The organism is Xanthomonas hortorum pv. pelargonii (assembly GCF_024499015.1).
GTDB lineage: Bacteria > Pseudomonadota > Gammaproteobacteria > Xanthomonadales > Xanthomonadaceae > Xanthomonas > Xanthomonas hortorum_B.
Genome location: NZ_CP098604.1, coordinates 517,503 through 748,188, shown reverse-complemented (window position 1 = coordinate 748,188; position 230,686 = coordinate 517,503). Strand labels below are relative to the sequence as shown.

Genomic DNA, 230,686 nt, shown 5'->3' with positions numbered 1-230,686 from the left:
AGGCTGATGATCACCGGCAGGGCGCGACGCCAACCGCTGGCGGGCGTTTCGGAAGACACGGGGGTATCCGTCATGAGGGCAACGGGATCTGCTTGAGGGAAAGAGGGTGCATGCACGGAATGTGCCGCGCGCGGAGGGTCTGCATGGGCCGGTCGATTGAAGTGCGTGCAGCGTGATCGCGTCAATGCAGAAATGAAGTGAACGCTAAGGTTCGGCCATACCGATATTTGTCCGCGCATGGCGGCCGCGCGCATCATAGGGCAAAGCCACGCGTAGGTGCCGTCGGGGAGCCGGATGGATCAGATGACAGTTGCAGGGGAGACAGGCTGTTGATGGGAAATGCATGCGATTACCGCGCTGCTGCGCAAACCCGGCGGCCATGTCCGCCACGCTGGAGCGGTTACGCCGGTGCGATCACCGCAGGGACGGGCGTGGCCTTCATCGCTCTGGTGGTGTTGCTGCAATGGCTGCGCGGCGATCTGGACTGGATCGATGCACAACTGAGTGCCTACCTGCACGGCGCTTACGGCTTGCTGCTGCGCACCGCCTATTGCCTGCTGGCCGCAGCCATGGCGTGGCTGGCGCTGGGCCTGTACGCGGCGCTGGCGCGGGTCGCATGCAGTCGCACGGTGGTGGGCTTGTTCTGCATGGCGGCAGTAGGTCTGAGCGCGGTGGCGATCGGCGACAGCTGGATGCCGGTGCTCGCACCCGACGTGGCGACGATGGTGCATCTGTTGTCGGCCAATACCGCATTTCTGTGCGTAATTGCAGCGATATTGCTGCAATCCTGGTATTTCCGTCGTGATCGTTGGTGGCGGCAGCACCTCGTGCCGGCATTCGGTCTGGGCTTGGTGGCATTTGCGCTGTTGTTGTTCCACGTCAGCGTCACCAGCGCGCCGCCGGGCATCAGCCAGAAGAGTGCCATCGTGGCGATCGTGTCCTGGATGGTGCTGGTGGGGCGGTGGCTGGCGTGCGACGTACGTGCGCAGGCTGCATGTTTGCCGCATTCGCGGGACAATGCCCGGGTCAATCAACCGTAGGAAGTCTGAAATGGTGCAGCGATTCGATACAGGTCCGCGGATGTCCGAAATGGCCGTGCATGGCGGCGTGTGCTATCTGGCCGGCCAGATTGCCGAGGACACCAGCGAAGACATCACCGGGCAGACCCGCCAGGTGCTGGGCGAAATCGACAAATTGCTGGCGCAGGCGGCCAGCGACAAGACCAAGGTCCTGCGTGCGGAAATCTTCCTGGCCGACATCGCCGATTTCGATGGCATGAACAAGGCCTGGGACGAGTGGGTGCCGCATGGCTTTACGCCCGCACGCGCCACCGTCGAAGCCAAACTGGCGCGGCCGGAGTGGAAGGTGGAAATCGTGATCACCGCTGCGGCGGGCTGAGTCGCCTGGCGGCGCGCGGATCGCCGAGCGATCGCGCGCTGCGACCCTATGATCTGCAACATTGCAGCTGCCTCAGCAGCCAGTTGCGAAAACCTGCTTGCGTGCCGAGCTGGCATTGCCAGCCAACGCGCTGATCTGCGTGCCAGCGTTGTTGAAGAGCCGAATTGAAGCCGACACATCGCGGCCATCAGCTGGCCGCGATGTCGTCTTGAAGCGCGCTCCTGCGTCGATCAGCCTTGCTTCGATCAACGCTTGATGAAGCGATAGTGCGCCACGCCCCATTCGCGGCCCTGGTCGTAACCGAACAGCTCCGCACACGCCAGCCAGAACATCCGCCAGCGCTGCCACCAGCGCTGCGCATCGTCGCCGTAGGTCTGCTTCAGCAGCGGCATGATCTGCTCGCGGTGGCGGTCCTGATTCTCCAGCCAGGCATTGGCGGTCTTTTCGTAATGCTCGCCCGACAGCACCCAACGCTGTTCGATCACGACATCCTGCTGGAAATGCAGCAAGGTGTCGGTGGCCGGCATCAGCCCGCCGGTGAAAAAGTGCCGCCCCATCCAGTTATCTTCGCCGGCCACTTCGAACGGGTAGGCCAGATCGCGATGGCAGAAGACATGCACGAACAGCTTGCCGCCCGGCGCCAGCCGGCTGCCGACGCGCGTCAGCAGCTCGCGGTAATTGCGCATGTGCTCGAACATTTCCACCGACACCACACGGTCGAAATTGCCCGGCGGCAGCGCCAGCGCGTTGACGTCGGCAGTGATGACCTGCACGTTGCTCAAGCCGCGTACGCGGCACTGTTCCAGAATATGCGCGCGCTGCGGGCGTGAGTTGGACACCGCGGTGATGGTGGCGCCGGGATAGCGTTCGGCCATCCACACGGTCAGCGAGCCCCAGCCGCAGCCCAGTTCCAGAATGCGCTGGCCGTCGGTCAGCTCGGCACGCTCGCCGTACAGCGCCAGCATGCGTTCTTCGGCGGCATCCAGATCCGGCGTGGTCGCGTCCCAATAGCAGCTGCTGTATTTGAGCCGGCGCCCCAGGCACAGGGTGAAGAACTGCGGCGGCAACTCGTAGTGCTGGCGATTGGCGGCATCGGTTTCGATCGCGATCGCACTGGCACGCAGGCTGTCGATAAACGCGCGTTGACGTTCGCCGCTGGCATCGGCGCCGTCGCCGCGCTCATCGCGCAAGCGCTGCGCGCACAGTCGGCGGATGCCGTAGCGTAGCGCGGCATCGGGCAGCAGGCCGGATTCGGCCAGCCGGGTGGCGAAGGATTCTTCGGGCAGCGAGGAGGGCGGGATGGTAACGGTAGACATACGACTCTCCAGGCGACTCAGGACGAAGGGGGAAACGGAAAAAATGCGCTGGTGCTGCGTTGGTACTGCGCATAGTCCTCACCACGCGAGCGCAGCGCCTGTTGCTCGGTGTAGGGAATGCCGGTGAAGCGATACAAAAACACGAACATCACCACCGGCCCGAGCGCGGCCAAGGCAAGCGGCCACGGCCCGGCACCGACGGCCAGCGCCAGATAGGCGAACCAATGCACGAACTCGAAAAAATAATTGGGATGGCGCGAATACCGCCACAGCCCACTGCGGCAGGTGACGCCGCGATTGGCCGGGTTGGCCTTGTGCGCAGACAGTTGCCGGTCCGCCAGCGCTTCGCCGCCGACCGCGATCAACCACACCGCAATCGCCAACGTGCTCCACACGCTCCAGGCCGGATGCGGGTTGCTGGCAGCGGCCAGAAACGGTACCGAAAACAGCACCACCACCACCGCTTGCGCCAGGAAAAAGCCGAGGAATTTGCGCTGGTCGCCATTCCAGTGTTCGCGCAGTGCGCGATAGCGGCCATCCTCGTGCGGGTCGCCGAACACGCGTACGCCCAGATGCAGCGCCAGGCGTGCACCCCACACGCCTCCGAGCACGGCCACCAGCACGCGCGATAGCAGCGCGCCATCGGACATCCACGCGCAATACGGTGCAGCGACGGCCAGGCACGCGGCCCACAGCACATCCACCGGGCCGGCATTGCCGCTGCGGCGTTGCCACAGCCAGCCGATCACCATCACCACGCTCGCAAACACGCCTACATGCAGCAGTGGCCAGACAGTCATTGCAGTTCTCCAGTGATGTGCTCAGGCGATGGTCGCGCCAGGCGGCGTGCATACAGCGACAACACGCCGCAGGCCACGCCCCAACCGATGCCGACCGCAACCACTGCGTGTAGCTGTGGCGGCTGAAATTCCACCGCATGCCAGCTGCGCTGCGCCAACCAATACGAGAACGGCCCGAAGATGGCGCCCAGCAACACCGCCAGCCACGGCCGTTGCGTCACCGTTGCCAACGAATGATTGAGGGTGAGCGCAAAGCCCAGCCACAACGCCAGAATCCACGGCGGTGCCAACGGCGTGCCCGGCCACGGTGCGGCGTAACGCACCCAACCACCAGCAGCCAGCGTGGTATCCAGCAGCAGGCCCAACGACAACGCAGCGAGCAACAATCGAGGATCGCCTGGCGCGCGCCGCGACGGCCATAGCTGATACAGCGCAAACAGCGCCAACACCAGCAGTGTCGGCCAGATGCGCGCCTGCGCGGCGGCGCTGACCGCCACCACCCAGAGCACCTGCAAGCCGAGATAGTTGCCGATCTGCTTCATGCGTCGGTGGCAAGGCCAGGCACGAACTGCGGCGGACGCGCGCCCGGCTTGCTCAGCCATAGATGCACATCGCCGATCGAGCGCTCCAAGAAACCGGCTTCGCAATAGGCCAGATAGAACTCCCACATGCGAATGAAGCGCTCGTCGTAGCCCAGCGCGCGCACCTGCGGCAGCTGCGCCATGAAGCGCTGCCGCCACGCACGCAGCGTCAACGCATAGCTCGGCCCGATGTCTTCGAGATTGAACAGGCGCAGATCGCTGGCGCGCGCGATGGCACCGGTCATCGCCGCCACCGAGGGAATGAAGCTGCCGGGGAAGATATGCCGCTTGATGAAGTCCACCGAGTGCAATGCCTGCGCATAGCGATGGTCTTCGATGGTGATGGCCTGGATCAGCGCCTCGCCATCGTCGGCAAGCAAGCTGCCGACCTTGGCGAAATAGGTGTCCAGATACTGATGGCCGATCGCCTCGATCATCTCGATCGACACCACCCGGTCGTAGCGGCCGTCCAGATCGCGATAGTCGCGCAGCAACACCGTCACACGATCGCTCAAACCGGCTGCAGCGATGCGTTGGGTTGCCAGATCGAACTGTTCGCGCGAGATGGTGGTGGTGGTGACGCGGCAGCCGTGCTCGCGCGCGGCATGCAGGGCAAAGCCACCCCAGCCGGTGCCGATTTCCACCACATGGTGCTGCGGGCCGAGCCGCAGTTTCTGGCAGATGCGTTCGAGCTTGCGCGTGGCGGCGCGCTCCAGTGCCGCTTCGCCTTGCGCCTCTTCGCCATCGACGAAGATCGCCGACGAATACATCAGGTTTTCATCGAGAAACAGGCTGAATAACGGATTGCCCAGGTCGTAATGCGCGGCGATATTGCGCCGGCTGCCGCTGCGGGTATTGCGCGCAAAGGTGTGCAGGCTGCGCATCGCCCAGCCGCCCAGCCGTGCGGTGCCGGTTTCCATCGCATCCAGGCGGTCGCGATTGCGCAACAGCAGGCGCATCAGGCCGACCAGGTCGTCGCACTGCCATTGCCCATCCATGTACGACTCGCCGGCACCGACGCTGCCATTGAGCGCGGCCTGCCGATAGAAGCCCGGATCGGTGACGCGCAATTGCAGTTGCAAGGCATCCGCGCCGCTGGCGTTGCCGAGGGTGGTGATGCCATCGGCCTCGTGCAGCTGCAATTGCCCATCGCGCAGGTCGCCGAGCGTGGCCAGCAGGCGCTTGCGCAACAGACGATCCGTCCAGGAAGCTGCGCGCGGGGCAGTGGCGTCGGGCAGGGACGTGGCGTTCATCGGCGTTCTCGCACAGGCGGATGGGGGGTGTCGTGCACAGGGTTGCCGCGCAGCCACAGGCGCAAGGCCTGCCAATGGATGGCGACCACCACCTGCACGGTCATCAAGGGGTAGGCCAGCAGCGTGCGCGCCAGGGTGCGCGCGGTCAGCGGCTGGCGCTGCAGCACCAGGGTGGCGTCGAAACGGCGGGCGCCACTGTCGTTGCCTGCTGCGTCGGCATCGGGTGCATCCAGCACCTCCATATGCACGCGCAATTGCGCGTCCGGCACGCTGAAACGCCAGTCGTACTGGTGCTGCATGCCCATGAAGGGCGAGACGTGGAAGCGCTTGTCGAAGCGCCAGGCATGCACGTCGCGGTGCGTGCGCGCCTGCGCCACCGGCAGTACGTAGGTGTGGCGCTGCTGCCAGGGCGTGTTGGTGATTTCCGCAACGATCCAGCGCAGGCCGTCGTGACGATCGAAGCAGTAGTAGAAGCTGACCGGATTGAACACATGGCCGAAGTAGCGCAGATGCGTGAGCAGGCGGATCGCGCCGTCGGGGCGCTCGCCGGTGTGGGTCTGCACGCAATCGCGCACGGCTTCATCCAGTGGAATAGTTGGGTCGCCGAGATAATCGCTGCGGCGGAACTGCGCCAGGTTGGCGCGCCCCACCGACCACAGCCAACGCTGCGCAAACACCCGATCCAGTTCGGACAGATCCAGATACATCAAAAACAGCTTGTAGCGGAAATCCAGCGGTTTCGGCGCAAACCGGCGGTGCCGCACCCAACCGGTATAGAGCGCGCTGCGCAACGGGGCCGCCACGCTGCCGGCGCCACTGCCCTCGGTCGGGGGCAACGGCACCGCATCGGTGCTGGCTTCGCGCAGCAGCTGCATCACCACGGCACTCCCAGGCCGTGCGCCACATCCACACCGCTGCGCAGGCCGTCTTCGTGGAAGCCGAAGCCCCATGCCGCACCGGCAAACCAGGTGTGCTGCACGCCTTGGATGTCGGCCTTGCGCGTCTGTGCAGCGAGTGCTGCCGCGTTCTGCACCGGGTGGCGATAGCGCATGCGCCGCAACACCTTATCCGGGTCGATGTCGTGGTCGCGATTGAGGCTGACGATGAATGGCTGCGGCGCTTCGATCGACTGCAGCGCGTTCATCCAGTAACTCACCGTGCACGGCGCCTGCGGGTCGGCTGGCACATGCGCGTTCCATGCCGCCCAGGCGCGGCGATCGCGCGGCAACACACGCGCATCGGTATGCAGCACGGTGTCGTTGTTCTGGTAGGTGATGCCGCCCAGGATCTGCTGCTCGGCAGGGGTGGAGTCGCTGAGCAACGCCAATGCATCGTCGGCGTGACAAGCCAGGACCACGTCGTTGAAATGTTCTTCGCCGCGCAGCGAGCTGAGCACCACACCGTTGCCGACGCGCCGGATCGCATGCACCGGGGTGGACAACCGCTCCAGCACCTGCCAGCGCCGCCGCAGCGCGCGCACATAGCTGTTGGATCCGCCACGCACCACCTGCCACTGCGGCCGCCCGCCGAGTTGCAGCATGTGGTGGTTGGCCATGAAGCCGATCAGCTGGCCCATCGGAAATTCCAGGATGCGCTGCGAGGGCGATGACCACAGCGCCGAGGCCATGGGCACCAGATGCTGGTCGCGAAACGCCGCCGAGTAGCCATGCCGCTGCAGATACTCGCCCAGCGTGCTGAACTGCTCGTCGCTGTGCAGCACCGCCGGTGCCTGGCGATAGAAGCGGCGCAGATCGGACAACATGTCCCAGAAGCGCGGGCTGAGCAGATTGCGGCGCTGGCAGAACAGCCCGCCCAGGCTGCCGGCGTTGTATTCGAGCCCGCTGCGCGCATCGTGCACGGAGAAGCTCATCGTGGTCGGCTGCGCGGCCACGTCCAGCTCGGCGAACATGCGCGTGAGCAACGGATAGTGCTGCGGATTGAACACGATGAAGCCGCTGTCCACCGCGTAGCGCTGGCCTTCCAGCTGGATGTCGTGCGTGTGCGTATGCCCGCCGAGATAATCGGCGGCCTCGAACAGAGTGACTTCATAGCGCCGCGACAACAGCCACGCCGCGCCCAGGCCGGCGATGCCACTGCCGACCACGGCAATCCTGCCCTCGCTCATCGGCGCACCCGCTCGGCACGCTGCGTGAGCAGCTTCGGCATCGGCTTGAGGTCCCACACCAGCCCCACCCACGACATCGCCGTAAGGCCGTACCAGGTCATGTCGTACTCCCACCAGCGCAGGCCTTGGCGCGCCGAGCCGGGGAAGAAGTGGTGATTGTTGTGCCAGCCTTCGCCGAAGGTGAGCAGCGCCAGCAGCCAGTTGTTGCGGCTGTCGTCGCGGGTATCGAAGCGCCGGCTGCCGAAGCGATGCGCCAGCGAGTTGATGGTGAAGGTGGCATGGAACAAGGCCACCGTGGAGATCACAAAGCCCCATACCAGCAACTGCGCGCCACTGGTCTTCAGCGCGGGCGCGGCAGTGGCCAGCCAGTCGCCGAGCAGGTACAACCCCAGCGCCAGCAGCACCGGCATCACGATGTCGAAGCGGTCCAGGAAGCGCAGCTCGGCAAAGCGACGCAGATCGGGAATGACTTCCCAATCGGTGCGGAAATTGCGCGGGGTCAGGAACCAGCCGGTATGGCTCCACCAGAAGCCGTGTTGCGCCGGAGAATGCGGGTCGCGGCCGGTGTCGGTATGCCGATGATGATTGCGATGGTGCGCGGCCCACCACAGCGGCCCGCGTTGCACGCAGGTAGCGCCGATCGCGGCGAACACGAACTGCAACACGCGCGAGGTCTTGAAGGCGCGGTGCGAGAAATAGCGATGATAGAAACCGGTCAGCGCGAACATGCGCAGCGCATACAGCGCCACCGCCATGCCCACCGCAAACCAGGACGCGCCCACCCAGATCACCGACAGGCAGGCCAGGTGCAGGGCGATGAAGGGAATGGCGCGCAACCAGTCGATGCGGTCTGCGCGCGCTTCGTCCAGCGGTTCGTCGGTCTGCGAATCCACCCAGCGGCGCAGGCTGCCGATACGCATTGCCAACCAGCCACGGGGATGTGGGCTGGTGGGCTGAGGCGTTGCAGCGTTGGGGTCGACTCCGGTACTCGGCACGCGTGGTTCTCCGTCGTTGGTCGTGACCCTTTACGAACGCTGCCGGCAAACAGATGCACCAGCGCGCATGATCGTCGCATGCCTGTGTAAGGTTCGTCTGATCACACTGATAATTCGCGCAATCGCGCACACAATTGACCACACGCCGTATCGCTGGCGCGCATGAGGTCGTTCGTGAAACGAGCTTGCCTGCGAGAGCCTCGCAGGCAAGCTCACCGCCGGATCAGGGCGCCATTGCCAGCGTGCTGATGCCGCCCTTGGCCACCACAGTACCGGTGGGGATGCCACCCGGCGCACCGCCCAGTGGTTCCAGGGTGACGGCCAACAGAGCCTCGTTGCTTAGCATGGGCATCAGCTGATCGGGGATCTGCGCGCGGCGTGCGCGTTGATCGTCGAACGTGCCCATCGAATGCGGCTTGCCGTCTGCGGTGATCAACCAAAGTTCGGGCACCTTGTCGGCGGTGGCGGTGCGATCCAGCGGCGTCACCGTGATGGTGTGCTTGTCGGCATCCATCAAGGCCACGTAGCCCGGCCGGCCGTCTTCGGTCGCCAACGTGGCGGTCATCGCGATGCCGGTGGCAGGCGGGGTGGCCGGGATTGCTGGAGTCGTGACCGGCGGTGCCTGTACCACCGGGCCAGTGACTGGCGGCTGCACCGGTGCGGGCGGCGTGTTAACGTTCAACAAGGCCAGCACGCACACTGCAGCAGTTGCCAAGCCACCGGCACTGGCCCAGCGCCAGAAGCGCACGCTGTTCCACAGTGGCGTGGCCGATGTGGTGGTGCTTGGTCGATGCTGCCGCCACTGCGCGCAATGGCGTATCGAAGCCCAGCGTCTGGCGGATGCGCGGCCAGAGTTGATCGGACGGGGTCACCGCCGCGATTTCGTCCAGCAGCGGCATCAGATGTTGCTGCCATTGCAGGACGGCCTGATCGAACTGGCTGTCGGTGGCGATGCGTTGTTCGGCCGCCAGGCGCTCGTCGGCGCCCAGCAGGCCCAGCACGTATTCGCCGGCAAGCACGTCGCGCGGCGGTTCCTGGTCGATGGGGAATGGCGTGCTCATCGTTCCAGACATGCCTTGAGTTTGGCCAGGCCACGACGGATCCAGCTCTTGACCGTGCCGATCGGCGTGTCGGTGCGCGCCGCCAGTTCTTCGTAGGTGATGCCATCGAAGAACGCGGTGCGGATCAACTCGCTGCGCGGCGGTTCGAGTTCGGCCAGGCAATGGTCGATGCGGTGGCGCGTGCTGGCGCGCTCGGTGCGCTCCAGCGGTGAGGCATCGCTGGCACGCAGGTCGCCGGCATCGTCCAGGGTCACGTTGCGGCGCTGCGGTGCGTTGGCGCGCAGATGGTCGATCGCCTTGTTGCGCGCAATCATCGCCAGCCACGTCAGCCCGCGTGCACGCGCCGGATCGAACTGCCCGGCCTTGTGCCAGATCAGCGTGAACACGTCCTGCAGCACTTCTTCGGCTTCGGCGCGTTGCGGAATCATGCGCAGGCACACCCCGAACAGCTTGGCCGAGGTCTGCCGGTACAGCGCTTCGAAAGCATGCCGGTCGCCGCCCGCAGTTGCGGTGAGCAGGCGTCCGGTTTCATCGTCGTCGTGGCCAGGAATGGCACTCATGCGGTCGGGCGTTGAGTAAGGTGGCGCCGATCCTACCGGACTGGCTACAGCGTGTCTTTCACTTGTGCCGGAACCACAGCAGCACAGCGGCGAGCAGCAACAGGATTTCCACGCCTGCCAGCGCAACCGTCGGTGCAGAGACCGGCCACAGCCGCGAGAGCGCAACAGTGCGGAACAGCACGATCGGGACGTAGAAGGCAAGTGCCACCAGCAGCCCCGTGCGGGGTTGATCGATCCAGGCGAAGTAACCGAACAAAAACGCCATGCCCAACTGCAGGCCGCCGTAGATGACCAGGTATTCCGACTGCCCGGCCGGCGAAAGCTGGGTGTAACCGACCGCATTTGCGGTCTTGGCCGGTGAGAGCGTGCACCAGATCGCCAGGACGACGTAGAGCGCTGCGTTGATCCAGAGATAGGCCTTGGCCATGAGGATGTTCCTGCTTGGGGAATGGGTGCCCGGGCCGTTGTACGCAAGGGCGCGTGGTCGAACGTGAAGATGGCGCGTGTCTGGTTCACGGGGCGCTGCAGCGCTTGGCCAGCGGCTGCTCGCGTGCCTGGCGCAACTCGTCCGCACTGGCGGCACGCGCAGCAGTGTCCGGGAAAACGATGCGCACGTGCGGATAGCGGCCGCGCTCGTCGCGCAGGTTACCGACGCCGCGGAATTCGAGCAGACGCTTGTCGGCGATCGAGTAACGCACCTCCAGCGACGGCACCGCCGCGCCGTACCAGGCATCCAGGCTGAGCCGATAGCGACGCTGGCCGGCGCTGTCGCCGATCCGTTCGACCTTGAAGGCCAGCTGGCGCTGCAGACTCGGCAGCACGAAGTCGACGCGCTGCGTTGCGCTGGCGAGTGCGTCCCATTGGGTGCGCAGATAGGCATCGAAACCGGCATCGATGACGCGCGCGCCTTCGCTGGCCGGCAGCGCAGTGCGGCGTTCGGTCTTGCCGGGTTCCTGCTGAAACATCTCGCGCACGCCATCGCGTTGGCGCACGCCTTCGCGGTAGCCGTCGCGTCCATCGAGCAGGCTGAAGTTGGGCGAGGGGCCGCCGCCATCGACCAGTTTGCGCGCGAACGGGCGCCCGTCCGTGCAGCGATACAGCACCACCCGGCCGCCGTCGTCGAGCAGCCAGTGCGACTCGCGGTAACGCAGCGCGCCGCTGTCGCCATCGAAGGCATCGCCGTCCACACGGGTGACAGCTGCTGCGCTGAGCGGCGAACAGCCCAGCACCAGCAACAACAACGGCGGGATCGGCCGGCAGCGTGCGGCTAACGTGGCAAGGGCGGCGAATGGGCGCATCGGCGGATTCCTCGATGGGAGTACACACCAATACGAGCGCGTCCGCAGCACGGATGCGCCGGATGCGTCAGGACGTTCCTGACGGAAGGTAGGAGTTGGAGGCCTTTTGCGAGCCGTCTAGCCGATTGTGCGCAGCTCGATGCAATCCACCGGGCAGGCTGGCAGGCAGAGCTCGCAGCCGGTGCACAGCGGCGCGATCACCGTGTGCATGTGTTTGGCGCCGCCGACGATGGCATCCACCGGGCAGGCCTGGATGCATTTGGTGCAGCCGATGCAGTCGGCCTCCACGATCCACGCCACTTGCGGCGGCGTGTGGGTGCCACGGGTGCGGTCGTACGGGCGTGCAGGAACCTGCAGTGCGTGCGCCAGCGCGCGGGCACCGGCGTCGCCACCGGGCGGGCAATGATCGACGTCGGCTTTGCCGTCTGCCATCGCCTGCGCATACGGGCGACAGCCGTCGTAACCGCACTGGCCGCATTGGGTCTGCGGCAGCAGGCGGTCGAGACGTTCGACCAGATCGGGCGTGGAAGTGGGCGTTGCAATGGGCATGTCAGTGCAACAGATAGCCGCGATACCAGCGCCGCTGCGCCAGCGCCAGCATCGGTGTGTCTTCGCGGCTATCGCCATAGGCATGCACGCACTCGTACTGCGACAGGTCGTAGCGCAGGCGGATTTGCGTGGCCTTGTGCGGCCCGCAATCGCCATTGGCATAGCGCCCGCTCAACACGCCGGCGTGGTGTTCCAGCCGATTGCAGATCAACGACAGATCATGCTGCGCACACCACGGCTGCAGATACAGATCCAGCGACGCCGACACCAGCACCACTTCATGCCCCTGCGCCTGGTGCCAGTCGATGCGCTGCATCACGTTCGTGCGCAACATGCCAGGCAGATCGTTGCGTGCGTACGCCGCCCCGTGCATGGTCATTTCTTCCAGCGAACGAGTGCTGAAGACCAGGCGCGTGACGCGTGCGCGCAAGGCCTGCGCGGAGATCAACCCAACCCGATAGCCCAACACCCACGGACCCACCTGCCACTTCGCCGCAGCCAGCTGCGCCGGCGTTGCCACCTTGCGCAGGAAGCGCGCATAGGTGTCGCAGGTAGTGATGGTGTGATCGAAGTCGAACAGGGCGAGTTGCATGGGGCTGGGATTGGGGATTGGGGATTGGGTTAAAGACGCGGTGTTTTTCCTTCTCCCACCGGGAGAAGGTGCCCCGCAGGGGCGGATGAGGGTACGAGCGAAGCCACGTGCAGTTGGAGCCACACCAGGGCTTCGCACCGTACCCTCACCCCAACCCCTCTCCCGCAGGAGAGGGGCTTAGCCTCTTCCTTCTCCTACCGGGAGAAGGTGCCCCGCAGGGGCGGATGAGGGTACGGGCGAAGCCACGTGCAGTTGGAACGACACCAGGGCTTCGCACCGTACCCTCACCCCAACCCCTCTCCCGCAGGAGAGGGGCTTAGTCTCTTCCTTCTCCCACCGGGAGAAGGTGCCCCGTAGGGGCGGATGAGGGTACGGGCGAAGCACTCGTGTCAGGTCCCCCTCAACAATCAGGTCTCGCTTTTACGATTCCCGATTCCCGAATCCCGCCTCACCGAACCGGCATCCCCGGCAGCGCGCCACCATCGGCATCCAGCAACGCCAGCGCGCCGCCATCGAAGCCGGCCGACAAAATCATGCCTTCGCTGATGCCAAAGCGCATCTTGCGCGGCGCCAGGTTGGCGATGAACACCACGCTGCGGCCGACCAGCGTTTCCGGTTCGCCGTAGCTGGCGCGGATGCCCGAGAAGATCTGCCGCTTGCCCAGCTCGCCGGCGTCCAGTTCAAAGCGCAGCAGCTTGTCGGAGCCTTCCACGAATTCGCACACCAGCACCTTGCCGATGCGCAGATCGAGCTTGGCGAAATCGTCGATTCCGATGAGGCTGGGAGTGGGGATCGGGGATTCGGGATTCGCAGGCGCTGCCGGCTTTGCCTCGGCCTTGGACGGCGCGGGTTTGGCGGTGGTTGCGGCGGGTGCTGCTGCGGGTGCGGCTAGTGTGTCTTTTGAAGCGTCGGTCATGGCGTCGATCAGTTTGGGGTCGATACGGGTGAACAGGGCGGTGTAGGGCTGGATCGTGTGCGCGGTCAGCGGGCGCGCGACGTCTTCCCAACTGGTCATTGGTGCCGACAGGAAAGCCTCGGCCTCGGCGCAGGTGCGCGGCAGGATCGGCTTGAGTGCGGCGACCAGAATGCGGAACAGGTTCAAACCCTGCGTGCATACCGATTGCAGCTGCGCATCGGCACCTTCCTGCTTGGCGATCACCCATGGCTTGGTGTCGTCGATGTACTTGTTGGCCTCGTCGGCCAGCGCCATGGTCTGGCGGATCGCGCTGGCCGCGTCGTTGCGCTCATAGGCCTCGCGGATCGGCGCCAACGCGGCGACGAAGCGCTCGTATTGCGCCAGGTCGGGCAGGGTGTCGGCCAGCTTGCCGTCGAAGCGCTTGCCGATGAAGCCGGCGCAGCGGCTGGCCAGGTTGACGAACTTGCCGACCAGATCGGAGTTCACCCGCGTGACGAAATCGCCCAGATTCAGATCCAGATCATCCACGCCGCCAGAGGACTTGGCCGCGAAGTAATAGCGCAGCGCCTCCGGCTCCAGGCCCACATCCAGAAAGGTCCGCGCCATCACGAAGGTGCCGCGCGACTTGGACATCTTGGCGCCGTCCACCATCAGATAGCCGTTGACGTGCAGCCGGGTCGGCGCACGATGGCCGGTGCCGTGCAGCACCGCCGGCCAGAACAGGCCGTGGAAATTGACGATGTCCTTGCCGATGAAGTGATGCAGCTCGGTCTGCGTGCCGGCGACCAGATGCGCGTCGAAGTCTTCGCCCATCTGCGCGCACAGCGTCTTGAAGCTGCACAGATAGCCGATCGGCGCGTCCAGCCACACGTAGAAATACTTGCCCGGTTGGCCGGGAATCTGGAAGCCGAAGTACGGCGCATCGCGCGAGATGTCCCATGCGCGCAGGCCGCCTTCGGTATCCAGCCATTCCTTGAGCTTGGCCTTGACGCCGGGCAGCGCCACATCGCCGGCCAGCCACTCACGCAAAAAGCCGTCGAAATGGCCCACTTCGAAGAAGAAATGCTCCGAATCGCGCAGTTCGGGCGTGGCGCCGGAGATCACCGATTTGGGATCTTTCAGCTCGGTCGGGGCATAAGTGGCGCCGCAGACTTCGCAGTTGTCGCCGTATTGATCGGCGCTGCCGCAGTTGGGGCAGATGCCCTTGATATAGCGATCCGGCAGAAACATGCCTTTGGCCGGGTCGTAAAACTGTGCCACCGAGCGACGGCTGATGTGACCGGCGGCCTCGAGCTTGGTATAGAAGGCTTCGGTGAGCTCGCGATTGACCGGCGAATTGGTCGAGTCGTAATGATCGAAGGTCACCCCGAATGCGGCGAAATCGCGCTCATGGCTGGCCTGGATGTTGGCGATGAAGGCTTCCGGGGTCACGCCGGCCTTTTCGGCGGCGAGCATGATCGGCGTGCCATGGGTGTCGTCGGCGCAGACAAACCAGGTCTTATCGCCGCGCAGGCGGCGCGCGCGCACCCAGATGTCGGCCTGGATATAGCCGACCAGATGGCCAAGATGCAGCGGCCCGTTGGCGTAGGGCAGGGCGGTGGTGACGAGTGCGGTGCGGGTCATGGCAGGCGTAATGCGGGGGACGGGCGATTATCGCATTAGTCGGGAATGGGGATTCGGGAATCGGGAATCGGTCAAAGCAGGGTCAGGCGGCCGTGTTGTTGAGGCGCGCAGGCATTTGGCTGTCCATTGGGCGTCATTGGCTGGCGATCGTCGCCTGCCAGGTCTCGCCGCACAGATACGCGCGGATGGACACGCACAAAAAAGGCGCCCTTGCGGGCGCCTGCTCTTACCGATTGCCCAATCCCGATTCCCGATTTACTCGCGAATCCAGGTCTGGGTCCGGCCCAGCGCCTCGATGCCGACATAGCCGCGCATCTGCAGCTTCTTGCCGCCGTCGGTCAGGGTGACCTTGGCCTTGTAGGTCTTGCCCTTGGCCGGATCGAGCACCGAGCCGCCGCTCCACACCGCAGTGCCGTCGGGCTTGAGGCCCCACAGGATGGTCATGCCCTTGATCGGCTTGCCTTTCTGGGCGCCATCGCATTTGTCGCAGAGCGGGTTCGGGCCCTTGTCCGATTGCAGGATGTCCACCACCTTGCCGCTCAGCGTGCCGTTGCCGGTCTGTTCGATCTGCACCACCGACTTGGGCTTGCCGGTCTCGTCGTCGATGGTCTTCCAACGGCCCACCGGCGAGTCGGCGGCCTGGGCCAGCAGCGAGGCCGCAGCCAGCGGCAGGGCCAGCATCAGGGTCTTGAAGGTCTTGCGCATGTGTCCCCTCCCAGGGATTGCTGTGGCCGCCGTCGGCGGCCTGATCGCAATGTATACCGTGGAGTATGGTCGCGGAAAGACGCGCTGCGGCATGCGTTCATTCGGCTATTGCAGCGTCACCTGCTTGCGGTTGTCCTCCGGCACGCGGTCGATCAGTTTGTTGTCGGGGTCGAAGCCGGCTTCGGCAGGCAGGCCGTCGACCATGACCGTGAAACTCGGCGCGACGCTGGTGATGTGCTGACGCTGTAGATACAGCACCGGTGCTTGCGCGTCCTTGCCAGCGGCCTTCCCGTAAATCGCCACCTCGATCCAGTCGTCCAGTGGCACTGCGTGCTCCTTGCCCTTGCCGTCGGCCTGCAACTTGGCCGCATGCGTCTGCACGGTGACCTCATAGCGCCCATCGGGGCGCTTGCGTGCCTGCGCGCTCACCACGCGGTTGTCGTAGAAGGTGATCTTCTCGAACAGGTCGGTGATCAGCCCTTGCTGGTCCGGGCGCGCCTCGGCCCGAATGGTCTGCAGCAGCTCGGCCGAGGTGGTGTAAGGCGGTTGTTCGAAAGCCTTGGCGGCCAGGAAGCGCTGCAACGCGCGGTTGAGCGCCTGCTCGCCGATCTCTTCGCGCAGCCGGTAAAACGCCAGCGAGCCCTTGCGGTAGTGGATGTATTGCTGGTCTTCCACGCGATACAGTGGCAATTCCTCGATGGTTTCGCCGCCACGGCCTTCCAGATAGCGGTCCAGTTCGTACTTGAGAAAGCGGCGCATGTGGGCGCGTCCGTACTCGCGTTCCATCACCATCAACGCCGAATACTGCGCCAGCGATTCCGACAGCATGGTGGCGCCTTGCACGTTCGCGCCGATCACCTGATGCGCCCACCATTGATGCGCCACTTCGTGGGCGGTGACATAGAACACGTAGTCGATATCGTTCTTGTCGCGCAGATCGGCAATGAAGCCGATCGATTCGGAGTAGGGAATGGTGTTGGCGAACGACTGCGCAAATCGCGCGTAGCCGGGGAACTCGATGATGCGCACCTGATGGTGCTGATACGGGCTGAAATTGGCTTCGTAATAGGCCAGCGATTTCTGCACGCTCTCGATCATGCGTTGCACGTTGTATGGGTGCTTGGGGTCGTAATAGATTTCGATGGGGATGTTCTTGTAACGCGCCTTGCGCACTTCCCAGCGTGCCGACAAGTAGGCGTAGAAGTTGAGCATCGGGCGGTCCATCACGTAGCGGAAGCAGCGCCTGCCATCGCGTTGGAATTCTTTCTGCAGATAGCCCGGTGCCAGGGCGATCTGATCCGGTGCGGTGCAGACGGTGCTGGCAAAACCGAGCCAGTCGGCATCGTTGCTGACGTAGTTGTTGGCACGCGCGGCCTGATCTTCCAGCTTGGGCATGCGCGTGGGTTCGCCCAGGCCGCGCTTGCGGCGGTCGTTGCGGTCGGTGATCTCGGTCTGCGTGTTGTAGCCGAACCAGGGCAGCAGGGTATTGTTGAAAAAGCTGCCGTTGGCGACCAATTCGGTTTGCGCCTGTTCGGCGGTGAGGCCGTGCGGATGCTGGTCCACGCGGAAGCGGAACACGCGCTCTTCGCCAGGTTGCAGCGGCTTTTGCAGGCGATAGATGCGATAGCCGGCCGGGACGTCGTGCGTGGTCAGGGTCTGCCCGCCCAGATCCACCTTCACCAGGCTGCGCTCGCCAGTGCGGCCTTGCATGCCGATGTGCACCTCGCTGATCGGTGCGGTGTGGGTGTTGCGCACTGTCCAGGTGGCATCGACGACGACCGACTGGGTTTCCGGATGCAGGTCGACATGGTTGTCGATCGCGATAATGCGCGGCTGCGGCAGATCCTTGTACTTGCGGTAATCGCGCTCGTAGCGCGCCTGCAGGTCCAGCCGCTGTTCCGGCGACAGGAAGCTGTTGTAGACGTTGGTGTTCCAGTACAGCCAGCCGCCGACCGCCGCGAAGCCGAGCAGGGTGGCCGCCAATGCCGCACCGGTCGGGCTGCGCAGGCGCCGCAATGCCAGCCGCACACGCTGTCGCAACCCGTGGCCCACGCCGCGCGGCCAGAATGCCGAGGACAGCAACAGCAAGGCCAGCAGGAACACGCCCCAATAGCCCTGGAACCACAATTGCCCTGGCAAGAAGTGCCCGTAGCCGTTCATGTCCGAATACGGTGCGTTGGGCCAGCCGCCGAAGGTGTAGAGGTTCTGGGTGTAGTCGAGCATCGAAAGTACCGACTGCCCGATCAACACCAGCATCAGCAGCGCATAGCCGGCGAACTTGTTGTTGCTCAGCACCTGCAGCACCAAGGCCATGCCGCCCATCAGCACGTACAGCACCGAGCCCAGTGCCAGGGTCTTGAGATACAGCAGCGGCTCGATGCTGGTGTAGCCACGGCCAAGCTGCAGCGCGATCGAGGTCAGCGCACCGGCGAGCTGGAAGCTGGCGATCACCGCCAGCAAAGCGACGAACTTGCCGAGCAGCGGCACCCAATCCGGTACCGGCATCGCGTCGGTGATGCCGTCGATGCGGTTGCTGCGCTCCTTCCACACCAGCTCGCCGGCATAGAACAGCACCACGATGATCAGCAGAAAGCTGTAGCTGTTCTGCAGCGCCTCCAGCATCAACGAGGTCACCGGCAGCACGGCGGTGCCGTAATTGCGCGAATTGAACAAGGCAGTCGGAATGAAGTTGGCCAGGCCCAGCAGCAACAGCACCACGAACGGCGCACTGCGCAGTACACCCAACGTGTCGAAGCGGATCTGCCGCAGCAGCTGCTTCCAGGCGGTCGCCGCGCCGAAGCTCGGTGTGACCGACAGGCGTGTGGTGGTGACGCGCGTGCTGGTGGGCCCCGCATCGGCAGGCGCAATCGCGCCAGCGCCACGGCGCCGACGGGTGCCGCTGCGCTCGGTGCGAAACAGCGCGAAGGTGGCGGCGAACAGCACACCGCTCATGCCCAACCACACCGCGCGATTGGCGAGCAGATAGCCGGTCAATGGCGGCAACTGATGATTGCGCTGGTCCACCGACCAGTAGCGCAGCGTCTGCGACAACGCGCGGATGCCGAGCGGGTCCGACAGCGTGGCGATCCACACATTGTCCAGGTCGGCCATCAGCGCACGGCTCACGCCATACAGCACGAAGAACACGATCACGCCGATATAGACCCACAGGATGCTGCGCGTGGTCACCGCCAGCACCGACAGCAACGCGGTGGTGAACAGCAGATTGGGCAGCACCAGCACCAGCAACGACCACAGATAGGGCAGCACTGCGACCGGGCCGAGCCGTGCCTGATCGATCCACGGCATGAATTGCGCCGCGAACATGCCCAGCGCGATCACCACGTACATCACCATGCCGGCGATCAGCGCCGCGCCGATGCGGCCAAGCAGATAGTCGCGCCGCCGCACCGGTGTGGAAAACACCAGCTCGGCAGTGCCCAGGTCGAAGTCGCGCAGCAAGGCATTGCTGACGAACAGGGTGATCACCAGCAGACCGAGCAGGCTGAAAAGCCCCAGCAGCGTGGCGATCACGGTCGGCGCATTGCGCAGCACGTTGCCGATGCCGCCGCCGATCTGCACCGCATCGCTGGACAGTGCGGCAAACGCAAGCAGCGCGTACAGCGCAGCCAGCAGCCACAGGAAGGGCGAGCGCAGTTGTTCGCGCAGCTCGAAGCGCAGGAACGCCAGGATCATCGCAGCGCTCCGTCAGGCAGCCAGCGCTTGCTTGCGCAGGCGCTGGAAATAGACATCCTCGAGATCGGGAGCGACCTGTTCGAAACCCGGCTCCGGGCAGTCGGCACTGAACACGTGGATCACCGGATGCCCGGCAATCAGGCGCGTGGACAGCACGGTGAAGCGTGCCTCGTAATCGGGCAACGCCTGCTTGGCGACCTGTTTGCGCCAGACCTGCTGCTGCAGCATGTCGATCGCATCGGCGGGCCGCCCGGTCAGCAACACCTGGCCCTTGTTCATGATGGCCATCGTCGGGCACAGGTCGGTGACGTCTTCGACGATGTGGGTGGACAGGATCACCACCACGTTCTCGCCGATTTCGGCCAGCAGATTGAGAAAGCGATTGCGCTCTTCGGGGTCCAGCCCGGCCGTCGGCTCATCGACGATGACCAATTGCGGGTTGCCCAGCAGCGCCTGCGCAATGCCGAAACGTTGCCGCATGCCGCCGGAATAGGTGCCGAGCTTGCGCTTGCGTGCATCCCACAGATTCACTTGCTGCAATAGCCGCTCGACCACCTCCTTGCGTTGGCCGCGATGGCTCAGCCCCTTGAGCACGGCGAAGTGATCGAGCATGTCCAGCGCGCTGACCTTCGGGTACACACCGAAATCCTGCGGCAGATAGCCCAGCCGGCGGCGTAAGGCGTCCTTGTCGGTGAGCACATCGATGCTGCTGCCGTCGGCGCCGGTCAGGCTGACGCTACCCGAATCTGGCTCCTGCAGCGTGGCCAGCGTGCGCATCAACGACGACTTGCCGGCGCCGTTTGGGCCCAGCAAGCCGAACATGCCGCGAGGAATGTCGAGGGTGACGCCTTGCAGCGCATGCACGCCATTGGCGTAGGTCTTGGACAATGCACGGATCTGCAGCATGTACGGTTCCTGTGTCCTGGTGTGGTTCGATCTTCATGGCGTTACCGCATTGCCGCATCCGCCGAAAGTCACAGCGACCATCGACTACCAGCGGCTAACAAAACATACCGAGCGCCCGCCTGGCGGCCGCGCAGTAGCTTTGTTGATCGCTCTGATTCTTCGACGTGCCTCCGTGGCGGATGTGACCGAACCTGCCGGGTCTGCTGCTCAACCGATTTCGTACAACTCCAGCGGCAGCTCATCCGGGTCGGCAAAGAAGGTGAAGCGGCGGCCGGTGTATTCGTCGATGCGGATGTCTTCGGTGGCCACGCCGTGCGCGTTGAGATGCGCGACGGCCGCGTCCAGCGCGTCGACCCGGAAGGCAAGATGACGCAGCCCGCGCGCTTCCGGGCGGCTGGGCCGCAGCGGTGCGTCGGGAAACGAAAACAGCTCGATCTGGCCGCCGTCGGGCAGCGCCAGATCCAGCTTCCAGGAATCGCGCGGCTGCCGGTAATGCTCAGCGAGTACGCGCAGGCCCAGGACGTCGCAATAGAACTGCTTGGAGCGCGCATAGTCGCCGGCGATGATCGCCACGTGGTGAATGCCGGCGAGCATCATGCGGCGCCTCGCACGCGATGGGGGAGCTGGCGCTGCCCCGCGTCGCTAGCGGCCAGCATGGATGCGCGACACGCGGCGACAGCGATGGCGATGGCATCTGCAATACGTGCAGGCAGCGAAGATGCACTCCAGCGCTGCGTTTGCGCGTAGGTGCGTGTGTGCAAGTCGTGTGGCATGTCAGCGGTCCGGATGAGCAGTGGCGAGGATACCCCCGGGGTGCCCGGAGCGTGTCGTGCAGACCAGGCCAGGCCGGGCGCGGCGCGCGCTGGAGCGCATTGAGGCAGAACGCCGCGCGCGGTATCGCCGCACGGCATCGCGGATTGTTGGTGCCGCGTCACGGCTGGCCAACGCGTGGCTGTGCTCGCCTGCGCGCGCATGGCAGGATGCTGGGCCACCGACCCGTCCTGCCGATGCCCGAACCCACCTCCAACGCCGCACCGCAATTCCAGCGCAGCATGCAGGTGCGCCATCTGGTGATGCTGTCGCTGGGCGGTGTGATCGGCACCGGGTTGTTCTTCAACACCGGTTACATCATCGCCAGCACCGGTGCGTTGGGCACAGTGATCGCGTATCTGATCGGCGCATTGGTGGTGTATCTGGTGATGCAATGCCTGGGCGAGCTGGCGGTGGCGATGCCGCAGACCGGTGCCTTTCACTTGTATGCCGCGCGCTATCTCGGCCCGGCCACCGGCTACGTAGTGGCGTGGTTGTATTGGCTGACCTGGACGGTGGCGTTGGGATCGAGCCTGACCGCTGCTGCGTTCTGCATGCAGTACTGGTTCCCGCACACACCGGCATGGCCGTGGTGTCTGTTGTTCTGCGCGCTGATCTTCGGCTTGAACACGGTGTCGGCGCGCTGGTTTGCCGAGGGCGAATTCTGGTTTTCGTTGATCAAGGTGATCACCATCCTGGTGTTCATCGTGCTCGGTGGTGCTGCGGTGGTCGGCGTGTTGCCGTTGGCCGATGGTTCGCCGGCCCCCGGGCTGCGCCACCTGCGCGCCGATGGCTGGTTTGCGCAGGGCAGCTTGCCGATTTTGATGACGATGGTGGCGGTGAACTTCGCTTTCTCCGGCACCGAGTTGATCGGTGTTGCCGCCGGCGAAACCGCGCAGCCGGCACGTGCGATTCCGCTGGCGATCCGCACCACGCTGGTCCGGTTGGTGGTGTTGTTCGTTGGCACCGTGCTGGTGCTGGCCGCACTGTTACCGGCCGAGCAGGCAGCAGTGGAGACCAGCCCATTCGTGCGCGCCTTCGAATTGCTGGGCATTCCGTATGCGGCCGACATCTTGAATGCAGTGATCCTCACCGCGATCCTGTCGGCGGCCAATTCCGGCCTGTACGCAGCCGCGCGCATGCTGTGGTCGCTGGCCAACGAAGGCACGCTGCCGGCGCGGCTGGCGCGCCTGACCCGGCGCGGCATCCCGTTGCCGGCATTGGCGTTGAGCATGCTCGGTGGCCTGTTGGCGCTGCTCACCGGCGTGTACGCGGCCGACACCGTGTTCGTTGCGATCTCGGCAGTATCGGGTTTTGCGGTGGTAGTGGTGTGGCTGAGCATCTGCGCCTCGCATTACTTTTTTCGGCGCCAGTTGCTGCGCGACGGCATCGCGCCGGAGAGCCTGGCGTATCGCGCGCCGTGGTATCCGTGGACGCCGATCCTGGGGTTTTCGCTGTGTCTGCTGGCCTGTATCGGGCTGGCATTCGATCCGCAGCAACGCATCGCGCTGTGGTGCGGCATCCCGTTTGTGGCGCTGTGCTACGGCGCCTACGCACTCACGCAATGGCTTGCGACCCGGAGACAGCACGCATGACGATTCTTCCCCGCCGGCCGCGTGCCGACGCGCCTTTCAGCCAGGCCCTGCAGCACGATGGCTATGTGCTGCTCGATGGCGCGCTCGCCACCGAACTGGAACAACGCGGCTGCGATCTCAACGATGCGCTGTGGTCGGCGCGCGTGCTGATGGAGCAGCCGGAGCTGATCTACCAGGTGCATCGCGACTACTTCGCCGCCGGCGCGCAGTGCGCCATCACTGCCAGCTACCAGGCCACACCGTTGGGCTTCGCCGCGCGCGGGCTGGACCTGGCACAGTCGCAAGCGCTGATCGCACGCAGCGTGGCGTTGGCGGCGCAGGCGCGCACCGATCATCTGCTTGCCCATCCACAGGACGCGCCGTTATGGGTGGCCGGCTCGGTCGGGCCTTACGGTGCGTATCTGGCCGATGGCTCGGAGTATCGCGGCGACTACGCTCTGCCGTTGGCACAGCTGATGGACTTCCATCGCCCGCGCATCGCCGCGTTGGCCGAGGCGGGTGTGGATGTCCTGGCCTGCGAGACGCTGCCTTCGGCGAGCGAGATCGTGGCACTGCGCCTGTTGCTGGAAGAATTTCCACAGCTGCATGCATGGTTTTCCTTCACCTTGCGCGATGCCGCGCATCTGAGCGACGGCACGCCGTTGGCACAGGTCATCCCGGCGCTGGATGCTTGCAAGCAAGTGATTGCAGTGGGCATCAACTGCATTGCACTGGAACACGTCACCGCCGCCTTGCAGACGCTGTCCGCGCTGACAGCGCTGCCGCTGGTGGTGTATCCCAATTCGGGCGAGCACTACGATGCCGGCGACAAACGCTGGCACGCAGGCAGCACGACGGCATGCAGCTTGGCCGACCAGCACGCACAGTGGCTGGCGGCCGGTGCGCGGTTGATCGGCGGTTGCTGCCGCACCGCGCCGCGCGACATCGCCGCGTTGGCGGCTGCGCGCGCGGCGGGCTGAGCTGGCTCAGCTGGCTCAGCCTTTTGCGTGGCGATCCAGCGCTGGATCTTGTCCTGCAGGATCTCCAGCGGCACCGAGCCGTCCTTGAGCACTTCGGTGTGGAAGGCGCGCACATCGAAGCGCGGCCCCAGTTCGCGTTGCGCCTGTTCACGCAGCTGCGCGATCTTCATCTCGCCGACCTTGTAGGCCAGCGCCTGGCCGGGGATGGCCATGTAGCGGTCCACCTCGGCTTCGGCATCGGTGCGGCTCATGCCCGAGTTGTCCAGCATGTAGTCGATCGCCTGGGTGCGGCTCCAGCCCTTGCTGTGCAGGCCGGTGTCAGCCACCAGACGAATCGAGCGCCACAGCGCGTTCTGCAGATAGCCGTAGGTGTTGTACGGATCCTGATACAGCCCCAGCTCGCGTCCCAGCGACTCCGCGTACAGGCCCCAGCCTTCGATATACGCCGTCTCGCCGCCCAGGCGGCGGAACTTGGGCAGATCGGTCAGCTGCTGCTGCAGCCCGAGCTGGAAATGGTGGCCGGGAATGGCCTCGTGCAGATACAGGCTCTCGGCCTCCCAGGTCTTGCGCGAGGGCAGGTCGGAGGTGTTGACGTAGAAGATGCCCGGCGTGCTGCCGTCGCCGTTGGGGCGCATGTACGAGCCGCTGGCGGCCGCTTGCGCGCGCTGCGCTTCCACCACACGCACTTCCAGCGCCGGCATGCCCTGGACATTGAACAGGCGCGGCACCGCCAGCTGTACACGGCCCTGCAACCCACGGTAATAACCCAGCAATTCGGTGTCGCTGCGGAAGGCGAAGCGCCTGTCGGTCTGCATGAACTTGTAGAACTTGGGCAGGTTGCCGCGGAACTTGACCTGCTTGGCCAGCGCGGCGATCTCGCCCTGCAGGCGCGCGACCTCATCCAGCCCGATCTGATGGATCTGGTCCGGGGTCAGCTCGGAGGTGGTGCTCTGGCGCACGTCGTAGGCGTACCAGGCCGCGCCATTGGGCAGCGCTGTCAGTCCGTCGGTATCGCGGCAGGCCGGCAGGTATTCGGTGGCGATGAAGCCGCGCAGCTCCCGGTAGGCCGGCATGATGCGCACTTCGATCAAGCGCTTGTATTCGGCGGTGATGCGCTGCTTGTCGGCCTCGGGCATGTCTGCCGGCAGGTTGCGCACCGGTCCCCAGAACAGGCTGTCTTCGGCATTGCGCGCGATGATCGCATCCAGCTGCGGCAGCACTTTTTGCATCAGCACCTTCGGCTGCACCACGCCGGCCTGCATGCCGGCGCGCATATTGCTGATCGCCTGGTCGAACAACTCGGGGATGCCGACCGCACGCCGCGACCAGTTGTCGTAGTCCTTGACCGTCTTGAACGGCTGCGCGCCGGTGCCCGAGCCCAGCACCACCGCGATGCTGGCGATGTTGTAGAACTGGTTGATCGGCAGCATCCAGCTGGGGAACTGCTCGGCCGCCAGCGCGCTGCGCGCGTCGCGCACGAAGATCTGGTAGCTGAGCAGGTCCTGCCCGCTCAAACCGTCCGGCCCCAACGCTTCGGCCTTGCCCAGCCACAGCACGGTGAAATCGTGCGACTGTTGCCGGAACGCCGGCGACAGGAAGTTGGGCAACTGGTCGTTGTAGCGGGTTTCGCCCTGGAAGGTGGCCTGCAGCGGGTTGAGCTTGAGCGAGGCATCCCAGTACTGGTCGTAAAGCAGGTTGAGCTGCTGCGCCGTGGTCAGCACCACGGGCGGGGCGACGACGCGCGGCTTGGCCTTGGCGGCTTTGCCCCCTTTGGCAGCCTTGGTGGTCCTGGCCGCCGGCTTGGCGGTCTTCTTGCCTTTGCTCGCCTTTGCGCGCGTTTGCGAGGTCTGTGTCTTGCCGGGTTTCTTCTTGGCCGCATCGGCGGGCGCTGCCAGCGACAGGCTCATGATGGCGGCCATGGCCAGGGACAGCAGGCGGGAAAAGCTGAGGGGCATTACCGGCTCCGGGAACAAGCGAGCGGGGAGCTTGCCCGATCCGCACCGTTCAAGCCACCCACCCAGCCCATGGGGCGCGCCTGGAATTCATGAAGCCCGCGTTGCAGATGGGCGGCGCACACGCATGTTGCAGTGCGATAGTCTTGCGCGCATGCAACAGGATGAATCGACACGCGGGACGCAGTTGCCCCTGCAATGCGGGCAGGGGTTCTGGCGCGATGCGGCATTGCCCTTCGTCGAACTGCGCCAGGTGATCAACAGCCGCACGCTCTGTTATGCGGCGCATACGCACGAGCAATGGTCGGTGGGTGCGGTGGATCGCGGGCTTGCGCGTTACCGCAATGGACGCGTGCGGGCGCAGGTGGGCGCGCAGTCGCTGACCTTGATCAACCCCGGCGATGTGCATGCCTGCAATCCGGATCCGCAGCAGGACTGGTCGTTCCGCATGCTGTATCTGGACGTGGCGTGGCTGCGCGAACAACAACGCGCACTCGGTTTGGCCGGCAATGCGGATGTGCACATGCTGGCAGCGCCGTTGTGCCAGACGCCGGCAGCCTACGCTGCTTTCGACCGCATGCATGCGCTGCTGATCGACGACAACGCCGATGCGCTTGCACGCGAGAGCGCGTTGATCGCGTTCGTGGCGCGGCTGCATCTGCATGTGGAGCCGATGAGCCGTGCGGTTGCGGTCGATACCGGGCCGATGCGGCAGGTGGCCGAGTATCTGCAGACCCATCATGCGCGTGCGGTGTCGCTGCGCGAACTGTGCACGCTGGCCGGGATGCCCGCGCCGCGCCTGATTCGCGGTTTTCGTCAGGCCCATGGTCTGACCCCGCACGCGTATCTGCTGGACTGCCGGTTTCAGCGTGCGCGTGAGGCCTTGCGTCGCGGTGGCGGCATTGCCGAGGTCGCCTATGCGCACGGGTACGCCGACCAGGCGCATCTGCAGCGCAGCTTCAAACGCGCCTGGGCGGTGACACCCGGGCACTATCGCAGTGCCGGACCCCATGCCCTCAGCAGAAGTCCATCAGCAGATAGACGGCGCTGAGCACCAGCAGCGCGGCCAATACCCGGTTCAACCGGCGCAGCTGTTTTGGTACCTGCACATGCCGCCGCAGCACTGCACCGGCCAGCAACCAGCACGCCAGCGAGGGATAGCAGATCAGCGCATACACCGCCGCAAAGCCGGCCAGTTGCGTGCTGCCTGCCGTTGCATACAGGGCCACGCCGGAGGTCGCCGCCAGCCAGGCTTTGGGGTTGAGCCATTGCATCGCCGCACCGGTCCAGAACGAGGCGGCCGGGCGCGGCCTGGCAGCATCGATGACGCCATCGTCGCGCAGCAGGCGCCACGCCATGTAGAGCAGAAACGCCACCCCGGCCAGATGCAATGCGCGTCCGAGCAGCGGCCAGCGCACCAATACCTGCTGCAGGCCCATGCCGACCAACAACAGCAGCGCCACGAAGCCCACGGTGGCCCCGATCACGTGCGTATGCCCGGCACGCGCGCCAGCGCTGGCGCCGGTACTCAGCGCGACCAGGTTGACCGGGCCGGGCGAAATCGAGCACACCAGCGCGAAGCTCGCCATTGCCACAAGATGATCCATTGCGCGACGTCCATAGCGGGGCGCAACAGCATGGCCAGCGAGGGCGATGACGGATTGAACAAAATTTCGACGGGCGACTTTCGTCCGCTAGAAGTGGCTGACAAAGCGGAGCTCGCAGTCGTGATGTGCACGGGGGCGTGTTCTCGGAAACACGGCGGTCGAGTGCGACACGCCGTTGCGGGCGCTGCGCGTACCTGGCGGTGAGCGCGTTCGTCTTGCCGGCTACGCTCAGTCGGCAGCGGCTTCCTCACGCAACTGCTCGGCGCGTGCGGCACCCAGATACGCGGTGATGGTGCGGCGCGCCAGATACAGCAGCGGGATCAGCGCGATCGCAAAGCCCATCTTGTAGACGTAGTTGAGCGTGCTCACCGCCAGAAACTGGTCGATGGACCAATGCTGCGGCCCGAGCACGAACGCGATGTAGATCACCACAAAGCTGTCCACCAACTGCGACACCGCCGTGGAGCCGGTGGCGCGCAGCCACACGTGCTTTTCGCCGGTGACGCGGCGGATGCGGTGGAACACCGAGACATCGATCAATTGGCCGAACAGAAAAGCCACCAGCGACCCACCGATCGTCCACAACCCTTGCCCGAACACCGCCGCGAACGCCGCCTGATAATCGGGCACGCCCTGGCTCTGCGCTGCGGTGACCCACCAACCGGCCGGCGCCAGCGCGATCGCAGCGAACGCAAACACGAAGCCGTAGCCGATCAGCGCCACCGCCACCCACGAGATGAAGCGCACCCCGCGGCTGCCGAAGAACTCGTTGATGGTGTCGGTCATGATGAACACCACCGGCCACAGCAAGGTGCCGGCGGTGAAGCTGAGCGAGCCGGTCTGGCCGAACAGGTTCCAGTTCAACGGCGCGATGCCGAGCGTGTCTTCCAGGGAGAAGATCTTGACGCCGATGAACTCGGCCAGCGCCGCGTTGACGCAGAAGAACGCGGCCAGTGCAATGAACAGGCGGACCGCACGATCGTCGAGGGTACGCACCTGTGTCATGGCGTTAGCGATCCGCGGTACGGGTGAAGGGCACCGACTCCGGCGCCACCGCGCCGCCGGAGATGATGAAGCTCATTGCCTGATCCACGGTCCAGTCGGTCGGCGTGAGCAACTCCACCGGCACGATCTCCAGATAGCCGGAGGTCGGGTTGGGGGTGGTCGGCACATACACTGCCGCCAGCTCGCGGCCGGTGCCTTGTTCCTTGATCACGCGCGTGACCAGGCCCACCGACTTCATGTCGCGGTGCGGGAAGTCGATCAGCACCACGCGCTGGGTGCTGCCGGGCTGGGTCTGCAGGATGTCGAGCAACTTGCGCGCGCTGTCGTAGACCACGCTGGCCAACGGGATGCGCCGCATGATCGCCTCGAACCAGCGCAACAGGCGCTGGCCGATCACGCGCCGGCTCAGGATCCCGACGAACAGGATCACGCCCACGGTGGCGATCAGCGCGATGGTGTTCTGCACCCACAGCGCCTTGATCCAGCCCAGATAGTCGGGGAACGAGGCGGCGATGCGTTCGGACAACGGCACCACCCACGGGCTGCTGATGCCAGAGAGCAGCGAGAACACGAACTTCACCACCACCCAGGTCAACCAGACCGGCAGCAGGGTGAGCAAACCGGTCAGAAAGACCCGTTGCAGGGAAGGGCGGGGATGCGGAGTGGGGGATTCGGACATCCGCGCATTGTAGGCACTCGGCCGGGTCCGGTGCAGACCCGAGGCGGTGCTTGTTCGCCCGGGAGACGGCAAGTGCGCATCTGCGTTATGGCACGCGTGAGTCGGTGTCGGCCGCTCTAAGATGGCGCAGTTCATCCACGGAAGGTTGCAAACGCATGCTCGCCAGATTCCTCAAGTCGGCCCTGCTGGGGCTCTGCATTCTGGTTGCCCTGCTGGTGGCCCTGTACGCGATCTCCGCGCGCTGGCCGATTCCTGCGGCACAACGCCAGGCATTGGCGCAACTGCGTCAACCGCCGCTGCCCTTGCGTGGGCGCAACATGTTTGTCGCGCTATGGTCGTTGCCGTACGCGGTGCCGGATGCACAGCGTGAAGCGCTGCTTGCGCAGGATGTGCAGCGGTTCGAAGGCTTGCCCGCCGGCATGCTGTTGCAAAGCGCCGCCACACGCTATCCACGCCGGCCGGATTGGCCTGCGTCGGCCCCGCAACTGTGTATGCGCTATGACGGGTGCCTGGATCGAGTGCGTCAACGGCCGCAAGCCTATGCCGACGCGCTGGCCGCACAGAGGCCGCAGTTGATCACGTTGCGCGATCTTGCCGGCTATGCAGATTACCGCAGCCCGTTCCCGCCCAGCGCCACCGCCCCGTTACCGACACTGCCGCGGTTCAAGCTGTCGATGACCAGCAACGCGCTGGACTTCGTCCAAGGACGCACCGAGCAGGCGCTGGCGGGCGTCTGCGCCGATGCACGGGTTGCGCGGGTACTGCTGCGCAGCGGCGACAACCTCATCATGCCGATGGTTGGCGCGGCGATGCTGCGTACCAACGCGCATCTGTTTGCTGAAATGCTGGCCGAGCTGCCTGCAAAGCATCCATTACCCGCGCAATGCCTCGCTGCATTCGCGCCGCTTGCGGTCGATGAGGTCTCGCTGTGCAACGCATTGCACGGTGAATCGCAGATGGTGCTGTCGATGCTCGAGACAGAGGTTCGCAAGGACCCGGCAACCGACCTGTCCTGGGACGAACAGTTGTCGCTGCGTCTGCTCGACCACGAGCGCACCCGTGCGCTGATGGCGCCGACCTATACCTGGGCTTGTAGCGCGCCGGTGCGGACCTTGCTGGCGCAGGATCAAGCGGTGCCGCAGGCAATGATTCCAGTACCGGACACTATGTCGATGGGGTGTATTGCCAATGCGGTGGGGTGTCTGTTGGCGGGTATGGCACGCCCTGACTATGCGCATTATCAGCACAAGCTCCAGGACACCGCGGCCGCATTGCGCGCGCTGTCGGCAGTGCTGTGGTTACGCGATCATTCCAATAATGCGCAGACACTGGAGCAGCGCCTTGCCGGCTTGCCGCCAGCGCTGCGCGGACAAGCGCGACCACTCCAGCCCGGTGCCGATGGCTTGAGCATGCAGCTGCGTCAATACGCCAGGCGCGAGGAGAATGTGGTGGAAGATCAGTGGCCGCTGGCCGGCAGCAAGCGGCCGCCTGAGCCGGCGGCGATATCGATCAAACGGAGTTAGTGGCGTTTAGATGCAGTCAAAAACCGAGTCGGTCGAGTGCGCGGTGCCCTCACCGCTCGCGGGACACGCCGTAAATCCGTCCCTGGAGGCTCGGTGGCGGCATCCATGCCGCCACACGGTCCCGCAAGCGGCGAGGACACCGCACCAGAAAGTTTGCCTGCTGTTTTATTGAAAACCCTGCACACCGACCATCTTGACTGGCCCTTGCCTGCCCACCGTCGCGGGACCTTACGCGGCATGGATGCCGCGTAAGAGCCTACACGGACGTACTTGCGGCGTGTCCCGCGACGGTGGGCGGGCGAGGGCCCTGCAGCCAAGCCGAAGAGCGTCGGCTCTACAAGCGATCTATCCGAACTGTCCAACTACTCAAAGCCAATCAATCTTTCGATTCGGTGCGTCGTCGTAGGTGCAGTCAAATGCTTAGGTCAAAAGCCTGGTTAGTCGAGCGCGCGGTGCCCTCACCGCTCGCGGGACACGCCGCAAGTACGTCCATGTAGCAACTGTGTTGATCAGGACCCCGATTCGCGGCCTTCGATCGGTTTCCTTCGGGTGCGTCCATCGGTAGGTGCCGGCCGCTGGCCGGCACGCTTTTGCGTTTGCGCATGGCCGTCAAATGCGCTCAGGCGGGCTTCATGGCGGCTCTTTCATCGCGCACGCGCGCATTGAGGATCACCAGCATCTTGCGCATCACCGCCACAAGGGCGACCTTGCCCTCCTTGCCGCGTGCCCGCAGCGCTCTGTAAAAATCGCGCAGACGTGGCTCGTGCCGAGCTGAGGACATGGCCGCCATATACAGCGCCTGTCGGATGTCGGCTCGGCCTCCGCCAATCCCCCGTTTACCTCGCATCGCGCCGCTGTCGCGCGAGAGCGGGGCAACGCCAACCAATCGGGATATCTGCTTTCCGCTGAGCGTCCCAAGCTCTGGTAACCGGCACGCCAGCACGGCCAGCAGCACCGGACCGACCCCTTTGAGCGTCTTCAACGCAGCCAGGTGCGGTTGCTCGGTGAGCAGCGTCTTCAGCTGCCCGGCGATCAGTTTGTCTAACCGCGCCACACTGCGCACAAGCTGGTTCACGTTGCCCTGCAGCAGCTTGCGCAGCGCTTTTCCGCAACCTGCTGCAGCTGCTGCCTTGCTGTTTTCAACAGATCCACCAGTTGCCGACGGGCACGCACATGCTCGCCCAGATCGCGCTGCCATGGTTCCAGTGGAACATACTGATGGAGCTCCATCTTCTCGGCCATGCAGGCCAACATGGCGGCGTCCAGCCGGTCGGTCTTGGCCAGTCCCAAACCGTTGGCCAAGTTGCGTGCCCGTTGCGCATTGACGCGCGCCACCGGCAATGCGGCGTGATGCAAGGCATCCAGCGCTGCCAGCTCGTAGCCCCCGGTCGCCTCCAGCACCACCTGCCGCACCGACAGCGTATTCAGCCAATCGACAAGCTTCCGATGACCGCCTGCGGTGTTGGTGAACTGACGGGTCTGGCCTCGAAAAACCGCAACGTCAAGAGAGTGTTTGCACACATCGATCCCGATTCCGCTCATGGGAAATCTCCGCTAGGCTAGAAATGTCGAGAGCTCCCTCGCTTGCCCAGTCTTATCGTTTCGAGTGTCACCTCGGGCAACTGTTCGGGCGAATCAAGGGAGAATCCGGCGTGGGTACCAAGCTACACGACGATCGCTGAGATCCAGGCTCTCACGGTGGCCCACGCCGGCTCTCGACACCTAAACTGCCAGATTCCGAACAGATAAGGCTCGGTGGCGGCATCCATGCCGCCACACGGTCCCGCAAGCGGCGAGGACACCGCACCAGAAGGTTTGCTGGCTGTTTTATTGAAAGCTGCGCACACCGATCAACTCGACTGGTCCTTGCCCGCCCACCGTCGCGGGACCTTACGCGGCATGGATGCCGCGTAAGAGCCTACACGGACGTACTTGCGGCGTGTCCCGCGATGGTGGGCGGGCAAGGACCCTGCAGCCAAGCCGCAGATCAGCCGCTATAACAACCGACACATTCATCGCGTCCGATTGCAGGGCGCAGATCAGTTCAGAACAACGATCGGGACCGTACCGCTTGCTCAGAACCGGAAATTCAACCACCCCATCACGAAGGTCGAATCGCCGTAACCGGCCTTGGTCAGCGCGGGGCCGGCGATCAGGTGCTCGGCGCGGAAGGTCACCGACCAGTTCGGGTCGATGTTCCAGGTCGCGTTGATGCGCGGCATGGTGCCGATGCGCCGCTCGCCGGTGCTCTGCGTGCGTGCGTAGGCGCGCGCCTGGTTGTTGTAGATCGCATCGCTAGTGGTCTGGCGCCACAAGGTTTCCCACTCCAGGTTCACGGTGAGCTTGGGCGTGGGCGAGAAGATCAGCGTTGGCGCGGCAGTTACCAGGTTGACCGGGCCGAAGAACGTCGCCCAGCTGAAATAGATCGTGTTGCCGTAGAGAAAATTGTTGTTGCGCAAGGTGCCGGTGCCGGAGGTACCGCCGCCACCGGAGGCGATTTCGCTATGAAACCCCACACGTGGCTTCCAGCCGCTGTCGCTCAACGTCCAGGCGTTGGAGGTGCTGGCCATGTACGCGCGCAGGTCGCGTCCGCCGAAGCTGCCGCGCTGCACGGTCACGAACGAATCGGTGCGCAGCTTGCCCACATTGCCCCATAGGCGCAGGCCGTAGTAATTCCGGTTTTCTTCGGCGGTCTGGCGGCCCCACAGCTGATTGTCGTTGCGGAACTGGTAGAAAAACGGTTCCAGATACATCGGCTTGGCGGTCGGCAGGCGATACCCGCCAACCACGCCGCGGAAATGCCGCGAGCGGTCGATGCGATCGTCGCCCAACCCTTCGGTGCCATCCAGATTGAAGTTGAAATCGAACACGTCCACACGGGTCTTTTCGCCGATCGCCCAGGCGCGCACACCGTTGAAGGTCACGAAGATATCGGTGTTGTCGCGCAACGCCATCAATGTGGTCGGGCCGTCGACGAACACCTGACGGCCCACACGCAGACCGGTGTCGGCGCCGCCGATGTTGCCCTTCACGTCAAAGAACACCTGCTGCAGGATCGCGTTGTTTTCCTGGGTACCGGTCTTGGCGCCTTCGTTGCGCCCATCCAGGCTGCCGTGCGCCAGTTCCGTATACAGACGGAAGTGCTCGCCCACATGGAAGTCGGCACCGAAGAATGCACGGAACAGATACTGCTGTTGCGAATGGCTGCCCGGAATCAGGCCGGGATTGGTGATGGTGTTGCTGCGTACGCGCAGCTCGTTGCTGAGCGACACGTAGACATCGCCGGATTCGCTGAGCGGGATGTACTTGAGCGGATCGAACGGGCTCTTGCGCTTGGACGGATCTTTCAGATACGACCAGTCTTCGACCCAGCGCACCTGCCACATATTGCCGCCCTGTTTGGCACCCCAACCCTGCGCTTCGAGCGGGTAACCCTTGGATGCAGCGGGCGCTGCCGGTTTGGCAGGTGCTGGCGCCTTGGCCGGCTCGGGCTGGGTCTGTTCGGCATTGACCGGCGCCGTCTGCGCCTGCGCAAACCCCAGTCCCGGCAGCGATAACCCGATCGCAAGGCACAGGCACCGGGTGGTCCCAAAGGAAGTGTCGGCCATGGCCGGCCGTGCCAAACGCGCAAGTCGCATCGTGTCGCCCTATCTAAAAGTGAGTCGCCTGAGCGAGCTGTATCGGCTCAGTGGGCCATGACTGTAGTGGAGCGCTGCCGCAAAGGGAGTAACCCAATGGTTCTAAGCACATGCGCCGGAATTTGCTATTCGGGATTGGGGATTTGCAAAAGCAGCGTATTGATTGGCCTGCCAATTCCGCTTCAGTTCGCTTAAACCGATGCAAGAAAAATTCAAGTCGGTGTGTTTTGCGAATTCCCAATCCCGAATGACGCATCCCGCCTCCATGACTAACAGCACATCCGCTATACCTAACTCCACACTAGCATTGCCTTCAACCTAGTGGAGATGGCGATGACCGAGCCGGATGCCCACCTACGAAAATTTCAGAAAGAACTGAGCGCCGGCACCGTGTCGCTGGCGTTGCTGGCAGTGCTGGCGCAGGCCGACGAGCCGCTGTATGGCTACCTGATCGCCAAGCGCCTGGAGCGATTGGATGGCGTGCTGAGCGGCAAGCAGAGTGCGCTGTATCCGGTGCTGCGCAATCTGGAAGCGGCAGGGCTGCTGCAGAGCCACGTCGAGCCTTCTGCGTCCGGTCCGCCGCGGCGCTACTACCGCATCACCCAAACCGGGCGTGATTGCCTGCGCGACTGGACCGCCGCCTGGCGCGCCACCCGCGATTCCGTTGATTCAGTGCTGGAGGGGACTCACCCGCGACGACCATTGCGCAGACACGTCCGTTGCCGACCACCATTCCCGATTACCTGACCCAGTTGCGCCAGGCCCTGGCCGGCGCGGACCCGGCGATGATCCAGGACGCACTCTACGACGCCGAGGAATACCTGCGCGCCGAACTGGCCGAGCAGGCTGGCAAGAGCGAGGCCGAGGTGATCGCCGGCGTGGCCAGCAGCTACGGCGCGCCGGATGAAGTGGCCGAGATCTATCGCGAGACCGAAGTGACGGTGACGCGCGCACTGCGTCCGCCGCTACCGCCCAAACGCAGTTCCTGGGTGGGCAGGTTCTTCGGCGTCGCGGCCGACCCGCGCACGTACGGCGCATTGTTCTACATGCTGCTGTCGCTGGTCACCGGGGTGTTCTATTTCACCTGGGTGGTGACCGGCGCGAGTCTGTCGGCGGGCCTGTTGATCCTGATCATCGGTGTGCCGCTGCTGGTACTGTTTTTCGGGTCGGTGCGCGTGCTTTCGCTGGTGGAAGGCCGCGTGGTGGAGACGCTGCTCGGTGTGCGCATGCCGCGTCGTCCCGCCCATCCCGGGCCGCAAGGTGGCTGGCTGCAACGCATCGGCGCGATGTTCACCGATGCGCGCACCTGGAGCACGATGCTGTACTTCCTGCTGATGCTGCCGTTGGGCATTATTTACTTCAGCGTGTTCACCACCTTGTTGTCGCTGTCGCTGGGGTTAGCCGCTTCACCGTTGGCACTGTTGTTCGACAACACGGCGGTGCTGACCTGGGATGGCGTGGATGTCACCAGCCCCTGGCTGACGCTGCCGTCGTTCGTCGTCGGCGTGCTGCTGCTATTCGTCACGCTGCATCTGGCACGCGCCTTCGGCAAGTTGCATGGCATGTTCGCCAAGCACTTGCTGGTCAAAAGTGGCGAAAGTTGAATGCACTGCGTGATTGGGAGTTGTGCGACACGCGGCTGTGATCGCTGCAGTACCGCGTGGTCTGCAGTGCAGAACCTGAAAGACGCTACGACTTGAAATCCCGGTTGTCGTGGAAGTGATTGGACAGTGCGGATAGATCAGTTGCAGAGCGGGTGATCTGTGGCTTGGCTGTGGGACCCTTGCCCGCCCACCCTCGCGGGACACGCCGCAAGTACGTCCATGTAGGCTCTTACGCGGCATCCATGCCGCGTAAGGTCCCGCGACGGTGGGCGGGCAAGGACCAGTCGAGATGGTCGGTATGCATGGTTGCAAGCAAGGCATGACATGCGCTGTCTGGATAACTGCGCGTCCGATCAGCTTCGCAACGCAACGCGATCAACAGGCAGGCTTTCAACAAAGCAGCCGACTAACTTTCTGGTGCGGTGTCCTCGCCGATTGCGGGACCGTGTGGCGGCATGGATGCCGCCACCGAGCCTACATGGACGTACTTGCGGCGTGTCCCGCGAGCGGCGAGGGCACCGCGCGCTCGACTAACCAGGCTTTTGACCTAAGCATTTGACTGCACCTACGACGACGCACCGAATCGAAAGATTGATTGGCTTTGAGTAGTTGGACAGTGCGGATAGATCGCTTGTAGAGCCGACGATCTTCGGGTCTGCTGCAGGGCCCTTGCCCGCCCACCATCGCGGGACACGCCGCGAGTACGTCCGTGTAGGCTCTTACGCGGCATCCATGCCGCGTAAGGTCCCGCGACGGTGGGCGGGCAAGGGCCTGTCGAGATGGTGGGTGTGCATGTTTTCAACAAAGCAATCGGCTGACTCTCTGGTGCGATGTCCTCGCCGCTTGCGGGACCGTGTGGCGGCATGGAGGCCGCCACCGAGCCTACATGGACGTACTTGCGGCGTGTCCCGCGGGCGGCGAGGACACCGCGCACGCGACCGCGTGACCACGCAGTACTCTGTCTTCGCTTGAACCAAGAATCTGCCCATAAAAAAGCGCCTTGATCGAGATCGATCAAGGCGCTTTTTTTCACCTGATCAAGCGCGTTTGCCGCGCTTGCGGATCGGGGTGACGGTGGCCGGATCGCGGCTGCCGACCGGGTCTGCGTCGTAGCGGCCGATGAATTCGCGCACCTGCGGATACACCACTTCGCGCCAGCGACGGCCGCTGAAGATGCCGTAATGGCCGGCGCCTTCCACCACCAGATGACGGCGATGCGCAGCATCGATGCCGGTGCACAGATCGTGCACCGCTTCGGTCTGACCGAGGCCGGCGATATCGTCCAGTTCGCCCTCGATGCTGAGCAGCGCGGTGTTGCGGATTGCCGATGGCTTCACCAACTGACCATCCACTTTCCACTTGCCCTGCGGCAGCAAGAAGTCCTGAAACACTACGCGAATCGTGTCCAGGTAATACTCGGCCGGCATGTCGAGCACGGCGTTGTATTCGTCGTAGAACTGCCGGTGCGCCTGCGCATCCTGCAGGTCGCCCTTGACCAGATCGGTGTAGAAATCCCAGTGCGACATCACGTGCCGGTTGGGATTCATCGACAGGAAACCGGCGTGCTGTAGGAAGCCCGGATAAACCTGCCGGCCATGCCCCGGATAGGGGAACGGCACGGTGTGGATCAGGTTGTTCTGGAACCACTCGATGCCGTTCTCGGTGGCCAGGTTGTTGACCTGGGTCGGGCTGCGGCGTGCATCGATCGGCCCGCCCATCATCACCAGCGATCGCGGCGTGGGCTCATCGTTGGTGGCCATCAGCGATACCGCCGCGAGCACCGGCACGGTGGGCTGGCACACGCTCACCACATGCAGGCGGTCGGCGCCGATGTGGCGGATGAATTCCTGGATGTAGCTGATGTAGTCCTCGAGCCGGAACGCGCCGGCTTCCAGCGGCACCATGCGCGCGTCGACCCAGTCGGTCACGTAGACCTTGTGGTTGCGCAGCAGGGTACGCACGGTATCGCGCAGCAGGGTGGCGTGGTGGCCGGATAATGGGGCCACCACCAGCACGGCGGGCTGCTGCTTCATCGTGCCAATCAGCTCGACATGGTCGCTGAAACGCTTGAAGCGCAGCAGGCGGCAGAACGGCTTGCTCAGGACTTCGCGTTCGATGATCGGCAGCGAGTGGCCGTCGACCTCGACATCGTCGAGCGCCCAGGCGGGCTTTTCGTATTCCTTGCCGAGGCGGTGGAACAGCTCATTGCTGGCCGCCATGCGTTCGGCACCCGGGAGCGAGGCCCACAGACTGTCGGGGTCGGAGAACATCTTGGCGTTCGCCTGGGCCTGATGCACCCAAGGGGCTAGCAGATTGCGGGTTAGCTCGTGCAGTTGATAAAGCATTCCACCCATCCGTGCGGCTTTGCTGCCACGCAGCATACCCGCTTTGGCGCATTTGCACCTTAATGGGGCTGCGGACGGTAGAGGTTGTCATAGGAGATATGGCAGGCGTAGGCGACGTATCTGTCGCTAATTGTGATCTTTGAGCCGCCGCATTGCCGGAAGGTCGAATTCGTAGCGGGACTATAAAGCCCCTCTCCCCCTGGGAGAGGGGTTGGGAGTGGTACGGGCGAAGCCACATGCACTCGAACTCCACTAGGCTTCGCCCGTACCCTCATCCGCCCCTGCGGTGCACCTTCTCCCGATGGGAGAAGGGACAGCTCCGCAAGCGCGGGCCGGGGCACGGAGCGGGGGTTGGGGTGAGGGTACGGGGCGAAGCCACACGTACCGCCTCACCTGCAGCCGCCACATCCAATCAACCGCGCTCCAACGCAGAGGTCTCTCCACCCAACTGCGGCGACAACCAGCAATGCGACCCCAGCGCCGCAAAGCCCACGCTGGCGAAGCGGCGCCGATACCAGCGCGCCGGCCGCGGCTGAAAACCATCGTGATCGCCTTCGAAGGCATCCTCCTGCGCAAACGTCTCCAGAAACGCCACGCCCGCGCACATCTCGGCCAATCCGGGCAGGCCCTGATTGAGCTCACGCGTGGGCACGTAATGCAGCACGTCCGAGCAGATCAACAGATCCACCGGTGCGCACGGGCGCAGCCAGGCGAAATCGCCGAAGCGGGCAGGGTGGATCTGCCGGCTGCGCCCGTAGCGCTGCACTGCATAGGGGCTGCTGTCGAAACCCAGATAACTGAGCTTTGGCCGCAACGCCAACAACGGCGCGCGCCACGCGGCCTCGCCGCAGCCGATATCCAGCACGCTGCGGATCGGGCGCTCCAGGTAGTACTCGGCCTGGCTCACCGCGAGTGCGACCTTGCGTCGCAGGCGCGCCGGGTCGGCTAGGCCGGCATCGCGATACCAGCGGCTGAAATAGTGGGCGTCGTACTGTTTGTCGTGGGGCTGATGCATGGACGGATGTGCTTTCGCGCAAGCGGATAGGTGAAAATGCGGGCCATCCTACGCCAGCCAGCGAAGCCAGCCCATGACCCTGTATCTGTGGATCAAGACCTTCCACCTGTTGTTCGTCATCGCCTGGATGGCCGCGGTGTTCTACCTGCCACGCATCCTGGTCAATATCGCCGAAGCCGGAGCAGAGCCCGCGGTGCGTGCGCGCCTGGTGCTGATGGGGCGTCGCCTCTACAAGTTCGGCCACAGCATGCTGGGTCTGGCGCTGGTGCTGGGTGCGGTGTTGTGGCAAGGCTATCGGGTGATTCCTGACTTCCCGACGATGGTGGCTGGAGGCTGGATGCACGCGAAACTCTTTGCAGTGGCGCTGATTCTGGCGCACTACATCGTGTCCGGGCGCTGGTTGAAGGGCGTGGACCAGGGGCGCGCCGTGCCCAGCGGCCGCGCGCTGCGGCTGTTCAACGAAGTGCCGGTGTTCTTGTTGGTCGGCGTGATCTGGCTGGTGCTCGCCAAGCCGTTTTGAGCGCTGTTGACGAACAGACGGCGTGCGCAGAGGCGCTGGCCGTCGCAGGGTGATTGGGTCAGTTTGCAATTACGCGTCGACGCCCAGCTCGCTCAGACCTTTGCGTGCGATGTCGATCCAGGCGCGTTGTTCGCGCTGGTAATGCTTGGGCGAGGCGGCCGCATGCCGCAGCACCTGCTCGAAGATGGCCTTGGCCTCCTGCTGGCGCGCAGCGCGCAGCAGCAATTGCGCATAGCGCACGCGTGCTTCTTCGCCCGGATAGCCTTGCGCAAGCGTCTCGTACTCGTGCAGCGCCTCGTCGATGCTGCCGCTGTCCTCGACCGCGCGTGCATACAGCAGATGCCCGTCGTGCGAACGGTAGTTGGGATTGGCGGTGATCAATGCGTCCAGGGTCTTGCGTGTTTCCGCCGCCTGGCCCAGCCCGTACTGCGCCTTGGCCAGGCCCAGCATCAAGTCTGGATCGTCGCGGTAGATGCCACGCAGCGCGCCCTGGTAGAGCTCTGCCGCACGCGTGTAGTCGCCTTGTTCCAGCAGCGTCTGCGCGAGCCGACGGCGGTTTTCCGGAGTGTCGGCCACATCCAGTTGCCGCGAAGCGTCGCGTTGTTCGCGTTGCGGATCGATGCGCTGACGCACCTTGCGCAAACCGCGGCGCGCGGTCGGGTCGTTGCGCAGATCCGGAATCACCGCCACCACGATATAGACCAGCGTCGCAAGAAAAGGCAACACCAGCAGGATGAAGATCCAGTACAGCGGGCGGCCGCTGCGGACCACGTGCACGCAGCAGGCGGCCTGTAACACCAGCGATAAAAGCAGCAGCGGGCTCATTGTGCGGACATCCTTTTCATGCGTGCCTGGCGGTGCGATGGCGCGCTCTGCGCCATCGTGAGTCAACCGCCGATCAATTGCCTTCGTAGGCGCCGTAGCTGCGCAGGCGCTCGTAACGCTGCTGCAGCAGGGCGTCGACCGGGATCTTTTCCAGCGCGTCCAGCTCGTTGAGCAGTACCGCTTTCAGGCGCTTGCCCATCTGCTCGGGATTGCGATGCGCGCCACCGGTGGGCTCGCGGATCACCTTGTCGACCAGGCCCAGGCCTTTCAGGCGCTTGGCGGTGAGGCCGAGTTGCTCGGCGGCGTCCTTGGCCTTGGCGGCGTCCTTCCACAGGATCGAGGCGCAGCCTTCCGGCGAAATCACCGAATAGGTGCCGTATTCCAGCATCAGGGTGCGGTCGCCCACACCGATCGCCAGCGCGCCGCCTGAGCCGCCTTCGCCGATCACAGTGCAGATCACCGGCACTTTCAGTTCGGCCATTTCGAGCAGGTTGCGTGCGATCGCTTCGGACTGGCCGCGCTCTTCGGCGCCGATGCCAGGATAGGCACCCGGGGTGTCGATAAAGGTCAGCAGCGGCAGGCGGAAGCGGTCGGCCAGCTTCATCAGGCGCAGCGCCTTGCGGTAGCCCTCGGGGCGCGGCATGCCGAAGTTGCGCGCAACCTTGGTCTTGGTGTCGCGGCCTTTCTGGTGACCGATGATCACCACCGGGCGGCCATTGATGCGGCCCAGGCCACCGACGATCGCCTTGTCGTCGGAATAGGCGCGGTCGCCGGCCAGTTCCTGGAATTCGTCGCAGATGGTGTTGATGTAGTCCAGCGTGTACGGGCGCTGCGGGTGGCGCGCCAGCTGCGAGACCTGCCAGGCGGAGAGGTCGCGGAAGATCTGCGCGGTGCGTATGCGCAGCTTGTCGCGCAGCGCACGCACTTCGGTGTCCACGTTGACTGCAGGGCCGGTGCTGGCCTTGCGCAGTTCCTGGATCTTGGCTTCCAGATCGGCGATGGGTTGCTCGAAGTCGAGGTAGTTAGGATTCATGCAGTGGTGTCGTCAACGTAAGGCGGGAAGTGTAGCCGAATGCGTCTGCCGGACCCGTACGGTGGGGTTGGGAGAATCGGGAATGGAGAATGGAGAATCAAAGCAGGCCGGATGGCTGCCTCGCCTTTGTGATTCCCCATTCCCGATTCCCCATTCTCACGCCCACGGTGGGCTGTACTTGATCTTCAAGGAGCGCACTGCCGGGTCGGCGCGCAGGCTGTCCATCAGATGCTGGTCGATGCGCACCGAATGGCTGCCGTTTAGGTCGAGCATGCCGGCCACGCCGCCGCTTTGGGCACGCAGCAGCAGGTCCAGGCGCAGCGGCGTCTTGCCGGGGCGGTGCTTGGCCAGCAGGGCGTCGATGCGCTTCCAGGCCTGTTTTTCGCGCAGGTCCAGGCGCAGCGACAGCCGTTGCGCGTGTTCGGCGCAGATCTGCTCGTAATCCCAGCACTGGCGGATGCGCAGGCTGTAGCCGCCGTTGAATTCGTCTTCGCGCAGGCCGCCCTTGACGATCAGGATGCGGTCGCGGGTGAGCAGATGCCCGAACTCGGCCATCGCATCGGAGAACGCGCTGCACTCGACCCGGCCACGGCCGTCTTCCAGTTGCACGAACACCTGGCTGTCGCCCTTGCGGCGCACGCCGACCACCAGGCCAGCGAGAATGGCGCTGATTTCCGGGCGCCAGGCGCGTTTTTCGCCATCGCCACCGCCCCCACCGCCGCCACGCTGTTGCGAGGCGAGAATCTTTTCCAGCGACCCCAGATCGCAGCCGACCAGCTCGCGCACTTCGTCGCGGTGCGGGTCGAACGGGTGGCCGCTGAGATAGAAGCCCAGCGTTTCGCGCTCGCCGGTGAGTAGTTGGCCCAGCGGCCATTCCTTGCTTTCGGGCAGGTCCAGACGCAGCGCCGGTGCGCTGGTATCGGCGCCGCCGAATAGCGAGTTCTGCCCCGAGGCGCGCTCGCGCGCCATCTGCTCGGTGGCTTTCATCACCTCCGGCAGCTGCAGCATCAGCGAGGCGCGGTTCTTGCCCAGGCCGTCCATCGCGCCGGCATTGACCATCGCCTCCAGCGTGCGCCGGTTGAGCTTTGCGGTGCCCACACGCGTGCAGAAATCCAGCAGCGTGGTGTAGGGGCCGCCGCGCTGGCGTTCTTCGATGATCGCCTCGCACGCGCCCTGGCCGACGCCCTTGATCGCGCCCAGGCCGTATTGAATCGTGTCCGGGGTGGCGGCCTCGAACATGTAGGCCGATTCGTTGACACGCGGCGGCTTGACGGTCAGGCCGAGGTTGCGCACCTCATCGAGAAAGCCGACCACCTTGTCGGTATTGTCCATGTCCGAGGACAGCGTGGCGGCCATGAACTCGGCCGGGTAGTGCCGTTTCAGCCAGGCGGTCTGGTAACTGACCAGCGCGTAGGCGGCCGCGTGCGACTTGTTGAAGCCGTAGCCGGCGAACTTCTCCATCAGGTCGAAGATTTCGTCGGCCTTGTGCGCGCTCACGCCGCCCTTGGCGGCGCCCTCGCGGAAGATCTCGCGGTGCTTGGCCATTTCGGCCGGCACTTTCTTGCCCATCGCGCGGCGCAGCAGGTCGGCGCCGCCCAGCGAATAATCGCCGACGATCTGCGCCATCTGCATCACCTGCTCCTGGTACACCATGATCCCGTAGGTGTCCTTGAGGATGGCCTCGGTGCGCGGATCCGGGTAGATGATCTCCTGCTGGCCGTGCTTGCGCGCGTTGAAGTCCGGGATCAGGTCCATCGGGCCGGGGCGGTACAGCGACACTAGCGCGATCAGGTCTTCGAAACGGTCCGGGCGCGCGTCCTTGAGCAGGCGGCGCATGCCTGAGGATTCGAACTGGAACACCGCGCCGGTATTGCCCGAGGCGAACACGCCCTTGTAGGTGGGCACGTCGTCGAGCGGAAGCGTGGTGATGTCGACCGGGTCGATGCCGGCGCGCGCATGGCGCACGTTGATCGCCTTGACCGCCCAATCGATGATGGTCAGCGTGCGCAGGCCGAGGAAGTCGAACTTGACCAGGCCAACCGCTTCGACGTCGTCCTTGTCGAACTGGGTGACCTGATTCTTGCCGCGTCCGCCCTCGTCGTGTTCGGCGAACAGCGGGCAGAACTCGGAGAGCGGCTCGGGCGCGATCACCACGCCGCCGGCGTGCTTGCCGGCGTTGCGGGTGAGGTCCTCGAGCTGGCGCGCCAAGTCCATCAGGTCGCGCACGTCGTCTTCGACCTGATAGCGCTGGATCAGGTCCGGTGAAGCCATCTCCGAATCCTTGCCTTCGCCCATCGCATCCTTGAGCGTGATGCCCAGGATGTTGGGGATCAGCTTGGCCACGCTGTCGACCAGGCCATAGGTGAAGCCGAGCACGCGCCCGGCGTCGCGCACCACCGCCTTGGCCGCCATGGTGCCGTAGGTGATGATCTGGCTGACCCGCTCGCGCCCGTACTTGCGCGCCACGTAGTCGATCACCTCGTCGCGGCGATCCATGCAGAAGTCGATGTCGAAGTCGGGCATCGACACGCGCTCTGGATTCAAGAAGCGCTCGAACAGCAGGTTGTACGGCAGCGGATCCAGATCGGTGATCTGCAGCGCCCAGGCCACCAGCGAGCCGGCGCCGGAACCGCGGCCCGGGCCGATCGGAATACCCTGGTTCTTGCCCCACTGGATGAAGTCGGCCACGATCAGGAAGTAGCCGGGGAAGCCCATCTTGATGATGGTGTCCAGCTCGAATTCCAGCCGGTCCACGTAATCCTGGCGGGTCTTGCCGGGTGCGATCGGGCTTTTTTCCAGGCGCGCGGCCAGACCGTCGCGCGCCTGGCTGCGGATCCAGCTGTCCAGCGTCTCGTCTTCCGGCACCGGATAGGCGGGCAGGAAGTAGGTGCCCAGGCGCATCTCGATGTTGCAGCGTTGCGCCAGCGCGTGGGTGTTGTCGATCGCGTCGGGCACGTCGGCGAACAGCGCGGCCATCTCCTCGCTGGACTTCAGGTACTGCTGGTCGCTGTACTCGCGCGGGCGCTTGGGGTCGTCGAGCACGCGGCCCGACGAAATGCACACACGCGCCTCGTGCGCATTGAAGTCGCTGGCGTACAGAAAGCGCACATCGTTGCTGGCCACCACCGGCAGCCCGCGCACACCGGCCGCATGCAGGGCGAACTGGTTGAAGCGTTCTTCGCCCTCGCGCCCGGTGCGGGTGAGTTCCAGGTGCAGGCCATCGCCGAACACGCGTTGCCAGTCGGCCAGCTGCTGCTCGGCCAGATCGGCGCGGCCTTCGCCGAACAGACGCCCGGCCAGGCTGTCGCGGCCGGCCAGGGCGAACAGGTTGGCGTGGCCGCTCTGCAGCCATTCGGGGTGGATGGCCACGCCGCCTTCAGGGCGGTGGCCTTCCATCCAGGCGCGGGTGAGCAGCCGAGACAAGCTCAGGTAGCCTTCGCGGTCGCGGCACAGCAGGGTCATGCGCCAGGGCGTCATGTCCGGCGTGGCGATCATCACGTCGGCGCCGGCGATCGGCTTGATGCCCACGCCTTCGGCGGCCTTGTAGAACTTGACCAGCGCGAACAGGTTGTTGAGGTCGGTGACCGCCAGCGCGGGCATGTCGAGTTCGACCGCGCGGCTCAGCAGGTTGGCCTGCTTGGCCTTTTTCGGGTCAGCCTGATCCGGTTTCTCGGGCACACGGATGGTGGAATCCGCCAGCGAGAACTCGGTGTGGACGTGCAGATGGACGAAGCGGGAAGTGGACATGCGAGACCGGAATAATGCGCGGTCAGGGTAGCGACCGTGGCCGGGCCGAACAAGGCTTGACAGCGCAGGCGCGGGGCCGCGGCCAGACGCCACGGGGGCTGGCCGGTGCAGCCGATTCAGGGTTCGGCTAGCTGCGTGGAGCGCAGCGATGGCGATTGCGCGGATCGGGGTGCGTGCGGGGCTGCGCGAGCGCAACGCTCGCTGCGCGAAGCCACGGCCGAAGCGGGCCGCATGTGCGCGGATGGATGGCACCGATACCGGGCCAGGTCCCCTGGACTGCGGTCAGTCAGTCGGCCAGCAGCAGGCCATCGGCCGGGGCCACGCAGGGCACGTCCCAGTTCGACGGGGCGGCGGTCTCGATTCCCAGCGCACGCCGCACCGGTGCGAAACTGCGGCGATGCTGCGGGCAGGGCCCGTGCGTCTGCAATGCGGCCAGATGCACCGGCGTGGCGTAGCCTTTGTGCTGGTCGAAGCGGTATTCGGGATGCTGCGCGTGCAACTCATGCATCAAACGGTCGCGGGTGACCTTGGCCACGATCGAGGCGGCCATGATGGCGCGATCGAGCGCATCGCCACCGATCAAGGCCTCGGCCGGGCAGGGCAGCCCTTTGGGCACGCGGTTGCCGTCGATACGCGCGAACCCGGCCACATGCGCCACCCCTTCCACCGCGCGGCGCATGCCCGGCATGGTGGCCTGGTAGATGTTGATGCGGTCGATCTCTTCGCTGTCGATCAAGACCACCGACCAGGCCAGCGCCCGCTCGACGATGCGCGCGTACAACTGCTCACGCCGCTCGGCAGTCAGTTGCTTGGAATCGTCCAGCCCGTTGATGCGCGGCTTGCTCGGGTCGAACACCACCGCAGCCACCGCAACCGGGCCGGCGAGCGGGCCGCGGCCGGCTTCGTCCACGCCGGCAATCAAGCGCGAATCGGGAATCGGGATTGGGGAATCGTGGAAGAGCGCGTCCTGCGCCGTCGGAACGACAATGGCACTGTGAGAGCTTGACCGCTTCATGGCCCGGCTCCTGCCGATTCCCGATTCCCGATTCCCGATTCCGGCTGCGTCAGCAGCCCGGCCACCGCATCGGCCGCGCGTGCCGATGCGTCGCGGCGTAGTTCTGCGTGCAGGGCCAGATAACGCGGCTGCAGCGCGGCGACTTTCTCCGGGTGCTTGAACCAGTCCAGCAGGGCCACGCACAGGCGCTCCGGGGTGCAGTCGTCCTGCATCAGCTCGGGCGCCAGATCGTCGTTGGCCAGGATATTGGGCAGCGCGTAGCGGTTGACCTTGAGCAGGCCCAGCGTCTTGACGATGCGGTAGGTGAGCGGGGCGACCTTGTAGCCGACCACCATCGGGCGCTTGACCAGCATCGCCTCCAGGGTGGCGGTGCCGGACGCCAGCAATACTACGTCGGCAGCCAGCATCGCAGTGCGTGCCTGGCCGTCGAGCAGGTGCGAGCGCAGCACCGGCAGCGACGAGTGCGACAGCTGTTCGGCCAGCAATTGCTTGCAGCCAGGGTTGGCCGCCGGTACCAGCACATGCAGGTTGGGCAGATGTTCGGACACCAGCCAGGCGGCCTGGAAAAACGTATCGCCGAGCTTGCTGATTTCGCCATGCCGGCTACCTGGCAACACCGCCAGCACGGTGCTGGAGGCGGACAGGCCCAACTTGGCGCGCGCGGCCGCGCGATCGGCCTGGTAGGCGATATCGTCGGCCATCGGGTGGCCGACAAACCGCGCATCGATGCCGTGCCGGGCGTAGATCGGCGGCTCCATCGGAAACAGGCACAGCACTAGGTCGGCGCTGGCACCGATCTTTTCCGCACGCTTCTCGCGCCATGCCCACACCGAGGGACTGACGTAATGCACGGTGCGCACGCCACGCTGCTTGAGCCAGCGCTCGACCGAAAGATTGAAATCGGGCGCGTCGATGCCGATGAACACATCCGGCTTCCAGGCCAGCACGCGCTCACGAAACGCACGACGCAGCTTCAACAGCCGCGGCAGATGCTGCAGCACTTCGGTCAGGCCCATCACCGCCAGCTCGCTGGCATCGAACCAGGTCTGGCAGCCGGCGCCGCGCATCGCATCGCCACCGATGCCGACGAATTCGGCGGTCGGATAACGGCGGCGCAATTCATCGATCAACCCGGCACCCAGGATGTCGCCGGAGGCTTCGCCGGCGATCAGCGCGATGCGTGGAGCGCGCTCGCGCGCGCTGGGAATCGGGAGTGGGGAATGGGGAATCGGCAGTGCCGTCGGGTGGCCGACGACAGACGCGTCGTCGTGCGCGCCTGCATCGATTCCCGACTCCCGATTCCCGATTCCCGTCATCGCAACAACGGCCTTTCCGCCGCTTCGATGAACTCCAGTAACCCGCGCACGTCCTCGCTGCTCTTGGCCTGTTCGGCCAGCTGCAGTTTGGCCTCGCTCAGCGGCAGGCCGGCGACGTACAGCGTGCGGTAGGCGCGCTTGATCGCGGTGATGCGCTCGGCATCGAAGCCGCGACGCTTGAGCCCCTCACTATTGATGCCGCGCGGGCGGCCCAGCGATTCGCTGCCGACCATGGTGAACGGTGGTACGTCGCCATTGGTCAGCGCGCCCATGCCCAGGAAGGCGTGCGCGCCGATCCTGCAGAACTGATGCGCGCCGGCAAAGCCGCTGATGATCACGTAGTCGCCCACGGTCACGTGGCCGGCCAGCGTGGTGTTGTTGGAAAACACGCAGTGGTTGCCCACATGGCAGTCGTGCGCCACGTGCGTGTAGGCCAGCATCCAGTTGTCGTCGCCGACCACGGTGATGCCGCCACCGCCGCCGGTGCCGCGATTGATGGTGACGAATTCGCGGATCACATTGCCGTGCCCGATCACCAGCTCGGTGCGCTCGCCGGCGTACTTCTTGTCCTGCGGTTCGCCGCCGATCGCCGCGTGGCCGATGAAGCGGTTATTGCGGCCGATCCGGGTCGGGCCATGGATCGAGCAATGCGGCCCGACCTCGGTGCCCGCGCCGATCTCCACATCGGCGCCGATCAGCGAAAACGCGCCGACGCGGACGTCGTCGGCCAGCGTTGCCAAGGGATCGATGACCGCCGTGGGATGAATCAAAGGTGTCGAATCACGCATCGTGTCTTACTCCGAAAGCGGGTCATTACTTGGCGCCGGCGCACATCACCTCGGCACTGGCCACCACTTCGCCATCGACCTTGGCCTCGCCGTAGAAGCATCCCACGTTACGGATCAGGCGCTTCATCTTCACCTCCATGATCAATACATCGCCCGGGATCACCTGCTTGTTGAAGCGGGCGTTGTCGACCTTGACCATGTAGAACAACTGCGACAACGCATCGCGGCCCAAACCGAGTTGGGTCATCACGCCACCGACCTGCGCCAGCGCCTCGATGATCAGCACGCCAGGCATCACCGGGCGGTTCGGGAAGTGGCCCTGGAAGAACGGCTCGTTGATGGTGACGTTCTTCTGCGCCACGATCCACTTGGTTTCCAGATCGAGTTCGAGGACCCGGTCGACCAGCAGAAACGGGTAACGATGCGGGAGCAGCGTCTGGATCTGACTGACGTCGATCGGCAGCTCATACGTGGGGTAACTCATTCTTTCTCCTTGCCCACAGCCAGAATGCGCCTTGCCAGCACATCGAGTTGTTTGAAGCGCGCGGCATTCTTGCGCCACGTGCGATTGTCGGTGAGAGGGGTGCCGGACGAATACTCGCCCGGCTCATGGATGGAATTGCGCACCACCGATTTGCCGGTGATCACGACCTTGTCGCAGATCTCCAGGTGCCCGACCACGCCGACATGCCCGCCAAGCAGGCAATAACGGCCGATCTTGGCGCTGCCGGCAATGCCGGTGCAGCCGGCGATCGCGCTATGCGCACCGATATGGCAGTTGTGCGCAATCTGCACCAGGTTATCCACGCGCACGTCTTCTTCGAGCACGGTGTCTTCCAGCGCGCCGCGGTCGATGCAGGTGTTGGCGCCAATCTCGCAATCGTCGCCGATCACCACACCGCCCAGTTGCGGCACTTTGATCCAGTGGCCGGCATCCATCGCCAGGCCGAAACCGTCTGCGCCGATCACTGCGCCGGGGTGAATGCGCACCCGCTTGCCCAGCCGCACGCGGGTCACCAGGGTGACGCGGGCGATCAGTTCGCTGCCGGCATCCACCACGCAGTCTTCGCCGATGATGCTGCCGGTGCCGATCACGCAACCATCGCCCACGCGGCTGCGCGCGCCGATGCTGACGAACGGGCCGACATGCGCGCTCGGCGAGACCTGAGCGGTGGGGTCGAGCACCGCCAAGGGATGGATGCCCGGTTCGCGCACCGGCGCCACATCGAACAAGGCGGCGATCTTGGCGAACGCGGTATAGGGATCCTTGGCGACCAACGCGGTGCCGCGCGCGGCTTGCGCATCGTCGGCACGCAGGACAACGATGGCTGCCTGAGTGTCAGCCAGCTGCGGCCGATAGCGTGGGTTGGACAGGAAGCTCAGCTGCCCCGCGCCGGCATGCGCCAGGGTGGCGACACCGGTGACTTCCGTGGTGCCGTCGCCAACGACGGTCAACCCAAATTGTTCGGCAATCGCACTGGCGGTCAAGCGCATCAGGGTGAACCTCGCGTAAACGGTAAGTAGCTGGTTTTACGGAAAAAAAACGTTGCCAAATGTTTGCCAAACAGTCGGGCGTATCTCTGGCTGGGCCGCAACTGTGCGGCGAACCCAGGAAAAGCATATGAAAACTGTCCTCTCCATTTTCGGAAGCGTGATCCTGCTGGGCGCGGTTGCCAGTGCCTCGGCCGACGACTTCACAGAACAGCGCGCCAACGCTCAGGGCTTCTGGGACCAGCAGATCCAGTGCGTGGACTCGTCCGATTGGGGCGCCACCGCCACCTGCCTGGGCAACGTCTGGAACACCTACTTCTAAGTCCGGGTTTCAGACGGGAAGCAGTCAAACAAACAATGGCGGCCCGAAGTTCGGGCCGCCATTGTTTTGCCTGCTGCCTTTAGAACTGGCCGCCGAAGGTGAACTGCAGACGTTCGATCTCGTCGTTGTCTTCCTTCTTCAACGGGAACGCATAGCTGATCGAGATGGGGCCGACCGGTGCGCGCCACAGCAACGCCACGCCGGTGGACGCACGCAGTTCGTTGGCCTTGAAGTTGTCCACGCCGCTGTACACGTTACCGAAGTCGAAGAATGCCGACACGCGCGCCGACGGGCTGTCGAACAGCTTGGGGAAATACATTTCCACCGAGCCCACGGTCTTGAACGAGCCACCGAGCGGCTGGCCGCGATTGAATCCGTTGATGGTTTCCGAACGCGGGCCTAGGGTGTTGTCTTCGAAGCCGCGCACCGAGTTGGTGCCGCCGGCATAGAAGTTCTCGTAGAACGGCAGGCCGGTGGCGGTGATGGTGCGTGACACGCCATTGCCATCGGTCACCACACGCGTGCTGTCGTTGCCGTAGCTGTCGCCATAGCCCAGTTCGAAGCGCGTGTTCAACACGATCGCCGGAATGATCGGCCAGTAGTTGGAGATCTGGTAATTGAGCTTGTAGTACTCGACCGTGGAGCCGGGCAGGGTGGTTTCCAGACCCACGCGCTGATACATGCCGCGGGTCGGCATGAAGAAGTCGTTGCGGGTATCGCGCGCCCAGCCCAGCTCGGTCCGCCAGGCGTGGAAGGTGCGGGTGCCGATCGCATCGATGTAATCGATGATCGCCCGCGGCGTCGTGCCCGGGAAGGTGGTGATCTGATTGCTGTCGATGCCGACCATTGCCGAGACGGTATCGTTCTCGGTGATCGGCACGCCGAACACCACCTGCGCCGAACCATTCTTGCTGTTGAACTGCGCGGTGTTGAAGTCCGAGTAGTCGAGTGCGCGCCAGGACAGGTTGTAGCCCAGCGACACGCCGTCGTCGGTAAAGAACGGGTTGGTGTAGGAGAACGCGTAACGCTGCTGGAAGGTGCTGCGCGAGGCTTCCACGGCCACGCGGTTGCCGCCGCCCAGGAAGTTGTTCTGCGACAACTGCACCGAGGTGGTCACACCGAAGCTCTGCGAGTAACCCAGGCCGAACACGAAGCTGCCGGAGGTGGTTTCCTTGACGTTGTAGACCACGTCGACCTGGTCGTTGCTACCCGGCACGGCCGGCGTTTCCACGTCCACGCTCTCGAAGTAGCCCAGGCGCTGCAGACGGATCTTGGAACGGTCGATCGCCGCCTGCGAGTACCAGGTGTTTTCGAACTGGCGCATTTCGCGGCGCAACACTTCGTCGGAGGTGCGGCTGTTGCCCTTGTACAGGATGCGGCGCACGGTCACGCGCGGGCCCGGTACTACCTGCAGGTTCACCGCAACGGTGCGGTCCTCGCGGTTCGGCGTCGGGATCGGGTTGACCTTGGCGAACGCGTAACCGACGTTGCTCAGCGTGTTGGTGATCGCATCGGAGGTGTATTCCAGCAACGCGCGCGAGAAGATGTCGCCGGCCTTGGGAATGACCAGGCGCTCGATGTCGGCCTGCGGCAACACGGTGTCGCCGGTGACCTTGATCTCGGAAATCTTGTACTGCTCGCCCTCGGTGACGCCGGCGCTGACGAACATGTCGCGTTTGTCGGGGCTGATCGAAACCTGAGTGGAGTCGATGCTGAAGTCCACGTAGCCGCGGTCTAGGTACCAGGAGTTGAGCTTCTCCAGGTCGCCGGACATCTTTTCCTTGGAGTATTGGTCGTCGCGGCGATACCACGAGGCCCAGTTGTGCTCCTTGGATTCCCAGTTTTCCAGGATGTCCTCGTTGGCGAACTTCTCGGTACCGATCAGGTTGACGTGGCGGATCTTGGCCGCCTTGCCTTCCTTGATCGCGATGGCCACGTCCACGCGGTTGCGATCCAGCGGGCTCACCGTCGGGGTGATCTCGACGTTGTACTTGCCGCGGTTGTTGTACTGGCGGGTCAGTTCCTGGGTCACGCGGTCCAGGCTCAGGCGGTCGAAGGTGCCGCCTTCGGTCAGGCCGATGTCGCCCAGGCCCTTGAGCAGCTCTTCGGACTTGATGTCCTTGTTGCCGGTCACGGTGAGCTTGTTGATCGCCGGGCGTTCCTTGACCGTGATCACCAGGATGTTGCCCTGGCGATCCAGCTGCACGTCTTCGAAGAAGCCGGTGCGGTACAGCGCGCGGATCGAGTCGGCAACCTTGCCATCGTCCACGGTGTCGCCGCGATTCACCGGCAGATAGGTGAATACGGTGCCGGAGGCAATGCGCTGCAGGCCGTCGACGCGGATGTCGCTGGCAACGAACGGCTCGGCCGCCAGGGCGAGGGCTGGCAGGCTGAGGCCGGCGGCAAGAGCGAGGGCAAGCAGGCGGCGAGTGGGAAGACGCGTCATGTCACATCCGGTTGGAGTCGATTTCGGGTGTTGCTGGATGCCGACGTATGACGACGACAACAGGCGGAAAGGGTGGAGCAGGTTCATCGTGGAAGCAGGCCGAGGATGTCGTTGTAGAACGCCAGTCCCATCAGCCCTGCCAGGAGCGCCAGGCCGACATATTGCCCGGCAATCATGGCCCGTTCGCTGATCGGGCTGCCCTTGATCAACTCGATAAGGTAATACAGCAGATGCCCACCGTCCAAGATCGGGATAGGCATCAGGTTGATGATCGCCAGGCTGAGCGACAGCAATCCCAGGAAATACAGGAACCAGTCGAGCCCGCGTTCGGCCGAGGCATTGGCGGCGCGCGCAATTGTGACCGGGCCGGAGATGTTTTTCACCGAGGCCTGGCCGGTCAGCATGCGCTTCATCATGCCCAGCGAATCGGCGGTCATCTTGCCGGTTTCGCGGATGGCGGCAGGGACGGCGGCGAACAGGCCGTACTGCTGGCGGCTGTCGTAGGCCGGGGCTGGTGTGGGGGCAAACCCCACGCCCAGCATCCACTGTCCTTGCGGTGATTTGCGCGGGGCAATTTCCAGCGCCAGCCGGTCTTCGCCGCGTGCGACCTCGATCATGCCGTTTCCGCCCTGCGCGCCAAGCGTCTGCAGCTGGGCAGGAATCTCGTCGGCCGAGCGGATCGGCTGGCCATCGATGGCCACGATGCGGTCGCCCGGCTTGAGCAGGCCCTCGGCCGCAGAGCCGGCGACCACCTGACCCACCACCGGCGGCTGCAGCATGAACTGCCAGCCGATGCCGGCCAGCGCGGCCACGCGGCGCTCGTCGAAACCGGCCGGCAGCTGCGACAGGCGCAGGGTGTGCTCACTGTTGCCGGCGCCGTCGGCGGCGGTCAGCACGCGGATATCGCGCCTGTCCATCGCTGCGGTGGTGAGCTGCATGCTGGCATCGCTCCAGCTGCTCACGTTGCGGTCGTCGATCCGCACGATGCGCTCGCCAGGCGTCAGCCCGGCTTCGGCAGCCAGGCCATCGGCACGGCCGACGGTGGCCGAATAATCCTGCTTGCCGACCACGAACATCGCCCACAGCATCGCCATGCACAGCAACAGGTTGGCGATCGGGCCGGCCGCGACAATGGCGATGCGCTGCCACACCGTCTTGCGATTGAAGGCCTGATCCTGCTCGGCCGGATGCACCTCGCCTTCGCGCTCGTCGAGCATCTTGACGTAGCCGCCCAACGGAATCGCGGCGATCGCGAACTCGGTACCGTGGCGGTCGCGGCGCATCCACAACGGTTTGCCGAAGCCCACCGAAAAGCGCAGCACCTTGACGCCGCAGCGGCGCGCGACCCAGAAGTGCCCGAATTCGTGAAACGTCACCAACACGCCCAGGCTGACGATCATCCACCAGACCGAACCGATGAAATCACCCATGGATGCAACTCGGCTGCGTGGATCGATCAGGCATGAAGGGAATGATGGGCGAGGGCGCGTTCAGTGATCTGCCGGGCTTGGGCATCGGCAGAAAGAAGGGTGTCGAGGGTGTCGGCATTGTGCCGTGGGAGCGTTGTCAGTGTGTGTTCGACCAACGCTGGGATCGCTAGGAAACCCACTTGGCCCTGAAGAAAGGCTGAAACAGCCACTTCGTTGGCCGCGTTCAGGATCGCTGGCGCGGTTCCACCGGCCTCCAGTGCCTCCCAGGCCAGCCGCAGACACGGAAATGCGGCGGTGTCCGGTGCCTCGAAATCCAGTCGCCCCTGGGCCAGCAGGTCCAGCCCGGCAACGCCCGATTCCACCCGCTCCGGCCATGCTAGACCGACCGCCAGGGTGGTGCGCATGTCCGGCAGGCCAAGCTGGGCCAGGGTGGAGCCGTCGACAAATTCGACCAGCGAATGCACCAGGCTTTGCGGGTGCACCAGCACATCGATCTGCGCGCCAGGCAGGCCGAACAGATGGTGCGCCTCGATGACTTCCAGGCCCTTGTTCATCAGCGTGGCCGAGTCCACCGAAATCTTCGGACCCATCGACCATTTGGGATGCGCGACCGCTTGCGCCGGGGTGACCGCGCCCAGCGCGGCGCGCTCCCAGCCACGGAACGGGCCGCCGGAGGCGGTCAGGATCACCCGCCGCACGCCACGGCTGGCGTCGCAGGAGCGCAGGCACTGGAAGATGGCGCTGTGTTCGCTGTCGATCGGTATGATCTCCGCGCCCGCCGCCGCCGCGGTGCGGGTCAGCAGCTCGCCGGCCAGCACCAGCGATTCCTTGTTGGCCAGCAGCAGGCGCTTGCCGGCGCGGGCGGCGGCCAGGGTCGAAGGCAGGCCGGCGGCGCCCACGATGGCGGCCACCACGGTGTCGCAGGCATCGCTGCCGGCCAGCGCATCCAGCGCCTCGCTACCGGCATGTGCCTGCGTGGCCAGGCCGGCCGCACGCAAGCCATCGCGCAGCGCCGGGTACAGGGAGTGGTCGGCAATCACCGCATGCGCAGGCCGATGCGCGGCGCATAGCGCCAGCAATGCCTCGACCTTGTTACCGGCCGACAGCACGCTGGCGCGCAGCCGCTCGGGGTGACGGGCGATCACATCCAATGCCGACGCACCGATCGAGCCGGTGGCGCCGAACACGGCGACCTGACGGAGAGAAGAGCCAGCCATGCCTAGAATCCGAGAATTTCCTTGCCGAGTGCGAACACCGGCAGGGCGGCGAGCACGCCATCGATGCGATCCAGCACGCCGCCGTGGCCCGGAATCACCGCGCCCGAATCCTTGGCGCCGGCGTGGCGCTTGAGCAGGCTCTCGAACAGGTCGCCCAGCACCGAGGCCAGCACCGCCACAGCCGCCACCAGGATCAACTGCGGCACGTGCGCCAGCGTCAACCCGGCCAGCCAGCCGAACGCGCAGGCCACCGCAATACCGGCAACCATGCCGCCGAGCAGGCCTTCGATGGTCTTGTTCGGGCTGACCCGCGGCGCCAGCTTGTGCTTGCCGAATGCGCGACCGGCGAAATACGCGCCCGAATCGGCCGCCCACACCATGGTCAGCGCGGTCAGCAACCACAGATTGCCCTTGTCCGGATTGGCATGCAGCAGCACCAGCGCGGCCCAGGCCGGCAGCACCGCCAGCGTGCCGGCGGCCAGCTTGAGCGCACGCGCCTGGCCGTTGCCGTGGTCTGCGCCAAAGGTGAAAAAGCGCAGCCAGAGCAAGGCCAGCAGCCACCAGGCCACGCCCACCAACGCGGCAATCTGGAACAGCACCATGGAGCCGGCCGACGCCCACACCATCAGCACCATCAGCAGCAGATTGAGCATCAGCAGCACGGTGCGCGGCAGGCTGTCGTCGATGCCGGACAGCTTGAGCCACTCCCACAGGCCGGTCAGGAACAGGATCGCCGCCAGCGCTGCCAGCCATTGGGTCGGCAGCAGCACGATCGCGCAGATGGCGAGCGGCGCCATGATCAACGCGGCAATCACGCGGGTCTTGGTCATGCGGAGGAGGCCTCTGTCGCCTTGTCGGCAATCTGGGCACTGGTCAGGCCGAAGCGACGTTCGCGCCCGGCATAGTCGTCCAGCGCCTGCTGCAGCACCGCGGCATCGAACTCCGGCCACAGGGTTTCGGTGAACCACAGTTCGGTGTAGGCCAGCTGCCACAACAGGAAATTGCTGATGCGGGTGTCACCACCGGTGCGGATGAACAGATCCGGTGCCGGCAGGTCGGCCAATGCGATCCGGCTGGCCAGAAGGGCTTCGTCGATCTGCTGCGGCTGCAGACGGCCGGCAGCCACTTCTTCGGCCAGTGCACGTGCGGCCAGCGCGATGTCCTGGCGGCCGCCGTAGCTGGCAGCGATGCTCAGCACCAGCCGCGAGTTGGCGGCGGTGATGCGCTCGGCACCGGCCATGCGCTCGCGCAATGGCGCGGCAAAGCGGCTGCGGTCGCCGATGAAGCGCACTTGCACGCCACGCCGCTGCAGTTCGTCGACCTCGCGATCGAGCGCATGCAGGAACAGTTTCATCAAGGCATCGACTTCCTCCTGCGGCCGGCCCCAGTTTTCACTGGAGAACGCGAACAGGGTCAGCGCCAAGACGCCTTTTTCCAGGCAGAAATCGATGGTGCGATTGACCGCACGCGCGCCCGCGCGATGGCCGATCATGCGCGGACGGCGCCGACGCTGCGCCCAACGCCCATTGCCATCCATGATGATGGCGATGTGGCGCGGCACGGCGGCAGCGGAGGGTTCTGGATGCATGGCAGGCGATGCCACGATCAGACCGTCATCAGTTCCTGTTCCTTGCCCTTGACGACCTCATCCACGTCCTTGATGGCCTTGTCGGTCAGCTTCTGGATGTCGTCTTCGGCGCTGCGCGCCTCGTCTTCGGTGACTGCCTTGTCCTTGAGCAGATCCTTGACCTGCTGGTTGGCATCGCGCCGGATGTTGCGGATGGCCACCTTGCTGTCTTCGCCTTCGCCATGCACGGACTTGCTGAGCTCCTTGCGGCGCTCCTCGGTCAGCGGCGGCAGGTTCAGACGGATCACGGTGCCGACCACGGTCGGGGTCAGGCCCAGATCCGAGGCGTAGATCGCTTTTTCGACGTCCTTGATCATGCCCTTGTCGAACAGGCTGATGACCAGCGAGCGGCCTTCGGAGACGCTGATGCTGGCAACCTGATTCAAGGGGGTGTCGGTGCCGTATGCCTTGACCTTGATGTTGTCCAGCAGCGCCGGAGAGGCGCGGCCGGTACGCACGGTGGTCAGGGAATGGCGCAGAGCATCGATGCTCTTGGTCATGCGCGTGAGCGCGTCTTGTTTGATCTGGTTGAGCATCGCCGGAATCCGTGTGGAGCTGAATCCGGGGATTATAGCCGGGACTGCGTTTTGAGACTTGCCGGCTGGCGGGGTCCTGCGCAGCCGGTTCACCTGTAGCGCCGCGTTACGCCCGGCGCCGCTGTCGATCAGGCATCAGCGCAGTGCCTGGGACGACGCTTTTGCGATTCCCGATTCCCGATTCCCGATTCCCAACCTCAGCTACGGCCCTGAACCAGCGTGCCGATCTGCTCGCCGTGCAGGATGCGCAGCAGCACGCCGGGCTCGCTCATGCCGAAGATGCGCAGCGGCAGGTCGCTGTCGCGTGCCAGGGCGAAGGCGGCGGTGTCCATCACTTCCAGGCCCTGCATGATGACCTGGTCGTAGGTCAGGGTGTCGTAACGCACCGCATCGGTGTGCTTCTTCGGGTCCTTGTCGTACACGCCGTCGACCTTGGTTGCCTTGAGCAGCAGGTCGGCACCGATCTCGATCGCGCGCAGCGCCGCACCCGAGTCGGTGGTGAAGAACGGGTTGCCGGTGCCGGCGGCGAAGATGGCGATGCGGCCCTTTTCCAGATGACGGATCGCGCGCCGGCGGATGAAGTCTTCGCACACGTCGTTGATCTTGATCGCGCTCATCACGCGCACCTTGGCGCCGAGCTTTTCCAGCGCGTCCTGCATGGCCAGTGCGTTGATCACCGTGGCCAGCATGCCCATGTGGTCGCCGGTGACGCGGTCCATGCCGCTGGCGGCCAGACCGGCGCCGCGGAAGATGTTGCCGCCGCCGATCACCAGTGCGACCTGCGCGCCGGCCTGCTGCGCTTCGATCACTTCATGGGCGAGGCGATTGATGACTTTGGGGTCGATGCCGTAATCCCCGTCTCCCATCAGCGCCTCCCCGGAAAGTTTGAGAAGAATGCGGCGATAGGGAAGTGCAGACATGGGGGAAACCTCGGTGTGGGGGATCGGCAAACGCCGGCAAGTCTAGCGGAAGCCTGTCACCGGGCGTGGTAAAAATTCGCTTGTCGGGGCGTGACGTGATGCGTTGCTCAGTGCGCGCGCGGTGGCTGCGGTGCCGGCACATCGGTCGCATCGTAAGCGGTGACGCGGTTGCGGCCGCGATGCTTGGAGCGATACAGCGTGCTGTCGGCAGCCTGCAATAAATGCTCGATGCTCTCGAACTGGCGGCCGCCGCCGCCATGCGTGGCCAGCCCTGCGGAGAAGGTGATGTGCAGCGGTCCGCTCTGCAATTGCGCCATCGGCGTGCGTGCGGTTTCGACCAGGATGCGCTCGATCACCATCAATGCGGCGTCGGCTGTGGTGTTGGGCAGGATCACCAGAAATTCTTCGCCGCCGTAGCGTGCGACCAGGTCGCTGGTGCGCACCATCCGCTGCAGTGTCTGCGCAAAATTGCGCAGCACCTCGTCGCCGATCAGATGCCCATGCGAATCGTTGACGCGCTTGAAGTCGTCCAAATCGATGAAGGCGATCGACAGCGGCCAGCTCTGGCGTGATGCAAGCTCGAATTCGTGCTCGAGCGCAGTGCCGAGCTGGTGCCGATTGAACACGCCGGTGAGTGCGTCGCGGCTGGCCTGTTCGGCCAGATGACGCATGCGGTTTTCCGATTCGTCGGCATGCCGGCGCGCTTCGGCCACATCCTGCAACTCGCGCAGGCTGCGCAGCATCGCCAACTCGCGGGCTTGCTCGAAGATCATCTGGATGTGCTCGGGCTGCGGCACGCGAATGTCGAACAGGGCTTCCAGTTCGGGCAGCGATTCGGCGATGCGCTCGATCACTTTTTCGAAGCGTTCGGCGTCCAGTTCCAGCACCTGCTGGGCCTGCTGTTGCGCGTGTTCGGTGGCGGTGACCGCACTGGCCGACAGCCAGATATCGGCCAGCCGTCCGGACAGCGCGACACAGGCCATGAACGGTTCCAGGCTGGCTGGCTCCTGTTCGCTTTGCGCGATCGCGTTTTGCAGATACGGCGGCAACTGCCATTGATGCGCAAGCCAGGCGCCGACCTCGGCATGGGTTGCGCCAAGGTGCTCGCGCTCGGCTTCCAGCAACGCGGTGTTGTCCGGTGCCTGTTCCAGCAGCGGCGCATACAGCGCGGGTGCGCCTTGCAGCAGAGCCAGTTTGCCGATGTCTTGCAGCAGGCCGGCCAGCATCAATTCTTCGGGTTTGCGGATGCCGTAGGCCTGCCCGAGGATGCGGCTGGCCAGTGCGCACAAGCCGGCACGCCGCCAGATACGATCGTGCAGCGGATGCGCGGTGAAGGTGCTGCGCACGCCGTGCACCATCGAAAACCCAAGTGCCAGGCTCAAGGTGGCGTTGAGGCCGAGCATGGTCAGCGCTTGGCCGAGGTTGTCGATGCGGCGGCGGCTGGCGTACAGCGGCGAATTGGCAACGCGCAGCATGCGTGCGCTCAATGCCATGTCCATGCCGATGACATTGGCCGTCGCGGTCATGTCCACATCGGGGTCTTGCGCAAGTTCAATGATGCGCAGCGCGACGCCGGGCGGCGATGGCAGATTGCGGCAGTAGTGCAGGGCGGCTTGGAGGTCTGGTTGCATGATTCATCGCCGACGGTGAGCGCAAGCATACAGCTGCGTTCGTTGAGTGGGGCACGCCAGGCTTTGCAATCGCCGCGCTGCGATATGCGCGTTCTGGACGCTGAGAGCCTTGTCGGCATTCGGATTTAGCGGCCACCGTCACAACATCTGTAGAGTCGAGGTCGGTTGTCGATGCGGTGTATGCGTGCGCTTCAGCTTCAAACGTCACTGCGGATGCGCATCAGGTTTCAGGCAAAAAGAAACCGCGGCATGCCGCGGCTTTTTTGCGTGTGGCGAAGATCAGGCCAGGCCGGCCTGCTTCATCACTTCGGCGGCGTAGTCTTCCACCACCTTCTCGATGCCTTCGCCAACGGCCAGGCGCTGGAAGCCGATCACCTCTGCACCGGCCGCCTTGACGGCCTGTTCGACGGTCTGATCGGTGTTCAGCACGTACGGCTGACCGTACAGCGTGACTTCGTTGATGATCTTGCTGATCTTGCCGCTGATGATCTTTTCCAGGATCTCGGCCGGCTTGGACTTGTCCTTCTCGGACATCTTGGCCAGTTCGATTTCCTTTTCCTTGGCAACGAACTCGGCTGGAACGTCGGAGGCCTTGACGTGCGGCGGGTTCATCGCGGCGATGTGCATGGCGATGCCGCGTGCCAGCTCGATGTCGCCACCCTTCAGTTCGACCAGCACGCCGATACGGCCGCCGTGCACGTAAGCCGCGACGTTGTTGGCGCTGTCGATACGCACCAGGCGACGCACCTGCAGGTTCTCGCCGACCTTGGCGATGACCGCAGCGCGGCGTTCTTCGATGGTCTCGCCGCTGTCGAGCTTGACGCTCTTCAGCGCTTCGGCATCGGCCGCATCCGAGTTCAGCGCAGCAGTGGCCACGGTCTCGGTGAAGGCCAGGAAGTTCTCATCCTTGGCGACAAAGTCGGTTTCGGAATTGATTTCGACCAGCACGGCCTTGCCGCCGGCCTGGGCGGTCGCGATGCGGCCTTCGGCGGCAACACGGTCGGCCTTCTTGTCGGCCTTGGCCAGACCCGACTTGCGCAGCCATTCGGCAGCGGCATCGATGTCGCCAGCGTTTTCGACGAGTGCCTTCTTGCACTCCATCATGCCGGCGCCAGTGCGCTCGCGCAGTTCCTTGACCAGGGAAGCAGTGATTTCCATGGAATTACCTCGTTTGGACGAATGCATGCGGCGGAGATGTTCCGCCAATGAGGAGACGGCGCAATGTGCTGGCCGCCCCCGTAGATGTCTTCAGTGGCCCGGGCGACGGGACGCCATGGTCCCGTCGGGGCTGCGGCCGCACAGCATGGTGCGGCCGCATTGCAGGCCGATTACTCGGCAGCAGGAGCAGCTGGAGCTGCGGCATCGGCCGGAGCCTCAGCCTTCTTTTCGGTCTTCTCGGCCTTCTTGGCCGGGGCGCGACGGCCCTTGCCTTCGTCGGCGGATTCGGCCGAGAACTCTTCTTCGCGCACGGACGCGGAGTTCGGAGCAGCAGCCTTGCCTTCCAGCACGGCGTCGGCAGCGGCGCGTGCATACAGCCGCACGGCACGGATGGCGTCGTCGTTGCCCGGGATGGCGTAGTCGACCAGGTTAGGGTTGTAGTTGGTGTCGACCACGGCGATCACCGGGATGCCGAGCTTCTTGGCTTCCTTGATGGCGATGTCTTCATGGCCGATATCGATCACGAAGATCGCGTCGGGCAGGCGGTTCATTTCCTTGATGCCGCCGAGCGAGGCGTCCAGCTTCTCGCGCTCGCGACGCAGGCCCAGCACTTCGTGCTTGACCAGCTTGTCGAAGGTGCCGTCGGTCTCGGCCGCTTCCAGTTCCTTGAGGCGGGCAACCGATTGCTTGACGGTGCGGAAGTTGGTCAGCGTGCCGCCCAGCCAGCGCTGGGTCATGAACGGCATGCCGCAACGCTCGGCCTCTTCCTTGATGGACTCGCGCGCGCTGCGCTTGGTGCCCAGGAACAGGATGGTGCCGCGCTTCTGCGCGATCGAGGACAGATAGTTCATCGCGTCGTTGAAGAGCGGAACGGTCTTTTCGAGGTTGATGATGTGGATCTTGCCGCGCGCGCCGAAGATGTACGGCGCCATCATGGGGTCCCGATAACGGCACTGGTGGCCGAAATGGACGCCGGCTTCCAGCATCTGACGCATGGTGACTTGGGGCATTGAAGTAACTCCTGAGAGCGGAATCGCCGTGCGCGGCTTGTTGTTGAAAAGTCCGCACATGGATGTGCGGGCTGTTGCGAGGGACTCGCATCAAAACGCACAGGATTCCGGGGTTGGGCTTCCCTGTCGCCTCCGTGTCGAACCCCTCGCGGGGCACCCCGGCACGGATGGCGGCGGCAGGTGTGAATTCGTCGGTGACGTCCGACGTGGACGACGGAATGCGTAAAGACGCAAAACAGCCGGCGGAGTATAGCCGGCAGGGCGCGTCCGCGCAATTGGTCGGCTTGGGAACATCCAAAGCTGCGCTGCAGCTCAAGGTCTTGGCGCCTTGAGAGGTGCATTGGAGGTGTGGATGCTTCGGGTGCAGAGCGGCTGGTCTGTTGATTGGCTGCGGGGCCCTTGCCCGCCCACCATCGCGGGACACGCCGCAAGTACGTCCATGTAGGCTCTTACGCGGCATCCATGCCGCGTAAGGTCCCGCGACGGTGGGCGGGCAAGGACCAGTGGAGATGGCTGGTGTGCATTGTTGCGAGTAGTGAATGCGACGCGGCGGTCAGATGCGGTGCGGCCTGATCAGCTCAGTTCGATCCAAACAACTGAGCGGTTTCGTCAGCAACTCTAATGCTGCCCCGATTCCCGATTCCCGATTCACGGCTCAAGCGTCAGCGTGGTCTCGATGTCGCTGTTGATGCGCGCCACGAAGCGGCCGCTGCCGGTGGGCAGGTTGGCCGGTAATGCCCATTGGCGGGTTTGGCCTGGCAACACGTAACCGGCCAGATCCTCGCGGATGCTGCGGCGGGTGCCGCCGGCATCGATGTAGGCCAGATCGGCCAGCCGTGCATGGCTGAGCCCGGCGTTGTGCACGCTCAGTGCGCGTCCGCCGCCGTGGCCGGACAGGGTGGTCCGCAGCACCGGATTTGGCGCGGCTGGCTGGCTGGGCAGGGCGAATACCGGGGTGGAATAACGCAGCAACTCGGTTTCGTCGCCGGTGGCGTGTTGGGTCACCACCAGTCGATAGCTGTCTTCGGTCTGCACCGGGCTGGGGCCGAGCCGGATCACTCGCAACAGCTGGCGCCCTTGCGACGGGATCTCGAAATGATTCGGGCTGACCGTGGCGCCGGTGGCGGGCTCGAGCACCTCGCGCTCGCCATCCTGCCGCCAGCGGTAGAGCTTGGCTTCGGCGCGCCATGGCAGCGCGGCCTGGTTGTAGAGCCAGACCGTTGCCTGATCGCTGTCGGCCGGGATATGCGCAGTGGTCGGTGCGATAGCGATCTCGGCAGCGACGGCGGCGCCGTCGATTGCGACGCAGGCCAGCGCAACTGCGAGCCAGCAATGAAGGGAGCGTCCCGTGGCCATGGTCAGAACGCGATCGTGGTGATGCGTGCGGCGGTGGCCGGCGCCGGGCCTGCCAATGCGCTGGCGTCCTGGCCGGTGCTGCCGATGGCCGGCGTTATCGCCGGTGTTTCGGCGGCACGGGCCGGCTGGGCGATCGCCATCGGCGTGCCCCTGGAGCAACTGGCGCGCGGCGGCGTGGTGCGCAGCTCGCAACCGCTGAGCAGGCGCAGGCCGATGTGCAGGGTGGAATTTTCCGGGCCGCGGCTGGCGGCAGCATTGGCCACAGACGCGCTGCAGAACAGAGCAAGCAGCATCAGGCGCTTCAGGAGGGTGACCGGCATCATGAAGGCAATCGTTTGCATTGGAGACGTAACAAATAGCGACGCCCCGGATGCGAACTTGATTAACTGTCAATAAGTGATGGAGACGGTCACCGTGTCGTTGTAGTCGCCTGCGATGGGGAGTTGCGGTGCGGGCGCGCGGCCGTAAACGGTCACCGTCTGGGCCACTCCGTTGCCGGTGCCGCTGAGCGTATCGACGCCGATGCTGGTCCCCCAACGGCTGCCGCGGCCGACGTCTCTGTAGAGCTCATAGGCGATGTAATTGGCGCTGCTGGAATGCCGCATGCGTCGGACGCTGCCCGTGGCGTTGATGCCGTCGCCCAGCCCGATGTTCCAGGCGGTGCGGTTGGTGCAGGTCAGGCTGATGGTGGAGCTGCGGTCGATGGCGGTGTTGATGGTGCCGGCAATGCTGCCGAAATCCAGGTCGGTGGTGACGTAGGTATTGCAGCGTGCCGGCACGTTGGCCGAGGCGGTGAACGGGAAGGCGTTGCTGGCGGTCTTGGCGCCGCTGCCGCCGGCCATGCAACTGCCCGGAAGCGATGGGACGCCGATGATGCTCTCGTTGTAGGCATAGCGCAGCACGGTGTCGGCGCCGCCAAAGCTGCTGGTGTGGTTGCCGACCGACAGGATCTGGTTGGCCGGAATGCGCCCGTACAGCGTGATGGTGGCCGTCTGCGAGCCACCGGTGATCACCGGGACGCCGTACGACAGCGTCAAGGTGCGCGGCGACGGCGTTGTGGATCCCGTGGCGCCCCAGATCTGGGTGCGCGTGGCATCGCTGTAGACCTGGAAGTCCAGGCTGTCGCTGGTGGAGTTGAGCATGCGGCGTGGTGCATACAGCCCGCTGCTGGCGCTGCCTGGCCCCAGGTCCAGGCAAAGGCTCACTTGTGCGTAGCCCAGGACGCTGAGCGCGGCGGTTGCGCAGGAGACGTTGAGCGTTGCCACTGCATCGGTGGTGCCATTGGCTGCCACATTGCCGAACGCCAGCGGCGTGCCCAGCGTGACGGTACACGTGGTGTCGGCCTGCGCGCGCTGGCTTGGTGTCAGCCATAACATCGCGATAGCCAGTGCAATCACCAGGCGCCAGAGGCCGTGTAGGCCGCGTAGGTTCATGGCGTTTTCTGCTCGGTGACGCATTGCAGTGGTCCCACCCGCGGAATGCCGCTCGGGTTGACCGGATAGGTGAACTGCGCGCTGCAGCGGCCCTGCGGCAAGTCGACCAGCAGGCGGTTGTCGCTCTGCAGATTGTCCAGATAGGTTTCGCCGTCGTAGCCGACCACCACGCGTTCGGCATCGCCCTCACGCTGCACCACGCTGCCCACCGGCAGCGGGGCGCCTTGTGCGTCGTGCAATACGATGATCGCAGCGCGCACGCGGGTGATGCCGAAGCGCACTGCGACGCCGGATTGCTGGCGCGGCGTCACTGCGGTATCGACGCGGTCCACGCGCAGATCCGCCGGCAGGTTCAAGGTGTCGATCGACAACTGGTTGCGCTGCCACGATTGCAGCGGGGTGACCAGCAGCGTGCCGCGCGCATCGGTGACGCCGATCAAGCGATTCTCCAGCCGCACCGGAATGCCGGCCTGGCCGTCGGTGGACACCACCGCAAAGGCATCCTGGATATCGCGCGCGGCAAAGCCACGCCCGTTCATCCAGACCAGGCTGCCGCTGGCGCTGGCATAGCCGAAGTTGTCGCCATCCTGATTGGCCGCGCCGAGGTTGTAGCGGCCGACCCGGTTCAACCAGCCGAGTTCGGCCAAGCCGCCGCTGGCATCGTCGCCGGCACGCCCCTGCAGGCGCCAGCCGATGCCGCCCAGGTCGCCGTCGCCCGGCAACGGCTGGCTGACATCGGCCACAAACCCGGTGCGGTTGCCGTTGCGCTGCATCGAGGCGCTGGCCTGACGCAGCTCGCCGAAGGTGGTCGATAGCGACAGATACAGGCTGCGATCGCTGCGCACGTCCAGGTTCTGATTGCCGGACAGATTGGCGGCCCAGTTGCGCCCGAAACTGCGCGACCAGAACACGCTGGCATAGCGCGAGGTGTCGCCTTGCGGATAGCTCAGCCGCACGTAGCTGGTGCCGAGCGAGCCGATCGGAGCGACGTTGACGCCGAACACTGCGCGGTCGCTGATGCGTGCCGGCAATGCGCCCTGCAGCGCGCCCAGGTCGCGGTAGTCGCCGTGGGTGCGCTGGGTGCCGAGATTGAAGTTGAAACGACGGTTGTTCCAGGCATAGCCCAGCACGTACTGGCCGCCACGCAGCGCATCCATCTGGCTATGCGCATAGGCGATGTTGAACACCCCGCCCACGCCGAGCAGCCAGATCCCGCCGGCACCGGCATTGACCACGCCGCCGCCGGCTTCGGCATGCGCCTCAATGGTGAAATCGTCGCGCAGGCCCTTGCGCAGCGTGGCGCTGGCGACCGTGCGCGCATCGTAGGAAAACGAGCGCACGCCGTAGTCCTGGCGCAGGTGGCCGATCCCGGCCGACCATTCGGAAATGCCGCGCGCCAGTAGTTGCGGGGTGCCGTAGAACGCGAAGTCCAGCCGGCGCACGCGGCCGAACGCATCGGTCACCACGATCTGCGCCTGGCCGGTGCCGCTGATGCCCGGCTGTGCGGCCAGCTGAAACGGCCCGGCCGGCACCTGGCCGCTGTATTGGCGCAGGCCATCGACATACAGCTCGATGGTCGAAGGCACCGCCGCTTCGCCCAGAAAGCTCGGCGTCGGCGTCAACACGCGATAGGGCTGCAAGGCGTAATTGCGGCCGATCTGCACGCCGCCCAGGCGGATCGAACGGCTCCAGTCGACAAAGCCGCTGTAGAAGTCGCCGACCGTCAGGCTGGTGGCTGTATCCGGGAAATCCATCTGCCAGGCGCTGTCCAGACGCACCGCTTCGCTGCGCCAGCGCTGGTCCTGCGGGCGGTCGTAGGCCAGGAACACGGCGGTGGTGTCGACCATGCCGCGGCCGATACCGAAGCCGCGCAGTTCGGTCGCCAACGACACGCTGCTGGCACCGGCATTGCGCGTGGCATAGACGTCGTAATTGAGCAGCATGCCCGGTGATGCGATGGCGCTGGGCGGGGCGACTTCTTCGGCTTTCAACACCGTGGTGGAAAGCGACAGTTGCGCCAGCGGCACCTGCAGCGCCAGCCGCTGCAGCGCGGCGTCGTAACGCACTTCCACATCGGGCAGGCGATCCAGATCGACCAGCTCGCCGGCGTTGCGCTCGGCCAGGATGAAGCCGAGCTTGCGCAGCGTTTCGACCGATCCACGCAGGTGGCCGTCCACCAGTTCGAACGGCGCCAGGCCGCGGTCGGCCTGATTCAGGGTGACGTCCAGATACAGCGTCTGCGGCAGTGCGCTGGCGCTTTGCGGGGTTTGATCGGGCAGCGCGGCAACGTCGGCCAGATCGACAGCCGCGGCGCTTCCCAGGCAGGTGGCGGTCGCGAGCAGCGTCATCGCCAACCGGGCCGTGTCACGGCGCTGTCGGCGTTGCCAACAGGGTACGTTCGTCCGCCTCACCATTGATCCTTGCGATGATGGTGCCGCGGGCGAACTGCGCCAGCGGTGCACCCAACGACCAGCGCATGGTCTGGCCGGGCAGCACATAGCCCACCAGTCCGTTCAATGTGGTCTTGGTCGCGCCATCGACCCGATGCTGCAGGTCGGCGACCTGGGCATGCCCATTGCCGGTGTTGCTGATCTGGATCTGCGCATTGCCGTCGCTGCCGGCCACCACTTGCGTGCTCAAGGTCGGCGTGGGCTCGGCTTTTCCGGGCGGCAGCACGAAGATCGGCACCGAGTAGCGCAGCACGAACTGCATGCCCTTGCGGTCGGCATCGGCATTGGGCAACTCGTCGACGATGATGCGGTAGCAGACTTCCTGGCTGGTCGGCGCAGGCCCGGCGCGGATCACCCGGATCAGCTGGCGCTCGCCGGCGGCCAAGGTGCGCATCGGTGGGCTGACCAGCAGTTCCTGGGTCGGGTCGAGCTGGTCCTGCCCGTCGCGCTGGGTCCAGCGATAGGCGCGGGTCTGCACCTGCACCGGCACGCCGCCGCTGTTGCTCAGCCACAACCCGTCGGCGGACTGTTCTGCGCTCAGCGTCAGCGAGGTCGGTGCCAATTGCAGGCTGGCCGCGCGTGCCGATAGCAGCGGCAAGGCGCTGCTCAGCGCGAGCGTCAAGACCATTCCGGTCGTGACCAGCCACGCCGGCATGCGAGACGACAGGCGGTGGTGCAAGGGCATGCGCGCGCTCAATAGACGATCGTGGCGGTGATCGTGTCCTGGTACGCACCGGTCGCCGGATTGTTGGCGGACGGGTTGGTCACACGACCGTAGACCGGATAGACCTGGTTGATGCCGGTGGCGGTACGGCTCAGCGTATTGGTGCCGCTGGTGCTGCCCCACACCGTGCTGCGTCCAAGATCCTGATACAGCTGGTAGGCGATGAAGTTGTTGGTGGTGACCAGTGCATCGGTGTTTTTCATGCGGCGGGTGGTGACGTCGTTGGCGGTGCCGGCATTGCTGCCTGCGCTCAACGCGATGTTGTACGGCGTCAACGCGGTGCACTGCGCGGTCACGCTGCCGTTGGCGTCGGCATTGGCGGTCGAGGTGGACAACACCGAGCCGAAGTCGACGTCCGTCGCAGACGCCGCCGTGATGGTGCAGGCCTTGGTGACAGCAATCTTGACGTTGAACGTAGTGGTATCCGCTGCTGTGGCAACGCCAATGGTCGAGAGCAGGCCGAGGGACAGCAGGACAGGACGGACAGTACGCATGGACATTTCCTTGACCGGTCTGGTCATTGGTGGCGCGACGACGTGTCGCCCTTCCTCCAATGCATCAGCTGTGCCAAAGATAACGCCGAATTAACTGCCTATGTAGCTGTTTACGTTGAATCTTTTGCAACAAAATGTGATGTCTTGCAGATGACTTCGTCTGCAGGGTTTTGACGCGAGACGAACCGCATCACACATGAATAGGCAATAGCGCCAATTTCCTGCTGCCGGGTCCGTTTCAGGACGTTGGCATGGATTACGCAAAAACGCCCGCGCGGGTCGTTCAGATTCAGCCCGAATCGGCGATAATCCCGAGCATGAGCGTCAATCTAAAAACCAAAGAAGAAATCGAACTGATGCGCGTCGCCGGCCGCCTGGCCGCCGAGGTGCTCGACATCGTGGCCCCGCACGTGCAACCGGGCGTGACCACTGCCGAGCTGGACCGCATCTGCCACGACCACATCGTCAACGTGCAGGGCACCATTCCTGCCAATGTCGGTTATCGCGGCTTCCCCAAAAGCGTGTGCACCTCGGTCAATAACGTGATCTGTCACGGCATCCCGAGTGCGGCCAAGATCCTGAAGGAAGGCGACATCGTCAATATCGATGTCACCGTCATCAAGGACGGCTGGCACGGCGATACCAGCCGCATGTATTACGTCGGCACGCCGTCGGTGATGGCCAAGCGCCTGGTCGATACCACCTACGAAGCGATGTGGCGCGGCATCCGCGCGGTCAAGCCTGGTGCGACGCTGGGCGATGTCGGCCATGCGATCCAGAAGTTCGCCGAGGCCGAGCGCTTCAGCGTGGTGCGCGATTACTGCGGCCACGGCATCGGCAAGGTCTATCACGACGAGCCGCAGGTGATGCATTACGGCCGCCCCGGCGAAGGCCTGGTGCTCAAGCCCGGCATGACCTTCACCATCGAGCCGATGATCAACGAAGGCACCTACCACCATAAGACGCTGCCCGATGGCTGGACCGTGGTCACCAAGGACCGCAAGTTGTCCGCGCAGTGGGAACACATGGTCGCGGTGACCGAAGACGGCGTGGATGTGCTGACGCTGTCGACGAACGCGCCCGCCCCGGTATGACGGCCACGCCGGCGGATCGACCCGACCCGGGTGTCGCCGGCGATGCCGAGTGGGCCGCGCAGGCCCGTCCGCTGCTGGTGCATGCGGACATGCGGTTGTGCAAGCGCTTCGATCAAGGCGAACCGATCGAACGCCTGGTGGCCTTGCGCGCACGCGCGGTCGACCAATTGATGCGCAATGCCTGGACGCGCTGCATCCCGGCCGATGCCGGGTTGTCGCTGCATGCGGTTGGCGGTTACGGGCGTGGCGAACTGTTTCCGCGTTCGGACGTGGATGTGCTGGTGCTGGGCGAAAGCGCGGTGCAGCAACAGCATGAGCAGGCCCTGGCGCGCTTGTTCGCATTGCTGTGGGATGTGGGCTTGCCGATCAGTCATGCGGTGCGCTCCGCTGCGCAGTGCACCGCCGCTGCAGCCGACCAGACCGTGCTGACCGCATTGATCGAATCGCGCCCGCTGGTTGCGGGGAGCGAGGCGCGCGCTGCACTGGCCGCAGCGATCGCCCCGCAACGGGTGTGGCCGGCGCGCGAATTCTTCCAGGCCAAGCGCGAAGAGCTGCTGGCGCGGCATCAGCGCTTTGGCGACACCGCCGACAATCTGGAACCGGACATCAAGGACGGCCCTGGCGGCTTGCGCGATCTGCAGACGCTGGGCTGGATGGCGCTGCGTGCGTTCGGCGTCAAGGATCTGGAAGCGCTGGTCGGGCTCGGCCATGTCGGCTTCGACGAGGCTGCAGCGCTGCGGCGCGAGCGCGAAGAACTGGCGCGGCTGCGCTTCGGTTTGCACATCGTCGCCAACCGGCCGGAAGAACGCCTGCGTTTCGACTATCAAAAGACCCTGGCGCAGCGGCTGGGGTTTGCCGACGACCCGGAAAGCCTGGGCGTGGAAAAGATGATGCAGCGCTTCTATCGCAGCGCTGCATTGATCCGCCGCATCAGCGACCGGTTGTTGCAGCGCTTCGAAGAGCAGTTCGATGGCGAAGCGGTACCGGAACCGCTCGGTGGCGGCTTCAGTCTGCGCCGCGGCTATCTGGCGGCCGACGCGGATGATTGGCCGGCCGGCGATGTGCTGCAGGTATTCGCGTTGTTTGCGCAGTGGGCGGCGCATCGCGAGGTGCGCGGCCTGCATTCGCTGACCGCGCGCGCGCTGGCCGAGGTGCTGCGCGAGCTGCCGGCTTACGAGGTGGCTGACGCCACCGCGCGCGACCGTTTCATGGCGCTGCTGCGCGGCCCCCGTGCGATGGAAACGCTAAATCGCATGGCGCGCCTGGGCGTGCTGGGGCAGTGGATTCCCGCATTCGCCAGCGTGTCCGGGCGCATGCAGTTCGACCTGTTTCATGTCTACACGGTGGACCAGCACACGCTGATGGTGCTGCGGAATATCGCGCTGTTTGCGACCGGTCGCGCCGACGAGCGTTTTTCGATCACGCACGAAGTCTGGCCGCGCTTGCGCAAGCCGGAATTGCTGCTGCTGGCCGGTCTGTTTCACGACATCGCCAAGGGCCGCGGCGGCGATCACTCCGAGCTGGGCGCGGTGGATGCGCGCGCATTCTGCCAGGCGCATCGGCTCAGCGAAGGCGATACCGCCCTGGTGGCCTGGCTGGTGGAGCAGCATCTGCGCATGTCGGTGACCGCGCAGAAGCAGGACATCTCCGACCCGGAGGTGATCCATCGTTTCGCCACACTGGTGGGCACGCGCGAACGGCTGGACTATCTGTATCTGCTGACCTGCGCCGACATCGCCGGCACCAGCCCCAAATTGTGGAATGCCTGGAAGGATCGTCTGCTGGCCGATCTGTATTTCGCTGCGCGCCGCGCATTACGCGAAGGTCTGGAACATCCGCCGCCGCGCGAAGAACGCCTGCGCGAAGCGCGCGAGTCCGCGCGCGCGCTGATGCAGGCGCAAGGCCACGACGATGCCACCATCGATCGTCAGTTCGCCGGCATGCCGGACGAGAATTTCCTGCGTTTCCGTCCCGAGCAACTGGCCTGGCAGGCGGTTTCGCTGATCGAAGTGCAGATCGGCCAGACCACAGTCAAGGCGCGTCGCGCAGTGCCGGATAACGACGCACTGGAAGTGTTCGTGTACTCGCGCGACCGTGACGGGTTGTTCTCGGCGATCGTCTCCACGCTGGATCGCAAGGGTTACGGCATCCACCGCGCACGCGTGCTGGATGCACCCAACGATGCCATCTTCGACGTGTTCGAAGTGCTGCCGCAGGACAGCTCTGCCGATGGCGACCCGCAGCGTCTGGCTGCGGCCTTGCGGCAGGTGCTGGCCGGCGACCTGCAGAAGGTGCGTCCCTCGCGGCGTGCGGTGCCGCGCCAGCTGCGCCATTTCCGCTTTGCGCCGCGCGTGGAATTCAGCGAAAGCGCTGGCGGCCGCCGCACCCGCATCAGCCTGGTCGCCCCCGATCGCCCCGGCTTGCTGGCCGACGTGGCCAACGTGCTGCGCCTGCAACACCTGCGCGTGCACGACGCGCGCATCGCCACGTTTGGCGAGCGCGCCGAAGACCAGTTCCAGATCACCGACGAGCACGACCGCCCGTTGTCCGAATCCGCCCGGCAGGCGCTGCGCGATGCGCTGTGCGCCTGTCTCGATCCCACCTAGCACCTCCGGAGACCCCATGGCTACCAAGAAGACTGCGCGCAAGCAGAGCGCGACCACGACCAGCGCAGCGCCTGCGCGCGCGACCGCAAAGAGCAGCAAGGCGAGCGGCGCCGGTGACAACAAGTCGGTCAGTAAGCCTGGCAAGCTGCCTGTTGCGCGCAAGGCCACCGCTGTCGCAGCTGCCGACACCAAGGCTGCCGCCAAGAAGAGCGTTGCAAAGAAAGTCGCCGCCAGCGCACCGCGCGTGGCCAGGCAGCCGACCAGCGTGGTGTCTGCGCCAGTGGCCAGAAAGGCTGCCGCTGCGAAGAAACTGCCGATCGCCGAAAAGGCCGTGCACAGCGTTGCCGCGCAGGTGGGCACTGACGAACTCAAATTAGCTATCGAGAGCGCATTCGAGCGCCGCGCCAGCTTGACCATCGACGAAATCGACGGCTCCACCCGCGCCATTGTCACCCGCGTCATCGACGGATTGGAGAGCGGCGAGTTCCGCGTCGCCGAGCCGGACGGGCAGGGCGGCTGGACCGTCAACGAGTGGCTGAAGAAGGCCGTGCTGCTGTATTTCCGTGTCAACGAGATGGCGGTGATCGAGGCGCAGCCGGCGCCGTTCTGGGACAAGGTGGAATCACGTTTTGCCGGGTTCAACGAGGCCGAGTTCCGCAAGGCCGGTGTGCGTGTGGTGCCGGGCGCGGTGGCGCGTCGCGGCAGCTATTTCGGCAAGGATGTGGTGCTGATGCCGAGCTTCACCAATATCGGCGCGTACGTCGGCGAAGGCAGCATGGTCGACACCTGGGCCACGGTGGGTTCGTGTGCGCAGATCGGCAAGCACTGCCATCTGTCCGGTGGCGCAGGCATCGGCGGCGTGCTCGAACCGCTGCAGGCCAGCCCGACGATTATCGAAGATCACTGCTTCATCGGCGCGCGTTCGGAAGTGGTGGAAGGCGTGGTGGTGGGCCATCACAGCGTGATCGGCATGGGCGTATTCATCGGCCAGAGCACGCGCATCTACAACCGTGCCACCGGCGAAATCTCGTATGGCTACGTGCCGCCGTATAGCGTGGTGGTGTCCGGGCAGCTGCCATCCAAGGATGGCTCGCACTCGCTGTATTGCGCAGTGATCGTCAAGCAGGTGGATGCCAAGACGCGCAGCAAGACCAGCGTCAATGAGCTGCTGCGCGGCCTGGCCGATTGAGCACGCAACCGGACGCGCGCGAGGGCATCCTCTCCAGGGCTGCGTCGCGCTGGGTGCGGTGGGGCATCCCGGCATTCTGGCTGGGCTGGGGTGTGCTCTACACGGTCGGTGTGCTGACCCGCGATCCTAGGGTCACAACCGGCGGGCCGTGGCACTGGATCGTGCCGGCGCTGGTGGTGGCGATGGCCCTGCGTTGGCTGCGGCAACCGGCGCGCTGGGCGCAGGTGTACGACGCCGGCGATGCCTTGCTGATCGAGCGCCAGGGACGGCGGCAGCGCATCGACCTGCGTGACTTGCGCGCGGTCGAGCCGGCCTGGCTGATTCCGCCGGTGCGCCTGGCACTGCAGGTGCAGGCCGGCGACGCACCGGTGATCTTCCTACCTGCCCGCGGCCGGTCGCCCGGACTGCTTGCCACCGACCTGATGGCGCGCGCCGATGCGCGCCGCGTAACTACAGGAGCTGCATGACATGACCACGCTATACGGACTCAAAAACTGCGACACCTGCAAAAAAGCCACCAAGTGGCTGGACCGCTTCGATGTCGCCTACACCTTCGTCGATTACCGCGATCACAAGCCCGAGCCGGAGACGCTGGTGGCGTGGGCCGAGCAGGCCGGCGGATTCGATGCACTGATCAACAAGTCGTCGACCACCTGGCGGCAGCTGCCGGACAACCGCAAGGCCGCCGCCAGCGCAGCCGAATGGAAACTGCTGCTGCGCGAGTATCCGCAACTGATCCGCCGGCCGGTGGTCATCACCGATGACGGTCAGCTCAGCCAGGGATTTTCGGACAACAGTTTCAAGCAGCGCTTTGGCGTTGCGTGATCCGGTGCTGCCACAGCTCCCAACTTCTCCAGTGATTTCCGATCATGTCCGACATTGTTGACCTCACCTGTGAACTGATCTCCCGCCCGTCGGTGACGCCGGACGATGCCGGCTGCCAGGAACTGATCGCGCAGCGGCTGGCGCGCGCCGGATTTGCTATCGAACACCTGCGCCTGGGCGAGGTGGACAATCTATGGGCCACGCACGGCAGCGGTGCGCCGGTGCTGGTGCTGCTCGGCCACACCGATGTGGTGCCGCCGGGGCCGCGCGAGGCGTGGACCAGCGATCCGTTCGACCCGCAGATTCGCGATGGCGTGCTGTACGGGCGCGGCGCCGCCGACATGAAGAGTGGAGTGGCCGCCTTCGTGGTCGCCGCCGAACAGTTCGTTGCCGCGCATCCGCAGCACACCGGCACGCTGGCGCTGCTGCTGACCTCCGACGAAGAAGGCGATGCCATCGATGGCGTGCGGCGGGTGGCCGAGCTGTTCCGCGAGCGGGGGCAGGCGATCGATTGGTGCATCACCGGTGAGCCGTCGTCCACCGAGCGGTTGGGCGATCTGTTGCGGGTCGGCCGTCGCGGCAGCCTGTCCGGCACGCTGACGGTGAAAGGCGTGCAGGGGCATGTGGCGTACCCGCACAAGGCGCGTAATCCGATCCATCTGGCAGCACCGGCCTTGGCCGAACTGGTCGCACGACGCTGGGACGAGGGCTTCGAAAGTTTTCCGCCGACTAGCCTGCAGATCTCCAATATCCATGCCGGCACCGGCGCCAACAACGTGATTCCCGGCGAGCTGCAGGTGGCCTTCAATCTGCGTTACACCCCGCATTGGGATGCGCCGCGATTGGAAGCGGAGATTGCCGCAGTGCTGGATCGCCACGCGCTGGAGTATTCGCTGCGTTGGCATCGCAGCGGCGAGCCGTTCTACACCCCGGAAGGGCGCCTGCGCAGCATCGCGCGCGAGGTGCTGGGCCAGTTTGCGGGAGCGCCGCCGGAAGAGAGCACTGGCGGCGGTACCTCCGATGCGCGCTTCATCGCACCGCTGGGTGCGCAATGCATCGAGATCGGCCCGGTCAACGCCAGCATCCACCAGGTCGACGAGCATGTGCGCGTGGCCGATCTGGACGCGCTGCCGGCGTTGTACCGCACGCTGATCGAACGCCTGCTGGTCTGAGTTGCCAGGACATGCCCATGCCACGCGCTGGTTTGCACACTACGCAGCCAGCGCCACGGCATGTGTTCACCTGCGGCATGCCGATGCTGCTGCGCGACGCGGGCATCGCCAAGCTGCACTAAGACCTTTTGGATTGCAGCAGCATCTCGCTTGCATTGCGCTGCCAGGTGGCATGGACGCACAAGGCTCGGGGGCTAGTCGAACGTCCAGAACGGCGGTTTGATCGCCTCGCGCCAATGCGATTCGTCGGCGATATAGAACGTCTGTGCGGACGCCTTGGCAAACCAGGCTGCCGCCGTCTCCACGTCGCGCGTCACGCCGCTGCTGCCGCGTCCGAGCAGCAGACCGGAGAAATACTGGCCATACACGTTGCCCTGGTCCGCCGCGCGCCGGTACCAGTGCAGCGCCTCCGTACCGTCTCTGTCCACGCCACCCATTCCTTTTTCATGGAGCGCGCCAAGATCGACCTGCGCCTCGGCATCGCCGTTACGGGCGCGGCGCTGGATGTCGCGTACCAGCGGGTGCAATGCACCGCCGCTTGGCGCGATGGCGGCGGGAAGCCCCGACGATCCGGATGCGGAGCGCTCATAGATCGTCGCGCGCAGATCCCAGCGCAACGCCGCAGCCGCCTCCCCACGGTCGCGGTGGAACTTGGCGAGCTCGGCGATGGCATACGGGTTTCCATGCATGGCCGCTGCCAGGTACCAGCGCTCGCCCTTGCGCGGCGACGCACGTAATGCGACGCGCTGGTCGACGTGCGGGCTGTCGGGATGGAAGAGCGTCCCGCTTGCCCAGATTCGTCCCAGCGCCAGTTCGGCGCGGGTGTTGCGGAACGTCCACGGGGTGATCGCCGCGGCACGTTCGTACCAGGGGATGGCGCGCGGGTCGTTGCGTGCCTCCAGGCGTTCGGCCGCATTCCACGCGCTGTCGAAACTGCCATCGGCCGCCTGTTGTTCCAGCTGTTGCAGATAGACTGGATCGGTGCGCGGAGGGCTGCTGCTGCAGGCCTGCAGCAACACTGCAAGCAACAGGGCCAGGGGCGGCATGCGTCCGATGCGTGGGGTCATTCCATTACTGCCGATTGTTGGGGCGGTCATTATCCTCGCAATACGCCGGTGCGACCGCGGCGTGGTCTGCGATGCCGGGCTTGGTTGCCATCGCAACAGTTGCGCCGCCGTCGAAAGCGGGATACGGTCGAGTCATGTCCTCGCTCCTGCCAAACCTCGTCAATAACGCCAACCGCAACAATCTGCGCGCGAATAATCGTGCGCGGCCGATGCGGATCTGCGACTAGGCGAAGTACAGCAAACGCCCAGGAATCAGAAAACCCGCATCGGCCGATGCGGGTTTTTTTATGGGTGTCATTTCGTGCAGCACGCTCTTCCACCGGCCGCCAACCCCCGCAGTTTCTTCAGGAGTGTTTCCATGTGTTCCATCTTCGGTATTTTCGGCCTGCAACCCGGTGACGATCTGCAGGCATTGCGCCGGCAGGCACTGGAATGTTCGCAACGGCAGCGCCATCGCGGTCCCGACTGGAGCGGCGTGTATGTCGATACCGGCGCGATCCTGGTGCATGAGCGGCTGGCCATCGTCGACCCGGCCGGTGGTTCGCAGCCGTTGCTGTCCGAAGATGGGCAGCTCGCCCTCGCAGTGAACGGTGAGATCTACAACCATCGCGAGCTCAAGCAGGAGCTGACGCAGCCGTACGCGTTCCAGACCGGCTCCGATTGCGAGGTGATCAACGCGCTGTATCGCGAAGACGCGCCGGCTTCATACCTCAACCGCCTCAACGGCATCTTTGCGTTCGCGCTATGGGACAAGGCTGCAGGGCGGGTGATCATCGCGCGCGACCCGATCGGTGTGGTGCCGCTGTACTGGGGCCATGATCGCGAAGGCCGCTTGCTGGTGGCCTCCGAACTGAAATCGCTGGTCGACGATTGCGCCGATGCCGCGCAGTTTCCGCCCGGCCATTGGTACGACAGCGCCACCGGCGCATTGAGCCGCTACTACGAGCGCGCCTGGCGCGAATACGCCGAAGTGGAAGGCGTGCAGGTGCAGTTGCAGGAATTGCGCGAGGCGTTCGAGCGTGCAGTGCATCGCCAGTTGATGACCGACGTGCCGTACGGCGTGCTGTTGTCTGGCGGCTTGGATTCGTCGCTGGTCGCTGCCGTTGCCGCGCGCTACGCACGTCATCGCATCGAAGAGAACGACACCACCGAAGCCTGGTGGCCGCGCCTGCATTCGTTCGCGATCGGCTTGAAAGGCTCGCCGGATCTGGCCGCCGCCGAAGTCGCTGCCGCCGCGCTGGGCACCGTGCATCACGGCTTCGAATACACCTTCGAAGAAGGCCTGGATGCGCTGCCCGAAGTCATCCGCCACATCGAGACCTACGACGTCACCACCATTCGCGCCTCCACGCCGATGTTTCTGCTGGCGCGGCGGATCAAGGCGATGGGCGTCAAGATGGTGCTCTCCGGCGAAGGCAGCGATGAAATCTTCGGCGGCTACCTGTATTTCCACAAGGCACCGAACGCGCGCGAATTCCATGAGGAACTGGTGCGCAAGCTCGATGCGCTAAACAACTTCGATTGCCTGCGCGCCAACAAGTCGATGATGGCCTGGGGTGTGGAGCCGCGCGTGCCGTTCCTGGATCGCGAGTTCCTGGATGTGGCGATGCGCATGGATGCCAGTTTCAAGATGATCGACAAGACCAGCAGCGGCGCCATGCGCATGGAAAAGGGCGTGTTGCGCGAAGCATTCGCCGGCTATCTGCCCGAGTCGATTCTGTGGCGACAGAAAGAACAGTTCAGCGATGGCGTGGGCTATGGCTGGATCGATGGACTCAAGGCGCATGCCGCCGCGCATGTGAGCGACCGCGAGCTGGCCGCGGCCGACAAGCGCTATCCGGTCAATCCGCCGCAGACCAAGGAAGCGTATTTCTATCGCACGCTGTTTGCGCAGTTCTTCCCCAGCCAGGCGGCTGCGGAGACGGTGCCTGGCGGCAAGTCGATCGCGTGTTCGTCGCCGACCGCGATTGCCTGGGATGCGAGTTTTGCCGCGATGGCCGACCCGTCCGGTCGTGCGATTGCCGGCGTGCACGAACAGGCATTGGCTTCGTAACATCGCTGCAACTGCAGCGGCCGGCAGGTACTCACGCACCGCCGGCCGCTGTTGCGATCACTCGTGGCGCACGCAATAGCCGTAGCGCTGCGGCTCGATATCCACACCGGCCACATCGGCCTGGTTGTTGCGCCACAGGTTCGGCTTGAAGTCGCCCGCAGTGCAGTTGGCAGCGCGGTCCACGCCGATGGTGTAGGTGAACGGATTGCTGGCAAAGCGGTTGTTCTCGAACACGTTGTCCTGGCTCATGCTGTTGTCCCAGCACAGGATTTCCGGGGTGCGGTAACGAATCGCGCAGGCCAGAAAGATGCCGGCGACCTTGTTGCCTTCGAACTGATTGTTGCTGAAGCGGTTGCGCCGCGCATCCGACAGATAGATGCCCTGGCTGCCATTGCGCTCGAAGCGGTTGTTGCGGATTTCGCTGTCTTCCAGGTGCTCGGTGGTCAGGCCTGCCGCCACGTTGTCGTGGATGTAGTTGTTGACCATGGTGACCTTGGCGGTGCGGTTGAACGACACGCCATCCCAGATCGCACCGGAGACGTCGTTGTTTTCGATGGTGATCTCGCGCGTGTCGTACTCGCTCAACAGGCAGGCGCTGCGGCACTTGTTGACCTGCAGGCCAGCAAGCCGGATGCCCTGGCCGGATCGCACCACCACCGCGCTATTGCTCAGATACGGGCGCTCGGGCATGAATTCCTTGTCGCCGGTGCTGGCGACGATCTGCATGTCTTCGATGCTGACGTTGCGGATCACACCGATCGGCTGCTGATTTTCGTAATCGCCGACCACCAGCGCCGGCTGCTGCACGCCATCGGCCATGCGCAGCACGGTGGTCGGGCCCTTGCCGCGCAAGGTGAGATTGCCGCGGTGGATCGAGACCAGGCCGTTGAGCGGAAATTCGCCTTTTTCCAGGCACAACACCGCAGGCGTATCGCTTTGCGAAAGCTTGTCGATGGCTTTTTGCAGATCCTGGCCGGGGCGCACTTTGGCGGTGCACGCGGCGACGGGCGCGTCCGGTGGGCCGGATTTTGCGGGTGGCGCAGCCGAGCAGGCAGTGGCAATGAACAATGGCAACAGGGCGGAAACGGAGCGGGCAAGCTGAGGCATGCGGATTCCGGTCAGTGAGGGGAGGGGAGCGATGGTGTGGAGATGAACTCCATATCGCGACGGCCTCTAGTGTGTCCCACCGAACGTTAAGGTCTGGCTGATTCCGGCGTGCGCGATTCTGCGCAGGTTCATTGCGTCGCTGTGGTCGAGGCCGCAACGGCGTGCGCGGCACGCCGGATTGGCTGACGAACGTCACAGTTGAGCGCAGTGATCAAGATCTGAGTACGTGCGCGGCTGCCACGCCTAAAAACTGTAAGCCAGCTGCGCATAGACGCGACGCGGTTCGCCCGGAAAATGCCCGGTGCGTTCGGTGAAACCGCTCACCGCATAGACCTTGTCGAACAGGTTCTTGACGTTGACCTGCAGCTTCCACGCATCCCACTGCGTCTGCCAACTGATGTCGAAGATCGCATACGGTTTGACGCGCTGGCCTTCCAGGCTGACCCGCTCGCCCACGTAATCGGCACCAAAGGCGATTGCCGATTTCCAGGCCGGCAGGTCGTAGCGCGTCCACAGGCCGAAGTTGTTGCGCGGTGCATTGGCAAAGCGGTCGCCGGAGGCATTGGTGATGCCGTTGGTGCCTGCATCGAGCACGCGCGCATCGTTGTAGGCGTAGGTCAGATTGAGCACCCAACGCTCGGTGAGGTCGGCCAACAGATCCACTTCCAGGCCTTCGCTGCGGACCAGGCCGAGGGCGGAGAGTTGATTGACGCCATCGACGATGCTGCCGTTAGCCTGCACGATATTGCTGCGCTCGATGCGATACAGCGCGGTGTTGAGGGTGAGCCCGCCATCGTTGAGCGCGGTTTTCAGACCGACTTCCCATTGCGTGCTGCGCTCGGGATCGAACGGCCCGCCGACGCTGCTGTCCTGATTTGCCGCATCCTGCGGCAGAAAACCGCTTGCATAACTCGCGTACGCGTTGACGCCATCGCGCAACACGAAGGTGCTGCCCACGCGCCAACTGAGATCGTTGCCGGTGACGCGCGAGCCATCCAGCAGGTTGTCGTCCTTGAAGCCGTCCCAACGCAGCCCGGCCATCGCATACCAGCGCGGCGTCAGCGTGAGTTCGTCCTGCAGATAGGCGCCATAACGCTGGCTGCGGGTGCTGGTGGCCCGCCAGGGCAGGCTGTCCAGCCCATAGTCGTAAAAGCCGCTGCGCCCGTACACCGGGTTGAGCAGATCGATGCCCGGCACCGGTCCGCGCGTGCGTCCGGTATCGGCGGTATTTGCAGTTTGCGCGCGGAAATCCGCATCCAGCCGGTAGTAATCCGCGCCCATCAGCAGCTTGTGTTCGATCGCGCCGATGCTGGTGCGGAAGATCGCGTTGACGTTGCTGGAGATCGCATCGTTGTCGCGGAACTGATTGCGCAACTGCCGCGTCATCCATTCGGCGGTGCCGTCGCCATCGCGGTCGATCAAGCCCATCGGCTCGTGATAGATCTGATGCTCGTCGTTCTTGAACCAGCGCAGCGCCATGTCCACGTCCCACGCATCCGACGGCGCAAAGCGGTACTGCGCAAACGCCACTTTGGCGCGCATGTCGAGGAAATCGGTGGGCTCGTTGTGATTCCAGCGACGATCGGTGAGGAAGTTGCCGTCGTCGTCCACCGGCACGCCACGCAGGCGATTGCCGCCCAGGTTCTGGGTGATGTCGGTGTACTGCAGCGTGAGCTCGCCGGTCTGGCCGATGTCGAACGCCACCGACGCATCGCCGATCTGGCTCTGGCTATCGGTGTTCCAGCGAAAACCATCCTCGCCATCGGCATAAGCACCGATGCGGTAGCGGATGCGCCCATCGTCGCGTGCCGGGCCGGTGGCTTCGAACGAGGCCGCACCGAAGGATTGATTGCCTACCTGCAGCTCCGCCCGACGCGCAGCCTGGTGGCCGGGTTTGCGGGTGACGTAATTGATGACGCCACCGGGCTCGCCGCCGCCGTACAACGCACCGGCCGGGCCCTTGAGCACTTCCACACGTTCGATATTGAACAGCTGCGGCACCGAGAAGCCCGCATACGGATCGCCGCGCAATCCGTCGTACAACACGTTTTCCTGGCGGAATCCGCGCAGGGTGACGCCGGCATAGCTGAAGAAACTGATGCCGCTGATGCTGCGATACAGATCGGTGATCTGCCGCGCCGCCTGGTCGTCGATCAACTCGCGCGGCAGCACCTGCACCGACTGCGGCACCAGCGCCAGCGGCGTATCGGTGCGTGTGGCCACTGCGGCGTCGTCGGATTTGTACAGCGTCTGCGCACGGCCGACGACGTCGACGCCATCCAGTTCGGTGACGGTTGCTGAGGTGCTGGTGTGCTGAGCGAAAGCGGATGGCGAGTGTAGGGCGAGCGCAGCGGTAAGCGCGGTGACAAGGAGCGTGGGGCGCATTGGTCACTAATGGGAATGGTTATCAAATGCATCTTAGCATGATGTGCTCGCTTCGCTGCGTGGACCGCTAGAGGTGGCCGGGTGTGGGTGTTGAGCCGGGCGTGGGTGTTGAGAGGTGCAGGGTGGAGGTTTGCAGACGTGCAGATTTGTAGAACGCAGAACTTCAGACATGTGGACACGCAAACGCGTAGCGCATCCCTTCTCCCACCGGGAGAAGGTGCCCGAAGGGCGGATGAGGGTACGAGCGCAGCATCGTGCTCGCCCACGCCATAGCGCTGTTGACTCGAATGGATAGAGGCGCGCCGCGTGCAATCCAGCACTGCTTGATGCCCGTACCCTCACCCCAACCCCTCTCCCGCAGGAGAGGGGCTAACGCAGCTCACCCAAGCGTTTTGCTTTCGTTGAAACCCGTATTCACCAACGAAATCCGTATCGACACACGAGACAACACGACCACGCCTAATTCGGCTGCAATCGCAGCGTGTAACGCGTAGCCGTCGGCAGAAACGGGGTCGGCCGGCCATGCACCCAATCGTCATGCCCCGCGCCCCAGAACGGCGACAACGGATGTCCGCTCTGGCCGCCGGGCATATGCACGATGCCGTCGCGTTCGTGGCCTGGCGAGACCACCATGCGTTCGGAGGCGCCGAAGGCCGGGCCTTGTACGCGCGGCATGTCGCGATCGCCGGGCAGTTGATCGGGCGGCATGCACAGCCAGCGCTTGGCGAGGTCAGGCAACGCGCGCGCGATCGGGTGGCAGATCGCGGCGGTATTGCGCTCGCCCCAGGTACGCTCGCTCAAGGGGCCGTCCTGCGTAGCTAAATCCGTCTGCGCACTGCGTGCAGCATCGGCAAGCAGCTGATCCCAACTGGTGTACGTGGGCGGCAACAAATGTGCAGGGCGCTGCTGCAGCATCGGCCAGACGATGCCTTCCAACTGCGCGCGACGCGGCGGCACGAAGTCATCGCCAAGCGCAGCGTTTGCCGGTGCCAGCAGTCCGGCTTCCACGGCATCGATGGTCATGCTGCGAAAACCGCGCACGATGCGATAGCTCACCGAGCCGGTGGACGCATGCCCGTCCCACTGCCGCGTGGCGACTTCGATCTGTTGCAGCGCCGGGTCCTTGCTGTGTTCGACCACGCTGCGCAACAACTGCCACCACCGCGTGAGCAGCACGGCGCGATCGTCGAGCTGGATGGCAAGCAGATCCAGTTCGTTGAAACGCTGTTTGGCGAACAAGTCGTCGCGAATCTGCTGCGCGCGCGCGCCCAGGTCGTAGCCGGCATTGCCGAGTGTCGCCAGCTGTTGCGCATCGACGATGCGGCTGTTGGCAGTCCAGAGCCGGCGCGAGGGTGGGTCGATCAAGGCCGGCGCTTCATCGCTGCGCACGGGCCATGGCACGCAGCCGGTCGGCGCAGGTTCGGAGGCGACCGCGCCAGCAGCCGCAGGCAACGCCTCGTTCGACTCCTGCGCCGAGGTTGCAAGTTCGGCAATACCGCTCGGGCTGCACCCCGCGTTGCGTGCCGGGCGTGCACCGATCAGCCGCCAGGCGATACGCCCGCTGCGATCGGCCAGTACGAGATTTTGCGCGGGAATGCCCGAGCGATCCGCCACCGCAAAGGCCGCCTGCAGATCCGCCGCGCTGCTCATCTGCGCGAAATCCAGGCGGATTGCGCCGGGAAGCTGCGCGGCCCAGCGCAGTGCGAGCAAACTGCCGTCGGCATTCTCGTGCAGGATCGGGCCCCAGACCGCCTCGCGAACGGGAAAACTTACCGGTGCAGCGCCTGCCACACGAATCGTTTCGACATGCGTGGTGAGCGCTTGCGGATGCCCGGGCGTGGCTGGCGCAATCCGCGCGAAATCCGCCGTGTCGATATAGCTGTTGGTGAACGCCCAGGCCACGTGCCCATTGCTGCCGACCACCACCGCCGGCAGGCCGGGCAGGGTGAAGCCGGTGACATCCACCTTGCCCTCGGGCGCGCTGGTATCCGGATACCGCAAGCGCGCGCGGAACCAGATGTTGGGCGCACGCAGGCCCAGGTGCATGTCGTCGGCGACGATGGCGCGACCATCGCGGGTGAGGCTGCCGTCCACGGCGAAGTTGTTGCTGCCCGGGGTCGGTTGTTCGGCGCGTGGTGCGGCGGCTGGATGCGGCAAACGCCGCAGATCCAGCGTTGCCGCTTCCGGAAGCGCCGCATCGCCCAGTGCCGGCCCGAACAGCGGTGCATCCCAGCTGGAGCCCTGATGATCGAGCAGCGCCGCCAGTGCGGGCGGCACCACCGCGCGGATGCGTGCGATGGCCAGTTCGGTCTGGTTGTCGTTGTCCTGCAGGTCGGCGTACATCGCCATGCCGGTCAGGATGGAATCGTCCAGCGTCCATGCGCGCGGTGTCTGCCGCAGCAGCAGGTACGGCCATGGACGCACGCGCAAGGCCGCCAGCCCCGCATTCACGCCGTCGGTATAGGCCTGCAATGCTGCGCGCTGGCTGCCTGCAGCAAGGTTCAGGCTGGCATGCACGCGTGCGCGCAACCGATGCACGCGGTTGCGTTTGTCCAGGTCCAGCGCCGCGGCGCCAAACAGCTCGGAGAGTTCACCGGCCGGCGCGCGGCGCATCAGATCCATCTCGAAATAGCGCTCCTGCGCGTGCACATAGCCAAGCGCGCGCATTGCATCGACCTGGCTGGCCGCATCGATGGTGACCACGCCCAATCGGTCGCGCTGCACGCTGACCGGCGCCGCCAGGCCGTGCAGCGCGTTATTGCCGTCCAGCTGCGGCAGGCTGCCACGCATCAACAGATACACGGCCAACACGGCCGCCACGCCCAACACCACGATTGCCAGCACCAGCCGGCCCAGCCATTTGCGCATTGTCGATTCCTTGAGCTCGGTCAAAGTGTGGCGCGCCGTCATGACGGTGGCGGGTCTGGTGGCAACGCAACTGAAAGTGATTCCGATTAGATCATTGCCCGGCGGCTTAGGGCACCATGCGCGCATTGCGTCGCTGGAGCACACCATGAAAGGCCATCCCGAAGTCGTCGATTACCTCAAGCAGCTGCTGCGCGGCGAGCTGGCGGCACGCGACCAGTATTTCCTGCATTCGCGCCGTTACGAAGATCAGGGCCTGATGGCGCTGTACGAGCGCATCAATCACGAGATGCAGGAAGAGACCGAGCACGCCGACGCGCTGCTGCGGCGCATCCTGTTCCTGGAAGGCGACCCGGACATGCGGCCGTCTGAGTTTGCGCCCGGCAAGACCGTGGTGGAGATGCTCGAGCGCGATCTGGTGGTGGAATACGAAGTGCGCGCTGCGCTCGCTGCCGGCATGAAGCTGTGTGAAGAGCACGGCGATTACGTCAGCCGCGACATGCTGCTCAAGCAGCTGCAGGACACCGAAGAAGATCACGCCTGGTGGCTGGAGCAGCAGCTCGGCCTGATCAAGCGGATCGGCCTGGAGTTGTACCAGACCTCGAAGATCGACAAGGGCCACGTGGCCGGCTGAATCGGGCGACTGGGCGCTGCGCAGCCGAAGAGCTGGCGCAGCACAGGTTCGCAGTCGGCAGGTGCCGCGCTGTGCATCGCGATTGCTGCGCTGCCTGCGTCATCTACCGACCGTCTGCTGCGGTGTGTTGCTTGGCGCATTGCGCGCGTGTGCAGAACCACCGCGTGGTGCAAGGCCACGCGGTCTCGATTGGCTTGCGACTCGCGCATTGTGCGACGCATGCAGCGGCCGACTGATGCGAAGGCGGCGTTCGGGCGCAACAGCGCGTTCGAACGCAATCGTCAGTTACGTTGCAGGCGATACACCCCGGTCGACAGCGCAGTAACGCCATCGGCACGGAAGCGCGGCTCCTGATCCAGGATGTCGCGGTGTTCCAACGCCTGCACCTGCCACTGCGCGTCGAACAATGCGTGTACCTCAGCGGCATCCACCGAGAAGGGTGGGCCGGCTTTTTCGGCTTGCGGATAGTCCAACGTGATCAGCAGACCGCAGCAGCCGGTGGACAGGCGCGCATAGACGGTCTCCAGATAACGCCGACGTAGCGCCGCAGGCAGGGCGATCAATGCAGCGCGGTCATAGACAGCGCTGCAATCGGCCACCACGCTTGCGTCCAGTGCAAAGGCATCGCCGCAGATGATTTCGATCGGGCCGGCAATAAAGTGCTCGCCGGCGCTGCTGGTGTGTCGCTGCGGTTGCAGGCCTGCGTCATCGAAGAACTGCGTGACGGCCAACGGCGAGACTTCCACACCCAGCACGCGATGGCCTTGCGCGGCCAACCAATGCATATCCAGTGTCTTGCCGCACAACGGCACCAGCACGCGGGCAGCCTTCGGTAACTGCAACGCCGGCCAATGCTTTTGCAGCAGCGGCATCACCTCGTCCTGATGGAAGCTGGTCTGACCGTCCCACCACCGCTGCAGCCAGAAATCTGTGTCCATGATGTTGTCTTGTTGTCTTGCGTTGACCAGTGATGTGATGGCAAAAATAGGAGTGATATTGCCGCTCGAAAGGAGCCGATCAGACCGCACCGCATCTGACGGCTGCGCTGCATCACCGCGCCCAACCACGCACACCGACCATCTTGATTGGTCCTTGCCCGCCCACCGTCGCGGGACCTTACGCGGCATGGATGCCGCGTAAGAGCCTACATGGATGTACTTGCGGCGTGTCCCGCGATGGTGGGCGGGCAAGGGCCCTGCAGCCAAGCCGCAGATCATCCGCTCTACAACCGACGCATCCGCACCGTTCGATGACCTCTCAAGGCGACGCAGAGCTTGAGCTTCAGCGTCATTTGGATGTTCCAAGCCGAACTAATCGAGGGCGCGACGACAGTGTCGAACGCGCCGCCGCGCGCCGGATGAGTGAATCATCCTTACTGCACTTCCAGCCCATCTACTTTCTGCCACCCGCGCGGCAACAACGCCCCGCGACTCGCACGCGCGCCCACATACGTATCCAGATCCTTGAACGACAGGCTCATGGTGCGTGCGCCGCTGCGTACCAGCAGCGTGTTGCCCGGCGCCACCGCCACCACCGCCACCACGCGCTCGGTGCCGAGCTTGGCCTTGGGGATCTCGATGATCTTGTTGCCTTTGCCCTTGTCCAGCTCGGGCACATCGCTGGCCGCCACCGCTAGCAGATTGCCGGCGCTGGTGACCGCGACAATGCGATCGGTCTGCGCGTTGATCACCTGCGCCGGCGTGAGCACCTGCGCGCCGGTGGTCAGATTGAGCATCGCCTTGCCGGCCTTGTTGCGACCGGTGAGGTTCTCGAAGCGGGTGACGAAGCCATAGCCGTGCGAGGACGCCAGCACGAAGCGGGTGGCGTTGTCGGCGCTGGCCATGACCTGGAACGACGCGCCTGAGGCCGGCGAGAAACGCCCGGTCAACGGCTCGCCATTGCCGCGTGCAGAGGGCAGGGTATGCACCGCAGTCGAATAGGCGCGGCCTTCCGAATCCAGGAACGCCACTTGATGGGTGCTGCGGCTGCGCACTGCGGCCAGCAGGCTGTCGCCATCGCGGTAGGACATGCCGGCCGGATCCACTTCATGGCCCTTGGCCGCGCGCACCCAGCCCTTTTCCGACAACACCACGGTCATCGGTTCGCTGGCGACCATTTCGGTTTCGTCGATCGCCTGCGCCGCGCCACGCTGCACCAGCGGCGAGCGACGTGCGTCGCCGAACTTCTTGGCGTCGGCGGTCAGCTCGTCCTTGATCAGCTTCTTCAGCTTGGTCTTGTTTTCGAGAATGGCCAGGATCTGCGCGCGTTCCTTGGCGAGGGCTTCCTGCTCGCCGCGGATCTTCATTTCTTCCAGGCGCGCTAGCTGGCGCAGCTTGGTTTCCAGAATGTATTCGGCCTGTTCCTCGCTGAGTGCGAACTTGGCCATCAACACCGGCTTGGGTTCGTCCTCGCTGCGGACGATGCGGATCACTTCGTCCAGGTTGAGGAAGGCGATCAACAAACCTTCCAACAGGTGCAGGCGGCGCTCGACCTTCTGCAGGCGATGGTTGAGGCGGCGGGTGACCGTATCGCTGCGGAAGGTCAGCCACTCGCTCAGCAATTGGCGCAGATTTTTCACCTGCGGGCGGCCATCCAGCCCGATCACGTTGAGGTTGACGCGGTAGCTGCGCTCAAGATCGGTGGTGACGAACAGGTGGCCCATCAGCTGCTCGGCATCGACGCGGTTGGAGCGCGGCACTAGTACCACCCGCACCGGGCTGGTGTGGTCGGATTCGTCGCGGATGTCTTCCAGCCACGGCAGCTTCTTGGCGCGCATCTGCTGGGCGATCTGTTCGATCACCTTGGACGGCGAGACCTGGTACGGCAGCGCGTCGATGACGATGTTGGCGTGTTCTTTCTTGTAGGTGGCGCGCGCACGCACGCTGCCATGGCCGGTCTCGTAGATCGCGCGCAGGTCGGCCACCGGGGTGATGATTTCGGCGGTGGTCGGGTAGTCCGGACCGAGCACGTGCTCGCACAGTTCGGCAACCGTGGCATCGGGGTTGTCGAGCAGGCGCAGCAGCGCGCTGACGATCTCGTTGAGGTTGTGCGGCGGTACGTCGGTGGCCATGCCTACCGCGATGCCGGTGGTGCCGTTGAGCAGCAGGTGCGGCAGGCGTGCCGGCAACCAGGTCGGCTCTTCCAGGGTGCCGTCGAAGTTGGCGGCCCAGTCGGTGGTGCCCTGGCTGATTTCGCCCAACAGCACCTCGGCGATCGGGGTCAGCTTGGATTCGGTGTAACGCATCGCCGCGAACGACTTCGGATCGTCGGTGGAGCCGAAGTTGCCCTGGCCTTCGATCAGCGGGTAACGGTACGAAAACGGCTGCGCCATCAGCACCAGCGCTTCGTAGCAGGCGCTGTCGCCGTGCGGATGGTACCTACCGATCACATCGCCCACGGTGCGCGCGGATTTCTTCGGCTTGGCAGCCGCGTTCAGGCCCAGCTCGCTCATCGCGAAGATGATGCGTCGCTGCACCGGCTTCAGGCCGTCACCCAGGAACGGCAGGGCGCGGTCGAGCACCACGTACATCGAATAGTCGAGATAGGCGCGTTCGGCGTACTCGCGCAGCGGCAGCTGTTCGAAGCCATGGAAGGTGGGGCGGGTCAGATCGGTCATTGCGAAGCCAGGTCCTACGAAAGAGGAACCCGCGCGCCAGGCGCGAGCTCGAAGAGCGCCGATTATCCGGATGCGGCGGGGGATGCCAAGCCGCGCGCGTGGCCACCGGCCAGATAACGCGTAGGCGGGGCGCCGAAATGGCGGTGGAACACGCTGACGAAAGCGCTGGGGCTGCTGTAGCCGAGCTGGTCGGCGACCTGTGCCACCGCGCTGCCCTGACTCAAGCGCCGCAGGCCTCCGGCGAGCCTGGCCTGCTGCCGCCACTGCGCGAAACTCAGCCCGGTCTCGCTGCGGAAGTGCCGGCTCAGACTGCGCGGCGACAGCCCGCCCCAATCGGCCCAGGCATCCAGCGGGCGCGGGTCGGCGGGGGTGTCGAGCAACTGGCGGGCGATACGCAGCAGCCGGCGGTCGGCCGGCATCGGCAGGTGAAGGTGGTCGATCTGGACCTGGCATAGCTCGTCCAGCAGCACAGCGGCCAGCCGTTGCTGGGCGCTATCCAGCGGCTGATCCAGCGGCCAACTGGCGGCGCGCATGATGACTTCGCGGGCGAGCCCGGTCAGCCGGATCACCCCGCCCTGGGCGGGCAGGGCGGCGCAGGCATCCGGCCGCACCACCACGCCCCAGCCGCGCATCGGCCCGGCCAGCTCCACGGTGTGCTGCTGGCCGGGCGGCATCCAGCCGGCGCAGCCCGGCGGCAACGAGAGGGTGCCCTGTTCGGTATGCACGGTCAGTACGCCGTGCTCCACATACATCAGCTGGCCGCGCACATGCGCGTGCGGGGCGGTCTCCGGTGCCCATACCGCGTGCAGATCGGCCAGGAAGGCGATCACTTCCGGACCATCGGCCCACTCGAAGCTGGCGCGCACGCCCGGCGGCAAGGCATCGACCGTCGTTGGCGGGTTTTCGATAGTCATTGGCGCAATTGTATTACCAGGCCAGCCAGACCCGCGCGTATCGTGGCGATCCTTGCAGGCGGTTTAATCCCTTTCGACATATTTTCATTGACAAATATATATTTCGGAATAAAATAGCCGGCCATGAACGATCTCTCCTCCACCTCGCCGTCGTTCGGCTTGTTGCTGCGCCAGGTGCGCGACGCGCTGATGCGGCAGCTTGATGCCGAGATGAAGGGCGAACTGCCCGACTTCGGCTTCAGCCACTACGTTGGCTTGAAGATCCTGGCGGTGCGCTCGCCGTGCACGGCCAACGAACTGGCGCTGGCGCTGGACCAGACCCCGAGCGCGGTGACCCGGCTGCTCGACAAGCTCGAAGCGCTGGGCGCGGTGCGGCGCGAGCCGCATGCGCAGGATCGGCGCGCGCTGCAGATCGTCATGACCGAACAGGGCGTGGCCTTGTGGGAGCGCCTGAAGCTGCGCGGCGAACGCGCCATCGAGCACGGTCTGCGCGATCTGGCCGCGCCCGAGCGCGAACAACTCACCTCTCTTCTCATCCGTGTCCGCGATGCACTCAACTCATGAACGCTGCTAGTTCCTCGATCCAGATGTTGCGCCTGCGCTCAACGCGCTTTGCGCGGCCGCTTGTGCTCACCGCCTTGACGCTGGCATTGGCCGCCTGCGCGAGCAGTCGTGGGCTGGCCCCGCAAGGCGCCGTGCTGGAACCGGGCGCGCTGCATGCCGAGCGCACCCTGGCGCAGACCACCCTGAGCCCGGCGGCGTGGCCGGCCAGCGATTGGTGGCGCGCCTTGGGCGATCCGCAATTGAACGCGCTGATTGCCGAAGGCCTGCAGCACAGCCCCAGCCTGGCTGCGGCCGATGCGCGCTTGCGCCAGGCGCAGGCACGCATCGGTACCGCGCAGGCCGACCGCGGCCCGAGCCTGTCGGTGTCCGGTGGCTATGCCGGCGTGCAGTTGCCCGAATCGGTGGTGGGCGACGAACGCGGCGGCAAGTTCGGCGGCAACGGCCAGGTAGTGCTGGATTTCCGCTACGGCGTGGACCTGTGGGGCGGCAAGCGCGCCGCCTGGGAAGCCGCAGTGGACCAGGCACATGCGTCCGATGTGGATGCGCAGGCGGCCCGCCTGAACCTGTCGGCGGCGATCGCCGAAGCCTATGCCCAGCTCGATTATGCGTGGCGTTTGCACGATGTGGCCAACGATGAGCTGATGCGCGCGCAGAAGACCCTGGACCTCACCCGGCAACGTCGTGGCGCCGGCATCGACAGCGAATTGCAGGTGCGTCAGTCGCAGGCGCGCGTGCCGGCTGCGCAACAGCAGCTGCAATCTGCGCAGCAGCAGATCGACGAAGCGCGCACGGCGTTGGCCGCGTTGGTCGGGCAGGGCCCGGACCGCGGGCTGGATATCGCGCGCCCCACCTTGAGCAGCGCAGGCGCGCTGCAATTGCCAAGTGCGTTGCCGGCCGAGTTGTTGGGTCATCGCCCCGATGTGGTCGCTGCGCGCTGGCGCGTTGAAGCGGCCGATAAAAACATTGCGGTCGCCAAGACGCGCTTCTATCCCAGCTTCAACATCACCGCGTTGGGCGGGCTGGTGAACCGGGATGTCGGCCAGTTGCTGGAAAGTGCATCGCTGTTCGGCGTGGTCGCCCCGGCCTTGAGCTTGCCGATTTTCGATGGCGGCAAGCTGCGCGCCAATCTGGCCGGCAGCGATGCGCAGTACGACCTGGCGGTGGCCGACTACAACCAGAAGGTGCTCGATGCGCTGCGCGAGGTGGCCGACCAGATCAACGCAGTGCGTTCGCTGGAGCAGCGCGCACGCTCGCAGGACGACGCCGTGCAGACCGTCACTGCCGCCTTCGACCTCGCACAGCAGCGCTACCGCGCCGGCATCGGCAGCTATCTGGAAGTGCTCAGCGTGCAGGAGCAATTGCTGCTCGCACGCCAGCGCATGGCCAGCCTGCAATCGCAACAACTGTTGGCCTCGGTGAGGTTGCAGCGCGCCTTGGGCGGCGGATTCACGCCGGAACCTGCGCGCGACACTGCACACGCCGCGACCACTTCCGCACAACCGAATTCCTGAGACAGCGACGATGAGCCAGACGACTGCAACTTCTTCCCAACCTGCGCCGGCCGCGCCCAGCAAGCGCCGTGCGGCGCTGCGCATTGTGGCCATTGTGGTGATCCTGGCGATCATCGGTCTTGTGGTGTGGTACTTCCTGGTCGGCCGCTGGCACGAAGAGACCGACGACGCGTACGTGCAGGGCAACCAGGTACAGATCACCCCGATGGTGGGCGGCACGGTGGTCAGCATCGGCGCCGAAGACGGCATGCGCGTGGAGCGCGGCCAGTTGCTGGTGCAGCTGGATCCGGCCGATACCGCAGTCGCATTGCAGCAGGCCGAAGCCAACCTGGCCAAGACCGTGCGTCAGGTGCGCGGTCTGTACCGCAGCGTGGAAGGCGCGCAGGCCGAATTGTCCTCGCGCGAGGTCACGTTGCGCAGTGCGCGCGCCGACTTCGCACGGCGTAAGGATCTGACTGCCAGCGGCGCGATTTCCAACGAAGAACTGGCGCATGCCCGCGAAGAACTCGCTGCTGCCGAAGCGGCGGTGAGCGGTTCGCGCGAGAGCTTCGAGCGTAATCGCGCCTTGGTGGATGACAGCGCGGTGGCGAATCAGCCAGACGTGCAGACGGCCGCCGCGCAGCTGCGTCAGGCCTATCTCAACCATGCGCGCACCGGTGTGATTGCGCCGGTGTCCGGTTACGTGGCGCGTCGTTCGGCGCAGCTCGGCCAGCGTGTGCAGCCCGGTAGCGTGCTGATGGCGGTGGTGCCGCTGGAGCAGGTGTGGGTGGAAGCCAATTTCAAGGAAACCCAGCTCAAGCACATGCGTCTGGGCCAGCCGGTGGAGCTGCATTCGGATCTGTACGGCGGTGGCGTGAACTACACCGGCCGCATCGAAAGCCTGGGCCTGGGCACCGGCAGCGCGTTCTCGCTGTTGCCGGCGCAAAATGCCAGCGGCAATTGGATCAAGATCGTGCAGCGCGTGCCGGTGCGCATTGCGGTGGATGCCAAGCAACTGGCCGGTAACCCGCTGCGCATCGGTTTGTCGATGAAGGTCGAGGTCAATCTGCACGATCAGCAGGGCAGCGTGTTGCCGACCAAGTTCGCCAACGGCGCGGTGTTTTCCACCGACGTGTATGCGCAGCAGTTGCAGGCTGCCGACGCGGATATCCAACGCATCATCCAGGACAACCTGCCCGCGCAGGCTGTTTCCAAGGCGGGCTAAGCCAGCATGTCTTCGCAAGCTCCCACCGCGCCCGGCGGCCCCTCGGCGCCTGCGCCCGCCGCCGGCTTTCGCCCGGCGAGCGTGGCGTTGTGCACCGTGGGCCTGGCGATGGCCTCGTTCATGCAGGTGCTGGACACCACCATCGCCAACGTGTCGTTGCCGACCATCGCCGGCAATCTCGGTGCCAGTTCGCAGCAGGCCACCTGGGTCATCACGTCGTTTGCGGTCAGCACCGCGATCGCCTTGCCGCTGACCGGTTGGCTGAGTCGGCGTTTTGGCGAGACCAAGTTGTTCGTATGGTCGACGCTGGCCTTCACCGTTGCTTCGTTGCTGTGCGGGCTGGCCCAGAGCATGGGCATGCTGGTGGTGTCGCGTGCGCTGCAGGGGTTTGTTGCCGGGCCGATGTACCCGATCACCCAGAGTCTGCTGGTGTCGATCTATCCACGCGAAAAACGCGGGCAGGCGCTCGCCTTGCTGGCGATGATCACAGTGGTGGCACCGATCGCCGGCCCGATCCTGGGTGGCTGGATCACCGACAACTACAGCTGGGAATGGATCTTTCTGATCAACGTGCCGCTGGGCATCATCGCCAGCAGCATTGTCGGCTCGCAGTTGCGCCATCGCCCCGAGCAGCTTGAAAAGCCGCGCATGGATTACATCGGTCTGATCCTGTTGGTGGTCGGTGTCGGCGCGCTGCAGCTGGTGCTGGATCTGGGCAACGACGAGGATTGGTTCTCTTCCGACAAGATCGTGGTGCTGGCCTGCATCGCTGCGGTGGCGCTGGTGATATTCGTGATCTGGGAGCTCACCGACAAGGACCCCATCGTCGATCTCAAGCTGTTCCGGCATCGCAATTTTCGCGCCGGCACGCTGGCGATGGTGGTGGCGTATGCGGCGTTTTTCAGCGTGAGTCTGCTGATCCCGCAATGGCTGCAGCGCGACATGGGCTACACCGCGATCTGGGCTGGCCTGGCCACCGCACCGATCGGCATCCTGCCGGTGCTGATGACGCCATTCGTGGGCAAATACGCGCTGCGGTTCGACCTGCGCATGCTCGCTACCGTGGCCTTCATCTTTCTGTCGTTCACCAGCTTCCTGCGCTCCAACTTCAACCTGCAGGTGGACTTCAACCACGTGGCCACCGTGCAGTTGGTGATGGGCGTGGGCGTGGCGTTGTTCTTCATGCCGGTGCTGCAGATTCTGCTGTCGGATCTGGACGGGCGCGAGATCGCGGCAGGCTCGGGCCTTGCCACCTTCCTGCGCACCTTGGGCGGCAGCTTTGCCGCATCGCTTACCACGTATCTGTGGGCACGTCGCACCCAGGTGCACCACGCGCACATCACCGAGCACATTTCGGTGTACACGCCGGGCATGCAGGAACAGGTCGCCGCAATGGGGCAGGGCGACCTGCAACGCGGCGCGGCATCGCTCAACAACATGATTAATCACCAGGCCTCGCAGATGGGCTTCAACGACATCTTCTACCTGCTCGGCTGGACGTTCCTGGCGATCATCTTCTTCCTGTGGCTGGCCAAACCGCCGTTTGGTGCGGGTGCCGGTGGTGCGGCGGCTGGTGGTGGGCATTGAGCGCGGATGACAAGGCGGCGTAGCTAAAGCTGCTAAGAAACGACTTCGCGCTGGTCTACTGCAGAGCGGATGATCTGCGACTTGGCTGCAGGGCCCTTGCCCGCCCACCCTCGCGGGACACGCTGCAAGTACGTCCATGTAGCTCTTACGCGGCATCCATGCCGCGTAAGGTCCCCCGAGGGTGGGCGGGCAAGGGCCAGCCGGATTATCGGTGTGCGTAGTGCTTCTCAAAGCAATCAGCAAAGCTGTGTCGGAGAAACTCATCGCCTTCGCGCTGCAGTCGTCTGTCGATCACGACACGCAACTGGTGGCCGATGCGCTGCGTGCCGATCAAGCGCGTTCACGCAGCCTCTCGATCTTGCGGGCATTGAGCGCGCTGCCTGTCATGACCTCGATGACACCGCCGAGTGCGTCGTAACTGAGGTCGATCACGTCGTGCGCAATGCCTGCGACCTGCGGCATCAGTGCGCGGGTCTGCTGTTCCATCTCCCACAAGCGTCGTGCATCGGCCGCACTGATCTGCTGCACCTTGTGGTCGATGCTCAGTTCGCCGCCGTGGAAGAAAATTTCGCGCGGCCAATCGCTGTCGCGGTAAAGCCAGATACCGCCGCTGTCGGCGAGCACATTGAACGGCGTGCTGAGACCGCATTGGTGCGAAGACACATGCGCGCGATGGCGAGGAGCATCGTGCTTGTCGGTCTGGTCTGCCCGTGCATGCGGGCTGAAAACGGCAGCTAGCAAGGCAAGCCAGAGGAGGGTGCGCATGGAGCGGGCTGCGGTCGTGAAGGCGTCAAGCATCGTCGCCAAAGCCGCAACAGGTGGTCGCGTGTCGAAAGTCACTGCCAGCGCGGGCCTGGCGCTGCCCATCGGCAGCGTCACCAATGCCGACAGACCATCGTCCAATCGTATGGACCAAACGCAAAAAACCCAGCCTGAGCGGGGTTTTTTACGATCTACTGTGAGTCGTGGTGCCCAGGAGAGGACTCGAACCTCCACGAAGTTGCCCCCGCTAGCACCTGAAGCTAGTGCGTCTACCAATTCCGCCACCTGGGCGACTCAGGGGGCGAATTGTGCAAGTTGCGCACGAAGCTGTCAACGCATCTCGCACAATTTCTTCGTGATCGCTGGCGCCTGCCGGCGGCTTGAGAAGACGGCATGGCGGACGCGCGCAATGTACGCCCGCCGCGACACAGGATTACGGCAGTTGCGCCGCCTGCACCGTGACCTCCTCACTCTGCACCGGTTCGCTTGCCGAACGCGCCAGCTGCACGCGGTAGGTGCCGGCCGCGATGTTCCAGTGACGTGCCTTGGCATCGAAGTCGGCCAGCGTCTTGGGTTCGGCGATCACCTGCACGTTGCGCTTTTCGCCAGGCTTGAGGGTGAGCTTCTGCCAGCCGATCAGGCGCAGTGGGGTGGCGTGGCCGTCGGGCAAGGTGAGGTAGAGCTGCGGCACGGCGGCGCCTTCGCGCGGGCCGATGTTTTCCACTTCGAAGCTCGCCGTGAGCTGGCTGCCGTTGGCCTCCACGCGCAGCCCGCCCATGCGGAACTGGGTGTACGACAGGCCGTGGCCGAACGGGTAACGCGGGGTCAGCTTGCGCGCGGCGAACCACTTGTAGCCGACGTTGGCACCTTCGATGGCGTAGTCGATGGTGTCTTCGCCCGGCTTGGCCGGCTTGAAGCCCAGGCCCGGGATCGACGGGCGCGGCAGCTGCGATTCGTCCACCGGCCAGGTCACCGGCAGATGACCGGACGGATTGACGGCGCCTGTCAGCAGGTTGGCGATCGCCTCGCCACCGCCGATGCCCGGATACCACGCCTGCAACACCGCCGGCACGCGCTCGGCCCAGGGCATGCGCACCGGGCCGTTGGTTTCCAGCACCACGGTGGTCTTGGGGTTGGCCTTGGCCACCGCTTCGATGAGTGCGTCCTGGTTGTCGGGCAACTGCATGTCCGGCAGGTCCACCGATTCGGCGGCCCATTGGGTGGCGAACACGATCGCCACATCGGCGGCCTTGGCGGCGCGTGCAGCGGCAGCGCGGTCCTTGCCGTCGACATAATCGATCTGCACGTTCGGCAATGCGGCGCGCAGCGCCTGCAACGGCGAGGACGGATGGATGATCACCGGGCCAGGCCAGGTGGTCGGGGTGAGGCCGGGCACCGCGTTGCCGCCGTTGATGGTGTAGTCCACGCGCGAGGAACCGCCGCCGGACATCACGCCCTTGTCGGCGTACCCACCGATCACCGCGATGCGGCGCACGTCCTTGGACAACGGCAAGGTCGCCTGCTCGTTACGCAGCAGCACGCTGCCTTCTTCGGCGACATGTTGCGCGGCCAACAGCCCGGCCTTGCCATCGATCGGCTGGCGCTGGGTTGGATGATCGAACGCGCCATGCGCGAACAGGCTGCGCAGCACGCGCTTGACCATGTCGTCGAAGCGCGCGCGCGGCACCACGCCGGCCGACACCGCCATCCGCAACGGCGCATCGAAGAACACTGCCGCATCGAATACTTCGCCGGCCGATTGCTGATCCAGCCCGGCCAACGCCGCCTTGGAGCCGCTGTGCACGCCGCCCCAATCGGACATCACGTAACCGGGGTATTTCCATTCCTGCTTGAGTACCTGATTGAGCAGGTAATCATGCTCGCAGCCGTAGATGCCGTTGATCTTGTTGTAGGAGCACATCACCGAGGCGGGGTCGCCGATCTTCAACGCGATCTCGAATGCCAGCAGATCCGATTCGTGCATCGCCTGCTCGCCGATCTCGGCACTATGGAAGTTGCGCCGCGTTTCCATATCGTTGAGCGCGAAGTGCTTCATCGTCGACAGCACATGCTCGCTCTGAACACCGCGAATCGATTCGCCAACCATCGTGCCGGCCAGCAGCGGGTCTTCGCCGGCATATTCGAAATTGCGCCCGTTGCGCGGGTCGCGCTGCAGGTTGACGCTGCCGGCCAGCAAGACATTGAAGCCCTGCTGCCAGGATTCGCGGCCCATGGTCTTGCCGCCGGCATAGGCCAGCTGCGGATTCCAGCTTGAGGCGGTCGAGGGGCCGGACGGCATCGCAGTGGCGAAGTCGCCCTTGCGAATGCCGCCCGGATTGGTCACGCCCACGCCAGCGTCGGCCAGCTGCTGCGCCGGAATGCCCAGGCGCGGGATGCCGGGCACGTAGCCGGCCGAGCCCAGCGCGCCCTCGGGCTTGGGAATCTTGTCGGTGCCCAGGCCGAAGTAGCTGCGCAGCATCTGGAATTTTTCGTCTTCGCTCATCTGCGCCAGCAGGCGGTCGGCGCGCTGATCCGCAGTCAAGGCGGTGTCCATCCACGGCTGCGCCGCAGCGGCGGGTTGTGCGCTGAGCGGGGCGGCAAACGCGACGCTCATGCCGAGTGCAATGGCGAGCGTGAGACGGCGCGGCGCGGCGTATGTAAACGTTTTCATATCGGGGTGTGGCACGGGTGGTCCTTGTGGTGCGGTTGCAATCAGGGGAGGGCACCGCAGTGCCCAAGTTCGAATGGCGCGCGTGCGCGCCGAATCAGGGGGTTGCTGTAATCGGACGCGGCATCAGAACTGCGTCTGTGCCGTGCGCAACACCGGATACAAGCGGTAGCGCTCGTCCCAGGAGGAATGCAAGCGGGCGAAGAATTCCAGGCGTGCTTTCGGGTCGGCGGCGAAGGCGGCATCGCTGGCCAGGCGCTGCTCGAATTGCGCCTTCACTGCCGGGTCGCGCTCTAGCATGTCGCGCGCAACATCCTCCGCGACATAGTCCTCCATGTATTCCTTGCGCTCGAATGCGGTGTTGAACAGACCCCATTGCAGCATCGAATCCGGCGCCTGCGGTTTCAGCATCGCCATCACCAGGCGCGACCTGGCCTGGGCGATCGGGACGAACAACGAGCCGGCCGGCACGCTGCGAGTTTCATCGCGCCATTGGCCGGCGATTTCCAGGTTCTGATGGCCTTCATTGGAGCGTGCGGCAAACGTTGCCTTGTCGGCACGGAAGCTTTGTACCGGATACTCGCCAGCAGTGGCGATGGTGTCGAAGGTGATGCCGTGCAGGCGTAGTTTTTCCGCCACCAGCGCGGCCTGCGCGGCAGGCACCAGATAGCCGCCGCGCGGTGCATCGATCACCACGTCGGGGGTGATCTGATCGCGTAACGGCACTTTCCAGATCTGTGGTCTGGTCTCGTCGTAGCGCGTCATCAACGCGCCGGAAATCGGCGAAGGCGTGCGCGTGTAGGCGTAGCCGCGGAAGGCAACAGTGCGTGCGCCCGGGCCGGCAGCGAAGCTCAACGGCTCCATTTCGCCAGCCAGTTTGGTGGCACGCTGATCGGCTGCCAGCGCATCGGCGCGCCACTTCGTACCGTTGCGCGCGGTCTGCTGCAGCACCGAGACGATCGCGTTGCGGGTGACGCGCACACGCACCGGGTAGGTCTTCCACGAATGCGTTTCCACCAGCATGCCGAAGCGGTTGCGTAGCAGGAAATAGCCATGCGAGAACCGCGGCGGCGACACGTCGTCGGCAAAGCCGGAGGTCGGGTCGTCTTCGTGCACGAACGAGGGGTAATACGGCAGCGGCAGCGAGCCCTGTTTGGCCAGATCGGCAATCACCGCATCGCGCCAGCGGGTGCCGTCGCGTTGCAACGTGGCATCGCCGGCATGCACCGGTTCCACCTGCACCGAGACATCGTGTTCGAACTTGGCGCCATCGGTGACATGCAGGTCCACATACATCAACGGATCCCACTGCTGCACCAGCCGCAGCATCGCCTGCATTTCCGGCGCGTCGGCCTTGAGGTAGTCGCGATTGAGATTGAGGTTCTGCGCGGTGGTGCGCCAGCCCATCTGTTCGGGGCCGCGTTGATTGGGGCGGTTCCAGGCACCGAAGCGCTCGTGACCGTCGACGTTGAACACCGGCACGAACACCCACACCAGTTTGTCGAGCAGGCCTTTGCCGGCCTTGCCGTCCAGCAACTCGCGCAGCGCCAGAAAGCCCGCATCTTTGCCGTCGATCTCGCCGGCATGGATGCCGCCTTGCACCAGCACCACCGGCAACTTGCGCTGCGCGGCACTGGTCGCATCCAGCGCGCCGCTGGTGGAGACGATCAGCGCCTTCATCGGCCGGCCTTCCGGGGTGGTGCCGAAGTCGATGCAGCGCACCGCCTGCGGGTAGCGCTGCGCGAAGGCATCGCACAGTGCGATGACCTCACCGTAGCGTCCGGTTTGCGCAAAGCCGCTGCGCTCGGCCTGGGTGGTCAGCGGTTCGGCAGCCAGTGCGGCGAGGGCGGTGGTCAGCAGCAACAGGCTCAGGGCCAGGCGGGTGAAGCGGGGCATCCAGCGGTCCAGTGTTCCAGGAAAACGTTTGCAATGTAGCCGAGCCGGCGCAGCGAGCCAATCTGCACTGCGTCATGACTTGCGCGTGATCGGCTTGGCAGCGGGGTTCGATACGTGTTTTTCAGCATGCGCCTGGCCGAACGACTTCCCGAACCGAGCCACGACCGTAGCAACGGCCGCAGCGGGGTCGACGCATACAACGTCCTACACCGAAAGCCTTATCCAATGGTCTCGATGGCGGCCAACCCGCAGCCGCCGGTACGATAGCGCGTGTTTTCTGCTCGACCGGACTGCCTTTGACCACTACCACCTTGCCGGGCTCTACTGCCGGGGCGCAACTGCCGCGCCAGATTCCTTTCATCATCGGCAACGAGGCCTGCGAGCGTTTCAGCTTCTACGGGATGCGCAACATCCTGGTGCAGTTTCTGATCACCTCGCTGCTGTTGCAGGAAGTCGGCGGGCCCGGCCGTGAGGCCGAGGCCAAGCACATCCTGCACAGCTTCATGATCGGGGTGTTTTTCTTTCCGCTGCTCGGTGGCTGGTTGGCCGATCGCTTCTTCGGCAAATACAACACCATTGTGTGGTTCAGCCTGGTGTACTGCGCCGGCCATGCGTGCCTGGCGCTGTTCGAAGGCAGCCGCAACGGATTTTTCGTCGGGCTGGGCTTGATCGCATTGGGCGCGGGCGGCATCAAGCCGCTGGTGGCCTCTTTCATGGGCGACCAGTTCGACCAGTCCAACAAGCACCGGGCCAAGGTGGTATTCGACGCCTTCTACTGGATCATCAACTTCGGCTCGTTGTTCGCTTCGTTGTTGATTCCGTTGGCGCTGAAACATCTGGGCCCGGCATGGGCGTTCGGCATTCCCGGCATCCTGATGTTCGTGGCCACGCTGGTGTTCTGGCTGGGCCGCAAGCGCTATGTGCGGGTGCCGCTGCCACCGAAGGATCCGCATGGCTTCGGCGCGGTGATGCGTACCGCCTTGCTGGCGCACGCGCCGGGGCAGGGCCGTCCCGGCCTGATGCTGGCAGTGGTGTCGGTACTGCTGGCGCTAGCCTGCTTCGCGCTGGTCGAACAGCTCGGCATCGTCATCTGCCTGTGCATGGCGCTGGTGCTGCTGCTGGCGGGCATCGGTGGCGGCACCTGGTGGCAGCTGGAGCGTGCACGCGGTATCCATCCCGATACCGCGGTCGAAGGCGTGCGTGCGTTGCTGCGGGTGCTGGTGATCTTCGCGCTGGTGACGCCGTTCTTCTCGCTGTTCGACCAGAAGGCCTCGACCTGGGTGCTGCAGGGGCGCGAGATGACCATGCCGGCCTGGTTCACCGCCTCGCAGATGCAGGCGCTCAATCCGCTGCTGGTGATGCTGCTGATTCCGTTCAACAACCTGGTGCTGTATCCGCTGCTGCGGCGTGGCGGCTGGGAGCCGACGGCGCTGCGCCGCATGACCTGCGGCATCGCCTTCAGCGGCCTTGCCTGGATCGCGGTCGGTGGCATCCAGATCGGCATGGACGGCGGCGAGCCGATGCATATCGCCTGGCAGATCCTGCCTTATGCGCTGCTAACCTTCGGCGAGGTGCTGGTGTCGGCCACCGGTATCGAGTTCGCCTACAGCCAGGCGCCGCCATCGATGAAGGGCGTGGTGATGAGCTTCTGGTACCTGACCACCACGGTGGGCAATCTATGGGTGCTGTTGTCGAACGTGGCGGTGCGCAACGAGACGGTGACCGCGCATATCGCCGATACTGGGCTCAGCGAAGCGGCATTTCTGATGTTCTTCTTCGCGGCCTTCGCGTTTCTGGCGGCACTGGCCTTCGGCCTGTACGCACGCCGGTATCGCATGGTCGACAATTACCGTTCTGCCTGAGGTCCGCATGATTACCCTGATCCTGATCGCCATCACCGGCATCGTCTCGTGGATGGCGTTCAACAACCGCAAGCTGGCCGACCGGCTGGTGCTTTGGCCGCCGGCGCTGGACAAGCAAAAGCAATACGACCGCCTGGTGACCTACGGCTTCATCCATGCCGACCTGGGCCATCTGGTCTTCAACATGATCACCCTGTTCTTCTTCGGCCGGTACATCGAAGACGTGATGACGCGGCTGAGCGGCAGCGTGCTGACCTATCCGTTGTTCTATCTGAGCGCGCTGGTGGTCTCGATCCTGCCCAGCTATCTGAAGAATCAGAAGAACCCCAATTACCTCAGCCTGGGCGCTTCCGGCGCGGTGTCGGCAGTGTTGTTCGCCTTCATCCTGCTCAAGCCGTGGACGATCATCCTGGTGCTGTTCATTCCGGCGCCGGCGATCATCTATGCGGTCTTCTACGTGGGCTACAGCCTGTGGATGGACCGCCGTGGCGGCGATCGCATCAACCACAGCGCGCATCTGGCCGGTGCGGCCTTCGGTGTGATGTTCATGCTGATCATGGAGCCGCGGGTGTGGCAGGTGTTTCTGGAGCAGCTGTCCAATCCGCGCTTCGGATAAGCGCGTCGGTCTAGCAAGGCTTGCCGAAGGACAGCGTGGCCGTCAGGCGGCGCGGCGGTGATCGGAAATCGTGATGGCGGGGTTGCCTGAGGCAACCGGCCAGGGCCATCGATGCGATTGGCCCTGGCGGGTAACGCGACGCGTGGCTCAGGCCGCGTTGCGTTCCTGGTCGGCAACGGCAGTGCTGCCGTAGGCCTGCTGCAAGCGCTCGTACACCGTATCGTTGAGCTGCGCGAAGTCCGGGTTGTGGGTATCGCCGTTGATGGCGAACTGGAACAAGCCCTCCAGCAACGAGCTATCGCTGTCTGTGCTGTGTCCTGCCGAATCGTTGTTCATGCGGTGACTCCTCGTAGGTAAGGCGAAGACGTCGGCAGATGGCCGGCAACCCGTGCCAGCCGGCCATGCGCAGCGAATGCCTTCGGCTCAGCTATCGGCGCTACGCGAACGAACTTAAGTGCGCCTTCGATGAGCTGCGCTACGTGTCACAGCATCGATTCATTTTCACGCAGGCGCGGCGCCGCGCTGGTCACACTCATCGCCACATTCACTGCCAGACGCAGACCATGATGGAGGCCGCGACAGTGCAGGCAGAACACGATCCGACCCAGCAACGCTTCAGCGTAGACACCGATGGACAACGCGCCGAGCTGGCCTACCGTCTTGAGGGCGAGCGCATGACCATCACGCATACGCATGTGCCGGAGGCGATCGGTGGGCGCGGCATCGCTGCCGTGTTGGTCGAGGCCGCTTTGCATTACGCGCGCCAGGCGGGGTGGAAGGTCGTACCCGAGTGCAGCTACGCCGAGGCGTATGTACGTCGGCATCAACAGTTTCAGGATCTGCTGGCCTAATCGCCGGCAGCGTGTCTTTGCAGCGTGACTTCGATGAGGGGCAGGTGGGATGGGGCGGTTGTTTTCAGTGAATGGAATGCGGGGCGTGCTGATGCTGGCTCTGCTGGCGGGGTGTACACAGCGCGCACCTACAACGGCAGAAACGACGGAGCCGGCAGCGGACGCAACAGCGCAAGCGTTGCCGCCTCCGGAGCCCGTTGTCGTCCAGAGCGGCCCATTGGAAGATGTGATCGAGCATGCGCCTGCCTATATGGTCGGCATCAGCTATCCACGTGGGCTGGATGCGTACCCGGAACTGGCCGCGCTAATCCGTAGCTATTCGCAGGACGCGCGCGCCGAATTGATGGAAGCCGTCTCTGGTCTTGGTAACGACAAACCGGCCGCACCCTATGAGCTGTCGCTGGCGTTCGAGACCGTGCTGCAGACTGCCGATCTGATCGTGGTGTCTGCCGATGGCAGCCGCTACACCGGCGGTGCGCATGGCGAGCCGCTGGTGGCGCGCTTCGTCTGGTTGGTCAAGGAGCGCAAGCAACTGACGGCGCAGGCGCTGATTCCCGACCCGGCGGGCTGGGAAAAGATCGCACGCGAGGTCGCCGCGCAGTTGCACAACGCCGCCGCCCAGCGCGTGGAAGCCGATCGCGTACCGGTCGAGGAGCAGGCCGAACAGGTGGCCTCGGCCGATCGCATGATTGCCGAAGGCACCGCGGCGCAGGTCGACAACTTTGCGCAGTTCGTTCCGGTGCTGAACCCGGCAGGGCAGATCACTGCGCTACGCTTCGTGTTTCCGCCGTATCAGGTGGGGCCGTATTCGGACGGCACGCAGACCGCCGATGTCGCTGCCTCCACATTATTGGCCTGGGTCGCGCCGGAATATGTACATCTCTTCGCTCGCTGAGATGTCACCCCGCAGATGATGTGATTGAATGGCTTGGCCATTCAGTAATGTAATCAAACGGGTGATATGAGTAGTTTCGATCCAACCGCAAGTCGCGTGGACCACACCTGCGTGCGTTACCCGGCGTTCCCGCGGGAGCCGGCTGTCCTGGTGAGGTTGATCAAGCATCTCTACAAGCGACTGCATACGCAGGGCTGTGTGCGGCTGAAGCCTTATGGCATCAGCCCGCCGGAATACGAAATTCTGATGATGCTCTACGGCACGCCGGAGCAATCCATCACGCCTACCGAAGTGGCCGAAGCGGCCAGCGAGAAGCCGGCCAACATCACCCGGCTCACCGATCAGCTCTGCGAAAAGGGCTTGATCGCGCGTGGCAGCAGCCCCGACGATCGGCGCAAGATCATGCTGACGTTGCAGCCGGCAGGCCTGGCCTTGATCAACAGTCTGCTTCCCGATGCCTGCACGCTGTTGAATGCAGAAACTGCCTGCATGAGCGAGGCCGAGCAGGTGCGTCTGGAAAAACTGCTGAGGAAACTGTTGGAAGGTGTGGATGCTGTCGAGCTCTGAACGACAGGCGTCCGGCTTGCCGCAGTACGCGCCACGCATGAAAAACGCGGCCCGGATCACTCCGGGCGGCGTTTTATTTCCCGCAGGTCCCGATTACGGCTTGGACTGCGGTGCTTCCGGCGTAGCGCCATCGCCGCCTTGCGCGCTCAGGCCGCGCTTTTCGAGCAGGGGCTCGATCTGCGGCGCATGCCCGGCGAAGTTCTGGAACAGCTCCATCGCATCCACGCTGCCACCGCGCGAGAGCAGGGTCTGGCGGAAACGATCGCCATTGGCGCGGCTCAACCCGCCATGCTGCTTGAACCACTGCTGGGTGTTGGCGTCGAGCACTTCGGACCAGATGTAGGCGTAATAGCCGGCCGCGTAACCGCCCATGATGTGGCTGAAATATGGCGTCTTGTAGCGCGGCGGCACCGGCGCATAGGCAATGCCGTCCTGCTGCAGGGCCTTGGCTTCGAAGGCCATCACGCCGGCTGCGTCGGGCACCTGGTTGGCGCTGAGTTGGTGCCAGTTCTGATCCAGCATCGCCGCACCCAGATACTCGGTGGTGGCAAAGCCCTGGTTGAACTTGGAGGCCGCAATCACCTTGTCCAGCAGCGCCTGCGGCATCGGCGTGCCGTTCTGGTAATGCTTGGCGTAGTTCTTCAGGATGGACGGCTCGTCGGCCCACATCTCGTTGACCTGCGAGGGGAACTCGACGAAGTCGCGCGGCACGCTGGTACCGGAGAAATACGGGTATTTGACGTCCGAGAACATGCCGTGCAGCGCATGGCCGAACTCATGGAACATGGTGGTCACTTCGTCCCAGGTCAGCAACGTGGGCTGGCCGGTCGGCGGCTTGGGAATATTGAGGTGATTGGCCACCACCGGCTTGAAACCGGTCAGGTCCGACTGCGAGACGTAGGAGTTCATCCACGCGCCGCCGCGCTTGGATTCGCGTGCGTACATGTCGGCGATGAAGATCGCCAGCTGCTTGCCGTCGGCATCGAACACGTCGTAGACGGTGATGTCGTCGCGGTAGGTCGGCAGGTCGGTGCGCTGCTTGAAGGTCAGACCGTATTCCTGGTTGGCCGCATAAAACACGCCGTTTTCCAGCACGTTCTTCAGCTCGAAATACGGCTTGAGCTGCGACTCGTCGAAGTTGTACTTGGCCTGGCGCACCTTCTCGCTGTAGTAGGCCCAATCCCAGGCTTCGAGCTTGAAGCTCGGCTTGCGCGCGGCCTTTTGCTCCTTGTCGATCATCGCCTGCGGATCGGCCGCTTCGCGCTTGGCATTGGCCACTGCCGCTGGCGCCAGCTTGCCCAACATCGCGTTGACCGCTTCCGGGGTCTTGGCGGTCTGGTTTTCCAGCGAGTAGGCGGCGTAGGTGGGGAAGCCGAGCAGCTTGGCCTTGTCTGCGCGCAGCTTCATGATGCGCGCCACCAGCGCGGTGTTGTCGTACTGGCCGCCGTGACTGCCGCGCGACACCGAGGCGTCGTAGATCTTCTTGCGCAGCTCGCGATTCTTCAGCTGGGTCAGCGGCGGCTGGCCGGTGGTGTTGAGCAGCGCAATCACGTACTTGCCGTCGAGCTTGCGCGCCTTGGCCGCTTCGGCGGCAGAGGCAATCTGCTCGGCGGACAGGCCATCGAGCTGCTTGACGTCATCGACGACGACTGCGGCGGCATTCACTTCGGCCAGCACGTTTTGGCTGAAGGTAGTGCCCAGGTTGGCCAGCTCGGCATTCATCGCCTTGAGCGTGGTCTTGTCGGCATCGGAGAGCTTGGCGCCATCGCGTACGAAATCGCTGTGGTACTTCTCGACCAGGCGCACGCCTTGCGCGTCCAGGCCCAGTTTGCTGCGTTGGTCGTACAAGGTCTGGATGCGTGCAAACAGCTTGCTATTGAGCGAGATCGCGTCGCGGTGCGCGGCGAATTTCGCCGAATAATCGGCCTGCAGTTTCTTGCGCGCATCGTTGGTGTCGGCACCGACCAGGTTGAAGAACACCGTGGTGGCGCGATCGAGCGTGGCGCCGCTTTTTTCCAGCGCAATGAGGGTGTTGTCGAAGCTCGGCTTGGCCTTCTGGTTGGCGATCTTTTCCACTTCCTTCAACTGCTCGGTCATGCCGGCGTCGAAGGCGGGAGCAAAATCGCTGTCGGTGATCTTGTCGAACTGCGGGTAATGCAGCGGCAGCGTGCTGTCGGCGAAGAACGGGTTGGCTTGGGTGGCGGCCTGCGTGGCGGCAGGTGCGGCGATGCTGTAGGACGGCATGGCAAGTCCCAGGGAAGCGGCCAGGGCAAAGGCGAGACGGGTGGTCAAGAGAGTGGCTCCAAAGTGCTAACCCCCGAGGCTAACCCAGCCGGCCGGGACAGGCGTGTGACAAAAGGCATGGCTATAGGGTCATTGTGTAGCCAATCCGCGAACGTCGCCGGTGGACAAGGCCGAGCTCGACCAGCTGGTCGGCGGCAGTGCACGCGGGCTCTGCCGTTAGCTGGCGCCGCTGGACCGCGACTCACAAGACGCTGCGTTACCGTGAAATGCCGTAGTCAAACGCTGCGGCGAGGTGCGCCATCTGGGCTGGTCCAATGATTGCTCGCTTGGGTCTCGTTCGTTTGTGGGGCCGCCTGGCGTTTCACCTGCGGCGCCAACAATGATTCGGAGACATTGGATGAAATGTGGGGATGGCCCCAACAGAGCGTCGATCTGTCGCGCCTTTCTGCTGGCGCGCGCGTGCTGAGCACGCGCAGTGCGGATGCAGTGCCGCAATGTCGACAGCTGGGCTACGCTGCAGTTTCCCTGAGCATCCGAGCACGCCATGAGCGACATCTCCACGTTCGAATTCACCGACCTGGACGGTCGCACGCAGTCGATGCGCGACTATGCCGGCAAGGTGCTGCTGGTGGTCAATGTCGCTTCGAAATGCGGCTTTACGCCGCAATACACCGGTTTGCAGTCGGTGTGGCAGCGCTATCGCGAACGTGGCTTGGTGGTAATCGGATTCCCGTGCGATCAGTTCGGCCATCAGGAGCCGGGCGATGCCGCGCAGATCCGCCAGTTCTGCTCGCTCGATTACGCCGTGGATTTTCCGCTGGCTGAGAAGATCGAGGTCAATGGCAGCGGCGCGCATCCGCTGTGGCAGCACCTCAAGCACGAACAGCGCGGCGTCCTGGGCTCGGAAGCGATCAAGTGGAACTTCACCAAGTTCCTGATCGGGCGCGATGGCCGCGTGTTGGAGCGTTATGCGCCGACCACCAAGCCGGAAGCGTTGGCTGCAGATATCGAGCGCGCGCTGGGCGTGTGATCTTGCAGTGCGTGTTGCTCAAACGTAGGAGCGCCCTTGGGCGCGATGAGGCGTGACCGGGAATGCTTCATCGCGCCAAGGGGCGCTCCTACGACGCACGCGCGCTGGCGATGCGGTCTACATAAAACGCCGCACCATCGCTGGCGTTTCACGCGCGCCGCATCACTTCTCGACGAACGCGCGCTCGAAGACGTAATGCCCCGGCGTGCCGATGCGTGGCGAGGTTTCGAAGCCGCGCGCATCCAGCACGTTGCGCAGGTCGGCCAGCATCTGCGGGCTGCCGCAGATCATGAAGCGGTCGTTGGCCGGATCCAGCGGCGGCAAGCCCAGCGTCTGCTGCATGCGGCCGTCTTCCATCAGCTCGGTCAGGCGGCCCCGGTTGGCGAAGTCTTCGCGCGTCACCGCCGGGTAATACAGCAACTTGTCGCGCAGGAGGTCGCCGAGAAATTCGTGCTGCGGCAGCTCGCGCTCGAAGTAGTCGCGGTAGGCCAGATCCTGCACGAAGCGCACGCCCTGGGTCAGGATCACCTTGTCGAAACGCTCGTAGGTTTCCGGATCCTTGATTACCGACAACCACGGCGCCAGGCCGGTGCCGGTGCCCAGCAGGTACAGGTTGCGGCCCGGGTGCAGGTCGCTGATCAGCAGCGTGCCGGTGGGTTTCTTGCCGACCAGTACCTGATCGCCCGGTTTGATGTGCTGCAGCCGCGAGGTGAGCGGGCCGTCCGGCACCTTGATGCTGAAGAACTCCAGATGTTCTTCCCAGTTGGCGCTGGCAATCGAGTACGCACGCAGCAACGGGCGCGTCTCGGTTTCCAGGCCGATCATCACGAATTGGCCGTTCTCGAAACGGAAACCGGCATCGCGGGTCGTGGTGAAGCTGAAGTAGGCGTCGGTCCAGTGACGGACCTCGAGCACCGTTTGGGCGCCGAAAGCGGAAGACATGCCGGTGAGTGTCGTGGGAAGAGTACCTGCCAATTCTACCTCAAGCCGGCCAAATGAGATGAACTCTCATTTAGCTGGGAATGGAGAATCGGGAATCGGGAATCGGGAATGGGGAATGGGTGCAGCTGCCGAAAGATCCCGGACGTTTTCGCATCACCAAGCTCAACAGCCATTAGCTGGGCGGAAACCGCTTCTAACGATTCCCGATTCCCGAATCCCGATTCCCCAAATCACCGATACCCCGCCGCCTGCAACTCGAACAACTCCGCATACCGCCCACCCTGCGCCATCAACTCCGCATGCGTGCCGTTGGCCTCGATGCGGCCAGCGGCCAGCACCAGGATGCGGTCGGCCATGCGTACGCTGGAGAAACGGTGTGAGATCAGCACCGCAGTGCGGTTGTCCGACAATTCCTTGAAACGCTGGAATACCTCGAACTCGCTGCGTGCATCCAGTGCGGCGGTGGGTTCGTCCAGGATCATCAGCTGCGCATCGCGCATGTAGGCGCGTGCGATGGCGATCTTCTGCCATTGCCCGCCGGACAGATCCACGCTGTTCTTGAAGCGTCGGCCGATCAATTGATCGTAGCCATCGGGCAGGCTGTCGATGAGCTCGCCGGCCATCGCGCGCTGGGCGGCGGCCTGGATGCGCGGTGCATCGTCCATCGCATCGACCTGGCCAACGCCGATGTTCTCGCCAACGCTCAGGTGATAGCGCACGAAGTCCTGAAAGATCACGCCCAGGTTGGCGCGCAGATCGTCCAGATCGTAATCGCGCAGGTCCTGACCATCGAGCAGGATGCGGCCTTCGTCGGGGTCGTACAGCCGTGCCAGCAGCTTGACCAGGGTGGTCTTGCCGGCGCCGTTTTCGCCGACCAGCGCCAGCACTTCGCCCGCCCGTAGTTCGAAATCCAGATGCCGCACCGTCCACTGTTCGGCGTCCGGATAGCGAAAGCCCACATCCTCGAACACGAAGCCCTGGCGGATCGGTCGCGGCACCGGCAGCGCATTCGGGCGCGAGCGGATTTCCGGCACGATATTGAAGAACGAATACAGATCGTCCAGATACAAGGCTTGCCCGGCGACCTGCGAAAACCCGATCAGCAGGCCTTCCAGCAACTGCCGCAACCGCAGGAAACTGCCGGCCAGAAAGGTCAGATCGCCGATGCTGAAATCGCCGCGCACGGTGCGCCATGCGATATAGCCATACGCCATGTAATAGCCCAATGTGCCCAGCGCAGCCGGCAGTGCGCCCCACAGTGCGCGCTTGCGTGCCAGCGCGCGATTGGCCTGGAAGAACTTGTCGGCCAGCCGGCGATAGCGCGTGATCAAAAACCGGTGCAGGTTGAGGATCTTGACTTCTTTGGCGGTCTCGACACTGGCGCCGACCTGGCGCAGGTAATCGAGCTGGCGCCGCTCCGGCGTCCACTGGAAGTTGAGCGAATAGCCCAATGCGTTGAAATGCGCCTCGCCGATGAAGGCCGGGATCAGGGCGATGGCCAGCAGCAGGATCAACCACGGTGCATACACCACCAGGCCCACCGCCAGGCTGACCACTGTGATTGCGTCCTGCACCTGGCCGAACAACTGGCTCATCAGGTTCATGCGGTTCATGGTCTGGCGCCGCGCACGATCCAGCTTGTCCTGCCGGTCGGGGTCTTCGAAATCCTCCAGATCCAGCTGCGCGGCGTGTTCCATCAGGCGCACGCTGGCGGCGTTGTTGAACAACTCCGACAGCAGCGCATCGGCGTAGCCGACCAGCCGGCCGAGCAGATCCGAACCGATCGCCAGCGCCAGTTCCAGCGCCAGCAATTCCAGCAGCCGGTTCAGGCGGCCGCTGCTCAGCGCCTGGGTCAGCGAATCGAAGGCCGGCGGTTGGCCAACCAGATGGATCGCCTCGTCGATGATCAGTTTGCCGATGTAGAGCGTGGCCACCGGCATCAACGCGCGCAGCACGCGCAGGCCGATGCTGCTGGCGCTCAGCCAGCGGCTGGTCTGCCAGATCTGGCGCAGAAACGGTGGCAGGTTGCGCAACGCATTCAAACGCTCGCGCAGGGTGGGGCCGGTACGGGGTGCGGCGGGCGCGGTGGCGCCGGAACGGGATGCTGACATTGCACTAGTGTGCAGCGCTTTGCGTAGGCGTGAAGTGTTGGAAGGCGCCAGTGCGCATCCCTGCATTGGCGCGCGATAGCTGCTCTGTCGCTGACTGCGCACTTGCAAATCGGTGCGGCCGGTGCATCGCAGGTCACCCGGGCGTTGGGTCGGGCGCCACGCAATCCTTGGCCTGGTCAATCGCAGCCATTGACGCGGCCGCAGGACGCGCTGGAAGTTTGGACTAAAATGCCCGGATTGCCCCCGCCAGCCGTAGAGCCAGCCGTGACCTCGATCAAGCAGGAAGACCTCATCCAGTCCGTCGCCGACGCGCTGCAGTACATCAGCTATTACCACCCGGTCGACTACATCAAGAATCTGTCCGCCGCTTACGAGCGCGAAGAGTCGCCGGCCGCCAAGGACGCCATCGCGCAGATCCTGATCAACTCGCGCATGTGCGCCGAAGGCCACCGCCCGATCTGCCAGGACACCGGCATCGTCACCGTGTTCCTGGAAATCGGCATGCAGGTGCGCTGGGACGACGCCACCATGGGTGTGGAAGACATGGTCAACGAAGGCGTGCGCCGCGCCTACAACCACCCCGACAACAAGCTGCGCGCCAGCGTGCTGGCCGACCCGGCCGGCAAGCGGACCAACACCCGCGACAACACCCCGGCGGTGGTCAACACCAAGATCGTGCCCGGTCACCATCTCGAAGTGATCGTCGCGGCCAAGGGTGGCGGTTCGGAAGCCAAGAGCAAGTTCGCCATGCTCAACCCGTCCGATTCCATCGTCGACTGGGTGCTCAAGACCGTGCCGACCATGGGCGCCGGCTGGTGCCCGCCGGGCATGCTCGGCATCGGCATCGGCGGCACCGCCGAAAAGGCCATGCTGCTGGCCAAGGAAGCGTTGATGGAGCCGATCGACATCGTCGATCTGCAGGCGCGTGGCGCCTCCAATCGCGCCGAAGAACTGCGGCTTGAGCTGTACGAAAAGGTCAACGCGCTCGGCATCGGCGCGCAAGGCCTTGGCGGCCTGACCACGGTGCTGGACATCAAGGTCAAGGATTACCCGACCCACGCCGCCAACCTGCCGGTGGCGCTGATTCCCAACTGCGCCGCCACCCGCCACGCCCACTTCACCCTGGACGGCAGCGGCCCGGTGATGCTGGATCCGCCGTCGCTGGAAGACTGGCCCAAGCTGACCTACAACCCGACCAACGCGCGCCGGGTCAACCTGGACACCATCACCCGCGAAGAGGTGGCCAGCTTCAAGCCAGGCGAAGTGGTGCTGCTCAACGGCAAGCTGCTGACCGGCCGCGATGCCGCGCACAAGCGCATGATCGACATGCTCAATCGCGGCGAAACGCTGCCGGTCGATTTCACCAACCGCTTCATCTACTACGTCGGCCCGGTCGACCCGGTGCGCGATGAAGTGGTCGGCCCGGCCGGCCCGACCACTGCCACCCGCATGGACAAGTTCACCCGCCAGATGCTGGAACAAACCGGCCTGCTCGGCATGGTCGGCAAGTCCGAGCGCGGCGATGCGGCGATCGAGGCGATCCGCGACAACAAGGCCGTCTATCTGATGGCGGTCGGCGGCTCGGCGTACCTGGTGTCCAAGGCGATCAAGGCCGCGCGCGTGCTGGCGTTCGAAGATCTGGGCATGGAAGCGATCTACGAATTCGAGGTCAAGGACATGCCGGTGACCGTGGCAGTGGATTCCACCGGCGGGTCGGTGCACAAGACCGGGCCGCGTTTGTGGCAGTCGCGCATCGGCAAGATTCCGGTTGTGGTGGAATAAGCCTGGCTTGGAGCGGCGACGCAACTGCACGGCGTCGCCGCGTCCCGCAAACGAGTTAATACGCCTAGGTCCCCGTCATCAGCCGGTGTCTGTCTATCGGGATGAAGACGGCCTGCCGGATCGACCACGCGGCCAGGCAACGCCGAGCGACAACCCGTTATGCTCGGCGTACTGACCGGTTAGAGGAGAACAGGAATGCTCCGACTTATCTGCATCGCGTTGTTGGTCTGTCTCAGCCAGGGTGTGGCAGCGCAGCAGAAGACAGCACCGACGGTGCTGTTTCCTTCCGGCAACTACGCACCGAGACCAGCCGCGCCGGTGCCGTTTGAAGAAAAAAAGCCACTCAGGCCAAGCGAGCCCTCCACACGATTCAGCGGGCCCGCAGCGTCGGACCGTTGCATCGCGCAGTGCAACCAGAGTGCCAGGCAATGCCGCGCCGATCGGCCTAGCGAGAGCAGTTGCAGCGCCTCGGTGGCGCCGCGCGGAGAACGCTGCGATGACGTGCAGAATCCGGCACAGCGGGCCAACTGCCTCGCGCAGGTCTTCGATTGCAGCCAACAGAGTGACGACAATCGCTGTGAACCACGCAAGCTCGCCTGCCTGCGCGCCTGCACCAACTGACTTCAGGAATCCGTATGGCCACAACGCTTTATCACTCTCCCAGCACCGCAGCCCTGGTCGTGCATTGGCTGCTGATCGAACTGGATGTGCCGCACGTGCTGCATCCGCTGAATTTCGATCGTGCCGAGCAGAAATCGCCTGAATACCTGGCACTCAATCCAGCCGGCGTGGTGCCGACGCTGGTGCTGGAGGGCCAGGTGTTGACCGAGGCAGCAGCAATCGTGCTGCATCTGGCCGACCTGTATCCGCAGTCTGGATTGGCGCCGCCGGTCGGCACGCCTGCGCGTGCGGACTACTACAGGTGGATGTTCTTCTGCGCCAACACCTTGCAGCCGGCGTATCGCGCCTGGTTCTACCCGAGCGAGCCGGCCGGTGCCGCGCACAGCGATGCGGCGCAGGCGCAGGCACGGCAAAAACTCGAAGCGGCCTGGACCCAGGTCGATGCGCACCTGCAAGCCAATGGTCCGTATCTGCTTGGCCAGACGTTGTCGGCAGCCGATTTCATGCTGTCCATGATGATGCGCTGGTCGCGCAATATGCCCCGGCCCAGCGATACCTGGCCGGCGCTGCACGCGCATGCGCAGCGAATGAAAGCCCGGCCGGCGTTTCAGGAAACCTATCGCCGCGAGGGTCTAACGGACTGGACCTGAATCTCCAGCCGCAGCAGGCGTTGTGCGGCGTCCATCAGCGCGCTTCAAAGCGTTCCGCCGCGCTTGCCGCGTAGTACGATGGCGACACCAACCAGAGAGCAGGGGCTCGTCCATGTCGCATTCCGCATCCCGTCGAAAATTGCTGCAATGCGCCTGTTGCGCGCCGGTCGCGGCCGCCGCCGCGTCACTGCCGTTCGCTGTGCGTGCCGCGCCGTCGAAGAAAACCGATCTAAACGCCGAGCAGGCGTTGCAGACCCTGCGTGACGGCAACGCTGCGTTTGTCGAGAACCGTCCCAAGAAGGTGATCTCCGACGGCAAGCGCCGGCTGGAACTGGCGCTGGGCCAGACTCCGTTCGTGATTCTGGTGTCGTGCTCGGATTCGCGCGTGCCGCCGGAACTGCTGTTCGGTCGCGGTCTGGGCGAAATGTTCATCGTTCGCAATGCCGGCAATACCGTCGATACCACTGCATTGGGTTCGATCGAATATGCGGTCAGCCAGCTCGGCGTGCCGCTGGTGGTGGTGATGGGCCACGAGAGTTGCGGCGCGGTTGCCGCCGCGGTGTCGGTGGTGGAGCAGGGCGCGTTCTTCCCCGGCGCGATCGGCTCGATGATCGAGCCGATCGTCCCCGCCGTGCTGACTGCCAAGAGCAAGGGCGGCGCTGACCTGCTGGCCGACTCGGTCAAGGCCAACGTCAAGCGCACCGTCGACCGCCTGCGTGCCGCTTCCGAGCCGGCACTGCTGGAACCGCTGCGCGCAGGCAATGTCCGCGTGGTCGGCGCGTATTACACCCTGAAAGACGGCAAGGTGGATTTCTTCGACGTCTGATGGTTATTGCAGTAGTTCGGGCAATGACAGCGCAGGATGATCTCCTGCGCTGTTTTCATATGTGCGGTGCAGCGCGGTCGTTAGCTCTGACACAACCTCCCGCACACTGTATCGATGACGGCAACGTGTCGCGTTCGTTGAGCGAATGGAGTGATGTCTGGAATGGCCACAACATCGATCAGATCGATAGGCGCTGATCAAACCGCAGCTCATCGGACGGCCGCGCTGCATCCACTGCTAGCAACCATGCACACCGACCATCCCGACTGGTCCTTGCCCGCCCACCATCGCGGGACCTTACGCGGCATGGATGCCGCGTAAGAGCTTACATGGACGTACTTGCAGCGTGTCCCGTGATGATGGGCCGGCAAGGGCCCTGCAGCCAGGCCTCAGATCAGCCGTTCTGCACATGATTATCCGCGCTGGGCAAACACTCCAACGCAAACCGTATCTCGAGTTTTAGTCCACATAATCGTCGAACGTCTTACGCCGACGGAATGGCATCAGGTGCTGGCGCATCAGCCCCTTGGGCACCGTTTCCAGTTTCATGACGCCATATTCCTGCGGCCACGCGTCGCGACTCGGCGGCAGTTTGAACGTGCCCATCAACATGTCCACCAAGGGCAGATGGATGGCGTAGTTGACGTCGATATAGTCCTGTTGGCGCGCATGATGCCAATGGTGATAACGCGGCAAGACCAGCACATATTCCAGCCAGCCAAAACGCAGGCCGAGGTTGGAATGTGCGAGCACCGCCTGCAGGCCGACCAGAATCACGTACGCATTCACCGCCGGTGTCGAAAAACCGAGAATCAACAGCGGCAGCAGCACCGCACTGCGGGTCAGCACGATTTCCACAAAATGGATGCGCGATCCGGCCAGCCAGTCCATCTCGCGGCTGGAGTGATGCACCGCGTGGAATCGCCACAGCCACGGAATGTTGTGATACGCCCGATGCAGCGATGCCTGCGCCATGTCGGCAACGAAGACTGCGATCAGAAACTGTCCCCACACCGGCAGGGACTGGATTGCCGCTTTCAGCGATGGAAACGCGGCCAGCCCGGCGATACTCGACGTGGAGGCGGTGACCAGGATCAGGATGAACTGCACCAGCACATGGCTCATGAAAAAGTAGCCGATATCGGTGCGCCAGCCCTGGCGTAGCGGCGAAATGCGGCGCTTGCCCAGATAGCGTTCCAGCGGCACGAACACCAGCGCCGAGAAGAACAGCGAAATCACAAACCAGTCCAGACCAAGCGAATAGGGCGTGCGCCCGATCGTATCGAACTGCACGTTGGTGCCACCGAACAACACCGCCAACGTTGCGCTGCCCACACCAACCATCGCAATGCGCTTGTTGCGGTCGCGCAGAATGGCGAAGGTACCCAGCAGGAACGCGGCAACCAGCCCGACCAGCAGGAGATGGCGTGCGAACTGCTCGTTATAGGCGGCGCGGAACTCGCGGCTGGTCAACAGATCGGGAAAGTGGAAACACACCACACCCATCAGACTGAGCACGCCCAGCAGCGCAGAGGCATGGGCGAAGAAGGAGCGGTGGTGCGGGCGAGCCATGGGACGTCCTGTCGACGGGGCGGCCTGGTTGGCCGTGCACGGAGTGCGTACATCCATGCTCCCAGTACGCGTGCTCGGCCGCAAGCGTTTTGCGACGGGCACGCCAGCTCCGATCAAACCTCGGCGCTAGGACTGGCCGGCAATGCGCCGGCCAGTGAAACGGCACGCGGTTAGAACCACTCCAACAACGACACACCCAGGCCGATATAGGTCGCCTTGTGGTTGTAGTCGATCAGGCTTTCGCCGTAGCCGTCGAACACCTGCACATGGCCGCGCAGCAGGTTGGTGATCGGGAAGCCGTAGTCCAGCTGCACCGAGCCGTGCGAGCGATCGCCACCACGCAGCGAATGCCGTGCAATCAATGCGAATTCGTGGCCGTCCTTGTTGTAGACCAGGGTCGCGTCGCCGCGGCCCATGTAATCCTCGATATCGGGATTGTTGTCGTCGGCGCGATCTTCCTTGATGCGGAACCACGGACGCAGCGTCAGTGCCCAGTTCTCGCGATCCAGGCCGATGTTGAGGATCACCCGGTTCCAGGAACGCGACAGCGGGTCCTCGCGGCCGTTGGACATGTGATTGATGCTGATGCCGCTCATGCGGCCCTTCCAGCCGAACAGGCTGTAGTTGTTGCGGAACACCAACATCGCCTCCGGCTCGTAGTTGGTTTCGCGGAACGGGCGCGAGGCATCGGTGTTGTAGGCCTGCCAGCGCGAGCTCTGGGTGTAGCCCATCCAGATATCGCCGTTGTCGCCGAACAGATCCTCGACCACCTTGGTCTTGAAGCTGAGCTGGAACTTCAGCTCGGCGCTGTCCAGTTGCTGCGGGGTGGACACCGAGTTGGCCGGGTTGGGCGACTGCGGGGTGCGGTTGGAGTCGCTGGTCCAGAACGCCGGCAACAGATACACCGGCTTGTAGCCGCGCAGCTGGAATGTGCCCAGCTTGGAATCCTTGGCCAGCTCCCAGCGGCGATCCAGCAGCGAGCCACGGCCGGCATTGGCGACCGCCTCGGCCTTGGGTTGGTCCTGTCCATCGGCACGGAAGAAATCGCCGACGCGGCTGATGGCGCGTTCGTCCTGTGGCTTGGCCTCTTTCTGCTTGGCCAGTTGCGCGGCGGCGTCGGCTTCTGCGGTCAGCTGCGGCGTGTAGCCCAGCGCCTGGTCGTAGCACGCCAGCCGCGCCGCATCCGAGGTGACGGAGGTGCAGGCCTGCGGCGAGGCGGGGGTTGCGGCGATTTCCTGCGCGTGCGCCAGCGGCGCGGCCGCCAGCGCAATCAGCATCAAGGGACGGGTGCGGTGCTTTGACATGGGCAGTCTGGCCGAATGAAGGCGCCAGGCAGGCGCAGAGGTTTGTAGCTTAACGGTCGCGCCTGCATACGCGGTGTGTACACGGCGGCATAACATTCGATCAGGCCGCTACGTCGGCGGGGCAGCGACAGGTCAATACCTGTCCGCGCTGCCAACACCGAAACAGCCGTCTGGCTCAAACAACCGTCTGGCGCCACCAACGTCAGTGGGTCGCTAGAGCGACTGACTAGGGCCTGTTAACACATCCGAAGCCCATCAACGACTAGGACGAAGCTGAGGAATCCAAGGAACATGACATCCAGCTTCTCGAAGCGCGAGAAAATCCGGCGGTAGCCTTTCAAGCGACGGAACAGTCTCTCCACTTCGTTACGCCGCTTGTACATCTCCCGGTTGTATTCCCAAGGCTCGACCCGATTGGATTTCGGCGGGACCACCGGCACGAAGCCAAGATCGAGCGCCAACTGGCGGGTTTCGTTGCCTTCGTAAGCACGGTCCATCAACAAATGAATCGGCCGCTCCACTGGCCCCAGGTGTTCAAGCAACGCGCGGCCTGCAGGTGCGTCATGCACGTTGCCAGGCGTCAATCCAAAGGTGATGGCTGTTCGAGCATCTGCGGCAACCATATGAATCTTGGTGTTCCATCCACCGCGAGACTTGCCGACGGCCTGCGGGCCGTTTTTTTTAATGCACCCGTGCCATCGGGATGGACCTTGACGCTGGTGGAGTCCAGCGAGACTGCTTCGATCTTGATGCGCACGATCTGGGACTTCTGCAATTGGGCGAACATCCGGTCCAGCACACCCGCCTTGGCCCAACGGTTCATGCGTGTGTAGACCGTATGCCAGTTGCCAAAGCGCTTGGGTAGGCCGCGCCATTTGCAGCCATGCTCGGCAACGTAAAGGATGGCGTTGACCACTTGCAGGTTGGTCATGCTGACATTGCCGCGCTGCGCCGGCAGGCAGTGTTCGATCAGAGAAAATTGTGCTGGCGTGATCTCCATGACCAATAGTTTAATCGCTCGGGCCATTAGTGTTAACAGGCCCTAGGCTGTTGGCCCAAGCCTTCGACTGCATTTAAACGCCGCGACGACTCGAAATCTCGGCGGCCAACACGTTGCCGCCATGGATACAGCCTTCAAGAGGTTTTGTCAGCCGCTCTCGATTGCGGATTTTTTGCAGCTGTATGGTGCGATCAGCTGCCGTCGTGCAGCAATTGCGCATCCAGTTCCGCCAACCGCTGCGGTGTGCCCACATCGGTCCAGCGCCCCGGATGGTGGATGCCGTCGATCAAACCTGCTGCCATCTGCGCGCGCAGGATCGGTGCCAGCGCAAATCGCGGTGCCGTGGGTCTGCTCTGCTAGCTGGCCGATGACCGATTGCCAATCGCGTAGCAGTGCAGGCCGATAGACACCGATGCCGGCGTAAGTGTGGGTTGCAGGTAGATCGGCGCTGACTTTGCCATCAGCCTGCAACGCGAAATCCGCTCGCGCCGCATACGCAGGTTGATCGACCAGCACCAGTTGCGCCAGTCCTGCCGGCGCGCTCGACAGCCGCGCGAAATCGAAGTCGGTCCAGATATCGCCATTGACCAACAGAAACGGGGCATCGCCCAGTAACGGCAACGCATGCAGCATGCCGCCACCTGTCTCCAGCGGAGTGGCGCCCTCAAAGGAATAGGTCAGGCGCAGCCCGAACGCACTGCCATCGCCCAGCACTTGCGGAAATTGCTCGGCCAACCACGAGGTATTGATCACTACCTCGTCTACGCCCAGCGCGGCCAGCTTGTGCAGATGCCAGACGATCAGCGGCGTGCCGCCGACCTTCAACAACGGCTTGGGCGTGCGTTCGGTGAGCGGACGCATGCGCTCGCCAAATCCGGCCGCGAAGATCAGGGCCTTCATGCGCCGGCCTGCGTGGAGCGTGCCGCCAAGGCAGGTTTGACCAAGTCTTCCAGTAGCCCGATCAGCGGCGTCAGTTCGCTGTAGCGCGGCAGCACGTCGTCCAGATAGGCGATGAAGCGCGGCACGTTATCCAGATACCAATGTTTGCCGTCGCGATGGCTCAGGCGCGAAAAGATGCCCAGATTCTTCAGGTGCCGCTGCACGCCCATCCAGTCCGCATCGCGCAGGAAGTGCGCCAGCGGCGGCACCGGTAATCCGGCCGCTAGGGCACGTGCGTGATAGCGCTGCAGCCAACTATCCACGCGTGCGATCGGCCAACTCACCGAGGTGTCCTTGAACAGACTGATCGGGTCGTAGGCGATCGGGCCGATCACGCAGTCCTGGAAGTCCAGCACCGCCGGCCCGTCGCTGACCGGCATCAGATTGCGCGGCATGAAATCGCGATGGGTGAACACGCGCGGCTGCGCCAGTGCGTTGTCCATCAAACGGCGCTGCACCAGTTGCAGTTGCTCGGCGTGCTCGCAGCCCAGCTGCAGCCCTAGATGGCGACCGAGAAACCATTCTTCGAACAAGCCGGCATCGCGTTGCAGCAGCGCCTCGCCGAATACACCGCTGTCGGCGGGCGGTGGAATGCGCTGCAGCAGCAACAACTGACTGATCGCGCCATCCAGCAACGCGTCGGCATTGGCGTCGGTCAGTGCCTGCGCCAGCGTCGGTACGCCCAGGTCTTCCAACAGCAGAAATCCCGTTTCAAGATCTTGCGCAAGCACTAGCGGCACCCGCACGCCGTGCTCGCCGAGCAGTGCATGCATGCGCAACCACGGCGCCACATTTTCCAGCTCCGGTGGCGCATCCATCAGGATGCGATCCATGCCGCTCCCTTGGGTGCGCCAATAACTGCGAAATCCCGCATCGACCGACGCACGTTGCAGTGTGACCTGCGGATCGTTCAACGTGTGCCGCGCCCATTGCAGACGGAGCGCATCGCGCGCGGTATCGGGAAGCAACGACGTCGCGAGTAAATGCTGTGCCGTGAAGTGAGGCGCCGCCACGTCAGAGTGGCGGCGGGTCGATCAACGCTTGCTGCCGCTGAACAGGCGCAGCAGTGCCAGGATCGCGATCGCACCCAGCAACGCGCCGAGGAAACCGGCCGGTTCGCCGGCGTGGTACCAGCCCATGTAACGCCCAAACCAGCTGGCGACCACCGCACCGGCAATGCCCAGCACGATGGTCAGCAGGCAACCCAGGCGCTGCGTGCCCGGCGTAATGAAACGGGCCAGGAGCCCGACCACGAAACCGACCAGAATGATGTAAAGCCAGCTGTCGCTACCGAAGAGATTGTTCATCGCAGGCACTGAGGTAAGTGGGATCGGCAGACTAGCACTTCACCAAGCGCAAGCTCCAAGCCCCTCTCCAATGGGGAGAGGGGTTGGGGTGAGAGTACGCAGCAAGGCGATGCGTAAAATCCACCCAGCCAAACCACCCACGCACCTGCGCGCGAGCCCTCACTCAGTGCGATCTAGCACTTCCATCAGTGAATGCACGCCAATGGCATGTATCGGTGAAACCGCCAACTCAGCAGCAGCCATGCCCGCCATGACGGGTGCCGCTGTCGGCAGCCACCGGCGAGCCGCTGGTCTCGCCGCGCAGGCAGGCGGCGTGATGCTCGGCAATCACCTTGGCCACGCAGGCGGTCACGCGCTTGCCCATCGGGATGTGCAGGAACTCATTCGGACCATGTGCGTTGGAATGCGGGCCGAGCACGCCGGTGATCATGAACTGCGCGCCGGGGAACTTCTCGCCCAGCATGCCCATGAACGGGATCGAGCCGCCTTCGCCCATGTACATGGCCGGCTTGTCGAAGAACGCCAGGCTGGCGTCGTCGATGGCTTTTTCCAGCCACAGCGCCATCTCGGGCGCATTCCAGCCGGACGATGCCTTTTCCAGTTCCAGGGTCACCTGCGCGCCGTTGGGCGGGTCGCGGAGCAGCGCTTCCTTGAGCAGCTCGCCACACACCTTGCCATCGGCGGTCGGCGGCAGACGCAACGACAGCTTCACAGCGGTTTGTGGGCGTAGCACATTGCCGGCCGAGGCCAGCGGCGGCATGCCGTCCACACCGGTGATCGACAGCGCAGGGCGCCAGGTGCGATTCAATACCAGTTCGGTGAGGTCGTCATGCATTGGCACCAAGCCCTCGACCATCGGGAATTTGTCGAAGATGGCCGTATCCAGCGTCGCCGCTGCGGCTTTGGCCTGGGTCAGTCGCTCGGCCGGCACCTCCACATGCAGGCCTTCCAGCAGGATGCGGCCGCTGGCTTCGTCCTCGATGCGCGACAGCAGCTGGCGCAGCAAGCGAAAGCTGGACGGCACCACGCCGGAGGCATCGCCTGAGTGCACGCCTTCCTCCAGCACCTTCACGCTGAGGTTGCCGCCGGTCAGCCCGCGCAGCGAGGTGGTGCACCACAGCTGCTCGCAGTTGCCGCAGCCCGAATCCAGGCACACCACCAGCGACGGCTTGCCGATGCGCTCGGCAAGGTGGTCCACGTAGGCCGGCAGATCGTAGCTGCCGGATTCCTCGCAGGCCTCGATCAGCACCACGCAGCGCGCATGCGGCAGGCCCTGAGTGCGCAGCGCCAGCACCGCCGCCAGCGAACCGAAGATCGCGTAGCCATCATCGGCGCCACCGCGCCCGTACAGCTTGTCGTCGCGCAGCACCGGCTTCCACGGGCCAAGGTCGGCGTCCCAGCCGGTCATTTCTGGCTGCTTGTCCAGGTGGCCGTACAGCAGCACGGTGTCGTCACCGGATTCGGCGCCGGTGGCCGGAATTTCGATGAAGATCAACGGCGTGCGGCCTTCCAGGCGCACCACCTCGACCTGCATGCCGTCGATCGCCTGCGCCCGCGCCCAGGTTTCCATCAGGGTGACCGCCTGCTCCATGTAGCCGTGCGCCACCCAATCGGCGTCGAACATCGGCGACTTGTTGGGAATGCGGATGTAATCGACCAATTGCGGGACGATCTCCCGATCCCACGTGTCGCTGATGAATTGGTCGATCTTGGCGCTGTCCATGAAGGCTCCGAATACGTGAAGTAACGGCACATTCTACGCCGGGGCCTGCTGGCCGCCTTTGCGAGGGGAGGGGGTAGGTATTTCCCTACAAGGCGGCGCGCATTTCACCTGCTGTGTGAAAAGTTCGTTGGCGATAGGATTGCTGCATGTGGCGCGGGACACTGGCTCCGCCGGCAGGGATGCTGGCTAGGACCATCACCCAAGCCACAAGGAGCGTTGCAATGAAGTCATTTACCGTAGTCCTGAAGTCCCTGCTACTGGCGTTGTTGTTGTCCTCGAATGCGTATGCACTCGACAAGGTCGACATCAACACCGCGTCTGCTGAGGAATTGGACAAGGTGCTGACGAATGTCGGGCGATCAAAAGCCGAGGCAATCGTCGAGCACCGTCAGGCAAACGGTCCCTTCAAAAGTGCCGAGGAACTGGCACTGGTCAAGGGCATCGGACTCAAGACGGTCGAACGGAATCGAGACCTGATCGAAGTAGGAGCCACGATGGCTCCCGCCAAGAAGGCTGCCAAGGGGGCGGCGGTGAAACCGGTGGGACGGCGTTAAGGGGAAGGGATCCGAGATACGGTTCGACGCGAGGATGCGTGGCCGCAACCTAACTGGACAGGATGTCCGGGGGATGGCTGGAAGCCGACAAGGACGTGGAATCGCCCGGTGTTGCACTTGGATGTGCAGCCGGGCGTTTTTCGTTTTGGGGCTGCGTGAGTTGCGAGCGTACGAAAGCGCAGGTGGCTGCAGGGAAGTGGCGGTTGCAGCGTGAGGCGCCAGTCAGAGCATGAAGCGTAAGTCACAGCATCTAGCGTGAGGTATAGGTCGCTGTGCGGGTACCGCTCATGCGCATAACGCAGCGGCATGTTGGTCACATATGACGGCCCCAGCGCAACGCTTGGGGCACAATGCGCCAATGCAGCTGACAGACCTGAGCAGCCGGGTGATTCCGGCCACCGACTACCGGCGCGAGCGATGGCGCAATCAATTGGGCTGGACGCGAGAGATCCTGCGCCTCGGCGATGCGGACGCGTGGTCGCTGCGCTTGTCGATCGCCGAGATCGAGCAGGATGCGGCGTTTTCTGCTTTCCCAGGCATCGATCGCGAATTGGTGTTGTTGCATGGCAATGGCATGCGGCTACGGTTTGGCGATGGTGCGAGTGTCACCTGCACTGGCAGTAGCAACAGTAGTAGTGGCAGTGGCAATGAAAGCGATGGCGGCAGTAGCAACGACGGCAGCGGCGCGGCCCGCGGCGGCCATGACGTAGGCGCCGACGGCGGCACCGATGCTCCCGGCAGCAGTGATAGTAGCTGCGACTTGCTGCCGCCCTACCAACGCGTCCGATTTGCTGGCGAAGAAGCGGTCAGTGCAACGCTGCTCGACGGGCCGACCCAGGATTTCAACCTGATGTGGCGGCGCGATGTGCTGCAGGCCGAGCTGCTGCATCGTCCGCTGGTCGGCACCATGCTGTTCTTTGCAGATCCGGGCAGCGCCTGGGCGCTGCATCTGCTCGCCGGCCAGGCCAGTTTTGGGCGCGATAGCGGCTTGCCACCTTTGGTGGCCGGAGATACTGCCTGGCTGAGCGCCTCCTCGCGCACCCGGTATGTGCTCGATGGCGGTGGCGAGTTGCTGGCGATCCGGGTGAGTCCCGTTTAGTTGTCGGTCGTGCGTGCGATGAAGCAGTGTCCGTGTATTGATCGAGGTCTGGTTTAAGAGTGGCTGACAAAACTACTTCAGGCCGGTCTATTGCAGAGCCGCTGATTTGCCATTTGGCTGAAGGGCCCTTGCCCGTCCACCATCGCGGGACACGCCGCAAGTACGTCCGTGTAGGCTCTTACGCGGCATCCATGCCGCGTAAGGTCCCGCGATGGTGGGCGGGCAAGGACCAGTCGAGAGTGGCGGTGTGCATGGTGCAAGCAGTGCATGACGTGCGTTGTTCGGATAACGCCGCGGCCGATCAGCTTCGCAACGCAAAACGCAACGCGATCAATAGGCAGGCTTTCACCCAACTACCGACCAACTCTCTGGTGCGGTGTCCTCGCCGATTGCGGGACCGTGTGGCGGCATGGAAGCCGCCACCGAGCCTACATGGACGTACTTGTGGCGTGTCCCGCGAGCGGCTATGGCACCGCGCCCTCGATCAACCAGACTTTGACGTTTTGTTAGCCGCCTTAGTGCCAACCAACGCTACTCGCGATTCCGGGCAGCATTCATTCTGGACATCTAGGACATCGACAGATACTCCGTTGGTGGCCGTTCGTCAGGTGGCGTTAGTCACCTTCAATACACGTCGCGGCGATAGCGCCCTTTGCGCAGCAGGTCTTGTCTGACATCGGTGCCGAGGATTGACTCAAGCGTCTGGTCGACTTCGGGTGCCATGCCGCGCAGGCTGCCGCAGACGTAGATGCAGGCGCCTTGATCGACCCACAGACGTAGGTGGTCGGCGGAAGCGGCCAGTGCGTGTTGTACGTAGCGCACTGACTGTTGTTGATCGCGCGAGTACACCAGATCCAGACGGTCGATCCAGCCATCGCGTTGCCACTGCTGCAGCTCGTCGGCATAGAGCGCGTCGTGGGCGGCATTGCGTTCGCCGAACAGCAGCCAGTTGCGACGTGCACCGGCTGCGATACGGGCGCGTAGATGCGCGCGCAGTCCGGCGATGCCGGTGCCGTTGCCGATCAGCAACATTGGTTGCTCGGGTGCAGCCGGGTGGAAGCCGGGGTTGCTGCGCAGGCGCAGCGCAATGGGCGTGCCGATGCGTGCGTGGACGCAGAGCCAACCACTACCCAGGCCCAGGCTGCCGTCGGCGTGCCGGTGCTCGCGCACCAGCAGTTCGACGTGGCCTTCTTCGGGAATGGATGCGAGCGAATAGTCGCGATGGGGCAGGGCGGCAAGGCGGCGCACCAATGCATCTGCGTCTAGCGATGAAGTTGTGCCTGTAGCTGCACCTGTATCAGTGGCTGTGACTGTGTCAGTACCTGGGCCGATTTTGACTTTGGCATCGGCATCGGTGCCAGCACCAGCACGCACTTGGGCCGGGGCCGGTAATGGCACCCACATCGACATCGGGAAGTGGCGCGCCGCTGAGCCATTCGCGCAGCGTTCGTCCGCCAATGCGCTGGGCGCCATCGCGCTGGTTGCGTTGCAGCCAGGACTCCACCGCATTCGGTGCGTTGTGCGGAACGATCTCCGCGATATCGCCTGCGCTCCATTGCGGTAACGGTCCATCGCAAGGCGTCAAACGCAGTCGGTAAATCGGTGCGCCCGCACTGCCTGGATTGACGTGGACACGCTCGCGTAGCTGCCAGGCGGTGTAGGCCGGCAGGCTCCAGTCGGGTTGTGTCGCAAGTGCTGGCGCCAGCTCTGCCAGACGCCGTTGCCATTGCTGCAAGGCGCGCGGGTCGGCGTTGTCGACCTCGATGCGTTGGAACAAACGGTTGGCGCCGCGTGCCTGCAGGCGATCGTCGATGCGTCGGCCAAATGCGCAAAATTGCGCGTAGCCACGGTCGCCCAACGCCAGCACGGCGTACTGCACGGCTGTCAGATCCTGCGCGTCGCTAGTAAGCCAATCGCGCTCGGCTGCTTGCGCGTGATCGGGTGCATCGCCCTCGCCGGTGGTGCTGACGATGCATAGCAGCCGCGGCACACGCGTGAGTTGATCGACATCGACGGCGTCCAGTGGCAGTGCGTACGCACCGACGCCTGCCGACTGCAGCGCGGCGACGCTGCGTTCGGCCAGTTCACGCGCAAATCCGGTCTGGCTTGCCCAGACGATCAGCACGCCGCTGGCGTCTGCGCGCTGTGCGCCCACGCGCCGGCGTGCACGCAACAGCACGACCGCGCACAGGCCCAGGTAGAGCGTCATCCCAAGACCTGCCAACTGCCAGCGATGCGGTGTTGGCGCGGCCCACCATGCACCAGCATGCAAGCCGCCCAGCCAGCCGACGATGGCTGCAAGGGCAAGCAGAACCAGCCCGTTGCCAAGCCACACGCGGAGGTTATTTGCGGTCATGACGCAGCCAACTGTTGCTCGAAGGCCGGACTCATGGATTCAAGCAGAACGCCGTCCTTGCGTGTAAGAAAACGCACGGCCAACGTTGCAGTGCGTGCATAGGCAAGACCGGCATCGACGCCAAGCACGGTCATCGCAGTGGCCCAGGCATCGGCCTGCATCGCATTGCGTGCGAGCACGGTGACTGCTGCGGGCGCATGCGGAACGGGCGCGCCGATGCGTGGGTCGAAGGTGTGCGCATAGCGGATGCCGCCGGCATCGAAGCGGTGCCAACGATCGCCGGACGTGGCGACCGCCAGTCCGTCCAGCGACAGCACACGTGGCGGCAATGCAGCACCGGCGTCTTCGTCGGGTGCGGATTCGACCAGCACGCGCCACGCACTGCCATCGGGCTTGCATCCATAGCCGAACAGTTCGCCGCCGACTTCGATCAATGCACTGTCGATGCCGACCTGCAGCAGCGCGCGATGCACGCAGTCCACACCGAATCCCTTTGCAATGCCGGATAGATCCAGCGCCAGTGCGCCAGGCTGCAGCACGCGCATGCCGTCCAGTTGCACACGTTGCCAGCCGCAGCGTGCGCTGGCCAAGGCGATCTGATCGGCTGCAGGCACCTGCCGTCGCACGCCCGAGGCACCGAAGCCCCATAGCTCGACCATCGGGCCGACTGTGGGGTCGAAGGCACCCTCGCTGGCTTGTGCGATCTGCAGTGCTGCGCTCAGCACTGCATGAAATTCATCAGGTAGGGTCTGCCACTGACCAGCGGCAGCGCGGTTGTAGCGGCTGATGTCCGAATCCGCTTCCCAGGTGCTCATCTGCGCGACCACCCGATCGAGCGCGGCCTGGATGCAGGCATGCAACGGGTGCAGGTCGCGCCCGCGCGGCGCGATCAGCTTCACGCTCCAGGTGGTGCCCATACTGCGGCCGCCGAGAGTGGCGATGGCGTGGTCGGCGGAAGACGATGCAGGCATGGAGAAATCTTATGAAGGCAGTGCGGCAGGATGCACGCTGCGTGCAATCCTGCCGCATGCGTGCGGATTACTGCGGCAGCACTTCCAGTGTGGCGACGTAACCCAGACGACGCTGCTTGGCTTGCGGGAGCGAGGTTTTCTTGTCTTCGGTAGTGGTTTCCAGCCAGTACATACCGGCTTCCGGCCAGGTCACGCTGAAGCCGCCCTTGGCATCGGTCTTCAGCTTGATCTCGTTCTGCGCATCGCGATAGCGGGTGCCGCCGCGCACGATGTCGATCTCCAGCCCGGCTGCCGGCTTGCCATCCAGTTGCAGCGTGAACTGCGCCGCCTCGCCGACGACCAGATCGTTGGGATGGGTCACCGGGATCAACTCGATGCCCTTGCCGCTGGGCTTGAAGACCGTGGTGGTGGGCGCACCGCGGGTGACGAAGGTTTCCACGCGATTGAAGGACTGCGAGACCTGCAAATCCTGCGCGTTTTTCGGCACCTCGGTGGCGAAGCGGGCTTCGTCGCCGCGCCAGCGCTTGGGCTTGCCGTCTTCTTTCCAGTTGGCGAACAGGCCGGCGTTGACGATGCTGAGCTTGTAGGTGCCGGGCTGGGTGAGTTGCAGATCGAACACGCTGCGGTACTTGCCAGTGGCCGGATTTTCCGGCTTGAGCGCGCTGCCATCCGGCGCGGTGATGCTCAAGTTATCCAGGCGCAGCGGCACGTGATTGAAGTAGAACAGGTCGTTGGAGACGGCTGCATCCACCGTGATCCACGGCGCTTCACCGGCGATGACGGTCTGCGACGGCAGCAACCAGGCCTTGTGGGCGAGTGCACTGACCGGCAGTGCGGCGAGCATGGCGATCAGGACGAGAGAACGTTTCGCGACAACTCCTTGAAGGACGATGAGGACGGTGAATCACGTGTCTGATCAGCGCGAGGGTGTGGCGCTGCGTGGATGCGTGGGAAGCGATGTGTGTTTAGTGAAGCGATGCAATGCAATGCGCATCTGCGCCGGTGCTTGCTGTGCACGTTGTGTGCAGCGGCCGACAGCCGGCGCAACGCTCAGGGCTTTGCGACCAGGCTGACGGCACCGAGCTCGCTGCTGCCGCTGGCCTTTGCGGTTTGCGACGACGTCGCCGGCCAGGTAAACGGCACCTTGACCAACTCACGGCCGCCCACTTCGCGTGCTGCTTCCACCACCAGCGTGTACTGGCCGGCCGGCAGCGACTTCAACGCACCCTTGGTATCGGAGAACGACAGCGCATGCGCGCCGGCCGGACGAGTCGGGCCGGTGACGCCATCGACCGGCACCTCCAGCGTGCGACCGCTCTTGCGCCACCACTGGCGCAGATCCGGCAACCACTTGGTGCCGTGGCCTTCGGCGGTGTCCTTGGATTGATACCAGACCGCCAGATTTGCAGCGACTTTCTGGTCTGCACCTTCCAGCCAGATCGCCACATAGGGGCGGTGATATTCGGCGACGTTGAGCTTGGGGATTTCGACATTGATGTCGAGCGTGGCCGCATACGCCGGCATGGCGAGCAGGCCGCTCAGGGCGATGGTCAGGGTGGCGCGCATGGTCGTCTCCGGTGGAAAAAGTCAGTGGATCAACAGCAGGGCGAGCAGCAGCGGAATCAGCAGACCCAGGCCGACCAGCGGCCAGGTCGCGCGGCGCTGGCGCGCATGCAGGTGCAGCAGGAACAGCCCGGTGATGCAGAACACCAGGCAGGCGATGGCGAACACATCGATGAACCAGCCCCAGGCTGGCCCGGCATTGCGTCCCTTGTGCAGATCGTTGAGATAGGCGATTGCGCCGCGTCCGGTGCGTTCGTACTCGATTGCGCCGGTGCTGCGGTCCAGGCTCAACCACGCATCGCCGCCAGGCCGCGGCAACGCGAGATACACCTCGTCGGCCGACCATTCGCCGCTGCGTGTGCCGACGCTGATATCCAGTTCGCGCCCCAGCCATTGCGCCACCCGCGGCGGTAGCGGTGCATTGCCGTCCTGCCGGTTGCCCAAGGTCTTGAGCAGGGCGGGCGGCAGCGTGAGCGTGCGCTGTTCGGTCGAAGGGCTGGCTTCGATGCGCGCGGCGTGATTCAAGGTCAGCCCGGTGATCGTAAACAGCAGCATGCCGATCAGGCACAGCGCCGAACTGATCCAGTGCCACTGATGCAGCATGCGCAGCCAGAAACCGCGGCGTTGCTGGGTGGTGGCAATGGTGTCGTTGGAGGTCGACATGGCGCGCTCAGGCCGCATCCGTTGCGGCGGATACCTGCAGCAGCGATTGCCGAACAGCGACCTCGCTCAGCAATGCCTGCAAGCGTGGCTGGCGCGCACTTGCCAGCAGCGGTGTGAGTTGTTGCAGAAAGCCGGCATGCCCGCCTGCGATCGCACGCCGCATCCAGTGCTCGGCTTGATCGAGGTCGCCACCGTCTGCCAGCAAGGTGGCGTAACTGGCCTGGCCGCGGAAATCGCCTGCTTCTGCGGAGCGGCGATACCAGTCGCGCGCAGCGGTTGGATCGGCATCGCAGGCCAGGCCCTGGTCGAGATAACGCGCCAGAAAGTTCATCGATTTGGCATGCCCGCGCTCGGCTGCGCTGCGATACAGCGCCAGGGCCTGCGCGTGGTCCTGCGCCACGCCACGGCCGGAGCCGTACAGGTGCGCGAGGTTGTACATGCCCCAATCCAGCCCGTGCTCGGCGGCGCGGCGATACCACAGCGCGGCCAATACGATATTGCACGCAGTGCCGAAGCCGAGTTCGTGGCAACGCCCCAGCTGATTCATCGCTTCCGCATGCCCTGCATTGGCGGCGACTTCGTACCACAGCATCGCCATGGCCGGATCGGCCGCGACGCCGCGGCCTTCGGCGTATATCTGCGCGAGCAGCAGCTGTGCCTCCACATCCTGGCGTGCAGCGGCCTTGCGCAGCAGTGCCACCGCTTGATCGGGTTGGGTACGCAGCAGGTCGATCAGCTGCGCGGTGTCCGGTGCGTGCTCAGACATCGGCCCATTGCCGCAACAGGTTGTGATACACGCCGGTGAGCTGGATCAGTGAAGGGTGACCGGGGGTATCTTGCGTCAGCCGGCGGATCGAGACATCCAGCTCGAACAACAGGCGGCGCTGCGCATCGTCGCGCAGCATGCTTTGGGTCCAGAAAAAACACGCCACGCGGGTGCCGCGGGTCACCGGCATCACCCGATGCAGGCTGGTGCCGGGATAGATCACCAGGTGCCCGGCCGGCAGCTTCACCGATTGCGTGCCGTAGGTGTCTTCGATCACCAGCTCGCCGCCGTCGTAGCTGTCCGGGTCGCTGAGAAACAACGTGGCGGAAACGTCGGTGCGCACAGGGTCTGCGCCGCCGCGGCTGCGGTCGTAGCGGATCGCGTTGTCGACGTGATACCCGAACGATTGCCCGCCGCTGTAGCGATTGAACAATGGCGGATAGATGCGCCGTGGTAATACCGCCGAAAAGAACGTGCTGCTGCGCGCCAGCGCCTCCAGCACCAGCGCGCTGGCGTCGCGCGCAATGGCGCTGTCTTCGGGCAATTGCGCGTTGTCCTTGGCCTGCGCGGATTGATGTCCGGCGGTAATGCGGCCGTCTGCCCAGTCGGCCGCGTCCAGCCGCGCACGCAACTCGGTAAGTTGTGCGGGAGTGAGGACATCGGGAATGGGCAGCAACATGCGCAGATCTCCACGCCGCCCGCACTGTGCGGACGGCGTGCCGGAGGCTTAGAAACTAAACGTGGCGCTCAACACCGCCGAGCGTCCATCGCCCGGCAGCGCCCAGCCATTGCCGGCAGTGACAGTGCCTGCCGCGTTGACGGTGAGGTTGTTGCGGATGCTGGTGTAGTACTCCTCGTCGAACAGGTTGTTGACGTTCAACTGCAGGCTGAGCCAGTCGTTGACGCGCAGGCCGACCATCGCGCGGTGCACCCAGTAATCGTCGGTCTTGACGTAGCCGGCCGCCGAGGAATTATTCGGATAGAAGCCACCCTGGTAGGTGACGCCGTAGCCGAAGGTCCATTGGTTGAGCTGATAGGTGGTCCAGATGTTGCCGGCATTGCGCGGCGTCTGCACCAGCTCGCGCCCGGCGATGGGATCGCCTGTCAGGCTTTCGGTGCGGTTGGACACGCTCTGCAGCACTTCGCTATCGAGGAAGGTGTAGTTGGCGAAGATCGACCAGCGCTCGGTCAGGTAGCCGGCCGCGCCCAGCGCGATACCGTCCACGCGCGCCTTGCCGTCCAGCACCTGCTCGGGGATCAGCGGGTCGCCGCTGTTGACCTTGTAGTTTTCGCGCTCGTTGCGGAACACCGCCGCGGTGAGCGCCAGACGCTCGTTCAACACGTCCCACTTGCCGCCCAGTTCGATGTTGACCGCGCTTTCCGGCTCGACATTGCAATTGGCGCCCGCCGTGGCGGTGGCGATCGGCGTGCACGAGCCGTTGACCGAGGCCTTGGACGGCGTCTTGCTGTTGGCGTAAGACAGATACAGGCTGGCGTTCTCGACCGGCTTGAACACCAGACCGGCGCGATACGAGAACAGGTCCTCTTCGCTGCCGGCCGGGAAGCCCGGGGTCACACCAGTGACATTGCCGGCGGCGTTGACGGTGTAGGTGGTGCTGTCGCCTTCGTTGTGCTCGTAGCGGCCGCCCAGGTTGAGCATCCACTGCTCGTTGAACTGCAGCGTGTCGAACAGATACACCGCCTGATTGGTCAGGCTGCCTTTGCTGCGACCGGTGCGGAAGTAGTTCTGCGGGCCGGTCCAGATGTTGTACGGATTGTCGAACGACTGCAGCGGATAGGTGATGCCGGTGGTGGAGCCATCGGCGTTGCGGAAGATCGAACCGCTATTGAGTTCGAAGTCTTCCTTGCTGAAGGCGATGCCTGCAACCAGGCGATGCTCGATCGCGCCGGTATGCGGGGTGGCGGTCAGGTCGGTCTGGCTGTGCGCGATGAAATTTTCGGTCTCGCGCACCAGGCCGCGCGGGCCGCTGTTGGGGTTCCAGGTGGCCGGTGGCTGGCCGACGCAGGCGCGGCCGGTGTAGGCGTTGGTGTTGTTGGGCAGGCACCAGGTGCCTTCCGGCGCAGTCGCGCTGGTGGTCTGATCCACGCGCTGCACGCGCGCCAGGCTGCGCAGTTTGACGTTGTCGTCGAAGTCCATTTCCAGCACGCCGGTCAGCATGTCCACGTCGATCTCCTGACGCGCCACGTTGCGGTAGCCGTAGTAGGTCTCGCGGTCCACGCCCGGCAGCGGACCGTTGTTGAACGGGCTCAGCGCGAACGGCACCCCGTACTGCGGCAGGTTGTTGTCGTGCTGGTGCAGGTAGCTCAGCGTAAAGCGCGTATCCGAGCCCAGACCGAACGCGACCGACGGCGCAAAGCCCCAGCGGTGACGGAATTCTTCATCGCGGCCCGGCACGTCCTGGGTGTGGCCCATCGCGTTCAAGCGCACGGCGGTGCCGTTTTCGAAGTCGTAATTGCTGTCGGCGGTGAGCCGGCCGTAGCGGTCGCTGCCGCCACCGACCACGACATTGGTGAAGTCGCCCTGGCCGGCGGTCTTGGTGACCAGATTGATGTTGCCGCCGACCGAACCGGCGCCGGACATGGCGGAGTTGGCGCCGTTGATCAGCTCCACCGCTTCCAGGTTGAAGGTGTCGCTGCGGCTGTACTGCGCGCTGTCGCGCACGCCATCGGTGGTGATGTCGCTGCTGGCGGTGAAGCCGCGCAGGTTGATGCTGTCGCCATAGCCGCCGCCGCCTTCGCCCGCGCCGAAGGTGATGCCGGGCAGGGTGCTGAGCACGTCGCGCAGCGACAGCAGGTTCTGCTGGTCCATGGTCTGCTTGGTGACCACAGTGATCGTCTGCGGCGTGTCGCGCAGGGCCTCGGTGTACTTGGGCGAGGACGGCTTCTGCGCACGTTCCTGCTGCACCCGGATGGCATCCAGATCCACCGCGCCCGGAGGCGCCGGCGCATCGCCGGGCTGGGCGAAGGCAGGAGCGGACAGCGTCAGCAGCACGGCCGAGGTGAGCGGGGAAATCCTGGGAGTCATGAGGCGTCTCGAAGAGGGAAGCGAGGCTCCGGCGTGGCGATGGCTCGGCGGATGCGGGGATGGGGTGAGGATTGAAAAAGGTGGATCGACAGTGCGCGCCGGCTAGCCCGATGCGATGTGCTGGCATGACCCGATGTCGCACACGTCAAGGCGCCGCGCGGAAGGGCGCAGGCGGGGCGAACGCAGGAGAAAACGGTCTGACAGAGCTGGGCGCATGGGATCGCAGGGCAGGCCAGTTGTTAAGAAAGCCTGAAGGGCTGCGATCTTAAATGCAAATCATTCTTCTTTGCAATCTTTGTCGTCGGCCGACGTCGCGCGGTGGTTCCCACTGCCTGAAGCGTTGTGGCAGAAAGGTTTGTGCGCTATTTGAATTGGCGGACCAAACTACAATTGGCGGACCAACCTACTTCACGCCTGTCTGCTTGCCGCTAATCTGCCACTTCGCTGCAGGGCCCTTGCCCGCCCACCATCGCGGGACATGCCGCGAGTACGTTCGTGTAGCAGCGATGACTGCCGCATTAGCAGCTGATCTGCGACTTGGCTGCAGGGCCCTTGCCCACCCACCATCGCGGGACACGCTGCAAGTACGTCCTTGTAAGCTCTTACGCGGCATCCATGCCGCATAAGGTCCCGCGACGGTGGGCGGGCAAGGACCAGTCGAGTTGGTCTGTGTGCATGGTTTTCAACAAAGCAACCGACTGACTTCTGGTGCGGTGTCCTCGCCGCTTGCGGGACCATGTGGCGGCATGGATGCCGCCACCGAGCCTCCAGGGATGGATTCACGGCGTGTCCTGCGAGCGGCAAGGGCACCGCGCGCTCGACTCACTAGGCTTTTTGACCTTGGCTTCTACGGCCAAAGCCACGGCCACGATCACAGCCACAGCCGACCTGCCGCACTCACTGATTTCACCGCTGTCAGCGGTCGTCGCGTGCCCAGATGCCGCCGTGTTCGCGCTTGACCGGAAACTTGGGCACGGCGGTATAGGCTGGCGCGCACAGCGGGCGGCCGTCGCGGATATCGAAGCGGGCGCTGTGCAGCAGGCATTCGATGGTGCCGGCCGCCGGGTCGAACGTCCCGGGCGACAGCTCGTAATCTTCGTGGCTGCAGCGGTCTTCCAGCGCATATAGCTCGCCGTCGAGGTTGAAGACTACGATCGGGGCGTCGGTCACCTCGTCCCAGACGGTCTGCAACTCGCCGGGCAGCAGCGCCTCGCTGGCGCAGACGAAGGTCCAGGTCTCGCTCACAGCGCTGCGCCGCCGAGCGGTTTTTCCAGCACCTCGAAGCGCAGGTCCTGGCGCAGCGGCACGCCGAAACGCACGTCGCCATACGGAAACGGCTTGGTGATGCCGGTGCGGCGATAGCCACGTCGCTCGTAAAACGCGATCAGCTCATCGCGGATGTCGATCACCGTCATGCGCATCACCGGTAGCTGCCACTCGCTGAAGGCGATGCGCTCGGCTTCGGCCAGCAGCGTCTTGCCGAGCCCGCTGCCTTGCAGCGACGGATCGACGGCAAACATGCCGAAATACCCGGCGCCGTTGTCGTCGGCGATATGCGCGCAGGCGAGCAGTCGCCCGTCCTGTTCGACCAGCAGCACCAGGCTGCGGTCACGCAACAGGTCTTCGCGCAGCACGGCGGGATCGATCCGCGCGCCGTCGAGGAAGTCGGCTTCGGTGGTCCAGCCAACGCGGCTGACATCGCCGCGATAGGCCGAAGTCACCAGCGATACGAGGGCGTCGATATCGTCGACGGTGGCGGTGCGGAAGGTGGTGGTCTGCATGGGGAGCAGTTTAGCGGGAGTCGGGATTGGGGATTCGTCAAAGCGCAAGAACGCTGTTTCTTGTGCCTTGCCGGATGCCCGAATTGGGGCGTTGCTCTGAGTCTATCGTGGGGGCACGTGCGCCAGCGCACGGACGTCTGGCGCAAGCACCGCAACTCGGCGAAAGGTTCTCCGAATCCCTAATCCCGACTCACCAATCACTGCCTCAAGCCAGCAGTCGACGCACCTTCACCAACGCAGCAGCAAAGCGCTCGATCTCGTCGTGCGTGTTGTAGAACGCCAGCGAGGCGCGGCAGGTGGCGGCGACGCCGTAGTACTGCAGCAGCGGGTGTGCGCAATGCTGGCCCGAGCGGATGGCGATGCCTTCCAGGTCGAGCAGGGTGGCCAGATCATGCGCATGCGCGCCTTCGATCAGGAACGACACCACTGCGGCCTTGTCCGGCGTGGTGCCGAAAATGCGCAGGCCTTCGATACGCTGCAGTTCTTCTGTGAAATGTGCGAGCAACTCGGTTTCGCGTGCTTCCACGTGCGCCAGCCCGACCGACTCCAGGTAATCCACCGCTGAGCCCAGGCCGATGAAACCGGCGATGTTGGGCGTGCCGGCTTCGAACTTGTGCGGGGCATCGTTGAATACCGTGCCGTCGAAGCTGACTTCCTTGATCATCTCGCCGCCGCCTAAAAACGGCGGCATTGCCTGCAAGTGTTCGCGACGTGCCCACAGCGCGCCGGTGCCGGTCGGCCCGCACATCTTGTGGCCGGTGATGGCGTAGAAATCGCAACCGATGCCGGCCACGTCGATACGCCGATGCGGCGCGGCTTGCGAGCCGTCCACCACGGTGACGATGCCGCGCTTACGCGCCTCGCGGCAGATCTCGCGCACCGGGTTGACCGTGCCCAGCACATTGGACACGTGCGTGATCGCCAGCAGCTTGACCTCCGGCGTCATCGCCTTGCGCAAGGCATCCAGATCCAGCGCGCCGTCTGGGGTGATCTCGGCCACGCGGATGGTCGCACCGGTGCGTTGTGCCACCAGTTGCCACGGCACGATGTTGGCGTGGTGCTCCATGCGCGAAATCAGGATCACATCGCCGGCGCCCAAACGTGGCAGCGCCCAGGAATAAGCGACCAGATTGATCGCAAAGGTCGTCCCGCTGCACAGCACCAGCTCGTCGGCGCGCACATTGAGAAAACGTGCGAGCTTGCTGCGCGCGCCTTCGAACGCATCGGTGGCTTCGGTGCCCAGCGCATGCACCGCGCGGCTCACATTGGCGTTCTGACGACGATAGAACTCGTCGGTCGCGGCAATCACCTGCAGCGGCTTCTGGCCGGTGTTGGCGTTGTCGAAATAGATCAGCGGCTTGCCGTGCACCTGCCGCATCAACAACGGGAAATCCGAGCGCACGCGCTCCCAATCCGGCGCGGCCAGTTGCGGGACGGCGGGCGCGTTCATGCCACGCCTGCCGAGGTCAGTGCGCGGTCCAGCTGCAGCGCCAGTACCGCAGTCAGCGCGGTGGGCAGCACGCGCAGCGGCTCGTGGCAGAACGCGGCGCTCAGCAAACGCTGTGCATCGGCCTGCGGCAGACCGCGCGAGCGCAGATAGAACAAGGCGTTGTCGTCGAGCTGGCCGACGGTGGCACCGTGCGCCGCCTGCACTTCTTCGGCATCGATCACCAGCACCGGCTGGGCGTCGATCTCGGCATTGGCCGACAGCAGCAGATTCTTGTTCGACAGCCGCGCATCGCTGCCGTCGGCACCGGGGCGAATGTGGATGCCGCCATGAAACACCACCCGGCTGCGATCGGCGCCCACGCCGCGCCAGACCAGCTCGCAGCTGGTATCGCGTGCGATGTGCTGGATGCCCAGACGCGTATCGACATGGCGGCGGCCGTTGCCGAGCAGCACGCCATTGGCGGTGAGCTGGGCGTTGTTGCCTTCCAGGCGCACGTTGAGCTCGTGGCGCGACAGGTTGGCGCCCAGTTCCAGATCCACGCGCTGGTAGCGCGCATTGCGCGCCAGCACGGCATCGGTACGCAACAACGAGGTGGCGTGCGCACTGTCGGCCTGCACGCGCGCATGCGACAACACCGCATCCTGGGCCAGATGCACATGCATCAGGCTGTTATCCAGATGCGCGGCATCGCCGACATGCAGGTGGTGCTCGACCACGTTCAGCGCAGCGCCGGCACGCAGTTCGATCAAGTGGCGGTGATGCCAGGACAGGTCGTGCTCGCCGGCTACGCTAATAAAGACCAGGTGCAGCGGAATATCGATCTGCGCGCCTTCCTGCACGCGCACCAGCACGCCTTCGTCGGCAAGCGCGGCATTCAGACGGGCGAAGATTTCATCGCTGCCTTCGAAACGGCGACCGAGCAACTGCTGCGCGTCATCGCTGGCAGCCAGCGAGGCAGACAAGGTCTCCAGCTGCACGCCGTCGGGCAGCGTGGACAGGTCGCTCAGTGCGTCAGACGGGCGCCCGTTGACGAACACCAGCCGTGGCGAGGCGATATCGTCCAGCACGGAGGCATCGACCAGCGTCGGTACCAAGGGCGCAGTCTGAAAACTGCGCCGCTCCAGCTGCCGCAGCGAGGTGTATTTCCAGGCTTCGGCGCGCGGGCCGGGCAGGCCGGTCTGCAGCGCGGCATCGAGTTCGGCACGCCGTACATCGTTGCCGCAGAAACCGCGGGCGAGGGATTCCAGCAGGGCGCTCATCAGGCAGCCGCCTCGGGCACCACGCGGTCCTTGAGGAAGTGGTAGCCGTGTTTTTCCAGCTCCAGCGCCAGTTCCGGGCCGCCGCTCTGCACGATGCGGCCTTCGGCCAGCACATGCACCACGTCCGGGGTGATGTAATCGAGCAGGCGCTGATAATGGGTGATCACCAGGAACGAGCGCTCCGGCGAGCGCAGCGCGTTGACGCCGTCGGCCACGCTCTTGAGTGCGTCGATATCCAGGCCCGAATCGGTTTCGTCCAGGATGGCGAGCTTGGGCTCGAGCACGGCCAGCTGGAAGATCTCATTGCGCTTCTTTTCGCCACCCGAGAAGCCTTCGTTGACGCCGCGATGCAACAGCTCGTCCTTCAGATGCAGTACCGCCAGTTTCTGGCGCACCAGCTTGAGGAACTGCATCGAGTCCAGCTCTTCTTCGCCACGCGCCTTGCGCTGCGCGTTGAGCGCGGCACGCAGGAAATAGGTGTTGTTGACGCCGGCGATTTCCACCGGGTACTGGAAGGCCAGGAACAGGCCCGCAGCGGCACGTTCTTCCGGCGGAAGGTCGAGCAGGTCCTTGCCTTCGAACTGCACGCTGCCTGCGCTGACTTCGTAGCCATCGCGCCCGGCCAGCACATTGCCCAGCGTGGATTTGCCCGCGCCGTTGGGCCCCATGATGGCGTGCACCTGGCCCGGCTTGATGTCCAGCGACAGGCCTTTGAGGATTTCTTTGCCGGCGATGCTGGCGTGGAGATTGTTGATCTTGAGCATATTCGTATCCAGTGATTGAGCCCCTCTCCCGCCGGGAGAGGGGTTGGGGTGAGGGTTCGTGCGAAGCAGCGTGCTGTTTGGGTGCACTTGGCTTCGCCCCGTACTCTCATCCGGCGCTGCGCGCCACCTTCTCCCGAGGGGAGAAGGGAAGAGGTGTCAGCCGACGCTGCCTTCTAAGGAAACTTCCAGCAGCTTCTTGGCTTCCACTGCAAATTCCATCGGCAGTTCGCGGAACACCTGCTTGCAGAAACCATCGACGATCAGCGACACCGCATCTTCCTGGCTGATGCCGCGCGCGCGGCAATAGAACAACTGGTCGTCGCTGATCTTGGAGGTGGTGGCCTCGTGCTCGACGGTGGCGCCGGGATTCTTCACCTCGATATAGGGGAAGGTATGCGCGCCACACTGCTTGCCGATCAACAGCGAATCGCACTGGGTGTAGTTGCGCGCGCCATCGGCGTTGCGGTCCACCTTGACCAGACCACGATAGGTGTTCTGGCCACGCCCGGCGCTGATGCCCTTGCTGACGATCTTGCTCTTGGTGCGCTTGCCGATGTGGATCATCTTGGTGCCGGTATCGGCCTGCTGACGATGATGGGTCAGCGCAACCGAATGGAACTCGCCCACCGAATCGTCGCCCAACAGCACGCAGGACGGATACTTCCAGGTGATCGCCGAGCCGGTTTCGACCTGGGTCCAGGTGACCTTGCTGCGGTCGCCACGGCATTCGGCACGCTTGGTGACGAAGTTGTAGATGCCGCCAACGCCGTTTTCATCGCCCGGGTACCAGTTCTGCACGGTCGAATACTTGATCTCGGCGTCTTCGAGCGTCACCAGCTCGACCACCGCCGCATGCAGCTGGTTTTCGTCGCGCATCGGCGCAGTACAGCCTTCCAGATACGACACATACGCCTTATCTTCGCACACGATCAAGGTGCGCTCGAACTGCCCGGTGTGGCCGGCGTTGATGCGGAAATAGGTGCTCAGTTCCATCGGGCAACGCACCCCCGCCGGGATGAACACGAAGCTGCCATCGGAGAACACCGCCGAGTTGAGCGCGGCGAAATAGTTGTCGCCAACCGGCACCACGCTGCCCAGATACTGTTTGACGATCTCCGGATGTTCCTTGATGGCTTCGGACATCGAGCAGAAGATCACGCCCTTTTCGGCCAGCTCCTTGCGGAACGTGGTGCCGACCGAGACCGAATCGAACACCGCATCCACCGCCACGCCGGCCAGCCGTGCGCGCTCGTGCAACGGCACGCCAAGCTTGTCGTAGGTGTCGAGCAGTTCCTTCGGCACATCGTCCAGCGAGGCGTACTTCGGGCCCTTGGGCGCGGAGTAATAGCTCAGCGCCTGGAAATCGATCGGAGAGATCTTCAACTTCGCCCACTCCGGCATCGGCATCTTCAGCCAGTGCCGATACGCCTCAAGACGCCAGTCGGTCATCCATTGCGGCTCTTCTTTCTTGGCCGACAAGGCACGGATGACGTCCTCGTCCAGGCCGGGCGGGAGCGAGTCCGATTCGATGTCGGTGATGAAGCCGGCGTCGTAACGTCGGCCCAGCCGTTCGATAATCTCGGCGTTCTGCGGGGGAGCAAGTTCGGTGGCCATCGGGCTGCCTACAGGTCAGGTGGTCGCGACGCGTGCGGCGATGGAACGCCGACTGCTGTCGCCAGGGAGAGAGAGGGGCTGCAACATCTGTGCGAGCGTGACGCGACGCAATGCATCGCCGACCACGTCGTTGATCAAACGCCAGTTGGAGCGCACCCCGCATGTCTGCGCGATGCCGCACTGGCTGTGGTCCTGGCTGCATTCGGTGATTGCCAGCGGGCCTTCCATTGCCTCGACGATTTCAACAAGCGTGATCTCGCTGGCCGCGCGCGCAAGCCGGTAGCCGCCATGCACGCCGCGCAAACCTTCGACCAGGCCCGCTTGCGACAACGGTTTGAGAATCTTGCTCACGGTCGGCGCTTCCAGGCCGGCCTGCTCGGCCAGCTCGCTCGCGCTGAGCACCTGATCGCCGCGTGCAGCCAGTACGGTCAGCACGACGGTGGCGTAATCGGTGAGTTTGGTGACGCGCAACATGAGGGGGCCAGGTAAATCCTAAAGCGGACCGAAATTGTACTCTTTCGAGTGGGGCAGGGCCAGCCGCGCGGTTCAGCCGCCGGCAAGCGTTGGGCGTTGCCGTTGGCAATGCGCTTGTGCTTGGCGCATCGTCGCGCTGCGGTCACAATGAGCGGCCCCATCACTGGACCCCGTTCATGTCGCGCAAAGTTGCCGCCCGCAAGTCACGTATCCACGGCAATGGCATGTTCGCCCTCGCCGCGCTCCGCAAGGGCGAGCGCATCATTCAATACAAGGGGCGCCTGCGCACGCATGCGGAAGTGGATGCCGATGACACCGGCGATGTGGAAAGTGGTCACACCTTCCTGTTCACGCTCAGCGACGACTACGTGCTGGATGCCAACTACGAAGGCAACGTGGCGCGCTGGATCAACCACAGCTGCAAGCCCAATTGCGAAGCGGTGATCGAAGAGGCCGAAGGCGACGATCGCAGCAAGGACAAGATCTTCATCGAGGCCAAGCGTGCGATCAAGGCCGGCGAAGAGCTCACCTATAACTACGGCATCACGCTGGCCGAGCGTCACACACCGCGTTTGAAGAAGATCTGGGAATGCCGCTGCGGCTCCAAGAACTGCACCGGCACGATGCTGCAGCCCAAGCGCTGAGCACGCGCGCCGGCATTGCGATGATGCGATGCGCACTCTCTTTGAGGAGTGCGCAACCAGGAATACGCAATACGCGGGTTAGACCTGCATGCTGACGCAGTCAATTCACTTGTTAGTGGATCGCTTCCAACAACAGCATTGCCGTCTTACCAGACGTCTTTCGCAACAAAGGCCCGGCGATCGATGCGCCGGGCCTTTGTGTGTGTGTGCAACGCCTGCCGCGCAGTGGCGCCGGTCGGCGAGCCCCGCGCTGGCGTAGCGCGGATCGTCTACTTGCCGGAAAGCGCTGTCGCCGGCACCAGTTGCTCGATGTTCTGATTGAAGTTCACCGCCACCCGTCCGTTCTGGATGCCCACCGACTCCACCTGCACATTGCCCATCACCGCCGCGATGGCCGGGTCGATGCGATAGATCGGCTCCTTGCGCGCGTAATCGGCCAGCCAGGCGTTGAGCAACTGGCGGGTGCTGTGATCGAGCTTTGCGCCGGCATTGGCAGGGCGGAAGTCATCGATGGTGGGTTGATCAAGATAAAAGCCTTGCTTGGCCACGTCGTAGCGCAGCGCACTGGTCAAGGTCACATTGCCGACCGGTGCCGGCGCGCCGCCTGCGGTGGCCAGGGCCAGATCGAAGGCCATCTTGAGCCGGTCGCCTGGCGGCAGCGAAAGAGCAGGATTGCTGACCGTCATTTCGACCAGCCCGCCCAGTGCGTCATGCGTCTGCGGGAACCGGCCCCCGAGGAATTGCTGCAGATCGCTGCCCTGCACACTGATTTGATGTCCCTGGATCTGCGGCGTGGCCCAGGCACCGGCGACGGGCATTGCCAGGGCGAGGGCGAGCATGGATCCGGCAAGCGAACGCAGTTTCATCGGGTGACTCCGGTAGCGGATGACATCACCTTAGTCTGCGCCGGTGAACCACGGGTTAGCGCAGCACCGGCTGCAGCGTTGCCGAATAGATCTCCCATGTATCGCTGCCGGCACGGGGTTGTAGTCGATACGCACCAACCAGACGCTGCGTGCCGGAGGTGGTGCGCACCGTCAGATGCACCGGTACTTCGATCAGCTTGGGCGGATGCTGCTGGTCCAAGGCAATGGGCGGATCGTTGTTGATGCGCATCGATTGGATATTGGTGATGCCGCGTAGCACTGCGTCGTCCGGCACCGGCGAGGGACGACCCCCGGTCCACAGCGCATCGGCATCCGCGCGTGCCGCGCCGGGTAGTGCGCCCAGATACCGATGCACGGTGGCGCTTGCTTTGGCGAATTCGGCGCGCGCTGCGGCGTCGTTGGGGTCCGGTGCCGGCACCAATGGTGCAGGCGCTCCGGCGTTGGTGACTGTGCTTGGATTGCCTGTCACAGCCCGGGTTGGCGACGAGGGCGCAGCAACAGGTGTGCGTTTGTCTTCGGTGCGCTGACAACTGCAGCCAGCGATTGCAGCGGCAAATACTACGATTCCAGCCCAGCGCATGGCGCGTCCCCATCCCCGATGCGCGCAGTGTAACGGTCCGCGCAATGCGGCGATGCAGGCCTCAAGCGCCTGGCGTTGGGTGCACGCGCTGCAGGCGCTCCAGCAGCAGTTGCAGCTTCGGTCGCAATGCATCCAACGCATCGCTGGGCTGCGCGCGCGGGCGGGCGGCCAGATCTTCCAGCAGCTGCGAGCCGACGGTCAGCGCGGCGCATTCGTCGCTGCTCAGGTCGCGACGCAGGTGCAACTCTTCGAGCAACCGCATCCAGTCGGCGCGCGAGCGCTGTTCGAACTCGATGGAGCAGCGGTCGTCGCAGGGGCGGCCATCGCTTTCGATGGGCGTGACCGTAATGCGATAGCGTTTTCGGGGCATGGAGATGGCGTCGTTGCTGGGCTGTCTCCACCATAGGCGCAGCGTGCGGTGGCCTCGATAGGGCAGGCCATGACGCAGTGTTCCAACATGTTCACTGTGCCGGCTGTGGTGGGGGTTTGCGCAGCAGCGGCAGCGGATCGTACGCACCGTTGCGCCCATAGACCCCATAGTGCAGATGCGGCGGCGTGCCGCGCGCGTTGCCGGTGGTGCCGACCACGCCCAGCGGTGTGCCGGGCTCGACCACATCGCCGACCTCCAAGCCTGCGGCCCAGTCGTCCAGATGCGCATAGTAATGCCGCTGCATGGCCGGCCCCAGCACCCAGACCTGCTTGCCGCCAAGGCCTTGATCGCGAATGGCGCTGACCACGCCACGGGTTGCAGACAGCACTGGCGTGCCGCGTGGCGCGAAGATATCCACGCCGGCATGGCTGCGGTCACGGCCACGCGGCGCGCCGAAGGTGTCGGCGATGCGGCGTGCCTGCACGCCTTCGACCGGGATCTGCAAAGACGTCGGCAGCGGCATTCGCGACAGCTCCCAGCTGGTGCGCAGCTGCTCGGCGATCGGCAACTGCCAGGCCCAGCGTGCGGCCACACCCAAGGCGCACAGCAGGGCGACCGACACCAGCAGGCGGCGCAAACGGCGTGCGGGGCTGCGGGCGGTGGACAGCGGTGTAGTCGATGGAGGGTGGGGCGATGGATCGGTCACATGCACCTGCTGGGTTGCGAATGAGCAGGCAGGGTAGGCAAGCGGCGATGAGCGGCATGTGGGTGATCACGCATGCGGTATCGCGCGCGCAAAAAAGACGGCCCGCAGGCCGCCTTCGTTACACCGGATGCGTGCTCGATTAGAGCGCGGCATCCTTCAACTTCTTCAGCAAGCGAGCCTTGACCTTGAAGCTGGCCGGCTTTGCGGCAAAGGTCTGCTCTTCCTTGGTGAAGGGGTTGATGCCCTTGCGCTTGGGCTTGGCCGGCACATGGACGCTGGTCAGCTTCAGCATGCCCGGCAGAGTGAACGAGCCGGCGCCCTTCTTGCTCAGGGAGGAATGTGCAACGGATTCCAGCGTCGCCAGAACGGCGCGGACGTCCTTCGGAGCCAGCTGGGTGGATTCGGCGATGTGCGCGACCAGGCCGGTCTTGCTCAGTGCTTCCTTGATCGGCTTCGGCGCGGCGGACTTGGCAGCGGCGGCCTTCGCCGGCTTTGCGGTCTTGGTGGCGGCGACCTTTTTCACTGCCTTTTTGGGGGCAGCCTTCTTAGCGGCGGTTTTTGCCATGAGTTATGTATTCCGTATTCGTAGGTGGTGTTGGGTCTGCCGACCCAGTCGGCAACGCGAAATGTAGGGCAACTGCTGCGCGCCGCCAATAGGCAAACGATGAAACAACGCGAAAAAAGCGTCTTTCGACGGGGATTCGTTCACCAGCGGAAGAAAACGCGTACGAAACGCATTGTCGAGTCGGTTGCGATGTGCGCGTTGACGAAGCGTCTGACGCAGAGCAGTAGGTCTTCAGCGCGAGCTTGCGTGCATGATCGAGCAGGCGATCTGGTGTTGGGTGTTGCCGAAATCTGCGGCTGGCTGATGGCGTTGGTCGGCATGGCCAGCGCGGATGGATCGCCGTTATGCAGGATCTCTGTAGTGCCGACGGATCGACTGCATACCTGCGATCAGCTTTGGTTGCGAGGAAATCCTGCGCTTCTTCGTTAGCGGATTCGCTAATCGTTGGCGGCCGACAGGCTACGGCCGCGCTCGGTGGCTGCGGCGATTGCGCTTGCGGTGAGCGCTTCGAAGCCGCCGGCCTGGAATGCCTCGATCGCCGCCTGCGTGGTGCCGTTGGGCGAGGTCACGCGGTGGCGGAGCTGCTCCGGTGCTTCGCCAGATTCGGTCAGCATGCGCGCGGCGCCAAGCACGGTTTGCAGCACCAGCGTGCGTGCGGTGTCGGCGGGCAGACCCTGCGCTTGCGCTGCAGCCTCCATCGCTTCGGCTAGTAGAAAGACATAGGCCGGGCCGCTGCCGGAGACGGCGGTCACCGCGTCCATCTGCGCTTCGTCGTCGATCCACACGGTGACGCCTGCGCTATCCAGCAAGCGGGTCGCCTGCACGCGTTGCGCGTCGGAAACGCGCGCAGTGGCGTACAGGCCGGTGACGCCTGCGCCGAGCAGGGCGGGCGTGTTGGGCATTGCGCGCACCACTGCCACGTCACCGCCCGACCAGCGCTGCAGTTGCGTTGCAGTGATGCCGGCAGCGATGGACAGCAGCAGCGGCTGCTGCGCCTGTGCAAGCTCGGCCAGCTGTGCGCACACCGAAGGCAGCACCTGCGGTTTGACTGCCAGTACCCAGATGGACGCGCCGTCCACAGCAGTGCGCGCCGCTTCCACGGCGTGCACGCCGAAGTCGCGCGACAACGCCTCGCGCAATTCGGCAATCGGCTCGGCCACGCGGATGCTGGTTGCGGGCACGCCTTGCCGGATCAGCCCGGCAATCAGGCTGCGCGCCATGTTGCCGCCACCGACGAACGCGGTGATTGCAGCGCTGGGATGCGAAGACGCGGGCGAAGAGGGCAGAGTCATTGCAGCACCTTAGGTCAGAAAGATCGGTGGTCGGCACGCGAGGCCGATCAGGACGCGGCGGCAGGCGACGAGGCGCGTTCGCCGAACAACGCAGTGCCGACGCGCACCATGGTGGCACCGGCCGCGATCGCTTCGGCGAAATCCGAACTCATGCCCATCGACAAGGTATCCACCTGCGGGTAGCGACCCTTGAGGTCTTCGAATAGCGCCTGCATGCGCGTAAACGCAGTCGCGCGCCGTGCCTGCTCGGGAAACGGCGCGGGAATCGCCATCAGCCCGCGCAACTGCAGACGCGGTTGCAGCGCGATGTCACGGGCCAGCGCATCGATCGCCTCCGGCGCGCAACCGTGCTTGCTGTCCTCGTCGTCGATATTGACCTGGATCAGCACGTTCAACGGCGCGCGATCGTCCGAGCGGTAGCGCGCCAGCAGCGGGATCAGTTTGGCGCGGTCCACGGTCTGCACCCAATCGAAGCAGTGGCTGGCCAGTTCGGCCTTGTTGGATTGCAGGTGGCCGATCAGATGCCATTCCAATCCCAGCGCATGCAGTTCGTCGATCTTGGCCTGCGCCTCCTGCACATAGTTTTCGCCGAACGCGCGCTGGCCCTGCGCGGCCAGCGCGGCGACGGCATCCGCAGGCCTGGTCTTGGACACCGCGAGCAGGCGCACATCGGTGCGCGCGTGCCGGGTCGCGGCGGCGTGGATGGCATCGAGAATCTGCTGTAGCGACGAAGCCGGCACGTGGCATTCCAGGCAAGAGGTGGAGCGCTATAGTGCCGCCCTGCGGTGTTTGGTTCCAACCGGGCGCGGGAGGTCGGGGATCGGTGACGTCGCGAAAGCTGCCGCCAGGCCGGGAGTGGGCCCGCTGGCATTGATTGAGCGGCCCACCGCAGTGTCCGCGACACGCAAGCAAGCTCCGTGCCGCCAAGGCCGAAACCAACCCCTTCAGCCCCGCCTGGCGGGGCCAGCCTGAACCGGTGGCGGGCCGCTTCCCGCCAGCAGCCAGAACGCTATACTGCCGCTTGGGGAGTACCTTCCAATCGCAGCCTAGGGGAAAAGCAGCGCATGGATATCGCTGAACTATTGGCGTTTTCTGTCAAAAATAAGGCATCGGACCTGCATCTGTCGGCTGGCTTGCCGCCGATGATCCGTGTCGATGGCGATGTCCGTCGCATCAATATTCCGGCGTTGGACCATAAGCAGGTGCACGCGCTGGTGTACGACATCATGTCGGACAAGCAGCGCCGCGATTACGAGGAATTCCTCGAGGTCGACTTCTCGTTCGAGATTCCCTCGCTGGCGCGCTTCCGCGTCAACGCATTCAACCAGAACCGTGGCGCCGGTGCGGTGTTCCGCACCATTCCCTCCGAAGTGCTGACGCTGGAAGACCTGGGCTGCCCGCCGATCTTTCGCCAGCTGATCGACCAGCCACAGGGGCTGATCCTGGTCACCGGCCCGACCGGTTCGGGCAAGTCGACCACGCTCGCCGGCATGATCGACTACATCAACAAGAACGAATACGGCCACATCCTCACGGTCGAGGATCCGATCGAATTCGTGCACACCTCGCAGAAGTGCCTGATCAACCAGCGCGAAGTGCACCGCGACACGCACGGCTTCAACGAGGCGCTGCGCTCGGCCTTGCGCGAAGACCCGGACATCATTCTGGTCGGCGAATTACGCGATCTGGAAACCATCCGCCTGGCGCTGACCGCTGCGGAAACCGGCCATCTGGTGTTCGGTACCTTGCACACCAGCTCGGCGGCCAAGACCATTGACCGTATCGTCGATGTGTTCCCGGCCGGCGAAAAACCGATGGTGCGCTCGATGCTGTCCGAATCCCTGCGCGCGGTGATTTCGCAGGCGCTATTGAAGAAGGTCGGCGGCGGACGCACCGCCGCCTGGGAAATCATGGTCGGCACCCCGGCGATTCGTAACCTGATCCGCGAGGACAAGGTGGCGCAGATGTATTCGTCGATCCAGACCGGCCAGCAATACGGCATGCAGACGCTGGACCAGCATCTGCAGGACCTGGTCAAGCGCAGCCTGATCACGCGCAACCAGGCGCGCGAATACGCCAAGGACAAGCGGATATTCGAGTGATTCGGGAATAGGGAATCGGGAATGGGGAATCGCGAAAGCACGAACCCCTGACCGGTCCCGGCTCCCGGCTTTTCCAATTCCCGATTCTCGATTCCCCATTCCCGGCTCCGAAGGAGCACGCCATGAGCACTATCGACTTCACCTCGTTCCTCAAGCTGATGGCGCACCAGAAGGCGTCGGATCTGTTCATCACCTCGGGCATGCCGCCGGCGATCAAGGTCAATGGCAAGATCAGCCCGATCACCCAGACACCGCTGACGGCGCAACAAAGTCGCGATCTGGTGTTGAACGTGATGACGCCATCGCAGCGCGAAGAATTCGAAAAGACGCACGAGTGCAACTTCGCCATCGGCGTGTCAGGGGTCGGACGTTTTCGTGTGAGCTGCTTCTATCAGCGCAACCAGGTCGGCATGGTGCTGCGCCGGATCGAAACGCGCATCCCCACCGTGGAAGAGTTGAGCCTGCCGCCGGTGATCAAGACGCTGGCGATGACCAAGCGCGGCATCATCATCTTTGTGGGCGCCACCGGTACCGGTAAGTCGACCTCGCTGGCGGCGATGATCGGTTACCGCAACCAGAATTCGACCGGGCACATCATCACTATCGAAGATCCGATCGAATTTGTGCACAAGCACGAAGGCTGCATCATCACCCAGCGCGAAGTCGGCATCGATACCGACAGCTGGGAAAATGCGCTGAAAAACACCCTGCGCCAGGCGCCGGACGTGATCATGATCGGCGAGGTGCGTACCCGCGAAGGCATGGACCACGCGGTGGCATTCGCCGAAACCGGCCATCTGGTGCTGTGCACCCTGCACGCCAACAACGCCAACCAGGCGATGGACCGCATCATCAACTTCTTCCCGGAAGATCGCCGCAATCAGCTGCTGATGGATCTGTCGCTCAATCTCAAGGGCGTGGTCGCGCAGCAATTGATTCCGACTCCGGATGGGCGCAGCCGCCGCGTGGCGATGGAGATCATGCTGGGCACCCCGCTGGTGCAGGATTACATCCGCGACGGCGAGATCCACAAGCTCAAGGAGATCATGAAGGAGTCCACCAACCTGGGCATGCGCACCTTCGATCAGAGCCTGTTCGAGCTGTATCAGGCCGGCGAAATCAGCTACGAAGACGCGCTGCGCTATGCCGATTCGCAGAACGAAGTGCGTCTGCGCATCAAACTCTCGCAGGGCGGCGACGCCAAGACCCTGGCGCAGGGGATGGATGGTGTGGAGATTGCCGAGGTTCGGTGAGTCGCGCAGGACCGCCGCTCATTGGTGCATTCTGGTGCATGGTGTGGCGTAGCACGCTGAAGAAATTCACCTGCACAAGGGTTCCGGGACTTGGCGCGTCATGTCTGCGCACAGGCGTCTGCTGCAAAGACAGGGTAAAGACCGCACTGTTGGTCGATGTACATGCAGCGCAGCAGTGCGCGCATGCGGTGACGTTTCAGATGTAACCAGGCGGGCCGATAGTGTCTAATATCGCACCCCATTGCAGTGCCCGAACCTGTGAGCCTTCCCGATTCCGATCTGCGTCCGGAGCAAGAACCGCTGCCCGATGACGGCGCTGTGGTCACCTCCGGCCCGTTGACGCCGCCGCCGGATTCGGCCGGCACCGCGGCCGACGATCATGCCTATCACCACTCGGTGGCCGAGGACGCGCAAGGCATGGTGCTGGCGACGCTGGTGGCCTCGTTGGGCCTGGCGATCTTCGCCAAGGGCGGTCTGATGATCGGTGGCATGGCCGGTGTCGCATTCCTGCTGCATTACGCGTTGCACTGGAATTTCGGTCTGGTGTTCGTGCTGGTCAATCTGCCGTTCTATTGGCTGAGCGTGCGCCGCATGGGCTGGGAATTCACCTTGAAGACCTTCGCCGCAGTCGGCGCCTGCGGTGCGCTCACCGACCTGATGCCGCGCTGGGCCGAGTACGCGCATATCAGCACGCTGTTTTCGGCCATCGTCGGCGGTGCGCTGGCGGGCCTGGGCATCCTGTTTTTCATCCGCCATCGCGGCAGTTTGGGCGGCATCGGCATCCTGGCGGTGTACCTGCAGCGCGAGCGCGGCTGGAGCGCGGGCAAGGTGCAGATGAGTTTCGATGCGATGCTGATGCTGGTCGCCTTCACCATCCTCACCCCGGACAAGGTGCTGTATTCGGCGCTGGGCGCGTTGATGCTGAGTCTGGTGCTGATGTTCAACCATCGCCCGCACCGCTATATGGGCGTGTGATCCGGAACGTCGTTGGCGAGCTGCCGCCGACGCTGCAGTGGGCAGTTGCGCGCGTCGCTGGGGCGGTATGTAACGCATCGCACTGCAACGTGTGCACAGTGCTTCTAGCGGCCGGCATGCGCTCGATCTTGTCGCCGCTACGCTTTTTCGCTCAGCATCCACGGCGGCGACAGTGCCTGGATATGCGCAAACACCGGGCAATCTTCATGATGCGCGCCAGGTAGATAGCCCAGGCTCATCAGGAATTCGCCGGTGATTTCGCCGCCGGTGAAGCGAAAGGTCTTCTTGAACAGCTTGATCCAGTCTGGCTTGGCGAGCGGATGCTGTGCATCCAGCCAGTGCGCGAAGCTGCCGTGCGAGGCGCGCAGCGTCTGGATGACCTGCGCGTTATGGATCGCCGCCAGCACCTTGAGCCGGTTACGGATGATGCCGGCATCGCCCATCAGCCGGGAGATCTCGGTCTCGCCGTACGCGGCAACCGTGTCTACATCGAAACCGTCGTAGGCGCGCTGGAAATTGCTGCGCTTGCGCAGGATGGTTTCCCAGCTCAATCCGGCCTGATTGATTTCCAGCACCAGCCGCTCGAACAGCTCGCGTTCGTCGCGCTGCGGGAAGCCATATTCGTACGCGTGGTAGTGGCCGTGGACCGGATGGCCTGGGGCGATGCTGCAATAGCCGCTCATGGGGGTGCCTGTGATGTGCGCCGTGGTGGTGGGCCGGCGCGATGGAGAGATGGATCAAACTGGGCGAATACAGCGCCGTCCAGCGCCAAGTCTGGATGGACAAGCTAGCAGCGCACACTGCGTCGCACGAGCCCGGGTTGCATCGCCAGCGACAACCTGAACGCGCAGGTCAGAAACGGCACCGGCACCGCGTTCGCAGTTCGGTCCATCGTCAGCATCGGCCGCCCACAGCGCCAGGCAAGCGCCAAGTATGGCAGCGGCTCTGCGCGCGGCGGAGCGAACGGCTAGAATGCGGCTATGTCCGTTTTGCCCACGCCTCTGGCCAACCAACTGCTGATTGCGCTTCCGGCGCTGTCCGACCCCACCTTTTCGCGCAGCGTCGCGCTGATCTGTCAGCACGACGAGAACGGCGCGATGGGCGTGCTGGTCAATCGGCCCTCCGAATACACGCTGGGCGAAGTCCTGTCGCAAATGGGCATCGACACCGTCGACGAGCACCTGCGCGAGCAGATCGTGCTCAGCGGTGGGCCGGTGCATCCGGAGCGCGGCTTCGTCATTCACGACGATGCACGCGAATGGGATTCCTGCCTGGAAGTGGGGCAGGGCGTGTTCCTGACCACTTCGCGCGATATTCTCGAAGCCATGGCGGCCGGCGACGGCCCGCGCAATGCGCTGGTGGCGCTGGGCTGTGCCGGCTGGGGCGCGGGACAACTCGAGTTCGAACTGGGCGAGAACAGCTGGCTCACCGCGCCGTCGGATGCCAATGTGCTGTTCGCTACCGCGCTGGAAGATCGCTGGCAGACCGCTGCCGGGCGCATCGGCGTGGATCTGTTCCGGCTGACGGATTATTCCGGGCATGCCTGAGGCGGGCGCGATCCGCCCGGATGGCACGGTGCTGGGCTTCGACGTAGGGTCGCGCCGGATTGGCGTGGCCGTCGGCACCGCGCTCGGTGCCGGCGCACGCGCGGTCGCCGTCATCAACGTGCATGCCACCGGTCCCGACTGGGCCGCGCTGGATCGTGTGCACAAGGAATGGCGGCCCGATGGTCTGGTGATCGGTGACCCGCTCACCCTTGACGATAAAGACCAACCCGCGCGCAAGCGTGCGCATGCGTTTGCTCGCCAACTGCGCGAGCGCTATGCGCTGCCGGTGGTGTTGATCGACGAGCGCTCCAGTTCGGTCGAGGCCGCGCAGCGTTTCGCACGCGAGCGTGCCGATGGACGCAAGCGCCGCCGCGATGCCGAAGCGCTGGACGCGATGGCGGCCGCGGTCATTGTCGAACGCTGGTTGGCCGCGCCCGACCAAGCCACTCTTCTTCCCTGATATTTCCCGACCTGCGATGACCACCATGCAACTCGATTCGGACGGACGCCTGCGCCACCTGCTCACCCTGGAAGGACTGCCGCGCACCACGCTGCTGCAACTGCTCGATCGTGCCGGTCAGATCCGCGACGCCGCGGTAGGGCGCGTCGGCAAGCGTAGCGTGCTGGCCGGGACTGCGGTGTGCACATTGTTTTTTGAACCCTCAACGCGCACGCGCAGCTCGTTTCACCTCGCCGCGCAGCGGTTGGGCGCAGACGTGCTCAATTTCGATGCCTCCACCTCGTCCACCCGCAAGGGCGAGACCGCGCGCGACACCTTGAAGAATCTCGAGGCGATGGGCGTGCGTGGCTTCGTGGTGCGCCATCCCGACGACGGTGCGGTGGAAGCGCTGGCCGAGGCTGCAGGCGAGGGCACCGCCTTGATCAATGCCGGCGACGGGCGCAGCGCGCATCCCACCCAGGGCCTGCTCGACATGCTTACCCTGCGTCAGGCCAAGGGCACCGATTTTTCCAAGCTCAAGGTGGTAATTGTCGGCGACGTGAAGCACTCGCGTGTAGCGCGCTCGGACTTGCACGCGTTGCGTACCCTGGGCGTCGGCGAGATCCGCGTGTGTGGTCCGGCTAGCCTGCTGCCTGACGACGACATGCTGGACGGCTGCGTGGTGGGCGAAGATTTCGACGCGATGCTCGAAGGCGTCGATGCGCTGATGATGCTGCGCCTGCAACGCGAGCGCATGGAAGAAGGCCTGGTGCCGTCGCTGGAGCAATACCACACCGATTACGGGCTCACCCGCGCGCGCCTGGCGCGTGCCGGTCGCGACGCCGCCGTACTGCATCCGGGCCCGATCAATCGTGGTGTGGAAATCACCGACGAGGTTGCCGACGGCGCGCAATCGTGCGTGCTGCGCCAGGTCGCCAACGGCGTCGCCGTGCGCATGGCCGTGCTGGAAACCCTGCTCGGTTGAGCGAGCGCAGCGACGCGACCCGACCGCGCACCCACAATGCGGTCGCGGTCGCCGCCGGGCGAGCGCGCAGACGCATGCAAAATCCTCGCTATTCAGAACGCGCACGCGGCCTGCTCTTACGATTCCCGATTCCCGATTCCCGATTCCCGATTCCCGGCACCAAGCCGTAACACCCACTGGCCTATCGTGGCAGCTCCTTTCATCGCAGGAGATCGCAATGGGTATTTCACGTCACGCCACCGCTCACTGGGAAGGCGACCTCAAGACCGGCAAGGGCCAGCTCAGCACGCCGCAAAGTGGTTTGCTGGAAAACACGCGTTATGCCTTCAGCAGCCGCTTCGGCGACGAGAAGGGCACCAATCCGGAAGAACTCATCGCGGCCGCACATGCCGGCTGCTTCACCATGGCGTTGTCCGCACAGCTGACCGAAGCCGGTTTTCCGCCGACCTCGCTGGATACGCGCGCCGACGTGGATCTGTCGATGGAAGGCGGCCCGCAGCTGTCGCAGATCCGGCTCAAGCTCAAGGCCGTGGTGCCGGGGATCGATGAAGCCAAGTTCCGCGAACTGGCCGATGTCGCCAAGAAGAATTGCCCGGTGTCCAAGGCGCTGAGCGCAGTGCCGATCAGCCTGGAAACCGAATTTTCCAGCTGATGCACACAAGGCTGCGCTGCGCCGGTGTTGCATGCCGGCGCACGCAGCTGGCGGCAACCTGAATAGGGCTTTGCAAGGCCGGTCTGGTTCAGGGCGGTTTCACTGGCGCAGGCCGAGCATCGGCAGCGTGTCCTCCCTGTAGAAGTGCCGCGATGAAAACTCTTGTGCTTGGTGCTCTGGTGATGGGTCTGGCGGTTGCGGGCAACGCAACGGCGCAGCGCTATGACAGCGGCTACCGCGATGGCGGTCGTAGTGGGTATGAGGACGGTCGTTACGAATACGCACGCGTGGTGCGTGTCGATCCGATCATCGTGACCGATTCGTATAACGAACGCAGCAGCGAACGCTGCTACAACCGTCCGTCCAACGGCTACTACACCAGCAACGATGGCTACTATCGCGATGGTGGCGGTTATGGCCAATCGGGCGTGTCCAATCGCGGTGTGGCCAGCGTGATCGGCGGTATCGCTGGTGCGGTGCTCGGCAGCCAGGTTGGCGGCGGCAATGGCCGCTTGGTCGGTACTGCGGTCGGCACCATGGCCGGTGTTGCGGCAGGCCGCTCGATCTACGAGGCCAACAATCGCAATTATCAAGGCAATGTCAGCGTGTGCGAGCCGGTGTCCTACCGTCGCGAGAGCGATCGTGTGGAAGGTTACGATGTGACATACGAATACGCCGGCCGTACCTATCACACGCGTAGCGATTACAACCCTGGCGATCGCATCCGTGTGCGCGTGGACGTGCGTCCTGACTGATCGGGACGTGCGTCCTGACTGATCGGTGCGAGAAGGCGTGGTGCTTGTCGATTGACGGACGCTGGGTTGTCGAAAACAAAAACGCTGCGATCGTTCGCAGCGTTTTTTATTGCGCAACACATAGTGCACATGCAGTGCCGTTTGCGATGGCTCGATCAAACAATCAAGCCCAATCCAGCGTCCCGCGAATCACCGTCTGCACCTGACCGCCGGACCACACATCGCCATCGGCATCGATGCGCAATTCCAGCAAGGCGTCGAAGCCGATTTCGCGGCCCTGGCTGACCACATAGCGGCGCGCCTTGCCCGGCAGTGCCTGGCGGCTGTCCAGCCACGCGGCGAGCACCGCATTGGCCGCACCGGAAGCGGCATCTTCGAAGCGGCGGCCGTTGCCGACGAAGGCGCGGACGGCGAGGTCGTAGGCGCCCGGCGCGGCGGCGCGCGCGTAAGCGAACACGCCCATGCTGCCGGTGGATTCGGCCAGTGCGGCAATCGCCTCCCAATTTGGCTGCAAGCCGCGCAGCGCGGCCTCGTTGGCCAGCTCCACCACCCACCAGGTGCGGCCGCCGTCCATCAGTGCAGGCGGCAGGCTGCCGAGCGGCCAACCGTGCAAGGCATCGCTCAGGCGCGGGTCGTCGGCCTGCACCTGCTCGTTCACGCGCGCACGCGGGGTGCGGATGGCGATGCTGCGGTGGCCATCGATTTGCTCCACGCGCAGCGGCAACTGGCCGGCGATGCCGTCCTGGATCAGCACGCCATCGTGCGGCGCGGCCAGGCCGGCCTCCAGCACCGCATGCGCGGTGCCGACGCTGGGGTGGCCGGCAAACGGCACCTCTTTTTGCGGCGAAAACATCCGCAGCCGATAACTGCTGTGCGCATCCGGTGCCGCAAACACGAAGGTGGTTTCCGGCAGCTTGGTCCAGCGTGCGATGGCCTGCATCGCCGCATCGTCCAGGCCTTCGGCATCCAGCACCACGGCCAGCGGATTGCCGCTGCCGGGGCGGGCGGAGAACACATCCAGTTGCAGAAAACGGCGGGTGGTCATGGTGGCTGATCTGCGGACAGGGCGCGGCAGCTTACCAATCGATACGACCGTCGATCACTTGTCGCGTCGTTCCGCCAATCCACACTTCGCCTTCGTCATCGACGTCGATGTGGACGCGCCCATCGCGGCCGACCTCGCGGCCCTGGCTGGCGACATAGCGCGACCCGGTGCCCGGCAGGCGGCCTTCGCCGTGCAGGCGCGCGGCAATGCAGGCGTTGGCGCTGCCGGTGACCGGATCTTCCGGAATGCCGTCGCCCGGGCAGAATGCGCGCACCACCAAGTCGGCGTCGCCATGGGAATCCGGCGCGTAAATGGCCAGCCCGGTGGCTGCGCTGGTCTGGGTGAGGCGGGTGATGGCGGCCAGATCGGGTAGCGCCTGCCGTACCGCTTGCGCGTCGGCCAATTCCAGCAGCCACCAGTTCGGGCCGTTGTTCCAGAGCGCAGCCGGCCGATCGGCCAGGCGCAGGCCAGTGCACGCTTCGTGCAGCGCGACGGCATGCGCATCGCCGGTCTCGATCGCCCGCGCACGCGGTGCACGCAGCCGCACCAGCAGCGCGCCATGCCGGTCGATCACCTGCACCGGCAACACGCCCGCAGCGCATTGCTGGCGTATAAGGCCATCCGGCTTGAACGAAACCAGCCCGTGCGTGGCCGCGGCCCACGCCGCACCCACGCTGGGGTGGCCGGCGAATGGCAGCTCGGCGCGTGGCGTGAAGATGCGGATGTGGTAGTCCGCATCGGGCGCGCTGACCGGCAGGAAAAAGATCGTCTCCGACAGGTTCAGCCACGCGGCAATCTGCTGCATCTGCTCTGACGACAACGTCTGCGCGTTGAGGACCACGCCCAACGGATTGCCGTTGCCGTGTTGGCCGCCGAAGACATCCAGTTGCAGGTAGCGGTACTTGCTCATGGTGGTGAATCCCGATCGGTGGAATGCGTGGCGATGGTTGCAGCGCAAACCGTTACGGCAGTGGACGCGGCACTCGGCATGCTGTGATCGCACCCGGGGTCATGCGGGCGATATTGGCAGTAGAATCGGAGGTTCCGCCCGGCGTACCGGGCATCTTTCCCCCATTCTAAACGCCTATCTCAATGTCAGCTCCCCACACTACCGATCGTTGGATCGTCCTCAAGTTCGGCGGCACCTCGGTGTCGCGTCGTCATCGCTGGGACACGATTGGAACACTGGCGAGCAAACGGGCGAACGAGACCGGCGGCCGCGTGCTGGTGGTGGTGTCTGCGCTGTCGGGCGTGACCAACGAACTCACCGCGATTGCCGATGGCGCCGCCGACAGCGCACAGCGCGTGGCCGCGCTGGAGCAGCGTCATCGCGAATTCCTGGCCGAGCTGGAACTGGACGCCGATGCGGTGCTGGGCGAGCGACTCGCCGCGCTGCATGCCTTGCTGGAAGATGCGCGCGCGGCAACGCGCACGCTGGACTGGCAGGCCGAGGTGCTGGGGCAGGGCGAGTTGCTGTCCTCCACCATCGGCGCGGCGTATCTGCACGCCAATGGCCTGGACATGGGCTGGCTGGATGCGCGCCAGTGGCTGTCGGCATTGCCGCCGCAGCCCAATCAGAGCGAATGGTCCAAGCGTTTGTCGGTGTCCTGCCAGTGGCAGTCCGATGCGCAGTGGCGCGCGCGTTTCGATGCGCAGCCCACGCGCCTGCTGATCACGCAAGGCTTCATTTCGCGGCATGCCGATGGCGGCACCGCGATTCTGGGGCGCGGTGGTTCGGACACGTCGGCGGCGTATTTCGGTGCGCTGCTCGGCGCCAGCCGGGTGGAAATCTGGACCGATGTGCCCGGCATGTTCAGCGCCAATCCCAAGGAAGTGCCGGATGCGCGGCTGCTGACCCGCCTGGACTATTACGAGGCGCAGGAAATCGCCACCACCGGCGCCAAGGTGCTGCATCCGCGTTCGATCAAGCCGTGCCGCGATTCCGGCGTGCCGATGGCGATCCTGGACACCGAGCGCCCCGATCTACCGGGCACCAGCATCGACGGCAATGCCGAGCCGGTGTTGGGCGTCAAGGCGATCAGCCGCCGCAATGGCATCGTGCTGGTGTCGATGGAAGGCATCGGGATGTGGCAGCAGGTCGGCTTCCTGGCCGATGTGTTTACGCTGTTCAAGAAGCATGGTTTGTCGGTGGATCTGATCGGTTCGGCCGAGACCAATGTCACGGTGTCGCTGGACCCGTCCGAGAACTTGGTCAACACCGATGTGCTGGCGGCGCTGTCGGCCGATCTGTCGCAGATCTGCAAGGTCAAGATCATTGTGCCGTGTGCTGCGATCACCCTGGTCGGGCGCGGCATGCGCTCGCTGCTGCACAAGCTGTCGGACGTGTGGGCCACGTTCGGGCAGGAACGCGTGCACATGATTTCGCAGTCGTCCAACGACTTGAACCTGACCTTCGTCATCGACGAAGCCGATGCCGATGGCCTGCTGCCGATCCTGCATGCGGAGTTGATCGATAGCGGCGCGATGCCGGTGAGCGAAGGCGAGGTGTTCGGCCCGCGCTGGCGCGAGATCATCGGCTCGGTGCGGCCGCGGCCAACGCCGTGGTGGCATGCCGAGCGCGCGCATCTGTTGTCGCTGTCCAAGGCCGGTACGCCGCGTTATGTGTATCACCTGCCCACCGTGCGTGCACGGGCGCATGCACTGGCGCAGATTTCTGCAGTGGACCAGCGCTATTACGCGATCAAGGCCAATGCGCATCCGGCGATCTTGATGGCGCTGGAACAGGCCGGTTTCGGGCTGGAATGCGTCTCGCACGGCGAGCTGCGCCGCGTGTTCGACACCTTGCCCGAGCTGTCGCCGCGGCGCGTGTTGTTTACCCCGAGCTTTGCGCCCAAGGCCGAGTACGAAGCCGGCTTTGCGCTGGGCGTGACCGTCACCGTGGACAACGTCGAAGCATTGCAGCGCTGGCCGGAAGTGTTCCGCGGCCGCAACGTGTGGTTGCGTATCGACCTGGGGCATGGCGACGGGCATCACGAGAAGGTCAACACCGGCGGCAAGGCGTCCAAGTTCGGGTTGTCGTCCACACGCGTGGATGAGTTTGTGGAAGTGGCACGCACGCTCGAGGTCACCATCACCGGTGTGCATGCGCACCTGGGCAGCGGTGTGGAAACCGGCGAGCACTGGCGGATGATGTACGACGAACTGGCGGGCTTTGCGCGCCGCATCGGCACGGTGGAGACCATCGACATCGGCGGCGGCCTGCCGATTCCGTATAGCGCCGAAGACGAGCCGTTCGATCTCGAGGTCTGGGCCAAGGGATTGGCCGAGGTCAAGGCCGTGCATCCGGGCTATCGGCTGGCGATCGAGCCGGGACGTTATCTGGTGGCCGAAGCCGGCGTGTTGCTGGCGCAGGTGACCCAGGTGATCGAAAAGGACGGCGTGCAGCGCGTGGGTCTGGATGCGGGCATGAACACGCTGATTCGCCCGGCGCTGTACGACGCCTGGCACGACATCGAAAACCTCAGCCAGCTGGACGCGCCTGCCGATGGCGCCTTCGATATCGTCGGGCCGATCTGCGAATCCTCCGATGTGTTCGGCAAGCGCCGCCGTTTGCCTGCGGCGACCGCACCGGGCGATGTGATGCTGGTGGCCGATAGCGGTGCCTACGGGTATTCGATGGCCAGCACCTACAACCAGCGCGAATTGCCGCGCGAAGAGGTGATCGATGCGCCCGCAGGCTGAGTTCATCGCGCTCAGCACGCTGGCCGGTGGTGTTGCGATGATGTTCGCCACCGCGCTTCAACAACTGAGCTTTGGCATGCTGTGGTCCGATACGTTCAAATGGGCGCTGCCCGCGCTGGTCGCCGCCGGTATCGGTGCGTGGTTGGCTTTGCGTTGGCAACGTCGAGGCGATGCGCCGGTTCCCACGCGTCGCAGTGGCGGGATGGCGGTGCGCACGGTGCTGTTGAGTGCGCTGAGCTATGTGCCGGCGGTGGCGCTGTATCTTGCAATTGCCTTCGCGGTGTCTGGCGGTGCAACGGCCGGACGTCTGGATGTGCTGTTGCTGGCGGTGCTATTCGGTTGCCTGCCGCTGCTGTGGGCTGCGGTGCCGTTTTCCATGATTGAATATGTCCTGTGCCGACGTTATCTGCGTCGCGTACGTGTTCCTGCAGGTAGTCCATGAGCACTTTCGACAAACACCAGATTTCCACTTTTCGTTTCGTGCGTTGCGCACTGGATGCGCAGACCGGCGTGGCGACGCTGGTGTATGCCTTCGATCAAGGGCCGGAGCTGGTCGAGACCGTCGCGGTGCCGGGCGCACCGTTCGCGCTGGACGGTGCGCACGCCATTGCCGTGCAGCAGGCGCTGCGCATCCTGCATCTCATCGCGGGCGTGAGTTACTTCAAGGCTGCCGTGCCGCCGACCATCCAGATCGATGAGTATGCGATCGATGCCGACACCGCTGAGCTGGTGGAGAGCGTCTACCTGCATGGATTGGGCGAGTTCGCCTATCGCAATGGCTTGAACCTGCACGGCAAGATCAACTTTCCGGTCGGTACACAAACTGCTGGCGATGCGCCTGCGATCGGCCTGCGCGAGCATGCCCTGGTCGCCATCGGTGGCGGCAAGGATTCGCTGGTCAGTATCGAAGCGCTGCGGCATGCCGGTGTCGAGCAGACCGTGAGCTGGATCGGCGGCTCGCAGCTGATCCGCGCCTGCGCCGAGCGCACCGGTTTGCCCGTGCTCAATATCGGCCGCGTGCTTGCATCGGAGCTGTTCGAACTCAATCGCCAGGGCGCGTGGAACGGGCATATTCCGGTCACTGCGGTGAACTCGGCGATTCTTGTGCTGGCTGCGTTGCTCAATGGCGTGGATCAGGTAGTGTTTTCCAACGAACGTTCTGCCAGCTATGGCAGCCAGATTCCCGGCACCGGCGAGGTCAATCACCAATGGTCCAAGGGCTGGGCGTTCGAGCAGGCGTTCGGCGATTACGTGCAGCGGCATGTTGCGGCGGATCTGCGTTATTACTCGTTGCTGCGGCCGTTGTCGGAGTTGGCAGTGGCGCGTCAGTTCGCCAAGACCGACCACTACGACGCGCATTTTTCCAGCTGCAACCGCAACTTCCACATCATGGGCGAGCGCCCGGTGCATCGCTGGTGCGGGGTGTGCCCCAAGTGCCATTTCGTGTTTCTGGCGTTGGCCCCGTTCATGCCGAAGACGCGCCTGGTCAATATCTTCGGGCGTAACCTGCTTGACGATCCCGCGCAGGCCGGCGGCTACGATGCGCTGCTGGAATTCCAGGATCACAAGCCGTTCGAATGCGTCGGCGAAGGCCGCGAATCGCGCGCGGCGATGGCGGTGCTGGCCAGCCGTGCCGAGTGGAAGGAAGACGCGTTGGTGATGCGCTTCAGCCGTGAGATCCAGCCGCAACTGGACCAGCAGGAGCTACAGCTGGAGCCGTTGATGGCCATCGATGGCGAGCACCGTATTCCGTCGGCGCTGTGGGAGCGCGTGCGTGCGAATTTCGCAGCTTGAGGGCAGGGCGGTTGCGTTATGGGGCTGGGGGCGCGAAGGACGCGCGGCGTATCGCGCGCTGCGCGCCGTGCTCCCCACACAATCGCTGACGGTGTTCTGCAACGCTGAAGAAGCGCGCGAGCTCGATGCGCTGGCCGACCCTGCGTTGCATGTAGAAACCGATGCCAGCGCGCAGGCGCTGGGCCGGTTCGACATCGTGGTGAAATCGCCCGGTATCAGCCCGTATGGCGCGCAAGCGCAAACTGCGGCAGCCGAGCACGGCACGCAGTTCATCGGCGGCACCGCGTTGTGGTTTGCAGAGCATGCGCAGCCTGACGGCTATGTGCCCGGCGCCATCTGCGTCACCGGCACCAAAGGCAAGAGCACCACCACTGCGTTGCTGGCGCATCTGCTGCGCGCGGCCGGGCATCGCACCGCCTTGGTCGGCAACATCGGTCAGCCGCTGCTGGAAGTGTTGGCACCACAACCGCCGCCGACGTATTGGGCGATCGAGTTGTCCAGTTATCAGACCGGCGAAGTCGGGCGCAGCGGCGCGCGTCCGGAACTTGCGCTGGTGTTGAACCTGTTTCCCGAGCATCTGGACTGGCATGGCGACGAGGCGCGCTATGTGCGCGACAAGCTGTCGCTGGTGACCGAAGGCCGCCCGCGCATTGTCTTGCTCAACGCCGCCGACCCGCATCTTGTCGATTTACAACTGCCCGACAGCGACTTGCGCTGGTTCAACCATCCCGATGGCTGGCATCTGCGTGGCGATGCGGTCTATCGCGGCGAACAGGCCATCTTCGATACCGCCGACGTACCGCTGCCGGGCGAACACAATCGGCGCAATCTGTGTGCCGTGTTGGCTGCCATAGAAGCGCTGGGTCTGGACGCTGCAGCACTGGCACCGGCCGCACTGACGTTTCGCCCATTGCCGAATCGCTTGCAGTTGCTTGGCAGCGTGGGCGGCATCAGCTATGTCAACGACTCGATCAGCACTACGCCGCATGCCTCGTTGGCGGCGCTGGCGTGCTTTGCGCAGCGTCGCGTGGCCTTGTTGGTCGGCGGACACGATCGCGGGTTGGATTGGCAGGATTTTGCCGAACAGATGGCGCAGCACGCCCCGCTGGACATCGTCACCATGGGGGCCAACGGGCCGCGTATCCATGCGCTGCTGGCTCCGTTGGCGGAAGCCGGTCGCTTCGGTTTGCATGCTGCCAACGATCTGGAGCACGCCATGCAGCTGGCGCGCGATGCGCTGGGCGAGCAGGGCGGGGTGGTGTTGCTGTCGCCAGGGGCGCCCAGCTTCGGCGCGTATCGCGATTACGTCGCGCGCGGCCGGCACTTCGCACAGCTGGCGGGGTTCGACCCGGCCGCGATCAGCGCGATTTCTGGATTGGGTGTGCAGTAGGTTCAATCGGCGCCGATCAGGTGCCGATCAGCGCACCACAACATTCGCACCAGGCGCGGTTTCGTCCATCCGCTTCACTCCGGCAAGTGCGTTGGCACCGTGTGCCTGTAGGGCCTGCGCGCAGCCAACTACGCGTTCCCTGCGCTAGAAGATTTCTTCAACGAAGGCGTTGGCGACCGGTATGGCGCCAACGCCGCTCGATCAATGCGTGCGTTCCACGGCGTAACGCGCCAGGCCGCGGAGTGCGGCAACCGCAGGGCTGGCTGGCAAGCCATCCAACGCCTGTTCGGCAGCGGCGGCATATTCGGCCGCGCGCTGGCGGCTGTAGTCCAAACCACCGGTGGCGTGAATCGCCGCCAGCACCTCAGGCATTGCGCTCGCATCGCCTTGTTCGACGATCTGGCGCAGGCGCTCCCTGGTGGTCGCATCCGAATGCGCCATGGCGTGGATCAGTGGCAGCGTGGCCTTGCCTTCGGCCAGATCGTCGCCCAGGTTCTTGCCCAGGTCGCTGGCGTCGGCGGCGTAGTCGAGCACGTCGTCGGCGATCTGGAAGGCAAAGCCCAGCTGCATGCCGTAGTCGTACAGGCGTTGCTGCACGTGCGCATCCGCGCCGGAAGCCAACGCGCCCAGGCGCGTGCCGGCCGCGAACAGCACCGCGGTCTTGCGCTCGATCACGCGCAGGTAGGCGGCTTCGTCGGTGTCGGGGTTATGCACGTGCAGCAGCTGCAGCACTTCGCCTTCGGCGATGCGGTTGGTGGTGTCGGCCAGGATCTGCATGACTTCCATGCGGTCCAGCTCGACCATCAGCTGGAAGCTGCGCGAATACAGAAAATCCCCCACCAATACGCTGGGCGCATTGCCCCACAGCGCATTGGCGGTGCTTCGGCCACGGCGCAGATCCGATTCGTCCACCACATCGTCGTGCAGCAGCGTGGAGGTGTGGATGAACTCGACGATCGCCGCCAGCTGATGGTGCTCCGGGCCGGAGCCGCCGGCGGCGTGGCCGGCAAGCATCACCAGCATCGGACGCAGGCGTTTGCCGCCGGCGGAGATGATGTGATCGGCAATCTGGTTGATCAGCACGACGTCCGACGCCAGACGACGGCGGATCAACGCATCCACCGCAGCCATGTCGGGCGCGGCGAGGGACTGGATCTGGGGCAGGCCCAGAACGGTGGGGAGGTCTTCGGCGATGGTCATGCGCAGGCGTTCGTGATGTACGTGGATTATAGGTGCCTGGGCCAGATCCGTCCCGCCGGCGCTGTCGCCGGCCTTCACATCGGTCGCAAACCCTTGTGGCGCTTGATGCCGGCATGGCGCGGAGATGCCGGATCCCGACCTGTCCGCGCGGTATTCCCCGGCCCGCAGGTGCGCCAACGCGCCGGTGTCGGGCGCGGGGAGTGCGGTAACATTGGCGCCAAGACATTCACCGCCGCGCCCCACTGGCGCCGGCGCACCATCTCGGAACTATCTATGGCCCGCGGCATCAACAAAGTCATCCTCGTCGGCAACCTCGGCAACGATCCCGACACCAAGTACACCCAGGCCGGCATGGCGATCACCCGCGTGAGCCTGGCCACGACCAGCATGCGCAAGGACCGCGAAGGCAACAACCAGGAGCGCACCGAGTGGCACCGCGTGGTGTTCTTCGGAAAGCTGGGCGAAATCGCCGGTGAGTACCTGCGCAAGGGCTCGCAGGTGTACGTCGAAGGCGAGTTGCGCTACGACAAGTACACCGGCCAGGACGGCGTGGAAAAGTACAGCACCGACATCGTCGCCAACGAGATGCAGATGCTCGGCGGCCGTGGTGAAGGCGGTGGTGGCGGTGGCATGGGCGGCGATCGTCCGCAGCGCGCGCAGGCGCCGCGCCAGCAGCAGGGTGGCGGCGGTGGCGGTCAGGGCGGCGGTCAGGATTATGCCCCGCGTCGTCAGCAGCCGGCCCAGCAGCAGTCCGCGCCGCCGATGGACGACTTTGCCGATGACGATATTCCGTTCTGATCTCGACAGCACTTTGTGTCACCAGAATCCCGGTAAGGTCTTGCGCCTACCGGGATTTTTGCTGTTGACGCTGGACTGTCGCGCGCGCTGGGTACATGCACGTGGCGTGCAGCTGTGGCGGCCTAGCCAAGGCAGGCCAACGCCGATGCCCAGCGTCTTGCCAACACCGATGTCATCAACTCGGGGCGCCAAGCGAAAGGTGCAATAATTCCACGTCGTCTGCGTGCTCCTGGACGGCTTCTCAGCCAGGGAACCCGCGTCCCCAGCCAGCGTCTCACTCCAAGCTGACCAGGTTCCCTGCATGCGCGCCCATGTTCCGCATTTCCTGTCGCTGCGTCCGCGCGCGCGACTTGCCGTTGCCATCGCCTGTTTCTGCGCCGCGCCGATCGCGTGGTCGCAGCAAGCTGCAACGCCCCTCGACACTGCCAAGACGCTCGACACGTTGACCGTCACTGCGGACGGTTCGCAGGTCGAGCTGCCGCCCGACTATGCCGGCGGCCAGGTCGCCACCGGCGGCCGCGTCGGTCTGTTCGGCAACCTCGACGTGATGGACACGCCGTTCAACAGCATGAACTTCACCGCCGAGTTGATGCGCAACCAGCAGGCGCGCAGCGTGGCCGACGTGGTGCAGAACGACCCGGCGGTGCGGGTGGCGCGTGGGTTCGGCAACTTCCAGGAGTTGTACGTGGTGCGCGGCTTCCCCGTGTTCTCCGACGACATGAGCTACAACGGCCTGTACGGCCTGCTGCCGCGTCAATACGTGGCGGCCGAGTTCCTGGAGCGGGTGGAAGTGTTTCGCGGCGCCAACAGTTTCATCAACGGCGCCGCACCCGGCGGCAGCGGGGTCGGCGGCGCGTTCAATCTGGTGCCCAAGCGCGCTGGCGAGAATGACGTTACCCGGCTGACGCTGGGCACCGAAACCGGCGGCCAGGTGTATGGCGCGGCGGATGCGTCCTACCGCTTCGGCCCGGACCGTGCCTGGGGGCTGCGCGCCAACCTCGCGCGCCGCGATGGCGAGAACGCCACCGACGAGGATCGCGAGCTGGGCATGGGTTCGCTGGGCGTGGATTTTCGTGGCGAGCGGCTGCGCCTGTCAGCTGACATCGGCTGGCAGGACCAGCGTACCGACCGTCCGCGTCCGAGCATCACTCCGGTGGGTGGAATTCCGATCGCACCCGATGCCGATATCAACTTCGCCCAGCCTTGGACCTTCGCCCAAGAGCGCGACACCTTCGGCGTGATCCGGGCCGAATACGACCTGACCGACAGCGTCATGGCCTGGGCGGCGATCGGCATGCGCGACAGCGACGAGCACAACGTGCTGGCGAATCCAAACGCCGATGCCGCCGGCAATTTGAACACCGGCCGCTTCGACAACTACCGGGAAGACAAGGTCACCACCGGCGATGTCGGCATCCGCGCGACGTTCGACACCGGCCGCGTCGGTCATCGCCTGAGTGCATCGGCGTCGGCCTTCAAGCTGGACTCGAAGAATGCCTTTGCATTCGGCAGCTACGGCACGGCGGTGGGTACGTTGTACGACCCGGTGGCGGTGGCGCCGCTGAGTGGCCTGTTCCCCGGTGGCGTGCTGTTCGAGCCGCTGACCACCAGCAAGAACGAGACCCGCAGCGTCGCCATCGCCGACACGCTGGCCTTCGATGACGGCCGCATCCTGCTGACCCTGGGCGCACGCCACCAGACGCTGGAGCAGTACGGTTACGACTACAACACCGGCGCGCGACTCAGCAGCTACAGCGACAGTGTGGTGACCCCGGTCGGCGCAGTCGTCTTCAAGTTCGGCCGTGCGGTGTCGCTGTATGCCAATTACGCCGAAGCCCTGTTGCCTGGCCAGGAAGTGCCTGCCGTGTCCGGCAGCACGCCGCTGGAAAACGCCGGTGAACTGCTGGCGCCGTTCAAGTCCAAGCAGTTCGAAATCGGCGCCAAGTACGACGCCGGCAGCTACGGCGCAACCGCGGCGCTGTTCCGCATCAATCAGCCCAATACCATCGTCAGCAACGCACGCCTGACCACCGACGGCGAGCAGCGCAACCAGGGCCTGGAGCTGAGCTTCTACGGCCAGCCGATCGACGGCCTGCGCGCACTGGGCGGCATCACGTTGCTGGATGCCGGCTACAACAAGACCCAGGACGGCGTGAACGAAGGCAACGACGTGCTCGGTGTGCCGGAAAAACAGGCCAATCTGGGCCTGGAATGGGATATCGCTGCGCTGCCGGGCCTGACGCTCGACGGGCGCGCGGTCTATACCGATCGTCAATACGCCGATGCGGTCAACGTGCTGGAAATTCCGTCCTGGACGCGTTTCGACCTGGGCGCGCGCTATGCGTTCCAGGCCGCCGGCAAGGCCTGGAGCGTGCGTGCGCGCGTGGACAACCTGTTCGACCGCAGCTTCTGGTCGTCGGTCGGTGGCGCTTCGGGTGCGAATTATCTGGTCCTGGCCGCGCCGCGCACGTTCACCGTCTCGTTCTCGATCGATCTGTGAGCCGTGCTTGAAACCCGCCTGCGCGATGCAAGCACGCAGGCCTCTGGCATGATCCGACGCCGCCTGAGGAGGGTGGCGCCTTGATGAAGGAGCGTGGCGTGCGTCAGTGGTTCGGTCTTGGCCTGATGGGCTGTCTGTCGATCGCCGCGGCTGCCGCGCTGGCCCACGATCCCGCCGAGCACCTGCCGCTGCCCGAGCACCTGCCGCTGCCGTGGCTGGCCGATGCTGCAGGTACAACCGCGGCGGCCAGCGTGCCGCGCCCGCAGCAGGCACCGGGACAGACGCTGCCGTTGCAGGCCACGCGCCGCATCGCCTTCGAGACCGATGAAGGCACCTGGATGGGGCTGGACGTATCGCCGCGCGATGGCCGGCTGGTGTTCGACCTGCTCGGTGATCTGTACACGCTGGACGCCGGTGGCGGCCGGGCCAAGGCGATCAGCCGTGGCCTGGGCTTCGACAGCCAGCCGACGTTTTCGCCGGACGGACACTGGATCGCCTTTGTCAGCGACCGCAGCGGTGCCGAAAACCTGTGGCGCATGCGGCCCGATGGGCGCGACGCGCAGCAGCTCACTTTCGGCGACGACGATACCGTGTTGGTGTCGCCGGCCTGGGCGCCCGATGGCAGCGCCCTGTACGCCAGCCGCTTCCGCTGGTCGGTTAACGACTACGAGCTGTGGCGTTACGGACTGGATGGAAGCGAACGCCTGGTCGCACCGGTCCGCGCGGAGGGCGTCGGCAGCGAGCAGAGCACGCTGGGCGCGGTGGTGTCGCCGGATGGCAGGCAGCTCTACGCTGCGCGCCGCAGCGGCGACAAGGACAGCGCCGAGCTGGAGCTGTGGTCGATCGTGCGACGCGACCTGGCCACCGGCAAGGAAGAGACGATCTTGCCGGTGCCCGGCGTTCCGGGGCGCCGGCCGTTTCCCGGTACCTATTTCAGCCCGCGGCTCTCGCCGGACGGCAAGCAGCTGGCCTACGCCACCCGCCAGCAGGGCCAGACCGGTCTGCGCCTGCGCACGCTCGCCACCGGCGAGGACCGCTGGATCGCCTTCCCGATCGAACATGACCAGAGCCAGGCGCAGAGCTGGCAGGATCTGGTGCCGCGCTATGCCTTCACGCGCGACGGGCGTGCGCTGCTGCTGAGCCGCAACGGCCGCTTCGAGCGCATCGCGCTGGATCGTGAGGCCCCGCGCGCGATTCCGTTTATCGCGTCGGTCGACCTGGAGCTGGGGCCATTGACCGGCGCCGACATCCGTCAGGAAACAGGCCCGGTCCAGGCGCGGCTGATCCAGGATCCTGCAGTGTCGCCGGACGGCACGCGGGTGGCGTTCTCCGCGTTGGGCGCGCTCTATCTGATGGACATGGAAGATGGCGCGCTGCCGAAGCGGCTGCCCACCGGCGATGTGCCGGCCTTCCATCCCAGCTGGGCGCCGGATGGCAAGGCGCTGACCTACGTCACCTGGGAAGGCGGGGAGGGTGGCCAGGTCTGGTCACTGGCGCCCGGCGCCGCGGCGGCGCGCCAGCTCAGCCAGGGGCCTGGCGCGTACTACACCCATCCGGTGTTCACCCGTGATGGGCGCGACGTGCTGGTGGTGGCCTCCGACAACGTGGCGCGCATGCAGGCCTCGATGGTGTTTGGCAGCGTGCGTGAGGCGCAGCTGCAACAGTTGTCGGCGCAGGGCGGCCAGGCCAGGGTCCTCTATCGCGGGACGTTGGGTGGCACGCTGCACTTCGGTGCGGATGCTGACCGTGTCTACGCGATGGGTAGCGGCGGCCTGCTCGGCATCGATCTGCGCAGCGGCCTTGCCGATGCACCCATCGTGGTGAAGGGGCCGGGTTGGTACTTCCAGGACGGCAGCGTCCCGGTGGACGACCTGCGGATCAGTCCCGACGGCCAGTGGCTGCTGGCCCAGGTCGCTCAGCAGTTGCACCTGCTGCCGGTGCCGGCGAAGGGAACAACGGTCGATCTGCTGGCGCCGGGCATGCGCCATCGGCGCATCACCGATGTTGGCGCAGATTATTTCGGGTGGAGCGCGGACGGCCGCACGATGACCTGGTCGATCGGTTCCAGCGTCTACCGCCGTGCACGCGCCGACATCGCCCTGCATGCTGCCGATGCGCCGGGCTGGGATGCAGACGTGCCAACGCCAGGGCGGAACACGCAGGTTGTGCAAGCCAGGGTGGACGTCCCGCGCGATGTGGCCAGCGGCACGCTGCTGCTGCGTGGCGCCACTGCGCTCACGCAGCGTGGCGATGAGGCCATTGCCGATGCCGACCTGCTGGTGCGCGATGGACGCATCGCCGCGATCGGTCCGCGCGGCAGCGTGGAAGTGCCGGCCGGCGCGCAACTGCGCGATGTCAGCGGGCGCTTCATCATTCCGGGCCTGATCGATGTGCATGACCACGTCGCCGATTTTCGCCGCGATCTGCTCGACATGCGGCCTTGGGGCCTGCGCGCGCGACTGGCCTACGGGATTACCACCGCCTTCGATCCATCGTCGCTGAGCATCGACATGCTGGCCTACCAGGATCTGGTCGATGCCGGGAGGGTAGTGGGCGCGCGCGCGCCGACCACCGGCATGGCGATGTTCTCGTTCAACCGCATCGCCTCACTGGATGAGGCGCGCGCCTTGCTTCGCCGTTATCGCGACCACTACCGCACACGCACCGTCAAACAGTATCTGGTCGGTAATCGCCGCCAGCGCCAGTGGCTGGTGCAGGCGGCGCACGAGCTGGGCATGCGCCCCACCAGCGAGGGCTCGCTGGCGCTGAAACTCGACCTCAATCAGGTCATGGACGGCTATGCCGGGCACGAACACGCACTGCCAACACCGCTGTACCGCGACGTGATCGAGCTGATGGCACGCAGTGGCACAAGCTATGACGCAACGCTGATGATCGCCAACGGTGGCCCTGCGGCGCAAAACAACTACGTCATCCGCGATCGGCCGCTGGGCGATGCCACGTTCCGCGCAACCCGCCCGTACGAGGTGGCCATGCAGCAGGTGCAGTCGCAGCGCTGGATCGATCCGTCGCTGATGCTTTATCCGCGCATCGCCGGCGATGTGGCGCGTATCCAGCGTGCGGGCGGGCTGGTGGCGATGGGCTCGCATGGCGAGATCGCCGGACCCGGCCTGCACTGGGAAATGCAGGCGCATGTGGAGGGTGGCATGACCCCGGTCGAGGTATTGCAGGCGGCCACCCTGGGTGGTGCGCGCAGCATCGGCCGCGGTGCGGAACTGGGCAGCCTGGAGGTGGGCAAGCTGGCCGATCTGGTGATCCTGCAGGCCGACCCGCGCCTGGATATCCGCAACGCGCAAAAGATCGACGCGGTGATGCTGGGCGGTCGATTGCGCGAGGTGCCGACCCTGGATGAACTCTGGCCTCGAGAAAATAGAATTCCCGCGCTCTGGCATCACGGCGACGCATTGCACTAGGTTTAGCTTGGCAGGCCAACTATTTCTGGCCGGGGCAATCCCACGATGGCGTTGCCAATCTCTGCGGTGAGAGTCGGCCGGAAGCTGCTGTAGAAGTGCCCTTGTTGCTGCCTGCTTCGCGGATCACCGCGTCGAAAAGGGATGTAAAAAACGTTGCACCAATTGCTGCACCTGTTGGCATCTGACGCGTGCGATTGCTCGCTCATGCCGACGTCCGATCCCGCCCGTTCTGCTTGGCGCGATACAGCGCCGAGTCGGCATCGTGCACGAACGCATCCGGGGTGCGCGGCGCTTCGCCCGGTTCGAACGTCGCCGCGCCCACGCTCACGGTGACGTGCGCGCTGGTGGGGCTGGACAGGTGCATCAGGCCGAGTCCGGCGACGGCGCTGCGCACGGCATCGGCCAAGCGCAGCGCGCCGGCAGCGTCGGTATGCGGCAGGATCATGCCGAACTCTTCGCCGCCATAGCGCGCGGCAATGTCGTCGCTGCGCCGTGAACACTCGGCGATCGCACGCGCAATCAAACGCAGGCAGGCATCGCCGTTCACATGACCATAGGTGTCGTTGTAGAGCTTGAAGTGGTCGACATCGATCATCAGCACCGACAACGGTGCCTGCAGACGCACCGCGTCCTGCAGCGCGCGTGACAGCCGGTAGTCGAATGCACGCCGGTTTGCGATGCCAGTGAGCGCGTCCACCCAGGCTTCGGAGCTGAGTTTGGCTTCGTTGCGATGCATGCGGCGCAATTGCAGATCCAGCCAGAGGCCGACTGCCAGCAACAGTGCAAACCCCAGCGTGGCGATCACGATCCGCTGGCGTGCGGATTGCCGCCAGGTTGCCAATGCATCGTCCACCGACACACCGGTCAGCACGGTCAACGGATACGGGCGTGCGGGAGCGAAGCTGGAAATGCGCTTCACACCGTCGATTGGTGAGCGATAGGTCGCAGTGCCATGTTTGTGTGCGCGGATGTTGACGTAGATCGCGGTGCCGGCGATCGAGGTGCCGATCACGCCCTGTTTGTCGGGCCGGCGTACCAGCACGATGCCATCGTCGTTGATGATGCCGATCGTGCCATTGGGGCCCACTTCGAAAGTGCTGTAGTAGTTCTGGAAATACTTCAGTTGCAGCGTGACCAACACCACCCCTGCAAACTCGCCACCGGGCGTGTTGAGTCGCCGGCTCAGGGTAAGCACCCAGCTGCCATCGGAACGGCTTTGGACGGGCGGGCCGACCAGCGACAAGGCATCGCGATGATCGCGGTGATATTTGAAGTAGGCGCGGTCGGCATTGTTCTGCTTTCTAGGTGCGCTGTTCAACGACGAACTCACCCAACTGCCGTCTGCGGCGTAGATGAAAATGCCATGCAGCCGATCCGAGCGGCGTGCCTCGCGCACCAGAAATCCATGCATCGCTGATCGCGCGGCTGCCGAGGCCTGATCGTGTTCTACCCGTGCGACCAGACCCGACAACACCGCATCAGCGATCGCCATGGTGTCGCCGGCATGCTGCGCAAGCGAGTTGGCCAGATTCAAGGACTGCGCTTCGGCGGTGCGCAACGCGGTGGCGCGTTCCTCGTGGATAGACCAGTACTCCGAACCCAGCAGTAGCAGCCACGAGGCGATCAGCACGAAGTGCAGCGCAATGCGCTGTGCACGTTGTCGCCGTTGCTTGCTGACTGATGTCACGGTGGCTACCTGTCTGGACACCAAGACCCTGCAATGGGTGTGCCAGCGTACGCGTTGCCCTGGACCGCAGCTGTACGGCATTCAAGAGCGCTGCACCAATCTGTGATTGACACCGCATGTGCTCGGCAGCCGCCATTTGATCGCCGACGGTTGCACTGTCCGGCTTGCTTGCGAGCGACCATGCGTGTGATTGGATGACGAGAAACACGCCTCGTGCGCGTATGCGAACACGTCGTGAAATCCCTGGCCGCAATGATGAGCGGGGTTCATAGGCGCATGCATCTCATGCCGCCAATGTGCGCATAGACCGGCACTAAACTCGGTCCATCCCTGTGTTTCACCTCCGTGTTCAAGCCAGCGCCGATGGCACTTACTCACGCGCTTGTGACCGGCCACGCTTCACATTATTTAAGAACTGTATAAGCCAGCATTGTTGGAGATGCCAGCCATGAGAGACATCAAGATGACCCGTCGCGAGGTACTGATCGCTGGCACGGCGTCGGCAGCCAGCGTTGCCGCAACCCAGTCGATGGCGGCGACTGCCGCCAATGCGATGTCGCAGCGTCAAGCCATCGAACCAGCCAATGCGTCGAGCCAGGTTGCGTTCGAGGTCAACGGCAAGCCGGTGACATTGACGTTGGATAATCGCACCACCTTGCTGGATGCCTTGCGCGAGCACTTGCACCTGACCGGGACCAAGAAGGGCTGCGATCACGGCCAATGCGGTGCGTGTACGGTCATCGTCGATGGGCAGCGCATGAACTCCTGCTTGTCGCTGGCCGTCATGCATCAGGGCGGCAAGATCACCACCATCGAAGGACTGGGAACGCCCGACAAGCTGCATCCGATGCAGGCCGCGTTTGTCAAACACGATGGCTATCAGTGCGGCTATTGCACGCCGGGCCAGATCTGTTCGGCGGTGGCGGTGCTGGACGAAGTCAAGCGCGGCATTCCCAGCCACGTCACTGAAGATCTCACCGGCAAGACCAGGCTCACCACTCCCGAACTGCAGGAACGCATGAGCGGCAATATCTGCCGCTGTGGCGCGTATTCCAACATTGTCGACGCGATCAACGATGTCGCCGGAGACCGCGCATGAAGGCCTTTAGCTACGAGCGCGCCACCTCGCCAGCCGATGCGGCGGCCAAGGCTGCGCGTCAGCCGGGTGCCAAGTTCATCGCAGGCGGTACGAACCTGCTGGATCTGATGAAGCTGCAAATCGAAACCCCCTCGCACCTGATCGATGTCAACGGCCTGAGCCTGGACACGATCGACGCTACGCCGGAGGGTGGCCTGCGGATCGGTGCGCTGGTGCGCAATACCGATCTGGCCGCAGATGCGCGCGTTCGTCGCGATTACGCACTGTTGTCGCGCGCATTGTTGGCAGGTGCCTCGGGGCAGTTGCGCAATCGTGCGACCACCGCCGGCAATCTGCTGCAGCGTACGCGTTGCCCGTATTTTTACGATACCAATCAGCCGTGCAACAAGCGCCTGCCTGGCAGCGGCTGCGCGGCGATCGGCGGTTTCAACCGGCAGCTTGCAGTGATCGGTGTCAGCGAAGACTGCATCGCAACGCATCCGAGCGACATGGCGATTGCAATGCGCGTGCTGGATGCGGTGGTGGAAACAGTACGCCCCGATGGGCAGACGCGTGCAGTGCCGTTGTCCGATTTCTATCGCGCGCCCGGCAAGACACCGCATCTGGAAACTGTACTGGAACGCGGCGAGCTGATCACCGCGGTGAGCTTGCCCAAGCCGATTGGCGGGACGCATGTCTATCGCAAGGTGCGCGACCGCGCGTCGTATGCGTTTGCATTGGTGTCGGTTGCGGCAGTCGTGCAGCGCGACGGCAGCGCACGTGTGGGTGTGGGTGGCGTTGCGCACAAACCCTGGCGCAGCGAAGCCGCCGAAGCGCAGTCGCGCCAAGGTGCGCGTGCCATCGTCTCTGTGTTGCTCGATGGCGCACAGCCGACCGAACACAATGCATTCAAGCTGCCGCTGGTGGAGCGCACCTTGACCGCGATCCTGGCCGACACGAGGGCCTGATATGAAATTCGACACTCCCGCCGGTATCAATCCCATCGATCAACTCAAGGTCGTCGGCAAGCCTGTCGATCGCATCGATGGTCCGCTCAAAACCACCGGCCAGGCGCCGTATGCGTACGAACACCATGACCTGCCTGCTCGCGCGGCCTACGGCCATGTCATCGGTGCAGGCATCTCCAAAGGCACCATCCGCAGCATCGATCTGAGCGCTGCACGCAATGCACCCGGTGTGCTGGGCATCGTCACTGCGCAGAACGCCGGCAAGCTGGACAAAGGCAAATACAACACGGCCAAATTGCTGGGCGGGCCGGAGATTCAGCACTACCACCAGGCCATTGCCGTGGTGGTTGCCGAGACTTTCGAACAGGCGCGTGCCGCAGGCCGGCTGATCAAGGTCGACTACGGTCGCCATGTTGGCGCCTACGATCTGGAAAAAGCACGCGATGGCGCCAGGGTCACCAAGGAAGGCGGCGCGCCGAATAGTGCAGTCGGTAACTTCGCTGGCGCCTTCGCAGCCGCACCGGTGCAGCTGGATGCCGAATACACCACGCCCGACCATTCGCACGCGATGATGGAGCCGCATGCATCGATCGCACAGTGGGAAGGCGACAAGCTCAGCGTCTGGACCTCCAATCAGATGATCAATTGGAGCGCGGGCGATCTGGCGAAAACGCTGAATATTCCGCGCGAAAACGTGCGCCTGATGTCGCCGTATATCGGTGGTGGCTTCGGTGGAAAATTGTTCCTGCGCGCCGATGCGGTGCTGGCCTCGTTGGCTGCACGCCAGGTGGGGCGCCCGGTCAAGGTGATGTTGCCGCGGCCGCTCATCTTCAACAACACCACGCATCGCCCGGCCACCCTGCAGCACATCCGTATCGGTGCGCAGCGTGACGGCAAGATCACCGCGATCGCACATGAAACCTGGTCCGGCGATTTGCCTGAGGGCGGTGCCGAGAACGCCGCTGCGCAGACGCAGTTGCTGTATGCCGGTGCCAATCGCCTGATCGCCACGCGTCTGGCCGTGCTGGATCTGCCGGAAGGCAACGCCATGCGTGCGCCCGGCGAAGCACCGGGCTTGATGGCGCTGGAAGTGGCCATGGACGAAATGGCCGAAAAGCTCGACATGGATCCGGTCACGTTCCGCATCGTCAACGACACCCAGGTGGATCCTGAAAATCCGCAGCGTCCGTTCTCGCAGCGGCAGTTGGTCAAGTGTCTGGAAGACGGCGCCAAGCGGTTCGAGTGGTCCAAGCGCAAGGCCAAGCCGGCCAGCACCCGTGATGGTCGCTGGTTGGTTGGCATGGGGGTGGCAGCCGCATTCCGTAATTCACCGGCGATGACCTCCGGCGCGCGCATGCGCCTGGAGCAGGGCGGGCGCGTGGTGGTGGAAACCGACATGACCGATATCGGCACCGGTTCCTACACCATCATTGCGCAGACCGCTGCGGAAATGATGGGCGTGCCGCTGGATTGGGTGGACGTGCGACTGGGTGATTCCAGCTTCCCGGCATCGGCCGGCTCCGGCGGTCAGTGGGGCGCCAATAGCTCGACGGCCGGCGTGTATGCAGCGTCGGTGAAGCTGCGCGAAGCCGTTGCCAAGCAACTCGGTCTGGACCCGGCCAAGGCCGAATTTGCCGACAGCCATGTACGCGCAGGCGGCAAGCGCATCGCGCTGGGTGATGCGGCGGCCAACGGTGCGTTGGTGGTGGAAGACAAGATCGAGTTCGGTGATTTGTCCAAGACGCATCAGCTCTCCACGTTCGGCGCGCACTTTGTCGAAGTCGGCGTGGATATCGCCACTGCTGAAGTACGCATCCGGCGCATGCTCGCGGTGTGCGCGGCCGGACGCATCCTCAACCCCAAATCGGCGCGCAGCCAGGTGATTGGCGGCATGACCATGGGTGCAGGCGCCGCCTTGATGGAAGAGCTGGCGGTCGACAAGCGACTGGGCTTTTTCGTCAATCACGACCTGGCCGGTTACGAAGTGCCAGTGCATGCGGATATCCCGCATCAGGAAGTGATCTTTCTCGAAGAAAGCGACCCGATGTCCTCGCCGATGAAGGCCAAGGGCGTGGGCGAGTTGGGCATCTGTGGGGTCGCTGCGGCCATCGCCAATGCGGTCTACAACGCCACCGGCGTGCGCGTGCGCGATTATCCGGTCACGCTCGACAAGCTGCTGCCGCACATGCCCGAGTTGCTGCGCGCGTGAGTGCATTGGTGGCCCCGGTCGCGCATGCGCCTCCGGCCGAGCCGGCATGGCCGGCATGGCCGAGCTATGCATTGCACGACGATTTGCTGCCCACGCTCACCGCCTGGCATCGGGCAGGGCAGCGGGTGGCGATCGCCACGCTGATCGACGTGCAAGGCTCGTCGCCGCGCCCGTTGGGCAGCGAGATGGCGATCAGCGCAGACGGCCGGGTGGCCGGTTATGTCTCCGGCGGTTGCGTGGAAGCGGCGGTGGCGCACGAAGCCATCGCCGCACTGCGCGACGGCCAGCCGCGTTGGCTCGATTACGGCGAGGGCAGCGAGGTGCTCGACATCCAGCTCAGCTGTGGCGGACGCATCGGCGTGCTGGTCTGGCCGGTGCCGGATCTGGGCGAGCATCTGGTGCGCTGGCGCAATGCGCGCCAGCATCGCCGTGCGTTCCACGTCGCGCTGGATCGAGAGTCCGGCGCAGTGCGTTATCCGGCGAATACGCAGGATGTACGCGCCAGCGAATTCCTGCGCACGCATCGGCCGCCATTGCGATTGGTATTGGTCGGCGCCGATCCTGCGCTGCTGGTGCTGGTGACCCTGGCCAGCCAGATGGGCATCGAGCTGCGCGTGCTGCGACCGCATGGTCCCAGCGAACCACCGCCTGGCCTGGCCCCGGAACACTACGATCGCCGCGCGTTGAGCGAGGCGTTGCAGGATCTGGTGCTGGATGCAGACAGCGCGTTGTACAGCCTGGCCCACGACAGCGATATCGATCTGCAGGTCGCGCATCGTGGGCTCGCATCCAACGTCGCCTGTATCGGCATTCTGGGTAGCCGGCACAAACGCGAAGCGCGTCTGCAGGCACTGCGTGCGCTCGGCCACGACGATGCAGCGTTGGCGCGTGTACGACTACCCGCCGGCTGGCGGATGGGGCGCTCGTCGCCGCACACGATCGCGCTCGGCATCGTCGCCGAGGCCACGCAGGCGGTCGCCGATCTGCAGGCTGCCGAAGTGAGGAGTCGTGGGTTAGCTCGCGGTATTGCTGCACGAAGTGCGTAAGGCGATAGCCCGCTGCGCCAGATCAGTGCACGGATGCTCACCATTGACGGTTGCTTGAAAAAGCAGAAGCACCGAGTGTTAGCCAGGCACTGGGCTGCTTTGATTTGAATTATCTTCAATATGTATTATTGGGCATTGGTTGATTTGGCGGCGTCGCTCCCGGCGCGCGTATTCCTTGCCAACAAGTGCCGCAGACACGCGCCACGTAGTCACCCGGCACGCACAGTCGGATCTCTACGCTGAGCGCATCTCCACTACGCGCGACGTCGCCATGACCGTATTTTCTGATCACGATGACGACGCATCTCGCGACGCTGACCAAGGTCCGTCGCGTGCAAGCAGGGCACCCATTTGCAATGGGCAGATAAGCCGTTCACGACGCGATTCACAGCCGATACCGCGAGGTTCTTCGCCACGCACTGCGGTATCGAGCGCATGAGCAGCGATCATGCTGCACTGCTACTCGCCGCAGGCGCCGGCCGTCGTCTGGGCCGGGCAAAACAATTGCTGATGCGCGATGGCGAGCCACTGTTGCGTCGCTTCGCGCGTCTCGCGCTGCAGACGTCGCCGCGCCGCTGCGTGGTGGTGCTGGGCGCAGAGGCCGACGCACTGACCGATGTCCTGCAAGGTCTGGAGGTGGAAGTGCTGCGGCACGGCAACTGGTCTGCAGGCATGGGCTCCAGCCTGGCCGCGCTACGGCACTACGTGCAGGACGACACAACGCTGCGGCGCAGCCTGATCCTGGGCTGCGACCAACCCGCGCTGGACGCACCGCATCTGCGTGCGCTACTCGAAGAGGCCGGTCATGCAGCCTCGGGGTGCGCCACCAGCGGCTACGCCGGGGTACGCGGCATCCCCGCAGTGGTGACGCATGCCGCGTGGGCAGATGTGCCGTTGCAGGCCGATAGCGGCCTGCGCGGTCTGTTCGCCAGCCTGGACGTGCAGACGCTGGGCTGCGTGAGCGCACCGGCACTCGCCCTGGACGTGGACACGCCCGCCGACCTGGCAGCCGCACAACAGCGTGGCTGGGTGGACGCGGACTGAGACGCCATGACGGGTCTCGGTCCGTGCGATGCGGCAGCCTGAGCGTCAGAGGCCTGACGTACTCAGGACCACAAGACGATCGCTTCCCGGATCACCAGGACATAACCCACCACCATCGCGGATTTGACCGGAAACTGGAACTTCCTGAGCAGATGCATGCAACTCCTCCCCCGAGGTACTTCCCAAGCGCGATTGACCTCCCCGCTGCCACCGTCCGCGCTACCTGACGGCCGCTCGCGACGTCTGTTCGCCGCTCGGGATCGACTGTAGCGCTGCGCATGACCGGTGTCATGTAAGAATTTTCCTACCGCACTGCCAGTGTCCACCCGACGGTATTCCCATAATCAAAAGAACATTCTGGCTATGCCGGACGCGGGGCCCTTGGCCACTCTCCCGCGGCCCCTTGAGTAAGGGCACGTCGGCATGCTGATGGGAGAACGCGTTCCCACGCGCAGCGCGCTGCGATAGCCCGCACGCGTTACGCACCATCGTTGATCGCTGCACGCACCGGCCGGAGGCCTGATGGACGAGTCCCGCTACGTTGTAAGCATCCATCCCGAGCAGGGCGGCTGGTGGGTCACCCGGCCGCAGTGGTCGCCGCTGCGTTATCTGCGCGAGCAGGGCGCGTTGGAAAACGCCGAGGTGATGGCCAGACTGCATTGCCTGACCACTGGCCAGCCCAGCGGCGTGGTGTTGAAGACCGCCGAGGGCGACCGCGTGGTGCGGCGGTATGGCTGAGAGCGTCTGACAAACATCTAGAACTACCTCTGTTCGCTCTACATCTGCGACATCGGCGATTGGCTTTCCCGCACAGCCCACGAATCATCTCTGCGGCAAGCTCCTCGTGACGATGCTGATGTCAACATCGATACCAGGGTGTGCGTAGAGGCCCGGGTCGGCTAGATTCATGCCATCGTCCGCTGTTGGTCGATCCGCGCATTGGCGGCCACTTTCTGGATGTCCGCCCGTAGTGAATGTCGCCGGTGCTGCGCTGATCCAAAACGATATCGTCGTCTTCGGCTTGATCGCCGCCACCTTGGGGGCGGTGTTCTGGACCTCCTCGCGCGAGCGCGGCCCGTGGCGGAGTTTCTATGCCGTGGTGCCGGCCTTGTTGCTGTGCTATCTGCTGCCGGGTATCTACAACACCGTCGGCCTGATCGACGGTGCCAACACCCGTCTGTACAACCCGATCGCCCGCGACGTGCTGCTGCCGGCGGCGCTGATCTTATTGACGCTGAGTATCGACCTGCGCGCAATCCTGGGGCTGGGCCCCAAGCTGGTGGCCATGTATCTGGGCGCCTCGCTGAGCATCATGCTGGGTGCGGTGGTCGCGTTCTGGGTGATGCGCTGGCTGCATCCGGCCACCGTGGCCGGCGACACCTGGGCCGGCATGGCGGCGCTGGCCGGGAGCTGGATCGGCGGCGGCGCCAACATGCTGGCCATGCGCGAAGTCTTCAATGTGGATGCCACCACCTTCGGCCAGTTTGCGGTGGTCGATGTCGGCGTCGGTTATGTGTGGATGGCGGTGCTGATCTTCCTGGCCGGGCGGGCGCGCAACATCGATGCGCGTAGCGGTGCCGATACCCGCGCGCTGGATGCCTTGCAGGAGCGCATGGCGCGCTTCCAGGCCGAACACGCGCGCATTCCCACGTTGGCCGATTTGATGGTGATCGTGGCGGTGGCGTTCGGCGGCGTCGGCCTGGCGCACGCGCTGGCCAATCCGCTGGCGGCATGGTGTAAGGCCAACCTGAGCTGGGCCAGCCAGTTCAGTCTGGACACCCCGTTTGTGTGGGTGGTGGTGCTGGCGACCAGCCTGGGGTTGCTGCTGAGCTTCACCCGCGCCCGCACGCTGGAAGGGGCTGGCGCCTCCAAAATCGGCACGCTGCTGCTGTACTTCCTGATCGCCTGCATCGGTATGCAGATGGATCTGCTGGCGCTGCTGGACCGGCCATGGCTGTTCCTGCTCGGGCTGATCTGGATCGCCGTGCACATTGCGCTGCTGTGGGGTCTGGGCCGGTTGCTGCGGGTGCCGTTCTTCTATTTCGCGATCGGCTCGCAATCCAACATCGGTGGCCCGGCGTCGGCGCCGATGGTCGCTGCGGCCTTCCACCCGGCACTGGCGCCGGTTGGTGTGTTGCTCGGCACGATGGGCTATGCCACCGGCACCTATCTGGCCTATCTGGTCGGCATCACCTTGCGCGCGATGGCGGGCGCGGGCTGAGCCGGGCACTGGCGCGCGCCAGTGCCCGGAGACGGGCAACGACGACTACTGGATCAGGCGGCGATGCTCTTCCTGCTGCGGGGAGGGCGGCTGCGATTGAAATTGCGCCTGCTGCTGGTTGTGTTGCCGCAGCTGGCCGACATTGCCTTGCGCCGGTTCGTTGGCCGCCGCCGCGGTCTGCACCTGGCTGCGTAGATGCGCCGGGTCGTCCATGCGGCCTTGCACAGCGAACAGGCTGTCGCCTTCGCGGCTGGGGACGAGGTGATCGATCCGCTGCAGGCCATCGCTGCTTGCGCGCGCGGCCACGCTGGCGGCCGTGTTGAGAAACGCGGTGTCGTCGCGCAGACCCAGGCGCTCGCGCTGGCTGTCCAGCTGCACCACTGCATCGTTGAACAGCTGGCTGCCGGTGTGCAGGGTCGTGCCCTGCGCCTGCCTCGGCGACTGCATGTCCTGCGCCTTGATCACCGACTCCATGCCATGCAGATCCAGCCGATGCTTGAGCATCATGCCCGGCACCAGACGCTGCCCGAACGACAACGGATCCGGCTCCGGCAACTCGATCTGGTGACCGGCTGCATTGGGCATCGTCCACTTCAACGGAATGCTGTCTTCCTGCAGATGGGTGAGAATCTCGTTCTTGACGTGATAGCCGCGGATCAATTCGCTGCTGGCGTACTCCTTGGCCGCCGATGCATCCAGACCTTGCCGCTCCAGCGTGCGGTCGTTGACGCCTGCGGCGTTGTAGGTCACGGCGGGGATGTCGTTGACCATCGCCGATGCCGCCGCCAGACCGCCGCCAAGCGAGTGCCCGGTGATCACCACCTGGTCGCCAAATGCCTGCCTGGCCTGGCTGCCCAGTTGAATTGCGGAGGCGTACTGCGCATCGTCGAAGCCCAGGCCCTGGCCGATGTTGTGCTTCCAGTCCTTGCCTTCGTCGGTGCCGCAAAAGCCGAGCACCACGTTGCCTTGATCGTTGCGGTAGAACGCGGCATCGAAACCGCTTTTAGCATCGTGGAGCAAGCCGGGGTCGATGCCGGCCTGTTGCAGCGCGCTGTCGTCCATGCGCGACCAGCCATTGGGCAAGGCGGCAAGGTTTCGGCGCCACCCGCGCGACGCTGCGCTGCAGTGGCGTACAGATCCTGCAGCACTGCCGGAAACTGTTGGTCTTCCGGGCGTGGCTGTTGTCCGCGGATCGATTCTGCGAACGGGGTGGAGGAATCAGTGGGATTTGACGGGCTCATGCGCGGCTCCTTGCGTTCGTCGTGCGAAAAGCCCGCTTAGCGGCTGCTTTCCACGGGAATGTTGTGCGCGCTCAACCACGCGCGTACGTCCGATCTGACCTGCTGGCCGCCGGCATTGAGCAAGCGATCCGGGGTAGTGAAGAAATACGCCTGGAAGGTTTTCTGCTGCGCGTTGCGCAGCGTGGGGTCCACACCGGCGTTGAGCAATTGCAGCACTGCAGCACTTGCCGCTCCGCTCTGCGCGGCCAGATGCAGCACGCTGTTGCCGGTGTGGTCGACACGCTGCACATCGGCGCCGGCCTCGATCAACAGGCCGATCTGCGCATCGCGCTTGCTCTGCACGGCGCGGAACAATGGCGTCCAGCCGGCACGCGCGCTAACTACATCGATCGGCGCCTTGTGCTGCAGCAGCACCTTCAGATACTCCGGGTCCTGCGCCATCGCGGCCATGTGCACGACCGTTTCCTGGTCCATGCCAGGCAATGAGGGATCTGCGCCGGCGTCGAGCAATGCGGCCAGTGCGCGTGGTTGTTCGTTCCAGATCGCCCACTCCAGCAAGGTGACGTTCTGATCGCCGTGTGCGGCGAGATCGACAGTGGGGGCGAGTGCACTAATTCGGGCAACGTCGCCATGCGCAATGGCCTTGGCGATATCGGTCAGACTGGGGTCGCGGAACGCGACGGTGTGATCCTGCAGCGTAGCTGACATGGTGGTTTGCTCCTTGGCACCGGGCGAGGCGGTGCATGAGACCGCGAGAAACGAGGTCGCAAGAACGAGCAGGGCAGGGAATCGCGGTTGCATCGAAATCTCCTTCTCCTGATCGCATTCCTGATGGCGCTGCGTGAAGTCCTTCCGCAGCGGGGCCGATCCTATCAGCTGCCCGAACGACGCGCGGTAAGATTGTGTGACATGCGTCGGCGCTGCAGGTTTCACTTATTCAGCCCGCTTGCCACCGTTCGTTGACATGTGGCGGATGCACCACGATCTGCGCCACGCACGCGTGCAACCGGGCACAGCCAACGGTCACAACGCGGCCGGCATAATGGCGCTTTGCGAGCAGATGGGTGCAATGGTCTACGACTTACTGATCAGCGATTGCGATGGTGTGCTTGTCGACAGCGAGATACTGGCCGACCAAGTGATGCGTGAGGCACTGGCAACATTTGTGCCGGCCGAGGCATTGGAGCATTTGCTGGGGACCACGTTCGGGCAGACCACGCATGAGGTATTGCTGCGGGTGCAGGAGCATTTCTCGGTGCAGTTGCCAGAGACGTTGCTGGCACAGATTCAGGCGCGCAGCGAAGCCTTGATCAAGGCGCAGGTGCAGCCGATTGCAGGCGCGCGCGCCGCGCTGGAACAGATCCCGTTGCCGCTGGCGGTAGCCTCCAACAGCCGCCGCCACAATGTGATCGCCTCGGTCGAACGCGTCGGTCTCACCGCACGCGCGGCAGGCAATATCTTCAGTGCCGATATGGTGGAGCGGCCCAAGCCGGCGCCGGATGTCTATCTGCTGGCCGCCCGCACACTGGGCGTGGCGCCGCAGCGCTGCCTGGTGATCGAAGACAGCCCCACCGGCGCAACCGCCGCATTGGCGGCGGGCATGCAGGTACTGGGCTTTACCGGTGCCAGCCATATTCCGCAAGGGCACGGCGACACCCTGCGACGGATCGGCGTGCTGGAGGTGTTCGACGATATGCGCGATTTACCCGCGTTGTTCGAGCGGCTCGCGCAAAAGCGCGCTGGCTGAGGAGGTCGAGTCGTCGCTTGGTTTAGCTGCAGTCAAATGCGTTAGATCAAGAGCCTGGTTAGTCGAGCGCGCGGTGCCCTCACCGCTTGCGGGACACGCCGCAAGTACGTCCATGTAGGCTCGGTGGCGGCATCCATGCCGCCACACGGTCCCGCAAGCGGTGAGGGCACCGCACCAGAGAGTTGGTCGGTAGCTAGGTGAAAAGCGGGCCATCTCGCTAGTTGCATTGGCTTACTTGTGCGGGTCGCAACAACAGGAGAGTTAGCGAATTAGAAGCGCCTCATGCATTGCTTGCACCCTGCAAACCGACCATCTCGACTGGTCCTTGCCCGCCCACCGTCGCGGGACCTTACGCGGCATGGATGCCGCGTAAGAGCCTACATGGACGTACTTGCGGCGTGTCCCGCGACGGTGGGTGGGCAAGGGCCCTACAGCCAAGCCACAGATCAGCCTGTCAGCTTGCGGCGTGTTCCGCGATGGTGAGCGGGCAAGGGCCTCGCAGCCAACCCGCAGATCAGCCGCTCTGCAACCAACGCATTGCCCTCAACGCATTGCCATCAACGCAACAGGGCGCGATTCGCATCGCGCCCTGTTGCGTTTCTACTTCTTGATCAACCGATCACCGATCACCGATCACCGATCAACAGCAACGAAACCCGCTCTTGCCGCCGTACCGCGCATCCTGGCGCTCGCGGAAGAAGGCCGGGTAGTCCATCACCGGTTTGTCGGGATGTTTTTCCAGCATGTGGCGCACGTAGTTGTCGTAATCGGGAATGCCGCAGCACAGGCGTGCGGTCTGGATCAGGCGTCGCCAGATGCGGCGATGGACCTGGTATTGGCTGGCAAGGACGAGTTGGGTGCCCATTACAGGTCCGCCATCTGGTGCGGCTGCAGCGCCACGTACGGGGTTTCGCGGTCGCTACGCTGCGGGTTGCGGCGCGCAATCACGATGGTCTTGACCGCGTAGATCAGGATCGAGCCCACCACGAACAGGAACAGCACCGTCAGCCCCGTGTTGACGTAGGCGTTGGTGACGATCTGCTGCATCTGCGCCACCGTCTTGGCCGGCGCGGTGATGGTGTTGCTGGCAATCGCGTCCTGATACTTGTGCGCCTGCGCCAGGAAACCCTGCGCCGGGTTGCTGTCGAAGATCTTGATCAGCCCCGCATACGTGGTGCAGATCAGCAACCACAGCGCCGGCACGATGGTGACCCAGGCGTAGCGGTCGCGCTTCATCTTGAACAGCACCACTGTGCCCAGCATCAGCGCGATACCCGCCAGCATCTGGTTGGAGATGCCGAACAACGGCCACAAGGTCTGGATGCCGCCGAACGGATCGATCACGCCGGTGTAGAGCAGATACCCCCACAGCGCCACGCAACCGGCGGTGGCGATGATGTTGGCGGTCCACGACTCGGTCTTCTTCAATGCCGGAATGAAGTTGCCCAGCAGGTCCTGCAGCATGAAGCGGCCCGCGCGCGTACCCGCATCCACCGCAGTGAGGATGAACAGCGCTTCGAACAGGATGGCGAAGTGGTACCAGAACGCCATGGTGTCTTCGCCCGGCAGCAGCTGGTGCAGGATCTGCGCGATACCCACGGCCAGTGTGGGCGCACCACCGGCGCGTGCCAGGATGCTGTGCTCGCCGATGTCCTTTGCGGTGGCTTCCAAAATCTCGGGGGTGATCGCAAAGCCCCACTCGGAGACTTTTGCGGCCACCGCCACGGTGTCGCTGCCGACCAGCGAAGCAGGGCTGTTCATCGCGAAGTAGATGCCCGGCTCGATGATCGATGCGGCCACCAGCGCCATCACCGCCACGAACGATTCCATCAACATGCCGCCGTAGCCGATGTAGCGCATATGGCCTTCGTTGGCGAGCAGCTTGGGCGTGGTGCCCGAGGCGATCAACGCGTGGAAGCCGGAGACTGCGCCACACGCAATCGTGATGAACAGGAACGGGAAGATGCCGCCCTTCCACACCGGACCGTCGCCGGTGGAGGCGAACTGGGTCAATGCCGGCATTTTCAGATCCGGCATCACGACCAGGATGCCGATCGCGAGCGCCAGGATCGTGCCGATCTTGAGGAAGGTGGACAGGTAATCGCGCGGGGCCAGCAGCAGCCAAACCGGCAATACCGAGGCGACGAAGCCATAGCCGATCAACATCCAGGTGATCTGCTTGGCGGTGAAGGTGAAGGCCGGGCCCCAGCTCGGGTCGGCGGCAACCTTGCCGCCCAGCCAGATCGCGCCCAGCAGCAGGATCAGCCCGACCACCGAAATCTCGCCGATCTTGCCGACCCGGATGTAGCGCATGTATACGCCCATCATCAGCGCGATCGGCATCGTGGCGATCACCGTGAACATGCCCCACGGGCTCTCGGCCAATGCCTTGACCACCACCATCGCCAGCACCGCCAGGATGATGATCATGATCAGGAATGCGCCGAACAAGGCGATGGTGCCGGGCACCTGGCCCATTTCCTCGCGCACCAGATCGCCCAGCGAGCGGCCGTTGCGGCGGCTGGACAGAAACAGCACCACGAAGTCCTGCACTGCGCCGGCAAACACCACGCCGACCACCAGCCACAGCAGCCCGGGCAAGTAGCCCATCTGTGCGGCAAGCACCGGGCCGACCAAGGGCCCGGCGCCGGCAATCGCGGCGAAGTGGTGGCCGAACAGCACATGCTTGTTGGTGGGCACGTAATCCAGGCCGTCGTTGTTGCTCACCGCTGGCGTGGCGCGGGTGATGTCCAGCTGCATCACCTTGTCGGCGATGAACAGGCTGTAGAACCGGTAGGCGATCAGATAGATCGAGACGGCGGCAACCACGATCCACAACGCGTTGATATGTTCGCCGCGCCTTAGCGCCACGGTACCCAGACAGAACGCGGCCAGCAGCGCCAGCGCGCCCCAGGCCAACTTCGAGAACCCTTTCATGCATGCCCCTCAGGAACGATTCACTTAAGGGTCACCCCCTGCCTGCCTGCGGTCAATGGCGCCGTTCCGAGCCGGGGTAAAACTTTAGTTGTAGAGCGTCTTGGCTGCACTCGGCGATCGCGATGTGGCAGCCAGGTGCAGCAGCCGGACGCGGCAGCCAGGCAATAGAACGATCGGTTGCGCCGGCTGCGGTTGGGACGCCTGTCGCGCGCATCCATCATGTGAGGCTATTCAATCCGCACAGGGAGAGTCCGATGAGCGCCACCTCCACCACCGCAGCGGTCCAAGTACTGCGCACGATTCGCGGCATGCCCACCTCCGACGGAGCCGGGGTCAAGCTGACCCGCGTGATCGGCACCCAGCAGCTGCCGGACCTGGACCCGTTTCTGATGCTGGACGAGTTCGGCACCGACAAGGCCGAAGACTATCTGGTCGGATTCCCCAGCCACCCGCATCGCGGCTTCGAGACGGTGACCTACATGCTCGACGGACGCATGCGGCACAAGGACAACCACGGCAACGAGGGCCTGCTCACCCCAGGCAGCGTGCAGTGGATGACCGCCGGGCGCGGGCTGATCCATTCGGAAATGCCCGAGCAGGAATCCGGGCGCATGCGCGGCTTTCAGCTGTGGGTAAATCTGCCGGCGCGCGACAAGATGACCGAGCCCAAGTATCAGGAATACGCACCGGAAAGCATTCCGGTCGCGCAGCCGGCGCTCGGTGTGACGGTCAAGGTGATCGCCGGCACCGTGGGCGAGGTGCGCGGGCCGATCGTGCAACCTGCCACCGACCCGCTGTATCTGGATATCGCACTGGCACCGAACGTCAGCTGGGATTACGTGCTGCCCAGCGGGCACAACGCGTTTGCATATGCCTTCGAAGGTGCGGTGACGGTGGGCGAGGGCGATGCTTCACGCGCGTTGCCGGCGCAGGAGCTGGCAGTGCTGGGCGGTGGCGAGCGTTTGACGCTGCACGCCGGTGCCGAGGGTGCGCAGCTGATCCTGGTCGCGGGCCGCCCGCTCAACGAGCCGGTGATGCGGCACGGCCCGTTCGTGATGAATACCAAGCAGGAATTGATGCAGGCCTTTGTCGATTTCCAGGAGGGTCGGTTTTGAACCGGCCCGCTCGAGCCGCCGTGGGAGAGCGTCATGAGTGACAGACCCGTCAGCGTCAGCACCGGCGCGGTGCCGTACACCGTGAGCATCCACGATGGTCAGCACACCTGGAGCGGCGACACCCAGCCGGCCAACGGCGGCGCCGACGCCGGGCCGGATCCCGAGTCGCAGGTGTTGGGCGCGTTGGGTGCCTGCACTGCGATCACGGTGTCGATGGTGGCGGCGCGCAAGCAGTGGCCGTTGACGGCGGTGCACGTGCATCTGCATTACACCCAGCGTGGCGCTACGGGCACGGTGATCACGCGTGAGATCGTGCTCGACGGTGCGCTGGATGAGGATCAGCGCACGCGCTTGATGGAAGTGGCCGACAAGTGCCCGATCCATCGGCTGCTGACCGGGCAGGTGCAAATCGACAGCGCATTGCAAACCGGCACAGTGGCAGACACTGGAACAACCCAAACCTGAGAATGCGCGACGCGGCCCAGCCGGCCGATCAGCGCCGGTTAGCTCGTCGCTGGTCATCGCTCATCGCTGCTTGCGCACCATGCCGCGTGGATTGCAGCCCGGATGGGTTTAGCGCTGCAACGCCAGGCTGGCCGGCTGCAAATCCATGTTCTGCACCAGCGACTGCATCAAGGCCAGCTCTTCGGTATTGGCGCCGTCGATCCACAGCTGCGCGTAGCGCTTCTTGCCCAGTTCGACCACGGTGACGCGGCGCGATTCCATGCCCGGCAGCTGACGGCCGCCCAGATCGAGCTTGTACCAGTAAAAGTCTTCCTGCTGGATCTGGCCTTTTTCGGCGCGTCGGTCGCGTGCCAGCGTCATTGCCGGGTCGCGGGTGGTGAGCATGACGCCCACGACCTGGCGACCGTCGGCCGTCACGGCTTTGCAGACCAGATAGTCGGCGCCTGCGAGTTCGTTCCATTGCAGGCCTGAGGCCGGCGGCAACGGCGGACAGACCGGCGAGGTTTGTGCGTAAGCGGTGGCGGCGGCCAACAGCAAGCTCAGGCCGACAAGGCAGGATGCAGACTTCATTCAAGTGTTCCCCGGCGATGGATGACTGCGCAGGGGCGATGCCTTCCAGCGTGTCGTCGTAACAGCCCGTGCGCTCCCCGCCCGGCTGTGCCTCGCACGCAACATGCCCCCGACCTAGGGCGACATCACTACCACAGTTTTGTCTGCAAGCTCAAGCGTGGTCGCAAACATGGCTGGAATTGGCTGTGCGCAGGGGCACTCGGGCTTCGGGATCGATTCGAGACTTGGGCATATCGCCGCGCCCGCATCGCTGTCTTCAGGGGTAATTGACCGGCTTAGGCGCCGGAGTTTCCGGCAATGGAATGAATTCCTTGTCGTCGCCGGGAATGCTGCCGAAACGACCGGCCTGCCAGTCGTCCTTGGCCTGCTCGATGCGCTCCTTGGAGCTGGACACGAAGTTCCACCACAGGTGGCGCGGGCCATCCAACGGCTCGCCGCCGAGCAGCATCGCCTTGAGCGGTGTCTTGGCACGCAGCCGTCCGCGCGCGCCGGGCGAGGGGATAATCAGATGGCGGGCAGGAACATCCGCGCCGTCCAGTTGCGCATCGCCTTCGAGGATGTAGAGCGCGCGTTCGAGGTGGCCGGTGTCCAGGTCGATTTCGGCATCGGGCTGCAGATCGATCGCCACGTTGAGCGTATCGCTGAAGACCTTGACCGGCGATTCTTCGCCATAGGCACGCCCGGCGATCACGCGCAGCAAGGCGCCATCGCGGCGTTGTTGCGGCAGGCTGGCGGCGGCATGGTGGTAGAACGCCGGTGCGGTTTCTTCGGCCGAGCGCGGCAGCGCGACCCAGGTCTGCATGCCGTGCAAGGCATGCTCGCGGGCGCGCTCGGGGCCGGGCGTGCGTTCGGAATGGGCGATGCCGCGGCCGGCGGTCATCCAGTTGACGTCGCCAGCGCGAATCACCTGATCGGAGCCGAGCGTGTCGCGATGGCCGATTTCGCCGGACCACAGGAAGGTGACCGTGGCCAGGCCGATATGCGGATGCGGGCGCACGTCGATGCCGTGATCCGGTTCCAGCACGGCCGGGCCCATCTGGTCGACGAACACGAACGGGCCGATGCTGCGCGCCTGGAGGGTGGGCACGGCGCGGCGAACTTCTAGCCCGCCGATGTCATGGACGCGTGGAGCGATGATCGTGGTCATGGCGGCGGCTCGTGGCGATCGAAGGAGAGCGCAAGCTTCGCACGCGCTCTCGCGCGATGGCGGCCGAGTGGCTGGGCAAGACGGTACGTTCCGCGTTGTTGCCGGCGCCGGCGGTCAGCCCAGCAGGTTGCCTTGCACGTCGGACATGACCTCGCCGCGCCGCGAGGCCAGCCGATCCGCCAGACGCGTGGGCTCGGGCAGGCGATACGCGCGCAGCGTGCGCAGTGTCCACTCGAGCGCGCCCTGCATGGAGACGCGATGCCCGGGCGAGACGATCAGCGGGTTGCAGCGCGGCTTGCTGCGCAGCGCCCAGCCGATCTGCGCGCCGCCGAGCAGGATCGGGCTGTTGTTGCCGCGTTCGGGTCCGGGTTCGGTAAAGCTGCCGGCCAGGCGCTGCTTGGCTACACCGATGCACGGCAGCCCGGTCACCACGCCGAAATGCGCGGCGATGCCCAGCTTGCGTGGATGCGCGATGCCCTGACCGTCGATAAAGACCAGATCCGGCGTGCGCGAGAGCAACGCCAGTGCCTGCAGCAACGCTGGCAGTTCGCGAAAACTGAGCAGGCCGGGCACATACGGCATCGAGATGGGCAAGCGCGCTACATGCGTTTCCAGCGGCAGCAGGGTGTGCGCATCCAGCAGCACCGCTGCGGCGCGCGTGGTCTGGCCATCGTCTTCGAAGCCGACGTCGAAACCGGCCAGCACCTGCGGTGCCGTACTGACTTGATCCTGCAACACCACGCGCTGTGCCAGTTGCTGTTGCAACTGTCTTGCCTGGAGGATGCTGCCGTCCCAACCGGCAAAGACGGGAGTGTTCGTCGCTTGCATGGTCACAGCATCGCGCGCCGCACGTAGCGATCTCGTGCACGCCAGCGAGGCGCTGGCTGCCGCTACAATCGCAGACTGATCGGCCCCCATCGGAGAACCTGAGTGACCCGCAAACTCGTACTGCTGCGCCATGGCCAGAGCCAATGGAATCTGGACAACCGTTTCACCGGCTGGGTGGATGTGGAACTCACCGAGCAGGGCCGCCAGGAAGCCGCCACCGCCGGCAAGCTGATGAAGGACGAGGGCCTGCAGTTCGATGTGGCCCACACCTCGGTGCTCAAGCGCGCCATCCACACGCTGCAGGGCGCGCTGAAGGAACTCGATCAGGACTGGCTGCCGGTGTCCAAGAGCTGGCGCCTCAACGAGCGCCATTACGGCGGCTTGCAGGGCTTGGACAAGGCCGAAACCGCCGCCAAGCACGGCGAGGAACAGGTCAAGATCTGGCGCCGTTCCTACGACATTCCGCCGCCGGCGATGGACGTCAACGATCCGGGGCATCCGTGTCACGACCGTCGCTACGCCACGCTGGATCGCAATGCATTGCCGGGCACCGAGTCGCTGGCGACCACGCTGGTGCGCGTGCTGCCGTACTGGCACGACGCGATCGCGCCACAGTTGAAGGCCGGGCAGACCGTGCTGGTGACCGCGCACGGCAACTCGCTGCGCGCGCTGTACAAGTACCTCAATGACGTCTCCAACGAGCAGATCCTGGAGCTCAACATCCCGACCGGCATCCCCTTGCTGTTCGAGCTGGACGACGAGCTGCAGGTGCAGAGCTTTCGCTACCTGGGCGACCCGGAAGCGGCCAAGCGCGCGGCCGAAGCGGTGGCAAACCAGGGCAAGGCCAAGTAAGCGCGGCGCTCGCTGGCTGCGTGCAGTGCGCGTAGCACGTCGCGTGTTTCGCACCGCGCGGTCGGATGACGCGTGCGGGTCTGAAACGTGAGCGGTGCCTGTTCGTGGATCGAACAGGCACCGTATGCGTGTGTTCTTGCAGGGGAGACATGATGTCCGGCAAACGTAAAACGCAGCAGATGAGTGCCACCTACTGCCGCGCGTATCTGGTGACGTTGGGGCTGCTGTTGGCCGGTGGCGGCGGTGCGTTCGGCGTGCTGGCCAATGGCCGTGTGTCCGGTTCGGCGATGGGGGTGGCGCTGCTGATCTGCGTGGTTGGGGTGTTGCTGCTGGCGTTCGGGCTGTTTGGGCCGTCGCGGCAAATGGAATCCTGGGCGGACGCAGCGTCCGGGCATGAGGTTGCGCTGGTGCTGATGGTGTTGGCGTATCCGGTGTATCTATTGATGGCGCCGTTTTACGCATGCAAGTAACTGCATTAGATGGCGCGTCATGCGCCGGAAGGCAGCGTTCGATCAGTTGACGACAGAACGTCATGAGCGCCCGGTTGGATGGCGCACAGATGATTTTTCCCCAAAGCGCGATCTCTGACGTCAGGGCGTCGTGGTGTCGCTGCAATGACTTGCGTGGTTGTCTTTCAGACGATCGCCTACTTTTTCGACTGCGCATGACGCGGTCTTGTGCCTTGGAGAATTCAATGATGTTGAGCAAGTTCGCCCCGCTATCGCTTGCGGTGGCCATCGCGGCGATGCTGTCGGCATGCGGCAAATCCGATGACGCTGCAAAGCCGGCGTTTACTGCGCCACAGGCCGCGCCGACCAGGGTGGATGTCTCCAAGCTCGATGCGCCGATCGTGGCGTTCGGCATCAACGATCTGGATCCGGCCATCAACGCGTGCCAGGACCTCAACGGATTCGTCAACGCCAAGTGGCTCAAGGCCAACCCGGTGCCGTCCGATCGCACCAGCTGGGGCAGTTTCGAAGTGCTGGCCGAGCGTTCCTTGACCATCCAGCACGCGTTGGTGGAGCAACTGGCGCGCGGCAATCTGTCGGCCGGCTCGGTGGACGCCAAGATCGCCGATCTGTGGCGCACCGGCTCGGACGAGGCGGCGATCGACAAGGCCGGCATCACGCCGCTGCAGCCGCAGTTGAAGGCGATCGATGCGCTGACCGATGCGCCGGCCATCGCGGCGTGGTTGCGCAATAGCTATGCGCAGGGTCAAGGTTTCATGTTCTCGTTCGGCGCCAATGCCGATTACAAGCATTCCGAACAGATGATCGCCTACGCGGGGCAGGGCGGTCTGGGTCTGCCCGAGAAAGGCTATTACACCGATCCGGCGCAGGCCAGGATCCGCGAGCAGTACGTGGCCTATATCGCACGCGTGCTGGAATTGTCCGGCGTTCCGGCAGCGCAGGCCGCCACCCAGGCCAAGGCGGTGATGGCGTTCGAAACGCGCCTGGCCGATGCCTCGCTGTCGCGCATCGAACTGCGCGACCCGGCCAAGCGCTACAACCCGGTCGATGTGGCCGGCGCCAACGCAGTGACGCCGCACTTCGATTGGCAGGCGTTTTTCACTGAGCTCAAGGTGCCGGCCGCCACGTTCTCGTTGAGCCAGCCGGGCTACTTCGCCGAGCTCGATGCGATGCTGGCCGATACTCCGGTGGATACGTGGAAGGCGTACCTGCGCTTCCACAGCGTGGATGAGGCAGCGCCGTATCTGGCCAAGCCGTTCGAGCAGGCCAACTTCGATTTCTATGCCAAGACGCTGCGTGGTCAAAAGGACATGCTGCCGCGCTGGAAGCGCACCTTGAACGCGGTCAACGAGGCGATGGGCGAGGCCTTGGGCCAGCTCTATGTGCAATCTGCGTTCTCTGCCGAGTCGAAGGAGCAGATGCAGCAGCTGGTGCAGAACCTGTCCGTCGCGCTCAAGGCGCGGCTGGAAAAACTCGACTGGATGAGCGCGGAAACCAAGCAGCGCGCACTGGAAAAATGGGCCAGCTTCACGCCCAAGATCGGCTACCCGGATCGGTGGCGCGATTGGTCGGGCCTGGAAACCCGTGGCGATGGGTTTCTGGCCAACATGCAGGCCGCGCAGGCGTTCAACTATCGCTACATGCTGGACAAGATCGGCAAGCCGGTCGACAAGCGCGAGTGGCATATGACCCCGCAAACGGTGAACGCGTACTACAACGCCACCCGCAACGAGATCGTGTTTCCGGCGGCGATTTTGCAGCCGCCGTTCTTCGATCCCAAGGCCGACCCGGCATTGAACTATGGCGGCATCGGCGCAGTGATCGGGCACGAGATGATGCATGGCTACGACGATTCGGGCAGCCAGTTCGATGCCAAGGGCAACTTCGATACCTGGTGGACCGATGCGGACCGCAAGCTGTTCACCCAACGCACCGATCAGTTGGTGGCGCAGTTCGATGGCTACGAGGCGATCCCTGGCGTCAACGTCAAAGGCAAACTGACCTTGGGCGAAAACATCGGCGATCTCGGTGGCCTGACCGTGGCCTTCGATGCATTGCAGATGGCGTTGAAGGAACAGCCGGACGCCAACAAACAGATCGATGGCTATACGCAGGATCAGCGCTTCTTCATGAACTGGGCCACGGTGTGGCGCCGCAACTTCACCGATGGCGAATTGCGCGTGCGCTTGAACACCGACCCGCATGCGCCGGCCAATTTCCGCGCCAATGGTGCGCCGTCGAACATGCCGGCGTTTGCGCAGGCATTCCAGTGCAAGCCTGGCGATGCGATGGTGCGTGGGGACAAGGATCGCGTCGCGATCTGGTAAGCGTGATTGCATCCAGCGAGCACTGTTGCAGCAGTGCTCGCCGGAAACCCGCTGTTTTTGCGGGGTTTGTCGAGCTCGCTTGTGCGCTTGCGTCTGCACATCGACATGCGCGTGCAGCGTCTAGACTGCCGCGCTCTGCAATACGGGGCCGGCAGTGACAAAGCGACACATCTTCAAATGGATCGGCATCGGGGCGCTGGTGCTCGTGCTGGGGAGCGTGCTGTCGCTGTACGGCTACGGCCGCTTTGCCGATCGTCAGCGTGGCCCGGTGAGCCACGCGCTGCCAGCCACTGCATCGGCAACGCCGATCGATCAAGTCGTCGCGCCGCTGCAGCAGGCGCATGCCGATCAAACCGGCATGGTGATCCTGCCCGACAATATCGATGCGTTTGCGGTGCGCGCGCTCACCGCGCGTGCGGCCGGGCGCAGCCTGGATCTGCAGTACTACATCTGGCATGCGGACTTCACCGGCAACCTGTTGCACAACGAATTGCTGCACGCCGCCGATCGCGGCGTGCGCGTTCGCCTGCTGCTGGATGACATGAACATCCACGGCAGCGATTCGGTGCTGGCAGCACTCGATAGTCATCCGTTGATCGAGATCCGCTTGTTCAATCCCACCCGAGCGCGCGAAGGCACGTTGATGCGTGGGGTGGAGATGGTGCTGCGCATGTTCAGCATCAATCGGCGCATGCACAACAAAGCCTGGATCGCCGATGGCCGCATCGCGGTGGTGGGTGGCCGCAATGTGGGCGATGAGTATTTCGACGCGGCGCGCGACACCAATTTCATGGACATGGACGCGGCAGTGATGGGGCCGGCCGTGGGCCAGGCCGAGCAGGTGTTCGATGCGTACTGGAATAGCCCCAATGCGCTGCCGCTGGCCGCCCTGGTGACGGCCAAGCCGCAGGCACTGGATACGTTGCGCGGCAGTCTGGATGCCGGCCTGGAATCGGCACGCGCGCATCCCTACGTGGAGCGGCTGCGCCAATCGCCGAGCGTGCAGGCGTTGACGCAGGGCGAGCGCAAGGTGCATTGGCTGGATCGGGCGCGCATCGTCTCCGATCCGCCGGAAAAGGCCGAGGGCGCGCGGCCGCAAGCGGACTGGATGACGCCGGTCTTGATCGGCGAGATGGCGCATGCGCAGCGCGAATTGAAAGTGATTTCGCCGTATTTCGTGCCGGGTGAAGAAGGCATGCGCTGGATCGGCGAGTTGCGTCGGCGCAATGTGCGCGTCAGCGTGTTGACCAACTCCCTGGCTGCCAATGATGTCGTGGCGGTGCACAGCGGCTACGCCGATTACCGCGTGCCCTTGCTCACGCAAGGCGTGCGCCTGCACGAGCTCAAGCCGATGGGCAAGCCGGACGGCAGCCTGTTCGGGTCCAGCGGTGCCAGCCTGCATACCAAGGCCTTTGTGGTGGACGACAGCAGCGGTTTCATCGGCTCGTTCAACCTCGATCCGCGCTCGATGAATCTCAACACCGAGATGGGTTTGCTGTTCGACGACCGTGCGGTCAGCGCGGAACTGGAGCAGGTGTACAACCGCAAGATCAGCGCGCCCTTGAGTTATCGCGTGACCCTGGACCAGGGCGAGCTGCAGTGGCACGACGATGCGGCGCAGCCGCCCGAGGTGTGGTCGCAAGAGCCGGCAGCGAGCGTGTGGCGGCGTGGCGCAGCGACGGTGATGGGCTGGTTGCCATTGGAGTCGCAGTTGTAACGCCAGTGCTCCTCGCGCAGCGCGTTACTGCAGCTGCGTCACGATCTCGCGCGCCATCGCGCCCAGCGGCAGGATGCGGTCGGCGCCGCCGCGCTTGATCGCTTCCTTGGGCATGCCGAACACGATGCTGGTGTGCTCGTCCTGTGCCACGGTGCGTGCGCCGGCCTGACGCATTTCTAGCAGGCCGGCAGCACCGTCGTCGCCCATGCCGGTCATGATGATGCCCAGTGCATTACTGCCGGCGGCGCGTGCGGCCGAGCGGAACAGCACATCCACCGAGGGACGATGGCGGTTGACCGGCGGGCCTTCCATGACTTCGACGAAGTACTGCGCGCCACTGCGGCGCAGCAGCAGGTGCTTGCCGCCGGGCGCGATCAACGCGCGGCCCGGCATCACCCGATCGTTGTTGGCAGCCTCTTTCACTGCGATCTGGCACAAACCATTCAGGCGCGCGGCAAAGGCTGCGGTGAATTTCTCCGGCATGTGCTGCACGATCACGATGCCGGGGCACACGCGCGGCAAGGCGGTCAGCACTTCTTCCAGCGCCTGGGTGCCGCCGGTAGAGGTGCCGATGGCGACGATGCGCTCGGTGGTCTGCGCCAGCGCGCGTCCGCTCTGCGCTGGCAGGATCACATCGGCGGTGTGTTTGACCTCCGCTTCCAGCGGCACCGCAGTGACGCGCGCGGCCAGCCGTTTGACGTTGGCGCGTGCGGCGCTGCGCACGGTATTGACCAGTTCGTCGGCCGAATCGGTGAGGAATTGCTTGAGCCCCAGTCGCGGCTTGGTCACCACCGCTACCGCGCCGGCGGCCAGGGCATCCATGGTGACGCGCGCGCCTTTTTCGGTGAGCGTGGAGCAGATCACCACCGGGGTGGGCCGCTCGCTCATGATCTTGCGCAGGAAGGTGATGCCGTCCATGCGCGGCATTTCCACATCCAGCACGATTACGTCCGGCCATTGCTTGCGCATCTTCTCGATTGCCAGCAGCGGGTCGGCTGCAGTGGAGATGACCTCGATGTCGGCCGCGTCGTTGAGCACGCTCACCAGCACCTGGCGCACCACTGCCGAGTCGTCGACGACCATGGCCTTGATGGTCTTGGTGTTGGCAGCCGGGCTGGCGGCGGGGCGGTTGAAGGCTGTCGACACGGGCGATCCTTGGCTCAGGCCTTGCGGAAAATCGAGGGTGCCACCTGGACCAGATCGATGTCGAGTTCGCTCAGGCTTTCCGAATGGCCGATGCAGAAATGCCCGCCCGATTTGAGATTGGACAGCACGCGCAGGATCACCTCGCGCTTGGTCTGGCCATTGAAATAGATCATGACGTTGCGCAGGAAGATCGCATCGAAGCTGCCCAGCGCCGGCAACGCGGTATTGAGGTTGGCGTGCACGAACTTCACCCGATCGCGCAGCCGGCGTTCCACCAGCAAGCTGCCGTCGTACTCGCCCTGACCGCGCAGGCAGTAGCGTTTGAGATACGCCTGCGGAATGCCGTCGATACGTTGCAAGGCGTAATGCCCGGTGCGCGCCTTGGCCAGCACGCGGGTGCTGATGTCGCTGCCGACCACCTCGAACGGGCGGCCTTGCAAGGTATCGTCCAGCACCATCGCCATGCTGTAGGCCTCTTCGCCGCTGGAGCTGGCTGCGCTCCAGCAACGGAACGGCAGGCCGCCACGATGGTCGCCGGCCAGCTTGCGCAGCAGCTCGAAGTGCTTGGGCTCGCGGAAAAAATAGGTTTCGTTGGTGGTCAGCAGATCGATCGCGGTCTGGATCTCGGCGCGGTCCTGGCGGCTCTCCAGCAACTGCAGATACTGCGTGTAGTTGCTGAACTGATGTTCGCGCAGGCGCTTGCCCAGGCGGCCGCACAACATGGCTTTTTTGCCGGAGGAAATGCTGATGCCGGCCGCTTCGAAGATAAAGCGCTGGAAGCGGCCGAATTCCTGTTCGGTGATGGCGGTGGCGGTGCTCATGGCTCAGGCGACATCCGCATCGCTGGCCAGCGCGCTGTCGCTCAGGCGCGCGATGCGCACGGCGTGTTCGCGCCACCAGTCCGACAGCATCGGCCCGGGCATCGGCGAGCCCATCAGATAGCCTTGCGCCAGATCGCAGCCGAGCTCGCGCAGCAGGCGCCAGTCCTCGGGTGTTTCCACGCCTTCGGCCACGGCAGTCAGTTCAAGCCGGTGCGCCAGTTCCAAGGTGGATTCGAGCACGGTGCGCTGGCTGCGGCTGCGATGCGCGGCATGCACGAAGCTGCGATCCAGTTTGAGTTCGGTGAACGGAATGCTGGCCAGGCGCTGCAGCGAGGAGAAACCGGTGCCGTAATCGTCGATCGACAGACCGAAGCCATGCAGACGCAGTCGCGCCAGCATGCTCAAGGCATTGGCCGGCTCCACGATGGCGCTTTCGGTGAGTTCCAGCACCAGATCGGCAGGGCTCAGGCCGTTGTCGCTCAGCTTGGCGCACAGCTGTTCGAGAAAATCCTGCTCGCTGAGCAGATTGGGCGAGAGGTTCAACGCCAGCGTCAGCTGGAATCCTTCTGCACGCCAGTCCACCAATTGCGCAATCGCCTTGTCGATCACCTGCTGGGTCAACGCGTGGATCAAGCCCTCGCGTTCGGCCAGCGGAATGAAGCGGTCCGGCCCGATCATGTCGCCTTGCGGGCGGCGCCAGCGCGCGAGCGCTTCCACACCGCGCAGCCGGCCATCCTTGAGATCGAGTTTGGGTTGGTAGGCCACACGGATTTCGCCGCGGCGCATCGCACGGTCCAGGCGCGACGCGGCCGCGCCACCGCTGGACATCAGCGGCGACATCGCCGCCGGTGCAAACGCCGCTGCGCCAGCCGCGGGCTCGGGTTCGCACTCCAGCACAGTGGCCAGATCCTGCAGATGCATCGGCTTTTCGATGCCGCCGAGCACGCGTACGCCGGCGCTGCGGCTGAGCTGCATCACCGCATCGATCAAGGCGCCACCGCGTTGCGACACCACGATCACCGGCACGCTGTACTTGCCGCGTGCCAGTGCATCGAGCAACTGCACGCCATCCATGCCGGGCATTTCCAGATCGATCAGCAGCAGAGATGGCGCGATAGCGCTGCTCAACCAGGCCAGTGCGGCGTGGCCATCCACCGCGCCGTCGACCGCAACGGCACCCAGTTGGCGGCACAGCGCCATCGCATGCTCGCGCTGGACCACGCTGTCGTCGACGACCAACACCGGGCCGTCCAGCGCGCAGCTGCAGGAGAGAAGGGTGGGGCGCATGGGAGTCCTTGCGTGCATGCGGAGCATGTCAGGCCGCCAGCTCGGCGACAGGAAGCTGGGCGAGGGTGTCGTTGCTCAGCACGGCATCGGCATCGAGCAGGATCACGAAGCGCTTGCCGATCTTGGCCATGGCCTGGATGAAATCGCGGGCGATGCCGGCGCCGAAGCTGGGCGCGCCGGCGATGTCATCGGGCGCGATGTCCAGCACTTCGCTGATCGCATCCACCAGCAAGCCGAGCACCTGCTGCGTACCGCCATGGGCGATCTCCACGATCACGATGCAGCTGCGCTTGGTGATTGCGCTGGCGTTGCGGCCGAAGCGTTGCTGCAGATCCACCACCGGCACCACCGCGCCGCGCAGGTTGATCACCCCGCGCAGGGCCGGCGGCATCATCGGCACGTCGGTGGGCGCGCGGTATTCGATGATTTCCTTGATGCCGAGAATGCCCAGGCCGAACATCTCCGTGCCCAGCAGAAAGGTCAGGTATTGCTGCGGTGCCGTCGAGGACGGCGCGGCGGCGGTGTTGGCTGCGCTGTGCGATTGCATCGTCGGTTCCTCAGAAGCTGGCGAACTGCGATTCGTCGATCGCATCGGCGGTGGCAGCCACTGCGCTGATCTGGCGCACGTTGGTGCGCCGCGGTGGCGCGCTGAGCGCGGTGCTGTTGCTGTGCGGCGCGATCCGGCGCGGACCCGGCTTGCTGCTGCCTGAAGCCACGGCGCGGCCGCCATTGCCGAGCCGGAAGAAGCCCATCAGTTGCTGCAGCTGCTCGGCCTGCGCGCTCATTTCCTCCGAGGTGGCCGCCAGTTCTTCGGCATTGGCCGCCGCCGATTGTGTGGTCTGGTTCAACTGGCCAACGGCGGTGTTGATCTGGCTGACGCCGGCGGTCTGTTCTTCGGAGGCAGCGGCGATTTCCTGCACCAGGTCGGAAGTGCGGCGGATCGAGGGCACCATCTCGCCGAGCACGCGGCCGGCGCTTTCGGCCAGCTCCACGCTGGAACCGGCCACCTCGCCGATTTCCTGCGCGGCGATCTGGCTGCGCTCGGCCAGCTTGCGCACTTCCGCTGCGACCACCGCAAAGCCCTTGCCGTGTTCGCCGGCACGCGCGGCCTCGATGGCGGCGTTGAGCGCGAGCAGATTGGTCTGGTAGGCGATGTCGTCGATGATGCCGATCTTCTTGGCGATGTCCTTCATCGCCACCACCGTGGCGCGCACGGTGTCGCCGCCGTCTGCGGCTTCGCTGGCGGCCTTGGCGGCCATGCTGTCGGTGACGCGTGCGTTCTCGGTGTTCTGTGCGATGGAGGCGGTCATCTGTTCCAGCGAGGCGCTGGTTTCTTCCACGCCGGCCGCCTGCTCGCTGGCGGCCTGTGCAAGCGCCTGCGCAGTGGCGCTGACCTGTTCGGAGGCGCTGGCCAGGTTCTCGGCATTGCGGTTGACCTCATCGACGATCTCGGTCAGCCGGCTCATGGTGGTGTTGACGTAGCGCTGCATGTCGGCGAATGCGCCTTCGTAGCGGCCTTCCACGGTGTGAGTGAGATCGCCCTCGGCCATCGCGCCCATCACCTGGATGACTTCGGAAATGCTGCGCAGGTTGCCGCGCGCACGCTCCACGGTGTCGTTGATGAAGGCCTTCTTGCCCGGCAGCTGCGCCAGCGGTGCGTCGAAGTTGCCGCGGCCGAATTCGGCCACCACGCCCATCGCCAGTTTCTTCACCGCGATATGCGCGCCCACCATCTGGTTGATGCCGGTGGCCATGCTGCGGAAATCGCCGTCGAAGCCGCTGCTGTCGATCACTACATCGATATCGCCGGCTTCGTGCTCGGCCGACATGTGGTTGATCTCGCGGATCAGGCCGGTGAGGCTGCCGCGCACCTGTTCCAGCGTGTCGTTGATGAAGCGCTTCTTGCCCGGCAGCAGCGGCAGCTGCGCGGTGAAGTTGCCGCGGCCGAACTCGGCCACACAGGCGATGGCCTGCTTCTTGACTGCGATGTGGCTGGCCACCATCGCATTGATGCCTTCGGCCATGCGGCGGAAATCGCCGGTGAAGCGTTGCGTGTCGATGACCACGTCGATGTCGCCGGCATCGTGCTCGCTCGCCATGCGGTTGACCTCGGCGACCATGCCGGTGAGGTTGCCGCGGATCTGGTCGACGATCTCGTTGATGAAGGCTTTCTTGCCCGGCAGGCGCTCCAGCTCGGCGGAGAAGTTGCCGCGGCCGAACTCGGCCACGCAGGCCATGGCCTGTTTCTTCACCGCGATGTGGTTGGCGACCATACGGTTGATGCCTTCGCCCATCGTGCGGAAGTCGCCATCGAAGCGAGCCACGTCGATGCGCGCATCGATCTCGCCGGCGTCGTGTTCCTGCGAGACGCGGTTGATCTCGTCGTTGACATGGCGAATGCTGCTTTGGACCTTGCGCAGTGCACGCAAGACCTCACAAGCCTGTTCATCGCGCACCTGTGGCATGGCCACATCGAAGTTGCCGCGCGCGAATGCGTCCAGCGTGGTGGTGGCGATACTCAGCGAGTCGTTGGCGATGCGGATCGACCAGGCCAGCAACGCGCCGCTGACGAGTGCGGCCACCACGCTGGCGGCGAGCAGGGCGCCGTGCGACAGCGTCAGCGCAAAGCCGGCCACGACCACGATGACGGGCAGAACAAGGGCGAGGGCGGCGGTAAACCACAACTGGGTGGCGATCGGGAGACGGTGTGACATGGCGGCAGCTTCCTGGGGTCAGGGAACAACGAATAACGCGGTGATGTGGGGAGTGATGGTGTAAACGCTCAGGCCGCCAGGGCGTCCTGGTTGGGATGCAATTGCTGGAGCAGGCTGGGCACATCCAGAATCAGCGCGACATCGCCGCTGCCCAGGATGCTCGAGCCACTGATGCCTTTGACCTGTGCGAACACCTTGGACAACGGCTTGATCACGGTCTGCCATTCGCCCAGCAAGGTGTCCACGACCAGGCCGAAGCGCTGCGCGCCCTGGCGGATCACCACGATGCTTTCGCGTGCAGGCGTCTTGCCGCCGAGCGCGAACAATTCGCGCAGGCGCACATACGGCAGCACGCTGCCGCGCAGATCGATGTAGTCGCTGGCGTAGTCGGGCGTGAACTCCACGCATTCCTCCACCACATCCAGCGGCACCACGAACACCGATTTGCCGACACCGACCTGGAAGCCGTTGATGATGGCCAGTGTCAGCGGCAGCCGCACCGAAATGGTGGTGCCCACGCCGGCGGTGCTGTCGATCTCTACGGTTCCGCGCAGCGCGGTGATGTTGCGCTTGACCACGTCCATGCCCACGCCGCGCCCGGACAGATTGGTGACTTTTTCGGCAGTGGAAAAGCCCGGCTCGAAGATCATCGCGAACACGTCGCGGTCGCTGAGCTGGCGGCCCGGCTCGATCAGCCCGCGTTCCAGCGCCTTGGCCAGGATGCGGTCGCGGTTCAAGCCGCCGCCGTCGTCGGTGATCTGGATGACGATGCTGCCGGAGTCGTGATACGCGTTGAGACCCACGGTGCCGCGTGCGGGCTTGCCGCGTGCCACGCGTACATCGGCCGGCTCGATGCCGTGATCCATCGCGTTGCGCACCAGATGGGTGAGCGGGTCGCCGATTTTTTCCACCACCGATTTGTCCAGCTCGGTGTCTTCGCCGGCCACCGCCAGCGCGATGTCCTTGCCGAGTTCGCGCGCCACATCGTGCACCACGCGCTGGAAGCGGCTGAAGGTGCCACCGATCTTGACCATGCGCAGCTGCAGGGCGCTTTCGCGCACGTCTTCCACCAGGCCGGCCAGGATCGAGGCCGATTCCAGCAACTGGGCGTCGCCGGTGCGTTGCGCGTTGGCGTTGGTGCCGGCCACCGCGATGATGAGTTCGCCGACCAGATCGATCATCCGATCGAGCTTGTCGGCGTCCACACGGATCGATCGCGCTTCGGCGTTGCGTGAGGCGCTGTCCTGGGGGGCGCGTGGCGGGGTTGCAACCGAGGTTGCCGCCGGTACTGCAGCGAGCGTGCTGGCGACCGGTGCAAGCGCTGCAGGCTCGCTGACGAGAAGGGCGGCAGCCTCGGTCGGCGCCGTCACCGAGGTGATCTCAAGATCGCAATCCTCGCGCACGAACTCGAACACTTCTTCGATCGCGGCGCGGTCGGCGTCGCTGCGCAACAGGATCTGGAAACCGAGATAGTTGGCTTCCGGATCGAGCGCTTCGAAGCTCGGCAATTGGCTGTAGTCGGTGCTGATCGATTCGACCGAACCCAGCCCGCGCAGATTGCGAATCAGCTTGAGCGGCGAGTTGCCGAAGCGCAGCGCGTCGGCAAACAGCGTCAACGAAATACGCCAGTAACCACTTTGTTTTTCAGGTGTGCCGAGCTGGATGGCGGCCTCAGTAACGCCGCACACGCTGCCTTGCAGATAGGTCTGCAACTGCGCGAGCAACGGCTCGGCCTCGGTCGCCAGTGCGGCCGCATCGGCGTGGCTTGGATCGGCCGCGGTTTCCACCAAGGCGTGGATGTGATCGCAGCACACCAGCAGCAGCGCGATCAGTTCCGAACTCAGCGTCAGTGCTTCCTCGCGCACCAGATCCAGCACGCTTTCCAGCACATGGGTGAAGCCGACCAGCTGCGGCAGATCGAACAACCCGCCCGAGCCCTTGATGGTATGCGCCGCGCGAAAGATCGCGTTGACCGCATCGGGCGAAGACTCGCCACGCTCGGCTTCGAGCAGATGGCGTTCCATGTCTTCGAGCAGATCCCGGCTCTCGGCCAGAAAGGTCTGCATCAGCTGGTTCATGTCCATGCGCGTGTTACCTGTCCGTTAGTGAATGCGTTCGCCGAGGCACGCGACCGCATGCGGGTACAGCGCTTCGAGCAGGCCGAGCAATTCGATCACATCGACCACTGCACGGCTGGAATCGGTGAGCGAAAACGGCCGCCCATCGGCCTGGATCGCCTGCTTGGTGGCCAGCAGCAACTGCAGGCCGGTGGTGTCGATCTCGCTGACCGCAGCAAGGTCCAGATGCAAACCACCCGGATGCAGCAATGCCGGCTGCAAGAGCGGCTTGAGTTCTGCAGCGCGACGGATCGTCATCTCGCCTTCCAGGGCGAGTGTCAGCGGCGCGGGTAGAGCGGACAGTGGCGTGTTCATTGATGCCTCAAGCGATGCGATGGCGCACGGATGCGCGCCATGACGCGGAAGAAGGTCGCTCCGGCGTGGGCTTGCGTGGGCAGCTCTGCACACGGGGACATGCCGGTCTATGCAGGTATCGGCGCGCGGCAGGAATATTTAGGCAAAATTCAGCGCGGTGACGGATTTGAGAAATCCATCACTGCCTGGGCATTAATTGCTCAGGTTTGTCGCAAGCAGTCTCGGGAGTCGAATGTCCCGGACAGTCCTGCAGGACAGATAGCCGCATTTCGGTCGAATTCTTTAATGCGTGCGCTTGCCGAGATTTGCAGCGTCGCTGCAGATAATGCGCATGAAACAAGCGCGTTGCGGCGTGCGTTGGATTAAATGGCGCGATGGGTTTTAGCGAAAATTCCGCATCACGTCCGAGTCGCCTTTATGCCATTGCCATAACGCGCCCGACGCATCCTTGCGTCTTCTATGGTCGAGGTCGTCACACGAAGCAAGCGCAACCAGCGATAGCGGATTATCTCGGCGCCAACATCGTCAACAAGCCACGCGCGGCATTGAAGCGATCCACACCTTCCGGCAGTGGCAGTTTGATGCGCAGCTTGTCCAGGCCGTCCATCGTGTAGATCTTGGGCTGCTTATGGATCACTGCGAACGGTGTGGCTAGCCGACCCGATAGCGCACGCTGAATCTGCTATCTCTTTCAGTTGACAACCCAATCAGTCAGCAGCAAGCTCTACCTCAAGGAGCGTAGAAACTCCCCTAGTAGCGGTACCCACCTCCGTCAAACCGGTGGGTTTTTTGTGCCTGCATTTTTTGCAGGTGCAGCCGACGTGATGCCTGCGTCGGGAGGGCGGCTAATACAACACCCTTCGGGGAAATACGCCCGCCGACTACTAGCGGTTTCTAACCTCCCGACATCTCGCCGCCACGTGGCGGCGGGGCCGTTCATCAAGGAGGATTTGTCATGCGTCAACTGCCGTCCAGCCCCAACAATGCGCGCAAGCGTGTACCACATCAGCCCAAGCGCGACGCGGTCTGGCGCATCGTGGAACCATCGCCACCTCGCATGCTCACAGTCGACGAGGTAGCGGAAGCCGATGCCGCCGATCTTGCACGTCAGCAACGCGCCCCTCGCCGCCCGCGTCCACCGCAGCAGTGCACCATCGGCTATGGCTACTATGCCGCCAGCCAGCAACGCGTGCCGACATTGCGCCTGCGCGGCCGCTGGCTGGAGCAACTGGGCTTTGTCATTGGCAGCAAGCTGGATATCCGCATGCGCGACGGCGAACTGGTGGTGAGCTTGGCCCGTAAGGACTTAGCAGCTTGCTGTGCAGCATCGCCACCCGCGCGATCCCGCAACCGCCCTTCGCCGAGCATGCTCAGGCGGTTGCAAGCATCCAGCAATTGCCGCCCTCGCCGGCGGAAGTGCAGCGCGAGCAGACGTTATATAGCTACCGTGTTGTGGGAACGGAGTTGTAGCCGCCGTGGCGCGAGGTGATCGAGTTGGTGACGCAGCTGTGCGTTGCTTGGACGCAGGAAGAGCCTGCTTTGCTATATTTCGCTGAGTGTGATGTAGCTGGCACCTACTTGCTTCACTCCCGCGCTCTTCGACATGGAGTCTCCCGACATGTTCAACATCCCTAATCTGCATCTGGCAAGAAAAAAGCCAGGCGAGCCTTGGCCGCTGCGGTTCGATAGTTACTCATTCGATGCGCGCTGTTATCACACCTTGCGATGCAGCATCACCTTTGCTCGGTAACAGCATTCTCTCCATGTGGCTGAGCCTTCCGGAGATCCTTACAAGCCGAATTGGAAGGATAACTGGACTGGAAGTTTCGGAAGCACCGAAGAGTTCGAGACGCGCGGCTTTCCATCGACAGTCGATATCCGCTGGACGGCGATGGACGGCGCGGAGCGCTATGTCGAAGTCGATTTCGAGAAAATTTTCCCCGGCCATTTCATCCTGCATAGCGTTGCCAGAGAAGATATCGATGAGTTCTTTTTGGTCTACGGATTTTCTGGAAACGGGCGCAATCACGTTTACATCCTTCTGGAAGTCAACGACCGCACGATCAACGTCTATATGCGGTCCGACATCCTGACCAAACATTTGGTCGATCCAGAACATGATCCGCTCAAGAAGATCAGCCGTGATGAACTGATCCTGGCCTGGAGCAAGACCTACTGAGTGAGCGCTCGACATGGACAAGAAGATTGTTCTGCAGCTGGGCGAAGATGGTCTGCCGCTCGATGACGTGTCGCACTATGCTGCGACGCCGGAGCATCTCCGTAGCTATGAACAAGCGGCCGACGAACTCTATCGGTTCAAGGTGCCGCAGCTACTGGATCATGCCGACCCGCACTCCTAGCGTGATCAGCGGGAGGCGATCGAATTGACGATGCGGTGCATTTCTTGGACGCAGGAAGAGCCTGCTTTGCTATATTTCGCTGAGTGTGCTCTGTCTGATGCCCACCTAACTTACTCCCGCGCCCTTCGACATGGAGTCCCTCCACATGTTCAACATTCCTAATCTGCATCTGGCAAGAAAAAAGCCGGGCGAGCCGTGGCCGCTGCGGTTCGATAGTTATTCGTTTGATCCGCGGTGTTATCACGTTATGCGGTGCAGCATCATCTTTGCGCGGCAGCAGCATTCCAGTTATCTGGACAAGCCCTCTGGTGCGCCCCCCAAGCCGAACTGGAAAGATGACTGGACAGGCGGCTTCGGCAGTACCGAAGAGTTCGAGACGCGCGGGTTTCCATCGACGGTGGATATCCGCTGGACCGCAATGGACGGCGTGGAGCGCTATGTCGAGATCGATTTCGAGACGATCTTTCCAGGCCATTTGATCCTGCACAACGTCCCCAAAGAGGATGTTGATGAATTTTTCTTGGTCTATGGCTACTCGGCAAACGGGCGGCATCACGTTTACATCTTGCTGGAAGTCAACGACCGCACCATCAATGTCTATATGCGGGCCGATGTCCTGACCAAGCACCTGGCGGACCCCGAGCACGATCCGCACATAAAAATCAGCCGTAACGAATTGATCCTGGCCTGGACCAAGACCTACTGAGCGAGCGCTCGATATGGACAAGAAGATCGTTCTGCAGCTGGGTGAAGATGGTCTGCCGCTGGATGACGTGTCGCACTATGCCGCGACGCATGAGCATTTGCGTACGTACAAACAAGCAGCCGACGAACTCTATCGGTTCAAGGTGCCGCAGCTACTGGATCGTGCCGACCCGCACTCCTATCTAATCGTGGGCCTGATGGATGGCACCGGCAATGATGCCGACAAAGATCCGTTGCATGCCACCAATGTCGCCAAATTTCGTCAGCAAGTTAGAGATTTGAAAGACGCTGGCGTGGAACGCATCCGCGTCGAATACATCGAAGGCCCCGGCACCCAGGACGAAGTTCTGGCGCGGACCGTGGACAGTGCAACCGGCCGCACAAGCCTGGCGCGTGCGAACGAAATGTATGAGCGTTTGAAGACACAATCACAGAATATCTTCCAGGCCGATCCCGAGGCCAAGATTGCTTTTCATCTTGAAGGTTTCAGTCGCGGTGCCAGCCAGGTTCCGCTATTGGCCCGCATGATAGACGCACGCGGCATTCCCAATCTGAAGGGCGGCATTCGCGGCATCGGTGAAGACGGGCTACCGCTCTACAACCGCTATCACCAGCCTCCCGGCCTGACCCCGATGAGCGTGGGCCTCTACGACCCGGTACCCACCGGCTATATGGAGCTGTTCGACCGCCGCTTGCCGCCGTCGGTGGTATCGGGCTTTCAGCTCAGCGCTGCGCATGAGCGGCGTGGACTGTTTCCAGTCGATCTGATCCTGCCGCAGGGGGTGTCAGGGGTCGGCCGCTTCTTGCATCTCACCGTGGCCGGTGCGCACTCGGATCTCGCCGGTACTTACTTGCGCGGTGGCATCGGCGTGCGCAGCCTCAACCTGATGACCGACTACCACAACGGCTTGCTAAGCGAGCCATTGCTGCCGCGCATGCACGAGCCGACCGATGCGCGCATGAATGTGATTCACCGCTCGGAAGAGGGCAATGTGCTGTTCCGCAACACGCCGAAGATGGACCGTGCCACGTCCGCTGGGCAGGTGCATCAACTCACCGCCGACTACGCGCGTTATGCGCAACCGGGCGAAGTGGTGCAACTTCCTTCGCATATGCCCGAACCGCTGCACAGCGCATTTGCACCTATGGCACAGACCGCACGGCCAGTGCAACGCAGCGCGCAGCTGGCCGATGCCGCGTTGACAGAGGGCGATGCGCTCACTGCACGCCTGTTGCGCACGCCCGGTGTCGAACTCCGGCCTTACCCACCACCCATGCTCGACCGCCCCGGCTTCAAAGCCGCCGGGGCGCTGGGCGTAGCCACCACGCTCTACGAAGCGACACAGTCCGGCGAGAAAATCGCCACGTTGCTCTCGCAAAATAATCCGCTGGCCGCACGCTCGGAACTTGCACATTTTGCCGGCCGCAATGTCGGCGGCTGGGCCGGCGGCACGGCCGCTGCGTATGCGTTGGGTGCCTCCGGTGCTGGCCCAATGGCGCTGATCGCGGCCGATGCGTACTTCATGAGCAAGGCCGGCGAGAAGGCGGCCGATCTGCTCGACAACCGCGCCATTTACCAGCAGACCGACCGCCAGGGTGTGCAGTGGGCGTTCAACGGCACCGCGTGGTCGCGCGATGGAATGGCTGATGCCACGAACGATGGCAGCGAAAATCCCAATTCCACACGGATCACCGCCAGCTACGAAAAAGCCCGCGAACTGAATTACCAGGCCACCAATGCAGCGGCGGAACTGGCGTTGCGCGACGCACCTTCGCCGCAGAATCCCTATCGCCTTCCTGCGAGCGACACCGACACCCCGAGCCTGAGCGCCGCCGACTGGATGCGCGATGCATCGGATGGCCAATGGCATCGCCAGATCAAGACCGGCATCGCGGGCGCAAACGATCGCGGCGTCTACGTGCAGGAAACCGCGGCGCCTGCGCGTGCGGCAGAACTGGATGCGCAAGCCGAGGCGGTGATCGCCCGCAACATCGCCAACAGCCCTGGCGCCATCGCCGCGCGCTATGAACTGGCCCATCACCGCAGTGGCTGGGCTGCCGATGGTCTTCCGCTCTCCGACGCGATGCAGCAGGCCTTGCCGAATCCAGACGCACTGAACGCCTCGGATGGCCAGCAGTATCGCCGCGATGCCGACGGCCGTTGGGCGGGCGAGGGCGGCGCTGCGACAGGCAATTTGGCGCGGGAACTGGATACCACCCGTGCGATCCTGCAACCGGCCTTGGCCGAGCATGCGCAGGCGGTTGCATCCATCCAGCAATCGCCGCCATCGCCACAGGACGTGCAGCGCGAGCAGACGTTGTACCGCTACCGTCTCGTTGGAACGGAGTTGCAGCCGCAGTGGCGTGAGGCGATCGAGTTGGCGACCCAGCGCACGCGCGAAACAGCGGGGCTCTCCGGCGATGGCGCGATGCAATTGCAGCGCGGGCCAGGCGGCGTGTTCGGGGCCGACAGCCCGATTGCCCATTTTCAGCGTGGGCCCGATGGCGTGGATCGCATTGCTGCCGTTACCAGCAGTGAAGATATCCGTCAGGCACTGAGCGAAGTGCAAGCGCAAAGGCAAGCGCGTTCCTCCTCTGCCGATGTGCTTGCTCAGCGACCGACATCCACAACGCAAGCAGCCGAGGGATCGGCCGACAGCGACACGTCGAGCTCCAACGCATCTGCCAGCCCGCAGCTGGTGATGGATATGCAGGTGCGGATGCAGGCAGCCAGCGCCGCACAAGCGCGTCAGGAACGCGCACAGCAGGAACGCCAGGCGCAGGAGCAGCAGGCTGCGCAGGTGCGCGAGCACACGTTGCAAGCGCAGTCCGTACATGAAGAGCGTGGGCGCGCCGCACAGGCGCTGCAAGCCCACGCAACGCTTGCGCATCAGGGCCAGGTGCTGCAGCAACGGGAGCAAGAGGAAAAACAAGCACAGCAAGCACAACACACCCAACAGCGTGAGCAGCAACGGCAGGCGCAGGACACACAACAGATCCAACAAGAACAGCGTCAGGTTCAGCAGCGCGAAACCCAGACACATCAGGCGCAGGATGCCCAGCAACACGAGCAAGAACAGAAACAAGCGCAGAACGCTCAACGGCATGAACAACAGCCGCTTCATGGCCCGAAGGCGCTGCAAGGCGAGCAGGCGCAATCGCTTCAGGCACAACACGCGCAGCAGCGCGAGCTGCCGTCCATCCATACGCAGAGTGTTCAAGAGCGCGAGCAGCATCAGGCCCGGGACGTACAGCAGTACCAGCCATCGCAGTTACAAACGCAGGATATTCACGCGCGCGAACAGCAGCAGCGTCAGGTCCAGACTGAGCTCGCCCAAACCACGCCAGAGCAGCAGGCCCAGCGCGGGCAATTGCATACGATCGATATCGCTCCGCAACAGGCGCAAGGCCCGCAAACGCTAGAGTCAGGCACACAAGAAGCCACGCAACTGTCGCAGCAGACCACCGCGAGTGCGCATGCATCGCCAGCATATCCGCAGCAGGATGCGGGTGCGCATACCGGTCAAGAGCTGCCGACGATGCAAGCCTCGGCTGCGCATCATGAAGCGTTGGCGCAGCTGACAGAAGAGCAAGCGCACGCGCATCTTGGTCAGATGACGAACGCGCTGCCTGCTCCGTCGCTCGCTACATCGATCGTTGTAGAACGCAGCGACGAGCAACAGCAACAGACGCCGCTGCCTTACGTGCTGGAAGCGCCCAATGCCCCAGCAGCGTTGCCATCGTTTGCACACCTTGCACAAGCGGCAGCGCCATCCCTGGCCACGCCGACGGCTGACCGTTCTACCGAGATGCCCGAGGGTGTGGCCGATGCGCGGCAGTCGCCTTCCGTGTCCCAAGCAGCTGAGCAAGATCTTCTTGCCACACCTGTGCTTGCGGATCCAGACTCCTGGGAGGAAATAACGCGCACCATGCATGCGCTCCGCATCCAGATCGAACAGGATCTCGAAACAGAAACCCGCGTCGCAGAAGCGCGGCAAGCGCGCGTGGAGCGCGGTGAGCAGCCGTTTACCGAGCTGGAATTACGTAATGGGTACGATCCCGATGGCCCCTCCGCGCTCAGACGGCCAGCCCCCGCGCCAGCGGACGCCGTGCCGCAACGCTATGCTTTTGCTGCCGGTGCGCAAGCGGTTGGCGAGCAGGACGATCGGCCACCGCCTACGCGCAAGAACATCACCGGCGATCCCGATGTGGATGATCTGCTGTACGCCCTCGATTCCAAGAACGATCTTGCGATCGAACAGGCATTGAGCCGGGTCGCCAACAGCGCGTATAGCAATGCCCTCGCACAGCAGGGCCACGAACATCTGGAAGCCAAGGCATTGCAAGAGGCACAGGAACAGGTGACCACGCGCCAGGCATTGGGCATGGACGTCTCAACAGAGGTACAGACCAGCCGTGGCCCGGTGATGGTGATGACGCTGCCACAGTTTGCCAATGCACCGGCGATGCAAAACGGCCCGCAAGGTGACGGAGGTGGTGGTGGGCGACGGTGGTGGTGGAGGAGGGGGCGGTGGAGGCGGCGGGTAGCTGGAAGACCATGCACACAGTGTAATTTTCAGGGGAATATTATGGACATGAAGAACACCTCGGCGCTGCCTGAAGCCAACCAGCTGGACCATGCGACGCGAGAATCAATCAAGGCCATGGCAGGACTGATCGCGGTGCTGCAACAGCGAGAACAGTCCTTGGAAGATCTCGTGCGGCAACAACTGCAGCTGCTACAGAGCGCGGTCAATAACGCCGATCAACGCGTCAATCGCGTGGTGGAGAACGCGCTCCCCCGGCTGACGCAATTGACCAATCAGGCGTTGACGCAGGCGCTGGAACCGGCGGTGGAGCGATTCAACAAGAAGATGGTCGATGCAGACCAGACGCTCCACCACGCCACCTACCGCTATACGCAAGCACAGCAGTCTCTGGAAACAACAGCCACGCGACGCATGTGGATCGGATTCGCTGCGATGATCGTTGGGGCGATCATGTGCGTGGGCGCGGCTGGTTACGCTGTCAAAGGCGCAACGCCGATTCTGGCCGAAGCCAAACAGCGTCGTGCAGAGATCGACTATCTGGATCGTGTGACCCGCGCCAACCTCGTTGCCTGCGGCGAAGACAGGCTATGCGCCGAGTTCGAGAAGAAAGGGCCGCGATACGGTGATCGCGGTCAGTATCGTGAGATCACGCTGCGCAAATCCACGTTGCAATAAATGCCCGCAAACGTCTCCGATTCCGATGAGGTCCGATCTATCTGCATCCGGATTGTTTCGTCGATATCGTGCCTGAGTACTTAGATACGGGTCGCGTACTTTTCGTCATCAGCCAGCGCTTGCGCGATGACCGAGGCGAGTGGGCCCTCAAGCGTTCTCGCCGACCCGCATACACCGGCCTGTTTACAGACATCGCCTCGGCGTCATCTCGGCGCCAGCATCGTCAACAAGCCACGCGCGGCGTTGAAACGATCCACGCCGTCCGGTAGCGGCAGCTTGATGCGCAGCTTGTCCGGGCCGTCCATGGTGTAGATCTTGGGCTGCTTCTGGATCATCTGGATCACCGCGACCGGGTCGATCGACGGCTTGGCTTCGAACACCAGACGGCCGCCGTTTTCGCCCAGATCCAGCTTGCGCACACCCAGCGCATTGGCCTGCAGCTTGAGCTCGGCAATGGCGAACAGATGCTTGACCGGATCCGGCAACAGGCCGAAGCGGTCGATCATTTCCACCTGCAATTCGCGCAGGGCATCGCTGTTGCGCGCACTGGAGATGCGCTTGTACAGCGTCAGCCGGGTGTGCACATCGGGCAGATAATCTGCGGGAATCAACGAGGCCACATGCAGCTCGACCTCGGCACCGCGCACTTCGTCGCCTGCATCCAGATCCGGCAGATTGCCCTGGCGAATACTGCGCACCGCGCGTTCCAGCAGCTCGGTGTAGAGGCTGAAGCCGACCTCGGCCATCTGCCCGCTCTGGTCTTCGCCCAGCAGCTCGCCGGCGCCGCGGATTTCCAGATCGTGCGTCGCCAACGTGAAGCCGGCGCCGAGCTCGTCCATCGAGGCGATCGCTTCCAGACGCTTTTCGGCATCGGCGGTGATCGAGCGCCGGTCCGGCACCACCAGATACGCGTAAGCGCGGTGATGCGAACGACCGACGCGGCCGCGCAACTGATGCAACTGGGCCAGGCCGAAGCGGTCGGCGCGGTTGATGATGATGGTGTTGGCGTTGGGAATGTCGATGCCCGATTCGATGATCGTGGTCGACAGCAACACATTGAAGCGCTGCTTCTGGAAATCCAGCATCACCCGTTCCAGCTCGCGCTCGGGCATCTGCCCATGCGCGATGCCGATGCGCGCCTCCGGTACCAACTCGGACAACTCGCGCTGCATGCGCACGATGCTTTCCACATCGTTGTGCAGGAAATACAGCTGCCCGCCGCGACTGAGCTCACGCTGGAAGGCCTCGCGCAGCAGCGCGTTGTCCCAGGCGGTGATGAAGGTCTGCACGGCGAGCCGGTTCGGCGGCGGAGTGGCGATGATCGATAGATCGCGCAAGCCGGCCATGGCCATGTTGAGCGTGCGCGGAATCGGCGTGGCAGTGAGCGTGAGCAGATGCACGTTGGCGCGCATCGCCTTGAGCGCTTCCTTCTGCCGCACACCGAAGCGCTGTTCTTCGTCAACGACGACCAGGCCCAGATCCTTGAACTTCACGTCTGGCTGCAGCAGGCGGTGCGTGCCGATGATGACGTCGATATCGCCGCTGGCGACCTTCTCCAACTCGGCCTTGATTTCCTTGGTGCTCTTGAAGCGCGACAGCACTTCCACCTTCATCGGGTAATCGGCGAAGCGGTCGCGAAAATTGCGGTAATGCTGCTCGGCCAGCAGCGTGGTCGGCACCAGCACGGCGACCTGTTTACCGGCGCTGGCCGCAGCGAACGCGGCGCGCACCGCAACCTCGGTCTTGCCGAAACCCACGTCGCCGCAGACCACGCGGTCCATCGGCTGGCTGCTGCCCAGATCGCGCAACGTGGCATCGATGGCGGCCAACTGATCGGGCGTCTCTTCGAACGGAAAGCCGGCCGCGAACGGCTCGTACATCGCGCGGTCCACCTGCAAGGCCAGACCGGCACGCGCGCGTCGGCGCGCCTGGATTTCCAGCAACTCGGCCGCCACGTCGCGGACCTTTTCGGCCGCCTTGCGCTTGGCCTTGGTCCATTGCTCGCCGCCCAGCGAGTGCAGCGGCGCGGTCTCGGCCGAGGCGCCCGAATAGCGGCTGATCAGATGCAGCTGCGCCACCGGCACATACAGCCGGTCGCCCTTGGCGTATTCGATTTCCAGGAACTCGCCGGGCATGCCACCGGCATCGAGCACGATCAGCCCGCGGTAGCGGCCCACACCGTGGTCTTCGTGCACGATCGGCGCGCCTTCAGACAGCTCGCCCAGATCGCGGATGATCGCTTCCGGCTCGCGGCCCACACGTCGCGTGCGACGCGGCTGGTTGGCCCGCTCGGGAAACAGCTGGCGCTCGGTCAGCACCGCAATCTGCGGGTTATCCAGCGCAAAGCCGTCTTCCAACGGCGCCACGGTAATGCCGAAGCGCAGCTTGGGTGCGGCCAGGAAGGCGGGCAGGTCGGCGACGACCTCCGGCTTCAACTGCGCGGCGGCCAGCACTTCCATCAAGGCTTCGCGGCGGCCGGCCGAATCGGACGCTACCAGCACGCGGCCCGGGTAATGGCTCAGGAACGAGGCCAGGGCCTGGCCGGCCGGGGCGTCCTTTGCCGCCACCGGCAGCGGCGGCAACGGTTGGTCGCCGAGTGCGGCGGCCTCGTCGATGCGCGGGTGATCGCTGGCCCAGACTTCGATACGTGCCAGCTTGTTGAGCCGCTCGCGCAGTGCATCCGGCGATTGATACAACTCTTCCGGCGTCAGCAGCGGGCGTTCCACATCGTGACGGCGTTGCTCATAGCGGTCCTGCGCCTGCGCCCAGAACGTATCGGCCGCGTTGGACACGCCAGTGGCAATCAACGGCAGCGTGCGCTTGTCCAGATAATCGAACAAGGTGGCAGTCTTGCTGAAGAACATCGGCAGGTAATACTCGACCCCCGACGGCGCCAGGCCCGATTTCAGATCCTGATACAGCGCGCTGCGCCGGGTATCCACGTCGAAGCGCTCGCGCAGGCAAGCCAGCACGCGTTCGATGCTGGCATCGTCCATCGGTACTTCGCGGCCGGGCAGCAATTTGACGGCATCGACCTTGTCCAGCGAGCGCTGCGATTCCGGGTCGAAGGCGCGGATCGAGTCGATATCCTCGTCCAGCAGCTCTACGCGCAACGGCGTGGCTTCGCCCATCGGAAACACGTCCAGCAAGCCGCCACGCACCGCGAAATCGCCCGGGTCCATCACCTGCGGCACGTTGCGGTAGCCGGCGCTTTCCAGGCGGCGTTTTTCCGCATCCAGATCCAGCCGCTGCCCGACCTTGAGATCGAAGCTGCCGCCGACGATATAGCTCAGCGGCGCCAATTGCTGCATCAGCGTCTGCACCGGCACGATCACCACGCCACGGGTCAGTGTGGGCAAACGGTGCAGCGCAGCTAAACGCTGGCTGATGATTTCCGGGTGCGGGCTGAACTGGTCGTAGGGCAGGGTTTCCCAATCGGGAAACGGCACCACCGGCAGCGTGGCGTGTTCGCCGAGCAGGGCATGCAGATCCGATTCGATCTGGTGCGCACTCTGGTTATCGCGTGCGATCACCAGCAGCGGGCCGGCATGCGCCTCGGCGGCGCGCGCGATCGACCAGGCCAGCGCAGTCGGAGAAGACGGGGCGCGCCAATAGGCACGAAGCTGGCCGGACTTGGGCAGCGGCGGAGAGGGGAAGGTGGTTGGCGACGGCATCAGCCCGCAATTTTACCAGAGCGCCCGCTGCGACCGGTCCATCCGGTGTGAAACCCGGCGTCTGGCCACCTGCGCAGAAGGGCGCTGCAGGGTCTAGCGTTACGTACCGCCTTTCTGGCACCCGGCAAACCTTGGCAAGCACCCCGTGGTGCAAGATGCAGTCGGAGGCGTAGGTCAAAAGCCCGGTTGGTCGAGCGCGCGGTGCCCTCACCGCTCGCGGGACACGCCGCAAGTACGTCCATGTAGGCTCGGTGGCGGCATCCATGCCGCCACACGGTCCCGCAATCGGTGAGGGCACCGCACCAGAAAGTTTGCTGGCTGCTTTGTTAAAAACCATACGTACCGACCATCTCGACTGGTCCTTGCCCGCCCACCGTCGCGGGACCTTACGCGGCATGGATGCCGCGTAAGAGCTTACACGGACGTACTTGCAGCGTGTCCCGCGATGGTGGGCGGGCAAGGGCCTTGCAACCAAGCCACAGATCACCCGCTTTAGGCAGAATCCCGAATCCCGAATCCCGGCGAATCAGGCATCCAGCTCCAACACCATGCGCACCAGCTCCGGCGAATCCGGATGCGGCTGCGGCTTGAAGCCCAGCGACTCGGCCAACTGCAGCATCGGCACGTTGCTTTGCAGCACATCGCCGAACAGGCAGTCGAGATACTTGCGCCGCGCCCACTTGACCAGCTTGCGCATCAGCTGCCGTCCCAGGCCCTGGCCGGCGACGAAGCTGCTGACCAGGATGGTGTACTCGGCCTGGCGGGTGCCCGGCACCAGCGCTGCGCGCGCGACTGCGCCAACCAGCGCCTCGCCCGGCGGCAACTGCTCGGCGGCGACCAGTACGATTTCGCTCTTGGGATTGGGATGGGTCAGGCGCTGGACCATCTCCGGGGTGATTTCGGCGGAGGAGCGCACGAAGCGCTCGCGGATTTCCTCCGGTCCCAACAGGCTGAAAGCCCCCTGCAGCGGCGGACCGTCCTCAGGACGGATCGGTCGGAGCAGAAGGGTGCGGCCATTGGGCAGACTGAAGTTTTCATGCCAGGGAGGCATGCGATTGCGAATGGCCATGACCGGTGTTCCTTGAAGATCGGAAGATTCTGGCACCAGCCCAGCGCACAACCGTGAATGAATCCGGTGCGCCGCTGGGGGCCGTTTGGAGGGTGGCAGTGCTTCCCACATTACTGTACCGAGCGATACCGTGATCCAGTCGTGAGTATGCAGCTGCGTTTGCCGAGGCGAAGGCACGCCCGGCCCTGATGACTCAGGCGTCCTGGCGCAGCCATTCCAGCCGGGTCGAGGCACCGGCCTCGCCGAGGTGCTTCTTCAGCACCGGCAGCGCGGGTGCCAGCACCTGGTCGAACTGCCACGGCGCATTGACGATCAGCAGCCCGCTGCCGGTCAGGCGCAGCGGCGAGTCGTCCGGGCGCACCTGCAGCTCGGCCACCAGCACCGACTTGGCCGGCAGCGTGGCCGCCTTGCGCATGAACGGCTGCAGGCTGCGGCGCAGTTTGATCGGGTACCACACCATGCACATCGCCTGCGGCCAGCGCGCCAGGGTCTCGCGCACGCTGTGGATGACTTGCGGGTACTCGGCCTCTTGCGACTCGTACGGCGGGTCGATCAGCACCAGCCCGCGGCCGATCTTGGTCTCGCCCGCGCGCGGCGGCACGAAGGCGCGAATCGCTTCACAGCCATCGCCGGCATGCACGCGCACGCGGCTGTCCTTGGCGAACAGGCGCTTGAGCGCCTCGGCCTCTTCCGGCTGCAACTCGCAGAACGCCATGCGGTCCTGCTCGCGTAGCGCTTGTGCGGCCAGCAACGGCGAGCCGGGGTAGTGGTTGATCTGGATGCCGGCAGTGGGCCGCGCCGGTTTCTGGCCGGGTGTGGACGGGCGGGCGACGGTCTGGTTGTCGGCCTGCACCGCGCGCAGATAGCGCTCGACCACCTCGGGCAGGGTCGACTCGGCCATCAGCCGCATCACCCCGGCATCGGCCTCGTTGGTCTTGCGGCTCTCTTCGCCACCGAGCTGGTAGCGCCCGCGCCCGGCGTGGGTATCGAGCACGAAGAACGGTGTGTCCTTGCGCTTGAGGGTGTCGATCAGCGCCAGCAAGGCGATGTGCTTGAGCACGTCGGCATGGTTGCCGGCATGGAAGGCGTGGCGATAGTTCATCGCAGCAGTTTAGAGGGTGTTGCGCCGTTTTAGGGCCTGTTAACACATCCGAAGCCCATCAACGACTAGGACGAAGCTGAGGAATCCAAGGAACATGACATCCAGCTTCTCGAAGCGCGAGAAAATCCGGCGGTAGCCTTTCAAGCGACGGAACAGTCTCTCCACTTCGTTACGCCGCTTGTACATCTCCCGGTTGTATTCCCAAGGCTCGACCCGATTGGATTTCGGCGGGACCACCGGCACGAAGCCAAGATCGAGCGCCAACTGGCGTGTTTCGTTGCCTTCGTAAGCACGGTCCATCAACAAATGAATCGGCCGCTCCACTGGCCCCAGGTGTTCAAGCAACGCGCGGCCTGCAGGTGCGTCATGCACGTTGCCAGGCGTCAATCCAAAGGTGATGGCTGTTCGAGCATCTGCGGCAACCATATGAATCTTGGTGTTCCATCCACCGCGAGACTTGCCGACGGCCTGCGGGCCGTTTTTTAATGCACCCGTGCCATCGGGATGGACCTTGACGCTGGTGGAGTCCAGCGAGACTGCTTCGATCTTGATGCGCACGATCTGGGACTTCTGCAATTGGGCGAACATCCGGTCCAGCACACCCGCCTTGGCCCAACGGTTCATGCGTGTGTAGACCGTATGCCAGTTGCCAAAGCGCTTGGGTAGGCCGCGCCATTTGCAGCCATGCTCGGCAACGTAAAGGATGGCGTTGACCACTTGCAGGTTGGTCATGCTGACATTGCCGCGCTGCGCCGGCGAGGCAGTGTTCGATCAGAGAAAATTGTGCTGGCGTGATCTCCATGCCCAATAGTTTAATCGCTCGGGCCATTAGTGTTAACAGGCCCTAGATCAGTCGCGTTGCACGCGGTGCCCTGCAGGCCGCGCCAGCATGCGGCTATGCTGCGCGCCATGTCCGAGTCCCCCGCCCGCGTGCTCGTCGTCGAAGACGAAGCCGCCATTGCCGATACCGTGCTGTACGCGCTGCGCAGCGAAGGCTATGCGCCCGAGCATTGCCTGCTGGGTCGCGATGCATTGGCGCGGCTGCGCGCCGACCCGGCCGATGTGGTGGTGCTGGACGTGGGCCTGCCGGACATCAACGGTTTCGAGGTGTGCCGCACGCTGCGCAGTTTCAGCGACGTGCCGGTGATCTTTCTGACCGCGCGCAACGACGAGATCGACCGCGTGCTCGGCTTCGAGCTGGGCGCCGACGACTACATGGCCAAGCCGTTCTCTCCGCGCGAGCTGGTGGCGCGGGTGCGTGCGCGGCTGCGGCGTCGCGCGGTGGCCGCAGTGGTCGAAGCGGGCTGGCAGCCGCATGGCGCGTTTGCGATCGATCGCGAGGGCAGCCGCATCCGCTACGGCGAGGCGTTGCTGCCGCTGACCCGCTACGAGTACGCGCTGCTGTCGGCATTGTTGCAGCGCCCCGGCGCGATCCTGAGCCGCGCGCAGCTGATGGACCGCGGCTGGGATGCCAGCGCCGACAGTGCCGACCGCACTGTCGATACTCACATCAAGACGCTGCGCGGCAAGCTGCGCCAGGCCGGCGTGCCGGCCGACCCGATCCGCACCCACCGTGGCCTTGGCTACGCGCTGGAGCTGTAGGCATGGCCGAGCGCATGCGTCGCGTTCTTATCGTCGGGGTCTGACATGCGGCTCGGTCTCAAGCTGTTCCTGGGCTTCTTCCTGATTGTCGGGCTGGCCGCATTCTTCGTGATGCGGGTGTTCGTCAACGAGGTCAAACCGGGCGTGCGCCAGGCGATGGAATCCACCCTGGTGGATGCGGCCAATGTGCTGGCGGAAATGGCCAGCGGCGAATTGGCCGGCGGCACCATCGCCACCGGCAGCTTTGCGCGCAATGTGGCGCAGGCGCAGCAGCGCGATCCCAAGGCCAGGGTATGGCGGTTCCGTAAGAACGACGTGGCGTACCGCGTCACCGTGACAGATGCGCGCGGCGTGGTCGTCTTCGATTCGCTGGGCCGCGATGTGGGCCGCGACAACTCGCGCTGGAACGATGTCTATCGCACCTTGCGCGGCGAATATGGCGCGCGTTCCAGCCCCGAGGTCGATGGCGACCCGACCGCCACGGTGATGCATGTGGCCGCGCCGATCTATGCACCCAACGATGCAGGCAAATTGATCGGCGTGCTGACGCTGGCGCAGCCCAATCGCAGCATCGACCCGTTTATCGAGGCCAGCCAGCGCAACATTTTGCAGCGCGGGGCCTGGTTGATCGGCATTTCCGCATTGATCGGCATCTTGATGACATGGTGGCTGATGCGCGGCATCGGCCGGCTCAACCGCTACGCCCAGGCGGTGAGCGCGGGCATTCCGGTGCCGCCGCCCAAACCGCGCGGCGATGAAATCGGCGATCTGGGCCAGGCGCTGGAAAGCATGCGTCGCAAGCTGGAGGGCAAGGCCTACGTGGAGCAGTACGTGCAGTCGCTGACGCACGAGATGAAGAGCCCGCTGGCGGCAATCCGCGGTGCGTCCGAACTGTTGAGCGAGCCACTGCCGGAAGCCGATCGCCAGCACTTCGTGGCCAGCATTCGTGCGCAGGAGCTGCGGCTGACCGAGACCATCGACAAGCTGCTGGCACTGGCCGAGGTGGAGCAGCACGGTTGGTTGCAAAAGCGCGAGCGCATCGCGGTGGCTGGCTTGCTGCATGCAGCAGTGGATGCGGTTCTGCCACGCGCGACAGCGGCCGGCGTGCGGGTGGAGATCGATGTCGCATCTGATGCAGCGCGCGAGCACTACGTGCTCGGCGACGGGTTTCTGCTGCGCCAGGCGCTGATCAATCTGCTGGAAAACGCAGTCGCGTTTTCGCCGGAAGGCAGCACCGTGCAATTGCGTACGCAGTTGCACGATGGAAAATTGCAGGTGTCGGTGCAAGACCGTGGTAGCGGCGTGCCGGACTACGCAGTGGAACGGGTATTCGAGCGTTTCTACTCGTTGGCCCGCCCGCAGACCGGGCAACGCAGTTCCGGGCTCGGCTTGCCGTTCGTGCGGGAAGTTGCGCGCCTGCACGGCGGCGAAGTAGCGCTGGGCAACCGCGAGGGCGGCGGCGCGATGGCGACGTTGCGGCTGCCGGCTGGCTGACGCACCAAGAGCGGCTAACAAAACTACTTCACGCCAGCCTACTGCAGGCCAGCTGATCTGCTGGCGGCTGGGCGGCTTGCCAGCTGATCTGCTGCCTGGCTGCAGGGCCCTTGCCCGCCCACCATCGCAGGACACGCTGCAAGTACGTCCTTGTAAGCTCTTACGCGGCATCCATGCCGCGTAAGGTCCCGCGACGGTGGGCGGGCAAGGACCAGTGGAGATGGTCGGTGCGCATGGTTGCAAGCAAGGTATACACGCGTTGTCTGGATAACCGTGCATCCGATCAGCTTCGCAACGCAACGAGATCAACAGGCAGGCTTTCAACAAAGCAGCCGACTCACTTTCTGGAGCGGTGAGGACACCGCGCCCTCGATGCCGCGGGTTTGCTGCAGGGCCCTTGCCCGCCCACCATCGCGGGACACGCTGCAAGTACGTCCTTGTAAGCTCTTACGCGGCATCCATGCCGCGTAAGGTCCCGCGACGGTGGGCAGGCAAGGACCAGTCGAGATGGTCGGTGGTCATGGCTTTCAACAAAGCATCCAGCAAACTGGCTGGCGCCGTGTCCTGTTCTCAATAAAGCAATCAGCAACCTGTCTGGTGCGGTGTCCTCGCCGATTGCGGGACCGTGTGGCGGCATGGATGCCGCCACCGAGCCCCCAGGGATGGGTTCACGGCGTGTCCCGCGAGCGGCGAGGGCACCGCGCCCTCGACCCAGGCGAGCGCTTGCCAGTTTTTGTTAGCCCCTCTAATTGCAGCAAGGCACGACGATTCGCCAGCTGATCGCCCACTTCACATTCGCTTCAAATTCGCCTCAAACCCTCCACACCGGCACATCGCACCCTGGCCACCTCCAAGAATGAGGATGGCCGATGAAATCCCTGAAACTGTTGTTGCGGTTCGCCACCATCGGCGGGCTGATCCTGCTGTTGCTGATTCCGTTGCTGTTGATCCGCGGCGCCGTGCAGGACCGCGCCCGCTACCGCGACGAGGCGGTGGAGCGGGTAGCGCAGAGCAAGGCCGGCGAGCAGCAGTTCATCGCGCCGGTGCGGGTGCTGCCGTATACCGAGGACGTGCAGGTCACCGAGCCGGACGAGCAGGGCAACCAGCGTAAGGTGTGGCGCAAGCGCGAAGGCGCGCTGCTGCAGACCCCGCGCAGCCTGAAACTCAGCGGCGAGATGGTGCCCTCGGTGCGCGAAGTGGGCCTGTATCGGGTGCAGGTGTATTCCTGGAAAGCGACCCTGCATGCCGAATACGCGCCGTTTGACTACGTCGCCGCGCCGACCCGCGTGTATGGCCAGCCGCACCTGGCGGTGGGCATTTCCGATGTGCGCGGGCTGGTGGGCACACCGCGCCTGCAGGTGGATGGACGCACGCTGGCACTGGAAAGCGGCGCAGGCGCATTGGCCGATCGCTCGGCAGGGATCCATGCCCAACTGAGCCCGCTGGCCGACCCGGTCGCCGGCCGCCTGCAGGACGGTAACGTGGTGGACATGCAGTTCGTGCTGGACGGCACGCGCCGGCTTGCCATCGCACCGATCGCCGACAATAACGAGATCGCCTTGCGCTCCAGCTGGCAACACCCGTCCTTCGGCGGCCGCTTCCTGCCGAACGCGCCGAGCATCGGGCCGAAGGGCTTCGATGCCAGCTGGTCACTGTCGTCGCTGGCCACCGGTGCGCAGACGCAGTTGCAGTCCAGCCAATCGTCGTTGGATACGCTGGAAGTGCGCCTGGTCGACCCGGTGGACGTGTATACCCAGGCCGACCGCGCCAGCAAGTACGGCATCCTGTTCGTGGTGCTGACGTTTGTGGCGTTCGTGTTGTTCGAGTTGATCAAGCGCTTGCCGATCCATCCCTTGCAGTATCTGCTGGTGGGTCTGGCGTTGGCGATCTTCTTCCTGCTGCTGTTGAGCCTTTCCGAGCACATCGCGTTCTGGCAGGCGTATCTGGTGTCGGCCGCGGCGTGTATCGGTTTGCAGTTCTTCTATCTGTCCGGGGTGTTGCGCAGCTGGGCGCGCGCGGCGGGGTTCTCGGTGATGCTCACCGCGTTGTATGGCGTGCTCTACAGCCTGCTGGTCTCCGAAGACAACGCGCTGTTGATGGGATCGTTGCTGCTGTTCGGCATCCTGGCCAGCATCATGTGGGTCACCCGCAAGCTCGATTGGTACGAGCTTGGCAACAGCCTGCGCTGAGGCCGGCATGCTCGCTCACGCACAGGTACACCGGCGGGCGCAGCGTTTGCTGCCCGCCGGGATCGACACGGTGGCGCTGCTTCCCGCAGCGCCACTGCAGCGCTGGGAATGTTCGCCGTTGTCGGCGTTGCCGCTCGGCCGTGAGGGGCGCGGCGGCGTGATCGGCCTGCGCCTGCATGCAGCCACTGCTCAGGCGCTGCGCACGGGCGGAGCCGGTTTTTTGCGGGCGGCGCAGCAGCACAAAGCGCGGCCTGGCACGGCGCCGACGCACAGCTACGGGCCATGGCAGCGGTTGAACAACGGCAGCTATTGGACGCGCAGTACCGATGCACTGCTCGGAGTGCTGCTGGCCGCCGAAGAAGCGGCGGTGTGGCTGCTATGGCAGCAACCCGATGCGGCGGGTCCGGGCAACGGCCGTTGGCTGCGGTGAGGCTCGATGTGGAAGGCGGGTCAGGCTCGCTTACCATGCAGGCATGACTGGTTCCTCCCTGATCGTCGAAACGGTGCGCGGCACGGACGTGTTGCCGCATCTGGATGCGGTGGCGCAGCTGCGCATCGCGGTGTTCCGGGCATGGCCGTATCTGTACGAGGGGGATGCCGATTACGAACGCGGTTATCTGGCTGCGTATGCGGCCTCGCCGGATAGCGTGTTCGTGCTGGCACGCGATGGCGATGCGGTGGTCGGTGCCTCTACCGGTTTGCCGTTGCTCGACGACAGCGAGGCCTTCCACTTGCCATTTCGCGTGGCCGGCATCGACCCGGCCAGCGTGTTTTATTTCGGCGAATCGGTGTTGCTGCCGGCGTATCGCGGGCAGGGGATCGGTCACGCATTTTTCGACCAACGCGAGGCGCATGCACGCGCGCTGGGCCGATTTGCGCTCACTGCGTTTTGCTCGGTGGAACGTGCAGAAGACGATCCGCGCAAACCGGCCGACTACCGGCCCAACGATGTGTTCTGGCGCAAGCGCGGCTATGCGCCGCAACCGCAGATGCGCGTGCAGTTGGCATGGGCGGAGTTGCAACACGGCGAGATCGACCACAGCTTGAGCGTGTGGACGCGTGCGGTGTCGTCATGATTGCCAACGAGCGCCTCGCCACGTCGCACCTTCCGATCAATCGCAACAAGGCCACCAGATGAAAATCGCCGTCGCCAAATACCCGATCGGCAAACCCGCCGATTTCGCTGCGTTCGCCGCGCGTCAATCCGCGTTGGTGAGTGAGGCCGCCGCTGCCGGCGCACGTGTGTTGGTACTGCCGGAATATCTGGCGCTGGAGTTGGGCGCAACCTTCGGCACGCAGGTTTCTGCCGGTTTGCCGGAGTCGCTGGCGGCGATCCAGGCGCTGCGTGCGCCGTGGCTGGAGCTGTTTGCCGGATTGGCGCGCCAGCATCAGGTACATCTGATTGCCGGCAGTTTTCTGCTGGACCTGGGCCAGGGCCGCTACCGCAATCGCAGCGACTGGTTTACTCCCGAGGGCCGGCACGGCTGGCAGGACAAACTGCAGCTCACCGGCTTCGAAAAGGCCACCGGGTTGATCGATCCCGGCGATGCGCTGAAGGTGTTCGAGCTGGATGGCGTGCGCGCGGCGATCGCGATCTGCTACGACAGCGAATTTCCGCTGCCGGTGCGTGCGCAATACGAAGCAGGTGCGCGGCTGTTGATCGTGCCCAGCTGCACCGACACCGCCGCCGGCGCGATGCGGGTGCGCATCGGCTGCCTGGCGCGCGCGCTGGAAAATCGTGTGTTCGTCGCGCAATCGGTCACCGCCGGCGATGCGCCGTGGAGCCCGGCGCTGGACGTCAATACCGGCGAAGCGGCGGTGTTCGCGCCGATGGATGTCGGCTTCCCGGCCGATGGCGTGCTGGCACAAACGCACGGCGATGCGGTGTGGGCCTATGCGGAGCTGGACTTCGACGCCTTCGAAGCCAGCCGCGCGCACGCGCAGGTCGCCAACGACCGCGATTGGCACGGGCAGTTGGCCGCTCACGTGGCGCGTGCCAAGCTGGCCGCGTTCGACTGACCCACCACCCACCAGGTTCCCATGGCCAAGAAAATCCTGATTCCGCACAGCGTCCGGCTCGAATTCGCGCCCGGCGCGTTGGTGCACAGCAATCTGTCCGGCGCGGCCTTCACCGACGACTGGCTGTGGGTGGCCGGCGACGAAGCCTGCGCGGTGGATCGGCTGCGCAAGCTCGATCCCGTGCAGCGCGAGACGCTGCGCTTCGGCCAAGGGCAGAGCTTTGCGCTGGCCGATTTGCTGGGTCTGCCGGGCGAGGCGGCCGAGGAGGCGGATCTGGAAGGCATGGCGCTGTCGGATGGATTTCTGTGGGTGATCGGCTCGCATGGCCTCAAGCGCAAAAATGCCAAACGCAGCCGCGACGATGCCGAAAACGCCAAGCGCCTGACCAAGCTCAAACTCGATGCCAACCGCCGCCTGCTGGCCTGTCTGCCGATCGAACGCGATGCCGACGGCACCCCGCGACTGGTGCGCGAAGCCGCCGACGGCCGTCGCGCGCTGCGACTCAAGGGCGATGCCAAACACAACCAGCTCACCGACCTGCTGGCCGAAGACCCGCATTTCGGCCCGTTTCTGAAGATCCCGGGCAAGGACAACGGCTTCGATATCGAAGGCATCGTGGTGGACGGCCAACGGCTGCTGCTGGGCCTGCGTGGGCCGGTGCTGCGCGGCTGGTCGGCAATGCTGGAGATTCGGGTCGAAGCGCATGGCGACCATCTGCGCCTGGCGCCGCTGGACGAAGACGGCACGCTGTTGCGCAAGCACTTCCTGCAACTGGGCGGGCTGGGCATCCGCGACCTGCATTATTCCGGCGACGATCTGTACCTGTTGGCCGGGCCGACCATGGTGCTGAACGGCGAAATCCGCCTGTTCAAATGGCCGGACGCGCGCGCAGCGCTGGCCGCCAACCAGGCACCGGTGCGCTTTCAGCACGACCTGCTGGAATCGGCGGTGCTGCCGCATGGCACCGACAGCGACCGTGCCGAGGCGATCTGCAACCTTCCCAAACACCTGGCCGGCAACACGCCCAGTTGGCTAGTGCTGTACGACGCACCAGGCCCGGCGCGCAGCGGTGGCGATTGCGTGGTTTACGGCGACCTGCTGCGCAACCGCTGAGCCGCAAGCGGGCAGGTCTGCGCTGCGCAAGGTAAAATCGGCCGACACCCGTTTTGCCGAGCGCTCCATGACCTGCCGCACCCGTTTTGCTCCCAGCCCCACCGGTTACCTGCACATCGGCGGCGCCCGTACCGCCCTGTATTGCTGGCTGGAGGCACGCCACCGCGGCGGGCAGTTCGTGCTGCGCATCGAAGACACCGACCGTGAGCGCAGCACCCAGGAGGCGATCGACGCCATCCTGGAGGCGATGGAATGGCTGGGCCTGGGCTACGACGAAGGCCCGATCTACCAGACCCAGCGCGTGGCCCGCTATCAGGAGGTCGCCGAGCAGCTGCTGGCGCGGGGCAAGGCATATTACGCCTACGAAACCCGCGCCGAGCTCGACGCCATGCGCGAGGTCGCGATGGCCAAGCAGGAAAAACCGCGCTACAACGGCGCCGCCCGCGAGCAGAACTTGCCGTACCGCGACGACCCCAACCGAGTCATCCGCTTCAAGAATCCCATCGGCGGCACGGTGGTGTTCGACGACCTGATCAAGGGCGTCATCGAGATCGCCAACAGCGAGCTCGACGACATGGTGATCTTCCGCCCGGACGGCTTTCCCACCTACAACTTCGCGGTGGTGGTGGACGACTGGGACATGGGCATCACCGAGGTGATCCGCGGCGACGACCACATCAACAACACCCCGCGCCAGATCAACATCTATGAAGCATTGGGCGCGCCGGTGCCCAAGTTCGCGCACATGCCGATGATCCTGGACGAGCAGGGCGCCAAGCTGTCCAAGCGCACCGGCGCGGCCGACGTGATGCAGTACAGGGATGCCGGCTATCTGCCGCATGCGTTGATCAATTATCTTGCGCGTCTGGGCTGGTCGCACGGCGACCAGGAGTTGTTCACCCAGCAGGAATTGCTCGACCTGTTCGACGTCAAGGACGTCAATTCCAAGGCTGCGCGGCTGGACATGGCCAAGCTGGGCTGGGTCAATCAGCATTACCTCAAAACCGACGACCCGGCCAGCATCGCCCCGCAGCTGGAATACCAGCTGGCCAAGCTCGGCATCGATGTCGCTGCCGGCCCGGCCGCCGCCGATGTGGTGGTGGCATTGCGCGAGCGCGTGCAGACCTTGAAGGAAATGGCCGAAAAAGCCGTGGTCTGGTACCAGCCGCTGGAAACCTATGACGAAGCTGCGGTGATCAAGCACCTGAAGCTAGGCGCCGAAGTGCCGCTGGGCAAGGCGCGCGAACTGCTGGCCGGCGTCAGCGAATGGAGTGTGGAAAGTGTCTCGGCCGCGCTGCACGATGCGGCCGCCGCGCTGGAACTGGGCATGGGCAAGGTCGCCCAGCCCCTGCGCGTGGCCATCACCGGCACCCAGGTCAGCCCGGACATTTCGCAGACGGTGTACCTGGCCGGACGTGAGGGCGCCTTGAAACGCATCGATGCGGCACTCATCAAGATAGGAGCGGGCTGACCGCCGGAGCCTGTGATGAAGACCAACGAACACGCCTGCACTGCACCGCATCACCACGTTGACGACGCCAATGGCTTCGTGCGCGCGGTGGAGCGCGCGTGCACCGAGCGCGGCCTGCGGCTGACGCCGATCCGCGCCAACGTGCTGCGGCTGATCGCCGACGCCGGCAAGCCGGTCAAGGCCTACGAGCTGTTGGACTGGGTGCGCGAAGGCAAGGGCGTCGGCGCCGACGCGCCGCCCACGGTGTACCGCGCGCTGGATTTTCTGATGGCCAATGGCTTCGTGCACAAGCTCGAATCGGTCAACGCCTTCGTCGCCTGCCACCACCCCAACAGCGCCCAGCACTCGGTGCCGTTCCTGATCTGCGACCGCTGCCATAGCGCGGTGGAGCTGGAAGACCGCGACGTGGTCTCGCAACTGGAAGCCCGCGCCAAGGCACTGGGTTTTCAGCCGCAGGCGCAGACGCTGGAAGTGCATGGCTTGTGCGCCAAGTGCGCGGTGGCCGAGTAAGGATCGCCAGGCAAGCGCAGGGCGGTTCACTTAGAGCGGCTAACAAAACCTAGCGAGTGGGCGCCTATCGGTGAGTGCAGCGGTTTTGTCGGCCGTCTCTTGGTGGATGCAGTCAGACGTCCAGATCAAACGCTGCGTGGGTCGAGGGCGCGATGCCCTCACCGCTTGCGGGACACGCCGCAAGTACGTCCATGTAGGCTCGGTGGCGGCATCCATGCCGCCACACGGTCCCGCAAGCGGTGAGGACACCGCACCAGAAAGTTTGCCGGCTGTTTTATTGAAAGCCATGCGCACCGATCAACTCGACAGGTCCTTGCCCGCCCACCGTCGCGGGACCTTACGCGGCATGGATGCCGCGTAAGAGCCTACATGGACGTACTTGCGGCGTGTCCCGCGACGGTGGGCGGGCAAGGGCCCTGCAGCCAAGCCGCAGATCAACCAGGCCGCAGATCAACCAGGCAGCAGATCAACCAGGCAGCAGATCAACCAGGCAGCAGATCAACCAGGCAGCAGATCAGCCAGGCAGCAGATCAGCCAGGCAGCAGATCAGCCGGCCTGCAGTAGGCTGACGTGAAGTAGTTTTGTTAGCCGCTCTTAGTTGCCGGCAATGCGCAGACGCAGCAATCCGCTGCAGACAAATAGGCTGTTGTTGTCACACCAACAAAGCCTGGAAAACATCACGCGCGTGCACGAATGCTGTGCAGCCGCAGAAGCGAGAGCGTTAGCGACTCATCGCTTACCCAACGTATCAAACACCGCCGCGCATCACGCCGCGGTGTTCTTGCATCCATAGCCCGCCAGAAACAGCTCCACTGCGCGCTGCGTCGCATCGCGGAGATACTCCGGTGAGGGATCCTTGAGTGCGCCGAACAGGCAGGGCATTAGGGTTTCGGCTTCGAGCAGGGCGGCGAACTGGTGGGCGGCAAGCAGGGTGTCGTCGCAGCGGAGCAGTC

General features: G+C 64.5%; 191 protein-coding genes, 1 tRNA gene and 9 pseudogenes (2 of these 201 only partly in view). 80 read left to right on the top strand and 121 right to left on the bottom strand.

Going from position 1 to position 230,686, the window contains the following annotated elements:
- Positions 1-74, bottom strand: the 5' portion of a protein-coding gene (mprF, locus tag NDY25_RS03285; protein ID WP_168958359.1) for a bifunctional lysylphosphatidylglycerol flippase/synthetase MprF. Its footprint begins 2,491 nt before the window's first position; the window shows 74 of its 2,565 coding nt (coding positions 1-74); the start codon lies at positions 72-74; its stop codon lies beyond the left edge, outside the window.
- Positions 75-332: 258 nt separating this feature from the next.
- Between mprF and NDY25_RS03280 the strand changes: the two genes are divergently transcribed.
- Both NDY25_RS03280 and NDY25_RS03275 read left to right on the top strand, forming a co-directional pair.
- Positions 333-1,040 carry a DUF998 domain-containing protein gene (locus tag NDY25_RS03280; RefSeq protein ID WP_168958360.1) on the top strand — a complete coding sequence of 236 codons (708 nt, stop codon included), beginning with the start codon at positions 333-335 and terminating at the stop codon, positions 1,038-1,040.
- 10 nt (positions 1,041-1,050) lie between these two features.
- Positions 1,051-1,398, top strand: a complete 348-nt coding sequence (locus tag NDY25_RS03275; RefSeq protein ID WP_168958361.1) for a RidA family protein — start codon at positions 1,051-1,053, stop codon at positions 1,396-1,398.
- Positions 1,399-1,643: 245 nt separating this feature from the next.
- Here the strand turns inward: NDY25_RS03275 and NDY25_RS03270 are convergent, their stop codons facing one another.
- The 18 genes and pseudogenes from NDY25_RS03270 to gloA2 all read right to left on the bottom strand — a co-directional run bounded on the left by NDY25_RS03270 (position 1,644) and on the right by gloA2 (position 20,971).
- Complete coding sequence (locus NDY25_RS03270) at positions 1,644-2,714, bottom strand: SAM-dependent methyltransferase (protein ID WP_256627767.1); 1,071 nt, start codon at positions 2,712-2,714, stop codon at positions 1,644-1,646.
- 17 nt (positions 2,715-2,731) lie between these two features.
- Positions 2,732-3,514 (bottom strand): DUF1295 domain-containing protein, encoded by a 783-nt coding sequence (locus NDY25_RS03265; protein ID WP_168958363.1) that lies wholly within the window; start codon positions 3,512-3,514, stop codon positions 2,732-2,734.
- Positions 3,511-4,056, bottom strand: a complete 546-nt coding sequence (locus tag NDY25_RS03260) for a DUF2878 domain-containing protein (RefSeq protein ID WP_168958364.1) — start codon at positions 4,054-4,056, stop codon at positions 3,511-3,513. The genes NDY25_RS03265 and NDY25_RS03260 overlap by 4 nt, the downstream gene beginning before the upstream one ends.
- On the bottom strand, positions 4,053-5,348 hold the full coding sequence (locus NDY25_RS03255; RefSeq protein WP_168958365.1) for an SAM-dependent methyltransferase: 1,296 nt from the start codon (positions 5,346-5,348) through the stop codon (positions 4,053-4,055). The genes NDY25_RS03260 and NDY25_RS03255 overlap by 4 nt, the downstream gene beginning before the upstream one ends.
- The gene (locus NDY25_RS03250; protein WP_168958366.1) at positions 5,345-6,223 is read right to left on the bottom strand and encodes a DUF1365 domain-containing protein; all 879 of its coding nucleotides are present in this window, start codon (positions 6,221-6,223) and stop codon (positions 5,345-5,347) included. The genes NDY25_RS03255 and NDY25_RS03250 overlap by 4 nt, the downstream gene beginning before the upstream one ends.
- Positions 6,223-7,473 carry an NAD(P)/FAD-dependent oxidoreductase gene (locus NDY25_RS03245; RefSeq protein WP_168958367.1) on the bottom strand — a complete coding sequence of 417 codons (1,251 nt, stop codon included), beginning with the start codon at positions 7,471-7,473 and terminating at the stop codon, positions 6,223-6,225. The genes NDY25_RS03250 and NDY25_RS03245 overlap by 1 nt, the downstream gene beginning before the upstream one ends.
- A complete protein-coding gene (locus NDY25_RS03240) occupies positions 7,470-8,468 on the bottom strand; it encodes an acyl-CoA desaturase (protein WP_168958368.1) in 999 nt (332 codons plus the stop codon). Before NDY25_RS03240 ends, NDY25_RS03245 begins: the two co-directional genes overlap by 4 nt.
- 223 nt (positions 8,469-8,691) lie before the next feature.
- Positions 8,692-9,529: pseudogene (locus tag NDY25_RS03235) on the bottom strand (anti-sigma factor).
- Positions 9,526-10,089, bottom strand: a complete 564-nt coding sequence (locus NDY25_RS03230; protein ID WP_023903315.1) for a sigma-70 family RNA polymerase sigma factor — start codon at positions 10,087-10,089, stop codon at positions 9,526-9,528. Before NDY25_RS03230 ends, NDY25_RS03235 begins: the two are co-directional and overlap by 4 nt.
- 58 nt (positions 10,090-10,147) lie before the next feature.
- Positions 10,148-10,516 (bottom strand): DUF4345 domain-containing protein, encoded by a 369-nt coding sequence (locus NDY25_RS03225; RefSeq protein ID WP_168958370.1) that lies wholly within the window; start codon positions 10,514-10,516, stop codon positions 10,148-10,150.
- An 85-nt stretch (positions 10,517-10,601) separates the two neighbouring features.
- Positions 10,602-11,387, bottom strand: a complete 786-nt coding sequence (locus NDY25_RS03220) for a hypothetical protein (protein ID WP_104551260.1) — start codon at positions 11,385-11,387, stop codon at positions 10,602-10,604.
- A 117-nt stretch (positions 11,388-11,504) separates the two neighbouring features.
- Complete coding sequence (gene rnfB / locus NDY25_RS03215) at positions 11,505-11,936, bottom strand: Rnf electron transport complex subunit RnfB (protein ID WP_168958371.1); 432 nt, start codon at positions 11,934-11,936, stop codon at positions 11,505-11,507.
- A gap of 1 nt (position 11,937) precedes the next feature.
- The gene (locus NDY25_RS03210) at positions 11,938-12,528 is read right to left on the bottom strand and encodes an HAD family hydrolase (protein WP_168958372.1); all 591 of its coding nucleotides are present in this window, start codon (positions 12,526-12,528) and stop codon (positions 11,938-11,940) included.
- A gap of 448 nt (positions 12,529-12,976) precedes the next feature.
- Complete coding sequence (gene metG, locus NDY25_RS03205; RefSeq protein WP_168958373.1) at positions 12,977-15,067, bottom strand: methionine--tRNA ligase; 2,091 nt, start codon at positions 15,065-15,067, stop codon at positions 12,977-12,979.
- A gap of 255 nt (positions 15,068-15,322) precedes the next feature.
- Entirely contained in the window at positions 15,323-15,772 is a 450-nt protein-coding gene (locus NDY25_RS03200) for a DUF2147 domain-containing protein (RefSeq protein WP_006450214.1), read from the bottom strand.
- Positions 15,773-15,877: 105 nt separating this feature from the next.
- Entirely contained in the window at positions 15,878-19,468 is a 3,591-nt protein-coding gene (locus NDY25_RS03195) for an ABC transporter permease/M1 family aminopeptidase (protein ID WP_168958374.1), read from the bottom strand.
- A 12-nt stretch (positions 19,469-19,480) separates the two neighbouring features.
- Complete coding sequence (locus tag NDY25_RS03190; protein WP_006450216.1) at positions 19,481-20,374, bottom strand: ABC transporter ATP-binding protein; 894 nt, start codon at positions 20,372-20,374, stop codon at positions 19,481-19,483.
- Between the two features lie 207 nt (positions 20,375-20,581).
- The gene (gene gloA2 / locus NDY25_RS03185) at positions 20,582-20,971 is read right to left on the bottom strand and encodes an SMU1112c/YaeR family gloxylase I-like metalloprotein (RefSeq protein WP_168958375.1); all 390 of its coding nucleotides are present in this window, start codon (positions 20,969-20,971) and stop codon (positions 20,582-20,584) included.
- A 410-nt stretch (positions 20,972-21,381) separates the two neighbouring features.
- Between gloA2 and mmuP the strand changes: the two genes are divergently transcribed.
- Both mmuP and mmuM read left to right on the top strand, forming a co-directional pair.
- Positions 21,382-22,779 carry an S-methylmethionine permease gene (mmuP, locus tag NDY25_RS03180; RefSeq protein WP_168958376.1) on the top strand — a complete coding sequence of 466 codons (1,398 nt, stop codon included), beginning with the start codon at positions 21,382-21,384 and terminating at the stop codon, positions 22,777-22,779.
- A complete protein-coding gene (gene mmuM / locus NDY25_RS03175; protein WP_256627763.1) occupies positions 22,776-23,738 on the top strand; it encodes a homocysteine S-methyltransferase in 963 nt (320 codons plus the stop codon). Before mmuP ends, mmuM begins: the two co-directional genes overlap by 4 nt.
- 20 nt (positions 23,739-23,758) lie before the next feature.
- Here the strand turns inward: mmuM and NDY25_RS03170 are convergent.
- Positions 23,759-25,693 (bottom strand): annotated as a pseudogene (locus tag NDY25_RS03170) (DUF885 domain-containing protein); the annotation flags it as partial.
- Positions 25,694-25,877: 184 nt separating this feature from the next.
- Between NDY25_RS03170 and NDY25_RS03165 the strand changes: the two are divergent.
- Positions 25,878-26,741, top strand: coding sequence for an AraC family transcriptional regulator (locus tag NDY25_RS03165; RefSeq protein WP_233366480.1), 864 nt, complete (start codon positions 25,878-25,880; stop codon positions 26,739-26,741).
- On the opposite strand, the gene NDY25_RS03160 is transcribed toward NDY25_RS03165, so the two are convergent.
- The 3 genes from NDY25_RS03160 to NDY25_RS03150 all read right to left on the bottom strand — a co-directional run bounded on the left by NDY25_RS03160 (position 26,707) and on the right by NDY25_RS03150 (position 28,981).
- Positions 26,707-27,297, bottom strand: coding sequence for a LysE family translocator (locus NDY25_RS03160; RefSeq protein ID WP_168958380.1), 591 nt, complete (start codon positions 27,295-27,297; stop codon positions 26,707-26,709). The genes NDY25_RS03165 and NDY25_RS03160 overlap by 35 nt on opposite strands.
- A gap of 228 nt (positions 27,298-27,525) precedes the next feature.
- Positions 27,526-28,302 carry a queuosine precursor transporter gene (locus tag NDY25_RS03155; protein ID WP_168958381.1) on the bottom strand — a complete coding sequence of 259 codons (777 nt, stop codon included), beginning with the start codon at positions 28,300-28,302 and terminating at the stop codon, positions 27,526-27,528.
- Between the two features lie 4 nt (positions 28,303-28,306).
- Positions 28,307-28,981 (bottom strand): DUF502 domain-containing protein, encoded by a 675-nt coding sequence (locus tag NDY25_RS03150; protein WP_023903330.1) that lies wholly within the window; start codon positions 28,979-28,981, stop codon positions 28,307-28,309.
- Between the two features lie 155 nt (positions 28,982-29,136).
- Here NDY25_RS03150 and NDY25_RS03145 point away from each other — a divergent pair, with 155 nt between their 5' ends.
- Complete coding sequence (locus NDY25_RS03145; protein ID WP_168958382.1) at positions 29,137-30,504, top strand: hypothetical protein; 1,368 nt, start codon at positions 29,137-29,139, stop codon at positions 30,502-30,504.
- A 619-nt stretch (positions 30,505-31,123) separates the two neighbouring features.
- Here NDY25_RS03145 and NDY25_RS03140 read toward each other — a convergent pair.
- Both NDY25_RS03140 and NDY25_RS03135 read right to left on the bottom strand, forming a co-directional pair.
- A pseudogene (locus NDY25_RS03140) lies at positions 31,124-32,046 on the bottom strand (IS110 family RNA-guided transposase).
- A 533-nt stretch (positions 32,047-32,579) separates the two neighbouring features.
- Positions 32,580-34,142, bottom strand: a complete 1,563-nt coding sequence (locus tag NDY25_RS03135; protein WP_168959400.1) for an alginate export family protein — start codon at positions 34,140-34,142, stop codon at positions 32,580-32,582.
- A gap of 333 nt (positions 34,143-34,475) precedes the next feature.
- Here NDY25_RS03135 and NDY25_RS03130 point away from each other — a divergent pair, with 333 nt between their 5' ends.
- Both NDY25_RS03130 and NDY25_RS03125 read left to right on the top strand, forming a co-directional pair.
- Complete coding sequence (locus NDY25_RS03130; RefSeq protein WP_256627762.1) at positions 34,476-34,889, top strand: PadR family transcriptional regulator; 414 nt, start codon at positions 34,476-34,478, stop codon at positions 34,887-34,889.
- Positions 34,844-35,746: a sensor domain-containing protein gene (locus tag NDY25_RS03125; RefSeq protein WP_256627966.1), complete on the top strand. Its 903-nt coding sequence runs from the start codon at positions 34,844-34,846 to the stop codon at positions 35,744-35,746. The genes NDY25_RS03130 and NDY25_RS03125 overlap by 46 nt, the downstream gene beginning before the upstream one ends.
- A gap of 1,037 nt (positions 35,747-36,783) precedes the next feature.
- Here NDY25_RS03125 and NDY25_RS03120 read toward each other — a convergent pair.
- The gene (locus NDY25_RS03120) at positions 36,784-38,127 is read right to left on the bottom strand and encodes a polyhydroxyalkanoate depolymerase (RefSeq protein ID WP_162498260.1); all 1,344 of its coding nucleotides are present in this window, start codon (positions 38,125-38,127) and stop codon (positions 36,784-36,786) included.
- 376 nt (positions 38,128-38,503) lie between these two features.
- Positions 38,504-39,106: a methyltransferase gene (locus tag NDY25_RS03115; RefSeq protein ID WP_168959397.1), complete on the bottom strand. Its 603-nt coding sequence runs from the start codon at positions 39,104-39,106 to the stop codon at positions 38,504-38,506.
- A 73-nt stretch (positions 39,107-39,179) separates the two neighbouring features.
- Here NDY25_RS03115 and NDY25_RS03110 point away from each other — a divergent pair, with 73 nt between their 5' ends.
- Positions 39,180-39,626: a CopD family protein gene (locus NDY25_RS03110; RefSeq protein ID WP_168959396.1), complete on the top strand. Its 447-nt coding sequence runs from the start codon at positions 39,180-39,182 to the stop codon at positions 39,624-39,626.
- Positions 39,627-39,695: 69 nt separating this feature from the next.
- On the opposite strand, the gene NDY25_RS03105 is transcribed toward NDY25_RS03110, so the two are convergent.
- From NDY25_RS03105 to lpxD, 8 genes are all read right to left on the bottom strand, one after another.
- The gene (locus NDY25_RS03105; RefSeq protein WP_168959395.1) at positions 39,696-40,451 is read right to left on the bottom strand and encodes a tetratricopeptide repeat protein; all 756 of its coding nucleotides are present in this window, start codon (positions 40,449-40,451) and stop codon (positions 39,696-39,698) included.
- Between the two features lie 73 nt (positions 40,452-40,524).
- Positions 40,525-41,484 carry an acetyl-CoA carboxylase carboxyltransferase subunit alpha gene (locus NDY25_RS03100; RefSeq protein WP_023903424.1) on the bottom strand — a complete coding sequence of 320 codons (960 nt, stop codon included), beginning with the start codon at positions 41,482-41,484 and terminating at the stop codon, positions 40,525-40,527.
- 156 nt (positions 41,485-41,640) lie between these two features.
- Complete coding sequence (dnaE, locus tag NDY25_RS03095; RefSeq protein ID WP_168959394.1) at positions 41,641-45,231, bottom strand: DNA polymerase III subunit alpha; 3,591 nt, start codon at positions 45,229-45,231, stop codon at positions 41,641-41,643.
- Between the two features lie 286 nt (positions 45,232-45,517).
- Positions 45,518-46,246, bottom strand: a complete 729-nt coding sequence (locus NDY25_RS03090; RefSeq protein WP_256627761.1) for a ribonuclease HII — start codon at positions 46,244-46,246, stop codon at positions 45,518-45,520.
- On the bottom strand, positions 46,243-47,562 hold the full coding sequence (gene lpxB / locus NDY25_RS03085) for a lipid-A-disaccharide synthase (RefSeq protein WP_218974109.1): 1,320 nt from the start codon (positions 47,560-47,562) through the stop codon (positions 46,243-46,245). The genes NDY25_RS03090 and lpxB overlap by 4 nt, the downstream gene beginning before the upstream one ends.
- The gene (lpxA, locus tag NDY25_RS03080) at positions 47,559-48,350 is read right to left on the bottom strand and encodes an acyl-ACP--UDP-N-acetylglucosamine O-acyltransferase (RefSeq protein WP_168959392.1); all 792 of its coding nucleotides are present in this window, start codon (positions 48,348-48,350) and stop codon (positions 47,559-47,561) included. Before lpxA ends, lpxB begins: the two co-directional genes overlap by 4 nt.
- 25 nt (positions 48,351-48,375) lie before the next feature.
- The gene (gene fabZ, locus NDY25_RS03075; protein ID WP_074057047.1) at positions 48,376-48,834 is read right to left on the bottom strand and encodes a 3-hydroxyacyl-ACP dehydratase FabZ; all 459 of its coding nucleotides are present in this window, start codon (positions 48,832-48,834) and stop codon (positions 48,376-48,378) included.
- Complete coding sequence (lpxD, locus tag NDY25_RS03070; RefSeq protein ID WP_168959391.1) at positions 48,831-49,844, bottom strand: UDP-3-O-(3-hydroxymyristoyl)glucosamine N-acyltransferase; 1,014 nt, start codon at positions 49,842-49,844, stop codon at positions 48,831-48,833. The genes fabZ and lpxD overlap by 4 nt, the downstream gene beginning before the upstream one ends.
- Positions 49,845-49,971: 127 nt before the next feature.
- Between lpxD and NDY25_RS03065 the strand changes: the two genes are divergently transcribed.
- Positions 49,972-50,163, top strand: a complete 192-nt coding sequence (locus NDY25_RS03065) for a hypothetical protein (protein WP_074057049.1) — start codon at positions 49,972-49,974, stop codon at positions 50,161-50,163.
- 79 nt (positions 50,164-50,242) lie between these two features.
- On the opposite strand, the gene bamA is transcribed toward NDY25_RS03065, so the two are convergent.
- From bamA to NDY25_RS02985, 16 genes are all read right to left on the bottom strand, one after another.
- Complete coding sequence (bamA, locus tag NDY25_RS03060) at positions 50,243-52,609, bottom strand: outer membrane protein assembly factor BamA (protein WP_168959390.1); 2,367 nt, start codon at positions 52,607-52,609, stop codon at positions 50,243-50,245.
- Between the two features lie 83 nt (positions 52,610-52,692).
- Entirely contained in the window at positions 52,693-54,039 is a 1,347-nt protein-coding gene (gene rseP, locus NDY25_RS03055) for an RIP metalloprotease RseP (RefSeq protein ID WP_168959389.1), read from the bottom strand.
- Between the two features lie 26 nt (positions 54,040-54,065).
- Positions 54,066-55,256 (bottom strand): 1-deoxy-D-xylulose-5-phosphate reductoisomerase, encoded by a 1,191-nt coding sequence (locus tag NDY25_RS03050; protein ID WP_168959388.1) that lies wholly within the window; start codon positions 55,254-55,256, stop codon positions 54,066-54,068.
- Between the two features lie 2 nt (positions 55,257-55,258).
- Positions 55,259-56,086, bottom strand: coding sequence for a phosphatidate cytidylyltransferase (locus tag NDY25_RS03045; RefSeq protein ID WP_168959387.1), 828 nt, complete (start codon positions 56,084-56,086; stop codon positions 55,259-55,261).
- Positions 56,083-56,844, bottom strand: a complete 762-nt coding sequence (uppS, locus tag NDY25_RS03040) for a polyprenyl diphosphate synthase (RefSeq protein WP_168959386.1) — start codon at positions 56,842-56,844, stop codon at positions 56,083-56,085. The genes NDY25_RS03045 and uppS overlap by 4 nt, the downstream gene beginning before the upstream one ends.
- Positions 56,845-56,861: 17 nt before the next feature.
- Positions 56,862-57,419: a ribosome recycling factor gene (gene frr, locus NDY25_RS03035; RefSeq protein WP_006452832.1), complete on the bottom strand. Its 558-nt coding sequence runs from the start codon at positions 57,417-57,419 to the stop codon at positions 56,862-56,864.
- A gap of 197 nt (positions 57,420-57,616) precedes the next feature.
- Entirely contained in the window at positions 57,617-58,339 is a 723-nt protein-coding gene (gene pyrH, locus NDY25_RS03030) for a UMP kinase (RefSeq protein ID WP_006452833.1), read from the bottom strand.
- 107 nt (positions 58,340-58,446) lie between these two features.
- Entirely contained in the window at positions 58,447-59,970 is a 1,524-nt protein-coding gene (locus tag NDY25_RS03025; RefSeq protein ID WP_095574863.1) for a sensor domain-containing diguanylate cyclase, read from the bottom strand.
- A gap of 279 nt (positions 59,971-60,249) precedes the next feature.
- Positions 60,250-61,128, bottom strand: coding sequence for a translation elongation factor Ts (gene tsf / locus NDY25_RS03020; RefSeq protein WP_023903439.1), 879 nt, complete (start codon positions 61,126-61,128; stop codon positions 60,250-60,252).
- A 170-nt stretch (positions 61,129-61,298) separates the two neighbouring features.
- Positions 61,299-62,138, bottom strand: coding sequence for a 30S ribosomal protein S2 (gene rpsB / locus NDY25_RS03015; protein ID WP_168959385.1), 840 nt, complete (start codon positions 62,136-62,138; stop codon positions 61,299-61,301).
- A 648-nt stretch (positions 62,139-62,786) separates the two neighbouring features.
- Positions 62,787-63,494 carry a fimbrial biogenesis chaperone gene (locus NDY25_RS03010; protein ID WP_168959384.1) on the bottom strand — a complete coding sequence of 236 codons (708 nt, stop codon included), beginning with the start codon at positions 63,492-63,494 and terminating at the stop codon, positions 62,787-62,789.
- A 2-nt stretch (positions 63,495-63,496) separates the two neighbouring features.
- On the bottom strand, positions 63,497-63,835 hold the full coding sequence (locus NDY25_RS03005) for a hypothetical protein (protein ID WP_168959383.1): 339 nt from the start codon (positions 63,833-63,835) through the stop codon (positions 63,497-63,499).
- Between the two features lie 48 nt (positions 63,836-63,883).
- Positions 63,884-64,927, bottom strand: coding sequence for a Csu type fimbrial protein (locus NDY25_RS03000; protein ID WP_168959382.1), 1,044 nt, complete (start codon positions 64,925-64,927; stop codon positions 63,884-63,886).
- The gene (locus NDY25_RS02995; protein ID WP_168959381.1) at positions 64,924-67,275 is read right to left on the bottom strand and encodes a fimbria/pilus outer membrane usher protein; all 2,352 of its coding nucleotides are present in this window, start codon (positions 67,273-67,275) and stop codon (positions 64,924-64,926) included. The genes NDY25_RS03000 and NDY25_RS02995 overlap by 4 nt, the downstream gene beginning before the upstream one ends.
- A 16-nt stretch (positions 67,276-67,291) precedes the next feature.
- Positions 67,292-68,062 carry a fimbrial biogenesis chaperone gene (locus NDY25_RS02990; protein ID WP_168959380.1) on the bottom strand — a complete coding sequence of 257 codons (771 nt, stop codon included), beginning with the start codon at positions 68,060-68,062 and terminating at the stop codon, positions 67,292-67,294.
- 8 nt (positions 68,063-68,070) lie between these two features.
- Positions 68,071-68,595: a Csu type fimbrial protein gene (locus NDY25_RS02985; protein WP_043909063.1), complete on the bottom strand. Its 525-nt coding sequence runs from the start codon at positions 68,593-68,595 to the stop codon at positions 68,071-68,073.
- Between the two features lie 317 nt (positions 68,596-68,912).
- Between NDY25_RS02985 and map the strand changes: the two genes are divergently transcribed.
- Genes map through dapE form a run of 6 tightly spaced genes read left to right on the top strand, consistent with a single transcriptional unit; the run spans position 68,913 to position 75,481 of the window.
- Entirely contained in the window at positions 68,913-69,689 is a 777-nt protein-coding gene (map, locus tag NDY25_RS02980) for a type I methionyl aminopeptidase (protein ID WP_168959379.1), read from the top strand.
- Entirely contained in the window at positions 69,686-72,295 is a 2,610-nt protein-coding gene (locus NDY25_RS02975; RefSeq protein ID WP_168959378.1) for a [protein-PII] uridylyltransferase, read from the top strand. Before map ends, NDY25_RS02975 begins: the two co-directional genes overlap by 4 nt.
- Before the next feature lie 16 nt (positions 72,296-72,311).
- The gene (gene dapD / locus NDY25_RS02970; protein ID WP_256627760.1) at positions 72,312-73,484 is read left to right on the top strand and encodes a 2,3,4,5-tetrahydropyridine-2,6-dicarboxylate N-succinyltransferase; all 1,173 of its coding nucleotides are present in this window, start codon (positions 72,312-72,314) and stop codon (positions 73,482-73,484) included.
- Positions 73,481-73,951 (top strand): hypothetical protein, encoded by a 471-nt coding sequence (locus NDY25_RS02965; RefSeq protein WP_168959376.1) that lies wholly within the window; start codon positions 73,481-73,483, stop codon positions 73,949-73,951. The genes dapD and NDY25_RS02965 overlap by 4 nt, the downstream gene beginning before the upstream one ends.
- Position 73,952: 1 nt before the next feature.
- Complete coding sequence (locus tag NDY25_RS02960; RefSeq protein ID WP_168959375.1) at positions 73,953-74,309, top strand: arsenate reductase; 357 nt, start codon at positions 73,953-73,955, stop codon at positions 74,307-74,309.
- A gap of 44 nt (positions 74,310-74,353) precedes the next feature.
- Positions 74,354-75,481, top strand: a complete 1,128-nt coding sequence (dapE, locus tag NDY25_RS02955; RefSeq protein WP_168959374.1) for a succinyl-diaminopimelate desuccinylase — start codon at positions 74,354-74,356, stop codon at positions 75,479-75,481.
- 194 nt (positions 75,482-75,675) lie between these two features.
- Here the strand turns inward: dapE and NDY25_RS02950 are convergent, their stop codons facing one another.
- Entirely contained in the window at positions 75,676-76,548 is an 873-nt protein-coding gene (locus tag NDY25_RS02950; protein ID WP_256627759.1) for a tetratricopeptide repeat protein, read from the bottom strand.
- Positions 76,549-76,906: 358 nt separating this feature from the next.
- On the opposite strand from NDY25_RS02950, the gene asnB reads away from it, so the two are divergent.
- Complete coding sequence (gene asnB / locus NDY25_RS02945) at positions 76,907-78,601, top strand: asparagine synthase B (protein WP_168959372.1); 1,695 nt, start codon at positions 76,907-76,909, stop codon at positions 78,599-78,601.
- A gap of 57 nt (positions 78,602-78,658) precedes the next feature.
- On the opposite strand, the gene hpaM is transcribed toward asnB, so the two are convergent.
- The 3 genes from hpaM to NDY25_RS02930 form a co-directional block, all read right to left on the bottom strand.
- A complete protein-coding gene (gene hpaM / locus NDY25_RS02940; protein WP_168959371.1) occupies positions 78,659-79,708 on the bottom strand; it encodes a type III secretion-associated outer membrane-bound protein HpaM in 1,050 nt (349 codons plus the stop codon).
- 243 nt (positions 79,709-79,951) lie between these two features.
- The gene (locus NDY25_RS02935; RefSeq protein ID WP_168959370.1) at positions 79,952-82,093 is read right to left on the bottom strand and encodes a TonB-dependent siderophore receptor; all 2,142 of its coding nucleotides are present in this window, start codon (positions 82,091-82,093) and stop codon (positions 79,952-79,954) included.
- 459 nt (positions 82,094-82,552) lie between these two features.
- On the bottom strand, positions 82,553-84,961 hold the full coding sequence (locus NDY25_RS02930; RefSeq protein WP_168959369.1) for a penicillin acylase family protein: 2,409 nt from the start codon (positions 84,959-84,961) through the stop codon (positions 82,553-82,555).
- Positions 84,962-85,106: 145 nt separating this feature from the next.
- On the opposite strand from NDY25_RS02930, the gene bfr reads away from it, so the two are divergent.
- Positions 85,107-85,592: a bacterioferritin gene (bfr, locus tag NDY25_RS02925; RefSeq protein ID WP_043889738.1), complete on the top strand. Its 486-nt coding sequence runs from the start codon at positions 85,107-85,109 to the stop codon at positions 85,590-85,592.
- 281 nt (positions 85,593-85,873) lie between these two features.
- Here bfr and NDY25_RS02920 read toward each other — a convergent pair whose 3' ends face one another.
- The 4 genes from NDY25_RS02920 to NDY25_RS02905 all read right to left on the bottom strand — a co-directional run bounded on the left by NDY25_RS02920 (position 85,874) and on the right by NDY25_RS02905 (position 90,247).
- Entirely contained in the window at positions 85,874-86,530 is a 657-nt protein-coding gene (locus tag NDY25_RS02920; protein WP_168959368.1) for a thiopurine S-methyltransferase, read from the bottom strand.
- 434 nt (positions 86,531-86,964) lie between these two features.
- The gene (gene parC, locus NDY25_RS02915) at positions 86,965-89,208 is read right to left on the bottom strand and encodes a DNA topoisomerase IV subunit A (protein WP_256627758.1); all 2,244 of its coding nucleotides are present in this window, start codon (positions 89,206-89,208) and stop codon (positions 86,965-86,967) included.
- A 62-nt stretch (positions 89,209-89,270) separates the two neighbouring features.
- Complete coding sequence (locus NDY25_RS02910) at positions 89,271-90,122, bottom strand: AraC family transcriptional regulator (RefSeq protein WP_256627757.1); 852 nt, start codon at positions 90,120-90,122, stop codon at positions 89,271-89,273.
- Positions 90,119-90,247: a hypothetical protein gene (locus NDY25_RS02905; RefSeq protein ID WP_256627756.1), complete on the bottom strand. Its 129-nt coding sequence runs from the start codon at positions 90,245-90,247 to the stop codon at positions 90,119-90,121. The genes NDY25_RS02910 and NDY25_RS02905 overlap by 4 nt, the downstream gene beginning before the upstream one ends.
- Between NDY25_RS02905 and NDY25_RS02900 the strand changes: the two genes are divergently transcribed.
- From NDY25_RS02900 to NDY25_RS02885, 4 genes are read left to right on the top strand one after another with little or no spacing between them, the layout of a single operon-like run.
- Entirely contained in the window at positions 90,246-90,686 is a 441-nt protein-coding gene (locus tag NDY25_RS02900) for a MarR family winged helix-turn-helix transcriptional regulator (protein WP_006453275.1), read from the top strand. The two genes, NDY25_RS02905 and NDY25_RS02900, sit on opposite strands and share 2 nt — an antisense overlap.
- A gap of 23 nt (positions 90,687-90,709) precedes the next feature.
- Positions 90,710-92,197 carry an AdeC/AdeK/OprM family multidrug efflux complex outer membrane factor gene (locus tag NDY25_RS02895; protein WP_168959402.1) on the top strand — a complete coding sequence of 496 codons (1,488 nt, stop codon included), beginning with the start codon at positions 90,710-90,712 and terminating at the stop codon, positions 92,195-92,197.
- A gap of 10 nt (positions 92,198-92,207) precedes the next feature.
- Positions 92,208-93,401 (top strand): HlyD/EmrA/EmrK family protein, encoded by a 1,194-nt coding sequence (locus NDY25_RS02890; protein ID WP_168959365.1) that lies wholly within the window; start codon positions 92,208-92,210, stop codon positions 93,399-93,401.
- Positions 93,402-93,407: 6 nt separating this feature from the next.
- The gene (locus NDY25_RS02885; protein WP_168959364.1) at positions 93,408-94,988 is read left to right on the top strand and encodes a DHA2 family efflux MFS transporter permease subunit; all 1,581 of its coding nucleotides are present in this window, start codon (positions 93,408-93,410) and stop codon (positions 94,986-94,988) included.
- Positions 94,989-95,318: 330 nt separating this feature from the next.
- On the opposite strand, the gene NDY25_RS02880 is transcribed toward NDY25_RS02885, so the two are convergent.
- From NDY25_RS02880 to NDY25_RS02865, 4 genes are all read right to left on the bottom strand, one after another.
- Positions 95,319-95,891, bottom strand: a complete 573-nt coding sequence (locus tag NDY25_RS02880; protein ID WP_168959363.1) for a DUF2884 family protein — start codon at positions 95,889-95,891, stop codon at positions 95,319-95,321.
- 63 nt (positions 95,892-95,954) lie between these two features.
- Positions 95,955-96,041, bottom strand: a tRNA-Leu gene (locus tag NDY25_RS02875).
- Positions 96,042-96,183: 142 nt separating this feature from the next.
- On the bottom strand, positions 96,184-98,364 hold the full coding sequence (locus NDY25_RS02870) for a beta-glucosidase family protein (protein WP_425510789.1): 2,181 nt from the start codon (positions 98,362-98,364) through the stop codon (positions 96,184-96,186).
- Positions 98,365-98,544: 180 nt separating this feature from the next.
- A complete protein-coding gene (locus NDY25_RS02865; RefSeq protein ID WP_168959361.1) occupies positions 98,545-100,314 on the bottom strand; it encodes a M14 family metallopeptidase in 1,770 nt (589 codons plus the stop codon).
- Positions 100,315-100,610: 296 nt separating this feature from the next.
- On the opposite strand from NDY25_RS02865, the gene NDY25_RS02860 reads away from it, so the two are divergent.
- Positions 100,611-102,176, top strand: a complete 1,566-nt coding sequence (locus NDY25_RS02860; protein ID WP_168959360.1) for a POT-type proton-dependent oligopeptide transporter — start codon at positions 100,611-100,613, stop codon at positions 102,174-102,176.
- Positions 102,177-102,183: 7 nt separating this feature from the next.
- Entirely contained in the window at positions 102,184-102,792 is a 609-nt protein-coding gene (locus tag NDY25_RS02855; RefSeq protein ID WP_006450868.1) for a rhomboid family intramembrane serine protease, read from the top strand.
- A gap of 147 nt (positions 102,793-102,939) precedes the next feature.
- On the opposite strand, the gene NDY25_RS02850 is transcribed toward NDY25_RS02855, so the two are convergent.
- Positions 102,940-103,128 carry a hypothetical protein gene (locus NDY25_RS02850; protein ID WP_006450869.1) on the bottom strand — a complete coding sequence of 63 codons (189 nt, stop codon included), beginning with the start codon at positions 103,126-103,128 and terminating at the stop codon, positions 102,940-102,942.
- A 227-nt stretch (positions 103,129-103,355) separates the two neighbouring features.
- Here NDY25_RS02850 and NDY25_RS02845 point away from each other — a divergent pair, with 227 nt between their 5' ends.
- The 3 genes from NDY25_RS02845 to NDY25_RS02835 all read left to right on the top strand — a co-directional run bounded on the left by NDY25_RS02845 (position 103,356) and on the right by NDY25_RS02835 (position 105,105).
- Positions 103,356-103,643: a GNAT family N-acetyltransferase gene (locus NDY25_RS02845; protein WP_115038067.1), complete on the top strand. Its 288-nt coding sequence runs from the start codon at positions 103,356-103,358 to the stop codon at positions 103,641-103,643.
- A gap of 49 nt (positions 103,644-103,692) precedes the next feature.
- On the top strand, positions 103,693-104,538 hold the full coding sequence (locus NDY25_RS02840; RefSeq protein WP_168959359.1) for a DUF3298 and DUF4163 domain-containing protein: 846 nt from the start codon (positions 103,693-103,695) through the stop codon (positions 104,536-104,538).
- A gap of 66 nt (positions 104,539-104,604) precedes the next feature.
- The gene (locus NDY25_RS02835) at positions 104,605-105,105 is read left to right on the top strand and encodes a MarR family winged helix-turn-helix transcriptional regulator (RefSeq protein WP_168959358.1); all 501 of its coding nucleotides are present in this window, start codon (positions 104,605-104,607) and stop codon (positions 105,103-105,105) included.
- 93 nt (positions 105,106-105,198) lie between these two features.
- Here NDY25_RS02835 and NDY25_RS02830 read toward each other — a convergent pair whose 3' ends face one another.
- Entirely contained in the window at positions 105,199-107,397 is a 2,199-nt protein-coding gene (locus NDY25_RS02830; protein ID WP_180336588.1) for a M3 family metallopeptidase, read from the bottom strand.
- A gap of 496 nt (positions 107,398-107,893) precedes the next feature.
- On the opposite strand from NDY25_RS02830, the gene NDY25_RS02825 reads away from it, so the two are divergent.
- Entirely contained in the window at positions 107,894-108,379 is a 486-nt protein-coding gene (locus NDY25_RS02825; RefSeq protein ID WP_168959357.1) for a glutathione peroxidase, read from the top strand.
- Positions 108,380-108,541: 162 nt separating this feature from the next.
- Here NDY25_RS02825 and NDY25_RS02820 read toward each other — a convergent pair whose 3' ends face one another.
- Both NDY25_RS02820 and NDY25_RS02815 read right to left on the bottom strand, forming a co-directional pair.
- Entirely contained in the window at positions 108,542-109,321 is a 780-nt protein-coding gene (locus NDY25_RS02820) for a ferredoxin--NADP reductase (protein ID WP_023903476.1), read from the bottom strand.
- Positions 109,322-109,551: 230 nt separating this feature from the next.
- On the bottom strand, positions 109,552-111,432 hold the full coding sequence (locus NDY25_RS02815; RefSeq protein WP_256627755.1) for an ABC transporter ATP-binding protein: 1,881 nt from the start codon (positions 111,430-111,432) through the stop codon (positions 109,552-109,554).
- A 264-nt stretch (positions 111,433-111,696) separates the two neighbouring features.
- Between NDY25_RS02815 and NDY25_RS02810 the strand changes: the two genes are divergently transcribed.
- From NDY25_RS02810 to NDY25_RS02800, 3 genes are all read left to right on the top strand, one after another.
- Complete coding sequence (locus NDY25_RS02810; protein WP_168959355.1) at positions 111,697-113,214, top strand: fumarate hydratase; 1,518 nt, start codon at positions 111,697-111,699, stop codon at positions 113,212-113,214.
- 635 nt (positions 113,215-113,849) lie between these two features.
- Positions 113,850-114,485 (top strand): glutathione S-transferase family protein, encoded by a 636-nt coding sequence (locus NDY25_RS02805; protein ID WP_168959353.1) that lies wholly within the window; start codon positions 113,850-113,852, stop codon positions 114,483-114,485.
- 187 nt (positions 114,486-114,672) lie between these two features.
- A complete protein-coding gene (locus NDY25_RS02800; RefSeq protein WP_176340694.1) occupies positions 114,673-115,311 on the top strand; it encodes a carbonic anhydrase in 639 nt (212 codons plus the stop codon).
- Positions 115,312-115,770: 459 nt separating this feature from the next.
- Here the strand turns inward: NDY25_RS02800 and NDY25_RS02795 are convergent, their stop codons facing one another.
- From NDY25_RS02795 to NDY25_RS02765, 7 genes and pseudogenes are all read right to left on the bottom strand, one after another.
- The gene (locus NDY25_RS02795) at positions 115,771-116,883 is read right to left on the bottom strand and encodes a sterol desaturase family protein (RefSeq protein WP_256627753.1); all 1,113 of its coding nucleotides are present in this window, start codon (positions 116,881-116,883) and stop codon (positions 115,771-115,773) included.
- A gap of 170 nt (positions 116,884-117,053) precedes the next feature.
- Positions 117,054-118,187 (bottom strand): phospholipase A, encoded by a 1,134-nt coding sequence (locus tag NDY25_RS02790; RefSeq protein ID WP_074057080.1) that lies wholly within the window; start codon positions 118,185-118,187, stop codon positions 117,054-117,056.
- 236 nt (positions 118,188-118,423) lie between these two features.
- Positions 118,424-119,187 (bottom strand): IS5 family transposase gene (locus NDY25_RS02785; RefSeq protein WP_095574585.1). Its coding sequence is split into 2 segments (ribosomal slippage): positions 118,424-118,872 and positions 118,872-119,187, totalling 765 coding nucleotides; the frame shifts between segments, so codons are not numbered across the junction.
- A 191-nt stretch (positions 119,188-119,378) separates the two neighbouring features.
- Positions 119,379-120,087, bottom strand: a pseudogene (gene murU / locus NDY25_RS02780) (N-acetylmuramate alpha-1-phosphate uridylyltransferase MurU).
- Positions 120,084-121,139 (bottom strand): aminoglycoside phosphotransferase family protein, encoded by a 1,056-nt coding sequence (locus NDY25_RS02775; protein ID WP_256627752.1) that lies wholly within the window; start codon positions 121,137-121,139, stop codon positions 120,084-120,086. Before NDY25_RS02775 ends, murU begins: the two are co-directional and overlap by 4 nt.
- Before the next feature lie 21 nt (positions 121,140-121,160).
- Complete coding sequence (locus tag NDY25_RS02770; RefSeq protein ID WP_006452367.1) at positions 121,161-121,433, bottom strand: GlsB/YeaQ/YmgE family stress response membrane protein; 273 nt, start codon at positions 121,431-121,433, stop codon at positions 121,161-121,163.
- Between the two features lie 229 nt (positions 121,434-121,662).
- Positions 121,663-123,156 (bottom strand): M20 family metallopeptidase, encoded by a 1,494-nt coding sequence (locus tag NDY25_RS02765; protein ID WP_256627751.1) that lies wholly within the window; start codon positions 123,154-123,156, stop codon positions 121,663-121,665.
- A gap of 179 nt (positions 123,157-123,335) precedes the next feature.
- On the opposite strand from NDY25_RS02765, the gene NDY25_RS02760 reads away from it, so the two are divergent.
- A complete protein-coding gene (locus NDY25_RS02760; protein WP_006452365.1) occupies positions 123,336-123,710 on the top strand; it encodes a ComEA family DNA-binding protein in 375 nt (124 codons plus the stop codon).
- Positions 123,711-124,068: 358 nt separating this feature from the next.
- Positions 124,069-124,809: a HutD/Ves family protein gene (locus NDY25_RS02755; RefSeq protein WP_168958921.1), complete on the top strand. Its 741-nt coding sequence runs from the start codon at positions 124,069-124,071 to the stop codon at positions 124,807-124,809.
- A 624-nt stretch (positions 124,810-125,433) separates the two neighbouring features.
- Here the strand turns inward: NDY25_RS02755 and NDY25_RS02750 are convergent.
- The 15 genes and pseudogenes from NDY25_RS02750 to NDY25_RS02680 all read right to left on the bottom strand — a co-directional run bounded on the left by NDY25_RS02750 (position 125,434) and on the right by NDY25_RS02680 (position 141,516).
- A pseudogene (locus tag NDY25_RS02750) lies at positions 125,434-127,165 on the bottom strand (flavodoxin domain-containing protein).
- Positions 127,162-128,136, bottom strand: coding sequence for an FAD:protein FMN transferase (locus NDY25_RS02745; RefSeq protein WP_168958919.1), 975 nt, complete (start codon positions 128,134-128,136; stop codon positions 127,162-127,164). Before NDY25_RS02745 ends, NDY25_RS02750 begins: the two are co-directional and overlap by 4 nt.
- Before the next feature lie 67 nt (positions 128,137-128,203).
- Positions 128,204-128,980 carry a DUF4198 domain-containing protein gene (locus tag NDY25_RS02740; protein ID WP_256627750.1) on the bottom strand — a complete coding sequence of 259 codons (777 nt, stop codon included), beginning with the start codon at positions 128,978-128,980 and terminating at the stop codon, positions 128,204-128,206.
- Between the two features lie 206 nt (positions 128,981-129,186).
- Positions 129,187-129,702, bottom strand: coding sequence for a DUF2271 domain-containing protein (locus NDY25_RS02735; RefSeq protein ID WP_168958918.1), 516 nt, complete (start codon positions 129,700-129,702; stop codon positions 129,187-129,189).
- A gap of 21 nt (positions 129,703-129,723) precedes the next feature.
- Positions 129,724-130,362, bottom strand: a complete 639-nt coding sequence (locus tag NDY25_RS02730; RefSeq protein WP_256627749.1) for a PepSY-associated TM helix domain-containing protein — start codon at positions 130,360-130,362, stop codon at positions 129,724-129,726.
- A gap of 7 nt (positions 130,363-130,369) precedes the next feature.
- On the bottom strand, positions 130,370-131,128 hold the full coding sequence (locus NDY25_RS02725; RefSeq protein ID WP_168958916.1) for a tetratricopeptide repeat protein: 759 nt from the start codon (positions 131,126-131,128) through the stop codon (positions 130,370-130,372).
- Complete coding sequence (locus NDY25_RS02720; RefSeq protein WP_168958915.1) at positions 131,121-131,807, bottom strand: Fe2+-dependent dioxygenase; 687 nt, start codon at positions 131,805-131,807, stop codon at positions 131,121-131,123. The genes NDY25_RS02725 and NDY25_RS02720 overlap by 8 nt, the downstream gene beginning before the upstream one ends.
- 48 nt (positions 131,808-131,855) lie before the next feature.
- Positions 131,856-134,174, bottom strand: a complete 2,319-nt coding sequence (locus tag NDY25_RS02715; RefSeq protein WP_256627748.1) for a TonB-dependent receptor — start codon at positions 134,172-134,174, stop codon at positions 131,856-131,858.
- Between the two features lie 915 nt (positions 134,175-135,089).
- The gene (locus NDY25_RS02710) at positions 135,090-135,419 is read right to left on the bottom strand and encodes a non-heme iron oxygenase ferredoxin subunit (RefSeq protein ID WP_006448901.1); all 330 of its coding nucleotides are present in this window, start codon (positions 135,417-135,419) and stop codon (positions 135,090-135,092) included.
- The gene (locus NDY25_RS02705; RefSeq protein ID WP_168958913.1) at positions 135,416-135,955 is read right to left on the bottom strand and encodes a GNAT family N-acetyltransferase; all 540 of its coding nucleotides are present in this window, start codon (positions 135,953-135,955) and stop codon (positions 135,416-135,418) included. The genes NDY25_RS02710 and NDY25_RS02705 overlap by 4 nt, the downstream gene beginning before the upstream one ends.
- 205 nt (positions 135,956-136,160) lie before the next feature.
- Positions 136,161-137,405: a cysteine desulfurase gene (locus NDY25_RS02700; RefSeq protein WP_168958912.1), complete on the bottom strand. Its 1,245-nt coding sequence runs from the start codon at positions 137,403-137,405 to the stop codon at positions 136,161-136,163.
- Positions 137,402-138,664, bottom strand: a complete 1,263-nt coding sequence (gene sufD, locus NDY25_RS02695) for a Fe-S cluster assembly protein SufD (RefSeq protein ID WP_168958911.1) — start codon at positions 138,662-138,664, stop codon at positions 137,402-137,404. Before sufD ends, NDY25_RS02700 begins: the two co-directional genes overlap by 4 nt.
- Positions 138,664-139,428, bottom strand: coding sequence for a Fe-S cluster assembly ATPase SufC (sufC, locus tag NDY25_RS02690; RefSeq protein ID WP_006448897.1), 765 nt, complete (start codon positions 139,426-139,428; stop codon positions 138,664-138,666). The genes sufD and sufC overlap by 1 nt, the downstream gene beginning before the upstream one ends.
- Before the next feature lie 156 nt (positions 139,429-139,584).
- A complete protein-coding gene (gene sufB / locus NDY25_RS02685; RefSeq protein WP_168958910.1) occupies positions 139,585-141,042 on the bottom strand; it encodes a Fe-S cluster assembly protein SufB in 1,458 nt (485 codons plus the stop codon).
- Positions 141,043-141,057: 15 nt separating this feature from the next.
- A complete protein-coding gene (locus NDY25_RS02680; protein ID WP_023904615.1) occupies positions 141,058-141,516 on the bottom strand; it encodes an SUF system Fe-S cluster assembly regulator in 459 nt (152 codons plus the stop codon).
- A gap of 176 nt (positions 141,517-141,692) precedes the next feature.
- Between NDY25_RS02680 and NDY25_RS02675 the strand changes: the two genes are divergently transcribed.
- Entirely contained in the window at positions 141,693-142,160 is a 468-nt protein-coding gene (locus NDY25_RS02675) for an SET domain-containing protein (RefSeq protein ID WP_006448894.1), read from the top strand.
- Between the two features lie 269 nt (positions 142,161-142,429).
- Here the strand turns inward: NDY25_RS02675 and NDY25_RS02670 are convergent, their stop codons facing one another.
- The 7 genes from NDY25_RS02670 to NDY25_RS02640 all read right to left on the bottom strand — a co-directional run bounded on the left by NDY25_RS02670 (position 142,430) and on the right by NDY25_RS02640 (position 147,300).
- Positions 142,430-143,026 (bottom strand): YceB family lipoprotein, encoded by a 597-nt coding sequence (locus NDY25_RS02670; RefSeq protein ID WP_104551654.1) that lies wholly within the window; start codon positions 143,024-143,026, stop codon positions 142,430-142,432.
- A 55-nt stretch (positions 143,027-143,081) separates the two neighbouring features.
- Entirely contained in the window at positions 143,082-143,627 is a 546-nt protein-coding gene (locus NDY25_RS02665) for a hypothetical protein (RefSeq protein WP_425526347.1), read from the bottom strand.
- Positions 143,628-143,688: 61 nt separating this feature from the next.
- On the bottom strand, positions 143,689-143,997 hold the full coding sequence (locus tag NDY25_RS02660; RefSeq protein WP_168958908.1) for a DUF3861 family protein: 309 nt from the start codon (positions 143,995-143,997) through the stop codon (positions 143,689-143,691).
- A gap of 91 nt (positions 143,998-144,088) precedes the next feature.
- Positions 144,089-144,709: a M23 family metallopeptidase gene (locus tag NDY25_RS02655; protein WP_425510774.1), complete on the bottom strand. Its 621-nt coding sequence runs from the start codon at positions 144,707-144,709 to the stop codon at positions 144,089-144,091.
- Positions 144,710-144,842: 133 nt separating this feature from the next.
- Positions 144,843-145,268, bottom strand: coding sequence for an HU family DNA-binding protein (locus NDY25_RS02650; RefSeq protein WP_043889331.1), 426 nt, complete (start codon positions 145,266-145,268; stop codon positions 144,843-144,845).
- 437 nt (positions 145,269-145,705) lie between these two features.
- A complete protein-coding gene (gene proC / locus NDY25_RS02645) occupies positions 145,706-146,560 on the bottom strand; it encodes a pyrroline-5-carboxylate reductase (protein ID WP_168958906.1) in 855 nt (284 codons plus the stop codon).
- 47 nt (positions 146,561-146,607) lie between these two features.
- Positions 146,608-147,300 carry a YggS family pyridoxal phosphate-dependent enzyme gene (locus NDY25_RS02640; RefSeq protein ID WP_168958905.1) on the bottom strand — a complete coding sequence of 231 codons (693 nt, stop codon included), beginning with the start codon at positions 147,298-147,300 and terminating at the stop codon, positions 146,608-146,610.
- A 324-nt stretch (positions 147,301-147,624) separates the two neighbouring features.
- On the opposite strand from NDY25_RS02640, the gene NDY25_RS02635 reads away from it, so the two are divergent.
- From NDY25_RS02635 to NDY25_RS02625, 3 genes are all read left to right on the top strand, one after another.
- Positions 147,625-148,662 (top strand): type IV pilus twitching motility protein PilT, encoded by a 1,038-nt coding sequence (locus tag NDY25_RS02635; RefSeq protein ID WP_006448885.1) that lies wholly within the window; start codon positions 147,625-147,627, stop codon positions 148,660-148,662.
- A gap of 122 nt (positions 148,663-148,784) precedes the next feature.
- Positions 148,785-149,915: a PilT/PilU family type 4a pilus ATPase gene (locus NDY25_RS02630; RefSeq protein WP_006448884.1), complete on the top strand. Its 1,131-nt coding sequence runs from the start codon at positions 148,785-148,787 to the stop codon at positions 149,913-149,915.
- Positions 149,916-150,215: 300 nt separating this feature from the next.
- A complete protein-coding gene (locus NDY25_RS02625) occupies positions 150,216-150,890 on the top strand; it encodes a YitT family protein (protein ID WP_168958926.1) in 675 nt (224 codons plus the stop codon).
- Positions 150,891-151,027: 137 nt separating this feature from the next.
- Here the strand turns inward: NDY25_RS02625 and NDY25_RS02620 are convergent, their stop codons facing one another.
- Complete coding sequence (locus tag NDY25_RS02620) at positions 151,028-151,573, bottom strand: DNA-3-methyladenine glycosylase I (protein WP_168958904.1); 546 nt, start codon at positions 151,571-151,573, stop codon at positions 151,028-151,030.
- 297 nt (positions 151,574-151,870) lie between these two features.
- Between NDY25_RS02620 and NDY25_RS02615 the strand changes: the two genes are divergently transcribed.
- The 5 genes from NDY25_RS02615 to NDY25_RS02595 all read left to right on the top strand — a co-directional run bounded on the left by NDY25_RS02615 (position 151,871) and on the right by NDY25_RS02595 (position 155,268).
- A complete protein-coding gene (locus NDY25_RS02615; RefSeq protein ID WP_006448880.1) occupies positions 151,871-152,437 on the top strand; it encodes a YqgE/AlgH family protein in 567 nt (188 codons plus the stop codon).
- Positions 152,430-152,897, top strand: a complete 468-nt coding sequence (gene ruvX / locus NDY25_RS02610) for a Holliday junction resolvase RuvX (RefSeq protein WP_006448879.1) — start codon at positions 152,430-152,432, stop codon at positions 152,895-152,897. The genes NDY25_RS02615 and ruvX overlap by 8 nt, the downstream gene beginning before the upstream one ends.
- A 16-nt stretch (positions 152,898-152,913) precedes the next feature.
- Complete coding sequence (locus NDY25_RS02605; protein ID WP_168958903.1) at positions 152,914-153,861, top strand: aspartate carbamoyltransferase catalytic subunit; 948 nt, start codon at positions 152,914-152,916, stop codon at positions 153,859-153,861.
- A 217-nt stretch (positions 153,862-154,078) separates the two neighbouring features.
- Positions 154,079-154,513, top strand: coding sequence for an OsmC family protein (locus NDY25_RS02600; protein ID WP_006448877.1), 435 nt, complete (start codon positions 154,079-154,081; stop codon positions 154,511-154,513).
- Between the two features lie 152 nt (positions 154,514-154,665).
- Complete coding sequence (locus tag NDY25_RS02595) at positions 154,666-155,268, top strand: glycine zipper 2TM domain-containing protein (protein WP_074057700.1); 603 nt, start codon at positions 154,666-154,668, stop codon at positions 155,266-155,268.
- Between the two features lie 163 nt (positions 155,269-155,431).
- Here NDY25_RS02595 and NDY25_RS02590 read toward each other — a convergent pair whose 3' ends face one another.
- The gene (locus NDY25_RS02590) at positions 155,432-156,313 is read right to left on the bottom strand and encodes a PhzF family phenazine biosynthesis protein (protein ID WP_168958902.1); all 882 of its coding nucleotides are present in this window, start codon (positions 156,311-156,313) and stop codon (positions 155,432-155,434) included.
- A gap of 31 nt (positions 156,314-156,344) precedes the next feature.
- On the bottom strand, positions 156,345-157,223 hold the full coding sequence (locus NDY25_RS02585) for a PhzF family phenazine biosynthesis protein (protein ID WP_168958901.1): 879 nt from the start codon (positions 157,221-157,223) through the stop codon (positions 156,345-156,347).
- Between the two features lie 182 nt (positions 157,224-157,405).
- On the opposite strand from NDY25_RS02585, the gene NDY25_RS02580 reads away from it, so the two are divergent.
- Genes NDY25_RS02580 through murD form a run of 4 tightly spaced genes read left to right on the top strand, consistent with a single transcriptional unit; the run spans position 157,406 to position 163,199 of the window.
- Positions 157,406-160,015, top strand: coding sequence for a bifunctional aspartate kinase/diaminopimelate decarboxylase (locus NDY25_RS02580; RefSeq protein WP_168958900.1), 2,610 nt, complete (start codon positions 157,406-157,408; stop codon positions 160,013-160,015).
- Entirely contained in the window at positions 159,999-160,457 is a 459-nt protein-coding gene (locus NDY25_RS02575; RefSeq protein WP_104551994.1) for a hypothetical protein, read from the top strand. The genes NDY25_RS02580 and NDY25_RS02575 overlap by 17 nt, the downstream gene beginning before the upstream one ends.
- Positions 160,454-161,809 carry a UDP-N-acetyl-alpha-D-muramoyl-L-alanyl-L-glutamate epimerase gene (gene murL, locus NDY25_RS02570; protein ID WP_168958899.1) on the top strand — a complete coding sequence of 452 codons (1,356 nt, stop codon included), beginning with the start codon at positions 160,454-160,456 and terminating at the stop codon, positions 161,807-161,809. The genes NDY25_RS02575 and murL overlap by 4 nt, the downstream gene beginning before the upstream one ends.
- A complete protein-coding gene (murD, locus tag NDY25_RS02565; protein WP_168958898.1) occupies positions 161,790-163,199 on the top strand; it encodes a UDP-N-acetylmuramoyl-L-alanine--D-glutamate ligase in 1,410 nt (469 codons plus the stop codon). Before murL ends, murD begins: the two co-directional genes overlap by 20 nt.
- Positions 163,200-163,400: 201 nt before the next feature.
- On the opposite strand, the gene NDY25_RS02560 is transcribed toward murD, so the two are convergent.
- Complete coding sequence (locus NDY25_RS02560; protein ID WP_168958925.1) at positions 163,401-164,399, bottom strand: polyprenyl synthetase family protein; 999 nt, start codon at positions 164,397-164,399, stop codon at positions 163,401-163,403.
- Positions 164,400-164,672: 273 nt separating this feature from the next.
- Here NDY25_RS02560 and ssb point away from each other — a divergent pair, with 273 nt between their 5' ends.
- From ssb to NDY25_RS02545, 3 genes are all read left to right on the top strand, one after another.
- Entirely contained in the window at positions 164,673-165,197 is a 525-nt protein-coding gene (ssb, locus tag NDY25_RS02555) for a single-stranded DNA-binding protein (RefSeq protein WP_168958897.1), read from the top strand.
- Positions 165,198-165,498: 301 nt separating this feature from the next.
- Positions 165,499-167,697: a TonB-dependent receptor gene (locus tag NDY25_RS02550; protein ID WP_168958896.1), complete on the top strand. Its 2,199-nt coding sequence runs from the start codon at positions 165,499-165,501 to the stop codon at positions 167,695-167,697.
- Between the two features lie 83 nt (positions 167,698-167,780).
- Complete coding sequence (locus NDY25_RS02545; protein WP_168958895.1) at positions 167,781-171,131, top strand: amidohydrolase family protein; 3,351 nt, start codon at positions 167,781-167,783, stop codon at positions 171,129-171,131.
- A gap of 202 nt (positions 171,132-171,333) precedes the next feature.
- Here NDY25_RS02545 and NDY25_RS02540 read toward each other — a convergent pair whose 3' ends face one another.
- On the bottom strand, positions 171,334-172,899 hold the full coding sequence (locus NDY25_RS02540) for a sensor domain-containing diguanylate cyclase (RefSeq protein ID WP_257608254.1): 1,566 nt from the start codon (positions 172,897-172,899) through the stop codon (positions 171,334-171,336).
- Between the two features lie 367 nt (positions 172,900-173,266).
- On the opposite strand from NDY25_RS02540, the gene paoA reads away from it, so the two are divergent.
- The 7 genes from paoA to NDY25_RS02505 all read left to right on the top strand — a co-directional run bounded on the left by paoA (position 173,267) and on the right by NDY25_RS02505 (position 181,384).
- Positions 173,267-173,917: an aldehyde dehydrogenase iron-sulfur subunit PaoA gene (gene paoA, locus NDY25_RS02535; RefSeq protein WP_168958893.1), complete on the top strand. Its 651-nt coding sequence runs from the start codon at positions 173,267-173,269 to the stop codon at positions 173,915-173,917.
- A complete protein-coding gene (locus tag NDY25_RS02530; RefSeq protein WP_168958892.1) occupies positions 173,914-174,864 on the top strand; it encodes an FAD binding domain-containing protein in 951 nt (316 codons plus the stop codon). Before paoA ends, NDY25_RS02530 begins: the two co-directional genes overlap by 4 nt.
- Position 174,865: 1 nt before the next feature.
- On the top strand, positions 174,866-177,073 hold the full coding sequence (gene paoC / locus NDY25_RS02525) for an aldehyde oxidoreductase molybdenum-binding subunit PaoC (protein ID WP_256627747.1): 2,208 nt from the start codon (positions 174,866-174,868) through the stop codon (positions 177,071-177,073).
- A complete protein-coding gene (locus NDY25_RS02520; RefSeq protein ID WP_168958890.1) occupies positions 177,070-178,119 on the top strand; it encodes an XdhC family protein in 1,050 nt (349 codons plus the stop codon). The genes paoC and NDY25_RS02520 overlap by 4 nt, the downstream gene beginning before the upstream one ends.
- Before the next feature lie 435 nt (positions 178,120-178,554).
- The gene (locus NDY25_RS02515; protein WP_168958889.1) at positions 178,555-179,163 is read left to right on the top strand and encodes a nucleotidyltransferase family protein; all 609 of its coding nucleotides are present in this window, start codon (positions 178,555-178,557) and stop codon (positions 179,161-179,163) included.
- Positions 179,164-179,685: 522 nt separating this feature from the next.
- The gene (locus tag NDY25_RS02510) at positions 179,686-179,901 is read left to right on the top strand and encodes a hypothetical protein (RefSeq protein ID WP_168958888.1); all 216 of its coding nucleotides are present in this window, start codon (positions 179,686-179,688) and stop codon (positions 179,899-179,901) included.
- 232 nt (positions 179,902-180,133) lie between these two features.
- On the top strand, positions 180,134-181,384 hold the full coding sequence (locus NDY25_RS02505; protein ID WP_168958887.1) for a DUF819 family protein: 1,251 nt from the start codon (positions 180,134-180,136) through the stop codon (positions 181,382-181,384).
- Positions 181,385-181,429: 45 nt separating this feature from the next.
- On the opposite strand, the pseudogene NDY25_RS02500 reads toward NDY25_RS02505, so the two are convergent.
- Both NDY25_RS02500 and NDY25_RS02495 read right to left on the bottom strand, forming a co-directional pair.
- Positions 181,430-182,625 (bottom strand): annotated as a pseudogene (locus NDY25_RS02500) (Tle-like phospholipase domain-containing protein).
- 36 nt (positions 182,626-182,661) lie between these two features.
- Positions 182,662-183,426: an ankyrin repeat domain-containing protein gene (locus tag NDY25_RS02495; RefSeq protein WP_168958885.1), complete on the bottom strand. Its 765-nt coding sequence runs from the start codon at positions 183,424-183,426 to the stop codon at positions 182,662-182,664.
- 241 nt (positions 183,427-183,667) lie between these two features.
- Between NDY25_RS02495 and NDY25_RS02490 the strand changes: the two genes are divergently transcribed.
- Complete coding sequence (locus NDY25_RS02490) at positions 183,668-184,372, top strand: HAD family hydrolase (protein ID WP_162498363.1); 705 nt, start codon at positions 183,668-183,670, stop codon at positions 184,370-184,372.
- Positions 184,373-185,012: 640 nt separating this feature from the next.
- On the opposite strand, the gene NDY25_RS02485 is transcribed toward NDY25_RS02490, so the two are convergent.
- Together NDY25_RS02485 and NDY25_RS02480 are read right to left on the bottom strand one after the other, a co-directional pair.
- Entirely contained in the window at positions 185,013-185,237 is a 225-nt protein-coding gene (locus tag NDY25_RS02485) for a YbdD/YjiX family protein (protein WP_005926176.1), read from the bottom strand.
- Positions 185,237-187,309 (bottom strand): carbon starvation CstA family protein, encoded by a 2,073-nt coding sequence (locus tag NDY25_RS02480; RefSeq protein WP_168958884.1) that lies wholly within the window; start codon positions 187,307-187,309, stop codon positions 185,237-185,239. Before NDY25_RS02480 ends, NDY25_RS02485 begins: the two co-directional genes overlap by 1 nt.
- 254 nt (positions 187,310-187,563) lie before the next feature.
- Between NDY25_RS02480 and NDY25_RS02475 the strand changes: the two genes are divergently transcribed.
- Positions 187,564-188,424, top strand: a complete 861-nt coding sequence (locus NDY25_RS02475) for a pirin family protein (protein ID WP_168958883.1) — start codon at positions 187,564-187,566, stop codon at positions 188,422-188,424.
- Positions 188,425-188,457: 33 nt separating this feature from the next.
- Entirely contained in the window at positions 188,458-188,889 is a 432-nt protein-coding gene (locus tag NDY25_RS02470) for an OsmC family protein (RefSeq protein ID WP_168958882.1), read from the top strand.
- A 108-nt stretch (positions 188,890-188,997) separates the two neighbouring features.
- Here NDY25_RS02470 and NDY25_RS02465 read toward each other — a convergent pair whose 3' ends face one another.
- From NDY25_RS02465 to nfi, 3 genes are all read right to left on the bottom strand, one after another.
- Positions 188,998-189,459: a hypothetical protein gene (locus NDY25_RS02465; protein ID WP_006453352.1), complete on the bottom strand. Its 462-nt coding sequence runs from the start codon at positions 189,457-189,459 to the stop codon at positions 188,998-189,000.
- A gap of 256 nt (positions 189,460-189,715) precedes the next feature.
- Complete coding sequence (locus tag NDY25_RS02460; protein ID WP_256627746.1) at positions 189,716-190,606, bottom strand: pirin family protein; 891 nt, start codon at positions 190,604-190,606, stop codon at positions 189,716-189,718.
- 114 nt (positions 190,607-190,720) lie between these two features.
- Positions 190,721-191,566 (bottom strand): deoxyribonuclease V, encoded by an 846-nt coding sequence (nfi, locus tag NDY25_RS02455; protein ID WP_168958881.1) that lies wholly within the window; start codon positions 191,564-191,566, stop codon positions 190,721-190,723.
- On the opposite strand from nfi, the gene gpmA reads away from it, so the two are divergent.
- The 4 genes from gpmA (at position 191,537) to NDY25_RS02435 (ending at position 196,800) form a co-directional block, all read left to right on the top strand.
- A complete protein-coding gene (gpmA, locus tag NDY25_RS02450) occupies positions 191,537-192,286 on the top strand; it encodes a 2,3-diphosphoglycerate-dependent phosphoglycerate mutase (RefSeq protein ID WP_023904571.1) in 750 nt (249 codons plus the stop codon). The genes nfi and gpmA overlap by 30 nt on opposite strands.
- Before the next feature lie 152 nt (positions 192,287-192,438).
- Positions 192,439-192,756, top strand: coding sequence for a hypothetical protein (locus NDY25_RS02445; protein ID WP_168958880.1), 318 nt, complete (start codon positions 192,439-192,441; stop codon positions 192,754-192,756).
- Positions 192,757-192,980: 224 nt separating this feature from the next.
- On the top strand, positions 192,981-195,083 hold the full coding sequence (locus tag NDY25_RS02440) for a M13 family metallopeptidase (protein ID WP_168958879.1): 2,103 nt from the start codon (positions 192,981-192,983) through the stop codon (positions 195,081-195,083).
- A gap of 154 nt (positions 195,084-195,237) precedes the next feature.
- Positions 195,238-196,800, top strand: coding sequence for a phospholipase D family protein (locus NDY25_RS02435; RefSeq protein ID WP_168958878.1), 1,563 nt, complete (start codon positions 195,238-195,240; stop codon positions 196,798-196,800).
- 24 nt (positions 196,801-196,824) lie between these two features.
- Here the strand turns inward: NDY25_RS02435 and NDY25_RS02430 are convergent, their stop codons facing one another.
- From NDY25_RS02430 to NDY25_RS02400, 7 genes are all read right to left on the bottom strand, one after another.
- The gene (locus NDY25_RS02430) at positions 196,825-197,964 is read right to left on the bottom strand and encodes a protein-glutamate methylesterase/protein-glutamine glutaminase (protein ID WP_043911542.1); all 1,140 of its coding nucleotides are present in this window, start codon (positions 197,962-197,964) and stop codon (positions 196,825-196,827) included.
- On the bottom strand, positions 197,961-198,767 hold the full coding sequence (locus NDY25_RS02425; RefSeq protein ID WP_168958877.1) for a CheR family methyltransferase: 807 nt from the start codon (positions 198,765-198,767) through the stop codon (positions 197,961-197,963). Before NDY25_RS02425 ends, NDY25_RS02430 begins: the two co-directional genes overlap by 4 nt.
- 3 nt (positions 198,768-198,770) lie before the next feature.
- Positions 198,771-200,054, bottom strand: coding sequence for an EAL domain-containing response regulator (locus tag NDY25_RS02420; RefSeq protein WP_168958876.1), 1,284 nt, complete (start codon positions 200,052-200,054; stop codon positions 198,771-198,773).
- Positions 200,055-200,082: 28 nt separating this feature from the next.
- Positions 200,083-200,601, bottom strand: coding sequence for a chemotaxis protein CheW (locus NDY25_RS02415; RefSeq protein WP_256627745.1), 519 nt, complete (start codon positions 200,599-200,601; stop codon positions 200,083-200,085).
- 10 nt (positions 200,602-200,611) lie between these two features.
- Positions 200,612-202,768, bottom strand: a complete 2,157-nt coding sequence (locus NDY25_RS02410) for a methyl-accepting chemotaxis protein (protein WP_168958874.1) — start codon at positions 202,766-202,768, stop codon at positions 200,612-200,614.
- A 68-nt stretch (positions 202,769-202,836) separates the two neighbouring features.
- Positions 202,837-204,852 carry a chemotaxis protein CheA gene (locus NDY25_RS02405; RefSeq protein WP_168958873.1) on the bottom strand — a complete coding sequence of 672 codons (2,016 nt, stop codon included), beginning with the start codon at positions 204,850-204,852 and terminating at the stop codon, positions 202,837-202,839.
- Positions 204,853-204,870: 18 nt separating this feature from the next.
- The gene (locus tag NDY25_RS02400) at positions 204,871-205,200 is read right to left on the bottom strand and encodes an STAS domain-containing protein (RefSeq protein ID WP_006451387.1); all 330 of its coding nucleotides are present in this window, start codon (positions 205,198-205,200) and stop codon (positions 204,871-204,873) included.
- A 39-nt stretch (positions 205,201-205,239) separates the two neighbouring features.
- Here NDY25_RS02400 and NDY25_RS02395 point away from each other — a divergent pair, with 39 nt between their 5' ends.
- Positions 205,240-205,566, top strand: coding sequence for a hypothetical protein (locus tag NDY25_RS02395; RefSeq protein WP_168958872.1), 327 nt, complete (start codon positions 205,240-205,242; stop codon positions 205,564-205,566).
- 139 nt (positions 205,567-205,705) lie between these two features.
- On the opposite strand, the gene NDY25_RS02390 is transcribed toward NDY25_RS02395, so the two are convergent.
- A complete protein-coding gene (locus NDY25_RS02390; RefSeq protein ID WP_256627744.1) occupies positions 205,706-205,837 on the bottom strand; it encodes a hypothetical protein in 132 nt (43 codons plus the stop codon).
- A 318-nt stretch (positions 205,838-206,155) separates the two neighbouring features.
- On the opposite strand from NDY25_RS02390, the pseudogene NDY25_RS02385 reads away from it, so the two are divergent.
- From NDY25_RS02385 to NDY25_RS02355, 7 genes and pseudogenes are all read left to right on the top strand, one after another.
- A pseudogene (locus tag NDY25_RS02385) lies at positions 206,156-206,506 on the top strand (SymE family type I addiction module toxin); the annotation flags it as partial.
- 459 nt (positions 206,507-206,965) lie between these two features.
- Positions 206,966-207,379 (top strand): hypothetical protein, encoded by a 414-nt coding sequence (locus NDY25_RS02380; protein WP_233366575.1) that lies wholly within the window; start codon positions 206,966-206,968, stop codon positions 207,377-207,379.
- A 13-nt stretch (positions 207,380-207,392) separates the two neighbouring features.
- Positions 207,393-207,560, top strand: a complete 168-nt coding sequence (locus NDY25_RS02375) for a hypothetical protein (RefSeq protein WP_168958871.1) — start codon at positions 207,393-207,395, stop codon at positions 207,558-207,560.
- A 145-nt stretch (positions 207,561-207,705) separates the two neighbouring features.
- Positions 207,706-208,266 (top strand): hypothetical protein, encoded by a 561-nt coding sequence (locus NDY25_RS02370; RefSeq protein WP_168958870.1) that lies wholly within the window; start codon positions 207,706-207,708, stop codon positions 208,264-208,266.
- A 13-nt stretch (positions 208,267-208,279) separates the two neighbouring features.
- Positions 208,280-208,753, top strand: a pseudogene (locus NDY25_RS23095) (hypothetical protein); the annotation flags it as partial.
- Between the two features lie 624 nt (positions 208,754-209,377).
- Positions 209,378-212,813 (top strand): annotated as a pseudogene (locus NDY25_RS02360) (coiled-coil domain-containing protein).
- A 47-nt stretch (positions 212,814-212,860) separates the two neighbouring features.
- A complete protein-coding gene (locus NDY25_RS02355; protein ID WP_233366576.1) occupies positions 212,861-213,490 on the top strand; it encodes a hypothetical protein in 630 nt (209 codons plus the stop codon).
- A gap of 203 nt (positions 213,491-213,693) precedes the next feature.
- On the opposite strand, the gene mfd is transcribed toward NDY25_RS02355, so the two are convergent.
- From mfd to NDY25_RS02335, 4 genes are all read right to left on the bottom strand, one after another.
- Positions 213,694-217,164 (bottom strand): transcription-repair coupling factor, encoded by a 3,471-nt coding sequence (gene mfd / locus NDY25_RS02350; protein ID WP_168958867.1) that lies wholly within the window; start codon positions 217,162-217,164, stop codon positions 213,694-213,696.
- A gap of 526 nt (positions 217,165-217,690) precedes the next feature.
- Positions 217,691-218,233 (bottom strand): GNAT family N-acetyltransferase, encoded by a 543-nt coding sequence (locus tag NDY25_RS02345; RefSeq protein WP_006450344.1) that lies wholly within the window; start codon positions 218,231-218,233, stop codon positions 217,691-217,693.
- Positions 218,234-218,426: 193 nt separating this feature from the next.
- On the bottom strand, positions 218,427-219,335 hold the full coding sequence (locus NDY25_RS02340; protein ID WP_256627743.1) for a 23S rRNA (adenine(2030)-N(6))-methyltransferase RlmJ: 909 nt from the start codon (positions 219,333-219,335) through the stop codon (positions 218,427-218,429).
- A 39-nt stretch (positions 219,336-219,374) separates the two neighbouring features.
- Positions 219,375-220,137, bottom strand: a protein-coding gene (locus tag NDY25_RS02335; protein WP_256627964.1) for an IS5 family transposase whose coding sequence is annotated in 2 segments (ribosomal slippage) — positions 219,375-220,091 and positions 220,093-220,137 — 762 coding nt in all. Because the reading frame shifts where the segments join, the coding sequence is not laid out codon by codon here.
- A gap of 95 nt (positions 220,138-220,232) precedes the next feature.
- Between NDY25_RS02335 and creB the strand changes: the two genes are divergently transcribed.
- From creB to NDY25_RS02290, 9 genes are all read left to right on the top strand, one after another.
- Complete coding sequence (gene creB, locus NDY25_RS02330; protein ID WP_176341452.1) at positions 220,233-220,937, top strand: two-component system response regulator CreB; 705 nt, start codon at positions 220,233-220,235, stop codon at positions 220,935-220,937.
- Positions 220,938-220,982: 45 nt separating this feature from the next.
- Positions 220,983-222,431, top strand: a complete 1,449-nt coding sequence (gene creC / locus NDY25_RS02325) for a two-component system sensor histidine kinase CreC (RefSeq protein ID WP_168958865.1) — start codon at positions 220,983-220,985, stop codon at positions 222,429-222,431.
- Between the two features lie 869 nt (positions 222,432-223,300).
- Positions 223,301-224,620 carry a cell envelope integrity protein CreD gene (gene creD / locus NDY25_RS02320; protein ID WP_168958864.1) on the top strand — a complete coding sequence of 440 codons (1,320 nt, stop codon included), beginning with the start codon at positions 223,301-223,303 and terminating at the stop codon, positions 224,618-224,620.
- A gap of 7 nt (positions 224,621-224,627) precedes the next feature.
- Positions 224,628-225,050, top strand: coding sequence for a hypothetical protein (locus NDY25_RS02315; protein WP_168958863.1), 423 nt, complete (start codon positions 224,628-224,630; stop codon positions 225,048-225,050).
- A gap of 43 nt (positions 225,051-225,093) precedes the next feature.
- Positions 225,094-225,696, top strand: coding sequence for a GNAT family N-acetyltransferase (locus NDY25_RS02310; protein WP_168958862.1), 603 nt, complete (start codon positions 225,094-225,096; stop codon positions 225,694-225,696).
- A gap of 58 nt (positions 225,697-225,754) precedes the next feature.
- A complete protein-coding gene (locus NDY25_RS02305) occupies positions 225,755-226,639 on the top strand; it encodes a carbon-nitrogen hydrolase family protein (RefSeq protein WP_168958861.1) in 885 nt (294 codons plus the stop codon).
- Between the two features lie 21 nt (positions 226,640-226,660).
- Positions 226,661-227,752, top strand: a complete 1,092-nt coding sequence (locus tag NDY25_RS02300; protein ID WP_168958860.1) for a DUF3616 domain-containing protein — start codon at positions 226,661-226,663, stop codon at positions 227,750-227,752.
- A 67-nt stretch (positions 227,753-227,819) separates the two neighbouring features.
- A complete protein-coding gene (gene gltX, locus NDY25_RS02295) occupies positions 227,820-229,223 on the top strand; it encodes a glutamate--tRNA ligase (RefSeq protein ID WP_168958859.1) in 1,404 nt (467 codons plus the stop codon).
- Positions 229,224-229,238: 15 nt separating this feature from the next.
- Positions 229,239-229,733 (top strand): transcriptional repressor, encoded by a 495-nt coding sequence (locus NDY25_RS02290; protein WP_023904546.1) that lies wholly within the window; start codon positions 229,239-229,241, stop codon positions 229,731-229,733.
- Positions 229,734-230,498: 765 nt separating this feature from the next.
- On the opposite strand, the gene NDY25_RS02285 is transcribed toward NDY25_RS02290, so the two are convergent.
- A protein-coding gene (locus tag NDY25_RS02285) for a TetR/AcrR family transcriptional regulator (protein WP_256627742.1) crosses the window boundary here: on the bottom strand, positions 230,499-230,686 show its end. 430 nt of this gene lie beyond the right edge of the window; 188 of the gene's 618 nt are visible here — the last part of the coding sequence; the start codon falls outside the window, past its right edge; its stop codon occupies positions 230,499-230,501.

What these genes read in the sequence shown, in the direction of transcription:
- NDY25_RS03280 (WP_168958360.1), top strand. Translation starts at nt 333, where the DNA reads ATGGGAAATGCATGCGATTACCGCGCTGCTGCGCAAACCCGGCGGCCA.
- NDY25_RS03275 (WP_168958361.1), top strand. Translation starts at nt 1,051, where the DNA reads ATGGTGCAGCGATTCGATACAGGTCCGCGGATGTCCGAAATGGCCGTG.
- NDY25_RS03270 (WP_256627767.1), bottom strand. Translation starts at nt 2,714, where the DNA reads ATGTCTACCGTTACCATCCCGCCCTCCTCGCTGCCCGAAGAATCCTTC.
- NDY25_RS03265 (WP_168958363.1), bottom strand. Translation starts at nt 3,514, where the DNA reads ATGACTGTCTGGCCACTGCTGCATGTAGGCGTGTTTGCGAGCGTGGTG.
- NDY25_RS03260 (WP_168958364.1), bottom strand. Translation starts at nt 4,056, where the DNA reads ATGAAGCAGATCGGCAACTATCTCGGCTTGCAGGTGCTCTGGGTGGTG.
- NDY25_RS03255 (WP_168958365.1), bottom strand. Translation starts at nt 5,348, where the DNA reads ATGAACGCCACGTCCCTGCCCGACGCCACTGCCCCGCGCGCAGCTTCC.
- NDY25_RS03250 (WP_168958366.1), bottom strand. Translation starts at nt 6,223, where the DNA reads ATGCAGCTGCTGCGCGAAGCCAGCACCGATGCGGTGCCGTTGCCCCCG.
- NDY25_RS03245 (WP_168958367.1), bottom strand. Translation starts at nt 7,473, where the DNA reads ATGAGCGAGGGCAGGATTGCCGTGGTCGGCAGTGGCATCGCCGGCCTG.
- NDY25_RS03230 (WP_023903315.1), bottom strand. Translation starts at nt 10,089, where the DNA reads ATGAGTGCCATTCCTGGCCACGACGACGATGAAACCGGACGCCTGCTC.
- NDY25_RS03225 (WP_168958370.1), bottom strand. Translation starts at nt 10,516, where the DNA reads ATGGCCAAGGCCTATCTCTGGATCAACGCAGCGCTCTACGTCGTCCTG.
- NDY25_RS03220 (WP_104551260.1), bottom strand. Translation starts at nt 11,387, where the DNA reads ATGCGCCCATTCGCCGCCCTTGCCACGTTAGCCGCACGCTGCCGGCCG.
- rnfB (WP_168958371.1), bottom strand. Translation starts at nt 11,936, where the DNA reads ATGCCCATTGCAACGCCCACTTCCACGCCCGATCTGGTCGAACGTCTC.
- NDY25_RS03210 (WP_168958372.1), bottom strand. Translation starts at nt 12,528, where the DNA reads ATGCAACTCGCCCTGTTCGACTTCGATCACACCATCACTACCTGCGAC.
- metG (WP_168958373.1), bottom strand. Translation starts at nt 15,067, where the DNA reads ATGACCCGCACCGCACTCGTCACCACCGCCCTGCCCTACGCCAACGGG.
- NDY25_RS03200 (WP_006450214.1), bottom strand. Translation starts at nt 15,772, where the DNA reads ATGCGCAAGACCTTCAAGACCCTGATGCTGGCCCTGCCGCTGGCTGCG.
- NDY25_RS03195 (WP_168958374.1), bottom strand. Translation starts at nt 19,468, where the DNA reads ATGATCCTGGCGTTCCTGCGCTTCGAGCTGCGCGAACAACTGCGCTCG.
- NDY25_RS03190 (WP_006450216.1), bottom strand. Translation starts at nt 20,374, where the DNA reads ATGCTGCAGATCCGTGCATTGTCCAAGACCTACGCCAATGGCGTGCAT.
- gloA2 (WP_168958375.1), bottom strand. Translation starts at nt 20,971, where the DNA reads ATGATGCTCGCCGGCATTCACCACGTGGCGATCATCGCCGGCGACTAT.
- mmuP (WP_168958376.1), top strand. Translation starts at nt 21,382, where the DNA reads ATGCCCGAACCCACCTCCAACGCCGCACCGCAATTCCAGCGCAGCATG.
- mmuM (WP_256627763.1), top strand. Translation starts at nt 22,776, where the DNA reads ATGACGATTCTTCCCCGCCGGCCGCGTGCCGACGCGCCTTTCAGCCAG.
- NDY25_RS03160 (WP_168958380.1), bottom strand. Translation starts at nt 27,297, where the DNA reads ATGGATCATCTTGTGGCAATGGCGAGCTTCGCGCTGGTGTGCTCGATT.
- NDY25_RS03155 (WP_168958381.1), bottom strand. Translation starts at nt 28,302, where the DNA reads ATGACACAGGTGCGTACCCTCGACGATCGTGCGGTCCGCCTGTTCATT.
- NDY25_RS03150 (WP_023903330.1), bottom strand. Translation starts at nt 28,981, where the DNA reads ATGTCCGAATCCCCCACTCCGCATCCCCGCCCTTCCCTGCAACGGGTC.
- NDY25_RS03145 (WP_168958382.1), top strand. Translation starts at nt 29,137, where the DNA reads ATGCTCGCCAGATTCCTCAAGTCGGCCCTGCTGGGGCTCTGCATTCTG.
- NDY25_RS03135 (WP_168959400.1), bottom strand. Translation starts at nt 34,142, where the DNA reads ATGCGACTTGCGCGTTTGGCACGGCCGGCCATGGCCGACACTTCCTTT.
- NDY25_RS03130 (WP_256627762.1), top strand. Translation starts at nt 34,476, where the DNA reads ATGACCGAGCCGGATGCCCACCTACGAAAATTTCAGAAAGAACTGAGC.
- NDY25_RS03120 (WP_162498260.1), bottom strand. Translation starts at nt 38,127, where the DNA reads ATGCTGCGTGGCAGCAAAGCCGCACGGATGGGTGGAATGCTTTATCAA.
- NDY25_RS03115 (WP_168959397.1), bottom strand. Translation starts at nt 39,106, where the DNA reads ATGCATCAGCCCCACGACAAACAGTACGACGCCCACTATTTCAGCCGC.
- NDY25_RS03110 (WP_168959396.1), top strand. Translation starts at nt 39,180, where the DNA reads ATGACCCTGTATCTGTGGATCAAGACCTTCCACCTGTTGTTCGTCATC.
- NDY25_RS03105 (WP_168959395.1), bottom strand. Translation starts at nt 40,451, where the DNA reads ATGAGCCCGCTGCTGCTTTTATCGCTGGTGTTACAGGCCGCCTGCTGC.
- NDY25_RS03100 (WP_023903424.1), bottom strand. Translation starts at nt 41,484, where the DNA reads ATGAATCCTAACTACCTCGACTTCGAGCAACCCATCGCCGATCTGGAA.
- dnaE (WP_168959394.1), bottom strand. Translation starts at nt 45,231, where the DNA reads ATGTCCACTTCCCGCTTCGTCCATCTGCACGTCCACACCGAGTTCTCG.
- NDY25_RS03090 (WP_256627761.1), bottom strand. Translation starts at nt 46,246, where the DNA reads ATGAAGCGGTCAAGCTCTCACAGTGCCATTGTCGTTCCGACGGCGCAG.
- lpxB (WP_218974109.1), bottom strand. Translation starts at nt 47,562, where the DNA reads ATGACGGGAATCGGGAATCGGGAGTCGGGAATCGATGCAGGCGCGCAC.
- lpxA (WP_168959392.1), bottom strand. Translation starts at nt 48,350, where the DNA reads ATGCGTGATTCGACACCTTTGATTCATCCCACGGCGGTCATCGATCCC.
- fabZ (WP_074057047.1), bottom strand. Translation starts at nt 48,834, where the DNA reads ATGAGTTACCCCACGTATGAGCTGCCGATCGACGTCAGTCAGATCCAG.
- lpxD (WP_168959391.1), bottom strand. Translation starts at nt 49,844, where the DNA reads ATGCGCTTGACCGCCAGTGCGATTGCCGAACAATTTGGGTTGACCGTC.
- NDY25_RS03065 (WP_074057049.1), top strand. Translation starts at nt 49,972, where the DNA reads ATGAAAACTGTCCTCTCCATTTTCGGAAGCGTGATCCTGCTGGGCGCG.
- bamA (WP_168959390.1), bottom strand. Translation starts at nt 52,609, where the DNA reads ATGACGCGTCTTCCCACTCGCCGCCTGCTTGCCCTCGCTCTTGCCGCC.
- rseP (WP_168959389.1), bottom strand. Translation starts at nt 54,039, where the DNA reads ATGGGTGATTTCATCGGTTCGGTCTGGTGGATGATCGTCAGCCTGGGC.
- NDY25_RS03050 (WP_168959388.1), bottom strand. Translation starts at nt 55,256, where the DNA reads ATGGCTGGCTCTTCTCTCCGTCAGGTCGCCGTGTTCGGCGCCACCGGC.
- NDY25_RS03045 (WP_168959387.1), bottom strand. Translation starts at nt 56,086, where the DNA reads ATGACCAAGACCCGCGTGATTGCCGCGTTGATCATGGCGCCGCTCGCC.
- uppS (WP_168959386.1), bottom strand. Translation starts at nt 56,844, where the DNA reads ATGCATCCAGAACCCTCCGCTGCCGCCGTGCCGCGCCACATCGCCATC.
- frr (WP_006452832.1), bottom strand. Translation starts at nt 57,419, where the DNA reads ATGCTCAACCAGATCAAACAAGACGCGCTCACGCGCATGACCAAGAGC.
- pyrH (WP_006452833.1), bottom strand. Translation starts at nt 58,339, where the DNA reads ATGTCTGCACTTCCCTATCGCCGCATTCTTCTCAAACTTTCCGGGGAG.
- NDY25_RS03025 (WP_095574863.1), bottom strand. Translation starts at nt 59,970, where the DNA reads ATGCAACCAGACCTCCAAGCCGCCCTGCACTACTGCCGCAATCTGCCA.
- tsf (WP_023903439.1), bottom strand. Translation starts at nt 61,128, where the DNA reads ATGGAAATCACTGCTTCCCTGGTCAAGGAACTGCGCGAGCGCACTGGC.
- rpsB (WP_168959385.1), bottom strand. Translation starts at nt 62,138, where the DNA reads ATGCCCCAAGTCACCATGCGTCAGATGCTGGAAGCCGGCGTCCATTTC.
- NDY25_RS03010 (WP_168959384.1), bottom strand. Translation starts at nt 63,494, where the DNA reads ATGGCCACGGGACGCTCCCTTCATTGCTGGCTCGCAGTTGCGCTGGCC.
- NDY25_RS03005 (WP_168959383.1), bottom strand. Translation starts at nt 63,835, where the DNA reads ATGCAAACGATTGCCTTCATGATGCCGGTCACCCTCCTGAAGCGCCTG.
- NDY25_RS03000 (WP_168959382.1), bottom strand. Translation starts at nt 64,927, where the DNA reads ATGAACCTACGCGGCCTACACGGCCTCTGGCGCCTGGTGATTGCACTG.
- NDY25_RS02995 (WP_168959381.1), bottom strand. Translation starts at nt 67,275, where the DNA reads ATGACGCTGCTCGCGACCGCCACCTGCCTGGGAAGCGCCGCGGCTGTC.
- NDY25_RS02990 (WP_168959380.1), bottom strand. Translation starts at nt 68,062, where the DNA reads ATGCCCTTGCACCACCGCCTGTCGTCTCGCATGCCGGCGTGGCTGGTC.
- NDY25_RS02985 (WP_043909063.1), bottom strand. Translation starts at nt 68,595, where the DNA reads ATGCGTACTGTCCGTCCTGTCCTGCTGTCCCTCGGCCTGCTCTCGACC.
- map (WP_168959379.1), top strand. Translation starts at nt 68,913, where the DNA reads ATGAGCGTCAATCTAAAAACCAAAGAAGAAATCGAACTGATGCGCGTC.
- NDY25_RS02975 (WP_168959378.1), top strand. Translation starts at nt 69,686, where the DNA reads ATGACGGCCACGCCGGCGGATCGACCCGACCCGGGTGTCGCCGGCGAT.
- dapD (WP_256627760.1), top strand. Translation starts at nt 72,312, where the DNA reads ATGGCTACCAAGAAGACTGCGCGCAAGCAGAGCGCGACCACGACCAGC.
- NDY25_RS02960 (WP_168959375.1), top strand. Translation starts at nt 73,953, where the DNA reads ATGACCACGCTATACGGACTCAAAAACTGCGACACCTGCAAAAAAGCC.
- dapE (WP_168959374.1), top strand. Translation starts at nt 74,354, where the DNA reads ATGTCCGACATTGTTGACCTCACCTGTGAACTGATCTCCCGCCCGTCG.
- NDY25_RS02950 (WP_256627759.1), bottom strand. Translation starts at nt 76,548, where the DNA reads ATGACCCCACGCATCGGACGCATGCCGCCCCTGGCCCTGTTGCTTGCA.
- asnB (WP_168959372.1), top strand. Translation starts at nt 76,907, where the DNA reads ATGTGTTCCATCTTCGGTATTTTCGGCCTGCAACCCGGTGACGATCTG.
- hpaM (WP_168959371.1), bottom strand. Translation starts at nt 79,708, where the DNA reads ATGCCTCAGCTTGCCCGCTCCGTTTCCGCCCTGTTGCCATTGTTCATT.
- NDY25_RS02935 (WP_168959370.1), bottom strand. Translation starts at nt 82,093, where the DNA reads ATGCGCCCCACGCTCCTTGTCACCGCGCTTACCGCTGCGCTCGCCCTA.
- NDY25_RS02930 (WP_168959369.1), bottom strand. Translation starts at nt 84,961, where the DNA reads ATGCGCAAATGGCTGGGCCGGCTGGTGCTGGCAATCGTGGTGTTGGGC.
- bfr (WP_043889738.1), top strand. Translation starts at nt 85,107, where the DNA reads ATGAAAGGCCATCCCGAAGTCGTCGATTACCTCAAGCAGCTGCTGCGC.
- NDY25_RS02920 (WP_168959368.1), bottom strand. Translation starts at nt 86,530, where the DNA reads ATGGACACAGATTTCTGGCTGCAGCGGTGGTGGGACGGTCAGACCAGC.
- parC (WP_256627758.1), bottom strand. Translation starts at nt 89,208, where the DNA reads ATGACCGATCTGACCCGCCCCACCTTCCATGGCTTCGAACAGCTGCCG.
- NDY25_RS02910 (WP_256627757.1), bottom strand. Translation starts at nt 90,122, where the DNA reads ATGACTATCGAAAACCCGCCAACGACGGTCGATGCCTTGCCGCCGGGC.
- NDY25_RS02900 (WP_006453275.1), top strand. Translation starts at nt 90,246, where the DNA reads ATGAACGATCTCTCCTCCACCTCGCCGTCGTTCGGCTTGTTGCTGCGC.
- NDY25_RS02905 (WP_256627756.1), bottom strand. Translation starts at nt 90,247, where the DNA reads ATGGCCGGCTATTTTATTCCGAAATATATATTTGTCAATGAAAATATG.
- NDY25_RS02895 (WP_168959402.1), top strand. Translation starts at nt 90,710, where the DNA reads ATGTTGCGCCTGCGCTCAACGCGCTTTGCGCGGCCGCTTGTGCTCACC.
- NDY25_RS02890 (WP_168959365.1), top strand. Translation starts at nt 92,208, where the DNA reads ATGAGCCAGACGACTGCAACTTCTTCCCAACCTGCGCCGGCCGCGCCC.
- NDY25_RS02885 (WP_168959364.1), top strand. Translation starts at nt 93,408, where the DNA reads ATGTCTTCGCAAGCTCCCACCGCGCCCGGCGGCCCCTCGGCGCCTGCG.
- NDY25_RS02870 (WP_425510789.1), bottom strand. Translation starts at nt 98,364, where the DNA reads ATGAGCGTCGCGTTTGCCGCCCCGCTCAGCGCACAACCCGCCGCTGCG.
- NDY25_RS02865 (WP_168959361.1), bottom strand. Translation starts at nt 100,314, where the DNA reads ATGCCCCGCTTCACCCGCCTGGCCCTGAGCCTGTTGCTGCTGACCACC.
- NDY25_RS02855 (WP_006450868.1), top strand. Translation starts at nt 102,184, where the DNA reads ATGATTACCCTGATCCTGATCGCCATCACCGGCATCGTCTCGTGGATG.
- NDY25_RS02850 (WP_006450869.1), bottom strand. Translation starts at nt 103,128, where the DNA reads ATGAACAACGATTCGGCAGGACACAGCACAGACAGCGATAGCTCGTTG.
- NDY25_RS02845 (WP_115038067.1), top strand. Translation starts at nt 103,356, where the DNA reads ATGATGGAGGCCGCGACAGTGCAGGCAGAACACGATCCGACCCAGCAA.
- NDY25_RS02840 (WP_168959359.1), top strand. Translation starts at nt 103,693, where the DNA reads ATGGGGCGGTTGTTTTCAGTGAATGGAATGCGGGGCGTGCTGATGCTG.
- NDY25_RS02835 (WP_168959358.1), top strand. Translation starts at nt 104,605, where the DNA reads ATGAGTAGTTTCGATCCAACCGCAAGTCGCGTGGACCACACCTGCGTG.
- NDY25_RS02825 (WP_168959357.1), top strand. Translation starts at nt 107,894, where the DNA reads ATGAGCGACATCTCCACGTTCGAATTCACCGACCTGGACGGTCGCACG.
- NDY25_RS02820 (WP_023903476.1), bottom strand. Translation starts at nt 109,321, where the DNA reads ATGTCTTCCGCTTTCGGCGCCCAAACGGTGCTCGAGGTCCGTCACTGG.
- NDY25_RS02815 (WP_256627755.1), bottom strand. Translation starts at nt 111,432, where the DNA reads ATGTCAGCATCCCGTTCCGGCGCCACCGCGCCCGCCGCACCCCGTACC.
- NDY25_RS02805 (WP_168959353.1), top strand. Translation starts at nt 113,850, where the DNA reads ATGGCCACAACGCTTTATCACTCTCCCAGCACCGCAGCCCTGGTCGTG.
- NDY25_RS02795 (WP_256627753.1), bottom strand. Translation starts at nt 116,883, where the DNA reads ATGGCTCGCCCGCACCACCGCTCCTTCTTCGCCCATGCCTCTGCGCTG.
- NDY25_RS02790 (WP_074057080.1), bottom strand. Translation starts at nt 118,187, where the DNA reads ATGTCAAAGCACCGCACCCGTCCCTTGATGCTGATTGCGCTGGCGGCC.
- NDY25_RS02770 (WP_006452367.1), bottom strand. Translation starts at nt 121,433, where the DNA reads ATGAACAATCTCTTCGGTAGCGACAGCTGGCTTTACATCATTCTGGTC.
- NDY25_RS02765 (WP_256627751.1), bottom strand. Translation starts at nt 123,156, where the DNA reads ATGGACAGCGCCAAGATCGACCAATTCATCAGCGACACGTGGGATCGG.
- NDY25_RS02760 (WP_006452365.1), top strand. Translation starts at nt 123,336, where the DNA reads ATGCTGGCTAGGACCATCACCCAAGCCACAAGGAGCGTTGCAATGAAG.
- NDY25_RS02755 (WP_168958921.1), top strand. Translation starts at nt 124,069, where the DNA reads ATGCAGCTGACAGACCTGAGCAGCCGGGTGATTCCGGCCACCGACTAC.
- NDY25_RS02745 (WP_168958919.1), bottom strand. Translation starts at nt 128,136, where the DNA reads ATGCCTGCATCGTCTTCCGCCGACCACGCCATCGCCACTCTCGGCGGC.
- NDY25_RS02740 (WP_256627750.1), bottom strand. Translation starts at nt 128,980, where the DNA reads ATGCTCGCCGCACTGCCGGTCAGTGCACTCGCCCACAAGGCCTGGTTG.
- NDY25_RS02735 (WP_168958918.1), bottom strand. Translation starts at nt 129,702, where the DNA reads ATGCGCGCCACCCTGACCATCGCCCTGAGCGGCCTGCTCGCCATGCCG.
- NDY25_RS02730 (WP_256627749.1), bottom strand. Translation starts at nt 130,362, where the DNA reads ATGTCGACCTCCAACGACACCATTGCCACCACCCAGCAACGCCGCGGT.
- NDY25_RS02725 (WP_168958916.1), bottom strand. Translation starts at nt 131,128, where the DNA reads ATGTCTGAGCACGCACCGGACACCGCGCAGCTGATCGACCTGCTGCGT.
- NDY25_RS02720 (WP_168958915.1), bottom strand. Translation starts at nt 131,807, where the DNA reads ATGTTGCTGCCCATTCCCGATGTCCTCACTCCCGCACAACTTACCGAG.
- NDY25_RS02715 (WP_256627748.1), bottom strand. Translation starts at nt 134,174, where the DNA reads ATGACTCCCAGGATTTCCCCGCTCACCTCGGCCGTGCTGCTGACGCTG.
- NDY25_RS02705 (WP_168958913.1), bottom strand. Translation starts at nt 135,955, where the DNA reads ATGCAGACCACCACCTTCCGCACCGCCACCGTCGACGATATCGACGCC.
- NDY25_RS02700 (WP_168958912.1), bottom strand. Translation starts at nt 137,405, where the DNA reads ATGAACGCGCCCGCCGTCCCGCAACTGGCCGCGCCGGATTGGGAGCGC.
- sufD (WP_168958911.1), bottom strand. Translation starts at nt 138,664, where the DNA reads ATGAGCGCCCTGCTGGAATCCCTCGCCCGCGGTTTCTGCGGCAACGAT.
- sufC (WP_006448897.1), bottom strand. Translation starts at nt 139,428, where the DNA reads ATGCTCAAGATCAACAATCTCCACGCCAGCATCGCCGGCAAAGAAATC.
- sufB (WP_168958910.1), bottom strand. Translation starts at nt 141,042, where the DNA reads ATGGCCACCGAACTTGCTCCCCCGCAGAACGCCGAGATTATCGAACGG.
- NDY25_RS02680 (WP_023904615.1), bottom strand. Translation starts at nt 141,516, where the DNA reads ATGTTGCGCGTCACCAAACTCACCGATTACGCCACCGTCGTGCTGACC.
- NDY25_RS02675 (WP_006448894.1), top strand. Translation starts at nt 141,693, where the DNA reads ATGTCGCGCAAAGTTGCCGCCCGCAAGTCACGTATCCACGGCAATGGC.
- NDY25_RS02670 (WP_104551654.1), bottom strand. Translation starts at nt 143,026, where the DNA reads ATGAAACTGCGTTCGCTTGCCGGATCCATGCTCGCCCTCGCCCTGGCA.
- NDY25_RS02665 (WP_425526347.1), bottom strand. Translation starts at nt 143,627, where the DNA reads ATGCGCTGGGCTGGAATCGTAGTATTTGCCGCTGCAATCGCTGGCTGC.
- NDY25_RS02660 (WP_168958908.1), bottom strand. Translation starts at nt 143,997, where the DNA reads ATGCCCCGAAAACGCTATCGCATTACGGTCACGCCCATCGAAAGCGAT.
- NDY25_RS02650 (WP_043889331.1), bottom strand. Translation starts at nt 145,268, where the DNA reads ATGGCAAAAACCGCCGCTAAGAAGGCTGCCCCCAAAAAGGCAGTGAAA.
- proC (WP_168958906.1), bottom strand. Translation starts at nt 146,560, where the DNA reads ATGACTCTGCCCTCTTCGCCCGCGTCTTCGCATCCCAGCGCTGCAATC.
- NDY25_RS02635 (WP_006448885.1), top strand. Translation starts at nt 147,625, where the DNA reads ATGGATATCGCTGAACTATTGGCGTTTTCTGTCAAAAATAAGGCATCG.
- NDY25_RS02630 (WP_006448884.1), top strand. Translation starts at nt 148,785, where the DNA reads ATGAGCACTATCGACTTCACCTCGTTCCTCAAGCTGATGGCGCACCAG.
- NDY25_RS02620 (WP_168958904.1), bottom strand. Translation starts at nt 151,573, where the DNA reads ATGAGCGGCTATTGCAGCATCGCCCCAGGCCATCCGGTCCACGGCCAC.
- NDY25_RS02615 (WP_006448880.1), top strand. Translation starts at nt 151,871, where the DNA reads ATGTCCGTTTTGCCCACGCCTCTGGCCAACCAACTGCTGATTGCGCTT.
- ruvX (WP_006448879.1), top strand. Translation starts at nt 152,430, where the DNA reads ATGCCTGAGGCGGGCGCGATCCGCCCGGATGGCACGGTGCTGGGCTTC.
- NDY25_RS02605 (WP_168958903.1), top strand. Translation starts at nt 152,914, where the DNA reads ATGACCACCATGCAACTCGATTCGGACGGACGCCTGCGCCACCTGCTC.
- NDY25_RS02600 (WP_006448877.1), top strand. Translation starts at nt 154,079, where the DNA reads ATGGGTATTTCACGTCACGCCACCGCTCACTGGGAAGGCGACCTCAAG.
- NDY25_RS02595 (WP_074057700.1), top strand. Translation starts at nt 154,666, where the DNA reads ATGAAAACTCTTGTGCTTGGTGCTCTGGTGATGGGTCTGGCGGTTGCG.
- NDY25_RS02590 (WP_168958902.1), bottom strand. Translation starts at nt 156,313, where the DNA reads ATGACCACCCGCCGTTTTCTGCAACTGGATGTGTTCTCCGCCCGCCCC.
- NDY25_RS02585 (WP_168958901.1), bottom strand. Translation starts at nt 157,223, where the DNA reads ATGAGCAAGTACCGCTACCTGCAACTGGATGTCTTCGGCGGCCAACAC.
- NDY25_RS02580 (WP_168958900.1), top strand. Translation starts at nt 157,406, where the DNA reads ATGTCAGCTCCCCACACTACCGATCGTTGGATCGTCCTCAAGTTCGGC.
- NDY25_RS02575 (WP_104551994.1), top strand. Translation starts at nt 159,999, where the DNA reads ATGCGCCCGCAGGCTGAGTTCATCGCGCTCAGCACGCTGGCCGGTGGT.
- murL (WP_168958899.1), top strand. Translation starts at nt 160,454, where the DNA reads ATGAGCACTTTCGACAAACACCAGATTTCCACTTTTCGTTTCGTGCGT.
- NDY25_RS02560 (WP_168958925.1), bottom strand. Translation starts at nt 164,399, where the DNA reads ATGACCATCGCCGAAGACCTCCCCACCGTTCTGGGCCTGCCCCAGATC.
- ssb (WP_168958897.1), top strand. Translation starts at nt 164,673, where the DNA reads ATGGCCCGCGGCATCAACAAAGTCATCCTCGTCGGCAACCTCGGCAAC.
- NDY25_RS02550 (WP_168958896.1), top strand. Translation starts at nt 165,499, where the DNA reads ATGCGCGCCCATGTTCCGCATTTCCTGTCGCTGCGTCCGCGCGCGCGA.
- NDY25_RS02545 (WP_168958895.1), top strand. Translation starts at nt 167,781, where the DNA reads ATGAAGGAGCGTGGCGTGCGTCAGTGGTTCGGTCTTGGCCTGATGGGC.
- NDY25_RS02540 (WP_257608254.1), bottom strand. Translation starts at nt 172,899, where the DNA reads ATGCCGTACAGCTGCGGTCCAGGGCAACGCGTACGCTGGCACACCCAT.
- paoA (WP_168958893.1), top strand. Translation starts at nt 173,267, where the DNA reads ATGAGAGACATCAAGATGACCCGTCGCGAGGTACTGATCGCTGGCACG.
- NDY25_RS02530 (WP_168958892.1), top strand. Translation starts at nt 173,914, where the DNA reads ATGAAGGCCTTTAGCTACGAGCGCGCCACCTCGCCAGCCGATGCGGCG.
- paoC (WP_256627747.1), top strand. Translation starts at nt 174,866, where the DNA reads ATGAAATTCGACACTCCCGCCGGTATCAATCCCATCGATCAACTCAAG.
- NDY25_RS02515 (WP_168958889.1), top strand. Translation starts at nt 178,555, where the DNA reads ATGAGCAGCGATCATGCTGCACTGCTACTCGCCGCAGGCGCCGGCCGT.
- NDY25_RS02510 (WP_168958888.1), top strand. Translation starts at nt 179,686, where the DNA reads ATGGACGAGTCCCGCTACGTTGTAAGCATCCATCCCGAGCAGGGCGGC.
- NDY25_RS02495 (WP_168958885.1), bottom strand. Translation starts at nt 183,426, where the DNA reads ATGCAACCGCGATTCCCTGCCCTGCTCGTTCTTGCGACCTCGTTTCTC.
- NDY25_RS02490 (WP_162498363.1), top strand. Translation starts at nt 183,668, where the DNA reads ATGGCGCTTTGCGAGCAGATGGGTGCAATGGTCTACGACTTACTGATC.
- NDY25_RS02485 (WP_005926176.1), bottom strand. Translation starts at nt 185,237, where the DNA reads ATGGGCACCCAACTCGTCCTTGCCAGCCAATACCAGGTCCATCGCCGC.
- NDY25_RS02480 (WP_168958884.1), bottom strand. Translation starts at nt 187,309, where the DNA reads ATGAAAGGGTTCTCGAAGTTGGCCTGGGGCGCGCTGGCGCTGCTGGCC.
- NDY25_RS02475 (WP_168958883.1), top strand. Translation starts at nt 187,564, where the DNA reads ATGAGCGCCACCTCCACCACCGCAGCGGTCCAAGTACTGCGCACGATT.
- NDY25_RS02470 (WP_168958882.1), top strand. Translation starts at nt 188,458, where the DNA reads ATGAGTGACAGACCCGTCAGCGTCAGCACCGGCGCGGTGCCGTACACC.
- NDY25_RS02465 (WP_006453352.1), bottom strand. Translation starts at nt 189,459, where the DNA reads ATGAAGTCTGCATCCTGCCTTGTCGGCCTGAGCTTGCTGTTGGCCGCC.
- NDY25_RS02460 (WP_256627746.1), bottom strand. Translation starts at nt 190,606, where the DNA reads ATGACCACGATCATCGCTCCACGCGTCCATGACATCGGCGGGCTAGAA.
- nfi (WP_168958881.1), bottom strand. Translation starts at nt 191,566, where the DNA reads ATGGCGCAGCAGTACGAGTTTGCGGGTCACTCAGGTTCTCCGATGGGG.
- NDY25_RS02445 (WP_168958880.1), top strand. Translation starts at nt 192,439, where the DNA reads ATGTCCGGCAAACGTAAAACGCAGCAGATGAGTGCCACCTACTGCCGC.
- NDY25_RS02440 (WP_168958879.1), top strand. Translation starts at nt 192,981, where the DNA reads ATGATGTTGAGCAAGTTCGCCCCGCTATCGCTTGCGGTGGCCATCGCG.
- NDY25_RS02425 (WP_168958877.1), bottom strand. Translation starts at nt 198,767, where the DNA reads ATGAGCACCGCCACCGCCATCACCGAACAGGAATTCGGCCGCTTCCAG.
- NDY25_RS02420 (WP_168958876.1), bottom strand. Translation starts at nt 200,054, where the DNA reads ATGCGCCCCACCCTTCTCTCCTGCAGCTGCGCGCTGGACGGCCCGGTG.
- NDY25_RS02415 (WP_256627745.1), bottom strand. Translation starts at nt 200,601, where the DNA reads ATGCAATCGCACAGCGCAGCCAACACCGCCGCCGCGCCGTCCTCGACG.
- NDY25_RS02410 (WP_168958874.1), bottom strand. Translation starts at nt 202,768, where the DNA reads ATGTCACACCGTCTCCCGATCGCCACCCAGTTGTGGTTTACCGCCGCC.
- NDY25_RS02405 (WP_168958873.1), bottom strand. Translation starts at nt 204,852, where the DNA reads ATGGACATGAACCAGCTGATGCAGACCTTTCTGGCCGAGAGCCGGGAT.
- NDY25_RS02400 (WP_006451387.1), bottom strand. Translation starts at nt 205,200, where the DNA reads ATGAACACGCCACTGTCCGCTCTACCCGCGCCGCTGACACTCGCCCTG.
- NDY25_RS02395 (WP_168958872.1), top strand. Translation starts at nt 205,240, where the DNA reads ATGACGCGGAAGAAGGTCGCTCCGGCGTGGGCTTGCGTGGGCAGCTCT.
- NDY25_RS02375 (WP_168958871.1), top strand. Translation starts at nt 207,393, where the DNA reads ATGGACAAGAAGATTGTTCTGCAGCTGGGCGAAGATGGTCTGCCGCTC.
- NDY25_RS02370 (WP_168958870.1), top strand. Translation starts at nt 207,706, where the DNA reads ATGTTCAACATTCCTAATCTGCATCTGGCAAGAAAAAAGCCGGGCGAG.
- NDY25_RS02355 (WP_233366576.1), top strand. Translation starts at nt 212,861, where the DNA reads ATGAAGAACACCTCGGCGCTGCCTGAAGCCAACCAGCTGGACCATGCG.
- mfd (WP_168958867.1), bottom strand. Translation starts at nt 217,164, where the DNA reads ATGCCGTCGCCAACCACCTTCCCCTCTCCGCCGCTGCCCAAGTCCGGC.
- NDY25_RS02345 (WP_006450344.1), bottom strand. Translation starts at nt 218,233, where the DNA reads ATGGCCATTCGCAATCGCATGCCTCCCTGGCATGAAAACTTCAGTCTG.
- NDY25_RS02340 (WP_256627743.1), bottom strand. Translation starts at nt 219,335, where the DNA reads ATGAACTATCGCCACGCCTTCCATGCCGGCAACCATGCCGACGTGCTC.
- creB (WP_176341452.1), top strand. Translation starts at nt 220,233, where the DNA reads ATGCTGCGCGCCATGTCCGAGTCCCCCGCCCGCGTGCTCGTCGTCGAA.
- creC (WP_168958865.1), top strand. Translation starts at nt 220,983, where the DNA reads ATGCGGCTCGGTCTCAAGCTGTTCCTGGGCTTCTTCCTGATTGTCGGG.
- creD (WP_168958864.1), top strand. Translation starts at nt 223,301, where the DNA reads ATGAAATCCCTGAAACTGTTGTTGCGGTTCGCCACCATCGGCGGGCTG.
- NDY25_RS02315 (WP_168958863.1), top strand. Translation starts at nt 224,628, where the DNA reads ATGCTCGCTCACGCACAGGTACACCGGCGGGCGCAGCGTTTGCTGCCC.
- NDY25_RS02310 (WP_168958862.1), top strand. Translation starts at nt 225,094, where the DNA reads ATGACTGGTTCCTCCCTGATCGTCGAAACGGTGCGCGGCACGGACGTG.
- NDY25_RS02305 (WP_168958861.1), top strand. Translation starts at nt 225,755, where the DNA reads ATGAAAATCGCCGTCGCCAAATACCCGATCGGCAAACCCGCCGATTTC.
- NDY25_RS02300 (WP_168958860.1), top strand. Translation starts at nt 226,661, where the DNA reads ATGGCCAAGAAAATCCTGATTCCGCACAGCGTCCGGCTCGAATTCGCG.
- gltX (WP_168958859.1), top strand. Translation starts at nt 227,820, where the DNA reads ATGACCTGCCGCACCCGTTTTGCTCCCAGCCCCACCGGTTACCTGCAC.
- NDY25_RS02290 (WP_023904546.1), top strand. Translation starts at nt 229,239, where the DNA reads ATGAAGACCAACGAACACGCCTGCACTGCACCGCATCACCACGTTGAC.